Source organism: Klebsiella sp. M5al (assembly GCF_002090195.1).
GTDB classification, from domain to species: domain Bacteria; phylum Pseudomonadota; class Gammaproteobacteria; order Enterobacterales; family Enterobacteriaceae; genus Klebsiella; species Klebsiella grimontii.
Genome location: NZ_CP020657.1, coordinates 3,665,463 through 3,894,015, shown reverse-complemented (window position 1 = coordinate 3,894,015; position 228,553 = coordinate 3,665,463). Strand labels below are relative to the sequence as shown.

General features: G+C 55.6%; 220 protein-coding genes, 8 tRNA genes and 4 pseudogenes (1 of these 232 running past the window's edge). 133 read left to right on the top strand and 99 right to left on the bottom strand.

The annotated features are described in order from the left end of the window. Positions 1-734: the 5' portion of an exodeoxyribonuclease I gene (sbcB, locus tag BWI76_RS18785; RefSeq protein WP_004138792.1), read on the bottom strand. 691 nt of this gene lie to the left of the window's left edge; only the first 734 of its 1,425 coding nucleotides appear in the window; it begins with the start codon at positions 732-734; its stop codon lies beyond the left edge, outside the window. A 180-nt stretch (positions 735-914) separates the two neighbouring features. Here sbcB and dacD point away from each other — a divergent pair, with 180 nt between their 5' ends. The 7 genes from dacD (at position 915) to cobS (ending at position 7,144) form a co-directional block, all read left to right on the top strand. Further along, positions 915-2,081, top strand: coding sequence for a serine-type D-Ala-D-Ala carboxypeptidase DacD (dacD, locus tag BWI76_RS18780; RefSeq protein WP_004138794.1), 1,167 nt, complete (start codon positions 915-917; stop codon positions 2,079-2,081). A gap of 153 nt (positions 2,082-2,234) precedes the next feature. Then, positions 2,235-3,671, top strand: a complete 1,437-nt coding sequence (locus tag BWI76_RS18775) for a capsule assembly Wzi family protein (RefSeq protein WP_004138795.1) — start codon at positions 2,235-2,237, stop codon at positions 3,669-3,671. Positions 3,672-3,798: 127 nt separating this feature from the next. Then, entirely contained in the window at positions 3,799-4,272 is a 474-nt protein-coding gene (gene sbmC / locus BWI76_RS18770; protein ID WP_004138797.1) for a DNA gyrase inhibitor SbmC, read from the top strand. Between the two features lie 102 nt (positions 4,273-4,374). Then, positions 4,375-5,433, top strand: coding sequence for an FUSC family protein (locus tag BWI76_RS18765; protein WP_004138799.1), 1,059 nt, complete (start codon positions 4,375-4,377; stop codon positions 5,431-5,433). A 168-nt stretch (positions 5,434-5,601) separates the two neighbouring features. Next, positions 5,602-5,937, top strand: coding sequence for a DUF496 family protein (locus BWI76_RS18760; RefSeq protein WP_004103624.1), 336 nt, complete (start codon positions 5,602-5,604; stop codon positions 5,935-5,937). A 193-nt stretch (positions 5,938-6,130) separates the two neighbouring features. Beyond that, the gene (locus BWI76_RS18755) at positions 6,131-6,364 is read left to right on the top strand and encodes a bifunctional adenosylcobinamide kinase/adenosylcobinamide-phosphate guanylyltransferase (RefSeq protein WP_004138801.1); all 234 of its coding nucleotides are present in this window, start codon (positions 6,131-6,133) and stop codon (positions 6,362-6,364) included. Positions 6,365-6,403: 39 nt separating this feature from the next. Beyond that, the gene (cobS, locus tag BWI76_RS18750; RefSeq protein WP_084402803.1) at positions 6,404-7,144 is read left to right on the top strand and encodes an adenosylcobinamide-GDP ribazoletransferase; all 741 of its coding nucleotides are present in this window, start codon (positions 6,404-6,406) and stop codon (positions 7,142-7,144) included. A 131-nt stretch (positions 7,145-7,275) separates the two neighbouring features. On the opposite strand, the gene BWI76_RS18745 is transcribed toward cobS, so the two are convergent. After that, positions 7,276-8,385: an adenosylhomocysteinase gene (locus BWI76_RS18745; protein WP_024359995.1), complete on the bottom strand. Its 1,110-nt coding sequence runs from the start codon at positions 8,383-8,385 to the stop codon at positions 7,276-7,278. 185 nt (positions 8,386-8,570) lie between these two features. On the opposite strand from BWI76_RS18745, the gene BWI76_RS18740 reads away from it, so the two are divergent. Continuing rightward, positions 8,571-9,302, top strand: a complete 732-nt coding sequence (locus BWI76_RS18740) for an HPP family protein (protein ID WP_004138821.1) — start codon at positions 8,571-8,573, stop codon at positions 9,300-9,302. Between the two features lie 49 nt (positions 9,303-9,351). Here the strand turns inward: BWI76_RS18740 and BWI76_RS18735 are convergent, their stop codons facing one another. Continuing rightward, positions 9,352-9,741 carry a tautomerase family protein gene (locus BWI76_RS18735; protein ID WP_004138823.1) on the bottom strand — a complete coding sequence of 130 codons (390 nt, stop codon included), beginning with the start codon at positions 9,739-9,741 and terminating at the stop codon, positions 9,352-9,354. A gap of 114 nt (positions 9,742-9,855) precedes the next feature. Between BWI76_RS18735 and BWI76_RS18730 the strand changes: the two genes are divergently transcribed. Next, positions 9,856-10,773, top strand: coding sequence for a LysR family transcriptional regulator (locus tag BWI76_RS18730; RefSeq protein ID WP_004138824.1), 918 nt, complete (start codon positions 9,856-9,858; stop codon positions 10,771-10,773). Here the strand turns inward: BWI76_RS18730 and BWI76_RS18725 are convergent. Continuing rightward, a complete protein-coding gene (locus tag BWI76_RS18725; protein WP_004138826.1) occupies positions 10,766-11,497 on the bottom strand; it encodes a lipoyl protein ligase domain-containing protein in 732 nt (243 codons plus the stop codon). The genes BWI76_RS18730 and BWI76_RS18725 overlap by 8 nt on opposite strands. A 9-nt stretch (positions 11,498-11,506) precedes the next feature. After that, on the bottom strand, positions 11,507-12,841 hold the full coding sequence (shiA, locus tag BWI76_RS18720; RefSeq protein WP_024359992.1) for a shikimate transporter: 1,335 nt from the start codon (positions 12,839-12,841) through the stop codon (positions 11,507-11,509). A gap of 303 nt (positions 12,842-13,144) precedes the next feature. Here shiA and BWI76_RS18715 point away from each other — a divergent pair, with 303 nt between their 5' ends. From BWI76_RS18715 to BWI76_RS18700, 4 genes are all read left to right on the top strand, one after another. Continuing rightward, a complete protein-coding gene (locus tag BWI76_RS18715; protein WP_004138833.1) occupies positions 13,145-13,642 on the top strand; it encodes a molybdopterin-dependent oxidoreductase in 498 nt (165 codons plus the stop codon). Positions 13,643-13,652: 10 nt separating this feature from the next. Next, positions 13,653-15,578, top strand: coding sequence for a putative bifunctional diguanylate cyclase/phosphodiesterase (locus tag BWI76_RS18710; protein ID WP_049087410.1), 1,926 nt, complete (start codon positions 13,653-13,655; stop codon positions 15,576-15,578). Between the two features lie 205 nt (positions 15,579-15,783). Then, entirely contained in the window at positions 15,784-16,116 is a 333-nt protein-coding gene (locus BWI76_RS18705) for a DUF1971 domain-containing protein (protein ID WP_004138835.1), read from the top strand. Positions 16,117-16,124: 8 nt separating this feature from the next. After that, entirely contained in the window at positions 16,125-16,463 is a 339-nt protein-coding gene (locus BWI76_RS18700; protein WP_004138837.1) for a DUF1869 domain-containing protein, read from the top strand. Between the two features lie 84 nt (positions 16,464-16,547). Here BWI76_RS18700 and BWI76_RS18695 read toward each other — a convergent pair whose 3' ends face one another. Then, complete coding sequence (locus BWI76_RS18695) at positions 16,548-17,246, bottom strand: GntR family transcriptional regulator (protein WP_004138839.1); 699 nt, start codon at positions 17,244-17,246, stop codon at positions 16,548-16,550. A 258-nt stretch (positions 17,247-17,504) separates the two neighbouring features. Here BWI76_RS18695 and BWI76_RS18690 point away from each other — a divergent pair, with 258 nt between their 5' ends. Then, positions 17,505-19,040, top strand: coding sequence for a PTS transporter subunit EIIC (locus BWI76_RS18690; protein ID WP_024359990.1), 1,536 nt, complete (start codon positions 17,505-17,507; stop codon positions 19,038-19,040). An 11-nt stretch (positions 19,041-19,051) separates the two neighbouring features. After that, positions 19,052-20,380, top strand: coding sequence for a 6-phospho-alpha-glucosidase (locus BWI76_RS18685; RefSeq protein WP_024359989.1), 1,329 nt, complete (start codon positions 19,052-19,054; stop codon positions 20,378-20,380). Between the two features lie 38 nt (positions 20,381-20,418). Here BWI76_RS18685 and BWI76_RS18680 read toward each other — a convergent pair whose 3' ends face one another. The 10 genes from BWI76_RS18680 to BWI76_RS18635 all read right to left on the bottom strand — a co-directional run bounded on the left by BWI76_RS18680 (position 20,419) and on the right by BWI76_RS18635 (position 29,884). Further along, positions 20,419-21,894 carry an EAL domain-containing protein gene (locus BWI76_RS18680; protein ID WP_171820865.1) on the bottom strand — a complete coding sequence of 492 codons (1,476 nt, stop codon included), beginning with the start codon at positions 21,892-21,894 and terminating at the stop codon, positions 20,419-20,421. Continuing rightward, positions 21,881-22,786, bottom strand: coding sequence for a fimbrial protein (locus BWI76_RS18675; protein WP_049087409.1), 906 nt, complete (start codon positions 22,784-22,786; stop codon positions 21,881-21,883). The genes BWI76_RS18680 and BWI76_RS18675 overlap by 14 nt, the downstream gene beginning before the upstream one ends. Positions 22,787-22,803: 17 nt before the next feature. After that, positions 22,804-23,307 carry a fimbrial protein gene (locus tag BWI76_RS18670; RefSeq protein ID WP_004138850.1) on the bottom strand — a complete coding sequence of 168 codons (504 nt, stop codon included), beginning with the start codon at positions 23,305-23,307 and terminating at the stop codon, positions 22,804-22,806. 12 nt (positions 23,308-23,319) lie between these two features. Further along, entirely contained in the window at positions 23,320-23,847 is a 528-nt protein-coding gene (locus BWI76_RS18665) for a fimbrial protein (RefSeq protein ID WP_004138852.1), read from the bottom strand. A gap of 10 nt (positions 23,848-23,857) precedes the next feature. Further along, entirely contained in the window at positions 23,858-26,485 is a 2,628-nt protein-coding gene (locus tag BWI76_RS18660) for a fimbrial biogenesis usher protein (protein WP_004138854.1), read from the bottom strand. Between the two features lie 75 nt (positions 26,486-26,560). Beyond that, the gene (locus BWI76_RS18655; RefSeq protein WP_004138862.1) at positions 26,561-27,271 is read right to left on the bottom strand and encodes a fimbria/pilus periplasmic chaperone; all 711 of its coding nucleotides are present in this window, start codon (positions 27,269-27,271) and stop codon (positions 26,561-26,563) included. A gap of 46 nt (positions 27,272-27,317) precedes the next feature. Beyond that, on the bottom strand, positions 27,318-27,854 hold the full coding sequence (locus tag BWI76_RS18650) for a fimbrial protein (protein WP_049085579.1): 537 nt from the start codon (positions 27,852-27,854) through the stop codon (positions 27,318-27,320). A gap of 71 nt (positions 27,855-27,925) precedes the next feature. Beyond that, positions 27,926-28,471, bottom strand: a complete 546-nt coding sequence (gene fimA / locus BWI76_RS18645) for a type 1 fimbrial major subunit FimA (protein WP_024359983.1) — start codon at positions 28,469-28,471, stop codon at positions 27,926-27,928. A 39-nt stretch (positions 28,472-28,510) separates the two neighbouring features. Beyond that, positions 28,511-29,011 (bottom strand): helix-turn-helix domain-containing protein, encoded by a 501-nt coding sequence (locus BWI76_RS18640; RefSeq protein ID WP_004138868.1) that lies wholly within the window; start codon positions 29,009-29,011, stop codon positions 28,511-28,513. 797 nt (positions 29,012-29,808) lie between these two features. Further along, a tRNA-Asn gene (locus BWI76_RS18635) sits at positions 29,809-29,884 on the bottom strand. A 330-nt stretch (positions 29,885-30,214) separates the two neighbouring features. On the opposite strand from BWI76_RS18635, the gene nac reads away from it, so the two are divergent. From nac to ldtA, 3 genes are all read left to right on the top strand, one after another. Next, complete coding sequence (gene nac / locus BWI76_RS18630) at positions 30,215-31,132, top strand: nitrogen assimilation transcriptional regulator NAC (protein WP_004132716.1); 918 nt, start codon at positions 30,215-30,217, stop codon at positions 31,130-31,132. Between the two features lie 106 nt (positions 31,133-31,238). Next, complete coding sequence (gene cbl / locus BWI76_RS18625) at positions 31,239-32,189, top strand: HTH-type transcriptional regulator Cbl (RefSeq protein WP_004122262.1); 951 nt, start codon at positions 31,239-31,241, stop codon at positions 32,187-32,189. A 78-nt stretch (positions 32,190-32,267) separates the two neighbouring features. Then, positions 32,268-33,209: a L,D-transpeptidase gene (ldtA, locus tag BWI76_RS18620; protein WP_004132719.1), complete on the top strand. Its 942-nt coding sequence runs from the start codon at positions 32,268-32,270 to the stop codon at positions 33,207-33,209. 102 nt (positions 33,210-33,311) lie between these two features. Here the strand turns inward: ldtA and BWI76_RS18615 are convergent, their stop codons facing one another. After that, positions 33,312-33,920, bottom strand: coding sequence for a glutathione S-transferase family protein (locus BWI76_RS18615; RefSeq protein WP_004132722.1), 609 nt, complete (start codon positions 33,918-33,920; stop codon positions 33,312-33,314). 213 nt (positions 33,921-34,133) lie between these two features. Here BWI76_RS18615 and BWI76_RS18610 point away from each other — a divergent pair, with 213 nt between their 5' ends. Then, positions 34,134-35,120 carry a LysR substrate-binding domain-containing protein gene (locus BWI76_RS18610; protein WP_004132725.1) on the top strand — a complete coding sequence of 329 codons (987 nt, stop codon included), beginning with the start codon at positions 34,134-34,136 and terminating at the stop codon, positions 35,118-35,120. Positions 35,121-35,298: 178 nt separating this feature from the next. Here the strand turns inward: BWI76_RS18610 and BWI76_RS18605 are convergent, their stop codons facing one another. From BWI76_RS18605 to BWI76_RS18595, 3 genes are read right to left on the bottom strand one after another with little or no spacing between them, the layout of a single operon-like run. Further along, a complete protein-coding gene (locus BWI76_RS18605) occupies positions 35,299-36,066 on the bottom strand; it encodes a molybdopterin-dependent oxidoreductase (RefSeq protein WP_004132727.1) in 768 nt (255 codons plus the stop codon). Next, on the bottom strand, positions 36,056-36,664 hold the full coding sequence (locus BWI76_RS18600; RefSeq protein ID WP_004132729.1) for a cytochrome b/b6 domain-containing protein: 609 nt from the start codon (positions 36,662-36,664) through the stop codon (positions 36,056-36,058). The genes BWI76_RS18605 and BWI76_RS18600 overlap by 11 nt, the downstream gene beginning before the upstream one ends. Before the next feature lie 14 nt (positions 36,665-36,678). Further along, a complete protein-coding gene (locus tag BWI76_RS18595; protein ID WP_004132731.1) occupies positions 36,679-37,305 on the bottom strand; it encodes a hypothetical protein in 627 nt (208 codons plus the stop codon). 139 nt (positions 37,306-37,444) lie between these two features. On the opposite strand from BWI76_RS18595, the gene BWI76_RS18590 reads away from it, so the two are divergent. The 6 genes and pseudogenes from BWI76_RS18590 (at position 37,445) to BWI76_RS18565 (ending at position 41,306) form a co-directional block, all read left to right on the top strand. Continuing rightward, positions 37,445-38,113 carry a heavy metal response regulator transcription factor gene (locus BWI76_RS18590; RefSeq protein ID WP_004132733.1) on the top strand — a complete coding sequence of 223 codons (669 nt, stop codon included), beginning with the start codon at positions 37,445-37,447 and terminating at the stop codon, positions 38,111-38,113. After that, the gene (locus BWI76_RS18585; protein WP_004132735.1) at positions 38,113-39,531 is read left to right on the top strand and encodes a heavy metal sensor histidine kinase; all 1,419 of its coding nucleotides are present in this window, start codon (positions 38,113-38,115) and stop codon (positions 39,529-39,531) included. Before BWI76_RS18590 ends, BWI76_RS18585 begins: the two co-directional genes overlap by 1 nt. A gap of 383 nt (positions 39,532-39,914) precedes the next feature. Beyond that, the gene (locus BWI76_RS18580) at positions 39,915-40,268 is read left to right on the top strand and encodes a type II toxin-antitoxin system RelE/ParE family toxin (protein ID WP_004132737.1); all 354 of its coding nucleotides are present in this window, start codon (positions 39,915-39,917) and stop codon (positions 40,266-40,268) included. A gap of 4 nt (positions 40,269-40,272) precedes the next feature. Then, entirely contained in the window at positions 40,273-40,575 is a 303-nt protein-coding gene (locus BWI76_RS18575; RefSeq protein WP_004132739.1) for a helix-turn-helix domain-containing protein, read from the top strand. Positions 40,576-40,768: 193 nt separating this feature from the next. Then, positions 40,769-40,972 (top strand): annotated as a pseudogene (locus tag BWI76_RS18570) (hypothetical protein); the annotation flags it as partial. Then, positions 40,973-41,306 (top strand): annotated as a pseudogene (locus tag BWI76_RS18565) (type II toxin-antitoxin system PemK/MazF family toxin). A gap of 53 nt (positions 41,307-41,359) precedes the next feature. On the opposite strand, the gene BWI76_RS18560 reads toward BWI76_RS18565, so the two are convergent. Beyond that, positions 41,360-41,435: transfer RNA gene (locus BWI76_RS18560), tRNA-Asn, on the bottom strand. A gap of 6 nt (positions 41,436-41,441) precedes the next feature. On the opposite strand from BWI76_RS18560, the gene BWI76_RS28790 reads away from it, so the two are divergent. The 3 genes from BWI76_RS28790 to BWI76_RS18550 all read left to right on the top strand — a co-directional run bounded on the left by BWI76_RS28790 (position 41,442) and on the right by BWI76_RS18550 (position 43,287). Next, positions 41,442-41,621, top strand: coding sequence for a DUF5951 family protein (locus BWI76_RS28790; protein ID WP_219192691.1), 180 nt, complete (start codon positions 41,442-41,444; stop codon positions 41,619-41,621). Between the two features lie 8 nt (positions 41,622-41,629). After that, positions 41,630-43,087 carry an EmmdR/YeeO family multidrug/toxin efflux MATE transporter gene (locus BWI76_RS18555; protein WP_004136541.1) on the top strand — a complete coding sequence of 486 codons (1,458 nt, stop codon included), beginning with the start codon at positions 41,630-41,632 and terminating at the stop codon, positions 43,085-43,087. 124 nt (positions 43,088-43,211) lie between these two features. After that, positions 43,212-43,287 (top strand) — tRNA-Asn (locus BWI76_RS18550). Positions 43,288-44,114: 827 nt separating this feature from the next. Here BWI76_RS18550 and BWI76_RS18545 read toward each other — a convergent pair. Next, positions 44,115-45,569: an AMP nucleosidase gene (locus BWI76_RS18545; RefSeq protein WP_049089250.1), complete on the bottom strand. Its 1,455-nt coding sequence runs from the start codon at positions 45,567-45,569 to the stop codon at positions 44,115-44,117. A 132-nt stretch (positions 45,570-45,701) separates the two neighbouring features. Further along, positions 45,702-45,959 (bottom strand): signal transduction protein PmrD, encoded by a 258-nt coding sequence (locus BWI76_RS18540; RefSeq protein WP_004136545.1) that lies wholly within the window; start codon positions 45,957-45,959, stop codon positions 45,702-45,704. Between the two features lie 170 nt (positions 45,960-46,129). On the opposite strand from BWI76_RS18540, the gene BWI76_RS18535 reads away from it, so the two are divergent. Next, positions 46,130-47,671 (top strand): alpha/beta hydrolase, encoded by a 1,542-nt coding sequence (locus tag BWI76_RS18535; RefSeq protein ID WP_049089252.1) that lies wholly within the window; start codon positions 46,130-46,132, stop codon positions 47,669-47,671. Here BWI76_RS18535 and BWI76_RS18530 read toward each other — a convergent pair. Continuing rightward, positions 47,663-48,595, bottom strand: coding sequence for a nucleoside recognition domain-containing protein (locus tag BWI76_RS18530; protein ID WP_004136550.1), 933 nt, complete (start codon positions 48,593-48,595; stop codon positions 47,663-47,665). The two genes, BWI76_RS18535 and BWI76_RS18530, sit on opposite strands and share 9 nt — an antisense overlap. Before the next feature lie 227 nt (positions 48,596-48,822). Between BWI76_RS18530 and pagP the strand changes: the two genes are divergently transcribed. Continuing rightward, complete coding sequence (gene pagP / locus BWI76_RS18525; protein ID WP_004136552.1) at positions 48,823-49,398, top strand: lipid IV(A) palmitoyltransferase PagP; 576 nt, start codon at positions 48,823-48,825, stop codon at positions 49,396-49,398. Positions 49,399-49,504: 106 nt separating this feature from the next. Here pagP and BWI76_RS18520 read toward each other — a convergent pair whose 3' ends face one another. Genes BWI76_RS18520 through BWI76_RS18510 form a run of 3 tightly spaced genes read right to left on the bottom strand, consistent with a single transcriptional unit; the run spans position 49,505 to position 54,614 of the window. Beyond that, on the bottom strand, positions 49,505-50,428 hold the full coding sequence (locus BWI76_RS18520) for an acyltransferase (protein WP_170960578.1): 924 nt from the start codon (positions 50,426-50,428) through the stop codon (positions 49,505-49,507). Between the two features lie 38 nt (positions 50,429-50,466). Continuing rightward, entirely contained in the window at positions 50,467-53,529 is a 3,063-nt protein-coding gene (locus BWI76_RS18515) for an efflux RND transporter permease subunit (RefSeq protein WP_064371578.1), read from the bottom strand. Further along, positions 53,529-54,614, bottom strand: a complete 1,086-nt coding sequence (locus tag BWI76_RS18510; RefSeq protein WP_049089257.1) for an efflux RND transporter periplasmic adaptor subunit — start codon at positions 54,612-54,614, stop codon at positions 53,529-53,531. Before BWI76_RS18510 ends, BWI76_RS18515 begins: the two co-directional genes overlap by 1 nt. Before the next feature lie 533 nt (positions 54,615-55,147). On the opposite strand from BWI76_RS18510, the gene BWI76_RS18505 reads away from it, so the two are divergent. From BWI76_RS18505 to BWI76_RS18495, 3 genes are all read left to right on the top strand, one after another. Further along, positions 55,148-55,579: a universal stress protein gene (locus tag BWI76_RS18505; RefSeq protein WP_004136558.1), complete on the top strand. Its 432-nt coding sequence runs from the start codon at positions 55,148-55,150 to the stop codon at positions 55,577-55,579. A gap of 50 nt (positions 55,580-55,629) precedes the next feature. After that, positions 55,630-58,317, top strand: a complete 2,688-nt coding sequence (locus BWI76_RS18500; protein WP_004136560.1) for a cation-transporting P-type ATPase — start codon at positions 55,630-55,632, stop codon at positions 58,315-58,317. 168 nt (positions 58,318-58,485) lie between these two features. Continuing rightward, positions 58,486-59,430 (top strand): alpha/beta hydrolase, encoded by a 945-nt coding sequence (locus tag BWI76_RS18495; RefSeq protein ID WP_004136565.1) that lies wholly within the window; start codon positions 58,486-58,488, stop codon positions 59,428-59,430. Here the strand turns inward: BWI76_RS18495 and BWI76_RS18490 are convergent. Next, a complete protein-coding gene (locus BWI76_RS18490; RefSeq protein ID WP_004136567.1) occupies positions 59,378-59,785 on the bottom strand; it encodes a cupin domain-containing protein in 408 nt (135 codons plus the stop codon). The two genes, BWI76_RS18495 and BWI76_RS18490, sit on opposite strands and share 53 nt — an antisense overlap. A 126-nt stretch (positions 59,786-59,911) precedes the next feature. Here BWI76_RS18490 and BWI76_RS18485 point away from each other — a divergent pair, with 126 nt between their 5' ends. Beyond that, a complete protein-coding gene (locus BWI76_RS18485; RefSeq protein ID WP_024359967.1) occupies positions 59,912-60,814 on the top strand; it encodes a LysR family transcriptional regulator in 903 nt (300 codons plus the stop codon). A 157-nt stretch (positions 60,815-60,971) separates the two neighbouring features. Here BWI76_RS18485 and BWI76_RS18480 read toward each other — a convergent pair whose 3' ends face one another. After that, positions 60,972-61,892, bottom strand: a complete 921-nt coding sequence (locus tag BWI76_RS18480) for a LysR family transcriptional regulator (protein WP_004136569.1) — start codon at positions 61,890-61,892, stop codon at positions 60,972-60,974. 140 nt (positions 61,893-62,032) lie between these two features. Here BWI76_RS18480 and BWI76_RS18475 point away from each other — a divergent pair, with 140 nt between their 5' ends. The 3 genes from BWI76_RS18475 (at position 62,033) to BWI76_RS28575 (ending at position 62,926) form a co-directional block, all read left to right on the top strand. Next, positions 62,033-62,422, top strand: a complete 390-nt coding sequence (locus BWI76_RS18475; RefSeq protein ID WP_004136570.1) for a RidA family protein — start codon at positions 62,033-62,035, stop codon at positions 62,420-62,422. Positions 62,423-62,493: 71 nt separating this feature from the next. After that, on the top strand, positions 62,494-62,724 hold the full coding sequence (locus BWI76_RS28580) for a zinc-binding alcohol dehydrogenase family protein (RefSeq protein ID WP_024359964.1): 231 nt from the start codon (positions 62,494-62,496) through the stop codon (positions 62,722-62,724). After that, entirely contained in the window at positions 62,714-62,926 is a 213-nt protein-coding gene (locus tag BWI76_RS28575) for a zinc-binding dehydrogenase (RefSeq protein ID WP_064371577.1), read from the top strand. The genes BWI76_RS28580 and BWI76_RS28575 overlap by 11 nt, the downstream gene beginning before the upstream one ends. A gap of 200 nt (positions 62,927-63,126) precedes the next feature. Here BWI76_RS28575 and BWI76_RS18465 read toward each other — a convergent pair. Beyond that, a tRNA-Asn gene (locus tag BWI76_RS18465) sits at positions 63,127-63,202 on the bottom strand. A gap of 100 nt (positions 63,203-63,302) precedes the next feature. Then, entirely contained in the window at positions 63,303-64,103 is an 801-nt protein-coding gene (gene mtfA, locus BWI76_RS18460) for a DgsA anti-repressor MtfA (RefSeq protein ID WP_155553273.1), read from the bottom strand. Positions 64,104-64,193: 90 nt separating this feature from the next. Between mtfA and BWI76_RS18455 the strand changes: the two genes are divergently transcribed. Further along, a tRNA-Ser gene (locus tag BWI76_RS18455) sits at positions 64,194-64,283 on the top strand. 446 nt (positions 64,284-64,729) lie between these two features. Here BWI76_RS18455 and BWI76_RS18450 read toward each other — a convergent pair. The 4 genes from BWI76_RS18450 to BWI76_RS18435 all read right to left on the bottom strand — a co-directional run bounded on the left by BWI76_RS18450 (position 64,730) and on the right by BWI76_RS18435 (position 69,116). Beyond that, positions 64,730-66,187 carry a glucosyltransferase domain-containing protein gene (locus tag BWI76_RS18450; RefSeq protein ID WP_004136574.1) on the bottom strand — a complete coding sequence of 486 codons (1,458 nt, stop codon included), beginning with the start codon at positions 66,185-66,187 and terminating at the stop codon, positions 64,730-64,732. Then, the gene (locus BWI76_RS18445; RefSeq protein WP_004136576.1) at positions 66,184-67,176 is read right to left on the bottom strand and encodes a glycosyltransferase family 2 protein; all 993 of its coding nucleotides are present in this window, start codon (positions 67,174-67,176) and stop codon (positions 66,184-66,186) included. The genes BWI76_RS18450 and BWI76_RS18445 overlap by 4 nt, the downstream gene beginning before the upstream one ends. Then, positions 67,173-67,562 carry a GtrA family protein gene (locus BWI76_RS18440; protein WP_004136578.1) on the bottom strand — a complete coding sequence of 130 codons (390 nt, stop codon included), beginning with the start codon at positions 67,560-67,562 and terminating at the stop codon, positions 67,173-67,175. Before BWI76_RS18440 ends, BWI76_RS18445 begins: the two co-directional genes overlap by 4 nt. 483 nt (positions 67,563-68,045) lie before the next feature. Next, positions 68,046-69,116, bottom strand: coding sequence for a porin (locus tag BWI76_RS18435; RefSeq protein WP_004136580.1), 1,071 nt, complete (start codon positions 69,114-69,116; stop codon positions 68,046-68,048). 624 nt (positions 69,117-69,740) lie between these two features. On the opposite strand from BWI76_RS18435, the gene drpB reads away from it, so the two are divergent. The 4 genes from drpB to BWI76_RS18415 are packed head-to-tail and all read left to right on the top strand — an operon-like array spanning position 69,741 to position 72,725. Further along, the gene (drpB, locus tag BWI76_RS18430) at positions 69,741-70,022 is read left to right on the top strand and encodes a cell division protein DrpB (protein WP_004136582.1); all 282 of its coding nucleotides are present in this window, start codon (positions 69,741-69,743) and stop codon (positions 70,020-70,022) included. Between the two features lie 42 nt (positions 70,023-70,064). After that, positions 70,065-70,760 (top strand): phosphohydrolase, encoded by a 696-nt coding sequence (locus BWI76_RS18425; protein WP_004136584.1) that lies wholly within the window; start codon positions 70,065-70,067, stop codon positions 70,758-70,760. Positions 70,761-70,816: 56 nt separating this feature from the next. Then, entirely contained in the window at positions 70,817-72,250 is a 1,434-nt protein-coding gene (locus BWI76_RS18420; RefSeq protein WP_024359896.1) for a DNA cytosine methyltransferase, read from the top strand. After that, entirely contained in the window at positions 72,231-72,725 is a 495-nt protein-coding gene (locus BWI76_RS18415) for a very short patch repair endonuclease (protein ID WP_004136586.1), read from the top strand. Before BWI76_RS18420 ends, BWI76_RS18415 begins: the two co-directional genes overlap by 20 nt. Here the strand turns inward: BWI76_RS18415 and yedA are convergent. Then, positions 72,700-73,611, bottom strand: coding sequence for a drug/metabolite exporter YedA (gene yedA, locus BWI76_RS18410; RefSeq protein ID WP_004136588.1), 912 nt, complete (start codon positions 73,609-73,611; stop codon positions 72,700-72,702). The genes BWI76_RS18415 and yedA overlap by 26 nt on opposite strands. Positions 73,612-73,794: 183 nt before the next feature. Here yedA and BWI76_RS18405 point away from each other — a divergent pair, with 183 nt between their 5' ends. The 3 genes from BWI76_RS18405 to dgcQ all read left to right on the top strand — a co-directional run bounded on the left by BWI76_RS18405 (position 73,795) and on the right by dgcQ (position 76,736). Beyond that, a complete protein-coding gene (locus tag BWI76_RS18405) occupies positions 73,795-74,706 on the top strand; it encodes a DUF808 domain-containing protein (RefSeq protein WP_004136590.1) in 912 nt (303 codons plus the stop codon). Positions 74,707-74,781: 75 nt separating this feature from the next. Continuing rightward, positions 74,782-74,961 (top strand): YodC family protein, encoded by a 180-nt coding sequence (locus BWI76_RS18400; protein WP_004122136.1) that lies wholly within the window; start codon positions 74,782-74,784, stop codon positions 74,959-74,961. Between the two features lie 107 nt (positions 74,962-75,068). Continuing rightward, a complete protein-coding gene (gene dgcQ, locus BWI76_RS18395; protein ID WP_004136593.1) occupies positions 75,069-76,736 on the top strand; it encodes a cellulose biosynthesis regulator diguanylate cyclase DgcQ in 1,668 nt (555 codons plus the stop codon). 329 nt (positions 76,737-77,065) lie between these two features. Here dgcQ and yodD read toward each other — a convergent pair whose 3' ends face one another. Continuing rightward, positions 77,066-77,281: a YodD family peroxide/acid resistance protein gene (gene yodD / locus BWI76_RS18390; RefSeq protein ID WP_004136598.1), complete on the bottom strand. Its 216-nt coding sequence runs from the start codon at positions 77,279-77,281 to the stop codon at positions 77,066-77,068. Between the two features lie 132 nt (positions 77,282-77,413). Between yodD and dsrB the strand changes: the two genes are divergently transcribed. Further along, complete coding sequence (gene dsrB / locus BWI76_RS18385; protein WP_004136599.1) at positions 77,414-77,602, top strand: protein DsrB; 189 nt, start codon at positions 77,414-77,416, stop codon at positions 77,600-77,602. 41 nt (positions 77,603-77,643) lie between these two features. On the opposite strand, the gene rcsA is transcribed toward dsrB, so the two are convergent. Further along, positions 77,644-78,267 (bottom strand): transcriptional regulator RcsA, encoded by a 624-nt coding sequence (gene rcsA / locus BWI76_RS18380; RefSeq protein WP_004136600.1) that lies wholly within the window; start codon positions 78,265-78,267, stop codon positions 77,644-77,646. Between the two features lie 454 nt (positions 78,268-78,721). Here rcsA and yedD point away from each other — a divergent pair, with 454 nt between their 5' ends. Further along, positions 78,722-79,135 carry a lipoprotein YedD gene (yedD, locus tag BWI76_RS18375; RefSeq protein WP_064343405.1) on the top strand — a complete coding sequence of 138 codons (414 nt, stop codon included), beginning with the start codon at positions 78,722-78,724 and terminating at the stop codon, positions 79,133-79,135. A gap of 49 nt (positions 79,136-79,184) precedes the next feature. Here yedD and amyA read toward each other — a convergent pair whose 3' ends face one another. After that, on the bottom strand, positions 79,185-80,672 hold the full coding sequence (gene amyA / locus BWI76_RS18370) for an alpha-amylase (RefSeq protein ID WP_064371576.1): 1,488 nt from the start codon (positions 80,670-80,672) through the stop codon (positions 79,185-79,187). A gap of 201 nt (positions 80,673-80,873) precedes the next feature. Between amyA and tcyJ the strand changes: the two genes are divergently transcribed. The 5 genes from tcyJ to sdiA all read left to right on the top strand — a co-directional run bounded on the left by tcyJ (position 80,874) and on the right by sdiA (position 85,200). After that, positions 80,874-81,674: a cystine ABC transporter substrate-binding protein gene (gene tcyJ, locus BWI76_RS18365; protein WP_004136603.1), complete on the top strand. Its 801-nt coding sequence runs from the start codon at positions 80,874-80,876 to the stop codon at positions 81,672-81,674. A gap of 95 nt (positions 81,675-81,769) precedes the next feature. After that, complete coding sequence (gene dcyD / locus BWI76_RS18360) at positions 81,770-82,756, top strand: D-cysteine desulfhydrase (protein WP_024359891.1); 987 nt, start codon at positions 81,770-81,772, stop codon at positions 82,754-82,756. Between the two features lie 15 nt (positions 82,757-82,771). After that, positions 82,772-83,440, top strand: coding sequence for a cystine ABC transporter permease (gene tcyL / locus BWI76_RS18355; RefSeq protein WP_004103458.1), 669 nt, complete (start codon positions 82,772-82,774; stop codon positions 83,438-83,440). Then, the gene (tcyN, locus tag BWI76_RS18350; RefSeq protein ID WP_004122108.1) at positions 83,437-84,189 is read left to right on the top strand and encodes an L-cystine ABC transporter ATP-binding protein TcyN; all 753 of its coding nucleotides are present in this window, start codon (positions 83,437-83,439) and stop codon (positions 84,187-84,189) included. The genes tcyL and tcyN overlap by 4 nt, the downstream gene beginning before the upstream one ends. Positions 84,190-84,477: 288 nt before the next feature. Then, positions 84,478-85,200 (top strand): transcriptional regulator SdiA, encoded by a 723-nt coding sequence (gene sdiA / locus BWI76_RS18345; protein ID WP_024359890.1) that lies wholly within the window; start codon positions 84,478-84,480, stop codon positions 85,198-85,200. Positions 85,201-85,267: 67 nt separating this feature from the next. Here sdiA and BWI76_RS18340 read toward each other — a convergent pair whose 3' ends face one another. Continuing rightward, entirely contained in the window at positions 85,268-85,492 is a 225-nt protein-coding gene (locus tag BWI76_RS18340) for a DUF2594 family protein (protein ID WP_004122104.1), read from the bottom strand. Positions 85,493-85,954: 462 nt separating this feature from the next. On the opposite strand from BWI76_RS18340, the gene uvrY reads away from it, so the two are divergent. From uvrY to BWI76_RS18300, 8 genes are all read left to right on the top strand, one after another. After that, a complete protein-coding gene (gene uvrY / locus BWI76_RS18335; protein ID WP_004122102.1) occupies positions 85,955-86,611 on the top strand; it encodes a UvrY/SirA/GacA family response regulator transcription factor in 657 nt (218 codons plus the stop codon). Then, positions 86,608-88,440, top strand: coding sequence for an excinuclease ABC subunit UvrC (gene uvrC, locus BWI76_RS18330; RefSeq protein WP_049099988.1), 1,833 nt, complete (start codon positions 86,608-86,610; stop codon positions 88,438-88,440). Before uvrY ends, uvrC begins: the two co-directional genes overlap by 4 nt. Positions 88,441-88,497: 57 nt before the next feature. After that, positions 88,498-89,046 carry a CDP-diacylglycerol--glycerol-3-phosphate 3-phosphatidyltransferase gene (gene pgsA, locus BWI76_RS18325; RefSeq protein WP_004122100.1) on the top strand — a complete coding sequence of 183 codons (549 nt, stop codon included), beginning with the start codon at positions 88,498-88,500 and terminating at the stop codon, positions 89,044-89,046. A gap of 151 nt (positions 89,047-89,197) precedes the next feature. Beyond that, a tRNA-Gly gene (locus BWI76_RS18320) sits at positions 89,198-89,273 on the top strand. Positions 89,274-89,311: 38 nt separating this feature from the next. Beyond that, a tRNA-Cys gene (locus tag BWI76_RS18315) sits at positions 89,312-89,385 on the top strand. A gap of 13 nt (positions 89,386-89,398) precedes the next feature. Next, positions 89,399-89,485, top strand: a tRNA-Leu gene (locus tag BWI76_RS18310). Positions 89,486-89,675: 190 nt separating this feature from the next. Next, positions 89,676-90,563, top strand: a complete 888-nt coding sequence (locus BWI76_RS18305) for a dihydrodipicolinate synthase family protein (protein WP_024359888.1) — start codon at positions 89,676-89,678, stop codon at positions 90,561-90,563. Between the two features lie 66 nt (positions 90,564-90,629). Next, positions 90,630-91,298, top strand: coding sequence for a YecA family protein (locus BWI76_RS18300; protein WP_004136609.1), 669 nt, complete (start codon positions 90,630-90,632; stop codon positions 91,296-91,298). Positions 91,299-91,328: 30 nt separating this feature from the next. Here BWI76_RS18300 and tyrP read toward each other — a convergent pair whose 3' ends face one another. Continuing rightward, complete coding sequence (gene tyrP, locus BWI76_RS18295; RefSeq protein ID WP_024359887.1) at positions 91,329-92,540, bottom strand: tyrosine transporter TyrP; 1,212 nt, start codon at positions 92,538-92,540, stop codon at positions 91,329-91,331. Between the two features lie 193 nt (positions 92,541-92,733). Between tyrP and BWI76_RS18290 the strand changes: the two genes are divergently transcribed. Further along, positions 92,734-92,973, top strand: a complete 240-nt coding sequence (locus tag BWI76_RS18290) for a YecH family metal-binding protein (protein WP_004136615.1) — start codon at positions 92,734-92,736, stop codon at positions 92,971-92,973. Between the two features lie 36 nt (positions 92,974-93,009). Here BWI76_RS18290 and ftnA read toward each other — a convergent pair whose 3' ends face one another. After that, on the bottom strand, positions 93,010-93,507 hold the full coding sequence (gene ftnA / locus BWI76_RS18285) for a non-heme ferritin (protein WP_004136616.1): 498 nt from the start codon (positions 93,505-93,507) through the stop codon (positions 93,010-93,012). 421 nt (positions 93,508-93,928) lie between these two features. Between ftnA and BWI76_RS18280 the strand changes: the two genes are divergently transcribed. Next, positions 93,929-94,567 (top strand): RpiB/LacA/LacB family sugar-phosphate isomerase, encoded by a 639-nt coding sequence (locus BWI76_RS18280; protein WP_004136617.1) that lies wholly within the window; start codon positions 93,929-93,931, stop codon positions 94,565-94,567. Between the two features lie 47 nt (positions 94,568-94,614). On the opposite strand, the gene BWI76_RS18275 is transcribed toward BWI76_RS18280, so the two are convergent. Next, entirely contained in the window at positions 94,615-96,039 is a 1,425-nt protein-coding gene (locus tag BWI76_RS18275; RefSeq protein ID WP_004136618.1) for an MFS transporter, read from the bottom strand. Positions 96,040-96,248: 209 nt separating this feature from the next. On the opposite strand from BWI76_RS18275, the gene azuC reads away from it, so the two are divergent. Together azuC and BWI76_RS18270 are read left to right on the top strand one after the other, a co-directional pair. Beyond that, positions 96,249-96,332: a stress response protein AzuC gene (gene azuC, locus BWI76_RS28190; RefSeq protein ID WP_004136622.1), complete on the top strand. Its 84-nt coding sequence runs from the start codon at positions 96,249-96,251 to the stop codon at positions 96,330-96,332. 78 nt (positions 96,333-96,410) lie between these two features. Next, on the top strand, positions 96,411-96,662 hold the full coding sequence (locus tag BWI76_RS18270) for a DUF2766 family protein (RefSeq protein WP_004103438.1): 252 nt from the start codon (positions 96,411-96,413) through the stop codon (positions 96,660-96,662). Between the two features lie 46 nt (positions 96,663-96,708). Here BWI76_RS18270 and BWI76_RS18265 read toward each other — a convergent pair whose 3' ends face one another. Further along, positions 96,709-98,220 carry an MFS transporter gene (locus BWI76_RS18265; RefSeq protein ID WP_004136624.1) on the bottom strand — a complete coding sequence of 504 codons (1,512 nt, stop codon included), beginning with the start codon at positions 98,218-98,220 and terminating at the stop codon, positions 96,709-96,711. A 303-nt stretch (positions 98,221-98,523) separates the two neighbouring features. Continuing rightward, positions 98,524-99,027 (bottom strand): non-heme ferritin-like protein, encoded by a 504-nt coding sequence (locus tag BWI76_RS18260; protein WP_004136625.1) that lies wholly within the window; start codon positions 99,025-99,027, stop codon positions 98,524-98,526. Between the two features lie 539 nt (positions 99,028-99,566). On the opposite strand from BWI76_RS18260, the gene BWI76_RS18255 reads away from it, so the two are divergent. The 6 genes from BWI76_RS18255 to otsA all read left to right on the top strand — a co-directional run bounded on the left by BWI76_RS18255 (position 99,567) and on the right by otsA (position 106,326). Next, entirely contained in the window at positions 99,567-100,139 is a 573-nt protein-coding gene (locus BWI76_RS18255) for a DJ-1/PfpI family protein (protein ID WP_004136626.1), read from the top strand. A 273-nt stretch (positions 100,140-100,412) separates the two neighbouring features. Beyond that, positions 100,413-101,393 (top strand): arabinose ABC transporter substrate-binding protein, encoded by a 981-nt coding sequence (locus BWI76_RS18250; protein WP_024359886.1) that lies wholly within the window; start codon positions 100,413-100,415, stop codon positions 101,391-101,393. Positions 101,394-101,454: 61 nt separating this feature from the next. Beyond that, positions 101,455-102,969 (top strand): L-arabinose ABC transporter ATP-binding protein AraG, encoded by a 1,515-nt coding sequence (gene araG / locus BWI76_RS18245; RefSeq protein WP_004136629.1) that lies wholly within the window; start codon positions 101,455-101,457, stop codon positions 102,967-102,969. 14 nt (positions 102,970-102,983) lie between these two features. Continuing rightward, on the top strand, positions 102,984-103,964 hold the full coding sequence (araH, locus tag BWI76_RS18240; protein WP_004136631.1) for an L-arabinose ABC transporter permease AraH: 981 nt from the start codon (positions 102,984-102,986) through the stop codon (positions 103,962-103,964). A gap of 159 nt (positions 103,965-104,123) precedes the next feature. Next, complete coding sequence (gene otsB, locus BWI76_RS18235; RefSeq protein ID WP_004136637.1) at positions 104,124-104,927, top strand: trehalose-phosphatase; 804 nt, start codon at positions 104,124-104,126, stop codon at positions 104,925-104,927. Then, a complete protein-coding gene (gene otsA / locus BWI76_RS18230; RefSeq protein WP_004136641.1) occupies positions 104,902-106,326 on the top strand; it encodes an alpha,alpha-trehalose-phosphate synthase in 1,425 nt (474 codons plus the stop codon). The genes otsB and otsA overlap by 26 nt, the downstream gene beginning before the upstream one ends. A 28-nt stretch (positions 106,327-106,354) precedes the next feature. Here otsA and uspC read toward each other — a convergent pair whose 3' ends face one another. Together uspC and BWI76_RS28185 are read right to left on the bottom strand one after the other, a co-directional pair. After that, positions 106,355-106,783: a universal stress protein UspC gene (gene uspC / locus BWI76_RS18225; RefSeq protein ID WP_004122077.1), complete on the bottom strand. Its 429-nt coding sequence runs from the start codon at positions 106,781-106,783 to the stop codon at positions 106,355-106,357. A 128-nt stretch (positions 106,784-106,911) separates the two neighbouring features. Next, on the bottom strand, positions 106,912-107,070 hold the full coding sequence (locus BWI76_RS28185) for a hypothetical protein (RefSeq protein ID WP_155553276.1): 159 nt from the start codon (positions 107,068-107,070) through the stop codon (positions 106,912-106,914). Positions 107,071-107,145: 75 nt separating this feature from the next. On the opposite strand from BWI76_RS28185, the gene BWI76_RS18220 reads away from it, so the two are divergent. Then, positions 107,146-108,729, top strand: coding sequence for an MFS transporter (locus tag BWI76_RS18220; RefSeq protein WP_004136643.1), 1,584 nt, complete (start codon positions 107,146-107,148; stop codon positions 108,727-108,729). A gap of 4 nt (positions 108,730-108,733) precedes the next feature. Further along, positions 108,734-109,873: a glycoside hydrolase family 105 protein gene (locus tag BWI76_RS18215; protein WP_004136645.1), complete on the top strand. Its 1,140-nt coding sequence runs from the start codon at positions 108,734-108,736 to the stop codon at positions 109,871-109,873. Between the two features lie 120 nt (positions 109,874-109,993). On the opposite strand, the gene argS is transcribed toward BWI76_RS18215, so the two are convergent. After that, the gene (gene argS, locus BWI76_RS18210) at positions 109,994-111,727 is read right to left on the bottom strand and encodes an arginine--tRNA ligase (protein WP_004136646.1); all 1,734 of its coding nucleotides are present in this window, start codon (positions 111,725-111,727) and stop codon (positions 109,994-109,996) included. 230 nt (positions 111,728-111,957) lie between these two features. Between argS and BWI76_RS18205 the strand changes: the two genes are divergently transcribed. Beyond that, positions 111,958-112,527, top strand: coding sequence for a VOC family protein (locus BWI76_RS18205; protein WP_004136649.1), 570 nt, complete (start codon positions 111,958-111,960; stop codon positions 112,525-112,527). A gap of 76 nt (positions 112,528-112,603) precedes the next feature. Beyond that, positions 112,604-113,338: a copper homeostasis protein CutC gene (gene cutC / locus BWI76_RS18200; protein WP_029669910.1), complete on the top strand. Its 735-nt coding sequence runs from the start codon at positions 112,604-112,606 to the stop codon at positions 113,336-113,338. Between the two features lie 100 nt (positions 113,339-113,438). On the opposite strand, the gene cmoB is transcribed toward cutC, so the two are convergent. Genes cmoB through BWI76_RS18175 form a run of 5 tightly spaced genes read right to left on the bottom strand, consistent with a single transcriptional unit; the run spans position 113,439 to position 117,065 of the window. Continuing rightward, the gene (gene cmoB, locus BWI76_RS18195; protein ID WP_004136659.1) at positions 113,439-114,455 is read right to left on the bottom strand and encodes a tRNA 5-methoxyuridine(34)/uridine 5-oxyacetic acid(34) synthase CmoB; all 1,017 of its coding nucleotides are present in this window, start codon (positions 114,453-114,455) and stop codon (positions 113,439-113,441) included. Beyond that, on the bottom strand, positions 114,452-115,195 hold the full coding sequence (gene cmoA, locus BWI76_RS18190; protein ID WP_004136662.1) for a carboxy-S-adenosyl-L-methionine synthase CmoA: 744 nt from the start codon (positions 115,193-115,195) through the stop codon (positions 114,452-114,454). The genes cmoB and cmoA overlap by 4 nt, the downstream gene beginning before the upstream one ends. A 39-nt stretch (positions 115,196-115,234) precedes the next feature. After that, complete coding sequence (locus BWI76_RS18185) at positions 115,235-115,630, bottom strand: MAPEG family protein (protein ID WP_004122068.1); 396 nt, start codon at positions 115,628-115,630, stop codon at positions 115,235-115,237. Positions 115,631-115,683: 53 nt separating this feature from the next. Further along, entirely contained in the window at positions 115,684-116,502 is an 819-nt protein-coding gene (locus BWI76_RS18180; RefSeq protein WP_004136670.1) for a DUF72 domain-containing protein, read from the bottom strand. Beyond that, the gene (locus BWI76_RS18175; protein ID WP_004136672.1) at positions 116,499-117,065 is read right to left on the bottom strand and encodes a hydrolase; all 567 of its coding nucleotides are present in this window, start codon (positions 117,063-117,065) and stop codon (positions 116,499-116,501) included. Before BWI76_RS18175 ends, BWI76_RS18180 begins: the two co-directional genes overlap by 4 nt. 268 nt (positions 117,066-117,333) lie before the next feature. Between BWI76_RS18175 and aspS the strand changes: the two genes are divergently transcribed. The 6 genes from aspS (at position 117,334) to ruvB (ending at position 122,606) form a co-directional block, all read left to right on the top strand. Further along, on the top strand, positions 117,334-119,121 hold the full coding sequence (gene aspS, locus BWI76_RS18170) for an aspartate--tRNA ligase (protein ID WP_004136675.1): 1,788 nt from the start codon (positions 117,334-117,336) through the stop codon (positions 119,119-119,121). 1 nt (position 119,122) lies between these two features. Continuing rightward, the gene (nudB, locus tag BWI76_RS18165; RefSeq protein ID WP_004122064.1) at positions 119,123-119,566 is read left to right on the top strand and encodes a dihydroneopterin triphosphate diphosphatase; all 444 of its coding nucleotides are present in this window, start codon (positions 119,123-119,125) and stop codon (positions 119,564-119,566) included. A gap of 28 nt (positions 119,567-119,594) precedes the next feature. Further along, on the top strand, positions 119,595-120,335 hold the full coding sequence (locus BWI76_RS18160; RefSeq protein WP_004122063.1) for a YebC/PmpR family DNA-binding transcriptional regulator: 741 nt from the start codon (positions 119,595-119,597) through the stop codon (positions 120,333-120,335). A 37-nt stretch (positions 120,336-120,372) separates the two neighbouring features. Then, complete coding sequence (gene ruvC, locus BWI76_RS18155) at positions 120,373-120,894, top strand: crossover junction endodeoxyribonuclease RuvC (protein WP_004113791.1); 522 nt, start codon at positions 120,373-120,375, stop codon at positions 120,892-120,894. An 81-nt stretch (positions 120,895-120,975) separates the two neighbouring features. Next, the gene (gene ruvA / locus BWI76_RS18150) at positions 120,976-121,587 is read left to right on the top strand and encodes a Holliday junction branch migration protein RuvA (RefSeq protein ID WP_004103390.1); all 612 of its coding nucleotides are present in this window, start codon (positions 120,976-120,978) and stop codon (positions 121,585-121,587) included. Positions 121,588-121,595: 8 nt separating this feature from the next. Continuing rightward, positions 121,596-122,606 (top strand): Holliday junction branch migration DNA helicase RuvB, encoded by a 1,011-nt coding sequence (ruvB, locus tag BWI76_RS18145; protein ID WP_024359878.1) that lies wholly within the window; start codon positions 121,596-121,598, stop codon positions 122,604-122,606. 198 nt (positions 122,607-122,804) lie between these two features. Here ruvB and znuB read toward each other — a convergent pair whose 3' ends face one another. Next, on the bottom strand, positions 122,805-123,590 hold the full coding sequence (gene znuB / locus BWI76_RS18140; protein WP_049086642.1) for a zinc ABC transporter permease subunit ZnuB: 786 nt from the start codon (positions 123,588-123,590) through the stop codon (positions 122,805-122,807). Next, on the bottom strand, positions 123,590-124,342 hold the full coding sequence (gene znuC, locus BWI76_RS18135) for a zinc ABC transporter ATP-binding protein ZnuC (protein WP_024359876.1): 753 nt from the start codon (positions 124,340-124,342) through the stop codon (positions 123,590-123,592). Before znuC ends, znuB begins: the two co-directional genes overlap by 1 nt. 78 nt (positions 124,343-124,420) lie before the next feature. On the opposite strand from znuC, the gene znuA reads away from it, so the two are divergent. The 3 genes from znuA to lpxM all read left to right on the top strand — a co-directional run bounded on the left by znuA (position 124,421) and on the right by lpxM (position 127,795). Then, entirely contained in the window at positions 124,421-125,365 is a 945-nt protein-coding gene (gene znuA, locus BWI76_RS18130; protein ID WP_004122058.1) for a zinc ABC transporter substrate-binding protein ZnuA, read from the top strand. Between the two features lie 15 nt (positions 125,366-125,380). After that, the gene (mepM, locus tag BWI76_RS18125; RefSeq protein ID WP_004134807.1) at positions 125,381-126,703 is read left to right on the top strand and encodes a murein DD-endopeptidase MepM; all 1,323 of its coding nucleotides are present in this window, start codon (positions 125,381-125,383) and stop codon (positions 126,701-126,703) included. A 117-nt stretch (positions 126,704-126,820) separates the two neighbouring features. Beyond that, positions 126,821-127,795, top strand: coding sequence for a lauroyl-Kdo(2)-lipid IV(A) myristoyltransferase (gene lpxM / locus BWI76_RS18120; RefSeq protein WP_024359874.1), 975 nt, complete (start codon positions 126,821-126,823; stop codon positions 127,793-127,795). A gap of 65 nt (positions 127,796-127,860) precedes the next feature. Here the strand turns inward: lpxM and pyk are convergent, their stop codons facing one another. Together pyk and BWI76_RS18110 are read right to left on the bottom strand one after the other, a co-directional pair. Further along, positions 127,861-129,303, bottom strand: a complete 1,443-nt coding sequence (gene pyk, locus BWI76_RS18115) for a pyruvate kinase (protein ID WP_004134810.1) — start codon at positions 129,301-129,303, stop codon at positions 127,861-127,863. 125 nt (positions 129,304-129,428) lie between these two features. After that, a complete protein-coding gene (locus tag BWI76_RS18110; protein WP_162685358.1) occupies positions 129,429-130,334 on the bottom strand; it encodes a MurR/RpiR family transcriptional regulator in 906 nt (301 codons plus the stop codon). 319 nt (positions 130,335-130,653) lie between these two features. On the opposite strand from BWI76_RS18110, the gene zwf reads away from it, so the two are divergent. From zwf to BWI76_RS18095, 3 genes are all read left to right on the top strand, one after another. Then, positions 130,654-132,129: a glucose-6-phosphate dehydrogenase gene (gene zwf, locus BWI76_RS18105; RefSeq protein WP_004122041.1), complete on the top strand. Its 1,476-nt coding sequence runs from the start codon at positions 130,654-130,656 to the stop codon at positions 132,127-132,129. 220 nt (positions 132,130-132,349) lie between these two features. Next, positions 132,350-134,161, top strand: coding sequence for a phosphogluconate dehydratase (gene edd / locus BWI76_RS18100; RefSeq protein WP_024359873.1), 1,812 nt, complete (start codon positions 132,350-132,352; stop codon positions 134,159-134,161). Positions 134,162-134,198: 37 nt separating this feature from the next. Beyond that, positions 134,199-134,840, top strand: coding sequence for a bifunctional 4-hydroxy-2-oxoglutarate aldolase/2-dehydro-3-deoxy-phosphogluconate aldolase (locus tag BWI76_RS18095; RefSeq protein ID WP_004103368.1), 642 nt, complete (start codon positions 134,199-134,201; stop codon positions 134,838-134,840). A gap of 45 nt (positions 134,841-134,885) precedes the next feature. Here the strand turns inward: BWI76_RS18095 and purT are convergent, their stop codons facing one another. Beyond that, positions 134,886-136,064 carry a formate-dependent phosphoribosylglycinamide formyltransferase gene (gene purT, locus BWI76_RS18090; protein WP_004134812.1) on the bottom strand — a complete coding sequence of 393 codons (1,179 nt, stop codon included), beginning with the start codon at positions 136,062-136,064 and terminating at the stop codon, positions 134,886-134,888. A 135-nt stretch (positions 136,065-136,199) separates the two neighbouring features. Between purT and BWI76_RS18085 the strand changes: the two genes are divergently transcribed. The 3 genes from BWI76_RS18085 to ptrB all read left to right on the top strand — a co-directional run bounded on the left by BWI76_RS18085 (position 136,200) and on the right by ptrB (position 139,581). Next, a complete protein-coding gene (locus tag BWI76_RS18085; RefSeq protein WP_004134813.1) occupies positions 136,200-136,562 on the top strand; it encodes a YebG family protein in 363 nt (120 codons plus the stop codon). Positions 136,563-136,706: 144 nt separating this feature from the next. Next, the gene (locus BWI76_RS18080; protein ID WP_004134814.1) at positions 136,707-137,387 is read left to right on the top strand and encodes a tellurite resistance TerB family protein; all 681 of its coding nucleotides are present in this window, start codon (positions 136,707-136,709) and stop codon (positions 137,385-137,387) included. 133 nt (positions 137,388-137,520) lie between these two features. Further along, positions 137,521-139,581 carry an oligopeptidase B gene (gene ptrB, locus BWI76_RS18075; RefSeq protein WP_004134815.1) on the top strand — a complete coding sequence of 687 codons (2,061 nt, stop codon included), beginning with the start codon at positions 137,521-137,523 and terminating at the stop codon, positions 139,579-139,581. Between the two features lie 6 nt (positions 139,582-139,587). On the opposite strand, the gene exoX is transcribed toward ptrB, so the two are convergent. Both exoX and BWI76_RS18065 read right to left on the bottom strand, forming a co-directional pair. Continuing rightward, positions 139,588-140,247, bottom strand: a complete 660-nt coding sequence (exoX, locus tag BWI76_RS18070; protein WP_004134816.1) for an exodeoxyribonuclease X — start codon at positions 140,245-140,247, stop codon at positions 139,588-139,590. Positions 140,248-140,325: 78 nt separating this feature from the next. Beyond that, positions 140,326-140,556, bottom strand: a complete 231-nt coding sequence (locus BWI76_RS18065) for a DNA polymerase III subunit theta (RefSeq protein ID WP_004103351.1) — start codon at positions 140,554-140,556, stop codon at positions 140,326-140,328. Between the two features lie 135 nt (positions 140,557-140,691). On the opposite strand from BWI76_RS18065, the gene yobA reads away from it, so the two are divergent. Genes yobA through BWI76_RS18050 form a run of 3 tightly spaced genes read left to right on the top strand, consistent with a single transcriptional unit; the run spans position 140,692 to position 142,295 of the window. Next, positions 140,692-141,066: a CopC domain-containing protein YobA gene (gene yobA, locus BWI76_RS18060; protein ID WP_004134817.1), complete on the top strand. Its 375-nt coding sequence runs from the start codon at positions 140,692-140,694 to the stop codon at positions 141,064-141,066. A gap of 4 nt (positions 141,067-141,070) precedes the next feature. Then, positions 141,071-141,940: a copper homeostasis membrane protein CopD gene (gene copD, locus BWI76_RS18055; protein ID WP_004134819.1), complete on the top strand. Its 870-nt coding sequence runs from the start codon at positions 141,071-141,073 to the stop codon at positions 141,938-141,940. 16 nt (positions 141,941-141,956) lie between these two features. Beyond that, entirely contained in the window at positions 141,957-142,295 is a 339-nt protein-coding gene (locus tag BWI76_RS18050; RefSeq protein WP_004103344.1) for a YebY family protein, read from the top strand. A 384-nt stretch (positions 142,296-142,679) separates the two neighbouring features. Here the strand turns inward: BWI76_RS18050 and BWI76_RS18045 are convergent, their stop codons facing one another. The 7 genes from BWI76_RS18045 to BWI76_RS18020 form a co-directional block, all read right to left on the bottom strand. Then, positions 142,680-143,639, bottom strand: a complete 960-nt coding sequence (locus BWI76_RS18045; protein WP_004134821.1) for a spore coat protein U domain-containing protein — start codon at positions 143,637-143,639, stop codon at positions 142,680-142,682. A 14-nt stretch (positions 143,640-143,653) separates the two neighbouring features. After that, complete coding sequence (locus BWI76_RS18040; RefSeq protein ID WP_049089570.1) at positions 143,654-145,984, bottom strand: fimbria/pilus outer membrane usher protein; 2,331 nt, start codon at positions 145,982-145,984, stop codon at positions 143,654-143,656. A gap of 2 nt (positions 145,985-145,986) precedes the next feature. After that, on the bottom strand, positions 145,987-146,751 hold the full coding sequence (locus BWI76_RS18035; protein ID WP_004134823.1) for a molecular chaperone: 765 nt from the start codon (positions 146,749-146,751) through the stop codon (positions 145,987-145,989). 18 nt (positions 146,752-146,769) lie between these two features. After that, the gene (locus tag BWI76_RS18030; protein WP_049099811.1) at positions 146,770-147,288 is read right to left on the bottom strand and encodes a spore coat U domain-containing protein; all 519 of its coding nucleotides are present in this window, start codon (positions 147,286-147,288) and stop codon (positions 146,770-146,772) included. Between the two features lie 22 nt (positions 147,289-147,310). After that, the gene (locus BWI76_RS18025; protein ID WP_004134826.1) at positions 147,311-147,862 is read right to left on the bottom strand and encodes a spore coat U domain-containing protein; all 552 of its coding nucleotides are present in this window, start codon (positions 147,860-147,862) and stop codon (positions 147,311-147,313) included. Between the two features lie 577 nt (positions 147,863-148,439). Next, entirely contained in the window at positions 148,440-148,583 is a 144-nt protein-coding gene (locus BWI76_RS28180) for an Ecr family regulatory small membrane protein (protein WP_004134828.1), read from the bottom strand. 111 nt (positions 148,584-148,694) lie between these two features. Then, positions 148,695-149,639 carry a VirK/YbjX family protein gene (locus BWI76_RS18020; protein ID WP_064371573.1) on the bottom strand — a complete coding sequence of 315 codons (945 nt, stop codon included), beginning with the start codon at positions 149,637-149,639 and terminating at the stop codon, positions 148,695-148,697. Positions 149,640-149,804: 165 nt separating this feature from the next. On the opposite strand from BWI76_RS18020, the gene pphA reads away from it, so the two are divergent. Further along, on the top strand, positions 149,805-150,458 hold the full coding sequence (gene pphA, locus BWI76_RS18015) for a protein-serine/threonine phosphatase (protein WP_004134833.1): 654 nt from the start codon (positions 149,805-149,807) through the stop codon (positions 150,456-150,458). On the opposite strand, the gene BWI76_RS18010 is transcribed toward pphA, so the two are convergent. The 5 genes from BWI76_RS18010 to yebS form a co-directional block, all read right to left on the bottom strand. After that, positions 150,455-150,646, bottom strand: coding sequence for a YebW family protein (locus BWI76_RS18010; RefSeq protein WP_004134836.1), 192 nt, complete (start codon positions 150,644-150,646; stop codon positions 150,455-150,457). The two genes, pphA and BWI76_RS18010, sit on opposite strands and share 4 nt — an antisense overlap. A 97-nt stretch (positions 150,647-150,743) precedes the next feature. Further along, positions 150,744-150,983: a YebV family protein gene (locus BWI76_RS18005; RefSeq protein WP_004103329.1), complete on the bottom strand. Its 240-nt coding sequence runs from the start codon at positions 150,981-150,983 to the stop codon at positions 150,744-150,746. Positions 150,984-151,098: 115 nt separating this feature from the next. Beyond that, a complete protein-coding gene (rsmF, locus tag BWI76_RS18000) occupies positions 151,099-152,532 on the bottom strand; it encodes a 16S rRNA (cytosine(1407)-C(5))-methyltransferase RsmF (protein WP_074168728.1) in 1,434 nt (477 codons plus the stop codon). 78 nt (positions 152,533-152,610) lie between these two features. Further along, positions 152,611-155,244 carry a PqiB family protein gene (locus tag BWI76_RS17995; RefSeq protein WP_004122010.1) on the bottom strand — a complete coding sequence of 878 codons (2,634 nt, stop codon included), beginning with the start codon at positions 155,242-155,244 and terminating at the stop codon, positions 152,611-152,613. After that, positions 155,213-156,496: a membrane integrity lipid transport subunit YebS gene (gene yebS, locus BWI76_RS17990; RefSeq protein WP_049099796.1), complete on the bottom strand. Its 1,284-nt coding sequence runs from the start codon at positions 156,494-156,496 to the stop codon at positions 155,213-155,215. Before yebS ends, BWI76_RS17995 begins: the two co-directional genes overlap by 32 nt. Before the next feature lie 132 nt (positions 156,497-156,628). On the opposite strand from yebS, the pseudogene BWI76_RS17985 reads away from it, so the two are divergent. The 4 genes and pseudogenes from BWI76_RS17985 to htpX all read left to right on the top strand — a co-directional run bounded on the left by BWI76_RS17985 (position 156,629) and on the right by htpX (position 161,093). After that, a pseudogene (locus BWI76_RS17985) lies at positions 156,629-157,142 on the top strand (GAF domain-containing protein). Positions 157,143-157,223: 81 nt separating this feature from the next. Beyond that, positions 157,224-157,907 (top strand): RNA chaperone ProQ, encoded by a 684-nt coding sequence (gene proQ, locus BWI76_RS17980; protein WP_004122005.1) that lies wholly within the window; start codon positions 157,224-157,226, stop codon positions 157,905-157,907. A gap of 19 nt (positions 157,908-157,926) precedes the next feature. Then, entirely contained in the window at positions 157,927-159,975 is a 2,049-nt protein-coding gene (prc, locus tag BWI76_RS17975; protein ID WP_024359858.1) for a carboxy terminal-processing peptidase, read from the top strand. Between the two features lie 236 nt (positions 159,976-160,211). Further along, complete coding sequence (gene htpX, locus BWI76_RS17970) at positions 160,212-161,093, top strand: protease HtpX (RefSeq protein WP_004122003.1); 882 nt, start codon at positions 160,212-160,214, stop codon at positions 161,091-161,093. A 74-nt stretch (positions 161,094-161,167) separates the two neighbouring features. Here the strand turns inward: htpX and BWI76_RS17965 are convergent, their stop codons facing one another. Next, a complete protein-coding gene (locus BWI76_RS17965; protein WP_004134847.1) occupies positions 161,168-162,541 on the bottom strand; it encodes an MFS transporter in 1,374 nt (457 codons plus the stop codon). A gap of 177 nt (positions 162,542-162,718) precedes the next feature. Here BWI76_RS17965 and kdgR point away from each other — a divergent pair, with 177 nt between their 5' ends. After that, entirely contained in the window at positions 162,719-163,510 is a 792-nt protein-coding gene (kdgR, locus tag BWI76_RS17960) for a DNA-binding transcriptional regulator KdgR (protein WP_004134849.1), read from the top strand. 43 nt (positions 163,511-163,553) lie between these two features. On the opposite strand, the gene BWI76_RS17955 is transcribed toward kdgR, so the two are convergent. Beyond that, positions 163,554-163,793: a YobH family protein gene (locus tag BWI76_RS17955; RefSeq protein ID WP_004122000.1), complete on the bottom strand. Its 240-nt coding sequence runs from the start codon at positions 163,791-163,793 to the stop codon at positions 163,554-163,556. 159 nt (positions 163,794-163,952) lie between these two features. Between BWI76_RS17955 and mgrB the strand changes: the two genes are divergently transcribed. The 6 genes and pseudogenes from mgrB (at position 163,953) to rlmA (ending at position 168,237) form a co-directional block, all read left to right on the top strand. Continuing rightward, positions 163,953-164,096, top strand: coding sequence for a PhoP/PhoQ regulator MgrB (gene mgrB / locus BWI76_RS17950; RefSeq protein ID WP_004134851.1), 144 nt, complete (start codon positions 163,953-163,955; stop codon positions 164,094-164,096). Between the two features lie 74 nt (positions 164,097-164,170). After that, a complete protein-coding gene (locus BWI76_RS17945; protein ID WP_004134855.1) occupies positions 164,171-164,461 on the top strand; it encodes a YebO family protein in 291 nt (96 codons plus the stop codon). A gap of 617 nt (positions 164,462-165,078) precedes the next feature. Beyond that, positions 165,079-165,224: pseudogene (locus BWI76_RS17935) on the top strand (DUF2627 domain-containing protein). A gap of 12 nt (positions 165,225-165,236) precedes the next feature. Beyond that, a complete protein-coding gene (gene cspE / locus BWI76_RS17930; RefSeq protein WP_001062678.1) occupies positions 165,237-165,446 on the top strand; it encodes a transcription antiterminator/RNA stability regulator CspE in 210 nt (69 codons plus the stop codon). A gap of 190 nt (positions 165,447-165,636) precedes the next feature. After that, the gene (ftsI, locus tag BWI76_RS17925; protein ID WP_049089561.1) at positions 165,637-167,382 is read left to right on the top strand and encodes a peptidoglycan glycosyltransferase FtsI; all 1,746 of its coding nucleotides are present in this window, start codon (positions 165,637-165,639) and stop codon (positions 167,380-167,382) included. Between the two features lie 60 nt (positions 167,383-167,442). Further along, a complete protein-coding gene (rlmA, locus tag BWI76_RS17920) occupies positions 167,443-168,237 on the top strand; it encodes a 23S rRNA (guanine(745)-N(1))-methyltransferase (RefSeq protein WP_004132162.1) in 795 nt (264 codons plus the stop codon). Between the two features lie 3 nt (positions 168,238-168,240). Here the strand turns inward: rlmA and mntP are convergent, their stop codons facing one another. The 5 genes from mntP to manX all read right to left on the bottom strand — a co-directional run bounded on the left by mntP (position 168,241) and on the right by manX (position 172,437). After that, positions 168,241-168,807: a manganese efflux pump MntP gene (gene mntP / locus BWI76_RS17915; protein ID WP_004121993.1), complete on the bottom strand. Its 567-nt coding sequence runs from the start codon at positions 168,805-168,807 to the stop codon at positions 168,241-168,243. A 424-nt stretch (positions 168,808-169,231) separates the two neighbouring features. Beyond that, positions 169,232-169,690: a DUF986 family protein gene (locus BWI76_RS17905; RefSeq protein WP_024357816.1), complete on the bottom strand. Its 459-nt coding sequence runs from the start codon at positions 169,688-169,690 to the stop codon at positions 169,232-169,234. 53 nt (positions 169,691-169,743) lie between these two features. After that, a complete protein-coding gene (locus tag BWI76_RS17900) occupies positions 169,744-170,595 on the bottom strand; it encodes a PTS mannose transporter subunit IID (protein ID WP_004103307.1) in 852 nt (283 codons plus the stop codon). A 12-nt stretch (positions 170,596-170,607) separates the two neighbouring features. Continuing rightward, positions 170,608-171,408, bottom strand: a complete 801-nt coding sequence (gene manY / locus BWI76_RS17895) for a PTS mannose transporter subunit IIC (RefSeq protein ID WP_004121991.1) — start codon at positions 171,406-171,408, stop codon at positions 170,608-170,610. A 60-nt stretch (positions 171,409-171,468) separates the two neighbouring features. Continuing rightward, positions 171,469-172,437, bottom strand: coding sequence for a PTS mannose transporter subunit IIAB (manX, locus tag BWI76_RS17890; RefSeq protein WP_004138485.1), 969 nt, complete (start codon positions 172,435-172,437; stop codon positions 171,469-171,471). Between the two features lie 446 nt (positions 172,438-172,883). On the opposite strand from manX, the gene yoaE reads away from it, so the two are divergent. Further along, on the top strand, positions 172,884-174,443 hold the full coding sequence (gene yoaE / locus BWI76_RS17885) for a CNNM family cation transport protein YoaE (protein WP_049114332.1): 1,560 nt from the start codon (positions 172,884-172,886) through the stop codon (positions 174,441-174,443). A gap of 36 nt (positions 174,444-174,479) precedes the next feature. Here yoaE and BWI76_RS17880 read toward each other — a convergent pair whose 3' ends face one another. From BWI76_RS17880 to pabB, 4 genes are all read right to left on the bottom strand, one after another. Beyond that, entirely contained in the window at positions 174,480-176,045 is a 1,566-nt protein-coding gene (locus tag BWI76_RS17880) for an EAL domain-containing protein (protein WP_024357818.1), read from the bottom strand. A 131-nt stretch (positions 176,046-176,176) separates the two neighbouring features. Beyond that, positions 176,177-177,541, bottom strand: a complete 1,365-nt coding sequence (sdaA, locus tag BWI76_RS17875) for an L-serine ammonia-lyase (protein WP_004138492.1) — start codon at positions 177,539-177,541, stop codon at positions 176,177-176,179. Between the two features lie 162 nt (positions 177,542-177,703). Then, positions 177,704-178,282 carry a CoA pyrophosphatase gene (locus BWI76_RS17870; protein ID WP_004121986.1) on the bottom strand — a complete coding sequence of 193 codons (579 nt, stop codon included), beginning with the start codon at positions 178,280-178,282 and terminating at the stop codon, positions 177,704-177,706. A gap of 3 nt (positions 178,283-178,285) precedes the next feature. After that, positions 178,286-179,641, bottom strand: a complete 1,356-nt coding sequence (gene pabB, locus BWI76_RS17865; protein WP_024357819.1) for an aminodeoxychorismate synthase component 1 — start codon at positions 179,639-179,641, stop codon at positions 178,286-178,288. A 90-nt stretch (positions 179,642-179,731) separates the two neighbouring features. Between pabB and BWI76_RS17860 the strand changes: the two genes are divergently transcribed. Beyond that, on the top strand, positions 179,732-179,911 hold the full coding sequence (locus tag BWI76_RS17860; RefSeq protein WP_004103292.1) for a YoaH family protein: 180 nt from the start codon (positions 179,732-179,734) through the stop codon (positions 179,909-179,911). 1 nt (position 179,912) lies between these two features. On the opposite strand, the gene BWI76_RS17855 is transcribed toward BWI76_RS17860, so the two are convergent. Together BWI76_RS17855 and BWI76_RS17850 are read right to left on the bottom strand one after the other, a co-directional pair. After that, positions 179,913-181,943 (bottom strand): heparinase II/III family protein, encoded by a 2,031-nt coding sequence (locus tag BWI76_RS17855; protein WP_049089560.1) that lies wholly within the window; start codon positions 181,941-181,943, stop codon positions 179,913-179,915. Further along, positions 181,943-183,181: an alginate lyase family protein gene (locus BWI76_RS17850; protein WP_049089559.1), complete on the bottom strand. Its 1,239-nt coding sequence runs from the start codon at positions 183,179-183,181 to the stop codon at positions 181,943-181,945. Before BWI76_RS17850 ends, BWI76_RS17855 begins: the two co-directional genes overlap by 1 nt. Before the next feature lie 525 nt (positions 183,182-183,706). Here BWI76_RS17850 and BWI76_RS17845 point away from each other — a divergent pair. Genes BWI76_RS17845 through BWI76_RS17825 form a run of 5 tightly spaced genes read left to right on the top strand, consistent with a single transcriptional unit; the run spans position 183,707 to position 189,050 of the window. Next, positions 183,707-184,996: an ABC transporter substrate-binding protein gene (locus BWI76_RS17845; RefSeq protein WP_004138498.1), complete on the top strand. Its 1,290-nt coding sequence runs from the start codon at positions 183,707-183,709 to the stop codon at positions 184,994-184,996. An 11-nt stretch (positions 184,997-185,007) separates the two neighbouring features. Then, positions 185,008-185,949, top strand: a complete 942-nt coding sequence (locus tag BWI76_RS17840) for a carbohydrate ABC transporter permease (RefSeq protein ID WP_004121980.1) — start codon at positions 185,008-185,010, stop codon at positions 185,947-185,949. Between the two features lie 9 nt (positions 185,950-185,958). Then, the gene (locus BWI76_RS17835; protein ID WP_004121979.1) at positions 185,959-186,798 is read left to right on the top strand and encodes a carbohydrate ABC transporter permease; all 840 of its coding nucleotides are present in this window, start codon (positions 185,959-185,961) and stop codon (positions 186,796-186,798) included. 10 nt (positions 186,799-186,808) lie between these two features. Next, positions 186,809-187,903 carry an ABC transporter ATP-binding protein gene (locus tag BWI76_RS17830; protein ID WP_004138500.1) on the top strand — a complete coding sequence of 365 codons (1,095 nt, stop codon included), beginning with the start codon at positions 186,809-186,811 and terminating at the stop codon, positions 187,901-187,903. Between the two features lie 7 nt (positions 187,904-187,910). After that, the gene (locus BWI76_RS17825) at positions 187,911-189,050 is read left to right on the top strand and encodes an alginate lyase family protein (RefSeq protein ID WP_029669640.1); all 1,140 of its coding nucleotides are present in this window, start codon (positions 187,911-187,913) and stop codon (positions 189,048-189,050) included. A 164-nt stretch (positions 189,051-189,214) separates the two neighbouring features. On the opposite strand, the gene BWI76_RS17820 is transcribed toward BWI76_RS17825, so the two are convergent. Beyond that, positions 189,215-189,559 carry a RidA family protein gene (locus BWI76_RS17820; RefSeq protein ID WP_004113724.1) on the bottom strand — a complete coding sequence of 115 codons (345 nt, stop codon included), beginning with the start codon at positions 189,557-189,559 and terminating at the stop codon, positions 189,215-189,217. 132 nt (positions 189,560-189,691) lie between these two features. Here BWI76_RS17820 and BWI76_RS17815 point away from each other — a divergent pair, with 132 nt between their 5' ends. From BWI76_RS17815 to rnd, 5 genes are all read left to right on the top strand, one after another. Further along, entirely contained in the window at positions 189,692-191,602 is a 1,911-nt protein-coding gene (locus BWI76_RS17815) for an ATP-dependent DNA helicase (protein WP_024357823.1), read from the top strand. Between the two features lie 67 nt (positions 191,603-191,669). Then, positions 191,670-192,365 carry a tRNA (adenosine(37)-N6)-threonylcarbamoyltransferase complex dimerization subunit type 1 TsaB gene (gene tsaB, locus BWI76_RS17810; protein ID WP_024357824.1) on the top strand — a complete coding sequence of 232 codons (696 nt, stop codon included), beginning with the start codon at positions 191,670-191,672 and terminating at the stop codon, positions 192,363-192,365. 43 nt (positions 192,366-192,408) lie between these two features. Beyond that, complete coding sequence (locus tag BWI76_RS17805) at positions 192,409-192,993, top strand: Slp family lipoprotein (RefSeq protein WP_024357825.1); 585 nt, start codon at positions 192,409-192,411, stop codon at positions 192,991-192,993. 208 nt (positions 192,994-193,201) lie between these two features. Then, positions 193,202-194,887: a long-chain-fatty-acid--CoA ligase FadD gene (fadD, locus tag BWI76_RS17800; protein ID WP_004138515.1), complete on the top strand. Its 1,686-nt coding sequence runs from the start codon at positions 193,202-193,204 to the stop codon at positions 194,885-194,887. Between the two features lie 81 nt (positions 194,888-194,968). Further along, positions 194,969-196,084 (top strand): ribonuclease D, encoded by a 1,116-nt coding sequence (rnd, locus tag BWI76_RS17795; protein WP_165775024.1) that lies wholly within the window; start codon positions 194,969-194,971, stop codon positions 196,082-196,084. A 68-nt stretch (positions 196,085-196,152) separates the two neighbouring features. Here the strand turns inward: rnd and minE are convergent, their stop codons facing one another. The 3 genes from minE to minC are packed head-to-tail and all read right to left on the bottom strand — an operon-like array spanning position 196,153 to position 197,960. Then, positions 196,153-196,422, bottom strand: a complete 270-nt coding sequence (minE, locus tag BWI76_RS17790; RefSeq protein ID WP_002910902.1) for a cell division topological specificity factor MinE — start codon at positions 196,420-196,422, stop codon at positions 196,153-196,155. A 3-nt stretch (positions 196,423-196,425) separates the two neighbouring features. Further along, a complete protein-coding gene (minD, locus tag BWI76_RS17785; RefSeq protein WP_004121970.1) occupies positions 196,426-197,238 on the bottom strand; it encodes a septum site-determining protein MinD in 813 nt (270 codons plus the stop codon). A 23-nt stretch (positions 197,239-197,261) separates the two neighbouring features. Further along, entirely contained in the window at positions 197,262-197,960 is a 699-nt protein-coding gene (minC, locus tag BWI76_RS17780; RefSeq protein WP_004138520.1) for a septum site-determining protein MinC, read from the bottom strand. 126 nt (positions 197,961-198,086) lie between these two features. Here minC and BWI76_RS17775 point away from each other — a divergent pair, with 126 nt between their 5' ends. From BWI76_RS17775 to BWI76_RS17765, 3 genes are all read left to right on the top strand, one after another. After that, entirely contained in the window at positions 198,087-198,368 is a 282-nt protein-coding gene (locus BWI76_RS17775; protein ID WP_004138522.1) for a YcgL domain-containing protein, read from the top strand. A 16-nt stretch (positions 198,369-198,384) separates the two neighbouring features. Next, positions 198,385-199,044, top strand: a complete 660-nt coding sequence (locus BWI76_RS17770) for a fumarylacetoacetate hydrolase family protein (protein WP_004121967.1) — start codon at positions 198,385-198,387, stop codon at positions 199,042-199,044. Between the two features lie 94 nt (positions 199,045-199,138). After that, on the top strand, positions 199,139-199,585 hold the full coding sequence (locus BWI76_RS17765; RefSeq protein WP_004121966.1) for a YcgN family cysteine cluster protein: 447 nt from the start codon (positions 199,139-199,141) through the stop codon (positions 199,583-199,585). Positions 199,586-199,593: 8 nt separating this feature from the next. On the opposite strand, the gene BWI76_RS17760 is transcribed toward BWI76_RS17765, so the two are convergent. From BWI76_RS17760 to nhaB, 3 genes are all read right to left on the bottom strand, one after another. Beyond that, positions 199,594-199,938 carry a DUF1971 domain-containing protein gene (locus tag BWI76_RS17760; protein ID WP_004138523.1) on the bottom strand — a complete coding sequence of 115 codons (345 nt, stop codon included), beginning with the start codon at positions 199,936-199,938 and terminating at the stop codon, positions 199,594-199,596. A gap of 118 nt (positions 199,939-200,056) precedes the next feature. Then, a complete protein-coding gene (dsbB, locus tag BWI76_RS17755; RefSeq protein WP_004103253.1) occupies positions 200,057-200,587 on the bottom strand; it encodes a disulfide bond formation protein DsbB in 531 nt (176 codons plus the stop codon). Between the two features lie 130 nt (positions 200,588-200,717). Then, positions 200,718-202,271, bottom strand: coding sequence for a sodium/proton antiporter NhaB (gene nhaB, locus BWI76_RS17750; RefSeq protein ID WP_004138525.1), 1,554 nt, complete (start codon positions 202,269-202,271; stop codon positions 200,718-200,720). A gap of 245 nt (positions 202,272-202,516) precedes the next feature. Here nhaB and fadR point away from each other — a divergent pair, with 245 nt between their 5' ends. Beyond that, a complete protein-coding gene (gene fadR / locus BWI76_RS17745; protein ID WP_004121962.1) occupies positions 202,517-203,236 on the top strand; it encodes a fatty acid metabolism transcriptional regulator FadR in 720 nt (239 codons plus the stop codon). Between the two features lie 59 nt (positions 203,237-203,295). Here the strand turns inward: fadR and BWI76_RS17740 are convergent, their stop codons facing one another. Beyond that, on the bottom strand, positions 203,296-204,828 hold the full coding sequence (locus BWI76_RS17740; protein WP_004138526.1) for a SpoVR family protein: 1,533 nt from the start codon (positions 204,826-204,828) through the stop codon (positions 203,296-203,298). A gap of 321 nt (positions 204,829-205,149) precedes the next feature. Here BWI76_RS17740 and BWI76_RS17735 point away from each other — a divergent pair, with 321 nt between their 5' ends. Next, positions 205,150-206,448, top strand: a complete 1,299-nt coding sequence (locus BWI76_RS17735) for a D-amino acid dehydrogenase (RefSeq protein WP_024357829.1) — start codon at positions 205,150-205,152, stop codon at positions 206,446-206,448. A 12-nt stretch (positions 206,449-206,460) separates the two neighbouring features. Further along, positions 206,461-207,531 (top strand): catabolic alanine racemase DadX, encoded by a 1,071-nt coding sequence (dadX, locus tag BWI76_RS17730; protein WP_049086310.1) that lies wholly within the window; start codon positions 206,461-206,463, stop codon positions 207,529-207,531. 16 nt (positions 207,532-207,547) lie between these two features. On the opposite strand, the gene BWI76_RS17725 is transcribed toward dadX, so the two are convergent. Together BWI76_RS17725 and ldcA are read right to left on the bottom strand one after the other, a co-directional pair. Next, positions 207,548-209,281 (bottom strand): potassium/proton antiporter, encoded by a 1,734-nt coding sequence (locus BWI76_RS17725; protein WP_049103515.1) that lies wholly within the window; start codon positions 209,279-209,281, stop codon positions 207,548-207,550. A 92-nt stretch (positions 209,282-209,373) separates the two neighbouring features. Beyond that, positions 209,374-210,288 (bottom strand): muramoyltetrapeptide carboxypeptidase, encoded by a 915-nt coding sequence (gene ldcA, locus BWI76_RS17720; protein WP_049103517.1) that lies wholly within the window; start codon positions 210,286-210,288, stop codon positions 209,374-209,376. 95 nt (positions 210,289-210,383) lie between these two features. On the opposite strand from ldcA, the gene emtA reads away from it, so the two are divergent. Next, positions 210,384-210,995, top strand: a complete 612-nt coding sequence (emtA, locus tag BWI76_RS17715) for a membrane-bound lytic murein transglycosylase EmtA (RefSeq protein ID WP_009651970.1) — start codon at positions 210,384-210,386, stop codon at positions 210,993-210,995. A gap of 56 nt (positions 210,996-211,051) precedes the next feature. Here the strand turns inward: emtA and BWI76_RS17710 are convergent, their stop codons facing one another. The 3 genes from BWI76_RS17710 to BWI76_RS17700 form a co-directional block, all read right to left on the bottom strand. Then, positions 211,052-211,273, bottom strand: a complete 222-nt coding sequence (locus tag BWI76_RS17710) for a hypothetical protein (protein WP_004138532.1) — start codon at positions 211,271-211,273, stop codon at positions 211,052-211,054. 26 nt (positions 211,274-211,299) lie between these two features. Then, positions 211,300-212,151, bottom strand: a complete 852-nt coding sequence (locus BWI76_RS17705; protein ID WP_004138533.1) for a hypothetical protein — start codon at positions 212,149-212,151, stop codon at positions 211,300-211,302. A 154-nt stretch (positions 212,152-212,305) separates the two neighbouring features. Continuing rightward, a complete protein-coding gene (locus tag BWI76_RS17700) occupies positions 212,306-214,054 on the bottom strand; it encodes an alpha,alpha-trehalase (RefSeq protein WP_004138534.1) in 1,749 nt (582 codons plus the stop codon). 516 nt (positions 214,055-214,570) lie between these two features. Between BWI76_RS17700 and BWI76_RS17695 the strand changes: the two genes are divergently transcribed. The 7 genes from BWI76_RS17695 to BWI76_RS17665 all read left to right on the top strand — a co-directional run bounded on the left by BWI76_RS17695 (position 214,571) and on the right by BWI76_RS17665 (position 224,527). Continuing rightward, on the top strand, positions 214,571-215,929 hold the full coding sequence (locus BWI76_RS17695; protein ID WP_004138536.1) for a glycoside-pentoside-hexuronide (GPH):cation symporter: 1,359 nt from the start codon (positions 214,571-214,573) through the stop codon (positions 215,927-215,929). 102 nt (positions 215,930-216,031) lie between these two features. Further along, entirely contained in the window at positions 216,032-217,423 is a 1,392-nt protein-coding gene (locus tag BWI76_RS17690) for a carbohydrate porin (RefSeq protein ID WP_004138537.1), read from the top strand. An 83-nt stretch (positions 217,424-217,506) separates the two neighbouring features. Then, complete coding sequence (locus tag BWI76_RS17685) at positions 217,507-220,287, top strand: beta-glucosidase (protein WP_064371828.1); 2,781 nt, start codon at positions 217,507-217,509, stop codon at positions 220,285-220,287. Positions 220,288-220,581: 294 nt separating this feature from the next. Further along, on the top strand, positions 220,582-222,021 hold the full coding sequence (locus tag BWI76_RS17680; protein ID WP_004138541.1) for a circularly permuted type 2 ATP-grasp protein: 1,440 nt from the start codon (positions 220,582-220,584) through the stop codon (positions 222,019-222,021). Further along, positions 222,015-222,944 (top strand): alpha-E domain-containing protein, encoded by a 930-nt coding sequence (locus tag BWI76_RS17675; protein ID WP_004121935.1) that lies wholly within the window; start codon positions 222,015-222,017, stop codon positions 222,942-222,944. Before BWI76_RS17680 ends, BWI76_RS17675 begins: the two co-directional genes overlap by 7 nt. Continuing rightward, the gene (locus BWI76_RS17670; RefSeq protein WP_004121934.1) at positions 222,941-223,756 is read left to right on the top strand and encodes a transglutaminase family protein; all 816 of its coding nucleotides are present in this window, start codon (positions 222,941-222,943) and stop codon (positions 223,754-223,756) included. The genes BWI76_RS17675 and BWI76_RS17670 overlap by 4 nt, the downstream gene beginning before the upstream one ends. An 18-nt stretch (positions 223,757-223,774) precedes the next feature. Continuing rightward, positions 223,775-224,527 carry a proteasome-type protease gene (locus tag BWI76_RS17665; RefSeq protein WP_004138542.1) on the top strand — a complete coding sequence of 251 codons (753 nt, stop codon included), beginning with the start codon at positions 223,775-223,777 and terminating at the stop codon, positions 224,525-224,527. Here BWI76_RS17665 and BWI76_RS17660 read toward each other — a convergent pair. Next, positions 224,512-225,279 (bottom strand): AraC family transcriptional regulator, encoded by a 768-nt coding sequence (locus BWI76_RS17660; RefSeq protein WP_004138543.1) that lies wholly within the window; start codon positions 225,277-225,279, stop codon positions 224,512-224,514. The two genes, BWI76_RS17665 and BWI76_RS17660, sit on opposite strands and share 16 nt — an antisense overlap. Before the next feature lie 94 nt (positions 225,280-225,373). Between BWI76_RS17660 and BWI76_RS17655 the strand changes: the two genes are divergently transcribed. From BWI76_RS17655 to BWI76_RS17645, 3 genes are all read left to right on the top strand, one after another. Further along, entirely contained in the window at positions 225,374-226,513 is a 1,140-nt protein-coding gene (locus BWI76_RS17655; RefSeq protein WP_064371827.1) for a multidrug effflux MFS transporter, read from the top strand. A 103-nt stretch (positions 226,514-226,616) separates the two neighbouring features. After that, complete coding sequence (locus tag BWI76_RS17650) at positions 226,617-227,600, top strand: fatty acid desaturase (RefSeq protein ID WP_004138545.1); 984 nt, start codon at positions 226,617-226,619, stop codon at positions 227,598-227,600. Then, positions 227,593-228,393, top strand: a complete 801-nt coding sequence (locus tag BWI76_RS17645; protein WP_004138547.1) for a phosphate/phosphite/phosphonate ABC transporter substrate-binding protein — start codon at positions 227,593-227,595, stop codon at positions 228,391-228,393. Before BWI76_RS17650 ends, BWI76_RS17645 begins: the two co-directional genes overlap by 8 nt. Positions 228,394-228,553 lie beyond the last annotated feature (160 nt).

Below are 228,553 nucleotides of genomic sequence, written 5' to 3'. Positions count from 1 at the left end.
ACCAGGCTGGTGTTACCGCGCGCTGCGCCGAACATGCCGGAAACATGCACCAGCGGCTTGATTTGCGGCACGTCGATCAGCGTCGCCAGCTTGCGCTTATTGCGGTGGGCGTAGAGATAGTCAAACAGGCGCGGCTGCTGGGTTTTCACCAGCTTTGCCATCGCGATGGTGGCGTAAACGTCGGCCATCGCGTCGTGGGCGTTGCTGTGCTCAATGCCGTTGGCGACGGTCAGATGCTCGAGGCGGAAGCTCGGTAAGCCCTCTTCGTTTTCCGGCCAGTTGATCCCTTCCGGGCGCAGCGCGTAGCAGGCGCGCATCACATCCAGCAGATCCCAACGGGAGTTGTCGTGCTGCCAGCTCCAGGCGTAAGGATCGTAAAAATTGCGATAAAAGATATTGCGCGTCACTTCGTCATCGAAGCGCACGTTGTTGTAGCCGACGATGCAGGTTTTTGGCACCGTGAACAGATCGTGAACGCGACGGGCAAAGGCGGCTTCGCTGTCGCCCTTGGCGTTCGCCTCCTGCGGCGTGATCCCGGTAACCATAACCGCCTGCGGCTGCGGCAGATAGTCATCGGCGATCCTGCAGTAGAAGACTTCGGGTTCGCCGACGATATTGAGGTCTTCATCGGTGCGGATGGCGGCAAACTGCGACGGTCGGTCGAGCGAAGGACTGGTGCCGAAGGTCTCGTAATCGTGAAACAAAAATCCGGGCTGGTTGGCGCTATCTTGCATAATCTGTTCATTATCCCTGGTGGCGAGCAGCCATCATGGTAAACGATTTGCCGGGCCATCAGAAGGGTATCGCCTTTGCCCCTTGCCGGCGGTGTCATATTTTCTTGCAATTAAACCCTGATTTGAAACGAGAAGTTCCGTAAAAAGGACGGCGAATCTGTCAATTTAGAGGATATGCCGTTGAAAGGCCGTTTGTTTATTGCTGTATCTTTGCTCGCTGCGAGCGTTTCCTGCGCATTTGCCGCCAATGATTTTCCCGTCAACGTGACGCCTCCTTCTATTCAGGCCGGTTCCTGGGTGCTGATGGATTACACCACCGGCCAGATCCTGACCGCCGGTAACGAGCATCAGCAGCGCAATCCCGCCAGCCTGACCAAACTGATGACCGGCTACGTGGTCGATCGCGCCATCGACAGCCACCGCATCACCTTTGACGACATCGTCACCGTCGGTAAAGACGCCTGGGCGCAGGGTAACCCGGTCTTTAACGGCTCTTCGCTGATGTTCCTTAAGCCCGGCGATCGGGTCAGCGTACGCGACTTAAGCCGCGGGCTGATCGTTGACTCCGGCAACGATGCCTGCGTGGCGCTGGCGGACTACGTCGCCGGCGGCCAGCCGCAGTTCGTCGCGCTGATGAACAGCTACGTGGAAAAACTGCATTTGCAGGATACCCATTTTGAAACCGTCCACGGCCTGGACGCGCCGGGGCAGCACAGTTCGGCTTACGATCTCGCTGTGCTCTCGCGGGCGATTATTCACGGCGAGCCGGACGTCTACCATATGTACAGTCAGAAGAGCCTGACGTGGAACGGCATTACCCAGCAGAACCGCAACGGCCTGCTGTGGGATAAGACCATGAACGTCGATGGTCTGAAGACCGGCCACACTTCCGGCGCCGGCTTCAACCTGATTGCCTCCGCGGTGGACGGCCAGCGTCGGCTGATTGCGGTGGTGATGGGAGCCGACAGCCCGAAAGGGCGCGAACAGCAGGCGGCGAAGCTGCTGCACTGGGGCCAGCAAAACTTCGATACCGTCCAGGTCCTGCAGGATGGCAAGCAGGTCGGCGTTGAGCGAATCTGGTATGGCGATAAAGAGCAGATTAAGCTGGGGACCGATCAGGATTTCTGGCTAGCGCTGCCGAAGTCGGAAGTCGCGCGCATTAAGGCCAAATACGTGCTGGATAACAAAGTGCTGGAAGCGCCGATTGCCGCCCATCAGCGGGTGGGAGAAATCTCCCTTTACGATGGTGATAAAGTGGTGGCCCACTGGCCGCTGGTGACGCTGGAAAGCGTTGGCAAGGGCGGCATGCTGTCGCGCTTTAGCGATTATCTGCATCAAAAACTGTAACTGTCGCGCCGCTCCGCCCGGAGCGGCATCTCGTAGCTGTTTGATTATTATGCCGCTTCGGTTGGCGCTTCGTTTACTTTCACTCCATTACCTTACCCGGTCACCCTTCAGGAAAAAGCCTGGCGTTTGTGCGCCATAAATGGAGCTGGGAAGATGAAATACTTTGCGCGTAGTGCGCTTTCTCTGGGACTTTTCGCCGTTTTTAGCACCGCCAGTTTTGCCTCTGGCCTCGTTCTGGCCGATAACGAATTTCGCAATGATTTAGCCTGGTTATCCGACCGCGGAACCCTCGCGTTAAGCCTGTCGACCTGGCCTCTGAGCGAGGAGGAGATTAACCGCGCGTTGGCCAACGCGCATCCGACAACCTCCGCAGAGCGGGGGGTTCTGAGTCGTGTAAATCAGCGTTTAAGGGCGCTGAAAGCCGACGTGCGCGTTACCGGTTACAGTTCCACTGATAAGCCGGGAACCCCGCAGGGGTTTGCCCAGTCCTATCCCGCCGACCAGTCGCTTTCTCTCGCCCTGAACAACAGCGGCGAAGGGTGGGATCTGCATCTACAGGGCAATGTTGAAGGCGACAAGCGCATCAGCAACGGTTCGAGCGTGAACGCCAACGGCGCATACGGCGCGGTAAAGCTGTGGAATCAGTGGCTGGCGTTCGGGCAAATTCCGCAGTGGTGGGGGCCGGGCTACGAGGGCAGCCTGATTCGCTCCGATGCCGCGCGGCCGATGACCGGTTTTCTGCTGCAGCGCGCCGAACAGCGCGCGCCGGAAACCTCGTGGCTGAGCTGGATTGGCCCCTGGCAGTATCAGCTTTCCGCCAGTCAGATGAGCCAGTATGCCGCCGTACCGCATACCAAAATCTTCGGCGGCCGCCTGACGTTTTCGCCAATCTCCTCGCTGGAGCTGGGGGCCTCACGCATCATGCAATGGGGCGGCGAAGGGCGACCTTCATCATTCAGCAGCTTCTGGGACGGTCTGACCGGCAATGACAACACCGGCGAATCGGCCGACGATCCCGGCAACCAGCTGGCCGGTTTTGATTTCAAGCTGAAGCTGGCGCCCGCTCTGGGGTGGCCGGTGAGCATTTACGGCCAGATGATCGGCGAGGACGAAGCCGGATATTTACCCTCGGCGCACCTCTATCTTGGCGGCGTGGAAGGGCATCACCAATGGAATAGCAATGCGGTTAACTGGTATCTGGAAGCCCACGATACCCGTTCGAACATGGGGCGCACCAACTACATCTATAACCACTTCATCTATAAAGACGGCTACTACCAGCAGGGCTATCCGCTGGGCGACGCGATGGGCGGCGATGGGCGTCTGTATGCCGGTAAGGTAGAGCTGGTAACCGAAGAGAACCAGCGCTGGAGCGCGCGGCTGGTCTACGCAGAGGTCAATCCGAAGAACCAGCGAATCAATAAAGCCTTCCCGCGCGCCGATACGCTGAAGGGCGTGCAGCTGGGCTGGAGCGGCGATGTGATGCCGACGGTACGTCTGAATACCTCCGTGTGGTACACCGACGCCAACCACAGCGCCAGCGACGATGTCGGGGCCAGCATCGGCGTCGAGCTGCCGTTCATTTTATAACCGGATGGCGCCGGTTTTTTTACTCTTCTTGCCGCGCGGATTTGTGAATTGCCGCACATACTATGGCTGATAGTACTGCTAATTTATGTGTATATATATACAGTATTTTATCAACGGTGGAGGCAGCATGGAATATAACGTTAAGTCCGTGGGCAAGAAGAAAATTGCCGGGTTTCATCTGGTCGGTCCCTGGGAGCAGACGGTTAAACAGGGGTTTGAACAGCTAATGATGTGGGTTGATAACAGCCAGGTTCCGGCGCAGGAGTGGGTGGCCGTTTACTACGACAATCCTGATGAGGTCCCGGCGGAAAAGCTGCGCTGCGCGACCGCCGTCACGGTGGCGGAGGACTACTCAATCCCCGCCAACAGCGAAGGCGTGATGATGACCGATATCGCCGGCGGAGAGTACGCGGTTGCCCGTGCCAGAGTCGAGAATTATGACTTTGCAACGCCGTGGTATCAGTTCTTCGAGAGCCTGATGCAAAGCAAAACGCACCAGATGGCGATGAAACCCTGCTTTGAAGTCTATCTTAACGATGGTAACCAGGACGGCTACTGGGATATTGATATGTACATCGCGGTCGAGCCTGCGGTGAAGTAAATCGAACATTGTCCCTTCGCTGGACAAGGTTTATTACATTCGCGTGATGCTTGCGGCGAAAAAGCAGTTACAATTGGCCTTTTCGTTGTGTCGGAGTAGGTTGTGCGCGCGGATAAATCACTTAAGCCATTTGAAATTCGGCTGTATCGCCATTACCGCATCGTCCATGGCGTGCGAATAGCATTGGCCTTTGTGCTCACCTTTGTGCTGGTGCGCCTGCTTAACGTTCCTGAAGGCACCTGGCCTCTCATCACCCTGGTGGTGGTGATGGGGCCAATCTCCTTCTGGGGAAACGTCGTACCGCGCGCGTTTGAGCGCATCGGCGGCACGATCCTCGGCTCGGCGCTCGGGCTGGTGGCGCTTAAGCTGGAGCTCATCTCGCTGCCTATCATGCTGCTGTGGTGCGCGGTGGCGATGTTCCTCTGCGGCTGGCTGGCGCTGGGCAAAAAGCCTTACCAGGCGCTGCTGATCGGCATCACCCTGGCGGTGGTTGTCGGCGCGCCGCCGGGCGATATGACGACCGCGCTGTGGCGAAGCGGCGACGTTATCTTCGGTTCCCTGCTGGCGATGCTGTTCACCGGTATCTGGCCGCAGCGGGCCTTTCTGCACTGGCGCATCCAGATGGCCAGCTACGTCACCGCCTTCAACCGGCTTTATCAGGCCGGCTTCTCGCCGAACCTGGTGGAGCGTCCGCGTCTGGAAAAGCACCTGCAAAAGGTCCTCAACGACGTGGTGAAAATGCGCGGATTGATTACGCCCGCCAGCAAAGAGACGCATATCCAGAAAGCCATCTTTGAGGCGATCCAGACCGTCAGCCGTAACCTGGTGTGCATGCTGGAGCTGCAAATCAACGCTTACTGGGCATCGCGTCCCGGCCACTTCGTGATGCTTAATGCCCATACGCTGCGCGAAACTCAGCAGATGACTCAGCAAACGCTGTTGACTATCGCCCACGCCCTGTATGAGGGCAACCCGCAGCCGATCCTGGCCAACAATGAAAAGCTCAACGAAATCGTTGCCGAACTGCGCCAGCTCATCAAAGAGCAGCAGGACGACAATTTCTCCGAAACGCCCATTCATGGTTATGTCTGGTTAACTATCGAGCTGGCGCGCCAGCTCGAACTGCTGTCGCATTTGATCTGCCGGGCATTGCGTAAATAAAGACCAGACTCGCGTGGTTTTTCCATCGCTTGCTTCGATTCAGCAGCGTTTAGGGTTATGATAACGGCAAAGGAAAAAACATTGTCATCAGCGGCTGCTAACAGTTATGTTAGCCCTATGTAGCAGTCGCTTTAGCGAATCCGAATCTCAAATATTAGGGGTATAAAAATGGAAACAACTAAGCCTTCTTTCCAGGACGTACTGGAGTTTGTTCGCCTGTATCGTCGTAAGAACAAACTGCAGCGTGAAATTCAGGACGTTGAGAAAAAGATCCGTGATAACCAGAAGCGCGTCCTGCTGCTGGACAACCTGAGCGACTACATCAAGCCGGGCATGAGCGTTGAAGCTATTCAGGGCATCATTGCCAGCATGAAGAGCGATTACGAAGATCGCGTTGACGACTACATCATCAAAAACGCCGAGATCTCCAAAGAACGTCGCGACATCTCTAAAAAGCTGAAAGCAATGGGCGAAGCGAAAGTAGAAGATAAATCTGCCGAGTAATTCCCGTTTAAGCGCTCCGGCGGCGCTCGCTGCCGGAGTTCCTCTTCTTTCTCTTGCGCCATCTCGCAAATCCTTCGCAAAACACCCCATGCAACGCTGAATCTTTCCCGAGGAATTTGGTATACTTCCGCGGTAAACATATTGATATCGGAAGGGTTTATCTCATGCTGTCCCTGCAACAGGTGCCGCCGCGATGATACTGATTACCGGCGACGCCCATAGCGGCCAACGCCGCGACGCCGAATCTTTACTCAACTCTTTCGTTTCGGCGATCTACATCGCTACCTCCCGGATATCCGACAATCAAATCGCCGCGCGCATTCAACACCACCGTGATACCCGGCTTGCCCACTGGCGGCTGGAAGAACGCGGCCGCGCTCAAGCCGCGCGCACAAGTCAGGTTACGGCCGGCGGCGGAGATGAATAACCGCTGGCCGCGGGGTTTATCGACAGGAGTCCTCTCTCAATGATTAAGTCTTTTTTTGCCGCATTATCGTTTATCAGCCGCCTGCCGGTCCCGGCGCGTTTATCCCAGGGGCTGGAAATTGAACAATATCAACGCAGTATAGTCACATTCCCCCTGGTCGGATTGCTGCTCGGGGCGATTGCCGGCGCCGTCGTGATGCTGCTCCAGCCGTGGTGCGGCGGCCCGCTTGCCGCGCTGCTCGGCGTGCTGGCGCTGGCGCTGTTGACCGGCGGCTTCCATCTTGATGGACTGGCGGATACCTGCGATGGCATTTTCTCCGCCCGCCGGCGCGAACGGATGCTGGAAATTATGCGCGACAGTCGGCTGGGCACTCACGGCGGGCTGGCGCTGATTTTCGTGCTAATGGCGAAAGTGCTGGTGGTCAGCGAGGTGGCGCTGCGCGGCACGTCGACGCTTGCCGCGCTGGCAGCCGCCTGCGCCGTCGGCCGCGGTATGGCGGTGCTGCTGATGTATCGCCAGCGCTACGCCCGCGAAGAGGGGCTGGGCAACCTGTTTATCGGCAAAATCACGCTGCGTCAGACGCTGATTACCATGGGGATCGCACTGGCGCTGGCGATAGTGCTGCTCGGAGTTAACGGTCTGCGCGCGGCGCTTATCACGCTGGTGCTGGTCTGGGCGCTGGGTCAGGCGCTGAAGCGTACTCTGGGCGGGCAAACCGGCGACACGTTAGGCGCGGCGATTGAGCTGGGCGAAGTCATATTTCTGCTGGCCCTGCTGTAGGATTGGCTTTCTTCCCGGTGGCGCTGCGCTGACCGGGCTACGGGTTAACAGCGCTCTGCGGGGCGGTAGCCCGGACAGGCGCATCGCGCCGCCTCCGGGATATGTGCCGGGATATTATCCGGCACCTATGGCTATAGCGCTTTTTGCCATACGCTCTGCGGCAGCAGATAAACGTCCGCTGGCGCGTTCATGCCATCGGTCACAATATGCTGAATGCCGCTGGCCATCACCGCCAGGGTGACGTCAAAGGCGTTCAGGCTATCGCCAAAACCGGCGGTCAGGTTGAGCATCGAACCGTTCGCCAGCAGATAAACGGTTTTATCGCCCATCCGGTAAGCGTTGATATAGGGCATGACCTCTTCCTGCGCAAACTGACGCAGGTACTCGCAGTCAATCTCTTCCGCCACGTGACCCACGTTGAGGATAAACACCCCATCTTTGGACTTATCCAGCGCCTGGCGGTTAACGACTTTTTTGCCGCCGGTCGCTGTGGCCACCACGTCCGCCGAGGCGATAGCCTCCTGTAATTCAACGACGTGCCAGCCATCATAGGCCGCCTGTAATCTCCGTGCCGGGTCGATTTCCGCCACCATCACCTGGCCGCCGAAGGCCTTCGCTGCCGCCGCGACGCCCTGGCCGACCAGACCATAGCCGATGACCAGCACTTTTTTCTCATGCAGGGTCAGGTGGGTTGTCTGGAAAAAGGTATGCCACGCGGTCAGGCCGACCATATGACGGTTGTGCAGTCCTTCCTTAACCGGCAAATCATCCCAGTTAAAAATCGGATAGCCAGGACGAATATCGCCCAGACGGCTCACGCCCGAACCTGTCGCTTCAAGCCCGGCGACAACGTTGCCGAACTCCCCGCGCTGATGCAGTAGGGTCGTAATATCCGCGCCCATTTCGCACAGATGCGTCGGCTGCCAGGCAATCGCTTTTTCCCACGATTGCTGCCAGTCGGCATCGCTCATATCGCGCCAGGCGCAGGCCTCCGCGCCGCGCTCCACCAGCCAGGCGACCACCTCATCCTGTACCGTGGTTGGGTTACAGGTGGTGAGAAAAACCTTCGCGCCTTTTTCCAGAATTCCCTGCACCAGCGGGATCATTTTCATATCGAGATGCATACAGCAGGCCAGACGCACCTCGCTGAGATCGGGCAGGGCGGCGACCTGACGCAGGGTGCGCGGCATATTCTGACTGGCCCATGCGATTTCTTTCTCTAATTTTATTTTGTTATTCAACGTGTTTGACCTTCAATCCATAGAATGCTGATACCCAGAGGTGAGGGGATTTTAACGTAGCGCGCGCCGTTTTTACATTCACAAAATGAATGGCAAAAAGCCACGATAAAGACATGGTTGTTAAAATAAGGTTAAAAAAAGAAAATAAAGCATAAGTTTTTACGATGACGTAAGCGAGCAGCAGGATGTTAAGCGTATTACCCGGATCGCTCTTTTCGCGGATCCGCATTTTTCTCGGTCGCCTGAAGCCACACGCCTTACCGGTCGCCAGAAAACATATTGTTCTGGCCTCGATCGGCGCCGGGACGGGCCTGGCGGTGACCAGCTTGTTCAGCCACTGGCTGTTAGGCGAGGTTAATATCTGGTTTATCGCCCCCATGGGCGCCTCGGCGGTACTGCTGTTTGGCGTCCCGAGCAGCCCGCTGGCCCAGCCTTGGTCGATTGTCGGCGGCAACGTGCTCTCGGCGCTGATCGGCGTGACCGTGGGCATAGCGATCCCGAACCTGGCGCTGGCCTGCGGTGTGGCGGCAGGGCTGGCGATCGCCGGCATGTACTTCCTGCGCTGCCTGCATCCGCCGGGCGGAGCGGTGGCGTTAACGGCGATCCTCGGCGGGGCGGGGGTACAGAGCGAGGGCTACCACTTTGTTCTGACTCCGGTATTACTCAATTCCCTGATGCTGGCGCTGCTGGCCATCGTCTTCAACAACCTGGTCGGACGTCGCTACCCGCACCCGCTGGCCGCGGAAGAGGTGAAGGCTAAAGCGGTGCCGCTGGGCCTGTCGGTGACCCGCGATGATATTCACGCGGCCCTGCTGGACGGCCAGTTTCTCGACATCGATGAAGACGATGTGCAGGAGCTGCTGGAAAATATAGAACAAAAGGCCAGACAGCGTATCGCCGGCGCCCGCCGATCCTGATTTTCCCGCCCACCGCAGGGCGATGCGGCGCTCCGCATCGCCGCCAGGGCTACAGTTCGCCGGTAACGTACTGCGCCACGCCGCGGCCAAAGCTCCAGTCCCCTTTGTGGTTGCTGATTACCGAGATCATCAGGTCGTCGCCGCTCAGCCCGCAGTGCTCCTGGAGCTCAGCTTGCAGGATGGCATAAAAAAGCTGCTTCTGCTCTTCGCTGCGCGGGCTGGTATATACCCTCACCACCACCACCTTCCGGCTGCGCGTCAGCCCTAGCCCGGTGTCTTCAACGATCATATGGTAGGCTTTGTTTTCATGAACAATCTGGTAGCGGTCGCGCTCTGGCACCTTGAACGCCTGCACGACGGCGCGATGTGCCGCATCCAGCAGGGATTTGATCTCGCTTTCGCTGCGTCCTTCAATGATATCAAACGTCAGTAATGGCATAGCAGATGATCCTTATTGTCGGGTTAACGGTCTGTGAATGTGATGCTAACCAATGCTGACGACGGCAAAAACCGCTATATTTGAACGCATTGTTTTTCTCTGTGAACAATCGATATGCGCGAGATACGCCCGGAAATTTACTGGACCCATTTGTACTGGCTTACGGTGCTGGAGGAGCAAAAAAGCTATACCCGCGCTGCGGAAAAGCTGGCGGTCAGCAAATCCGCCATTAGCCAGAAAATTAGCGAACTGGAGCGGGTCACCGGGAAAACCCTGGTGCACCGCACCACCCGTAGCGTGACCCTAAGCGAAGATGGCCTGCGGCTGGTGGCGGAACTGAACGAGCCGTTTGGGCAGATCCGCGAGATCTTTACCGGCACCTGCGATGAGGAAGGCGGCCCGCTGCGCGGTACGCTGCGCCTGACCGCGCCGGTGGCGTTCTCACGCCAACAGCTAGTCCCGGCCATTACCCCTTTTCTGCATCAGCATCCGCAGCTTCATCTCCAACTGGAGGTGACCGACCGGCTGGTGTCGCTCGCCAGCGAGGGGTTCGATCTCGCCATTCGCCACTGTCGTCGCGAGCTGCTGCCGGAGACCCACGTGGCCTGGCCGCTGTGCCGTACGGCTACCCTGGTGGTCGCCTCGGCGGACTATATTCGCCGCTTTGGCCGTCCCGATTCGCCAGACGCGTTGCGTCAGCATCAATGCCTGACCTACCCGCGCGGGCCGCAAAGCCCGCACTGGACCTTTGAGCGCAACGACGAGCGGGTGAGCGTTAAGGTGCAGGGGCCGTTTGCCACCAATAACAGCGAATCCCTGCGCGACGCGGTGCTGGCGGGGCTGGGTGTTGCCTTACTGCCGGATTTTAGCGCCAGGGAGGCGATTGGCCGCGGGCTGGTACAGGAGCTGCTGCCGGGATGGCGGCCGGTGGATGTGTTTGCGGAAAGTCTCTACGTCATTCGCCCCTACACGCCGCGCGTATCGCGGGCGGTAGAGGCCTTTAGCCGCTATCTGAAGGCGACCTTCAGCTGATATTATCGAGCTGCTGCGCCAGCGCCTCGCGAAAGCGCGGCAGCAAATCGGCCCCGTCTGAAATCAGCTCCGCCAGGGTCACGGTTTTATCGGCGCGGTAAACCCGCCCACTGCCGAGCCGGGCTTCAAAATCATTGGCTGCCCGGTGAACCGCTGCCAGGTCGGCATCCAGCAACACCACCGCGTGCGCGAGAACCACATGGCCTTGACCTTCCGCCATCGGTCGCCAGTACTGGGCCGTGCCGGCTATTTTTCGCGCATTCTCGCCCTCGCCGCAGGCCAGATTATAGCGACCATCGCAAAAAGAACCGTTGACCGCCTGGAAGTGGCTGGCCACGCCGAAAGTCGCCAGCGTGCGCTGCAGCAGCGCGCAGAGGGAAAGATAAATCGGCTCTGCGGCTTCGCCCAGCGAGTGATAAACCGGCCAGGCCAGGCTGAGATTGACAATTCCCGGCCCCTGCGGCACCAGCCCGCCGCCGGAGCGGCGCAGCCAGACCGGCCATCCCCGGCTGGCGAACTGCTCGCTCGTCGCCGGGAGTTCAGCAAATTTCCGATAGCTTCCCGGCACCACAAACCCCTGCGGGGCCTGCCAGAGCTGAGCCACCGCTTCCCCGTCGCGAGCCCGGTCAAACAGCGGTTGCTCGGCCAGCGTTGGGTCGGCGCAGTAGCGAACCGGCAGCTGCTGGTGGTTAACGCGCAGCGGCCAGCAGGGATCCTGAGTCATCATTTCTCCTTACTGAGGTTCTTCGTCATGGCGGCTGGGTTTCATCAGCATCGCCGTGAGGGCGGAGAGCAGGCAGCCCGCGGTCAAGTAGATAGCGACGCTATGCCAGGCGCCGCCGGATAAGGTGACCAGGGCGGCGGCGATAAACGGCGTAAAACCGCCGCCGACGACGCTGGCGACCTGATATCCCACCCCGGCCCCGCTGTAGCGATAGCTGGCGCCGAACATTTCGGTAAACATCGGCTGCTGTACGCAAACCACCATGTCGTGCGCAATATTCGCCAGCATGAGCGCGAAAAACAGGATCCAGAAGTAAGACTGGCTTTCGAGCGCCATAAAGAACGGGTAGCCGCTGAGGGTACCGATCAGCGCGCCGGTGATATAGACGCGGCGTCGACCGAAGCGGTCCGCCAGCCAGGCGAAGCAGGGGATGGTCAGGCAGCTGATGGCGCCGACGAGCAGGCCAATATTCAGGAACAGCTCGCGCGGCAGACCGAGGTTTTGCGTCGAATAGTTGAGCGCAAAAGCGGTGACGATATACATGGTCAGCAGTTCGCACAGACGCAGACCGATAATCATTAAGAACGCGCCCGGATGGCGGAATAGCGCTTCCACGACCGGCAGACGCTTTTTCTTTGGCTGCCCCTGCTGTTCGCGCTGCTGCTGTTCAAATTCGGCGGATTCCGCCATGCCGTTGCGGATCCAGAGCGCCGCCAGCACCAGCACGACGCTAAACAGGAACGGCAGGCGCCAGCCCCAGCTGAGGAACTGTTCATCGGTGGTGCTGGCGCTTATCAGCGATACCAGCCCGGTAGAGAGCAGCAGTCCGACGCCGTAGCCCACCTGTACGCCGCTGCTATAAAACGCTTTCTTATTTTTCGGCGCGCTCTCTACCGCCAGCAGCGCCGCGCCGCCCCATTCACCGCCCACCGCAAAACCCTGGACGGCGCGCAGCAGGACCAGCAGAACCGGCGCCCACCAGCCAATCTGGCTGAAGGAGGGAAGCAGACCGATACAGGCGGTGGCGATCCCCATCATCCACACCGTCAGCATCAGCATGCGTTTACGGCCGAGGCGATCGCCGAAATGGCCAAAGATAATGCCGCCGAGAGGGCGGAAGAGGAAGCCGACGCCGAAGGTGGCAAACGCGGCGAGGGTGCCCATTGCCGGGCTGATTTGCGGGAAAAACTCCCGGTTAAATACCAGCGCGGCGGTGATGCCATAAAGAAGAAAGTCGTACCAGTCGACCACGGCCCCGGCGAAGCTGCCCCAGGCCGCTCTGCGGGCGCGGTTGAGTGAGCATGCCTCCTTGCCGGGGCGTTGAGAAATTAACGTTGAGTCCATACCTGTCCTGTCTGTTGCTGAGTTTTTAATTATTGGAATGAGACGCTTTTCGGATCCGCGCCAGCCTTGAGACTACCGCGCGGATGGTTAAGAGAAAAGATTTTTACCTGCTCTGGGCGTTTAAAGGCATAAAGGGTTTGCTTAACCGGGCGCGGGACGTCTTTGCGACGCGTTCAGAATGTGAGCTTCGGAGTCCGCTTATTGTTTTTAATTTTAATTTTTGAACTCAATGGGGACACCTTTTAAGAAATGACTTAAATGGTTTACAATTAACAAGTCTCCAATTTCGGAAGGGTGAGTTAAATGCGTTTAATTTTTGCAGCTTTATTTTGTGTTATGGTTTCCCCTTCCGCTTTTGCAGAAAAACTGCCAGCGCCGGTGGGCCAACCCGTTTTAACTATTTCCGGCCTGATTAGTAATACGAATGAGGGTGATACCGCCGTTTTTGATGTCGCGGCATTAGAAAAGCTGGGGATGCAAACGGTGATCACAACCACGCCGTGGTACTCGGGAAAGGTGCGCTTTGACGGCATTTCCCTCAGTAAACTCATGGATTTAGTCGGTGCCAAAGGTAAGTCGGCGCGGGTGCTGGCGCTAAACGATTACACCACCATCGTACCCATCGATGATTTTCATAAATTTCCGGTAATTTTGGCTTTAAAAATGAACGGCGAATATATGCGCATTCGCGATAAAGGGCCTTTATTTATTGTTTATCCCTACGACAGTAGCCCGGAATTGCAGAATCAGATTTATTATTCCCGTTCGGCATGGCAGGTTTCGAAGATTATAATTGAGTAAGGGTTTGATCTTGAATCGAATACTCACTGCCATTATTTTGTTGCTCTTCCTTGTGACCGGTTACATTACTTATCTGGTGCATGAGCGGCAAAGTGAGCTGCAAAAATTAACGCGTTATACCGATTCGTGGTCCGTTTCCCAGATAGTCTCCGAGTACATGCGCCTCGAGGCGCGGCTAAGCGCGATGGGGCTGGAGGTGAAGGGAAGCGACCACGATGAGGTACGCCTGCGCCTGGAAATTATGATGAGCCAGATCGCGCTGCTGCAGCAGGGTGATTTGGGAAAGTTTATCGGCAAAGATCCTCACCGTAAGGCGATAGTTGACAGCCTGATTGGTCTTCTGGGCCGGCTGGATAAGCAGCTGGATACCATGTCGACAGCGCAGCTGAAGCTGATGCTGCAGGAGATGAGCACTCTCGACGGGCCGTTGACCTCGCTTGCGTCTACTTCACTCGCCCAGGATTTTAATCTTGTTAATCTGACCCACGATAAAATACAGAACCTGTATTACATCTATTCGGCTATTTCTATTCTGCTGATTATTCTGTGTATCACTCTTGGGCTGTTGATGCTGAAGCAGAATAACACCCTGCGTCGCGCCCACGTGCGGATGAAATTACTGGCAACCGATCTGCAGGCTTCAAAAGAGAAGCTTCAGGTGCAGAACCGTCGGCTGCAGTACGATGCCTATCATGATTCGCTGACGGGTATGCCCAACCGGCTCTCTTTCTGGCAACGTCTGCAGGAGGTCGTTAATCAGGTGCGGCCTTATAACGGCTCGGCGGTCGTCATGCTGTTTGACCTGGATAATTTCAAGGACGTCAACGATACCCAGGGGCACGATGCCGGGGATAAGCTGCTGCAGGATTTGGCCAGCCGTCTCTCCTTTTTTCGCAAAACGTCAGAAACGCTCTACCGGCTGGGAGGGGACGAGTTTGCCCTGGTTTCGCACGATCTCAACGAGGAAATGGCGCTGGAGCGGGCGGAGGCGATCCGGGAAAAGATCAGTCAGCCGTATCAGATTTACGATACGCTGATCCAGATTGGCGCCTGTATCGGGATTGTTATCTCTGACGGCGAAAGCCGCACCGACTATTTATATAAATGCGCCGATCTGGCGCTGTATGAAGCGAAAAAAGCGGGGTCCGGTAAAGTCCAGGTATACCGCCCTGGGTTGCTTCAGCGCCAGCAGGAAAACAAATCCTTCGAAGATGATCTCATGCAGGCGCTGAACAAAGGTGAGTTCAGGGTTTACTATCAGCCGATAGCTGACACCCTGAACGGTGAAATCTACGGCTACGAAGCGCTGGTGCGCTGGTTCCATCCGCTGCGCGGCAGCGTTCCGCCGACCGAATTTATCCCGGTCGCGGAGAAGATTGGCCTGATTAATCAGCTGGGCGAGTGGGTGTTGAGAACCGCCTGCGAAGCGGCCGCCAGCTGGTCGTCGCCGCTAAAAGTGTCGGTTAACGTGTCGCCCATTCAGCTGATTAATAGCTCGCTGACCGATACCGTGGTGGCCATATTGAGAAGCACCGAGCTTGACCCGCATCGTCTGGATCTGGAGATTACCGAATCTGACGTCTTTAACGAAAATACCCGCTCTTTAGAGATCCTCAGCCAGCTGCGCGAGCTCGGGGTGCAGATCTCCATTGATGATTTTGGTACCGGCTACTCTTCGTTATCGCGTTTAAGCTACTTCCCCTTTGATAAGATAAAAATCGACCGCTCTTTTGTCATTAATATTCCTGACCAGAAAGATGACCTCGATATCGTCAGGCTGATTATCAGCATGGGCAAAAGCCTGCATATGCGTATCGTGGCTGAAGGAGTCGAAACAGAAGAGCAGCTGCAGTCGTTACGCAAATTAGGCTGTGACCTGGTACAGGGCTATTTAATCGGTAAGCCGGGGCCGCTTAATTCACCCGAAAACAGGTAGTTCATCTCTTAATAAGGGCAATGTTAATTTAGCTGAACATTGCCCTTATTTATTTTAAATCGCTGTAATCCCTAATAGGTATAAATAGGGGTAGAGATTCGTGTCGTTAAAAAATAATACCCTTAGCGATTGAAAGGGGTATATCATATGCAACATATTTTCCTGGTTTCGACCGTATATGCGGCGCGTTAAGAGAGGCAAAATCATGCAGCGAATCATTATTCCTACCCACTATGTGCATACCCGGAGCACGCCGCTGTGGACCAAACAGACGGCGCCGGCCTCAATCTGGAAGCGGCACCTGGATGCCGGTACCCGCCAGGGCGTCTATCCGCGTCTGTCGGTCATGCGCGGAGCGATCCGCTATTTTGGATATGCTAATGAGACCAGTGCGGATCCGCTGGAAACCCTGACCATTGCCGAAGGCGAATTTGGCGTTTTTCCCCCTGAGAAATGGCATCGCATCGAGGCGTTAACGGAGGATACCGTTTTTAATGTCGATTTTTACGTTGACCCTAAAATTCTGATCGAGGGATAGGCATTATGATGAACAGTGAAAATAAAGGCTATGCGTTAGCGGTTATCAACGGCAACAATAAAGAGAAAAAAGAAAAAGTCTATCTTAAGCCGATGGCTCTTTATGTACCTGATATCGCCGCCCAGGCCGTGTCTGAACTTATTTCTACGCTGTCGACGGATAACGCCGGAGGAAAAGGATTTATATTAACGGTGACCAATAATAATAACGGCGTGTCGGTCGATAGTGAATTTGCGACCCTGGCCGGGCTACAGGATCCGCAGACGGCGGCCGACGCGGTAAAAGACCTGATTAATATTGTCCGCGGCTACGAGTCCGACGAAGAGACTAACGTCTGCGGCTGGTAGTCGTGTGCCGAAGGCAAACCGTCAGCTGACGCTGGTCGCCCCGCGTTGACCAGCGCCATTCGCGTCAGCGGTAGCCAGCGGTTTTTAGCGGCGAGTGATGTGTTTGACATTGTATTTGTTGGTATTTTGGTAAATATCGGATAAATCGACAATGGTATTGTTATGCGCATAGCTGATTGACTGCACCCGTAGCAAAAGGCTGTTTTGTGGAACCTGCAAGAGCTCTGCCTGTTCGCGGGTGGCGAGAACCGGGGTATAGCTGCGGTGGCTCTCCAGAATGGTGATATTGCACTCTTTCTTGAAATAGTTAAATTTCGATCTTTCCAGATTTCCGACGCTTAACCAGGGAAAAATCGCCACCGGTATATAGCTGTTTTCAATCAGAATAGGCGAGTCGTCAATCATCCGGATGCGTCTGACGTAATAGACCTTTTCACCCGGCTCAATTTTCAACTGTTGTGCGATCGCCAGAGGCGCATCGATCATCGTGAACTCAATGACCTTGTTATGATAGTTGGTGACGCCGCCGATGTGCATCTGGTAGTTGAACCCGTCAAGCTCCCCACCGTGATAATTGCTCTTGCGCGCTACGTATGAACCGCTGCCGTGACGCTTGACGATCAGTTTCTCACTCTCCAGCAGCGTGAGCGCCTTACGGATGGTCATCACTGAGACCTCCAGCTCCCCGGCCAGCGCTTTTTCACTCGGGAGCGCATCTCCGACCTCAAACTCATCGCTATTGATGCGATTTTTTAGCCTGTCGGCGATTAATTTGTATATCACTTATAGATGTCTCCTGGCGGCGCTGTTTATTGAATTTTGTTTCTATCTGATTGATTTTAAAATTATATTTATTTTTATAGGTTTTCGTGTCTTAGCTGTCATCTATTTATTTGATTTTATTTATATATCTATTACTTCAAGAGATATATGACTTTCATCACAGATGACGATTTAACTCCTCTGATTTATTTCGGTCGACGCATAGGCTGAATCGCATGTTTCGAGCGCTGACGGTCGATAAGCAGTACGGGGGGGAGAATGATCGGGGTAAAAAAATTACAGGATTTTTCGAAGGCCATGATTGGGCCTGTGTTGTATTTGCCGGTGATTGGTCTGTTGATTGCGTTGCTCAGTATGACAACCAATAAAATTTGGCTAGCGGAAGACAGCTCGCTTTATCTGCTGGGGAAATACGTTTCCAGCATGCTGTGGGCAGTGATGAACAACCTTGGCTTCTTCTTTTGCCTCGGGCTGGCGGGGGGGCTGGCTAAAACCCGCAAAGCGGAAGCGGCTTTTGTTGCCGCAATGACCTGGTTTATGTACCTGGCGGCGAATAATAGTTGGCTAACCTTGACCCAGCGCCTCGCCGCCGGCGCCAGTAACGCGCAGCTTTACGGCAGCGGACAAACCTATATTTTTGGTTTCCAGGTCATTGATATGGGCGTATTTCTTGGCATCATTCTTGGCTGCGCGGTCGCTTTTATTCATAACCGGTTTGTCGAAATTGAGTTTCGCGGCGCATTCTCTATTTATGGCAATAGCAAGCTGGTCCTGATTATCATGATCCCGCTGGTCGGCGTATTTGCCATCGCCACGGTGTATGTCTGGCCGATCGTGGAACACGGCATTTCGGCGCTGACCGGGGTGATGAAAACCTTCGGGGCCGCGGGCGTTTTTCTGTATGGTTTTCTCAATCGTTTTCTTATTCCGACCGGATTACACCACCTGATTTGGTCGCCGTTTGTGTTTACCTCCATTGGCGGACAGCTGTTGATTGATGGACAGACGGTAGTGGGGGCAAAACCCATTTTCCTCGCGGAAATCGCCAATAACACCGGGGCCGCGTTAAGCGATTCGGCGCGATTTCTCACCTACGGGATGGTGAAAATATTCGGTACCGCCGGAATGGCGCTGGCCTTTTATAAAACCGCCCGGCCCGAAAATAAGCAAAAGTTAAAAATCACGCTGATTCCTTTGATTGTGACCTCGTTCCTGGTGGGCATAACCGAACCTTTTGAGTTTTTATTTATCTTTACCGCACCGCTGCTGTGGCTGGTTTATTCGCTGTTAGACGGGTTTTTCCAGATGCTGGCGTGGCTGCTTGATGTACGGGTCTGCGCCACCAACGGCATTATCGACTTTATTGTTTACAACATTCCGGCGGGAGCGCATCTCACGCGCTGGCCCGTGTTTGTCGCGCTGGGGCTAATGGAAACAGCGGCAATGTATTATGTCGGTAAGTTTATGATTATCCATTTCAAAATGCCAACGCCCGGCCAGGAACAAGAGGTCGCCGTGGTTAATCAACCGCCAAGCGCAGGTTCGCCTGACGCGGCGTCAGGGGAGCAGGTCATCCTCGGCCTTGGCGGCAAAGAAAATGTCTGTTCTGTCGATAATTGTTTTACGCGACTTCGGGTTGACGTGCGGGACCCTGCATTGATTCAGGAACATATTCTGAAGACCAGCGGCGGTACCAGCGTCATTATTAAAGGTCATCACGTTCAGGTTATTTATGGTTTAGGGGTTAATAAAATCCGTAACGCTGTGAATCGCTATTTAGATGTGCATGAATAATGAGGTGGAAGATGAAAAATAAATTTGTTGTGACTATTGCAGGCGGCGGCAGTACCTACACGCCGGGAATTGTGATGATGCTGCTGGAAAATATGGACAGGTTTCCGCTGAGCGAAATTCGTCTCTATGATAATCATCGCGATCGGCAAAGCGTTATCGGTGAAGCCTGTGCGATTCTGGTGGCTGAACGCTATCCGCAAGTCGCATTTAGCTTCACCACCGATCCGCAGGAAGCCTTTACCGGCGTCGATTTTGTGATGGCCCATATTCGCGTAGGCCTTTATGAGATGCGCGAAAAAGACGAGAAAATCCCGCTTAAGCATGGCGTGATTGGCCAGGAAACCTGCGGACCGGGCGGTATCGCTTATGGTATGCGCTCTATCGCCGGCGTCCTTGAACTGGTTGATTATATGGAAACGTATTCACCCGGCGCGTGGATGCTTAACTATTCCAATCCGGCGGCTATCGTGGCCGAGGCCACGCGTCGGCTACGCCCAACGGCCAAAATTATTAATATTTGCGATATGCCGGTGGCCATCGAAGGGTTATTTGCCGATATTCTCGGACTTAAATCGCGTAAAGAGATGAACGTGCGTTATTTCGGCCTGAACCATTTTGGCTGGTGGACCAGCATTACCGACAAGGCCGGTAACGATCTCATGCCGGCCTTAAAAAACCACGTTGCCGAACTGGGCTATTGCAGTCCGAAAGAGGATTTTCAGCATAAAGCGCCGAGCTGGATTGAGACTTTCAAAAAGGTGAAGGACGTCTTTGCGCTGGATACCGACACCTTGCCCAATACCTATCTGAAATACTATTTTTATGCCGATTATGAGGTGGCCCATTCGGACCCTGACTTTACTCGCGCCAACGAGGTGATAGCGGGGAGAGAGAAGGAGGTGTTTGATATGGCCAGAGAAATCGTCGCCCGGCAGAGCGGCAAAGCGGCGCATTTCCATGCCGGGGCGCATGCGACCTTTATCGTCGACCTCGCCTGCGCCATCGCCTTTAACACTCAGGAGAGAATGCTGCTGATTGTGGAAAACAACGGCGCTATTGCGAATTTTGACGATACCGCGATGGTCGAAGTGCCTTGCCTGGTGGGCGTTAATGGCCCCGAGCCGCTGGCGATGGGTAAGATCCCGCTGTTTCAAAAGGGGATGATGGAGCAGCAGGTGGCGGTTGAAAAACTGGTGGTGGATGCCTGGGTTGAAGGAAGCTATCAGAAGCTGTGGCAGGCGATGACCCTGTCCAAAACCGTACCGAGCGCTTCGGTGGCAAAAGCGATCCTTGATGAACTGATTGTGGCCAACCGCGGCTACTGGCCGGAACTGCGCTAATGCGCTGTCAACGCCCGATGTCTCCCGTCGGGCGCTGACTACACTGCGACGCCGGACTGCGGCTCCGCTTCGCCTGAGAGCTCCGCCATCATCTCCGCCACGTTTTCCCTGCCTACCGGCGCAGCGATGGCGTCCCCCTGAAAAGAGTCGACGCCCAGCGCTTTGAGTTTGTTAAATTTATCCCGGCTGTCCACGCCTTCCGCCAGACAGCGGCTGTCGGTCAACTGGCAGTAGTGGATGAGGCTTTTAATCAGGGCGAGCGCGTGCGGATCGCGCTGCATATCATTGACGATGCTCATATCCAGCTTGTAGGCGTTGAATCTCACCGTACGTACCGGAAACATCACGCTGCTTTGCGAGAAGCAGCCATCGAGCATGATACGAAAGCCGCGCTTTTGCAGGCGGGCGATATTGTCGGCTGTTTTGCCGTGGCGGTTGAGGTCGCTGTTTTCAGCGAACTCGAGCACCAGCCTCTGCGACCGCTGCGGCTGACGCAGCTGCTGGCGCGCGGTTTCCATCATGCGAAGCAGGTTATCATTACTGGCGACGGCGGCGGGAATATTCACGGCGAAATAGCATTCGCCAGAATGCCGGTTGATATTCTGTACCGCCTCCTGAAGCACAAAAGCGGTGAGCACCAGCCAGGCATATTCCGAGCCTATTTGCGGTAAAAACTCATCGGCAAGCAGCACGCTGCCGTTTCGGTTCCAGCGGGAGAGGATCTCCATCCCCTTTAATTGCCGGCGTTCATCGGCAATGGCCTGGAAAACCGGGAAGATATGTCGGGTGTGGATCGCATGGACGAGTTCGCGCTCGAAAGCGGAAAGGGCGGCGATGGGCTCGCTTTTCTGTTCTCGTATCTGGCTGCCGGGAAAACCGGGGGCCATTTCAGGATGGTGTTCCACCATTTTTTTTAATCCTGCGGTTCTTTGATTGTAGAGCGTTTTGTGGCTGATGCCGCGGCGTTTCGCCTGAGCGCTGGCGCTGTAGCCGCAGAGTAAACCGAGGATGGCGTCCAGCTCCGGCCTGGTGAGCCCGGCGGGGCGCTTGCCGAAAGCTCGCATCTCTTCCTCTGCCAGCTGTTCAAGGGAAGGATAGCCGTCGAGTATGGCGTCGCGCAGCAGCGCCGCCAGGCTGGGGACCGGCAGATCGGATGCGGCGGCTCGCACGGCTGAGAGCAGGCGACGGTCGGCGACCTGATGCAGCAGGGTGGACCACAGCCAGCTCGCCGGGCTGCGGCTGAGAAACAGCATGGGAAGCGGCGTGGCGGACCGAGCCAGCAGCGCGGCGGCCCGCTTCAGGGTGGCGAGAAGCCGGGCGGGAGCTTCTGGGAGAAAGACCACCACGCGGCGAACGCCAGCCGGTAGGGCCGGCGACTCTGACGGCAGCACGACGGGCCGGGTTCCCCCTTCCTCTATTATCCGCACCAGCCCCTCGGCGGCCAGCGAACAGGGCGACAGGATGCAGTCGACCTGCCGCCTGCCGGCAGGGGGCGGGGGGTTATTCGTAAACAAAGGTTACTCCGATAATTGACTGCACGTTACCCGCGGTCACCTGGCCGCTGGTGCGCGCGTAGTTGGCGGTTAATCCGAGGCTGACCGCCGAGGTTCCGACGTTGCCTAACGACACCGTGGTGTTGGCGGGAACGACGCTGCCGTTACGGGTTAGCTGAACGCCCACCCCCCGGGCAGGGGAGGCCGAGGCGGTATTGGTAAATATCGAATTGGCCGCGTTCTCCGTGGTACCGGAGAGGTAGTAGCCCAGATTCTGGTTTTGCGCGCAGTAAACCGTCAGCGGAATGGCGGCGGACGCGGGATATTCCGGCAGCGTCACCGTCACATCGCGAGCGGAAACGTCGCAGCCGCCGGTTGGCACCACGACGCTGTTGTTGGCGTAAATGTTCCATACGAACTGGAAGTCGTCATTATCCTTGTTGTTGGTCTGGCGCAGGATCAGGACCGCGATTAATGAACCGGCGGAAATCGCGACGCCGCCCGCGCTGCTGATGGGCGTCAGATAGAGGACGGTGGGCCAGGGGCTATCAACAATGGAATTGTAGGTCATACGCGCCGTTTCGCTGGTGGTCGGGAACGGATAGCTGACGCCGTTATACCTGACGGTGCCGGAAAAACTCGACAGTAAGCCGCCGTAGGCTGAACCGCGCTGCAGCGTCACGTAGTCGATCATGGTTTCCGGGAAATCGTTATGGCAAAAAATTTGCGTCGAGAGATCCACCACCAGGTTCTGCCCGACGCTGACCGCCGGCGCGAGGTTCACGTAAACGTTCGCCGAGCCGCCGCCGATGGGGATTGTCACCCCGGCGGCGGTTTTACAGGCGAACGACCAGGCGTTGAGCGACCAGCCCGCCATCAGCAGCGTTAACAACAGGGTGACTATTTTTTTCATTCCTCTTTTCTCCTGGCTCAGGCGTAGGTATAGGTGACGTTAATCACCGCCTGGATCGTTCCCTGGGTAGCGCCGCCGTTGACCGTTAGCGCTCTGACCTGGAGCGGGAAGCTGGCGGTCTGGGTGGCGTCATCCACCTGCACCTCTTTTCTCGCGCCGGTATTCAGCGTGGTGCCGCCCGCATCCTGGAGCTCAAGCTGGATATTGCCGGCGGTACCCTGGTTTTTGTAATAGCCGGTGGCATCCGCCGTGCCGCTGAAGCTGGCGGTGACCCGCGATGTGCCGACCGGGCAGTTGCTCAGGTTGAGCGCCACGCTATGCCAGGGCGACGAAGAGCCGGCGGACACCAGGCTAAAGGTATAGAGATCGCCGAGATCGACGGTGGCGTTAACGGTGGAAACCGTACAGGGTTTGGCCACCACTTTGCCGTTAACGGTAATGGTGACGTCGGCGGCCTGTAGCGTCGGGGAGGACGCCGCCAGCATCGCGGCCAGCAGCCATCCGGAATAGGTCGGGTTCATCAGCGCCTCCGGTTACTGAAATTCAAGCGTGAAGGTTGCGGTTGCATTAACGTGTCCGGCGGTCACCGGCACCTGGGTGGCCATCAGCCGGGCGTAAAAGTTCAGCGTGTTGGCCTGGCTGGGGGTCAGCGTGGTCCAGGCGATCGCTGACGAAGCGGCGTTGAGCGGCAGCGCCGTTTGCCGCGCGTCAAGGATCTGCACGCCCATGCCTGCCGCCGCTGAAGCCCCGCCGTCGAGCTTTAACAGTTCGGTATTGCTGCTATCGGCAACGCCAACAAAGCCGACCTTGACGGCGGTGACCGAGCTGCCGCAGGGCGACAGCACGATGCGAAACGGCACCAGCGGCGTGGTTGCCCCAACCGCATGAAGCTGCCTGGCGGCGTTATTCATCAGATCGACGGTAAAATCTTTCGATTCACCCGCCACGGCGCAGGCGTTATCGCGGATGTAGCCGCTGATGGTGATGGTGCTGTCCGCCGCGCTGGCGTTGTTGACCGCCAGTGATACGAGGGCGCTCAGCAGGTAGAAGTTTTTTCTCATCATGGTTTCCTTAGCGGCACTCGGCGGACAGCGAGATCAGCATCTGGCTCTGTTTTTCCGGCGGCAGGCTGTAGTTCGCCTCGCAGCTGGCATTCGGGCCTTCACCCCATTTCGCCTGTACTTTGCCGACCAGCGGCATCCCGCTCAGATAAACCTGGCCGTTATCGGCGACGATGCTGCTGCCCTGGCTGCCGACAGAGGTGACCAGCGCGCCGAAGGGAACCGGCTTACCGTTATAGATGAGCGACATCAGCAGCTTGAGTCCGACGTGGGCCTTAAACTCCGCGCGAACTATCGCGCCGTGGGTTGGCACTACGCTGGCCACCGCGTCGTCCAGGTCGACGTTATCGGCCAGGCTGTTGGTGTTCAGCGCCACCCGGTTTTCCCGGTATTCGGTGGCGTAGGGCAGAACGGCGTAGCCGCGCCAGTCGGTCTGGACCCCGGTCTGGTTTTCTACTTTTACATTGTCTGCGCCCGGGGCTTTGATCAGCACCACCGTGTCGTTCATCGGCTGGCTCAGGGTGACGCCGTCTGCGTGGGCCAGCACGCCGCCGCTCAGGCCGTAGTACAGCTGTTTGATGCCGTCGCTGCGGCTGTAGCCGACGTTGGCATTGCCGTAGCCGCCGCGGTAGTTCAGCGCCGCGTAGCCGGTGCCGCCGCTGTTGCCCTCACCGCCGCCGGCGTAGCCGGTCTGCATGCTGTAGCTCAGGTTGTTGTCCTCCAGCAGCGTGCCGTACAGCCCCGCCAGGCTGGTGGTCCTGCCGTTCAGATCGTTGGACATGCTGTAGCTGGCGCTGGCGTGTCGCCAGGCCGACTTGCTGTCGGATCGCATCCAGTGGCTGAACGGAATATTGACGTTGACGGCCAGCATCTGGTCACGACCCTGCTGCCAGGCGTTTTTGGTCAGGCTGTAGCTCAGGGTCCAGTTGATATCGTCGACGGCGGCGTTAAGCCCGGCCTGGAGCTGCCGGTCGGACTTGCTGGTCTCCCAATAGGTCTGGTGGCTGCCGCTCAGGTAAAGCGTGGCGGTACGCCCCAACTGCTGGGTAACGCTGAGCTGCACTTTGCCGCGCTTGTTGTACGCGAGGTTGTAGTAATCGGTGAACTTCGGCTTTACCTCAATCACCCCGTCCTGGGTCTCGACGTTGTAGCCGCTCATCCGGCTGTAGGTGGTGTCGGCGAAGCTGAAATAGCCGCGCGTCGAGTAGCGGTAGCCCACCAGTTGAATATTGGTGCCGGTATCCGTCAGCGACTTGTTATAGAGGAAACGTACCGACTGCCCCTGACGATTGCTGTCATCGGGCAGGGTGGCGTTGGCCTGGGTGATATCCAGCGACAGCGCCCCCAGCTCCCCCATATTTTTGCCGACGCCGAGGTTAAAGGCGCGGTAGCGGTCCGCCAGTTGGGTGCCGCCGTACAGCGTCCAGCCCGCCGGGAGACCACGCAGCAGAGTCCCCTGGAAGAACGTCGGTTTTTCCTGCTGATTGCTGCCGCTGCGATACTCTCCGGCGGTGACGGCATAGCGGGTATGGCCCTCGCGCTGGAGCACCGGAACGGACGAGTAAGGGACGGTGAAGACCTGGCTGCTGCCGTCGGCCTCTTTGATGGTCACCTGCAGGTCGCCGCCGCTGCCGGCGGAGTAGAGATCGTTGATGGTGAACGGACCGGGCGGCACCGTGCTCTGGTAAATCTCATAGCCGTTCTGCTTCACCGATACCTGAGCGGTGCCGCGGGCAATGCCGTGGATCACCGGGGCAAACCCCTTCTGGCTGTCCGGCAGCATATTGTCGTCGGAGGCAAGCTGCGCGCCGCGGAAGTTGATGCCGTCGAAGACGTCGCCGTTGGTGTAGCTGTCGCCGAGGGTCAGGCGCGAGCGCAGCAGTGTAATATCACGTTCAAGCCAGGTATTGATGTGCTGCCACTTGTTTTCACTGGTCGACGAGCTGCCGCCGCTGCTGTAGCTCCAGGTGGTGTTGTCGCGCAGGCGCCAGGCGCCAAGGTTCAGCCCGCTCTGCAGGTTCAGGTACGCGTAATTGCTGCTGCCGCCAACGTCGTTGTGCACGTTGTTGCCGGTGAAGTTGTAGTTCAGCAGGCCGGCGTTAATCCCGTGGTCCCAGAGCTCGGGCGGAATATAGCCGCGGGCGCGGTTGCCCATAAACGCCTGGGGTATGGTCAGATACAGCCGCTGCTGCCCGGCATCAAAGCGGGTCGTCGCGTCTTTAATCATCTCGGTTAACGGTACGCAGGCATCCGCCGCCAGGACGTCGATTCCGGCGATCGCTGAGGTATTCACGCCCATCCCGGCCAGCTGTCCGCGCGTCAGGCAGGGGGCCAGACCGTGGCCTTTTTCACCGGCATTAAACGTGACATCGCGGGTGGTCATATATCCGTCATTCAGATAGATATCGGCGCGGTAGGTGCCCGGCGGCAGCTCCTGGCCCTTTTCAAAGCCGGACAGATCCGCCACGGCGGCGGGATCGTCCGCCAGAAAGCGTGGGTTGAAATAGAGCTCCGCCTGGGCGTAAAAAGCCGGCGAGGCGAGTAAAAGAGCTAAGGGGATCTGCGCGAATGCGCGTACAGATCCTGGAGTCATACGCCGGGAGCCCACGTGGGCGAGTCCATATTTCAGATGTGACATAGTCCCTCCGGTCCAAAGTCGCCCGGCCATCGTTATTTTTTTCGTTCAGGGGGGAGAGCGCTGCTCCCCGATCGGTTACTGCATGACGCCTTTCATGCGCGGGGTGAGTGCGCCGTAGTCGTTAATCGTCCGGTAGGTAATCTCGCGACCTGCATCGGGCGGTAAACTGACGCTGGCTTCGCCCATCGGCGGGACCAGCGCATTTTTCAGCACCCGGGTGCCGGCGTTGAGTTCGGTGACCGTCAGGTAATAAGGGGTGGGGTTAATCAGCATGAGCGCATTCCCGCTGCGGCGAAACGTCAGCTTTTCCGCGGCCTGATCCGGCGGCAGCGCCAGTTTAGCCGGGCGGTAATAGAGCTTAATGCGGCTGATGATCGCCAGCTGCAGGGTGTTATCGCTGAGCTTTGATTTGTCCATCGACGGGATCGCCTTGACGTTCATCCAGAACAGCGTTTCCCGATCCTGCGGCAGCTGGTTGTTGGTGGCATCAAGGATGCGCAGGGTATTCTCTTTCTTCCCCTGCATGGCGAACAGCGGCGGGGTGATAACAAAGCTTCCGTCCTTCGCGCCGTCGGCATTTTCCACCCAGGACTGGATCAGATAGGTATTGTCATCGTTATTCGTTACCGCCAGCTGCGCCTGTTTCTGCCCCGCCGGATAAATTACGCGGGTAGCACCCAGCGCCACGCCGGCCTGCGACTGAGTCGAAAAACCGGCGGTGGCGATCAGTAAAAGTCCCGCCAGTAAACCGCGCATCCCGCGCGTGGTAGCCAGTCTATTTTTCATATTTATCTCTTTCTTTCTCACGGTGATTTCCTGTTACCGGCGCTGATTACTGGTAGGTCAGGGAGAACCAGGCCTGAGCATTCGCGGCTCCTCCGGTGACCTGACTCCCGGTGGAACGATATTTAGCGACAAAATGCAGCGTGGTTGGCCCGGTGTGCAGCTGCGCCCATGCCCCTGCTGGCGCGTTGAGCGGGATCTGGCTGCCGGTTTTATCAAACAGGGCAACGCCAATGCCGGTAGCGATCCCCGGCCCCTCGCCAACCGAGAGGACATCCGGATTTTTACCATCGGCGACGCCGTGAAACGCCACGCCAACGCGCTGGCTCACGGCGGTACTGCACTCCTGTAGGTGAATATCGAAAGGGACGGGATTGGTGTCTTCCCCGGCCGAATGAAACCGATTGCTGCTGATTTGCCCCATCTTGACCGTCATCTGCCGGTCTCCCGCTTCAACGCGGCAGGACTCGGCAATGACGATCCCCTGGAAGCGCATGTTCCCGCCGGGCAACATCACCTCCCAGTTACCGGCCAGCGCCAGCGGTGGTAGCAAAAATATCAACAGACCCGACTTCATCTTTTGCATCGTTATCACCCCAGTCTTATTTGGATAACGGGCCATCCTGGCCCGATGCGCCTCCTTGCCTGATGAAGAAATTACTCGTATTGCACTTTAAAGGTGGCGTCCGCGTTAGCAGTACCGGCCGTCGCGACACCGGTCGCAAAGTAGCGAGCCTGGAACGGGATGACGTTGGTACCATTGCTGAGGGTGGTTTGCGCGCCGAAAGTCGCGCCATCCAGCGCCAGCGGGGTACCGGTACGGTCAAGGATCTGTACGCCGACGTTAGTCGCGCCGCCCGCGGCAGAACCCTGCAGGGCCAGAACGGTTGGGTTGGTACTGTTAATCGCCGTGCCAGCAAAAGCAATGGCGGCCTTCTCGGAAACGGTGATATCGCAATCATTCAACTGGATGTTGAAGCCCACGGGAGAGCTGGTGCTGCCTGCGGTGGCGAGTTTCGCTGAACGAACCTGGCCTAACTGAACTGTCTGATCGAGAGAACCGGCATCCACTGCGCAGGCCGCATTCACCACTTCACCTTTAAAATGTACCGTGCCGCCGTTCACCGTAACGGGATCGGCTGCCAGGGCTGCAGTAGCGCTCAGGGACAGTGCTGAAAAAACGATAACGGCTAATTTGTTCATGGTAAAACTCCTGTTTATGAATAATCCTGAAGCGATGCTTCACTTAAAAAGACATTTATTGTTGAAAAATAAATTTTGAAACGTAATCCTATTTTTACAGCCTAATTTATTCATCAGGTTGCGACGGTGGGTATAAATAGTCTTAAGTTTCACGCCAAACTCTTCTGCGATCTCCTGGTTGCTTTCCCCTCTGCTCAACATGCTTAATATCTGCTTTTCACGCAGACTCAGCTGGAACTTAGTATGATAATTTCCTGCAGTTTCTTTCTTTAAAAAGAAATTCAGAATACTTCTGGTGTTACTCTTTTTGTCTAGTACCGTTACTTTGCCAAAGAGTTCGGACTTATAGAACGCTAAGTCGCTGGATGCAAAGGCGACAATGTTTTTATTCGAAAAATAAATCCACTCCGCACCGGGAAGGTCGTTAGAGTCCAAATCTATAATCAAAAAGAAATTGTCAATAAACTCTTCTCCAAGCAATTCAATCAGGCCCAGAGTAAAATATTTATCCTTAGATAAAATATTAGTTGATAGATTCATATCTGAACGCGATCTCATCCTTGGGTTGACCTTTAACTCAGCGTTAATAACACCATTCAGCGAATTGAGGGTAATCTAACATTGCCCGCCTCAATGAGACATGTCGCTGACGCTCTAAAAGATATAACGGCCATTAAGCTGTTTTTGTGTGGTGTTTTTGTTTGTATTTATATTTTTTATTGGTGTTAAATTTTGTTATTATATTTATTTGTAGTTTTTTATAAAGCAAAGATGATAGGGAGAGGTTATCATTAAAGCCTCAACAATAGCCCTGCTCTTTGTATTGGAATTTTCTTAGGGAATATTCCTTGTTAAAGGCGTGGGATTTTCTATCTTAGTGCAGCAAAAATTTTTAAGAGCTTCTGAAGAGCCCTATAGAGGTGACCCGAGTATACCTTTTCCGCTCGCATCAGAACGCTAATTCTGCGGGGGAAAATAGCATCGTATTTATTCAGAAGCGATGACGGATTGACTACGGAACCCAAACTGCCGTGCTGAAGCGATGGCTGGCAGTATAATTGAGGCGATGATGCAAAAGTCTTTTATAGCCGGGCTGGGATTCGGAGCGTGATATTAAGATACACGGGCTGAAAAGCATGGGGTTCGTTCGCAGCCTGTCTTCACCCTCGTTTGTCAGTGTAATGAATGGATATTAATGTGCCAGGGAGTTTTTTCTCTGCTATCGCCTGGAGGAGACGCCGTTGCAGAACGCATTTGGGGGTATTAAAGAAGGCGGTACGGCTGCCATGAGAGAGTGGAAAAGCAAAAAGCCCGCTCGAAAGCAGGCTTCTTAAATTTGGCTCCTCTGACTGGACTCGAACCAGTGACATACGGATTAACAGTCCGCCGTTCTACCGACTGAACTACAGAGGAATCGTGTGAACGGGGCGCATATTAACGATGACCATCCCCCTTGTCAAAGCCTGAATCACCTGCGCTTGTTCGTTTGCTGACAATTTCAACAGTGTGCCTGTTTTTCCGGCATTGGCCGGCCGGGTGCACCGTTGCAGTGCATTTATACCCCTAATGGGGCATACCGCAATCCGCTTACCGGGCAACAAAATCGCAGTTTGCTATCAGTATCCCTTATTACGCGGCCTGCAGCGGCATTTGCGTCTGTGGTAAAAAGCTGGCAAGCAAATTGCAAAACCTTCTGTATCTAAACGGCCAGTGTTGGTACTGGTGTTCCTTACAGGAGGCAAAATGAACTTAAGACGACTGAAGTATTTCGTGAAAATCGTCGATATCGGCAGTCTGACCCAGGCCGCTGAAGTCTTGCACATCGCACAACCGGCGTTAAGCCAACAGGTTGCGACCCTGGAAGGCGAGCTGGACCAGCAGCTGTTGATCCGCACCAAGCGCGGCGTCACGCCGACCGAAGCGGGCAAGATCCTTTACACCCACGCTCGCACTATCCTGCGCCAGTGCGAGCAGGCGCAACTGGCGGTCAACAACGTCGGTCAGACGCTAAGCGGCCAGGTGTCAATCGGTCTGGCGCCGGGGACGGCGGCTTCGGCCATTACCATGCCGCTGCTGCAAACGGTGCGTAATGAGCTGCCGGAAGTGATGGTCTATTTGCAGGAAAGCAGCGGAACGATCCTCAACGACAAGCTTATCGACGGTCAGCTGGATATGGCCGTGCTCTACGAACGCTCGCCGGTCGCCGGGATCGTCAGCCAGCCGCTGCTGAAAGAAGATCTCTACCTGGTCGGCACCCGGGATTGTCCGGGGCAGAGCGTGGATTTGACGGCGGTTGCGGAGATGAATCTGTTCCTGCCGCGCGATTATAGCGCCGTCCGCGCGCGGGTCACCGAAGCTTTCACCCTGCGTCGCCTGTCGGCAAAAATTATCGGCGAAATTGAATCCATCACCACCCTGACGGCGGCCATTGCCAGCGGCATGGGCGTCACCGTACTCCCGGAATCCGCCGCCCGTTCGCTGTGCGGCGCGGCTAATGGCTGGATGGCGCGCATCAGCACGCCGTCAATGAGCCTGTCGCTGTCGCTTAATATGTCGGCTCGCGGCAGCCTATCACCGCAGGCGCAGGCGGTGAAGGAAATTTTGATGTCGCTGGTGAGTCGCCCGTCGCTGGAAAACCGTGAATTATTGTTAGTCAGTTAGGCTATATTCCTGGATGGAATAAGTTGCTGGTTTTTATTATTTGTTAGCAGGGACAACAGACTTTAACAATAGTGCCTATGTTATGTCTGATAGCCCGGAGGAAAGGGTGAACTTCCAGCAACTCAAAATTATTCGTGAAGCGGCCCGTCAGGATTACAACCTGACGGAAGTCGCCAATATGCTCTATACATCGCAATCGGGCGTCAGCCGTCATATTCGTGAACTGGAAGAAGAACTGGGGATCGAAATCTTTATCCGCCGCGGCAAACGTCTGCTGGGGATGACGGAGCCGGGCAAAGCGTTACTGCTGATTGCCGAGCGTATTCTTAATGAAGCCAGCAACGTTCGCCGCCTGGCTGACCTGTTTACTAACGATGCCTCCGGCGTCTTAACCATCGCCACCACCCATACCCAGGCGCGCTATAGCCTGCCGCCGGTGATTAAAGCCTTCCGTGAACTCTTTTCCGACGTGCGTCTTGAGTTAGTTCAGGGGACGCCGCAGGAAATTGAAGCGCTGCTGCACAACGGCGGCGCGGATATTGGTATCGCCAGCGAGCGTCTGAGCAACGATCCGACGCTGGTGGCTTTTCCCTGGTTCCGCTGGCACCACAGCCTGCTGGTCCCCAAAGATCACCCGCTGACCCAGGTGACGCCGTTAACCCTCGATGCCATCGCCCGCTGGCCGCTCATTACCTATCGTCAGGGAATTACCGGCCGCTCGCGTATTGACGAAGCCTTTAACCGTAAAGGACTGATGCCGGATATCGTATTAAGCGCTCAGGACTCCGACGTCATCAAAACTTACGTCGAACTGGGGCTGGGAGTTGGGCTGGTAGCGGAACAGTCAGGCGACGCGCGCGAGTCTGATACCTTTACGCGTCTCGATACCCGCCATTTGTTTGACGCCAATACCGTCTGGCTGGGCCTGAAGCGCGGGCAGCTGCAGCGAAACTACGTCTGGCGCTTTATTGAACTGTGCAACGCGGGGCTGTCGCTGGAGGAAATTAAACGCCAGGCGATGGAGCCGGAAGAAGCGGCGATTGATTATCAGATTTAGCAGGATGATAAATCAGATATGAGATAGCAAACGAAGCTATAATTTATTCACGATTATCGCCACAAAGGAAGGGAAATTGTGCGGCGTGTGAAACTGCTTTGTTCTCTTATTATGATCCTCACCAGCCAGAGCGCTCTGGCGGTGAGCTACCCGTTGCCGCCGGAAGGAAGCCGCCTGGTGGGCAGTCCGCTGACCATCACTATTCCGCAACATAATACCCAGCCGCTGGAGGCCTTCGCCGCTCAGTACGGCCAGGGTCTGAGCAACATGCTTGAGGCCAACCCCGGCGTCGACGTATACCTGCCGAAATCGGGTTCCACGCTGGTGGTGCCGCAGCAGCTTATTCTGCCCGCCACGGTACGCCAGGGCATTGTGATCAACGTTGCAGAAATGCGTCTCTACTACTATCCACCTGAAGGCACAACCGTTGATGTTCTGCCGATTGGCATTGGTCAGGCAGGACGCGAAACCCCGCGTAACTGGGTCACCGCCGTGGAGCGTAAGCAGGAGGCGCCAACCTGGACGCCAACCGCCAATACCCGTCGTGAATACGCCAGTCGGGGCGAAAGCCTGCCCGCGTTTGTGCCGGCCGGGCCGGATAACCCAATGGGGCTGTATGCGATTTACATCGGCAGGCTCTACGCGATTCATGGCACCAACGCCAATTTCGGTATCGGCCTGCGCGTGAGCCAGGGCTGCATCCGCCTGCGTAACGACGATATCAAATACCTGTTTGATACCGTTCCGGTCGGAACGCGCGTGCAAATCATCGATCAGCCGGTGAAATATACCGTCGAGCCGGACGGCAGCCGCTGGGTTGAAGTCCACGAACCGTTGTCGCGCAACCGCGCGGAGTATGAATCGGACCGTAAGGTGCCGCTCCCGGTCACGCCGGCGCTTCAGGCCTTTGTGAAGGGGGAGGGCGTGGATGTGAATCGCGCGGAGCAAGCGCTTGAACGCCGCTCCGGTATGCCGGTGGCGATTGGGCATTCAGCTATGCCGGCAGGTAGCGGATTTTAACCTTTTCCGCCACGCTGAACGGTTTCTGCGCGCCCGCGGGTGCCGGGCGCTATTGGTCGTCGTGGAGATTCATGTTGGGTATTTAGCTTCATCTCCTTGAGCTTAACCAAAGGGATGTTTTTTAAATGCGCTATGGGCTTCATATAATTCAGCAGCGGATTGAATATGATTAAAGTCTCCCGCATAAACCACGTGGGGGATCATCGACTGAATAAATGTCCAGATTACCGTACTCGTTACTGCCACCTGATCGGGGACCGCGGCCGCCGGACGGTTTTCCAGCAGGGTATTCCACTCCCTGCAGGCCGCCAGCAGCTGAATCGTGATGCGCTCTATCCACGGATTATGCTGCTTTTCCGCCGGGCGCAGGTTGTGTTCATACACGTTCTGCACCGCCTTTTCACCCGCGGCGAGAATAAAGCCCAGCGTTTGCAGATCGCTTGCCTGCGCCAGTGGATCGACCGGCAGCAGCTTGCGCGCCGGGGAGGCCTGGCCTTCAAAATAGGCCAGTATCAGCGACGAGTCCATCAGGCGAATTCCGTTATCCAGCAAAAGCGTCGGCGCTTTTACCGCGGGATTGATGCGGGAAAACGCGTCAAAGCTGCTGAATACCGACAGCGGGTGACTTTCAAACTCGACGCCGTAGAGTTCAAGAGAAATCGCCACACGCCTGACATAAGGCGAATCCATCATGCCGATAAGTTTAATCATGATTCCTGTTTTCCTGTCTCTGTGAAATGACGCATCTCAATTCATTAATACGAATGGGGACTCAGTAGCGGCGGGTTAACGCTTCATCACCGGTGGTGAACAGACATTACAATAAATTGTGCATAGCGAATATCATCGGTATCTAACGGATCGGGTTAGTATTACTGACAGGTTGTTGGTCACGTATATTGAGTTAAGCTGCGGGAGTGAAGCATGTCGGATTTTCCACCTATTGCCAGTTTGCGTAGTTTTGAAGCCGTGGCCCGGCTTGGCAGCGTGACGCTGGCGGCGAAAGAACTTCACGTTACGCATTCAGCCATCAGCCAGCAGATTAAAGTGCTGGAGGAGATGGTCGGCTTAAAGCTGTTTATCCGTCACGGTCGCGGCGTGCAGATTAATGAAGACGGGCGGCTCTATGCCTTACAGGTCCGCGAGGCGTTGCATCATATCGCTGATGCCACCCGGCTGGTGCAGGTCAAACCGAGAAGGCAGGAGCTGACGCTGGCGATGGTACCCTCCTTTGGTAGTCACTGGTTAGTGCCGCGACTGGAGCGGTTTCGGGCGACATATCCCCATATCTCGCTGCGCATACAGGCGAGTCTGGCGATCGCCAACATGCAGCAGGAAGGGATTGATATGGCGATCCGAATGGGCAAAGGCGACTGGGAAGGAATGGAAAGCCATTATCTTTTCGCCGATGAGCTTATCGTCGTGGCCGCGCCATCCTATAACGACGGCGCGCTTCCCCGAACACCATCAGAGATAGCGAAGAGTAAAATTATCTTCTCGATGGAGTCGTGGAAAACATGGTGCATTAATGCGGGACTTGAAAGAGAGATTGTGCCCGGCGGTTTGTGCATCAACGACTCGAACCTGGTTCTGGAGGCCGTCCGGCTTGGTAAAGGTATCGCGCTGGAACGCCGCTCGTTAGTCCAGGATGCGCTCTGCAGAGGCGAACTGGTCCAGCTTACGCCTTTCACCGCCCCATATCCGTGGCCTTACTGGCTGGTGTCGCCACAGGCCGCTGAACAGAAAACCGAAGCCGTTCTGTTTAAGGCCTGGCTTGATGAGGAGGTTGCTGCATGGGGTCAACAAACTGACGCGCTGGAAAAGAAACATCCGCGAGACGGAAACCGTCGCTCCCGCCCGGAGGCGGGATACCCTGAGAACATTCATAACATGGGTGATGTCGATGAATAAAAATATTCTCCAGCAATAGAATTTGAAAAGGCGAGTGAAAATAATCTGGCTTAAAAACCGACCTTATAACGCGCTTTTGTCTTGTCGATACGCCTGATGCCTCTTCGGTTTTGTCGTCCGGTCGCCATCCCGCGCCATTAACGCTGCCCGGTTCCGTTTTACCGGCGCAGCGCGGGCGCTAAATACCGCTAAACCAGTTATAGCCCTGATCCTCCCAGTAGCCGCCGGGGTTGGTATCGCTGACGAAAATGGCGGCGATATGCTTGGCGTTTTTGAACCCCAGCTTGGTCGGCACCCGCAGTCGTAGCGGAAAACCATACTCCGCCGGCAGCGACTTACCGGCAAAATCCAGCGCCAGAATGGTTTGCGGGTGCAGCGCGGTGGCCATATCAATACTGGAATAATAGCGATCCGCGCACTTAAAGCCGACATAGCGCGCGTTGAGGTCGGCGCCGACATGTTGCAGGAACAGTTTTAGCGGTACGCCGCCCCATTGACCAATCGCGCTCCAGCCTTCAATGCAGATCAGCCGGGTGATCTGGCTCTGTTGCGGCAGACGCTGTAGCTGTTCCAGCGTCCACGGCGCTTTTTTCTCCACTTTACCGGAGACTTCCAGACGATAGTCGAACAGATCGACTTCCGGCGCGTTATATTGCGGATAAAAAGCGTTAAACGGAAAGGGGTGGGTAATTTGGTCCGGACGGTAAGTCTGGGCCAGGCGCTGGCCGCTGAACAGCCAGGACTGGACCCGATCGTTCCAGCGCGACATAGCCCACAGCACTTTGTCGACTTGATCGCCATCCTGCATGTTGCATCCGGTCAGCATCGCCACGCCTCCCAGCGTCAGCCCGGATCGCAGGAGTAATCGGCGCTGCACATTTACCAGCTGTTTTTTCTGATCCGGCTCGAGCGCGGGCGCCCGGCGGGTTGGCGCTTTACCCTTCATGTTTGCCTCCTGACAGCATGGCCCACAGGGTGGAAGGTACGATTAACACCATCAGCACATGGATAACGACGAACAGTCCGATGCCCGCCATGGCGCAGAAGTGGACATAGCGCGCGACAGGAAAACCGCCAAACAGCGCCACCAGCCAGTAGAGCTGTACCGGTTTCCAGATAGCCAGCCCGGAGAGCACCAGCAGCAGGCCGAGCGCCATAACGCCGAGGTACATAAGCTTTTGAATCGCATTGTAATGGCCGAGGCGGTGGTTCAGCCGCAGCGTTAAGGTCAGCCAGATATCCTGCCGGAGCGCGGCCAGACGTAGCGGCAGCAGGTCGCGGCGTAGATGGCCGCTGAACAGACTCCACAGCAGGTAGCAAACAGCGTTAACGACCAGCAGCCACATGACCGCCAGGTGCCAGCCAATCGCGCCGCCCAGCCAGCCGCCCAGGGTGAGGGAGGGCGGAAAGCGGAAGTCGAACAGCGGCGAAGCGTTGTAGATTTCCCAGCCGCTCATGAACATACCGATCATGGCGACCAGATTCACCCAGTGGGTGAGCCTGACCGGCCAGCGATGTACTGGCCGCGACGCGTTGGTTTTCATGCACGTCTCCTGGATTACATCGGCGGTACGGTGCCGTCTTTTCCGGCGGAAATGCGGGTGGCGACGCGTTCGCCTTTATCGTTAGTGGCGGAGAACAGCACGATATGCGTACCGGGCTTCAGCAGGCCGCGATCGCCGGGATTGATGGTCACCACTGGCGTATCGTCAGGGACGATGACGTTTTTTTGCCGATCGCCGTATTTAACGGTTAGCGTGCGGCCGTTGGCGTTTACCAGCTTGCCGATGGTGCCGTTGGTCATGGTGTTGATTTTACCGTCCGCGGACTCCCACGGAGAATGCCCTTCGCCCGTGCCGCGGAGGCTGGCGGCAAACACGTGTACTTCCAGCGCCTTCAGGCTACCGTCGGCCTGGGGGACCGCTGCGGTGCCGATAAAGCTGTCCGGCTTGATATCGTCGATCGAACCTTTGGCGACGCTAAAAACCTGCGTTTTGTCGTTGAGCTTTACGTCGACCTTTTCCCCTTGACGGTTGCTGATTTGCAGAGCGGTATCCGAGACCTGATCGATGGTGCCGCGCAGCGGCGTGATAGCTTTAGCCGGCGTCTGCGCCGCAGTGGCTATGCCGCTGCAGAGCATCAGGGTAGACAACAGTAAACCGGCAATACGATGGCGTGTATGCATGACATTCTCCTGTGATGGTTTGCCGGTTAAGCATGGCCAGGGGATCGGGACAACACCATGTCCGTTTGATGACATTAATGTCATCAAGCCGCGGCGCAGAAACTGTTAATCTGTCCGCAGACGTGAAGAGGTGGTAAGCATGCGCATATTAGTGGTGGAAGATGATATCGGGACCGGTAATTACCTGAAAAAGGGGTTAACGGAGGCCGGATACGGCGTTGACTTGGCGCGCGACGGTACCGACGGCTTATTTCGGGCGCTGGAGTATGGTTACGATGCGATAGTGCTCGACGTCATGCTGCCCGGGCTTGACGGCTGGCAGATTATTGATGTTTTACGCAAGAAAAGCGATGTGCCGATACTGTTTCTTACCGCCCGCGACGAGGTGCAGGACCGTATTCATGGCCTGGAGCTGGGGGCGGACGATTACCTGGTCAAACCTTTCTCCTTTACCGAACTGGTGCTCAGGTTGCGTACGCTGTTGCGCCGCGGAACCGTACGGGAATCCGATCGCTATGAAATTGCCGACCTGCATATTGATGTGCTGCGGCGCAGAGCCACCCGTCAGGACACCGTGATACCGCTGACCAACAAAGAGTTTATGCTGCTGCATCTGCTGGTCCGGCGTGAAGGAGAGGTGCTGTCGCGCACCATGATCGCCTCGCAGGTATGGGATATGAATTTCGACAGCGACACCAACGTGGTGGATGTGGCGATCAAACGCCTGCGCGCCAAAATCGACCGGCCGTTCGATATCAAACTTATTCATACCGTCCGCGGCATCGGCTACGTTTGCGAGGTTCGTTGATGAACGTGCTGGCTCGCCGTTGGCAGGCGACATCGCTGACGTTGCGAAGCGCCGTTCTGTTTGCCCTGGTTGCAGCGCTGGTGGTCAGCGCCGCTGGCGGATACTTATATCACGCCATGCGTCAGGAGATGATTCACCGTAGCGATCTGCAGGTGACCGGGCGCATAGAATATTACCGAAACGTACTCAGTAAACGCTTTCCGCTGGAGCGGCTGGTGGCGAACACTGCGATGTTCGAAAACATGTTGGGCAACGAGCAGGACGTTTTAATCTTTCGTATTCCGGGACAGGCGCCGTTAATTAATGTGAATCCTGCCAGGGTTCAATTACCGTCGGTGACGCCGACGCCGGCGGATCGTCCGCAGCGCCTGAATGAGGTACAGAGCGGAATGACCGGGCAGGGGGTTCCGCTGCGTGTGGCGTCGGGGCTGGTGACGCTGGAAGATGGCAGGGTACTGCAAATTTCTGTCGCGCATGTGATGGTAAATGAACAGAAAATGCTGGCGCGCTACCTGTGGCGCGTCATCGCGGCGGTGGCGGTGGCCTTTCTGGCGATTGCGCTGCTGGGCTACTGGGTGATGCGTCGCGAGCTGCGGCCATTAAGGCGTATGGCCGCAGAGGCGGCGATCATCACGCCCAGTACGCTGGCGACTCGCCTGAGCGAACAGGACGCGCCGCAGGAACTGCAGCAGCTGATTGTCTCCTTCAACGCCATGCTCGACAGGCTCAACGAAGGCTATCAGCGCCTGACGCGGTTTTCCGCCGATCTGGCCCACGAGATCCGCACACCGATAGGGGCGCTAATGGGCCAGTGTCAGGTGGCGCTGTATCAGCCTCGCAGCGTGGAGGAGTATGAAACGTTGCTCTCCAGCAACATGGAGGAGTTGGAACGCATTTCACGCATGGTGGAAAATATTCTGTTTCTGGCGCGCGCCAGCCATGCGCAGTCGGTGCTGAACTGCCGGGAACTGGATATTGCTCAGGAGCTACAGCGTGTCGCGGATTATTTCGAGGGGCTGGCGGAGGAGCGCGATATTCAGCTGATTTGCGAAGGCGAAGGGCAGCTGTGGGCCGATGCGATGCTGTTCCAGAGGGCGTTAAGCAATCTGGTGGCCAACGCGGTTCGCTATGCCGATGAAGCGAGCCAAATCATCTTACGAGCCGGCATGGAAGAAAACCGACAGGTCATCCAGGTGATTAATCAGGGCCCGCCGATCGCGCAGGTACATCTGGAAAAGCTGTTTGAGCGTTTCTATCGCGCAGACGCCGCGCGCAGTAGCCATGCCAGCGGGCTGGGATTGTCGATCGTACGCGCAATTATGACTCTGCACGGCGGTGAGGCTCGCGCTCAGTGCCTGTCGCAGCAGCCGGGCGCGCAAATCGTTTTCAGCCTGATTTTCCCGAAACGCTCAGCGTAGCGGTAAACAAAAATCCCGCTTAGTTTCCATAAGCGGGCTTCTTAAATATAGCTCCTCTGACTGGGAGCGCCTTTGCCATTAACGGGCTGATTGAAAAGCTACATCCCGAAATTAGGGTTGTCGAGACTCTCTGAGTTGCAGGCGGGAGACCGAGAGAACGCCAGTGACGCGCGACAGCTCAGCATGCACTGTGCCAATACCTGAACGGCTTTTTCGGGACAGGTCGTAAAACGGTGAATCCCTTGCATGTTATTCACTGAAATAGCCGAATGCGTCTTCAGCTTTGCAGTAACGACGCATGAATCTCGTGTCCCATCTCTCCATAATCAATTTTATAGGTTTACACCTATATAGCATTTGACCTATATTGATTTGGAGGTCCCGTGTGGATGATTAAAACAACGGATACGTTTGAGCGCTGGTTTACCTCGTTCAACGATACCGATAGGGCCAGCGTGCTTGCAGCGTTGTTGGTCCTGCGAGAAAAGGGGCCGGGTTTGTCCAGACCTAATGCCGATACGCTGAGAGGCTCCCGCTACAGCAACATGAAAGAGTTGCGTATTCAGAGCCGGGGCGAGCCGATACGGGCATTTTTCGCTTTTGACCCGGCCCGTACCGGCATTGTGCTTTGTGCCGGTAATAAGGTTGGCAATGAAAAACGTTTTTACGATGAGATGCTCCCTGTTGCTGAGCGGGAATTCACGAACTGGCTGAAGACATTCAAAGAGAAGGAGTAACGCGATGGGCAGAACGTTGGAACAGCTGATGGCGGATGAAAAACCGGAAGTCGTGGCTGACGCCCGGGCTATGGCGGCGGACATCCTGCTCAACATTCACCTTGCAGAACTGCGTGAGAAAGTACAGAAAACGCAGGTCGAGATGGCGCAGGCGCTGGGCATCAGGCAACCTACCGTTGCAGGCATGGAAAAACCAGGCCGTGACCTGAAGCTTTCCACGCTTAAACGCTACGTTGAAGCCACCGGCGGCAAGCTACGTCTTGATGTTGAGTTGCCGGATGGTTCTCACTACGGATTTGAACTGTAAACCGTGAGCGGTTGAGCAGCGGAACGGTCAGCATGAAAAGCTCGACAAGGTGGCCTTCACGCTTTTGCTGATGCCCCTCCGGCGCAGCCCGGATACGGAAGCTGCACCGCATTTCGTTTATCCAATCCGCGGTAATTCTTTGAACCACCAAAACAGTTTTCTATTATCGGCCTTCTTTGTTACGCACTAAGCTCCCGCCGTTCTGAAAACGCTGGAACTGTCGACGGACAGCGAAGTCGGCATGACCATTAATAATGGCTGCCTGATTATTGAACCCCAGAAACGGCCCCATTATTCGCTTGAGGAACTGCTGGCGCAGTGCGATCCGCACGCCGAAATGAGCGAAGAGGATCGGGAATGGATTGATGCGCCTGCGGTGGGCAAGGAGATCCTGTAAATGGACAGAGGAGAAATCTGGCTCGTTTCACTGGATCCGATTGTAGGCTACGAGCAAAGCGGAAAACGTCCCGTGCTTATCGTATCGAAGGCATCGTTTAACAAGCTGACCCGGCTACCCGTTGTTGTTCCCATCACCAGCGGTGGAAACTTTGCTCGCACGGCAGGTTTCACCAGTTTCACTGGCAGGGGCAGGGACAAAAACGATTGGCGTTATTCGCTGCGACCAGCCCAGAACCATTGATATGGCTGCCCGGAATGGCATGCGGCTGGAAAGCATACCAGACGCTATGGTAAATGAAGTGCTTGCCAGGCTGGATGCTATTTTGAGTTAACGCCAGGATGCAGAAAAGCAAAAAGCCTGCTTCAAAAGCAGGCTTTTCAAATTTGGCTCCTCTGACTGGACTCGAACCAGTGACATACGGATTAACAGTCCGCCGTTCTACCGACTGAACTACAGAGGAATCGTTGTGGAGTCGTATCTTAGCGGCGAAAAAACTTTTGTCAAACATCTATTCGCCGTCCGTTGCTCAACTGGCGCATCCATCAACAAATTGTCGCCATTATCGACAATTTATCGGGAAAAATGCTTTGCAGGATTAGCTTTTCTCTATCATCATTTGAAATGTAGTTTCAACTTTTCTCACTAAGGTCTCCCTTGAACGTCACCGCCGCCTTACGCCAGTCCGTCGAACGCACGTCCTGGTTTAAAAAACGCAAGAGCTATCGCGTCCTTTACTGGCGTGAAATCAGCCCGCTTGCGGTCCCGATTTTGCTGGAAAACGCCTGCGTACTGCTGATGGGCGTGTTGAGTACTTTTTTGGTTAGCTGGCTCGGTAAAGAGGCCATGGCGGGCGTTGGCCTGGCCGATAGCTTCAACATGGTGATTATGTCCTTTTTTGCCGCCATCGACCTCGGTACGACCGTGGTGGTGGCGTTTAGCCTGGGCAAACGTGACCGGCGGCGGGCAAGGGCGGCAGCGCGCCAGTCGCTGGCGATAATGACCCTGTTTTCGATTATTCTCGCAGCCGTTATCCATGCTTTTGGGGCGGAAATTATCAATTTTGTCGCCGGCGATGCGACAGAAGAGGTGAAAGGCCTGGCGCTCACCTACCTTGAACTGACGGTATTGAGCTACCCGGCGGCGGCAATCGCCCTGATCGGCAGCGGTGCGCTACGCGGCGCCGGAACCACTAAAATCCCGCTGTTGATCAACGGCGGGATGAATATCCTCAACATTATCATCAGCAGCATCCTGATTTACGGCATTTTCTCGTGGCCCGGTATGGGGTTCGTCGGCGCCGGTCTTGGATTGACAATTGCCCGCTACATTGGCGCGGTGGCCACGATTTGGGTGCTAATGATCGGTTTTAACCCGGCGCTGCGCATTTCGCTGAAGAGCTATTTTAAGCCGTTTAACTTCGCCATTATCTGGGAAGTGATGGGTATCGGTATTCCCGCCAGCATTGAATCGGTCTTGTTCAACGGCGGCAAGCTGCTGACGCAAATGTTTGTCGCTGGGATGGGCACTAACGTGATTGCCGGCAACTTTATCGCCTTCTCGGTTGCCGCGCTGATCAACCTGCCGGGGAACGCCCTCGGTTCAGCATCGACCATTATCACCGGCCGACGTCTCGGAAAAGGGCAGATCGGCCAGGCAGAGCGTCAGGCGTGGCATGTCTTCTGGCTGTCGACCATCATTTTGACGGTGATTGCCTGGGGAACCGCGCCGCTTGCCGGTCTGATCGCCTCGTTCTATACCAGTGAAGAAGATGTCAAAGTGGTGGTAAAAGAGCTGCTGTGGCTGAACGCCTTCTTTATGCCGATCTGGGCGATGGCCTGGACGCTGCCGTGCGCCTTTAAAGGGGCGCGTGACGTGCGCTACACCATGTGGGTCTCAATGCTTGGCATGTGGGGCTGCCGCGTGGTGGCGGGCTATACGCTGGGGATTGTACTGGGGATGGGGGTTATCGGCGTTTGGCTCGGGATGGTGCTTGACTGGGCGGTGCGCGGCGTTCTGTTTTACTGCCGAATGGTCAGCGGGCGCTGGCTATGGAAGTATCCGCGAACGAAAGCGCAGAGGGAAGAGACCAGTGCGCCGGCCAAAGAGAGCTAATCTCACAGAGCGAAGCGGGACTTTTCGCCCAAAGTGGAGAATTATTCGGCAAACGGTTTGAAATGTGAAAACAGCCTTTGACAAGGTGGGGCGCCATCGATAATATGCGCCCCGTTCACACGATTCCTCTGTAGTTCAGTCGGTAGAACGGCGGACTGTTAATCCGTATGTCACTGGTTCGAGTCCAGTCAGAGGAGCCAAATTTAAGAAGCCCGCTTAAGGAAACTTAAGCGGGCTTTTTGCTTTCTATTCCATAGACACGATGGCGGCAACGTCGGGGCACAGAAGAACATACCCTGCGTACCATCAGGTTTTTAAAACCAGGATACAATTAGGGAAATTAGCCCGATCGCGACTGTCCAGAAAAAAAACGTTGCTAATAAAATAAACAGGCGGATATTCCCTATGGTTAATTTCATAAAGCTGTCTTCCCTACTTTTACGAAAATAGTCCATTGCTGATCGCGATAGATAAGCATATCCATGGTTGCTTACCGTCGACATGCGCAATTTAACTCTGGTAATGTAGTAACAAGATATTTGTTGCAAATAACCTGTCGCTATTAAAGGATGATTCCAGGGGGAGAGTAACGCCCATAGGTAACTCTTTGATTATTTTGATCTCTCAATGGCACTGTCTATCTTGTACCGCTTTTTGGTTGCTTGTGAATTTATGTAATTAATTTAATAGGTTACGAGACCCCATTCAAGTGTTAATCAAGCCACAGTGGGACGTTTTATGATCATGTGACAAATGTTGTTAATATGTTAACAGTGTGTTTTTTTAATCGATGCAGTTATTTTTTTAATCTCGGCAGTTTAGCAATAATATTTCTCGGATAGGCGGTATGGCCATTTTCGGAGGAATTTTTACCATTAAAGAAAATAAACACTTTATTGTATTACGGCAGGAGAGTGGTTATTGGCTCTCTGGCCGAACGACTCTCCTTCGCTAACGCTTAGTCCGGAGGGCATAAATATTTCACGCCACCCGGACTGAGTTTATTCTGCGCGTATGATATCAGCGCTTAGCGGAACGGCGGTTCGTTGAAGGTTCTCAGCTTGCGCGAATGCATGTGGTCGCCTTCGGCGCGCAACAGGTCAATCGCCCGGATACCAATCTGCAAATGTTCGGAGATAGCCCCTTCATAGAAGCGGTTCGCCTGGCCCGGCAGCTTAATTTCGCCGTGCAGCGGTTTATCGGAGACGCACAGCAGGGTGCCGTAGGGGACGCGGAAGCGATAGCCCTGGGCGGCAATGGTCGCGCTTTCCATATCGATAGCCACCGCGCGGCTGAGGTTAAAACGCAGCGCCGAGGCCGAGTAGCGCAGCTCCCAGTTACGATCGTCGGTGGTGACCACCGTTCCGGTACGCAGCCGCTGTTTCACTTCTTCACCGGGCATGCCGCTGACCTGCTTCGTGGCGTCGTAGAGCGCGCGCTGAACTTCGGCAATGCTCGGAATCGGGATATCCGGCGGCAGCACCGCATCCAGCACATGGTCGTCGCGCAGATAGGCGTGGGCCAGCACGTAGTCGCCGATATTCTGGCTTTCACGCAGGCCGCCGCAGTGGCCAATCATCAGCCAGACGTCCGGACGCAGCACCGCCAGATGGTCGCAGATATTTTTGGCATTCGCCGGACCGACGCCAATATTAATCAGCGTGATCCCCTGGCCGTCTTTGGTGATCAGGTGCCAGGCGGGCATCTGGTGCTTTTTCCACGCCAGATCGGAAATCGCCTCTTCCGGCGCCTCCGTGTCCGCCGTTATCCAGATCCCGCCCGCGCAGGAGAGGGCGATATAGGGACTCTCGGGATCGAGAATTTGGCTACAGCCCCAGCGCACGAACTCATCGACGTAGCGGGTGTAGTTGGTAAAAAGCATATACGGCTGGAAATGATCAACCGGCGTGCCGGTATAGTGACGCAGGCGCGCCAGCGAGAAATCGACGCGGCGGGCGTCGAAGTGCGAAAGCGGATAGTATTCCGTCGAATGAAACAGACCATCGGCGGTTTCATCGCCAATTTGCGACAGCTCGGTGGTGGGGAAAAAACGCGTCAGGCCGGCGCTCATTGAACGATCGAGCGTAAGCTCTGAGCCATCAATGACGTACGGATAGGGGATCTCATGCTGCGATAGCCCGACGGTAATCGCGGCATCGTAATCCTGATACAGCATGGTGAGCTGTTCCAGCAGATAGGCGCGAAACAGTTTAGGGTTAGTGATAGTGGTGGTATAGCAACCGCTATGGGTAAAACGACCCCAGGCCCGGGTTTTTAACGCTTTATGTTCCGCTCCGTCCCACGATACCGACAGCTGCGGGTAAACGAACAGCCCTTCCGCACGGGCGCTATTCTCGGGGAGGATATTATGGTGAATATAGTCGCCGATGGCTTTACGCAGTGCATTGACCGATTTTTCATAGAGCGCTTCGAGTTGCCTAAGCGCCTGTTCTGGGGTCAGCCTGGCGGCTTTCTGGTTCATGACTTACTCCTTGTTTCTGCTCTGCTGACGTTTTGCTTAGTATGTCACAGGCTGAACCAGGCGTAGGATAATTTCACCCGCTGAGTTGAGAAAGTACTGAGATTAGAACCGGTTGATGCCAGGGTACGTCGCTTAATGCGCGGTGATATTCACGATGGCGCCCCAGCGTTCAGCGCTAAAATGCGTAGCGTTGAGCACTTTAATCGTGATCGACTTATCGCCGTTGATGCAGTACAACGCGTTAGCCAACGGCGTGAGCTTATCGCCTTCCTGTAAACGTCGGCCGCAGGGCGTGAGTTCGGCAATGATCGTTAACTGGCCGCTTTGCAGAACCGCGTGGGTAGGTGTAGACGTCGAGTTCTCGTGTATTTTCTTAATCCACCATTCCATTTGTTTATTCCTGACCTGTTACACTCCGGCGATAATTCATGTTTGCTTCTCATCTGACAATAAGAACAGGCGGTTGGTTTAGTCTATGTTTAATAAGTGAATCGCAGGATCGGATCCGCTTTGAGTATTACCCACGCCCTCGCAGCTAAAGAGATAATTCGGACAGAAATATGGCAATGATGCGTTTTACCCGCCTGCTGAATAAGTCGGGCTTAAGAATGGTCTCGGTGGTGAAAAAAGCCATTATTGGGCTGCTGGTGGTCGTGATCGTCTTTTTTATTGGCCGTATTTACGAGTCGCAGCGCGGCCCGGCGCTGCACCGCTGGCATACCTGGACGGCGAATGAAATGACCGCCAGCGAGATTGACCACGCCACTTTTGCTGAATACCAGACGCGGGAAGCGGCGATCTTTCGCGATATGAAAAGCAAAATTACCGACACGCTGAGCGACGATGAAAAAACGGCCATTAACCGCTTTTACGCGCAAAGCCTGGTCTATCCGGATAAGTTTCATCCCGACTGGAACCGCTCCTTTATTCTGCTGCCGCAGGGCAAACCGCGCGGCGCGGCGGTGCTGCTCCACGGCCTGACGGATTCGCCCTACAGCGTGCATTATCTGGCGCAGCGCTATCAGCAGCAGGGATTTGTCGCCGTCGCGCCGCGGCTGCCCGGACATGGGACCGCCCCCGGCGCGCTCACCGGGGTGGATCGCGAAGAGTGGATAGCGACAACCCGGCTTGCGGTGCGCGAAGCGACGCGGCTGGCGGGGGATGACGCGCCGCTGCACGTGGTTGGTTACTCCAACGGCGGGGCGCTGGCGCTGAAGTACGCCCTCGATAGCCTTGAGGATAAATCGCTGCGCCGGCCGCAGCAGGTCATCCTGCTGTCGCCGATGATTGGCGTGACCGCATTTGCCCGTTTCGCCGGGCTGGCCGGTTTACCCTCTGTGTTTCCGGCCTTCGCCCGCGCGGCGTGGCTGAACATCGTGCCGGAATTTAACCCCTATAAATACAATTCGTTCCCGGTGAAGGCGGCAAGGCAGTCGTGGCTATTGTCGCAGGCGCTGCAGCAGCAAATCGTGCAGGAAGCACAGAGTAAGCGGCTTTCTGAACTGGCGCCGGTGTTAACTTTCCAGTCGGTGATGGATTCCACGGTCAGCACCCGGGCGGTGGTGGATTCGCTCTATCGCTATCTGCCGGATAACGGTAGCGAACTGGTGATTTTCGATATTAACCAGGCGGCGAATTTGCGCGCGCTATTCCGCCCGTCGCTCTATTCGGCGGTCAATACGTTATTGCCGCCGGCGCCGCGGCCCTACGGCACCACGGTGATTACCAACGCCGCGCCCGACACCTATGAGACGGTAGCCCGCACCACGCTTGCTGGAACGCGAAGCGAAACCGTGACGCCGCTGCATATCGCCTGGCCGCAGGATATGTACTCCCTGTCGCACGTGGCGGTGCCGTTCCCGCTGAGCGATTCGCTCTATGGCCGGGAACCGGCGGAGAAAAATCGCTACGGGATCAGCATCGGGACGATCTCGTTGCGCGGAGAAACCGCTACGCTGAGCGTCGGGCTGGATACGCTGATGCGCGTCACGTCCAACCCGTTTTTCCCGTGGATGATGGTGAGAATTAACCATCATATCGCCTGTAGCGATCGGGCTGATATCGCTGCCTGTCTCCGTCCTGAGTCGGCGGCGTCAGAATAGCGTAAGGTGCATCACGGTACGGATGGCGATCCCGGCGATTGCGCCGGTCGCGGCGAAGCGGAACAGGCGTACGAAGCGCGAGCTGACGCCCAGAAAGATGCCGATGCCGGGGAGGTCGAAGGTCTGCACCAACAGGCCTGCCGAGGCGTTGATCTGGCTTACGGTTACTTTACCCTGCTGAACGAGCTCGGAGACCACGCCGAAGTAGGCCGTACCGCCGGCCACGCATTTGACCAGCGCCGGCAGCACGAAGTTAACCGGGATATTCAGCCACAGCAGCAGCGGCATCAGCAGGCGCTGGAGCATCTCAATCAGGCCCGCCGCCTGCATAAAACCGACGATAGCCAGCGACAGGATCAGCATGGGCACCGCGCCGAGGGCCAGGCGAATGGCGTCGGCGCCGGCGCTGTTGATAACGGCGATAATCCCCTGGCTATTTTGTTCGGCCTCAGGCAGCGCTTCGGCCCGCGCGTTTTCAACCATTGACAGCCTGCGGCCGGTGATATGCCAGGTGACCGCGGCGGCGCACAGTCCGCCGACAATCGAGATAACGATAGAGGCCAGCCAGTGCAGGCCGAAGGGCGTTAACGGATAAAACACGTTGCCTTGGCCCATGGCGAAAAGCATCGCCAGCGTGGCGGCCATCTGCCGGTCCGAAGCGCCGCGTTTATCCATAATCGCGAGGGTCGCCAGCGGGGCGGCGAAGCTGACAAAATTCATCTGAATCAGGGCAAACGCGCTCATCCCGGTTAAGCCGAACGGCTTAAGCAGCGGGGCGAGCCAGCGAACGATAACGTCCAGTACCCCGCGTACCTCGAGATATTTCATCACGATGAGCATGACGACCATGATTGGCAACAGCGTATAAAGCGCCACATCGACGGACGTTTTCCCCGCCGACATAATAATGCTGATGAAGTCCATCTATTTCTCAATCACTACGGACAGAAAGGATAATTAGCGCCATCATAATACCAGCGGCAAGGAATTGAAATCGCCGTGGCGGTTCTCACTGTCCTGAAATGGGCGCTTAACTGGACTTGCAATTAGCCCCTGGCCGGTGCAGAAAATTTGTCTGCCGATATTTGCAAAGCCTGTTTTTTGTTCCCAAACTGAATGAACACCGGGCGACTTTCTTTAAGGATAAAACTATGCAACGTTGTCTGCGGGTAGCGTGGGGAATTGTGTTTATTTTCGCCTTTTCAGTACAGGCTGAAACTAAAATATACGGCGAGCAGCGCGTCAGCGGCTGGTGGAACTGGCTAAAAAACGATGTCTCGCAGACCTGGAATGAGCCGCAAAACTACGATCTTTATCTGCCGTTTCTCAGCTGGCACAACCGCTTTATGTACGATAAAGAAAAGACCGATAACTATAATGAAATGCCGTGGGGCGGAGGATTTGGCGTGTCCAGATATAACCAGGAGGGGAACTGGAGTTCGCTCTATGCCATGCTGTTCAAGGATTCGCACAACGAGTGGCAGCCGATTATCGGCTACGGCTGGGAGAAGGGCTGGTATCTTGATAGTCGCCGCGATTTTCGCCTTGGCCTTGGCGTCACCGCCGGCATCACCGCCCGCGATGACTTCGCCAACTACGTGCCGCTGCCGATTATTTTGCCGCTTTTCTCCGCCAGCTATCGTCGTCTGAGCGTGCAGTTCACCTATATTCCCGGCACCTATAACAACGGTAACGTGCTGTTCGCGTGGCTACGCTACGGTTTTTAGCCATGCGCGGGCGGCGGCTGGCGCCTTACCCGACCGACAAAGAGAACCTGAATCCTTTCCCCGGGCCCGGTAAGGCGGCGTCCACGCGGCCAGGAATCACAGATCGTCAAATCGTAATCACTTTTTTGATTAGCGAATTGGACAGCGCCAGCATCGAAATCAGCACCGAAGTAATAAACGTGAGGACAATCAGCATTAACTTTGTCCCCAGCGAGTTAATCGGGATAAATGCGGTGAGCAGGTGAAAAACCGAGTAGTGGAGAATATAAACGCCGGTCATCGTTTTGCTAATGGTGGCGAGAAGGGTCTCTTTAAACTCGCTGTTTTTACGAAAACGCACGCCGTTGGCTGCAATAACCAGCGCAACCACCAGAATATAAATTTGTGAACCGGTCAGAATGAACGCATTTCTGTCGGCCTTAAACAGGGCGAAAAAGAAATGCCGCTCGTAAAACCAGGTGAAAAGATAAATAAACGGAATGGCGATCATCGCGCCTTTGACCACTTTTTCACGCCTGAGCCAGTCGGCGACCAGCGGGTCGCTGAACAGCTGACCGGTCAGATAAAATAGCAGCCAGGTCCACAGGCGGTACTGCGGCGCCAGGCTTAGCGCATGAATATCAGGATACAGCGCGGAGAGAAGATCGTAACCATACGAGAGAAGCAGCAGGGAGAACACCGTGGCAAAGAACGCTGCGCGCCTTTGGCTGAGCCACTCGATAACCGGGTGAAAGGTGTAAATGACGATAAACGCAAACACAAACCATGGCTGGATAAGATAGCCGCGCTGGTAGGGCTCCCAGAGATAGTACACCGTCATCCAGAATAGAAAGACGATCACCACGCTCTTGATTTTGCCCAACTGCCATTGTGAATCGTGGCGAGACTGCGAATCCAGATAGCCCGCCACCACAAAAAACAGCGGCGTGGCGATAGTCGAAATAAACGTCAAAAACCCGAGGATCCAGTGATAGTCATAATCATAGCTATCCCAGGTGTTATAAATGGTGAAAAAAGTCACCGCCGTCATGCATCCCAGCGTTTTAATAATATTTAACCCGGTACTATTCATGGTTGTCGCTTCATGTCCTTATTGTGGAAACAGGCGTAGATTACCGGCAGAACCAGCAGCGTCAGAATAGTAGCAAAACCCAGACCAAACATGATAACAACCGCCATGCTCTGGAAGAAAACGTCCAGTAATAGCGGCGCCAGGCCGAGCACGGTGGTAAACGCCGTCAGCAGGATCGGGCGCAGACGCGACGTGGCGGCATAGATAATGGCCTCCTGTTGTCCTTTCTCCTGCTTCTGCTGTTCAATCTCTTCTACCAGCACGATGCCGTTACGGATCAGCATGCCGCTCAGGCTCAGCAAGCCGATTAACGCCATAAAGCCAAAGGGGATGCCGGTAAGCAAGAAGCCTGGCGTTACGCCAATCAGCGCCAGCGGTACGGTCAGCCAGATAGCCACCGCGTTTTTCAGCGAACTGAACATCAGCACGGTAATCACAAACATCACCAGGTAGCCCAGCGGCAGGGTAGTGAACAGACCCTGCTGCGCCTCGCTGGAGTTCTCCGCATCGCCGCCCCACTCGATGCTGTAGCCGTGCGGCAATGCGATCGCATCAATCTGCGGCTTCACGCGGGACAGGATATCCCCCGACGTCTGGTTGCTCAGCGGATCGGGATCGGTCTGCACCGTCAGCACGCGGCTGCGGTCGCGGCGCAGGATTAGCGGATCTTCCCATTCGAGGTGAAAGCCGCTTACCACGTTACTGAGCGGAATATACTGCTGGCGGCTCTGGCTCCAGACCAGCACGTTATTCAGGTGATTCGCGTCCTGGCGCTCAGCGGCCGGGGGGCGGACGACCACCGGCAGCAGGTCGGCTCCCTCGCGGTACAAGCCCGCGCGGCTGCCGGAGAAGTTCATCTCAAGCGCGTTATCAATATCCTGTTTATCTACCCCCAGCTCGCGGCCAAGCGCGGTGGAGTACTGCGGGCGGATAACTTTGCTGCGGTTTTGCCAGTCGTTCCGCACGCCATCGGTAGCCGGATCTGCGGAGAGAATATCGCCAACCTGGCTGGCGAGCAGGCGCAGGCGGTCGGGGTCCGGACCTTTAATCCGCACCTCAATGGCGCTGTCGCCGGAAGGGCCGAACATCACGCGTTTCGTGCTGGCGTTGACCTGCGGGTAGTTGCGCGCAATATAGCGATCAACATGCTGCGTCAGCGCGTTAATATTGCGCTGGTCGTCCATACGCACCATGATCTGCGCATAGTTGCTGTACTGCCGCTGACCGCTGTAGGTGAGGATAAACCGCATGCTGCCCTGACCGACGGTGGCCACGGTGGTGACCACCCCGGGCTGGCCGTTAATGGTGGTCTCAATATCGCTGGTCATCTTTTCGGTGGTCGCGATATCGGTACCGTACGGGAGCCAGAGATCGACAAAGAAAATCGGCGTATTTGACGAGGGGAAAAAGTTTTGCCGCACCGATCCGAACCCCCAGATAGCGGCGGCCAATAGCGCCGCCATGATGGTCAGGGTGAGGGTTTTGCGCAGCAGAAGGGCTTGCAGAGCCTGCTGATACAGGCGGTAAAAGCGCCCGCCGTACGGGTTGGCGTTGGCCTGCGCTACCGGCTGCGATTGATTTTTAAATAGCCACCATTTAATCAGCACCGGGGTAATGGTCAGCGCCGAGAACCAGCTCAGCATGAGCGAAATCAGCAGCACCTGGAACAGCGATTTACAGTATTCTCCGGTCGAGTCCTGCGACAGGCCAATCGGCGCAAAGGCGAGAATGGCAATTACCGTGGCCCCCAGCAGCGGCAGCGCCGAACGGCGGATCACATAATTTATCGCCGTAAGCAGCGTAGACCCCTGCTGGCGGGCGATCAGCACCCCTTCGACGATGACGATGGCGTTATCGACCAGCATACTGAGGGCGATAATCAGCGCCCCCAGCGAAATGCGCTGCAGCTCGATGCCCCACAAATACATGATCAGCAGCGTGCCGAGCACGTTGAGCGCCAGCGACAGGGCGATAATAATGCCGCTGCGCACGCCCATAAAGATCAGCAGGACCCCAACGACAATCGCCAGCGCCATCAGGAAGTTAGTGATAAAACCGTTGACCGAGTGGGCGACTTCCGCCGCCTGATCGTAGAACAGGTCAATGCTGATCCCGGCCGGTTTTTCCGCCGACATCTGCTCCAGCTTGCTCTCCAGCGCGCGGCCAACATCAATCACGTTAACCCCGGGAATAAACGATACCCCCATGGTGACTGCCTGGCGGCCGTTGGCATGGTAGATGCTGGCGGGCGTTTCGCTCAGCCCGCGCGATAGCGTGGCGATATCGCGCAGCCGCGTCGCCGTTCCCGAACCGTGCGGGCTGATTAACAGGTCGCCGAGCTCATCGAGGTTGGCGAATTCCCCCGTCGGGTGCAGGCGGATCGACTCGCTGCCGGATTTAATCTCGCCGGCGTTAGATACCACATTCAACCGGCTGAGGATAGCCGCCAACTGGGTGAGCGTGATGCCGCGGGCGGCCATTTTCGCCAGCGAGATATCGATGTTGATTTGCTGAGGGATCGCCCCGCCGATGGCGACTTTGCCGACGCCGGGAACCAGCACCAGTTCGCGGCGCAGCTGCTCGGCGTAGCGAACCAGTTCAGGATTGGTAAAGCTATCGCCGGAGATAGCAAAGAAGAAGCCAAAGACATCGCCAAAATCATCATTTACAAACGGGGAGGCGACGCCGGGAGGAAATTGACGGGCGGCGTCGCCCACCCGACGGCGCAGTTCATCCCAGATTTGCGGCAGCTCGCTGGAGTGGTAGTGCGAGGCGATATTGACGGTGATTTGCGACAGGCCGTTGGAGGAGATCGAACTGACGTTGTCAAGATACGGCAGCTGCTGCAGCGCGTTTTCGAGCGGCAGGGTGACTTCTTCTTCAACCTGCTGTGCCGACGCGCCGGGATAATGGGTGATCACCACGGCGGTTTTGATGGTAAACGCCGGGTCTTCCAGACGGCCAATATTCAGCAGGGCGAAGATCCCCCCGATGCCCAGCAGCAAAATAGTCAGCCAGACGCGGATCGGGTTGTTAATAAACTGGCGGGAGATATCCATTACAAACCTCGTTCACGCGTCCAGATACGAACCGGCTGTTGCGCATGCAATTCGCTGACGCCTGCCGCCACTACACGCTCGCCGACGCTGAGCCCTTCGGTGATCACCACGCCCTGAGAGGTGACCTGACCAACGCCGACTTGTCTCTCTTCCAGCTTAAGCTGGTCGCCGCTGCCCTGAACGACCCAGACGTGGGGGTCATTGCGCGGGCGATTATCCGGGTTAAACACCGCTTCGACCGGCACCACCACCGCATTTTTACCGGCGCTGGCGGGCAGGTTCGCCAGGTTGATTGTCACCGTTCCGCTCACGCCTCCCACCGCTGGAAAGTCGGCCGGTCGCGGCATGGTCAGGATGATTTGCCAGGTGAGCGTGCTGCTGTCGCTGCTGCCGGTGTGCTCTTTATATTCGGCGGTAAACTGGCGGTCCGGCATGGCGTTAATTTTGACGACCGGACGATACTGCGCGTTGCGAATATCGAGCGCGGTAAAGAGATTTTCCGGAACGCTAAACACCACGTCGAGCAGATCGGTTCGCGTCAGGGTCACAATCGGCTGCCCGGCGGCAACCACCTGATGGTTACGTACCGGGACGTAAGCGGCAACGCCGCTGAACGGGGCGGTCAACGTCATTTGCGACAGCTCTTCGCGGGCGATTTTCAGCGCGGCGTTGGCCGCGTCGCGGTTGGCCCGCTGGATATCCATTTCCGCCTTTGAAATCGCCTGGCGACCGGCCAGCGTCTGGAAACGATCGAACTGCCGCTGGGCGAGGGTGGCGGCAGTCTGCCGTTCATTCACGCGCTGCTGCGCTTCCCGTGCGCTGAGGCGGGCAAGGGGCTGCCCCTGAGTAATAGCGGCCCCCTGACGTACATCAAGCGATTCAATTTGCCCGCCGCGTTTAAAAGATAAATCGGTGGAATCCCCGGACTCAATGCGGGCGGGGAATACGCGCTGCTGTGAATCACCGATGGCAACCACCTCGGCGACTTTGACCATCCGCGGCAGCGGGGTAATTTGAGGTGCTTTCCGATCGCAAGCCGTTGTTATTAAAATAACAAGCGGAATGAGAGAAAAATAACGATTCACTGTATTCCCCTCGGAGTTAAAGGCTATGTTTTACATATTGTTCACAATCGCTGATTTTATTCAGCGAGTGCCGAGACAACGAAATAGGTAATTAACCCGGTAGCCGTACAGGCGATTATTGCCAGGGCAATAAACAGGCTCAGGCGAAACAGACTGTAACCGAACATCGTTCCTCCTTTAGCTTAAATAGCTGGCTAAGTAAATTCTTATCTTAATAATTGTTGTGGGGCGCCAGAAAGCGAGCAAGCCACTGATAATGAGGATAGTCGTAGTAAAACGGAAATGTTAAAAAGAGCAAAAATTATGGCGATGTCGACGATTTTACCGGGTTTGTAGTCGAATTGTCTGGCTGTGCCTGGCTCTGTGATATTTTTCAATATATTAATTGGCTGCTTAATAATGTTAACCGTGGTGTGCTACGTTTAATTATAGCCACGCGTCTAACAGATTTTGTTCTTGAGATTGCTTCCTCAGCACCATTGCCTGGGCTGTTTTCACCACCTTTTTTTATAGGTAATAAAAGGATTGTCTCTATGTATAAAAATATCCTCGTGCCGGTTGATGTGTTTGAAATCGGTCTTGCCGACAAGGCCTTATCCCATGCCCGATTCCTTGCGCAAAGCTCTGCCGGAAAGATTCATCTCCTGCACGTCATTCCCGCTTTTTCCCCGGTGCTGACGCGCGGTTTTATTTCCGATGCACGGAAAATGGAAGACTATCTGGTTAATACATCTAAAGAAAAGCTGGACGAGCTCAGTAAAAAACTCTCGCTGGCGGAAAACGAAATCCAGATTCACATACGCAGCGGCAACATTCGCGATGAAGTAACCAAACTGGCCGATGAGCTGAAGGCGGATGTGGTGATCGTCGGTTCGCGCAATCCCAATATTCAGACCCATCTGCTGGGGTCGGAGGCGGCAGGTATTGTTCGTTATGCCCATGTTCCGGTTTTTGTGGTGCGTTGAGGGTGGCCTGAGGCTGTCCTGATTTCCGTTACAGGAGTGAGGAGATAACTATGAGTACAGAAAAACCGGGCGGCCCGTTTTATCAGCTCTCCGTAGAAGAAACGCTGACCAGCACCAACAGCACCCCGGAAGGCATCAGCGGCGCCGAGGCATCGGCGCGCTTGCAGCAATATGGTGAAAATGCGCTGCCACAAAAAGCCGGAAAGCCGGCGTGGCTGCGCTTTCTGGCGCATTTTAATGATGTGTTGATTTACGTCCTGCTGGCGGCGGCGCTGCTGACGGCGGTCATGGGCCACTGGGTAGATACCCTGGTAATTCTGGGCGTGGCGGTGATTAACGCGCTGATCGGCCATATCCAGGAGAGCAACGCGGAAAAATCGCTCCAGAGCATTCGCAATATGCTCTCCAGCGAGGCAGTGGTGATTCGTCAGGGTAATCATGAAACGATTCCGACCACCGCTCTGGTTCCCGGCGATATTGTGGTGATCCGCGCAGGCGATCGTATTCCCGCCGACCTGCGGGTGATCGAAGCGCATAATCTGCGGGTGGAAGAGGCGATTCTGACCGGTGAATCGACGGTGGTGGAGAAAAGCACCGAGGCGCTCAGCGGTGAACTGCCGCTTGGCGATCGGACGAACCTGCTGTTTTCCGGCACTACGGTGAGTTCGGGCGGCGGAAAAGGCCTGGTGGTGGCGACCGGCGGCGATACCGAGCTGGGCCACATTAACCAGATGATGTCGGATATCGAAAAGCACCGTACGCCGCTGCTGGTGCAGATGGATAAGCTCGGTAAAGCCATCTTTATCATCATTCTGGTGATGATGGCCGCGCTATTTGTCTTCAGCCTGCTGTTCCGCGATATGCCGGTTTCTGAACTGATGCTGTCGTTGATTAGCCTCGCGGTGGCGTCGGTGCCGGAAGGGCTACCGGCGATTATCTCGATTATCCTCTCGCTCGGCGTACAAACCATGGCCCGGCAGAAGGCGATTATCCGCAAGCTGCCGACCGTGGAAACCCTCGGCGCGATGACGGTGATCTGCTCGGATAAAACCGGGACGCTGACCATGAACGAGATGACGGTCAAGGCCGTTATCACCGCCGATAAGGTTTATCGGGTAGAAGGCGACAGCTACGAGCCGGTAGGGAATATTCATCCGATCGATGAACCCGCCCCGATAACCGTTGCGCCGGGCACGCTGCTGGAACGCTATCTGCGCACCATCGACCTGTGTAATGACAGCCAGCTTATCAAAGATGAAAGCGGGCTGTGGAAAATTACCGGCGGCCCGACCGAAGGGGCGCTGAAGGTGCTGGCGGCGAAAGTCCCGCTCCCGGCGGTCAACACCGAGCTGCGCAGTAAAATACCTTTCGATTCACAGTACAAATATATGTCGACGCTGTACCGCATCGGCGATGAAGAGATGATTTTGATTACCGGCGCGCCCGATGTCCTGTTTCGCCTGTGCCAGCATCAGCAAACCGATCATGGCCTGGAGCCGCTCGACCAGCCTTACTGGGAAGCGAAAATCGAAGAGTACGCGCGGGAAGGGCTGCGGATGGTGGCGGCGGCGTGGAAACCGGCAGCCGACGGGCAAACGGAGCTTGGCCATCAGGATTTGCAGCAGGGCGTCATTCTGCTGGGGATCGCCGGGATGATGGATCCGCCGCGACCGGAGGCGATTACGGCGATCGGCGACTGCCTGCAGGCCGGGATCCGCGTGAAGATGATCACCGGCGACCACCCGCAAACCGCCATGAGTATCGGCAAGATGCTGGGGATCGGCAATGCGGAAAACGCCATTACCGGGCGCGAGCTGGAGGTGATGGACGATATTCAACTTAGCGAAGCGGCGCAGAAATTTGATATTTTCGCGCGTACCAGCCCGGAAGATAAATTCCGCCTGGTCCAGGCGCTGCAAAGCAGGAAAGAGGTGGTCGGGATGACCGGCGATGGCGTGAACGACGCCCCGGCGCTGAAGCAGGCCGATGTCGGGATCGCCATGGGGATTAAGGGTACCGAAGTGACCAAGGAGGCCGCTGATATGGTGCTCACCGATGATAACTTCGCCACCATTGCCAGCGCCGTCAGAGAAGGGCGCCGGGTCTACGATAACCTGAAGAAAACCATCCTGTTTATCATGCCGACTAACCTGGCGCAGGGGCTGTTAATTATTATCGCGCTGCTGGCGGGGAATTTAATACCGCTGACGCCGGTGCTGATCCTGTGGATGAACATGGCGACCTCCGCCACGCTGTCGTTTGGCCTGGCGTTTGAAGCCGGTGAGAAGAACATCATGCGCCGTCCGCCGCGCGATCCTAAGCTGCACGTAATGGACGGCTTTGCTATCTGGCGGGTGATTTTTGTCGGTTCGATGATTGCCGTTAGCGCCTTTGTGCTTGAGGCCTGGCTGCAGCCGCGCGGCTATTCGCCTGAGTTTATTCGCACGGTGCTGTTGCAGACGCTGGTCACCGCCCAGTGGTTCTATATGCTTAACTGCCGGGTTGCGGATGGCTTCTCATTGAGTAAAGGGCTGCTGGCGAACCGCGGGATCTGGATTGTCAGCGGGGTGCTGCTGGTGCTGCAGCTGCTGATTATCTACGCGCCGTTTATGCAGATGCTGTTTGGTACCGAAGCGCTGCCGTTCCGCTACTGGGTGATCACCTTTATTATCGGTTTTGTCATGTTCCTTATTGTAGAGGTTGAGAAACCGCTGACCCGGAGATGGCGCACGGCCTGAACCTCACCCGGAGGCGCTGCTGCGCACCTCTCCTGGCTACCCGTACGATGATGATTGGATAGCCGGACAGGTGCAACGCGCCGCCCAGGGAATCTCCCCTTCGCTTGCAATTGAGATTGATATTGGCAATCATTATCATTAATGATGGCGTGCTGGAAAAATCAATCGATGTTAATCCGTAAGTTTTATTCTGCTTATCCGCCTAAAGGGCGGATTTTTATCGCCGCGCTGGTCTGCGCGTTCTACGGCATTAACGCTGACGCCAAACCGGATATGAGACCGTTAGGGCCGAATATCGCCGACCGCGGCTCCGCGTATTATCACTTCAACGTTGCTTATTTCGATTCGCTTGACGGCGAACGGCATTATAAGGTCTGGACCGCGATACCGAACGCGGCACCGCCAGCAGAGGGGTATCCCATTCTCTACGCTCTGGACGGCAACGCGGTGATGGACCGGGTGTCCGACTCGCTGCTTGCGCAGCTTACGCAAAAAACGCCGCCCGTTATTGTGGCCGTGGGCTATCAAACGACATTGCCCTTTGATCAGAACGCCAGAGCCTATGACTACCGGCCGACCGTCAAAGAGAATTCTGCCGATAGCGGGCGGGACTCGCGCAAAAGCGGCGGTAGCGAGGCATTTCGCCAGCTATTACAGAATACTATCGTGGAAAACGTTGAGCGCGGGATGAAGATTGACCCGCGGCGACGGGCGATCTGGGGGCACTCCTACGGCGGATTATTTATTATTGATTCCTGGCTGGCGTCATCCCGCTTCCGGATCTATTTTTCTGCCAGTCCTTCCCTGGGACGAGGCAATGCCTCGCTGTTAGATAAGATGGCTGAGGCAAAAGCCGATGCGTTTAGCCAGAAGTCCCTGTACCTGATGGAAGGGGCGGTTGCGACGCAGCGGGTCTCTTCCGCAGGGGCAGAAGAGACCCGGGGCAACGTCCTGCAGACGGTTTCTCTGCTTAAGAAAAAGGGCGTGGCGGTCAACTGGTGGCCTTATCCCGGGCTGTCTCATGGGGAGATGTTTAACGCCTCGTTGCAAAGCGCGCTGCTTAAGGTAGCAGACGGTACGCTTCGTCGGCGACCGGCTCCAGCCATTCGTTAGACGCCCCTTCTGCAGGGACGGCAACGGCAAGATGCGCAAACCAGCTATCGGCGGCCGCACCGTGCCAGTGTTTGACCCCCGCAGGAATATTCACCACATCCCCGGCGGTAAGCTCACGCGCCGGTTGATTCCACTCCTGATACCAGCCGCGTCCGCCGGTTACCAGCAGGATTTGTCCGCCTTTATGGTGGATATGCCAGTGGTTTCGACAGCCGGGCTCAAACACCACATTGCCGATATTGACGCCTTCCGTGGAGAGCATATTCAGGTAGCTGGTGCCCTGAAAATACTGCGCATAAGCCTCGTTTTTCTTCCCCTTGGGGAAGATACCGTTACCGTCAAATTGTTGGTTCATGGTGTCTCCACATTTCAGTTTCGGGCTTCAAGCTAGCCATTACGGCTCACGGAACAAAGTGTAGAGAAGGTTCGATTAAATGATAAGATGCTCAAATATGAATACACTGGTGCACATAATTCACCAATGATGAGCAAAGAAAAACTTAACGATTTGCAGGCCTTTGCCACGGTGGCCCAGGAGCGAAGCTTCACCCGGGCCGCAGCCATCCTGGGCGTATCCCGTTCAGCGCTGAGCCATACGCTGCTCGGGCTGGAAGAGCGCCTCGGGGTGAGGTTATTAATCCGCACCACGCGCAGCGTTTCGCCAACCGATGCCGGGACCCGCCTGCTTGCGGTGCTTGCGCCGCGGCTGAATGAAATTGAGACTGAACTGGCTTCACTGCGCGCTTCACGAGATAAACCCGCCGGAACGGTGCGTATTACCGCGAACGATCACGCCATCGTCACCGTGCTCTGGCCTCGCCTGCAGCCCTTGTTAAATCAACATCCGGATATCAATATCGAATTCAGCGTCGGATATGAACTCACCGATATTGCCGCCCAACGCTTTGATGCCGGCGTGCGTATGGGCGATCAGGTGGATAAGGATATGATTGCGGTGCGCATAACGCCCGATGTGCAGATGGCGGTGGTCGCCGCCCCCGGCTATCTCTCCGGCAGGGCGACGGTAAAACGACCTGAGGATCTGATGGCGCATAACTGCATTAATTTGCGTTTGCCCACCCACGGCGCGCTGTACGCCTGGGAGTTCGAAAAGGGGGACCAGAAAACCAGCGTTCGTGTCGAAGGACAAACCGTGTTCAACAATACCTTTCTGATGATGCAGGCCGCGCTGGACGGGGCAGGGATTGCCTATGTTCCCCGCGACTTAGCGGCGCAACATATTGCCACGCAAGCACTGGTGCCGCTGCTCGCCGAGTGGTGTCCTAATTTTCCGGGATATTACCTGTATTACCCGGGCCGACAGCATCTTCCGGCGGCGTTTACGCTGGTGGTTGACGCGCTGCGTTGGCACCGCAGGGAGTGATGTCGGCAGCGCTATGGTTGCGGGCTTCTTAAACTGACCGGGGTCGACGTTGCCAGTAACCGGCAAATAAATACGCTAAATCAGCATTCCCTCTGTCAAGACCATCAGAATGATCGCCAATCGACGCTGATGAGAGAATCTGGGGGCTGGGATGTCGTTACTTATAGTTGGAATTGGGGACATGCTGCTGCATCAATTCAACGATCCAATCAATAAAAACGCGCAGTTTGGCGTTGACATGGCGGTTCGGCGGAAACGCCAGGTGCAGAGGCATTGGACTGATACGCCATTGTGTAAATAACGGAATCAAAGAGCCAGCAGCCTGATGCGCTGCCGCCATATAGACCGGCAGCGCAATCACGCCTAACCCGGCTAAGCCAGCTTCGAGGTAAGCATTGCCATCATCCACGGCAAGTACATAACTGCCCGTGATTTCAATATGTTCACTCTCACTGCGCAATACCAGAGGATCAATCTTGCTGGTGCGTGAGGATAAGAATCCCACTATGTGATGGTCGGTGTTTTCCAGCTCTCGCGGGTGCGCAGGGGCGCCAAGGCGTTTCACGTAACTGGGGGCGACGTAGACGCCGATTTGCAAATCGCCGACATGGCGTGCGATCAGGGACTGGTCGTTGATTTCGCCACCGCGCAGGACGCAATCCACGTTGTCGCCGATCAGATCCACCACCCGGTCACTCACGCCCATGTCGAACTGGATATCAGGGTAACGTGCGTGGAAAACCGGTAGCGCCGGCACCAGGATGAGGCGGGCCAGTGGACTGGGCACATCCACCCGTAGCCGTCCCCTGGGCGTCATCGCCGCACTGGACAGGCTGTTCTCAGCATCCTCCATGTCCGCCAACAGGCGAATGACGCGCTCGTAGTAGACCGCGCCATCGGGAGTCACACCGAGCCTGCGGGTGGTGCGATGGAGCAATTTGACGCGCAGGCGCGCTTCTAGCTGCTGAATGAGTTGCGTCACCGTGGTTTTGCTCATATGAAGCGTTTGGGCAGCCTTTGTGAAGCTACCTGCCTCCACCACGCGAGCAAAGGCGCGCATCGCATCGAAACGATCCATTCCTGGTCCTCATTTTCACCGATTGTTTGGATATTACAAACAATGATGAACAAAGTCGCTTGTTTATCCGCCCGATCCTGCACCTGTAAAGTGTCTTTATATTCACCGGGCTGATTTTGCCCCATTACAAAGGTACAAACATGACAGCACGTGAAGCCGTTTTCCCCTCCGGTCGACAGGCTCTCTATGAGCGCAATCGCTATTCACCGGCCATCAAATCTAACGGTTTCTTGTTCGTTTCGGGGCAGGTTGGTAGCCGGGAGGATGGTTCGCCTGAGCCCGATCTGAAAGCGCAGGTCAGGCTGGCATTCAATAATCTTAATGCTGTCCTCGCGGCTGCGGGCTGCACGTTCGGTGACGTGGTTGACGTTACCCTCTTTGTCGTCGATCCCGAGTCAAACCTCGACGCTATCTGGAGTATCCTGCCAGAATATTGGGGGGAAGCGCCTTACCCTACGTTGACCGGGATCGGCGTGACGTGGCTGTATGGATTCAAGTTTGAGATTAAGGTGATTGCCAGGCTGCCCTAAGCGTTACGGAGCCGTGTGGCAGCGGGCGATGGTGGTGACTGCCGAGTGGTCAGAGAGATGGAGGAATACTTGTGAAAGCAGCGGGTTATGACGTGCAAGGCGCTCCCGGCGTCCTGAAATATGTCGATATTCCCGATCCGGTCGCGGAACCTGACGACGTTCTGATTTCTGTCGAGGCTATCTCAATTGAAGGGGGATCTGATCAACCGCCGTTCAACGCCGCCTCCTTGTCCTTCATGGGTCGTCGGCTACGCGGCCGCGGGCAGTCTGACTGTCGATCTGTGGTCGCCAATGCAGTCTAACCAGACACTCATGGGGGTATTCATAGGACCCCTTTTTGAAAGGCACGGAGTTCGGACACGTGTGGACGACATGTTGCAGGCTGTAGCTGCAGGGCGCATCAGGGTTGTCATTTACCGCATCTTCCCCCAGGCTAACGCTGCCGCGGCCCATAAATTCGCTGAGACAGCGAAATCGCTTGGCCGCATCGTTATGAAACCATGAGGCGGGTTTGACCAGTATGAGCGAGTGGCGGTAAGACTGTCTTAGAAGAGTTTTGTAATGGTACTCACTTTCTGTTTTTGAGGCGTTAAGGGACATTTGGGGTACTCCGTCATTGAACCCACTTGATCCCAAAATTCTTCCGCTGTGGAGGAGGAAATGAAAATAAAAAAAGCCTGCTTCAAAAGCAGGCTTTTCAAATTTGGCTCCTCTGACTGGACTCGAACCAGTGACATACGGATTAACAGTCCGCCGTTCTACCGACTGAACTACAGAGGAATCGTGTGAACGAGGCGAATACTACTGGTCTCGTATTTTTGTGTCAACACCAAATTTAACTTGCTGATTCAAATGGCTAAATTTAGCGCAGGTCGTTGTTTTAGTGTACTACCGGGTTATCGCTATCATCTGGCGGGCTATTCTCACGTAATCTCTTCAGCGGATCCTGACGATAAAAAAGGCAGAAACGCTGCCAAAGCGCGGGAAAGCGGGGAGCAAATAGCTCTGGCGCGCTGAAGAAGTATTCAGAGAGCACGGCGAAACATTCGGCAGGGTCGGTGGCCGCATACGCATCGATACTCGCGGCGCTTTCACCGACCAGGTCTATCTCATCCTGAATATTGTTCATAGCGGCATGGAGATCGTGTTCCCAGCCCGCTACCTCACGCAGGGGGATGAAGGGTACGCCGCTTGCGCGATCGCCATTGCGGGTATCCAGCTTATGCGCCACTTCATGGACTATCAGATTGAAACCGGACGCATCGAAGGAGTCCTGAATATCCAGCCAGTTGAGAACAATCGGCCCCTGCTGCCAGCTTTGACCTGATTGTACGATTCGCTGGTTATGCACCAGGCCGATATCATCTTCCCATTCGTCATCGACGACGAACGGGGCAGGGTAGATAAGCACTTCGTGAAAACCATCTAACCATTCGATACCCAGCTCGAGAACCGGCAGGCAAAACAGTAGCGCGATACGAGCGCTGTGCAGGGGAGTAAGCTCGAGCCCCTGTAAGGCAACCAGACGCTTTTGTTGCAAAAAGCGGGAAGCCATCTGCACTAGCTGCTGCTGCTCATGTTCGGAGAGGTTGGCTAATACGGGAATGGCAAGCGCCTTTTCCCAGGGGATTTCCGCGTTGCCGGACTCTTCATCTGCTTTCCAGGGCCATTTAAATATCATATTGCTCGCAAAGTCGTCACTTGAACTGAATTAAAGAGACAGGAACTATTAAAATGCCAAAGAACCTGGCATTATAGCAACCTCAACAGCGGAGAGATGCCGGAGCGGCTGAACGGACCGGTCTCGAAAACCGGAGTAGGGGCAACTCTACCGGGGGTTCAAATCCCCCTCTCTCCGCCACTTTTCAACAAAATCAATCAGTCACAAAGCGCTTTTGATTTTGCCCTGCATGAATCCCTGCATTAAAATTTCTTTCTATCGCTCTGTTTTCTCGCCTCTAACGCTGTCTTTTTTACCATGTTGCCTCTTGTTGGGCATCCACTTTTATCCTCTTTAGCTCACAAGCTCACACTCTTAACAATAACTTAGCCCGTTGCGCATCCCTGATAACAAAGCAGTTAACTGCCCTTGCTACACACGGATTCTGTAAGAGTATCTTAAAGAGAATGGATGATGGATGAAAAGGAGCGAACTCAGGAAAGCAGTAAAAGCATGGTTTGTTGTCGAGTGAGCGCTATGAGGCGATAGAGAAACTTATGACCCTGGCCGGAGCGGCCTTGATAAAAACTATCCCGCGCGGATCTGGCGCGGGATCATGTGCCTGTATGCGGGAATGATGAAAAGTTTCAATAGTGAGTGGTTGAACTCCTCATGGCATCGCCCGTTTTTATAATGATGCAATCAGTGGTGCATTGCTCCTTTGCCGTCAGAATAACATTCTCTGGAAGCCTGAAATGCATTGACTTGCTAATTAAGATTTGCTCCGCCATCCCCTTGATAGCCCAGGGGGCCGCAAGGGAAATATTGCCAAACTCGTCATAACGTTGTGTTTTAGTAAAGGCATTATAGGCGGGATCTTGAATGTCAAAAAGAACATCCCCTGTAAATGTTTTTCCCACCTTGTAGGAAAGCGCGCTTGCTAATGCGTTTAACTCCGATTTTTGTGGGATAATGAAACCATTAAAGATATTGTATGATGCGGCGATCATCGCGAATACCGTCAATATGGGTAGCGCTTTTTTTGCTATATTGAGTTTGCTTGTCAAGGCATCTACCCCAATAATTATAAGAGCGCATATGAAAAATTCCAGTGCTATCAGCGACCTATATGCAGCCCAGTTTTCCTTGACTAGTAAGTTTGGAGAGTAGGCACCAATCCCCATGATAATGAACATGAGAACTTTCATAGGCCCTGATTTACCTTTTATTATTGAAAGTAAACCTATTGCGCAAATTATTAATGAGAGAGTTGTGAATAAGGGGCCTGGGGTTATATTAAAGTTGTTGATGGCGTTAATCAATGGTTCTTTTATAAACCATTGTAATTTCTCAAGTGGATTATTAGTTAACTCGGCACGTGCAATTGAACTGCCATATAACCATACGGGTACAAATTTTGAAAACAGCAGACTGCCAAGCATGCCGATAAATAAAACGGCGCCACTGATTAAAACAATATTCATGGAAAATGGCTTGTCTTTTTTCAGGCAGTTATCAAGCATGACGAAAAATAAAAATGCCATCGCCGTTGGTTGATATATAGCAAATGCAAACCATAGAATAATGATGGATGCTGCAAATCTTATAATTGTCGTGTTCTTGTTTACGGGTTTTAATGTAGCGTAACTTGTTCCGGCAAGGAGTATAGAGAGTACAAACGGGAAACATGTCGCCCATGCACTATATACCTGTATTGCCGGCGTCAGGCCTATTAATAAAGGGAGGGTAATTGTTGTGATGTTACGCTCGAATATGTTTCTTTTTTCTATAAATAAAAAGAGGAAAAAGCAAAGCGCAAATACCGTTATTATGGTAAAAAATCTAAGATAGGCAAGGTCATTGATATTATGAACTAGCGTAAAGCCAAGTCGCCTGGCAACGGCATACAAGGGTCTGCCGGATTGCATATCCCATTGAAACGGAGAACCTTTCCCTGAAAAAACATCGGATAGTGTCGACCAATCGTCTGAAAATGCGTAACTAAATATAATAGTTGGGCTATAAACTAAGAAAATTGCTGCAAGGTAAAGCATGGCAATAACTTTTTTAGTGCAAGGAGACATCCGTTCGTCCTCAGTGTTCATTGCTCGCCTCTCATTTCGTGCTTTGCTACCTCTTCGATAAAATATTTTGGCCGATTTTTGGATTCCATATATATTTTCCCAACGTATTCGCCAATTATCCCCAAAGAAAGCATCTGGACACCGCCAAGGAAGAAAATCGCAATCATTACAGATGTCCAACCCGCAACGGTATTTCCCAAAATCTTCTCAATGAAGGCATAGATTGCAGCTAGTGAAGATAGAAGGCATGTGATAACCCCAGCGGCGGCGATCATACGTAACGGGGTAATTGTCAGAGATGTTATTCCTTCTAACGCCAGTGCTACCATCTTTTTCAAGGGGTATTTTGATTCGCCTGCAACCCTTTCATCTCTGCTATAATAAACACTGCTAGACTTATAACCCAACAGCGGAATTAGCCCTCTTAAATATAAATTTTGTTCTTTAAAATCCTTTAATGCTGTCAGTGCGGTACGGCTAAGAAGCCTAAAGTCCGCATGGTTAGGAACCTGATTGACACCGAGCCCTGACATCAGAGAATAGAATTTATTGGCTGTTGCCCTTTTGAATACTGAGTCACTACTCCTGTTGTCGCGTACGCCATAAACAATCTCAAACCCTTCATTATATTTGTCTATCATTTTCTCAATGCAACCTATATCATCCTGTAAGTCTGCATCGATACTTACGGTAACGTCCGTATCCGCGTTTGCCAACCCCGCCAGCAGGGCTATCTGATGGCCCCGGTTCCTTGATAATTTCAGGCCGCGGATGAATGACTTTTCCTGTGATGTGGATTTGATTTGTTCCCAGGTGTTGTCTTTACTGCCATCATCGACAAAGAGGATATAACTATTTCGAGCGATTTTTTCTTTTGCCAGGAGGTTTTTTAATATAGTGGTGAGCCCCTCCAGACAGTATGGGAAGGCGTCTTTTTCATTATAACAAGGAACAACGATTGCTAACGAAGGTATTTGACTCCTCGCGTTGTTTATATTAATTTCTTTCATTTCATTGACCAGTATTTGTTTAGAATAAAACCAGCTGTAGTGTAAATAATCATACCTACAACTTGTGCTGTATAGATAGCATTAGGTATGACGATGAAAAAAACTTTTATTGCTATTAAATTTAAAATATAACAAAAAGCGCATGTGGATACGAATTTGATAAACCTCAGAGGGCTCAATGTCTTTGAGAAAGTGAACTTCGCATTCATAACAAAACTGAAAATAATGCCAACGACATATCCTGTTGCGTTTGAAGGGTAGACTCCCATGCCGGCCTGCATCAGGCCAAATATAGCAACTGCCGTAATTGCTGTATTTGCCAGGCCAACGATAATGTACCTGACCGCTTCTCTGGATGTGTTTTTTTTCAAGGTATGATTAATCATTTATTGATTTACATCAATTTTTAAAGGGGCAGTTAAGAGACTGAATGCGCAATTGATATAAGCAATGAGCTCCTGGAATATAAGTATTTGACGCCAACTCGTGGTCTGTGTCAACCAGGGTTTTTATTACAGTAGACATATTCCTCTGTGGGTATTGTTTTACGCTTCTCCACCCGAGTTTGTTTGGACATGATTATGCCGAATGGCGAGGATATAAAAGCCGGAGAGCTATCGGAGGCGTGAGTTCTGGTGCGGCGATTACCAGGCAGCCCTGCGGTGTTTGTTAATTTGCTACTCTTCCTGCTTAGTCACCTCCTTGTAACTGAAATTTTCAGGACTGAATTTAGCATCAAATGATTTTCCGGCATGGGCATTCTTAAGGCTAAAGACTTGCAGGATCAATCACCACCTCCCCAGGAGGTGGTTTAGGGGTGACAACGAAAAAAGCCCGCATTAAGCGGGCTTTAGGTTAATGAGACAATCTTAGAACTGGTAGGTGATACCTACAGCGAACTGATCGTCAGTGGCTGCGCCACTTACCGCCGCGTCTTCATCATCGATCAGATTGAATTTGTATGCGGTGTAAACGTTGAAGTTTTTGTTGAAGTAGTACCAGGTACCCAATTCAACGTAGTTCATGATATCCGCATTGGTGTCTTCTTTGGCGCCAAGGTCTTTACCTTTCGCGTAGACATAGCCCAGGGACGGACGCAGGCCGAAATCAAATTGATATTGAACAACGGCTTCGATGTTCTGGGTGTGATTGGCAAAACTGCCAAAAGTCGTTTTCTCCAGCGGAGTCATGTTACGGGATTCGCCATACATGACTGATGCATACAGATTATTTGCATCGTATTTAGCCGCCAGGTTCCAGACTTCAGCTGTTTCGCCCCGCTTGTCCGCAGCTTGCTCATCAGTACGATCGGAGTTGCTGTAGGCGCCAACGAAACCGAAGCCGTCGATGTTGTAGTTAACGGAGAAACCGAAACCGTCACCGTTTGATTTTTTCGCGGTGGTGTCGTTATTTTTACCCTGATACTGCAGAGCAAAGTTAAGGCCATCAACCATGCCGAAGAAGTCGGTATTACGGTAGGTTGCAACACCGTTGGTACGACCGGTCATGAAGTTGTCGGTGTAAACCAGGCCGTCGCCGCCCCACTCAACCAGCATATCGGTATAACCTGCCGCGTCATAAACCACGCCGTCGTTACGACCATAATCGAATGAACCGTAGTCGCTGAATTTCAGACCGGCGAATGCTAAACGGGTAGCGCTGCCCTGCTGACCTTCCGGTTTGTCCGCTTTGATGTTGTATTCAAACTGGCCATAACCGGTCAATTCGCTGCTAATCTGGGTTTCGCCTTTAATGCCGAAACGCGCATAGGAGGTATCGTCAGAATTGTTGTTGTCGCCATCATGGGTCATGATGTGTTCGCCAACCATTTTGCCGTAGAAATCCAGTTTGTTGCCGTTCTTATTATAGATTTCTGCTGCATTAGCCGCGCCAGCGACTAATAAAGCTGGAACCAGAATTGCCAGTACTTTTCTTTTCATTATATATTCCCTTTTAATCATAATTAATATGAATTGTGTCATTCCTTCCGGGGTGACTATTTGATACTAGCGATTAAGTTCATTTTTCTTTAAATTAAATATGTAACTAAATTATATCTAATATTACAAAATGTTTCCGTTATATTCATTATATTAAAATTATATTGTTTTGTGATAATTTATTTCCCGCATTTATGGCTTTTAATAACATAGACTTATGCTTCTTCGTTGATTGGATTTTGTTGTAGATAAGTTTCATGCATCCTATATGTTGTTATTTAATATTTATTTTACGAATAATTGTTTCGCACGTCTTTAAACGTAGGTTTATCTTTCAGAGGATGATCTGAGTAAGAGTAATGACTGGTGAAATGCGGATCGGAGGAGGGTGAGTGAAAAAGAGCCAGAAATTAAATGCCATTCATAAATTTGTATTATTTAAAAATGGAATAAATTCATTGAATATATAGCCGGCATTATGACAAAGAAGCTGGATGATGCACAAAAATGCATCGGGTAGAGAGATCTGCTGCCTTGCAAGAATTTTCGCTATATAATGTGATGGATATCACTATTTTTGACTGGCAAGTGATGTTGCTTGTTGAGTTCACGGAGAGCAAATGAATGGAAGATAAAGCGAAAAGAAGTCCTGGTGGGAAACTGGCGCTGTGGGCATTTTATGCTTTTTGTGGTTATTTCCTCTGGGCGATGGCGCGTTACTGGTGGGTTGTCGGGCAGATTCAAAGCGTGCCCGGCGCTACGATTGATGGCGAACTTGGTTCAACGGCAGGGAAATGGATTGGCGCTCTGTTGGGATTTCTGGTGTTAGGCATCGTGGGGGCCATTCTTGGCGCAATTGCCTGGTACACGCGCCCTAATGCGCAGATCTATGAACATCACGAATAAAGTTGCTATGCTCGTTGCTGGCCTGTTACCTAAGGAACGTGCATGGACCTTTTTCACTGGCAGCAACGATTTGAAACCTGGCTAACCGAACATCACGCGCGAGGGGATGCGGCTCATGATATTTCGCATTTCCGCCGGGTATGGGCTACAGCGCAGCGGTTGGCCGAAGATACGGATGCTGACCGTCTGGTGATCCTGACCGCCTGCTATTTTCATGACATCGTCAGCCTGGCGAAAAACCATCCTGAGCGTAGCCGCTCTTCTGCGATGGCGGCGGAAAAAACGCTGGCTATCCTCCAGTCAGCTTTTCCTGATTTCCCCGCTGAACGCTACGCGGCGGTTTTACACGCTATTGAAGCGCACAGTTTTAGCGCGGCGATTGCTCCGCGAAGCGAAGAAGCGAAAATCGTTCAGGACGCCGATCGACTCGAGGCGTTGGGGGCGATTGGCCTGGCGCGCGTTTTTGCCGTGTCCGGCGCGCTGAACAATATCTTGTTTGATGCCAGCGATCCCTTTGCCGACCGGCGGGAATTGAATGATAAAACCTACGCGCTGGATCACTTCCAGTGCAAGCTGTTGCGTTTACCGCAAACGATGCAGACTGAAAAGGGCCGGGCAATGGCGATACACAATGCGCGCTTTCTGGTGCAGTTTATGGCCAAGCTCAGCGCGGAGCTTCGTGGAGACCCGATGGCTATTGATGACGAGGTTTTGCAGCGCTTTAACCCACTCGCGTAAAACTGGCTGCGCTATTTATGGTAACCTCTGCAAAAATAGTCGGGCTGGTTGAGGTTATGGCGCAAAATTTATCCAAGGAAAATCCCCCGTCTTTGAAGGTTGAACATACCGGAGAAGATGCGCAGGCGCTATTGCGCCAGCTGATGGCGATATATGATGTCAAAACGCTGGTCGCGCAGCTGGTTGCCGTCGGCGAGCAGCACTGGAGCCCGGCTATACTGAAGCGCGTTGCGACGGTAACGCGCGCGGCAGGTCGTATAACTGCGCAGGAGCAGGCCCACCTGCGCACGCTCTTGCCGCAGCCGCCTGCGCATCATCCGCATTATGGATTCCGCTTTGTCGATCTGTTTGCCGGTATCGGCGGCATTCGTCATGGTTTCGAGGCGATTGGCGGGCAATGCGTGTTTACCAGCGAGTGGAATAAACATGCGGTGCGCACCTATAAAGCCAACTGGTACTGCGATCCTGAGCAGCATTGTTTCAATGAAGATATCCGCGACGTCACGTTGAGCCATCTCCCCGAGGTGAGCGATGAAGACGCGGCGCAGCACATTCGCCAGACAATCCCGCAGCATGATGTTCTGCTGGCCGGCTTTCCCTGCCAGCCTTTTTCGCTCGCCGGCGTATCGAAGAAGAATGCCCTTGGCCGCGCCCACGGATTTGCCTGCGAAACGCAGGGGACGCTGTTCTTTGACGTAGTCAGGATTATCGCCGCCCGGCAGCCGCCGATATTTGTTCTGGAGAACGTCAAAAACCTGAAGAGCCACGATAAGGGGCGGACGTTTCGTATCATTATGCAGACGCTGGATGAGCTGGGTTATGAGGTTGCTGATGCGGCGCATACCGGAGCGGATGATCCGAAAGTGATCGACGGGCGTCATTTTTTACCTCAGCACCGGGAACGCATTGTGCTGGTGGGTTTTCGGCGCGACCTCAAGCTGCATGAGGGATTCACCCTGCGCGATATCGCCACTCTCTATCCCTCCGTTCGCCCAACTTTCGGCGAGCTGCTGGAACCCGTGGTTGACGACAAATTTATCCTCACCAGAGTGCTGTGGAAATATCTCTATCGCTATGCGCGCAAGCATCAGGAGCGAGGGAACGGTTTTGGCTACGGGCTCGTTGACCCCAAGAATCCGCGCAGCGTGGCGCGTACGCTGTCTGCCCGCTACTACAAAGATGGCGCGGAGATCCTTATCGATCGCGGTTGGGATCGGCCTTTAGGCGAAAAGTCTTTTGACGATGCGGAGAACCAGCTTCGGCGTCCGCGTCGGTTGACTCCCCGCGAGTGCGCGCGTCTGATGGGATTTGAAGCGCCGCAGGGATACCATTTTCGTATTCCGGTATCGGATACCCAGGCCTATCGCCAGTTTGGCAATTCGGTTGTCGTGCCGGTCTTTGCGGCGGTAGCGAAGCTGCTGGCGCCGCGTATAGCAAGAGCGGTGGCTTGCCGTGAGCAAGAGATTGACCATGGCCGATGTCCACGATAAAGCCACCCGCAGTAAAAACATGCGCGCGATCGGCACCCGCGATACGGCGATTGAAAAACGGCTGGCGGGACTGCTGGCGCGTGCAGGATTTTCCTTTACCGTGCAGGATGCCGCGCTGCCCGGCCGCCCGGATTTTGTGGTGGCCGAGTATCAGTGCGTTATCTTTACCCACGGCTGCTTCTGGCATCATCATAATTGCTACCTGTTTAAGGTCCCCGCGACGCGAACTGAGTTCTGGCTGGATAAAATAGCCAAAAACGTGGCGCGCGATCGCCGTGATATCGGCCTTCTGGCGGAGCAGGGATGGCGAGTGCTGGTGGTCTGGGAGTGCGCGCTGCGAGGGCGCCAGAAGCTCAGCGACGAAGCGCTGGGGGAACGGCTGGAGGAGTGGATCTGCGGCGGAGGGAACTGCGCGCAGATCGATACGCAAGGTATAGGTCTGTTAGACGTTACTTCTGCGCCTTACAGGAGGTGATGTCGCGGCGAGCCGGAAGCAGGTACTTGCCGAGCGTGACCAGAACGACGGCGAAGATGATGATTCCCAGCGCCAGCCACTCTACGGCGGATAAGCTTTCGCCGGCAAAACCGGTGCCCAACAGCACGGCGACCACCGGGTTAACGTAGGCGTAGCTGGTCGCCACGGCAGGTGTAACGTTGCGAATCAGATACATATAGGCGTTGATGGCGATAAGCGAACCAAAGATCGCCAGATAGGCGACGGCAAAAATGCCGGACCACGACGGCATTTGGGTTAATTTTTCTCCGGTTAGCGTGGAGGCGATCATCAGCACGACGCCTGCCGCCAGCATCTCAATGGCGCCCGCCATCATCCCCGTCGGTAGCTCGATTCGCGAGCCGTAGACGGAACCAAACGCCCAGCTCATTGAACCGATAAGTATTAGCAGCGCGCCCCAGGGGTTACCGTTCAGGTTGCCGCCGCTGTTGAGCAGTACGATCCCCGCGAGACCAATAGCGATACCCAGCCATTCAAGTTTGCGGGTCGCAATACCAAAAAAACGGCTAAAGCACAGGGTGAACAGCGGCACCGTCGCGACCATGACCGCCGCAATACCGGAAGGTACGTGCTGGTGCTCGGCGAGAGTGACAAAACCATTCCCCACGGCCAGTAGTAACACGCCAATCAGCGCCGCGTTGAGCAGGGGCTTTCGCGCAGGGAGCTTATGGCCGGTTGCCAGTAGCCAGGCGGTCAGCACCGCGCCTGCGGAAAGAAAGCGCACGCCAGCCATCATTAGCGGGGGCCAGCTGGCGACGCCGACGGCGATAGCGAAATAGGTGGAACCCCAGATGATATACAGCGCAAACAACGCCCCGATGAGCGGCAACAGCTGACGGGTAGACATACTTCCTCACGACGGTGCAGAGACAGAAAGGGGAGATATAGTAAACGTGAAAACTCGCGTGCTGGCGAGCGCTTTAATTCGCCTGCTATGGTTAAATTTTTGTTGACTATGGACACTGGTGGGCGAAAAAGCGCTTTTGCTTCATACTTCAGGAGGAACAACCATAAATGAAGGAATGCAATTTTGGCGGGAAGTAGTCTATTAACCTTATTGGATGATATTGCCACTTTACTCGATGATATTTCGGTCATGGGGAAACTGGCAGCAAAAAAAACGGCAGGCGTATTGGGAGACGATTTATCGCTTAATGCTCAACAGGTCACCGGCGTGCGGGCCAACCGCGAATTGCCGGTCGTTTGGGGCGTAGCCAAAGGCTCACTGATCAATAAAGTGATCCTGGTACCGCTGGCGTTATTGATCAGCGCTTTTATCCCGTGGGCGATTACCCCGCTGCTGATGCTGGGGGGGGCGTTTCTCTGCTTCGAAGGCGTCGAGAAGGTGCTGCACAGTCTGCAGGCCCGGAAGCATAAAGAGGATCCGCAGGTTCGCCGGCAGCGGCTTGAGGCCCTGGCGAGCCAGGATCCCATGGCTTTTGAACGGGATAAAGTGAAAGGGGCAATACGTACCGATTTTATTCTGTCGGCTGAAATTGTCGCGATTACGCTGGGGATTGTGGCTGAAGCGCCGTTATTAAATCAGATCCTGATTTTGTCCGGCATCGCGCTGCTGGTGACGGTGGGGGTTTACGGTCTGGTGGGGATCATCGTCAAGCTTGATGATATGGGCTACTGGCTGGTGGAGAAAACCAGTTCGCTGGCGCAGTGGTCAGGCAAGGCTTTATTGGCGATTGCGCCCCGCCTGATGAAAGTGTTGTCCATCGTTGGCACGCTGGCGATGTTCCTGGTCGGCGGCGGCATTGTGGTGCACGGTATTACGCCGCTGCACCATGCCATTGAAAATCTGGCCCATGGGCAGAATGCGGTGATTGCCTCGCTGCTGCCAACGGTCGCCAACCTGGTGCTGGGATTCATCATTGGCGCTATTGTGTTGGCCGGTGTGAAAGCGATTGGCGCTCTTCGTCGTCCGGCGAAGTAAATGTGCTCCTGCTCATGCAAAGTGGTTCAGCTTCGTCTAAGGTAAATCTGTTTCTTCCTGATACCGGAGGCAAAAATGGTCTTGTTGGTCAGTGATGAAGTGAGGCGAAAAAACGGTGGCCCCCGCATGGTCGTTACCGGGTTCGCCAGCGGCATGGTGGAGTGCCGCTGGTATGACGGTTACGGCGTTAAGCGCGAGGCGTTTCGTGAGGATGAACTTATTCGCGGAGGGGGAGGGAAGTCGAATCGCACCTGACCCTTTATCAGCGCCCGGCATTCGTCGGGCGTTTTCATAATAGTGATTATTTTACAAACAGGGAGCGTGGATGACGTTTGCTTCTTTAACTGTGCTGCGAGAAAACGATGGATAAGCTGATGTGGGTGGAAAAATTGCGTCAGATTTTAAGCCCCGGATATGTGGTTAACCTCTGTTTTTTTATCGTCTTCTGCTTCTCCACGCTGCTGATATGGCGTGAGATCAAGGTCCTGGAAGAAGCCTACGTTGCAAACCAGCGCAATAATCTTGAAAACGTGGCCCATGAGTTCGACAGTTTGCTGCAGTTTAATATCGACAGAATGATTTTTTTTCGCAACGGTATGCGGTCGGCGTTGGGTACGCCGTTGGATTTTGCCGCGCTGCGCAAGGCCGAAGAGGATTACTTAACAAAGCGGCACGATCCCATATGGTCGGTTGAGATCCATAACCGCCGGACGCTGCCGATCTACGGCGTCGCGGATGCCTTTGTCGACAGCGACGCGCTGCTTTCCCGTGATAATCCCTTTTCCGGAAATGAGCTCATGGCCACACTGGAGCTGGGTTATATGCTGCGTCTGGCCAATAACAACCGTGGATTTGCGAAACGCATGCTGTACGTGTCGCGCAGCGGTTTTTTTACGACGACCGAGCTGCCGAAAAATTCGACGCAGGCGCTGGCTCTCTATTCGCGGGCAACAGGCGCCGCCTGGTTTACCCGACAAACGCAGCGGAATAATCCTGCTCGCGGTATTGTGTGGCAAACGTTTCCCGATGATGAATCGCAGCGCGAAATGCAGGTGGTGACGGCGTCTATTCCGCTTGATTTCCAGCGCTACTGGCTCGGCGTTCTGGCGATGGATTTCTCGGTACAGGAGATGAAAACATTTCTGGTCAATGCGATCAAAACGGGCGAGGAAGGTGAGTACCAGCTTTATGATAATCGACTCAATTTAATTGCCTCCTCCGCGCCGGGCAACGTGCTGACGCTGCTGTCGCCGCGTGAACAGGAGATGCTAAGCCGCGCCTCTTCCCATGAGAATCAGGGCGGAATTCGCCTGGTCACGCGCTATATCAGCTGGGAAAATTTACGCAATTTTGATGGGGTGCTGATCCGTATCCATACTATCCAGGAAGGGGTCCGCGGTGATTTTGGCAGCATCACCATCGCGCTGATGCTGATGTGGTTAATGTTCACTTTGATGCTGCTGATCTCCTGGCTGGTCATTCGTCGAATGGTGCGCAACATGAGCGTGCTGCAGACCTCGCTGGAATGGCAGGCCTGGCATGATGCGCTGACCCGTTTATTAAACCGCGGCGCGCTGTTTGAACGTGCCATTGCGGAAACTCGCCTGAGCGAGCGTCTGAAGCGGCCTGTGGCGGTAATTCAGCTCGATCTGGATTATTTTAAAAGCGTTAACGATCGCTTCGGTCATCACGCGGGGGATCGCGTGCTGTCGCTGGTGGCCAGCACTATCGCCAGCCATATTCGGCAAGGCGATCTGGCGGGGAGGGTTGGCGGGGAGGAGTTTTGTATTGTGCTGCCCAATACCCCGTTAAAAGAAGCGCAGGTGATTGCTGAACGGATCCGTATCCGGATCAATAGCCGCGAAATTTTGCTGGGTAACAGCATTTCTTTGCGTATTACCGCTTCGCTTGGGGTGAGCGGTAGCGATGATACCGGCGAATATAACTTCGAAAATTTGCAGTCAGTCGCCGATCATCGCTTGTATCTGGCCAAGCAGAACGGGCGCGATCGGGTCTGTGCCGAAGGGTGAAAGAAATTTCTCTTGTAAATAAATTGAATTGAAATCATCCACTATGGTTATTTTAGTGAGATTATTCTTAAAAATCGTTTAGCGGCAATCGGACGTTCGTAGAAGAACGAAGGGTTGCAGTCCTTGCCTGGCGAGCTTTGCCAGCGTGGCGGTAATGCTAAGCCACATTTTTCAATAATTTGCTTCATGAATGTTTGTTGTCATGCAAAATAATTGAGGGTAATGTTTGTAGCGCATCGGAAATCCTGGTGTAACGAATTTTCAAGTGCTTCTTGCATTAGCAAGCTTCATCCCGACTCCTGCGAGTCGGGATTTTTTTCGCGCAGAATTCAGCGGTTGGCTTCGGTGACGCTGAAGTCATGGATATCGAGTTCAAAGGCCTCAGCCAGCTCGCGCCAGGTATGGTAATCCCGGCCATCAATACTGACGCGGTGGGGATCGTCTTGCGTACGCTGCACTTCACTTTCGCTGATTTCATTAATCGCCGCCAGCAGGGCGTCAACATCAACGCCGCCTGCGCCATTATTTTCTTTGGCGGTTTTCATTTCGGCTACCTCGCTTAACTCAGATAGGGCCTCTTAAGTATAGACGGTCTACAAAAACAGCAGTTACCGGGCCGGACACTGCGCGATCGCCTGTTTTGTTCTACACTGGCTCAAAAATAGAGGAGATGAGTTATGCAGGTAAACGATCGTGTCACGGTGAAGACCGATGGCGGCCCACGTCGATCGGGTGTTGTGCTGGCGATAGAGTCGTTTAGCGAAGGGGTGATGTATCTGGTTTCGCTGGAAGATTATCCGCTCGGCATCTGGTTTTTTAACGAGAACGGGCATCCCGACGGTATTTTCGTTGAGCGGGACGAGTGACTTGCCGTAAGTGAACTGGCGGCAGCGGCCGCCAGCGTCTTTCAACGCAGGTTGACATGAATTCCGGACGTGATGTTTTCAGTCAGTCGTACGATGTGATAAATCACCTGTTTATTGTGGGTGTGAATTTTCTTTTTAATATTGCCCTTGTGCGATGAGACGGTCTTCGCCTTAATGTTCATCTGCGCTGATATGTGCGAGGTTCCGTGACCAGCCATCCACATCTGCAGCATATTTGACTCGGTCTGGCTTAAAGACAGCGTGGGGATATTAAGCCGGGCGGCACGATAGTTCTCATATTTCAGGCGGATGGCGAGAATGTCATCGAGGTCTTTTTCGGTCAGAGATTTAGAGCAAATAAGTAAGTTTTTGCGCACCAGCAGGTAGTGGTTGAAATGAATATTCGCCAGCGACATAAAGATCACAAATAGCGTCGCAGGATACTGGCTAATGATTTGCCGGATTAGCTGGTTGCTGTCTTCATGATGAATAAAGCAATCTTCGTTGATAAATACCACTGAAGGTCGGCTGGTCTCACAGAGGGCTTTCAGGCTTGGCGCACTGTGTACTTCAGTGATATCTCGCTTCCTTACCCCCCTGCCAGTGAGGTACCCGGTTAATCCCAGCCGGGTGAAGCTGCACAAATCCATAATAATCGTTGACATGACCCATCCTCAATCAACACGTAACGATAATTTATTCCTCGCCGACAAGCGATGAAGTCCATTTAGTTAGCAATTAAAACGACTGCTGCCATGAAACCATTAGGCAGCCTGAACTATTTCGTATAAGCCCCATAATTTGCCAGGAATATTCTCAAAGTAAAGGCTACAAATCGCTATGTGGAGGAAATAAAAACATTAAATACCCGTCATATATAGGATGGCCATTATGGCGGTATTTTAAAATAGGATTATCCTTATATTGAATGGTTAAAATAACATCTTCTGATTTATCGGTTTTATAAGATGAGTAAGAATAACTTAACATTCGAAGGCAATTTTTAGCCATATTGGCTGAGCCGGCCGCGTCTTGCTGCGCCGCTCCCCGATCCGGGAAGGGTGGCGAGCTTAACGCTTTAATGCCACAATGTTTTTTTATCGGTTTGTGGGATGGATGATGAAAAAGATAGTGTTTGCTGCAGCTCTGCTGACCCTCGCCGGGTGCGTTCAGGTTGATAGCTACAGCGATGTTGTTAAAGCGCCAGCGCCGACAGGGCTGGAAGGATACTGGCAATCGGCAGGCCCGCAGAGCGAGATGATGAGCCCGGAGGCGATCGCCAGCCTGATAGTGACTAAACAGGGTGACACGCTTGACTGTCGTCAGTGGCAGCGGGTCATCGTCCTGCCGGGGAAATTAATGAAGCGTGATGACGCGGTTTATAACGTCACCTCCGCTTTGGACGTCTATCCGATTGAGCGCGAAGGCGATACCCTGAGCTACGATCGGATGACGCTTAAAAGGGTGGATCGTCTCACCCCGGAGTGTGAACTGGCACGGAAAAAAGCGTCGGCGGATAAAAACGGACAATAAGCTTTTTGCGGGCTGAAAACCTTCTCAGCCCGCGGTGTTTCCCCGTATTTTACAGCACCTCTTCAATAACCCAGACGCTGACGCTGCCGCCGTTACAGGTAAAGATGCCGTTTCCTTCATCGTCGGTTTCAATGACCTCCTCACGGTTGCCGAGAAAATCCCGCCAGCGTTTATTACGGTAGTTTTCGCCCAGAGGCAGCGTTTTTTCGCCGTCGTCGCCGTTGGAAAGCACCACCACGCAGCCCGGATCGTCCTCGGTGCCGCTTCGGCTGAAGGCGATACAGTTCGGATGGTCGAACCACAGCGTTTGTACGCCGTGAGCAAAACGCTGACGGGCATCGATCAGCTCATGTAATTGCTCGATCACCGGCATCTCAATGGCGTAGGTCTCGCCGTCGCCGCCGGTATCCTCATAGCTGGCGCCGAACAGATCGGCATAAAAGACTGACGGAACGCCGTTCTCACGTAACAAAATCAGCGCATAGGCCAGCGGCTTGAACCAGGCCTCAACCGGCGCCTCCAGCGCCTGCAGCGGCTGGGTGTCGTGGTTAGTCACCAGAGTCACAGTGTGGAACGGGTCGGCTTCCACCAGCGTGCCGCTAAAAATCTGGCTCATGTCGTAATCGCGACCCTGCCGCGAGGCTTCATGGAATTTCATCTGCAGGGGGGCGTCGAAGAGCATCGTCTTGCCGTCAACCATGGCGATATACTGCTGGAGCTTATCGACTTCATGCGACCAGTATTCCGCGACGATAAACAGCGGTTTTGTCGCGACCTCCTGGACGTGGTCGATCCACTCTTTATAAAACCAGGCGGGGATATGCTTAACCGCATCGAGACGGAAGCCGTCGCAGCCGGTTTGTTCCATCACCCAGCGCGCCCAGTACTTAATCTCCTCGGTCACCGCCCGATTACGAAAGTCGATATTTTCGCCCATCAGATAGTCGAAGTTACCCATCTCATCATCGACCTGATCGTTCCATCCCTCCCCGGTATAGTCGTTGACGATTTTAAACACGCCATCTTCGTCGGGATTCTCGATATGATCGATGCCGCTGAAGCACTTATAATCCCAGATGAATTCAGAGTATTGGCCGGCCCGTACCGGGAAGGTGTAGCGCGTCCAGGCTTCACACTCAACAATCTCATCGGCGATCTGCGTGCGGTCGTTTTGATCAACACGCTGAATGCGTACCGGCTCTTTCTCATCCGCGCCCATTTTATGGTTGACCACCACGTCGAGCAGCACGGCGATATCGTGCTGGCGCAGCGCGGCGATAGCGGCCAGTAGCTGGGTTTTATCGCCGTATTTAGTGGCGACAGACCCCTTTTGATCGAACTCGCCGAGATCAAACAGATCGTAGCAGTCATAACCGACCGAATATCCTCCGGAGGCTCCCTTATAAGCTGGGGGCAGCCAAATCATATTGATACCGATTTCATTGAGGTTCGGCGCCAGGGCCTCGACTTCACGCCATAATTCGCCGCCGGTGGGGTAGTACCAGTGAAAGCACTGCAGTAACGTGGGGTTTTTCATCTTCCATGCTCCAGACGTCATCAAGCTGACTATTGCAGTATGAGAGATATCCAGCAAAATGCAGACGTTTCGCCTACGTTTTCCCTATGCCCTAAAAGGCATCATATATAATAATTTGGAATAAGATGTAGCGTATCGATGTTGGTGACCGGGGCTAAACGCCTTACACTATTGCAAAATATCACTCTGTTAGGGGTATCTATGAAATTAGCACTTCTGGGTCGTCAGGCGCTGATGGGCGCAATGGCCGTTGTATTAATGGCTGGCGTCAGCGCAAAAACCTTTGCGGCTGAAAATCTGCTCAATCAGGTTAAAGAGCGCGGCACGTTACGCGTTGGCCTGGAAGGGACTTATCCGCCATTCAGCTACCAGGGAGATGACGGTAAGCTGACCGGTTTCGAGGTGGATTTTGCTAACGAGCTGGCAAAACACCTTGGGGTGAAAGCTGACCTTAAACCCACTAAGTGGGACGGCATGCTGGCTTCGCTGGATTCTAAACGTATCGATGTGGTGATCAACCAGGTCACTATTTCCGATCAGCGTAAGAAAAAATATGACTTCTCTACGCCGTACACCATCTCCGGGATTCAGGCGCTGGTGAAGAAAGGTAACGAAGGCGTGATCAAAACCGCTGCCGACCTGAAAGGTAAGAAAGTTGGCGTTGGCCTGGGCACCAACTATGAAGAGTGGCTGCGCCAGAACGTACAGGGCGTCGACATTCGTACTTATGATGATGACCCGACGAAATATCAGGATCTGCGCGTAGGCCGTATCGACGCTATCCTGGTTGACCGCCTGGCGGCGCTGGATCTGGTGAAGAAAACCGGCAATACCCTGGCTGTAACCGGGGAAGCTTTCTCCCGCCAGGAGTCCGGCGTTGCGCTGCGTAAAGGTAATGAAGACCTGCTGAAAGCGGTTGATGGCGCCATTGCGGATATGCAAAAAGACGGCACCCTGAAGGCGCTGTCGGAAAAATGGTTTGGCGCTGACGTGACGAAGTAACGACCGGCGATGAAAAAAGGCGCTCTTGATAGCGCCTTTTTTTATTTCGTGCGCCATAGCGTGCATAATCAAGGATAACTCAGTCAGGAGGTATTATGTCACTGCAAAATTTAACCCTTTTCCCGCGTCTGGAACTGATTGGCGCGCCGACGCCGCTTGAATATCTGCCGCGCTTGTCCGATTACCTTGGCCGCGAAATCTTTATCAAGCGTGATGATGTGACCCCGCTTGCGATGGGCGGCAACAAACTGCGTAAGCTTGAGTTCCTGGCGGCTGATGCGCTGCGGGAGGGGGCGGATACGCTGATTACCGCAGGGGCCATCCAGTCCAACCACGTGCGCCAGACGGCGGCCGTGGCGGCAAAACTGGGCCTGCACTGCGTGGCGCTGCTGGAAAACCCAATCGGCACCCGGGCCGAGAACTACCTGACTAACGGTAACCGTCTGCTGCTTGACCTGTTTAATACTCAGGTCGAAATGTGCGACGCGTTGACCGATCCGAATGCGCAGCTGGAAGAGCTGGCGACCCGTATCGAGGCTCAGGGCTACCGTCCGTACACGATCCCGGTTGGCGGTTCGAACGCGCTGGGCGCGCTGGGCTACGTGGAGAGCGCGCTGGAAATTGCCCAGCAGTGCGAAGGAGCGGTTGAGCTCTCCTCCGTGGTCGTCGCGTCCGGCAGCGCCGGTACGCATGCGGGCCTCGCCGTGGGGCTTGAGCAACTGATGCCCAATGCCGAGCTTATCGGCGTGACCGTGTCGCGCAAGGTGGCCGACCAGCTGCCGAAAGTGGCTGCGCTGCAGCAGGCGGTGGCCAATAGCCTGGAGCTGGAGGCAAAGGCTGGGATTCAGCTCTGGGATGACTACTTTGCGCCGGGTTACGGGACGCCGAACGACGAAGGGATGGCCGCTGTGAAGCTACTGGCGCAGCTGGAAGGTATCCTGCTGGATCCGGTTTATACCGGGAAGGCGATGGCTGGACTGATTGATGGCATCAGCCAGAAACGCTTTAAGGATGAAGGCCCAATACTGTTTGTTCACACCGGCGGCGCCCCCGCGCTGTTCGCCTATCATCCTCATATCTAATGCAGAACACATAGAATGCAAGAGAGTATCCAACTGGTGATCGATTCTGCGCCTTTTCTGCTGAAAGGCGCGGTATTTACCCTACAGCTCAGCATCGGCGGCATGTTTTTTGGCCTGGTGCTGGGGTTTATTCTGGCGCTGATGCGTATGTCGCCCGTCTGGCCGATTAAGTGGCTGGCGCGGATGTACATTTCCATCTTTCGCGGAACGCCGCTGATAGCGCAGCTGTTCATGATCTATTACGGCTTGCCGCAGTTTGGCATTGAGCTGGATCCTATTCCCGCGGCGATGATCGGCCTGTCGCTCAATACGGCGGCCTACGCGGCGGAAACGCTGCGCGCAGCGATTGCCTCGATTGATAAAGGGCAATGGGAGGCGGCAGCGAGTATCGGGATGACGCGCTGGCAGGCGATGCGCCGCGCTATTCTTCCCCAGGCGGCGCGCGTGGCGCTACCGCCGCTGTCCAACAGTTTTATCAGCCTGGTGAAAGATACGTCGCTGGCGGCGACGATCCAGGTGCCGGAACTGTTCCGCCAGGCCCAGTTGATCACTTCCCGGACGCTGGAGGTTTTCACCATGTACCTGGCCGCTTCGCTTATCTACTGGGTAATGGCAACGGTGCTTTCTACGCTGCAGAACTATTTTGAAAATCAGCTGAACCGCCAGGAGCGAGATCCAAAATGAGTGCGATTGAAGTCAAAAACCTGGTGAAAAAATTCCATGGCCAAACGGTGCTCCACGGTATCGACCTTGAGGTTCAACAGGGTGAAGTGGTGGCGATCATCGGTCCCAGCGGGTCGGGGAAAACGACGCTGCTGCGCAGCATTAATCTCCTGGAGCAGCCGGAAAGCGGCACGATTCGCGTTGGCGACGTGACGATCGATGCCGCGCGCAGCATTAACCAGCAAAAAGCGGCGATTCGTCGTCTGCGTCAGCATGTGGGCTTTGTGTTTCAGAATTTTAATCTGTTCCCCCATCGTACAGTGTTGGAAAACATTATCGAAGGGCCAGTCATCGTCAAAGGGGAGGATAAAAATGAATCCATCGCCCGGGCGCGTGAACTGCTCACGAAAGTTGGGCTTACCGGTAAAGAGAATAGCTACCCGCGCCGTTTGTCCGGCGGACAGCAGCAGCGCGTGGCGATAGCTCGCGCGCTGGCGATGCGTCCCGATGTCATTCTATTTGATGAGCCAACGTCGGCGTTAGATCCGGAGCTGGTCGGTGAGGTCCTCAATACCATTCGCCAACTGGCTCAGGAGAGGCGCACGATGGTTATCGTGACCCATGAAATGAGCTTTGCCCGTGACGTTGCGGACCGTGCTATTTTTATGGATCAGGGGCGCATCGTTGAACAGGGAGAAGCGAAATCCCTGTTTGCTAACCCTCAGCAGGCGCGTACCCGGCAGTTCCTCGAAAAATTCCTGATGCAATAATTTCTTTGCGCTGGCCGCATTCGCTCAGGCGGATGCGGCAGGCCGCGAAGAATTTCCGCTTTATCAGCAAAAAAGCCTCCCCAGATATTGGCGCTCATCAACGGCGATACATCTGTCAAGGTTTTGTGCCACGTCAATTGGCATAATTTTTTAACGCGTCTGGCGCTTTTGCCAACCGCAGTCTAATAAATGCGGTGGCTACCATTTTTTATACATATAAGCAGGATTTATGTGTTAGTTTTATGTATTTATAATAATGATTATCACTCAGGAGTTATTTGGTCAGTTATGAGGGACAATGATTTTTTCAGCTGGCGGCGGGAAATGCTGCAACAATTTCAGTCAGTTTCTGCAGGCGAGGGGGTTTTTCATCTTCTCCAGCAGCAGGCAAAAGGGCTGGAATATGACTACTTCGCACTCTGCGTACGGCATCCCGTGCCTTTTACTCGCCCCAGGGTGACGCTGCAATCAACCTATCCGCAGGCCTGGATGGCGCATTATCAAGCCGAGAATTATTTTGCGATCGACCCGGTACTGCGTAAGGAGAATTTTCTTCGTGGGCATTTGCCCTGGAACGATAAGCTATTCAATGATACGCCTGAATTATGGAACGGCGCGCGCGACCACGGATTACGCAAGGGCGTGACGCAGTGTCTGACGCTGCCTAACCATGCTCAGGGATTCCTGTCGGTTTCAGGCGCAAGCCATAGCCAGGGCCCTTTTGCGGAAGACGAACTGGAGATGCGCTTAAGAACCCTAACCGAATTGAGCCTGCTGACGCTATTGCGCCTGGAGGACGAGATGGTTATGCCGCCGGAAATGAAATTTAGTCGACGTGAACTGGAAATTTTGAAATGGACAGCAGAAGGGAAAACCTCGGCTGAGGTCGCAATGATTCTGTCTATCTCTGAAAATACCGTCAATTTCCACCAGAAGAATATGCAGCGAAAATTCAATGCGCCAAACAAAACCCAAATTGCCTGCTACGCCGTAGCGACGGGCTTAATTTGATTTAATTGGTTGTTCTGCGTGCCAGACGTAAGACCGGCTGTTAGTAATACCTTCAGCCGGTAAATGATTACTGACGATATGCCTGTTTAATTTGCTTAACGGTGCTGGAGAATACGGCAGCCTGAGCCTCATCTTCCATCTGCGCGATTTGCTTTTCCATTTTAATAATCACGCGGCCTGCATCAGCCTGACCCATGGCCTGCAGCATCAGCGTTATCATTGCTTTCAGGCACGAAACTTCCTGTGCCAGTTCTTGATTATTTTCCGCAGTGGAAAAATCTGGTGTGCTCATCGATATCCTCGGTTGCTTTCTGCGCAAATGCGCATGACTAAAAGTGAAGGCGGCGCAGTATACCACAAGCAAAGGAAAAAAAAGGAGTGCTGGATTTCCGTTCTCTCATCCGAATGGTGAATGATTTAATTCACTGAATAATACGTATTCATGAGGTCTAAGCGGGCTAATTTTTTCGTGGCGCTGTTTTCGTGTTAATAATTGTTACATATTCAGGCGCTTATTTATCACCTACGCAATGTGTTGTGTTTTTACGTAATCTGTATGATGAATGTTAAAAAATAACTATTGCACAACTCTATGTTATGTATGGCTTTCCAGCAGGTGTGCAGACAAATTTCCATCGCGGCGGAAGAAATCTTTCCAACAACATTTTTTGGCTTTTAAAATTAGGTTAAAACCCGGTAATATGTGGGAGATAAGCTATCAGTAGCGTTATCCCTAATTCTGGAGAATATTCCTTTGATCAACGTCCTTCTTGTTGATGACCACGAACTGGTGCGCGCAGGGATACGACGCATTCTGGAAGATATAAAAGGGATTAAAGTTGCCGGCGAGGCCTGCTGCGGTGAAGATGCCGTGAAATGGTGCCGCGCGAATCCCGTAGATGTTGTCCTGATGGATATGAACATGCCGGGTATCGGGGGCCTTGAGGCCACGCGAAAAATTGCCCGTTCCGTTGCCGATGCTAAAGTCATTATGCTTACCGTCCATACGGAAAATCCGCTGCCGGCAAAAGTGATGCAGGCTGGCGCCGCAGGTTACCTTAGTAAAGGCGCCGCGCCGCAAGAGGTCGTGAATGCGATTCGCTGCGTGGCGTCAGGCCAGCGTTACATCGCCTCTGATATCGCCCAGCAGATGGCGCTTAGCCAGATCGAACCAGAAAAGGCGGAGTCGCCGTTTGCCAGTTTGTCTGAGCGAGAATTGCAGATTATGCTAATGATTACCAAAGGTCAGAAGGTCAATGAGATCTCAGAGCAGCTGAATCTGAGTCCGAAGACCGTGAATAGCTATCGTTACCGCATGTTCAGTAAATTGAATATTCATGGTGATGTGGAGCTGACGCACCTGGCAATTCGCCATGGCCTGTGCAATGCGGAGTCGTTAGCAAGTCAGTGAGTGATGTTTTTGACGCAAAAGCTTTCCTGAAAACAGTGACCAGCCAGCCGGGCGTCTATCGGATGTATGATGCTGGCGGTACTGTCATCTATGTAGGCAAAGCAAAAGATCTGAAAAAGCGGCTTAGCAGCTATTTCCGTAGCAACCTGGCTTCGCGTAAAACCGAAGCGCTGGTGGCGCTTATCGCCCAGATAGACGTCACGGTGACCCACACCGAAACGGAAGCGCTGCTGCTTGAGCACAACTACATCAAGCTATACCAGCCGCGTTACAACGTGCTGCTGCGCGATGATAAATCCTATCCCTTTATTTTCCTTAGCGGTGATACGCATCCTCGCCTGGCGACGCATCGCGGGGCGAAGCACGCTAAAGGTGAATATTTTGGCCCGTTCCCTAACGGTTACGCGGTTCGCGAAACCTTAGCGCTGCTGCAAAAAATCTTCCCCATCCGCCAATGTGAGAATAGCGTTTATCGCAACCGCTCGCGGCCGTGCCTGCAGTATCAAATTGGCCGCTGTCTGGGGCCGTGCGTCGCGGGACTGGTGAGCGAGGAAGAGTATGCCCAGCAGGTCGACTACGTACGCCTGTTCCTTGCAGGTAAAGACGATCAGGTGCTGACCCAACTGATTGCCCGCATGGAAAAAGCCAGCCAGGCGCTGGAGTTTGAAGAGGCGGCGCGGATCCGCGACCAGATTCAGGCCGTACGCCGGGTTACGGAGAAGCAGTTCGTCTCCAATACCGGGGACGATCTGGACGTTATCGGCGTGGCGTTTGATGCCGGAATGGCGTGCGTCCACGTGCTTTTCATACGCCAGGGGAAAGTTCTTGGTAGCCGCAGCTATTTCCCCAAAGTGCCCAATGGCACCGAGCTGGGTGAAGTGGTGGAAACGTTTGTCGGGCAGTTCTATTTACAGGGCAGCCAGATGCGTACGCTGCCGGGCGAGATCCTGCTGGATTTCAACCTCGGCGACAAAACCCTGCTGGCGGATTCACTCTCTGAACTGGCCGGGCGCCGGGTTAACGTACAGACTAAACCCCGCGGCGATCGCGCGCGCTACCTGAAGCTGGCGCGGACTAACGCCGCGACGGCGCTGACCACCAAAATTTCCCAGCATTCGACGATTACCCAACGCCTGCGGGCGCTGGCGACATTGCTCAAGCTTCCCGCCGTCAACCGGATGGAATGCTTTGATATCAGCCATACGATGGGTGAACAGACGGTTGCGTCGTGCGTGGTTTTTGATAGCAACGGGCCGCTGCGAGCGGAGTATCGCCGCTACAATATCACCGGCATCACGCCGGGAGATGATTATGCGGCGATGAACCAGGTTCTGCGTCGTCGTTACGGCAAGGCAATAGAAGAGAATAAAATCCCCGATGTCATACTGATCGACGGCGGTAAAGGCCAGCTTGGGCAGGCGAAAGCGGTTTTTGCCGAGCTGGATGTGCCGTGGGATAAAAATCATCCTCTGCTATTGGGCGTGGCAAAAGGCAGCGATCGTAAAGCGGGGCTGGAGACGTTATTCTTCGAACCGGAAGGCGAGGGCTTTAGCCTGCCGCCGGATTCCCCCGCGCTGCATGTGATTCAGCATATTCGCGACGAGTCGCACGATCACGCCATTACCGGCCACCGTAAAAAACGGGCAAAAGTAAAAAGCACCAGCACGCTGGAAACCATTGAAGGGGTCGGACCAAAACGCCGACAGATGCTGCTGAAATATATGGGCGGTCTGCAGGGGTTGCAGAAAGCCAGCGTGGAAGAAATTGCTAAAGTACCGGGTATATCTCACGGTCTGGCAGAAAAGATCTTCTACTCGTTGAAACATTAGGGGCTCTGTAGCAACATAGGGCTAATTTTTACTTACAACAGATAGTTACCCGTTACTATGCAATTTAATATCCCTACATTGCTTACCCTGTTTCGCGTCATTCTTATTCCTTTCTTTGTACTGGCGTTTTACCTGCCGTTTACCTGGGCGCCTTTTGCCTGCGCGCTAATTTTCTTTGTTGCCGCCGTGACCGACTGGTTTGATGGTTACCTGGCGCGTCGTTGGAATCAGAGCACCCGTTTCGGCGCCTTTCTCGATCCGGTTGCCGATAAAGTTATGGTTGCCATTGCCATGGTGCTGGTTGCCGAGCATTATCATACCTGGTGGGTGACGTTACCGGCCGCCACGATGATCGCGCGTGAAATTATTATCTCCGCACTGCGCGAGTGGATGGCTGAACTGGGCAAGCGCAGCAGCGTCGCGGTATCCTGGATAGGCAAAGTGAAAACCACGGCGCAAATGGCGGCGCTGGTGTGGATGCTGTGGCGGCCAAATATCTGGGTTGAATGGGCGGGGATTGGTCTGTTTCTCGTCGCGGCTGTGCTGACGCTATGGTCTATGCTGCAATATTTGAACGCGGCGCGCGGCGATTTGCTTGATCAGTGATCGTTTCGACGCAATTTTCAGCAAACAACACAAGGTTTTAAAAAATATCGTTGACTCATTGCGCCAGGTAAGTAGAATGCATCGCATCGAACGGCAGCACAGTCTGGCAGACGATAACAAAATCAAGTAATTAGCAAATTAGCTTGATGATGCGGGAATAGCTCAGTTGGTAGAGCACGACCTTGCCAAGGTCGGGGTCGCGAGTTCGAGTCTCGTTTCCCGCTCCAGTTTAGAACATCGGCAGCTGCGGGTGTTAAAGCATTAAGGCGCGTTAGCAAAGCGGTTATGTAGCGGATTGCAAATCCGTCTAGTCCGGTTCGACTCCGGAACGCGCCTCCAATTTCTATCCCGAGCCCGGATGGTGGAATCGGTAGACACAAGGGATTTAAAATCCCTCGGCGTTCGCGCTGTGCGGGTTCAAGTCCCGCTCCGGGTACCATTGGGATAAAGCAGAATAATCAAAGCAATAAGCAGTGTCGTGAAACCACCTACGGGTGGTTTTTTTGTTTTTCTACAACGTCTCTTTTGCCCCTCAACGTCACCTCACTCTATTTTGTCATAGGACAAAACAAGCTTCTGTTGCTACTATCTGCCAGCACTCGATCATTATCTCAATAAGTGGGGATGAAATGTTTACTGGCCTCTGCGCTTTTCCTCTGACTCCGTTCAATCATCACGGCGTTGATGAAACCGCTTTTGCTCGCATTGTTACTCGTCTCGTTGACGCAGCTGTCAATTCTCTCGGCGTGCTCGGCTCCACGGGAAGTTACGCATACCTCAGCCGTGAGCAGAGAATGCAGGTTGTCCGACAGGCAAAATCGCATGCCGGCTCGGTGCCGATGATGGTGGGGATCGGGGCGGTGGGAACCGATCAGGTTCTTCGTCTGGCAGACGATGCCCAGCGGGCGGGTGCGAACGCGCTACTCCTGCCGGTGATGGCTTATCAGCCCCTGTCAGATGAGGAAATTTTGACTTTTTACCAGACCGTTTGTCGCCATGTCTCTGTACCCGTTTGCGTTTACGACAATCCGGTTACTACCCATATTTCTCTGTCCGATGAGCTCAAAAGCGCGTTAGCCGCGCTGCCGGGTATTGCCTCAATGAAAATACCCGGACCCGCCAGCCATGAAGTCGCGCAACGCGTGCAGAGCCTGCGGCGACAGCTCCCGGCCGGGGTGTCTATTGGGATTAGCGGAGACGCCAGCGCGGCCGATGGGCTGAACGCCGGCTGTGCGGTATGGTATTCCGTGTGCGGCGGACTTTTCCCGAACGTTGCCCAAGAGATAGTGGCTGCCGCGAGGCGGGGCGAGGCCCAGCGGGCGACGGCGATAAGCGCCAGGCTGGAGCCGCTGTGGATGCTGTTCCGCAAGTATGGCGGAAGCCTGCGGGTCACTGCCGCCGCGGCGACGATCCTCGGTATGTGCGCTGAGGATTGCTTACCGCGCCCGCTGTTACCGCTCTCGCCGGAGGCCTTTAGCGAGATTGCTGAGACGCTGCGCCGTCTGAACCTTGAGTAGCCGGGTGGTTTTCTCTCGCTATTTCCGCTACTGTAAGCGCCATTTTTTACGACGATGAGCCTGTTTATGAAAACTGGACCCCTGAACGAAAGCGAAGTTGAATGGCTGGATGATATCCTGTCGAAATACGCGGTAGAAGGCACCATCATGGACGTTGCCGAGCTTGATGGGCTGCTGACGGCCATTCTCTCCGGGCCGACGGAGATTGAGCCCGCGCAGTGGCTGATTGCTATCTGGGGAGGAGCGGATAACGTGCCGCGCTGGGCCAACGATCGCGAACGGGATCGTTTTGTGAACCTGACGCTGCAGCAAATGAGCGATATTGCCGAGCGTTTAAGCGATTATCCCGATCAGTTTGAGCCGATGTTTGGCAGCCGGGAAGAGGAAGGGCAGGAACTCACGATTGTCGAAGAGTGGTGTTTCGGCTATATGCGCGGAGTGGGATTGAGCGACTGGTCCGCGCTGCCGTCTGAGCTGCAGGCGGAGCTGGACGCCATCGCCCTGCACGGTACCGAGGAGCGATTCGAGGCGCTCGATGAATTATCCGCCGAAGCGTTTATCGCCAGCGTTGAGCGAATTCGTCCTGCGGCCCTCGCGCTATACAACTACTGGACTGAGCACGCGCAACCGGCGGAAGTTCAGCAGCCCATCAGAAATGAGGCGAAGATTGGGCGCAACGATCCCTGCCCGTGCGGCAGCGGTAAGAAATACAAGCAGTGCTGTTTAGTGAAATAAAAGAAGGGGGCCAAATCGGCCCCCTCTTTTTTACCCCACCGCGGGCAGCAGGCCTGCGACAATCGCAAACTGGATCGCGACAATGCCGATTCCGCATAGCAGAACAAGCCATAGCGCGGGAGAACCGCCCGCCACCCGCCATGCCGCGTCGGGATGCTGCTGACGGCTCTTCATGACCAGCAGCGAAGGCAGCATGAGCGCGAGCACGGCCAGCGCGACGCCCGCGTAGCCTAACGCCATCACGAAGCCGCGTGGATAAAATAGCGCGAAGGCCAGCGGAGGCAAAAAGGTAATCAGACCGCTCTGTAACCGTCCTGCGGCGCTGTTCTGGCGTTGAAACAGATCGGCCAGATAGTCGAACAACCCAAGCGCCACGCCGAGGAACGATGTCGCCAGCGCCAGATCGGCAAACAAGTGTACCGCCAGCTCAACATGCGCCGAGGCAACCACTTCACGGATCGCTTCCAGCAGGCCATTAAGCCCGGCATTTTTTGCCAGCAGCGCGGTAAATACCGGGGAGTCAATACTGCCAAGCGTCGCCAGCTGCCAGAAAATATAGGCGACCAGGGGAATAAAGCTCCCGATGACAAATACCCGGCGCAGCTTGCGAATATCTCCGCCCAGATAACTCACAATACTGGGTATGCTGCCGTGAAAACCAAAGGAAGTAAAAATCACCGGAATGGCCGACAGCGCCAGTCCCTGCTGTAGCGGCAGAGTCAGCAGATTTATCTGGTGAATATGCGGCAGCAGAAGAGCCAGCATAATGGCGAGAAAGATAATTTTGGCGCTGAATAAAAAGCGGTTGAAAAGATCGACCAGCGAGGTCCCGATGCACACTACCGTTCCACCGATCCCGGTAAAAATCAGGACACCTGCCGCGGGAGGCAGGCGCCAGTCCAGCCACTGATTGAGGCTGGAAGCCAGCAGCTCGCCGGCGCCGCTGATATAGGCGGCGGTGAGCGCGTACAGCAGAAACAGCATGCAAAAACCGGTAGCCCACTGCCCGTAACGGCCCAGATAGCGAGCCGCCAGCGAACCCAGCCCCATATCCGCCGGCACGTGTTGATACACTTCCAGCAGCAGTAAGGCGGTGTAACACATCAGCGCCCACAGCGTTATCAGCAAACCTAAGGTGACGCCGAAACCGACGCCCGCCGACGCCAGCGGCATCGCTAACATCCCGGCGCCGATGGTGGTGCCGGCAACGATTAAAATACTACCCAGAGTGCGGTTCTTCACGCTTTTCTCTATCCATCACGGATTACACAATTAATTATGCCGCGCAGAGTATGTGAAATCAGTGAGTTCGTCAAATGAGGGTTACAGATAGCGTAATGAAAAATTTACACCACAAAGGGTTGCGCTAAAGCTGCGCTGGCGCAATAACCTGCCGCTGCGGCTGGTTTACTCTTCGGGGTTTACGGGAGGGGTTATGCCATCAATTCATGGTCACGAAGTGCTGCAAATGATGATTTCATCAGACGAGTCTTACACTGTTGCTACGCTGGAAGCGGCGATTATCGCCCGTTTCGGGAAAGAGGCTCGATTCCATACCTGCTCGGCGGAAAATCTGAGCGCGGCGGAGCTGGTGGCGTTTTTGCAGAAAAAAGGCAAGTTTATTGCCGCTGATGAAGGGTTTAATACGCACGAAAGTAAAATTTGCCGCCATTAATTTGGCAGCGAGCGCTGAGCCTCGCTGCCGTCTTTATTAATTTTGCGTATCGAGCGTTGCCAGCTCTTTATCAATAAAATACAGGCCTTCGCCGCTTTTGCCGGCGAGGGACAGTTTATCAATAACGGATTTAAACAGTTTCTCTTCTTCGTGCTGTTCAGCAACGTACCACTGCAGGAAATTAAATGTTGGATAATCCTGGCTGGTCATCGCCGCATGGGCCAGTTCGTTAATTTTCTGCGTAATCAACTGTTCATGTTCATAGGTCGCGCGAAACAGCTCATCCAGAGAGGTATATTCGGCAACCGGCGAAGCGATAGCGGTGATGCTGGGCAGGCTACCGGTATCGGTCAGATAGTCGAACAGGCGCTGCATATGGGTCATCTCTTCCTGCGCGTGGCGGCGCAGAAACGCGGCGGCGCCTTCAAAACTGTGATAGCTGCACCAGGCGCTCATTTGCTGATAAAGCAGAGAAGAATAAAGTTCGAGGTTCATCTGCGCATTCAGCTTTTCGATCATTTCATTTTTTAGCATCAGGCCGCTCCGGGAAAATAGAATTAAGGATTATTGTGCGCTCACTATAATTTGTTATTAATTTATTTGCAAAAAGTAAATTAATAAAATCATTTATTAATAATGCAAATGGGAATAACACGCATTGGCGATTTAAAAATAATGAGAATGGTTTTAATTTAATATTTTAAGCCATTAATCGGCAGATCAATTTTAGCGGCGAGAATTGACCTGCCAGGCAACCGTAACTGGATGAGCCTGAGATGGGCGCGGGGGACGACGCCTTACCGGCAGGGGACGGAAGTCAAAAGTGTGAGGCGAGATGCAATTTATAAAACAACTTTTCATAAAATTTGAAAGTATGTTCGTAAGGTAGTATTGTTCTTAGCAACGCTAACGAACTATCGCGGGAGTGCCCGCACAGCATTCAGGAGAGTAAAGCATGAAAATCGCACTGATGATGGAAAACAGCCAGGCGAACAAAAACGCCATCATCCTCAATGAGTTAAACGCCGTTGCTGACGAGAAAGGTTTCCCGGTTTATAACGTCGGGATGAGCGATGAAAACGACCATCACCTGACCTATATCCATCTGGGGATCATGGCCAGCATCCTGCTGAATTCGAAAGCGGTCGATTTTGTCGTGACCGGCTGCGGCACGGGCCAGGGCGCGCTGATGTCGCTGAATATTCACCCGGGCGTGGTTTGCGGCTACTGCATCGATCCTGCGGATGCCTTCCTGTTTGCGCAGATCAACAACGGTAACGCGCTTTCTCTGCCGTTTGCGAAAGGGTTTGGCTGGGGCGCGGAGCTGAACGTCCGCTTTATCTTTGAAAAAGCCTTCACCGGTCGCAACGGCGAAGGTTATCCGCCGGAGCGTAAAGAGCCTCAGGTACGTAATGCCGGGATCCTGAACACGGTGAAAGCTGCGGTTGTTAAGGAGAACTACCTGGATACGCTGCGCGCCATCGATCCGGAGCTGGTAAAAACCGCCGTTTCTGGCCCTCGTTTCCAGCAGTGTTTCTTTGAGAATTGCCAGAATAAAGAGATCGAAGCGTTCGTTCGCCAGATCGTCGGTTAATATCCGATCAGTATGAATTTTCCAGGCCAGCGCTGCTGGCCTTTTCTTTATCTACTTGTTTTGTTCGATACGCTGCTACCCGCTTCTCTGCTCAAATGCAGGCTATCAATCATTCCTACCAGGCAAATCAACGCAATAAAAATAAACGACAGGCGGAAGCTGATGCCCGGCAGGTGAGAAAGCGTAAACCAGTCGCTGAACGCTTCCCCAAGACGAATACCAATCGCGCCGAGCGTGATCCCAAGCCCAACGGCCAGCTGTGAAGCGGTACTGAACAGGGTATTGGCATAGCTCATTTGCGTGGCAGGTACATCGGCAAACGCGAGCGTGCTGATGCCGGTAAATTGGATAGAACGGAAAACGCCGCCAAGATACAGAATCACCAGGATCAGCCAAACTGGCGTTTGCGGGGTTAAAAAAGCGCAGGCCAACAGCGAGAAAACGTTTAATGCGCCGTTAATCAGCAGCAGGCGGCGAAAGCCCAACCAGCGGATCAGCGGCGTTGTGAGGGGCTTGATGGTTAAGTTGCCGACAAACACGGCCAGCACCAGCAGCCCCGAGTGGAAGGGGTCCATACCAAATCCGACCTGGAACAGCAGCGGCAGCAGAAACGGCACGGCGCTAATCGAGGCGCGGAACAGGGAACCGCCGTACATGGTGACCCTGAAGGTGGGGATCTGTAGCGCATCAAGGCGCACCATCGGCCACGCGGTTCGACGGAAATGCCGCAGCGAGAAGAGCATACAGCCAAGGCCTAACGCCAGCAGCGCCAGGGTGTGCCAACCCAGAGGCTGGCGCTCGCCGAGAAGCTCCATGGCGGCAACCAGGCTAATCATCGCCACCGAGGTGGCAAGAAAGCCGGGCAGATCGAAAGGACGGCGCTCATCTTCGCGAATATTGGGAATGATGCGCAGCGACAGGGCGATAGCGATAAGCCCGAGCGGAACGTTAATAAAGAATATCCAGTGCCAGCTGGCGTAGCGGGTAATAAATCCGCCCAGCGGCGGGCCAATAATTGGCGCGACCAGCGCCGGCCAGGTCAGGGTAGCAATCGCCTTAATCAGCTGATGTTTCGGTGTGGTTCGCAGCACCGCCAGCCGGCCAACGGGTACCATCAGCGCGCCGCCTATCCCCTGAAGAATGCGCATCGCGACGAACACATCAACATGGGTCGACAGCCCGCAAAACACCGAAGCCAGGGTAAAAATCGCCAGCGCCAGAGTAAAGATTTTCCGGGCGCCGAAACGATCGGCGATCCAGCCGCTGGCCGGTATCAGGACCGCAAGGGTAATAAGATAGGCGCTAATCCCGATATTGAGATCGACCGCCGTCACGCCAAAATCTTTCGCCATGTCGGGCAGGGCGGTGGCAATCACCGTGCCGTCGAGAAACTCCATAAAAAAGGCGCCAGCCACCAGCAGCGCAGGCCCTGAAAAAGAACGGTCATCCCTGGAAGAGGTGTTTGTACTCATTATTGTGTCGCTGCCATAGCAAAGAGAGCGCAGAGTTGTCCGCAGCGTTCAGTGCTTAACGCTTCGGTTCCGCTCACTGTTGTTTAACAATTAAATTATTTTTTTAAAAAATAGGTGATTTTGCGCACGTTTTGATTGATTTTTGTGATGTAAGTCATATTATAGCCGTAAAGACATTAACACCTGCATAACAAAAAATGGAGTCAACCATGAAACTGCGCAAAATCCTGAAGAGCATGTTCGAAAACTACTGCAAAACCTTCAAAGACGTACCGCCTGGCGGTATGTTCTGATAAAAAACCTGCTGCGGCAGGTTTTTTTATATTCCACGATTTAGGTTACTATTACGCTCCTGAAAAAAGGAGTGAAACATGTCTCAACATCTTACCGAACACGACGAACTGGTTTCTGACGTGGTTGCCTGCCAGTTAGTCATCAAACAGATCCTCGATGTCATTGATATTATCGCCCCTGTCGAGGTACGCGAAAAAATGACCACCCAGCTGAAAGCTATCGATTTCGCCAGCCACCCGGCGTCGGCTGACCCGGTGACCCTGCGGGCGGTACAAAAGGCCATCGCGCTGATTGAACTGAAATTCACCCCGCAGGAAGAAGCGCACTAGCTGCGTTAGCCCCGTCATCATTGCGATCGCGGGGCGTTTTAACCGATTAGTGGGATACGGCGGTTTGAATGGCGCCTTTCTGGGTATCTTTAAACAGCTTGCTGTTGCCCCAGCACTCTTCGTAGCGGTGGCCGACTAAATCTTCCACGATAAGGCGAACCTCCGGCGCGATATCGCCGATCTTACCACCTGCCTTAATGCGCGCGACCTCCTGCAACACCACCAGGTGCGCCTTGCGATCGAGCTTCATCTGCTTACTGAACACAATGGCTGCCAGAGCCAGCAGAATCACCCCCGCGCAGAACACAACCGCAATCGCGGTGACCGCGCTTTCAGGCTGCGTATGCGCCTTCGACTGGAATCCGTAGAAGCTGAGGATCGCCCCCATGGAAAAGACGATGATAGAGCGCAAAATTTTACCGGAGAAGGTCATTGCTCCCGCATAGATCCCTTCGCGGCGACGGCCGGTATAGATTTCATCGACATCCGCCAAAAAGGTGTAAACGGTCCACGGAATGTAGTACACGCCGCCGGTGCCCAGGCCGAACAGTACGGTAATGCCAAACATAAGAATGGTTGCCAGGTGTGCTGGCAGATGGAAGAACCACAGCGAGGTGTAGAGCAGTACGGCAAAGATAACCACGCTCAGCGCCAGAATATAAGGTTTACTGAAGCCTTTCTTCACGCACAGGCCGATAAACAGGGCGGTTGATACCAGCTGCAGGATGGAGTTCAGACTGTTGAGGCCGGCTACCATCGCCGGATCGTGCTGCAGCACGAAGATAACGAAGTAAGTGAAGATCGACGCAAACAGCCACTCGGCGCCGAAGCCGCAGAGATACATACCAAGGTGTTTACGGAATACGCGCAGATAAAACGTGGAGCGCATATCTTTCGCCAGCATCAGCAGCGTACTGAGCAGCCCCTTTTTCTTTCCCTTGCTCATTTCCTCTTCTCGCGGACGCTCCCAGCTGCAGTACCACAGGCAGGAGATGGCCACGATGAGAATGACGCCGTAGGTGAGCCCGGTCAGGAAGAACGGGGTCGCGGATTCTTTCCCATAGAGCAGGATAAACTGTCCCGGGATAAAGGCCGCCAGGAAGTTGGCCAGTTTGCCGAAAATCGCTTTGTAACCGGTCAGTTTCGAACGCAGTGAGAAATCGTCTGTCATTTCGGTCGCCAATGTTTCATAGGGGACCATAATCGAGGTATAAATGATTTCAAAGACGACGTAGGTGCACAGGTAGTACCAGAAGCCGAGGCCTTCTACCCACAGCAGCGGGTAGAACATCATCAGCGGAATGCCAATCAATAAAAAGAAGCGGCGACGACCGAAGCGTTTACCAAGCCGCGTTTTGCCAAAGTTATCGGTGAGATAACCCATAAGCGGGTTACTAATCGCGTCAATAATACTGGCGACGGAAAAGATAAAGGAGGCTTCGATCAGCGTCAGCCCGCAGAAGGTTGTATAAAAATAGAGCAGCCATGCGCCGCTGATCGCCAGTGCGCCGCTTCCCAGCAAATTCCCGCCGCCGTAGGCTAACTGATGGCGTAACAAAATCGGTCTTCCCTGCAGCCCCTGTGAGGCTGAAGCCGTATATCTTGCCATTAAAATAAACTCCGTGTTTTAAATTTTTGAAACACTGTTTTTATATTATTAACTCATGGTTTTAAACGTGATCCAGATCACCAATACCCTGCTAATTCCTCCGGCTGAGCGGGAATGAGATCTGGTTAAAACTTTTTAATGCTTTTCAGGAATAAAAAACGGCGCCGAAGCGCCGAAAAAGAGGGTGAGCAGGGGAGGTAGGATAAAGCGAGTGCGGGCGCGAACAGGCGACGTATCCCCGCCAGTATGGGGTTAGCCGCGCTGGTTGCTGACCAGATCGAGCAGGTAACGATCGGTTTGTTGTTCGCTGGTCCCGGCTTTTTCCGCATGGCGTACTTCGTCAAGAATCGTCTCCAGCAGCATGCCATCCCGATCCTGTTGTTCCGCAAGCAGCGTCAGAAAGCGCAGGGTTGGCGCATCGCTTTGCGCCTTCGCCTCTTCCGCCAGGCTGGAGAGTATGCTGCTGCGCTGCTGATAATCCTCAACGGTTTTGCTAAAGAGGTCTTCAAGCGATGTGCATTCAGCGCTATAGGTATCTTGCGCTTTGACCACGGGCCAGGCGCCTGATTTTTTCATAAAATCAAAGACCCGCATCGTCTGCGTTATGCTGGCTTGCGCTCGGTTACGGAGAAAAGTGGCGGTACCGTTCAACCGGTGCTGAGTACACCATTCGCTTAAATGCAGATATAAATTTGAGGTATGGAATTCAAGATTCATCTGGTTATTTAGCTTTTGGACCATTCGTGGAACGACCATAAAAATATCCTTATTCTCTTTGGAGGGGCTGGCGTCATATCCTGACGCATCTATAGCAGGGCTGCGTAGAAATTATGGGGCACAGGAAGATAGCTCTGAATAATAATATTCAGAGCTTCTACGTATGCCTGTGTATTAAATTTCTTATCTCAACGGATATAGAATAGCGCTATATTTCAATTAAGAAAACTCTCAACGTCTAATATTTACATTTGGTTACAGCATCGGTAGATATCTTTATATAATGGTTTTTTGTTAGAGAAAATGCTGAGATTTAGCATCGGATTTAAATTTATCTGGATGATTTTATGTATTTTTATTTCGATCTCTCACTAATTAATAGTAGTGCTAGTGATGTTAGTGAAATTTCGTTTTAAAAATAGTGATTCATCGTTCTTTTTTTTGTGGTAGCCTGCGAGTAAGAAAATCAGCGGGGTCGTTCTGACTCATGTAACAAAGAGCAGATGATGACGTTAATTTAAAAAAATGCTGTGTTTGTAAACACATTATTGCTACCTGGCTATCTGAAGGAGACGGAAATGAAAAAAGTTGCGGTGCTGCTGGCGCCGGGTTTTGAGGAAGGCGAAGCGATTGTGGTTATTGATATTCTTCGTCGCTTGCATCTCAATGTTGAACTGCTCGCCTGCGCCGAGTCGCGCGCGGTAGTGAGCTACCATGATATCCCCATGGTGGCGGACAGCACGCTAACGGAACGCGCTGGCGCGCTATACGACGCGGTGGTTCTGCCTGGCGGTCCGCAGGGAAGCGTGAATCTGGCCGCCAGTCAGGCCGTCGTGGCGTTTATCTCGGCCCACGATGAAGCAGGAAAGCTGATCTGCCCAATCTGTTCGGCAGCCGCGAGAGTCCTTGGCGGCAACGGCCTGCTGAAGGGGCGTCGCTACGTCTGTTCGGGAGAGCTATGGCAAGACGTCTCCGACGGCGAGTACGTTGACCAGGCGGTGGTGGAAGACGGGAATTTGATCAGCGGTAAAGGGTTAGGGCACGTTTTTGATTTTTCGTTCACCGTCGCCGCCCGTTTATTGGGGGACGAGGCACCTGTTCGCGATCATGCGGAGCACATTTATTGCCAATGGCGATCTCTCCAGGGATAACTCTGCTGATGATATAGAGAATATTGCTACGGCCCGCGCTAATTGTCTGACAATTAGCGCTTTTTTTATGTCTTTTTTCGCTGTTTATATGTACGCAATTACTGTAATTCCGCGATGTGATTGGGCTCTCGTATGGAGAAATAATTTCCGGTTAATACTATTTAAACAACGGCACTCATGATTGAGATTTTCCTAATGCCTTGTTTTTCGTCCGATAAAAAATTTAAGTCTTATTTTTCCCTACATAAAAGCGAATTAAAGCTGGAGTTTACCATGCACAAATTTACTAAAGCGCTGGCGGCGATTGGTCTTGCCGCAGTTATGTCACAATCAGCTATGGCTGAGACGCTGAAGCTGGGTTTTCTGGTGAAACAGCCTGAAGAGCCATGGTTTCAAACAGAGTGGAAATTTGCCGATAAGGCCGGTAAAGATTTAGGTTTCGATGTGATTAAAATCGCTGTTCCCGACGGCGAGAAAACCCTTAACGCGATTGATAGCCTGGCGGCCAGCGGAGCCAAGGGCTTCGTCATTTGCACCCCGGACCCAAAACTCGGGGCGGCTATTGTCGCCAAAGCGCGCGGCTATGATATGAAAGTGATTACCGTCGATGACCAGTTCGTCAACGCCAAAGGCAAACCGATGGACAGCGTACCGCTGGTGATGATGGCGGCCAGCGAAATCGGCGCGCGTCAGGGGCAGGAACTGTATAAAGAGATGCAAAAACGCGGTTGGGATGTAAAAGACACCGCGGTTATGGCTATCACTGCCGATGAGCTGGATACCGCCCGCCGCCGTACCACCGGATCTATCGACGCGCTGAAAGCCGCCGGCTTCCCGGAGCAACAAATCTATCGCGTGCCAACCAAATCTAACGACATCCCCGGCGCGTTTGACGCCGGTAACTCCATGCTGGTTCAACATCCGAATGTTAAGCACTGGCTGATCGTCGGCATGAACGACAATACCGTGCTGGGCGGCGTGCGCGCGACCGAAGGCCAGGGCTTTAAAGCCCCTGACGTTATCGGTATCGGTATTAACGGCGTTGATGCGGTGAACGAGCTTTCTAAAGCCCAGGCCACCGGCTTCTACGGCTCTCTGCTGCCAAGCCCGGATATTCACGGCTATAAAACCAGCGAGATGCTTTACAACTGGGTAACGAAAGACGTTGAGCCGCCGAAATTCACCGCGGTAACCGACGTGGTGCTAATTACCCGCGACAACTTTAAAGAAGAGCTGGCGAAAAAAGGGCTGTAAGGCCGGTTGACCGGGCCTCTCGCAGTGCGCGAGGGGCTCCGTACAGAAAAGCGGAGTCGTTATGCAACAGTCTACCCCTTATCTCTCATTTCACGGCATCACCATGACCTTCCCGGGCGTTAAAGCGCTGTCCGACATTAGCTTTGGCTGCTATGCCGGACAGGTTCACGCCCTGATGGGAGAAAACGGCGCCGGGAAATCCACGCTGCTGAAAATTCTCAGCGGCAACTACATACCGACGGCCGGCAGCCTGCAGATCCGCGGTCAGCAGATGACGTTCAATCACACCACCGAGGCGCTGAACGCCGGGGTGGCGATTATCTATCAGGAGCTGCATCTGATTCCGGAAATGACCGTGGCGGAAAATATCTACCTCGGTCAGCTGCCGCATAAAGGCGGGATTGTGAATCGGTCGCTGCTGAATTATGAAGCAGGCCTGCAGCTTAAACATCTGGGGCTCGATATCGACCCGGAAACGCCGCTCAAATATCTCTCTATCGGCCAGTGGCAAATGGTGGAGATCGCCAAAGCGCTGGCGCGCAACGCCAAAATTATCGCCTTTGATGAGCCGACCAGCTCCCTTTCGGCGCGAGAAATTGAAAACCTGTTTCGGGTGATCCGCGAGCTGCGCCAGGAAGGACGGGTCATTATTTACGTTTCCCACCGTATGGAGGAGATCTTTGCGTTAAGCGACGCCATTACGGTATTCAAAGATGGCCGCTACGTGCGCACCTTTGACAATATGCAGGAGGTTAACCACGACGCGCTGGTCCAGGCGATGGTGGGGCGCGAACTGGGCAATATCTACGGCTGGCAGCCGCGTGAATATGGCAAAGAGCGTTTGCGTCTTGAGCAGGTGAAGGCGCCCGGCGTGCGCCAGCCCGTCAGTCTGTCGGTGCGCAGCGGAGAAATCGTCGGCCTGTTTGGGCTGGTCGGCGCTGGGCGCAGCGAGCTGATGAAAGGCTTATTCGGCGGCAGCAGAATAACCGGCGGTCAGGTTTATATCGACGGCGAGGCCATTGATATTCGTAAGCCAGCCCAGGCGATTCAGGCCGGGATGATGCTCTGCCCGGAAGACCGTAAAGCGGAGGGCATAATTCCGGTCCATTCGGTGCGCGACAACATCAATATCAGCGCTCGCCGCAAGCATATTCTCGCCGGCTGCGTTATCAACAACGCCTGGGAAGCGCAGAACGCCGACCAGCACATTAAATCGCTGAATATCAAAACGCCCGGCGCCGAGCAGCTGATTATGAACCTCTCCGGCGGCAATCAGCAGAAGGCGATCCTTGGCCGCTGGCTGTCGGAAGAGATGAAAGTCATCCTGCTTGATGAGCCAACGCGCGGTATTGACGTGGGCGCTAAGCACGAAATCTACAACGTTATCTATGCATTAGCGGCATCTGGCGTCGCGGTGGTCTTTGCCTCCAGCGATTTACCGGAAGTTCTCGGCGTTGCCGATCGCATCGTGGTTATGCGTGAGGGTGAGATTGCCGGAGAACTGCTGCATGAACATGCGAATGAACAGCAGGCATTGAGCCTTGCGATGCCAAAAGTGAGCCAGGCGGTCGCCTGAGTAAGGAGTCTATGATGTCATCAGTTACTACTTCAGGTACTACCCGGTCGGCTTTTAGCTTCTCCCGCGTCTGGGATCAGTTCGGCATGCTGGTTGTTTTTGCGGTGCTGTTTATTGGCTGCGTCATTTTTGTGCCTAATTTTGCCTCATTTATCAATATGAAAGGCCTGGGGTTGGCTATTTCTATGTCCGGAATGGTGGCCTGCGGGATGCTGTTTTGCCTGGCATCCGGCGACTTTGACCTGTCGGTCGCCTCGGTTATCGCCTGTGCCGGGGTGACCACGGCGGTGGTGATTAACCTGACAGAGAGCATGTGGATTGGCATCGGCGCCGGTCTGCTGCTCGGGGCGCTGAGCGGTCTGGTAAACGGTTTTGTGATTGCCCGCCTGAAGATTAACGCCCTGATCACCACCCTGGCGACCATGCAGATCGTTCGCGGTCTGGCCTATATCATCTCTGACGGTAAGGCGGTAGGGATTGAAGACGAGCGCTTCTTTACTCTCGGATACGCCAACTGGTTTGGTCTGCCAGCGCCTATCTGGCTGACCGTAGCCTGCCTGATTGTCTTCGGCCTGTTGCTCAATAAAACCACCTTCGGCCGTAATACCCTGGCGATTGGCGGCAACGAAGAAGCTGCGCGTCTGGCGGGCGTGCCGGTGGTGCGGACCAAGATCATTATTTTCGTCCTTTCCGGCCTGGTTTCTGCCGCGGCAGGCATTATCCTGGCTTCCCGTATGACCAGCGGTCAGCCGATGACCTCGATTGGCTATGAGCTGATTGTTATCTCGGCCTGCGTGCTGGGGGGCGTATCGCTGAAGGGCGGGATCGGTAAGATCTCCTACGTGGTGGCCGGGATCCTGATCCTGGGGACGGTGGAGAACGCGATGAACCTGCTGAACATCTCGCCGTTCTCGCAGTATGTCGTTCGCGGCGTGATTTTGCTGGCGGCGGTTATCTTTGACCGCTACAAACAGAAAGCGAAGCGCGCCGTTTAATCCAGGTCAACTTTTCAGTTTAATCCTAATCCATTGCCAGCGCTCGTTGCGCTGGCAATGACTATCAAAAATGGCGAGGCTGGTCACACTGTCTATACTTACATGGCTACAATAAATTAACACCCAGCATGTTGCTGGCCATGATAAGGAGGAAACAGGGTGGCTGACCAGATTTATGTACCGCCTGCGTTAACCGGAAACTGCGCTTTTTTCTTTGACCTCGACGGTACCCTTGCCGGTATCAAACCCCATCCCGATCAGGTGGTCATTCCTGCCGATGTTCTGCAGACGCTGCGCCAGCTCGTGCAGCAGCATAACGGCGCGGTGGCATTGATTTCAGGGCGCTCAATGGTTGAGCTGGATGAGCTTACCCGTCCTTACCGGCTGCCGCTTGCCGGTGTCCACGGGGCTGAACGCCGTGACATCAATGGTAAAACGCATATTGTCTCTTTACCTGATTCCCTCCTGAAGGCGCTGTCGGCGGAACTGACCGCGGCGCTGGATGCGTTGCCGGGATGCGAACTGGAAAGTAAGGGGATGGCTTTTGCGCTGCACTACCGTCAGGCGCCGGAGCATCAGCACGCGGTGCTGGCGCTGGCGCAAGCCGTCGTGCAGCGCCATCCCATTCTGGCTTTACAGCCGGGCAAGTGCGTGGTGGAGATCAAACCGCGCGGAGTGAATAAGGGTGAAGCGATAGCCGCTTTTATGCAGGAAGCTCCATTCAGAGGGCGCAAGCCGGTATTTGTCGGTGATGATTTAACCGATGAAGCGGGTTTTAGCGTCGTCAATCAACTGAGTGGCGTATCGGTCAAAGTGGGCGGCGGCGAGACCCAGGCGCGTTGGCGCCTGCCGGATGTCGCCGCTGTTCATCTTTGGATTAGTAACATCGCGAATCATGGGCAACAACCAGATGCGCTAACCGACAGGAGAGATGGCTATGAGTCGCTTAGTCGTAGTATCTAATCGTATTGCCCCGCCGGATGATAAAAAGGCCAGCGCCGGTGGCCTTGCCGTGGGGATTATGGGGGCATTAAAAGCAGCCGGAGGATTGTGGTTCGGCTGGAGTGGGGAAATCGGTGATGACCAGCAGCCGCTAAAAAAAGTGACTCAGGGAAATATAACCTGGGCCTCTTTCAACCTTAGCGAGCAGGATCACGACGAATATTACAACCGCTTTTCCAACGCCGTGCTATGGCCCGCATTCCATTATCGTCTTGATCTGGTCGATTTTCAGCGTGAAGCCTGGGAGGGCTATCAGCGTGTCAACGCGAAGCTGGCCGATAAGCTGCTGCCGCTGATCGAAGCTGACGATATTGTCTGGATCCACGATTACCACCTGCTGCCGTTGGCCAGCGAACTGCGCCAGCGCGGCGTCAATAACCGCATCGGCTTCTTTTTACATATTCCGTTCCCGACGCCGGAAGTCTTTAACGCGCTGCCGCCGCACGCGGAGCTGCTGGAACAGCTTTGCGATTACGATTTACTGGGCTTTCAGACCGAGAGCGACCGACTGGCGTTTCTGGACTGCGTATCGATGCAGACCCGTCTGACGACGCGCGGCGGAAAAAAACATGTGGCCTGGGGCAAACCTTTCCAGACCGAAGTCTACCCAATCGGTATCGATCCGGAAGAGATAGCGCGCAGCGCAAAAGGGCCGCTGCCGCCCAAGCTGGCGCAGCTGAAAAGCGAACTGAAAAGCGTGCAGAATATCTTTTCCGTCGAGCGGCTGGATTATTCGAAGGGGCTGCCGGAGCGTTTTCTCGCCTACGAGGCGCTGCTTGAAAACTATCCGCATCATCACGGTAAGATTCGCTATACCCAGATTGCGCCGACGTCGCGCGGCGATGTTCAGGCCTATCAGGATATTCGTCACCAACTGGAAACCGCAGCCGGACGCATTAACGGCCGGTATGGCCAGCTGGGCTGGACTCCGCTTTACTACCTGAACCAGCACTTTGAACGCAAGCTGCTGATGAAAATCTTCCGCTACTCGGACGTCGGGCTGGTTACGCCGCTGCGCGATGGGATGAATCTGGTGGCGAAAGAGTATGTTGCCGCGCAGGACCCGCAAAATCCGGGCGTGCTGGTGCTGTCGCAGTTTGCCGGCGCGGCGAACGAGCTGCCGACGGCCTTAATCGTCAATCCTTACGATCGCGACGAGGTCGCCGCAGCGCTGGATCAGGCGCTAACCATGCCGCTGGCCGAGCGTATAGCCCGCCATTCGGCCATGCTGGCGGTGATTAAGGATAACGATATCCATCGCTGGCAGGAGCGGTTTATTGCCGATCTAAAGGAGATTGAGCCAGGCAGTGAGGAGAGTCACTTAGCGCGTAAGGTCGCAACTTTCCCCAAACTTGCCTGAGGCAACGACGGTTAGCGCTTCCCCGGCGCTAACCTTTTTCCAGACACACCAGCAGCACGTCAACGCCGCTGCTGCCAACGATATCTTTCGCCGAACAGGTTGCGCGAGAAAACAGGCTCTGGTTATGGTTACCGCAAATCACCAGGTCAACGCGATGCTGCCGACAAAAATCCTTCACGTGATGAGCAATCCCGCCGCTGGCGATGGTCATTTTTTCGATAGGGTAGTCGGCGTGGCGGGCGAGTTCGGCCAGAAAACCGCGCGTCTCTTCCTGCATGACTTCGCGTAAATTTTCCATCATCGGCGCCGCAAACTGGTTGTACAACTCCGGATCGGTTGCCAGCGTGATCAGGCTGACTTTCGCATTAACCGGACGGGCGATTGAGACGGCTTTCTGAATGAGGACCCGGCTTTCCGGGGTTGGCGCCACGGCGACCAATAGATGTGAGTAGGGCATCAAGCCTCCTTGAGATACGCGAAATAACCCTTTCTATTGTCTTTACTCCGATTCCTTAGCTTTCGCAAGGTTTATCCACGGCGAAAAACCAGGCGCAGATTCTCCTCGACGCAAGGTCTTTTTGGCTGTCACCTCGCAACTTTTGGTCCGATCTTTTGTATTAAAAGAAACGCTGTTTTATAAATCAGTGAGGCGCGTTCATCGACTCTTTGTGTTTTTGCCAGTGAACGCTTTTGGCTGGCAAAAATGAAAAGGTAACGCCGTTCCCATGTTCTTAATGTAGCCATGTATCAACCCCTTTTGGCTGAATGGGCCAAAAAGCGGTTCGGAGTTCTCTAAAAAAAGACACAGGATTTACGGCGATGAAAACACGTAAAATCGGTTTGGTTAACTACCTTGCCTATGGATCGGGCGATTTCCTTGGTGCGGGGACAACCGCACTTACAGCAGCATGGCTGCTCTACTTCTACACCACCTTTTGCGGTCTTTCCCCTATCGAAGCGACGCTTATTTTTGCCACCGCCAGGGTGCTGGATGCGGTGATCAGTCCGCTGATGGGCTTCCTGACGGATAACTTTGGCTCGACCTGGCTGGGGAAACGTTTTGGCAGACGCAAGTTCTTCATCCTGCTCGGCATCCCCTGCGTATTTAGCTACTCCATCATGTGGGTAGGGGATATGGGGTTCTGGTACTACCTGCTGACCTATCTGCTGTTTGATATTGTCTACACCATGATTCTGGTGCCGTATGAAACGCTGGTGCCGGAAATGACCGATGATTTTAAACAGAAAACAAAATTCTCCGGCGCGCGTATTTCAATGGCCCAGATGTCAGCGATTCTGGCTTCGTTCCTGCCGGGCGTGCTGCTGACTATCTTCGGCAAAGACAACGCCGTTTCTTTCTTTTACGCCAGCCTGGTGTTCTCGGTACTGTGCGCGATGATGCTGACATTTGTCTGGTTCTTTACCTGGGAACGCCCGCGTGAAGAGTGGACGGAAGCCGCGCTACGCGCTGAAGAGGAGAAACAAAACCTGACGCTGTCTCAGAGCCTTAACCGCCTGTTTATTGAGTTAAGTTCGACCCTGCGAATTAAAATTTTTCGTCAGCATCTGGGCATGTATCTGGGAGGCTATATCGCCCAGGATGTGTTCAATGCGGTCTTTACCTACTACGTGGTGTTTGTGTTGATGCAGGAAGCCTCGATGGCCTCCAACCTGCTCGGTACCATGGCAATCTTCCAGTTTATCGCGGTTATCGCCATGATCCCGCTGTGCATTCGCTTCGGGCCGGCGCCATCGTACCGCATGGTGGTGGTGCTGTTCGGCCTGAGTTCGCTCTCCTACGCGGTGCTGTACTACGCTGGCCTTAGCGATGTTTATTCGCTGCTGCTGCTGATATCCGCGGTGGCTGGCCTGGGGCGCGGCGGCATCAACTATGTTCCGTGGAACACCTACACCTATATTGCCGACGTGGACGAAGTGATCACCGGCCAGCGCCGCGAAGGCATCTTCGCCGGGATTATGACCCTGACGCGTAAGGCGTCCCAGGCCGGCGCGGTGATGCTGGTGGGGATCATCATGCAGATGTCGGGCTTTGTCTCCGGGCAGAAAACGCAGCCCTATGAAGTGAGCCATACCATTCTGCTGATCCTCAGCGTCGGTACTTTAGTGGTGCTGGCCTGCGGTTTCCTCGTGTCCCTGCGCTTTAAGCTCAATCTGCAAACCCACAGCGTCCTGCGTGCGGAAACGCTGAAAATGCGTGAATCAGGCCGCGCTCAGCCGGAACTGGCAAGCGCCGAGGATCGTGAAGTGGTGGAGATGCTGGCCGGGATGCCGTACGACGCCCTGTGGGGAAACAACAATATTGGTTATCTGAATCGGAATAAACCCGCCGCGCCAGCGCTGAAGCAGCGTTCAGCCATGAATTCGACATATAACAGAGGTTAAGGATATGAAAGTTTGGCCTGTCAAACATAGCCCACTACTGCGCCAGCCGGAGCGTTTTATCGCCCGCAATGAACTGCAGGCGCTGATTCAGAAGGTGACGCGCAATCTGGTCAACATTAAGGACGAAAGCGGGCAATTTTTACTGCGGCTGGACGACGGACGCGTTATTGACACCAAAGGGTGGAACGGCTGGGAGTGGACTCACGGCGTCGGCCTGTACGGTATTTATCAGTACTACCAGCAGACCGGCGATACCGCGATGCGCGACATTATCGATAGCTGGTTTGCCGATCGCTTTGCCGAGGGCGCGACCACCAAAAACGTCAACACCATGGCGCCGTTTCTCACCCTGGCATACCGCTACGAAGAGACGGGTAACTCCGCGTATCTGCCCTGGCTCGATAGCTGGGCGGAGTGGGCGATGAACGAAATGCCGCGCACTGAATCTGGCGGCATGCAGCACATCACCCTGGCGGAAGAGAATCATCAGCAGATGTGGGACGACACGTTGATGATGACGGTTCTGCCGCTGGCGAAAATCGGCAAGCTGCTTAATCGTCCGGAATACGTAGAGGAGGCGGTATATCAGTTTTTGCTGCACGTGCAGAATCTGCTGGACCGCGAGACCGGCCTGTGGTTCCACGGCTGGAACTATGAGGGGCGGCATAATTTCGCCCAAGCCCGCTGGGCGCGCGGCAATAGCTGGCTGACTATCGTTATTCCGGATTTTCTGGAGCTGGTGGATTTACCCGAAAACAGCGCGGTACGGCGTTATCTGGTGCAGGTGCTGAATGCGCAGATTGCGGCGCTTGCCCGCTGCCAGGACGATAGCGGCCTGTGGCATACGCTACTTGACGATCCCGACTCCTATCTGGAAGCGTCGGCGACCGCCGGTTTTGCTTATGGGATCCTCAAAGCGGTGCGCAAGCGCTACGTGAGACAGGCGTATGCGGAGGTGGCGGAAAAAGCGATTCGCGGCATCGTGCAGAATATCTCACCGCAAGGGGAGCTGCTGCAAACGTCGTTCGGTACCGGAATGGGTTCGAATCTTGATTTTTATCGCGACATTCCGCTGACGTCGATGCCGTATGGCCAGGCGATGGCGATCCTGTGCCTGACGGAGTATCTGCGGAAGTATTTCTGAGAAGGGCGGAATTTCCCCGGTGGCGCTTACGCTTACCGGGGCTACAAGGATGTTGCAGATGTGATGAGCGCGGCGCCATCAGGCGTTATAAAACAAACCCGGCTTTCGCCGGGTTTGTTTTTACATCCGTTCTACAGTTTCGATACCCAGGGTATCCAGACCCAGCTTCAGCGTTTTTGCGGTCAGCAGTGCCAGCTTCAGGCGGCTGTTGCGCGTCTCTTCGCTTTCGGCGCTCAGGATCGGGCAGTGCTCGTAGAAGCCGGAGAACAGGCCAGCCAGATCGTACAGATAAGAGCACATGACGTGCGGCGTGCCTTCACGCGCGACGACGGTCAGGGTTTCTTCAAACTGCAGCAGACGGGCCGCCAGCTGGGCTTCACGGTCTTCGGTGATCACCACCGGCGCCGCCGCCAGCGTGCTTTCATCAATATCCGCTTTGCGGAACACGGAGAGCACGCGGGTATAGGCATACTGCATATAAGGCGCGGTATTGCCCTCAAAGGCCAGCATGTTATCCCAGTCAAAGATGTAGTCGGTGGTGCGGTTTTTAGACAAATCGGCGTATTTCACCGCGCCAATTCCGACCGCGTTCGCCAGTTTTTCCAGCTCATCGGCGGGCATATCCGGGTTTTTCTCCGCCACCAGACGGCGGGCGCGTTCCAGCGCTTCGTCCAGCAGGTCGGCGAGCTTCACGGTGCCGCCGGCGCGGGTTTTAAACGGTTTGCCGTCCTTGCCGAGCATCATGCCGAACATGTGGTGCTCCAGCGGGACGGAATCCGGCACGTAGCCGGCTTTACGCACGATGGTCCACGCCTGCATCAGGTGCTGGTGCTGGCGAGAGTCGATGTAGTAAAGCACGCGATCCGCATGCAGGTTTTCGTAACGGTATTTTGCGCAGGCGATATCGGTAGTGGTGTAGAGATAGCCGCCATCCTTCTTCTGGATAATCACGCCCATCGGTTCGCCTTCCTTGTTTTTGTATTCGTCAAGGAACACCACGGTCGCGCCTTCGCTTTCTACCGCCAGACCTTGGGCTTTCAGATCGGCAACGATACCCGGCAGCATCGGGTTATAGAGGCTTTCACCCATCACGTCGTCGCGGGTCAGAGTGACGTTCAGGCGGTTATAGGTAAGCTGGTTTTGCGACATGGTGATATCGACCAGCTTGCGCCACATTTCACGGAAGTACTCGTCGCCGCCCTGCAGCTTAACGACGTAGCTGCGCGCGCGCTCGGCGAAGGCTTCATCTTCGTCGTAGTGTTTTTTCGCTTCGCGATAAAAACCTTCGAGGTCGGCCAGCGCCATCTCGCCGGCGTTTTCCTGCTGCTGCTTTTCCAGGTACGCGATCAGCATGCCAAACTGGGTGCCCCAGTCGCCTACGTGGTTCGCGCGGATCACTTTATGCCCGAGAAACTCCAGCGTACGCACCGCGGCATCGCCAATAATCGTGGAGCGCAGATGGCCTACGTGCATCTCTTTCGCCACGTTCGGCGCGGAGTAATCGACCACCACCGTCTGCGCCTGCGGCTGAGCCACGCCCAGACGTTCGGATTTCAGCGCGCTGCTGACGTTTTCCGCGAGGAAAGCCGGGTCGAGGAAAATATTAATAAAGCCGGGACCGGCGATTTCGACCTTACTGGCAATGCCGCTCAGGTCGAGATGAGACAGGACCTGCTCTGCAAGTTGTCGCGGCGCCATGCCCAGTTTTTTGGCTACGGCCATCACGCCGTTGGCCTGATAATCGCCGAACTGGACTTTTGCTGACTGGCGGACCTGAGGTTCGCAATCGGCAGACGCGCCTGCCGCGATCAGGGCCTGACTGACTTTTTCTGAGAGAAGAGCCTGAATATTCACCGAAATACCTTACGTTTAACACGCCGTCACCCAGAGGGGGCGGCGCAGGAATGTGGACAAATTAGGGCGGGAGTATACTGCATTTGCGCCCACGCGTCAGCACCGCGCAGAGGTTGCTAAGCCTCGCGCTCAACGAATAACCGTTCACGGGGGGCCGCCGACGATTGTCGGTTGGTAGGGCGCGGGAAACGCGATAAATTAGCTCTTTTTAGCGAGTACCGAGGCTTACGATGGCGAACTGGCAGCAGATTAATGAATTAAACGATATTTCCGCGGACCTGCCGCGCTTTACCGAGGCGCTAAACGCGCTAGCTCATCGGCTTGGTCTCGATATTACGTCACTTGATGCCGACCATATTTCCCTGCGCTGTCATCAGAACGCCACGGCGGAACGCTGGCGTCGCGGCTTTGAACAATGCGGCACGCTGCTGTCGGAAAACGTGATTAACGGCCGGCCCATCTGTTTATTCCGCCTGGATGAGCCGGTGGTCGTGGCGCACTGGCGTTTTCGCATCGTTGAGCTGCCGTGGCCGGGCGAAAAGCGCTATCCGCACGAAGGTTGGGAGCATATTGAAATCGTGCTGCCTGGCGAACCTGAAACGCTCAATACCCGCGCGCTGGCGCTGCTGTCCGATGACGGGCTGAGCCAACCGGGTATTTTTGTCAAGACCAGCGCGCCGAAAGGTGCGCGTGAGCGTTTACCGAATCCAACCCTGGCGGTAACCGATGGCAAAGTGACGATCAAATTTCACCCGTGGTCGATTGAGCAAATTGTCGCCAGTGAACACGCTGAACGATGACAGTGTGACGTTACGCGGCGTCTGCCGGGAGAAATCGTGCCATTCTGGCGTGCCTGCTCAATCTACGGAGAGAAGAATGACCTTACTGGAAGTCTGCTGTTACAGCATGGAGTGCGCGCTGGAGGCCCAGCGCCGCGGCGCCGATCGCATCGAGCTATGCGCCGCGCCGCAGGAGGGGGGGCTGACGCCTTCGCTGGGCGTACTGAAATCGGTGCGTGAAGCGGTGACTATTCCCGTGCATCCGATTATTCGCCCGCGCGGCGGTGATTTTTGCTATACCGCGGGCGAGTTTGCCGCGATGCTGGATGATGTCGCCGCGGTGAAAGATCTCGGTTTTCCCGGCCTGGTAATCGGTATTCTTGACGCCGACGGTCGGGTGGATAGGGCGCGAATGAAAAAAATAATGGCGGCGGCGGGAACCCTGGCCGTCACCTTTCACCGGGCCTTTGATATGTGCGCCAACCCGCGCCAGGCCAGCGTTGAGCTGGCTGAACTCGGCGTTCAGCGTATCCTGACTTCGGGCCAGCAGGCGTCTGCCGAAAAAGGAATTTCATTAATCAGGGAACTTATTTCCCAAAGCGATACTCCTATTATTATGGCCGGTGCAGGAGTGCGCGCCGCCAACCTGCCGCTATTTTTACAGGCGGGGGTAAAAGAGGTGCATACCTCGGCAGGCCAGTGGTTACCGTCCCCGATGCGCTTTCGCAATCCCGGATTGTCGATGTCTACGGATGCCGAAGCAGATGAATACTTACGCTACGCCGTCAATGGCGAAGCGGTAGCGGAAATGAAGAAGATAATTACCGCGTAGAGAGAGTAAACCGTTTTTTGCTGCACATCATGTCGCCCAATATGATGATTGCCCGTACCAGGCCCCTGCCCATTAAACAGGGGCCTTTTTTTATCCAGAATTAGCCCTGGCTACGGTTTTTTTTCGCCGCTAACGACTGCTGCGTTTCCGGTTTACTGGCAATAATCACCGCGCGCAGCGGGGCCGGATAGCCTTCGACCGTTTTGCTGCTATCGCGCGGATCGAGGAAATCGGCCAGCGACTCGGTGGTCATCCACTCGGTGCGGCGCTGCTCGTCGGTCGAAGTGACGCACGCATCGACAATACGCACATCGACAAATCCGCACTTCTCCAGCCACTGCTTCAGCGCGGCGGCGGACGGGATAAAGTAGACGTTGCGCATTTGGGCATAGCGGTCGCCCGGCACCAGTACGGTATTTTCGTCGCCTTCAACGACCAGCGTCTCCAGCACCAGCTCGCCGCCGGGAACCAGCTGATCTTTGAGCTGCCACAGGTGATCGAGCGGAGAGCGGCGGTGATACAGCACGCCCATCGAAAAGACGGTATCAAAGGCGTTGAGCGCCGGAAGCTGCTCAATGCCCAGCGGCAGCAGATGCGCGCGCTGGTCGTTGCCCAACAGTTTTCGCACCGCTTCAAACTGGCAAAGAAACAGCTGGGTGGGGTCGATGCCCACCGCCAGATGAGCGCCGGCGCCAATCATGCGCCACATGTGGTATCCGCTGCCGCAGCCGACATCAAGGATGGTACGCCCGGTCAGATCGGAAAGGTGCGGCAGTACGCGCTCCCACTTCCAGTCGGAACGCCATTCGGTATCGATATTCACGCCGTAAAGGGAGAAGGGCCCTTTACGCCACGGCATCAGATTCTTCAGCAGGTTTTCAATCCGCAGGCGCTGGCCTTCACCGAGCGGCGTTTCGCTCTCGGCGGTGACGCTGTGCAGCAGATCCAGACGGTAGGGCGCAAACTCGGGCAGAAACTCGACGGCCCGTTCCCATTCCCGGTATTTGCCGTGCAGCGCGTCGCGCTGCCAGGCCGCCACCTGGGCCGGCAGCGTCTCCAGCCAGTGCGAAAGCGGGCTTTTGGCAATCAATTGATAAAAGTTGCTGAAATCAATCATGCCGGGTCCCCGGATTTTACGGCGATTAACGATCCGAAGTTAAAGCACTGGAACCACAGCTCGGCATGTACGAAACCGGCCTTACGCAGGCGCGCTTTGTGGGTTTCCACGGAATCGGTGAGCATCACGTTTTCCAGCATGCTGCGCTTTTGGCTGATTTCCAGCTCGCTGTAGCCGTTAGCGCGTTTGAAGTCGTGATGCATGTTGAACAAGAGTTCGCCGACGTTGTCATCTTCGAAGCTGAATTTTTCCGACAGCACCAGCGCGCCGCCCGGGTTCAGCCCCTGATAGACCTTGTCCAGAATGGCCTGGCGTTCGCCCGGCTCGAGAAACTGAATGGTGAAATTGAGCACCACCATTGAGGCGTTTTCTATCTTGACGTGGCGAATATCGCCTTCAATTACCTCGACCGGCGTCGGCGCTTTATAAGCGTCAATATGGCGACGGCAGCGTTCGACCATCGCCGGCGAGTTATCGATGGCGATGATTTTGCAGCCAGAATGCGCAATATTGCGGCGCACGGACAGCGTGGCTGCGCCAAGCGAGCAGCCGAGATCGTAAACCTGGGTATCCGGCTGAACGAAACGTTCCGCCAGCATGCCGATCATCGAAATGATATTGGAATAGCCGGGAACAGAGCGCTGGATCATATCCGGGAAGACTTCAGCAACCCGTTCATCAAAGGTCCAGTCGCCGAGACTGGCAATCGGCGCGGAAAAAAGCGTATCGCGGTGAGACATAACGTTAAACCCGAAAAATCGAAAACGGCGTATTGTGCGCTAACGGACGGAGAAAACCAACTCCCAGGGCATATACCAGAAGTTCGCCAGCACCATCAGCAACAACGAACACCACGTCGCGCTCATGCCGGAACGGCGCCAGCGGTAGAGACGATGATGAAAGCCATACGAGTGCATCAGGCGCCCGGCGATCAGCAAGATACCGCAGACGTGGACCATCCAGGTCTGGGCGCCGTTCATCTCCATAAACAGCAGTAAGATCAGGCCAATGGGAACATACTCCACCGCGTTCCCGTGCACGCGAATAGCGACCTGCAGCTCGCTAAAACCACCGTCGCCGTAGCCTACGCGATATTGCGTCCTCAGGCGTACGACGTCCCAGGAAAACTTAATAAGCAATAACGCACCTAAGACCGCATACAGCGCGCTGACCATACTCAAAACTCCCTTTTATCGCTTCCGGTGGCTCAATTGAGGATAGCAGGATATCAGAAAAGGGAGGTTTGCTGCGGAATTGACGGCGCATTCCCTATTTCCGGTAGGGCAGTACGCAGATCGCCCCACAGGGTGTCGACCAGTTCCGGCGCCTGGGCGATATCCGGAGTATGGAGGAACAGGTACGGCGTGGCGGTCGGCGTCCATTTTGGCAGCGTGCGAATCCACACGCTAAAAAGCTCGCGATTCTGCGTCATATCATCGCTGCCGATAAAACGCACCATTGGATTATGGGCCGTCACCAGCGCATGGACGGGGACTTTAGGCTTCTTCTTCTGCGCCTCGATCATCGCCGGGCTGCGGGCGACGGCGCTATGAACCGGACGGCTATCAAGGATCACGCGATTGACGTTACGCTGATGCAGGCCGCGATTGAGCTGCTGTTCCGCTTCCCCTTTGGCGAAAAATTCCGGATGCCTTACCTCAACGCCGTAGCGGAATTCGCGCGGCAGGCTGTCGAGGAATGGCCAGAGGGCGGTGAGGTCCCGAGGGCCGAACGTCGCCGGCAACTGGAGCCAGTACTGGCCGATGCGCGAAGACAGCGGCGCCAGACGGGTAAAAAACTCATGGCTTAAGTCGTCGCAGTTGCGCAGCGCCGCCTGGTGCGAAATGGTGGCCGGAAATTTGAAGCAGAAGCGAAAATCGTCGTGGGTTTGTTCATACCAGCGGCTGACAATCTCCGCTTTTGGTAACGCGTACAGGGTGGTGTTGCCCTCCACGCAGTTGAAGTGGCGGGCATACTCTTCAAGGCTGGTGATACCCAGCCGCACCCACTTCGGGTGCGCCCACTGGGGAAGCCCTATATAAATCATAATGCGGCAAGCACCTCCTCGGTACTACGCACGCGGGCAATCCGCGGGAAGATATGCGTCATGCTGCTAAGATGCTGTTCCGCCGTCGCCGCGCTGCAGGCGTCTTCGACAAGAATGAGGTTAAAACCCAGCTCCCAGGCGTTGCGCGCCGTAGATTCGACGCCGATATTCGTGGAGATACCGCACAGGATAATCGTATCGATACCGCGACGGCGAAGCTGCAGCTCCAGGTCGGTGCCGTAAAAGGCCCCCCACTGGCGTTTGGTGACTTCGATATCGCTCGCCTGTTTTTCCAGCGCGAGCGGATAGGCCCACCAGTTTTCCGGTAGCGTTGGCGCGCCTGCCTGAGCATCGACCGGCTGCTTCAGCGCTTCCGCGAAATCCGCCGACCAGCCAACGCGAACCATGACCACCGGGGAACCCTGCTGGCGGCACTTTTTCGCCAGACTCGCGGCGCGCTCAACCACTTCGTCAGCGCGATGCGGGCCGCCGGCAAACGGTAAAATGCCTTCCTGCAGGTCAATAACGACCAGCGCGGTCTTTTTTGCATTGAGTTCTAACATGATATCCCCGTATCTTCTTTTGTTGTCAGGCCGCTACAATACCGTTGCCGATCTCGCCCGAGGGTAACAAATTTTGTTAATTTTTGTGAGTACAAGCAATAAGCGTGCAGCAAAGCAACGCAGCGCGCTGCGCCGGACTTATCGTGCGGCATAATTTCCAGTATAATAGCCGCCTTTTTTCATTCAGTTGTGACATCAGCTAAAGCTGCGACCTCGTCGCCTGCAAGGCAGGCAACAATCCGCCTGCGGCTAAGTTAAGGGATATCTCATGCGTACAGAATATTGCGGGCAGCTTCGTCTGTCCCACGTAGGGCAGCAAGTGACTCTGTGTGGTTGGGTCAACCGTCGTCGTGATCTTGGTAGCCTTATCTTTATCGATATGCGTGACCGCGAAGGCATCGTGCAGGTGTTTTTCGATCCGGATCGCGCCGACGCATTAAAGCTGGCCTCTGAACTGCGTAATGAGTTCTGCATCCAGGTCACCGGCACCGTGCGTGCGCGTGACGAAAAAAACGTGAATAGCGATATGGCCACCGGCGCCATCGAAGTGCTGGCATCCGACCTGACCATTATCAACCGCGCGGAAGCGCTGCCGCTGGACTCCAACCACGTCAACACCGAAGAAGCGCGTCTGAAATACCGCTACCTGGACCTGCGTCGTCCGGAAATGGCGCAGCGCCTGAAAACCCGTGCGAAGATTACCAGCCTCGTCCGCCGTTTTATGGACGACCACGGCTTCCTCGATATCGAAACGCCGATGCTGACCAAAGCTACCCCGGAAGGCGCGCGCGACTATCTGGTGCCTTCTCGTGTGCATAAAGGCAAATTCTACGCGCTGCCGCAGTCTCCCCAACTGTTCAAACAGCTGCTGATGATGTCCGGTTTTGACCGCTACTATCAGATTGTTAAATGTTTCCGCGACGAAGACCTGCGCGCCGACCGCCAGCCGGAATTCACCCAGATCGACGTCGAGACCTCCTTTATGACCGCCGAGCAGGTGCGTGAAGTGATGGAAGCGCTGGTGCGTAATCTGTGGCAGGAAGTGAAGGGCGTGGATCTGGGCGATTTCCCGATCATGACCTTCGCCGAAGCCGAGCGCCGCTACGGTTCCGATAAACCAGACCTGCGTAACCCGATGGAGCTGGTGGACGTTGCCGATCTGGTCAAAGCGGTGGAATTCGCCGTCTTCGCAGGTCCAGCTAACGACGCCAAAGGCCGCGTAGCCGCGCTGCGCGTACCGGGCGGCGCTGCGCTGACCCGTAAGCAAATCGACGAGTACGGTAAGTTTGTCCAGATCTACGGCGCAAAAGGCCTGGCCTATATTAAAGTCACCGAGCGGGCGAAAGGCCTTGAAGGCATCAACAGCCCGGTAGCTAAATTCCTTAACGCCGACATCGTTGAAGCGATCCTTGAGCGCACCGGCGCGCAGGATGGCGACATGATCTTCTTCGGCGCGGATAACAAAAAGGTTGTCGCCGACGCGCTCGGCGCGCTGCGTCTGAAGCTGGGCAAAGACCTGAACCTGACCGACGAAAACAAATGGGCGCCGCTGTGGGTTATCGACTTCCCGATGTTTGAAGACGACGGTGAAGGCGGCCTGACCGCGATGCACCATCCGTTCACCTCGCCGAAAGATATGTCCGCCGCCGAGCTGAAGGCCGCGCCGGAAGACGCGGTGGCCAACGCCTACGATATGGTCATCAACGGCTATGAAGTCGGCGGCGGTTCGGTACGTATTCACAGCGGTGAAATGCAGCAGACCGTGTTCGGCATTCTCGGCATTAACGAGCAAGAGCAGCGCGAGAAGTTTGGCTTCCTGCTGGACGCGCTGAAATACGGTACTCCGCCGCACGCGGGCCTGGCTTTCGGTCTTGACCGTTTGACCATGCTGCTGACCGGTACCGATAATATCCGTGACGTTATCGCCTTCCCGAAAACTACCGCCGCCGCTTGCCTGATGACCGAAGCGCCAAGCTTCGCTAACCCGGCATCGCTGAGCGAGCTGGGTATTCAGGTGGTGGCGAAAGAGGCAAAAGAGTCTCTGGAGAATAAGTAAGATGTCATTCAAGCTCCCCGTTTCCGTGCTGGTGGTGATTTACGCCAAAGATACGAAGCGGGTGCTGATGTTGCAGCGGCGCGACGATCCCGCGTTCTGGCAGTCGGTTACCGGCAGCCTGGAAGAGGGAGAGACCGCGCCGCAGGCTGCCGCGCGTGAAGTTATGGAAGAAGTCGCCATTGATGTCGCCAGCGAGCAACTGGCGTTGGTTGACTGTCAGCGCACGGTAGAGTTCGAGATATTTTCTCATTTACGTCATCGCTATGCGCCGGGCGTTGAGCGTAATACGGAATTTTGGTTCCGTCTTGCGCTCCCCCATGAACGCCAGATTGTCTTTACGGAACATCTGGACTATCGCTGGGTTGATGCGGCGGAAGCCGCCACGTTGACCAAGTCCTGGAGCAACCGGCAGGCGATTGAAGAATTTGTAATTAACGCCGCCTGAAAGGGCGCGCTTTTTTGGAGAGTTTTTTATGGCAGGTCATAGTAAATGGGCCAACACCAAGCACCGCAAAGCGGCACAGGATGCCAAGCGCGGTAAGATCTTTACGAAAATTATTCGCGAGCTGGTCACCGCCGCGCGTCTGGGCGGCGGCGATGCGGGATCTAACCCGCGTCTGCGCGCGGCAATCGACAAAGCGCTGAGCAACAACATGACCCGCGACACCCTGAACCGCGCTATTGCCCGCGGCGTGGGCGGCGATGATGATGCGAACATGGAAACCATCATCTATGAAGGTTACGGTCCTGGCGGCACGGCGGTGATGGTTGAATGTCTGTCCGACAACCGTAACCGTACCGTTGCGGAAGTCCGTCATGCCTTCACCAAAACCGGCGGTAACCTGGGGACCGACGGTTCCGTTTCCTACCTGTTCAGCAAAAAAGGCGTTATCTCCTTCGAGAAAGGCGACGAAGATGCGATCATGGAAGCGGCGCTGGAAGCGGGCGCGGAAGACGTTGTGACCTATGACGACGGCGCGATTGACGTTTATACCGCGTGGGAAGAGATGGGCGCGGTACGCGATGCGCTGGAAGCCGCCGGCCTGAAAGCGGACGCCGCTGAAGTCTCGATGATCCCGTCTACCAAAGCGGACATGGACGCGGAAACTGCGCCGAAACTGCTGCGTCTGATCGATATGCTGGAAGATTGCGACGACGTGCAGGAAGTTTATCACAACGGCGAGATCTCTGATGAGGTCGCCGCAACGCTCTAATGTTGCCGACCGTTAAACCACTAACCGGAGGCGCGTGATGGCCATTATTCTCGGCATTGACCCGGGGTCGCGCGTCACTGGTTATGGCGTCATCCGCCAGGTTGGACGCCAGCTCAGCTATCTGGGCAGCGGCTGTATTCGCACGAAAGTGGATGATTTACCGTCTCGCCTGAAGCTCATCTATGCGGGCGTCACGGAAATTATTACCCAGTTCCAGCCGGATTATTTCGCCATCGAACAAGTGTTTATGGCCAAGAACGCCGACTCGGCGCTGAAGCTCGGCCAGGCGCGCGGCGTGGCGATTGTCGCGGCGACGAATCAGGACCTGCCGGTCTTTGAGTACGCCGCCAGGCAGGTAAAGCAGACCGTTGTCGGCATCGGCAGCGCGGAAAAGAGCCAGGTGCAGCATATGGTGCGCACCTTGCTCAAGCTGCCGGCCAACCCGCAGGCGGATGCGGCGGATGCTTTAGCCATCGCCATCACCCACTGCCACGTCAGCCAGAACGCCGCCCAGATCAGCGAAAGCCGCCTGAATCTGGCGCGTGGACGCTTACGATAACCTGAAATCAGGCTGGATATCTATCCAGCCTTTTTTTATGATACCGCATTAGACTTTCAGCCCTTAATCCAGGAGCTCCACGTGATAGGCAGACTCAGAGGCATCATTCTCGAAAAACAACCCCCGCTGGTTTTACTCGAAACGGGAGGCGTAGGCTATGAGGTTCATCTGCCGATGACCTGTTTCTACGAGCTGCCGGACGTGGGCAAAGAGGCGATCATTTTTACCCACTTTATCGTCCGCGAAGACGCTCAGCTGCTGTATGGCTTTAACAACAAGCAGGAGCGCACGCTGTTTAAAGAGCTGATTAAAACCAACGGCGTCGGTCCGAAGCTGGCGCTGGCGATCCTTTCCGGCATGTCGGCGCAGCAGTTTGTGAATGCCGTTGAGCGCGAGGAGCTGGCGGCGCTGGTGAAGCTGCCGGGAATCGGCAAGAAAACCGCGGAACGCCTGATTGTCGAAATGAAAGACCGCTTTAAAGGGCTGCACGGCGATCTGTTTACGCCGGCGGCGGATCTGGTGCTGACGTCTCCAGCCGGTCCTTCTGATGATGATGCTGAACAGGAAGCGGTTGCCGCGCTGGTGGCGCTGGGCTATAAACCTCAGGAGGCCAGCCGGATGGTCAGCAAAATCGTGCGCCCGGATGCCAACAGTGAAACGCTAATTCGCGAAGCGCTCCGCGCCGCGTTGTGAGGTAAGGGATGATTGAAGCAGACAGGCTGGTATCGGCGGACAGCAGCGGTTTTGAAGAGGCAGCCGATCGCGCCATTCGCCCTAAATTGCTGCAAGAGTACGTGGGCCAGCCGCACGTCCGTTCGCAGATGGAGATTTTTATCCAGGCGGCGAAGCTGCGCGGCGACGCGCTCGATCACCTGCTGATTTTTGGCCCGCCGGGGCTGGGGAAAACCACCCTGGCAAACATCGTCGCCAACGAGATGGGCGTGAACCTGCGCACCACCTCCGGCCCGGTGCTGGAAAAGGCGGGCGATCTGGCGGCGATGTTGACCAATCTTGAGCCCCACGACGTTCTGTTTATCGACGAGATCCACCGTCTGTCACCGGTTGTTGAAGAAGTTCTCTATCCGGCAATGGAAGATTATCAGCTGGATATCATGATTGGCGAAGGGCCCGCGGCGCGTTCGATAAAAATCGATCTGCCGCCGTTTACCCTGATTGGCGCGACGACTCGCGCAGGTTCATTGACTTCGCCGCTGCGCGACCGTTTTGGCATCGTTCAGCGCCTGGAGTTCTATCAGATCCCGGACCTGCAGCATATTGTCAGCCGCAGCGCCCGCTATATGGGGCTGGAGATGAGCGAAGAGGGGGCTCTGGAGGTCGCGCGTCGCGCGCGCGGCACGCCGCGAATCGCCAACCGCCTGTTGCGCCGGGTGCGCGATTTTGCCGAGGTTCGCTACGACGGGCGTATCTCTGAGGATATTGCCGCTCAGGCGCTGGATATGCTCAACGTGGATGCGGAAGGCTTTGATTATATGGACCGTAAGCTGCTGCTGGCGGTCATCGATAAATTCTTTGGCGGGCCGGTCGGGCTGGATAACCTGGCGGCGGCCATCGGCGAAGAGCGGGAAACGATTGAAGATGTGCTCGAGCCGTATCTGATCCAGCAGGGCTTTTTACAGCGTACTCCGCGCGGGCGAATGGCGACGGTGCGGGCCTGGACCCACTTCGGCATTACGCCGCCGGAAATGCCTTAATCGTTGTCCGGCGATAAAACAGCAGACCGCAGGGGCCGGTAGCCCGGCCAAGCGGAGCACAAGCCGGGAAAATAGCTGAGTGGTTGATGTCCCGGCTTGCGGCGTGAACGCCTTCGCCGGGCGACAACGTCCGCAGACGGCGGCGATCCCATCGCAATCTGCCGAGTTTTGACGGCGGCTGACGCGGGCGCATAAGCGTCAGGCGGCCGGCTTCTTGCTCATGCTGATGATAAACAGCACCGCAGCGCACAGCACCACGGAAGGCCCGGCGGGCGTGTCGTAAAACGCTGAAAAGGTCAGTCCGCCGGTGACGGCAATCATCCCCATTCCTACCGCAATACCCGCCATTTGTTCAGGCGTACGGGCAAAGCGACGCGCCGTTGCGGCGGGAATAATCAGCAAAGACGTAATGATCAGCGCCCCGACGAACTTCATCGCCACGCCGATGGTCAGCGCGGTGACCAGCATCAGAAGAAGTTTCACCCGCTGGAGCTTAACGCCGTCAACAAACGCCAGATCCGGACTGATGGTCATCGACAGCAGGTTGCGCCACTGCCAGAGCAGGATCGCCAGCACGATAACCACGCCAATAGCGATAGATATCAAATCTTCCGGCGTCACCGCCAGCAGATCGCCAAACAGATAGGCCATCAGGTCGACGCGCACGTTTGACATCAGGCTGACCACCACCAGGCCCAGAGACAGCGCGCTGTGGGCCATGATGCCGAGTAGCGTATCTACCGCCAGATGGGGGCGTTTTTCCAGCCATACCAGCCCGCCCGCCAGCAGCAGCGTCACCGCGATGACCGCATAGAACGGATTGACGTTGAGCAGTAAACCAAAAGCGACGCCGAGCAGAGATGCGTGGGCCAGGGTATCACCGAAGTAGGACATCCGGCGCCAGACGACAAACGATCCCAGCGGACCCGCCGCACAGGCGAGCATCATTCCGGCCAGCCAGCCGGGGAGCAGTAATTCAATCATTAACGGTCATTTCCCCGACGCAGTACAATCCGCCCCTGCAGGTCGTGGCGGTGATTATGATGATGGCGATAAATACCCAGTTGTTCCGCGCCGCGCTGGCCGAACATCGAGATAAATTCCGGATGCATAGAAACCACTTCCGGCGCGCCAGAGCAGCAAATATGCTGATTGAGACACAGCACTTCGTCGGTTTTGGCCATCACCAGGTGCAGGTCATGAGAAACCATCAGCACGGCGCAATTAAGCTCCTGGCGCAGCTGGTTAATCAGATCGTAAAGCGCCACCTGGCCGTTGACGTCAACGCCCTGCGTTGGCTCGTCGAGCACCAGCAGCTGCGGCTGATTGAGCAGCGCCCGCGCCAGAAGTACCCGCTGGGTCTCGCCGCCGGAAAGCTTCTGCATGGGGGCGTCGATCAGATGTCCGGCCTGTACGCGCTTCAGCGCCGGTAAAATATCGCGCTTGTGGGTTCCCGGACGTAAAAGCATAAAGCGGCTTACGGTCAGCGGCATCGTGGCATCAAGGTGCAGCTTTTGCGGGACATAGCCGATCCGCAGATGTCCCTCGCGTTTGATAACCCCTTCCGTAGGTGCTACCAGCCCAAGAACGACTCTGACAAGGGTTGATTTACCGGCGCCGTTGGGGCCCAGTAGGGTTAAAATTTTGCCCGGCTTTAGCGTTAGCGAAATGTCAGACAGCACGCGCCTTTGGCCATACACGACCGCGACGTTTTCCAGCGTTACAAGATTTGTCATATCAAATTAGAGGTTGCACAAGCTAGTGAATGTTATAATATCACATCTTTCTCATTCATTACGATGATTAGACGCATAATGTTACATAAAAATACGCTTCTTTGCGCTGGACTTAGCGCCGCTTTTTTGTTCGCACATGCACCGCTGGCAAGCGCCGCGGTTGTCACCTCCCTTAAACCGCTTGGCTTTATCGCATCAGCTATTGCTGATGGGGTAACGGAGACCCAGGTACTGCTGCCAGACGGGGCGTCGGAGCACGATTATTCACTGCGCCCGTCGGATGCAAAACGCTTACAGAACGCAGACTTAGTCGTCTGGATTGGTCCGGAGATGGAGGCGTTTATGGATAAGTCAACGCAAAGCATTGCGCCGAACAAAAAGGTGACAATTGCCGAGCTTGACGGCGTGAAACCGTTACTCATGAAAGGCACCGACGACGACGATGACCACCACGGTCACGATCATGGCGCCGGGGAAAATAGTGACGACGATCACCATCACGGCATCTATAACATGCATCTATGGCTTTCCCCAGAGATAGCGCGCCTTTCGGCGGTTGCAATCCACGATAAATTATTGGAACTTATGCCGCAGAGTCGAGCCAAACTTGACGCCAACCTGAAGGATTTTGAGGCAAAATTAGCCGCAACCGACAAGCAGGTTGGGACCGAGCTGGCACCGCTGAAAGGGAAGGGATATTTCGTTTTTCATGACGCCTACGGCTACTTTGAAAAACACTACGGTTTGACCTCTTTAGGTCATTTTACTGTCAACCCTGAAATCCAGCCTGGTGCGCAGCGTTTACACGAAATCAGAACACAGCTGGTTGAGCAAAAAGCAACTTGCGTTTTTGCTGAGCCACAGTTCAGGCCAGCGGTTATAGAAGCTGTTGCCAGGGGAACGTCCGTGCGCATGGGAACCCTGGATCCACTTGGAATCGGAATTAAGCTGGGTAAAGAGAGTTATCCGCAATTCCTGAGCCAGATGGCGAATCAGTATTCAAGCTGCCTGAAAGGAGAATAACGAGGAAGTGAATACGTGCAACAGATAGCCCGCGCTGTCACTCAGGCATTTAACAATCTGCCACGACCTCACCGCGTTATGCTGGGGTCGCTTAGCGTTCTTACCTTAGCGGTCGCCGTCTGGCGACCCTACATCTACCACCATCCCGAAACGGCCCCCATCTCCAGAACCATCGAGCTGGAACAAAGCGAAATTCGTTCTCTGCTGCCAGAGGCCTCGGAACCTATCGATCAGGCGCCTCAGGAAGAGGAGGCCATCCCTCAGGATGAGCTGGATGATAAAGCGGACAGCGATTCCGGCGGCCATGAATATGTGGTCTCGACCGGCGATACGCTTAGCAGCATTCTTAATCAGTACGGTATTGATATGGGCGATATCGCCCGGCTCTCTTCGGTAGATAAAGAACTGCGTAATCTGAAAATAGGCCAACAGCTCTCCTGGACGCTGACGGCGGATGGCGATTTGCAAAGCCTGACCTGGGAGATGTCACGCCGCGAAACCCGTACCTATGACCGGGTTGCTAACGGTTTCAAAATGAGCAGCGAGCTGCAAAAAGGCGACTGGGTCAACAGCGTACTGAAAGGTACCGTGGGCGGCAGCTTCGTCGCCAGCGCTCGGGACGCCGGCCTGACCAGTACCGAAATCAGCGCGGTAATCAAAGCTATGCAGTGGCAGATGGACTTCCGTAAGCTGAAAAAAGGCGATGAGTTTTCCGTACTGATGTCGCGTGAAATGCTCGACGGTAAGCGTGAGCAAAGCCAGCTGCTTGGCGTTCGCCTGCGCTCGGATGGCAAAGACTACTACGCGATCCGCGCCGAGGATGGCAAATTCTACGATCGCAACGGTACCGGCCTGGCGAAGGGTTTCCTGCGCTTCCCGACCGCACGTCAGTTCCGCGTATCTTCGAACTTTAACCCGCGTCGTCTTAACCCGGTGACCGGCCGCGTCGCCCCGCATCGCGGCGTCGATTTTGCGATGCCGCAGGGCACGCCGGTGCTGTCGGTAGGGGATGGCGAAGTGGTGGTGGCTAAACGTAGCGGTGCGGCCGGTTATTACGTCGCCGTCCGCCATGGCCGCACCTATACCACCCGCTATATGCACCTGCGTAAGCTGCTGGTCAAACCCGGGCAGAAGGTCAAACGCGGCGATCGCATTGCGCTGTCGGGCAACACCGGCCGCTCTACCGGCCCGCATCTGCATTATGAAGTGTGGATTAACCAGCAGGCGGTCAACCCGCTGACGGCGAAACTGCCGCGTACGGAAGGGCTCAGCGGTTCCGACCGTACCGATTATCTGGCGCAGGCAAAACAGGTTATTCCGCAGCTGCGGTTTGACTAACCTTCCGTCAGTTAAAGCCGGCGCCAGCTGTGCGCCGGCTTTTTCTTTTGTACGTTACTCAACGTATCGCTAAACTAACTCATTATCTTTATTGAGCGGAACGTCTGCGGATTGGGCATGGAAACGAAAAAAAATAATATTGAATTTATTCCAAAATTTGAAAAATCCTTTTTATTGCCGCGCTACTGGGGCGCGTGGTTAGGGGTTTTTGCCTTCGCCGGTATCGCTCTGACGCCAGCGTCTTTCCGCGATCCTATTCTCGGCAAACTGGGGCGTTTTGTGGGCCGCCTGGCAAAGAGTTCGCGCCGTCGCGCGCAGATTAACCTGCTGTACTGTTTCCCGGAAAAGAGTGAGCAGGAACGAGAAGACATTATTGATGCCATGTACGCTTCCGCGCCGCAGGCGATGGTCATGATGGCGGAACTAGGCCTGCGCGACCCGCAGCGCATTCTTTCCCGCGTCGACTGGCAGGGCAAAGAGATCATTGATGAGATGCAGAGGAACAACGAGAAAGTGATCTTTCTGGTTCCTCATGCCTGGGGAGTGGACATTCCGGCGATGCTGATGGCGTCCGGCGGGCAAAAAATGGCGGCGATGTTCCATAATCAGGGCAACCCGGTCTTTGATTACGTCTGGAATACCGTCCGCCGACGTTTCGGCGGACGTATGCACGCGCGCAACGACGGGATCAAACCGTTTATTCAGTCGGTGCGTCAGGGCTACTGGGGCTACTATCTGCCGGATCAGGATCACGGCGCCGAGCACAGCGAATTCGTTGATTTCTTCGCCACCTATAAAGCGACGCTGCCGGCGATCGGCCGTTTAATGAAAGTGTGCCGTGCCCGCGTCGTACCGCTGTTCCCGGTCTATGATGGCGAAACGCATCGTCTGACGGTGCTGGTGCGCCCGCCGATGGACGATCTGCTGGAGGCGGACGATACCACTATCGCCCGGCGGATGAACGAAGAAGTGGAAGTGTTCGTGAAGCCGCATACCGAGCAGTACACCTGGATCCTCAAATTGCTGAAAACGCGCAAGCCGGGTGAAATCGAGCCGTATAAGCGTAAAGAGCTGTACCCGCGAAAGAAATAATCGGTGTCAGCGGCGAAAAAAAACCTGCCAGCATTTGCCGGCAGGTTTTTTTATGGCGGAGAAAATTACTCGACGGTCAGAATACGGGTGGTGTTGGTGCTACCGATGGTGCTCATGACATCGCCCTGAGTGACGATAACCAGGTCGCCGGTCACCAGATAGCCTTTGTCACGCAGCAGCGTTACCGCGTCGTGCGCAGCGGCTACGCCATCATTGACGCTATCGAAATGAACCGGCGTCACGCCGCGATACAGCGCAGTCAGGTTCAGCGTGCGCTCGTGGCGAGACAAGGCGAAAATCGGCAGGCCGGAGCTGATGCGCGAAGTCATCAGCGCGGTGCGGCCGGATTCGGTCATGGTAATGATCGCGGTGACGCCCTTGAGGTGGTTCGCCGCGTACATGGCCGACATAGCAATGGCTTCTTCCACGTTATCGAACTGAATGTCCAGACGGTGCTTGGAGACGTTGAGGCTAGGGATTTTTTCCGCACCGAGGCAGACGCGCGCCATCGCGGCAACGGTTTCAGACGGATACTGACCAGCGGCGGTTTCGGCCGACAGCATCACGGCGTCGGTTCCATCCAGCACGGCGTTCGCCACGTCCATGACTTCAGCGCGGGTTGGCATCGGGTTGGTGATCATCGACTCCATCATCTGCGTCGCGGTGATGACCGAGCGGTTCAGCTGACGGGCGCGGCGGATCAGCGCCTTCTGGATGCCGACCAGCTCCGGATCGCCGATTTCTACGCCGAGGTCGCCGCGGGCCACCATAACAACGTCGGAGGCGAGGATCACATCATCCATCGCGTCCTGATCGCATACCGCCTCGGCACGCTCGACCTTGGCGACGATTTTGGCATCGCAGCCGGCATCGCGCGCCAGGCGACGGGCGTAGTTCAGATCTTCGCCGCAGCGCGGGAAGGAGACGGCCAGATAGTCGACGCCAATTTTGGCGGCGGTGACGATGTCCGCTTTGTCTTTTTCCGTCAGCGCTTCTGCAGAGAGGCCGCCGCCGAGTTTGTTGATACCCTTATTGTTGGACAACGGTCCGCCGACGGTGACTTCGGTGAACACCTTCATGCCCTGAACTTCGAGGACCTTCAGCTGCACGCGGCCATCGTCCAGCAGCAGGATATCGCCCGGAACCACGTCAGCCGGGAGTCCTTTATAGTCGATGCCGACTTTCTCTTTGTCGCCTTCGCCTTTACCCAGGTTCGCGTCGAGGAGGAATTTGTCACCGATATTGAGGAAAATTTTCCCTTCTCTGAAGGTGGAGACGCGGATTTTCGGCCCCTGTAGGTCACCGAGAATCGCGACATGACGGCCCAGTTTTGCCGCAATCTCACGGACTTTATCCGCGCGAATCTGATGATCTTCCGCGGTGCCATGAGAGAAGTTCATACGCACCACGTTAGCGCCTGCGGCAATAACCTTCTCAAGGTTGTTATCGCGGTCGGTAGCCGGGCCTAAGGTAGTGACGATTTTGGTTCTGCGAAGCCTTCTGGACATGTAATACTCCGTTGACTGAAACATCTTTGGTGTTGCGTGAACATGGATTCGGTAGCGCCGATGAGCAAAGTCGCTATACCGGAACGATACCGACGGTGTAATAGGATAGTGCTTTGTTTCTACTTTTATTGGTTATTGCTGTGTACGCTGAGCTCTTTATCAAACCGCGATTCCTTGAGCGCTTCCTTGACCCTCTTCAAGTTATCTCTGAATTTTGCGCCCCGCCGCAGGGTGAAGCCGGTCGCCAGTACGTCAATCACCGTTAGCTGCGCTAAGCGGGAAACCATCGGCATATAGATATCGGTATCTTCCGGCACATCCAGGGTAATAGCCAGCGTTGCCTCACGGGAAAGCGGCGTACCGGGGGAGGTAATGGCGATCACCATCGCATCGTTTTCACGGGCCAGCTGCGCCAGCTCCACCAGGCTTTTGGTCCTGCCGGTGTGCGAGATGATCACCACTACGTCATCGTCATTACAGTTCATACAGCTCATGCGTTGCAGGACGATGTCGTCGGAATAGATCACCGGTACATTAAAGCGGAAAAACTTGTTCATTGCGTCGTGGGCGACAGCGGCCGAAGAGCCGAGGCCAAAAAAGGCGATTTTCTTCGCCTGCGTGAGCAGGTCAACCGCCCGATTAATCGCCGACATATCGAGAGAATGATGGACCTGATCTAAACTGGCCATGGCGGATTCAAATATCTTTCCCGTATAGGACTCGACGCTGTCGTCTTCATCGACGTTGCGGTTAACATAGAGGGTACCGTGCGCCAGGCTTTGGGCCAGATGCAGTTTAAAATCCGGGAAACCGCGGGTTTCCAGACTGCGGCAGAAACGGTTAACCGTGGGCTCGCTGACGCCGGCTTCCAGCGCCAGGGCGGCAATACTTGAATGGATGGCCTGTGCGGGGGTTGCAAGGATGACTTCCGCCACTTTGCGTTCAGATTTGCTAAGGTGTTCCAGCCGGGACTGGATTTTTTCCAGCATGTTCATGGGTAATCGGGCGCTCATCAATGGAAGCGATTTCATTAATGGGTGAAATCATCAGGCGTTTTAGCAAGAATATACCCCTCCGTTGTCGGAAACGGTGAGGAATGACCTTAAAATATGTTGTTTTTTTTCATTACATGATCAGAGTCGTATTTTACTAACTGAGAATCGGTCGAAACAACGAACAATATTAGCCGCATGCCCAAAATCTCAGCGCCTGTTTTCCACCCTGTGCGATTTAGCAGCGGGAACCGGCGCTGAGGGTTTCGGGAAATTCGTAAACACAGTACGATGCAGTGAAAGAAAATTACAAATATAGCCTGGCACAAGCACCAGTCTATCAACTAAGGAGAATGACATGGCGGTAACGCAAACGGCCCAGGCATGCGATCTGGTCATTTTCGGCGCGAAGGGTGACCTGGCGCGACGTAAATTGCTGCCTTCCCTGTATCAGCTCGAAAAAGCTGGTCAGATCCATCCTGACACCCGCATCATCGGCGTCGGCCGTGCCGACTGGGATAAAGACGCTTACACCAAAGTTGTGCGTGAAGCGATGGAAACCTTCATGAAGGAAAAAATCGATGAAGGTTTGTGGGAGACCCTGAGCGGGCGTCTGGATTTCTGTAACCTTGATGTCAACGATACCAAAGCGTTTACCCGCCTGGGCAAAATGCTCGATCAGAAAGAGCGGGTGACCATTAACTATTTCGCCATGCCGCCAAGCACCTTTGGCGCGATTTGCAAAGGTCTGGGCGAAGCGAAGCTGAACGCGAAACCGGCGCGCGTGGTGATGGAAAAACCGCTGGGGACTTCCCTGGAAACCTCCCGCGAGATCAACGATCGGGTAGGCGAGTTCTTTGAAGAGTGCCAGGTCTACCGCATCGACCACTATCTGGGTAAAGAGACGGTGCTGAACCTGCTGGCGCTGCGCTTTGCCAACTCCCTGTTCGTCAATAACTGGGACAGCCGCACCATCGATCACGTTGAGATCACCGTGGCGGAAGAGGTGGGCATTGAGGGCCGCTGGGGCTACTTCGACCAGGCCGGGCAGATGCGCGACATGATCCAGAACCACCTGCTGCAAATTCTGTGCATGATCGCCATGTCTCCGCCCTCTGATTTGACTGCCGATAGCATCCGCGATGAAAAAGTGAAGGTGCTGAAATCGCTGCGCCGCATTGACCGCACCAACGTGCGTGAAAAAACGGTGCGCGGCCAGTACACCGCCGGCTTCGCGCAGGGTAAAAAAGTGCCGGGCTACCTCGAAGAAGAGGGTGCCAACAAGTCCAGCCATACTGAAACCTTCGTGGCCATCCGCGTAGATATCGACAACTGGCGCTGGGCGGGCGTACCGTTCTACCTGCGTACCGGTAAGCGACTGCCGACCAAATGTTCCGAAGTCGTGGTTTACTTTAAGACGCCGGAACTGAACCTGTTCAAAGAGACCTGGCAGGAGCTGCCGCAGAATAAGCTGACCATTCGTCTGCAGCCGGATGAAGGGGTGGATATCCAGGTGCTGAACAAAGTCCCGGGACTAGACCACAAGCATAACCTGCAGATCACCAAGCTGGACCTGAGCTACTCGGAAACCTTTAATCAAACCCATCTGGCGGATGCCTACGAGCGTCTGCTGCTGGAAACGATGCGCGGTATCCAGGCGCTGTTCGTGCGTCGCGACGAAGTGGAGGAGGCGTGGAAGTGGGTCGACTCCATCACGGAAGCCTGGGCCGCCGATCGCGATTCGCCGAAACCTTACCAGGCGGGCACCTGGGGGCCAGTTGCCTCCGTGGCGATGATCACCCGCGATGGTCGTTCGTGGAACGAGTTTGAGTAATCGCCAACTCCTCCGTCAGGGTTATTTTACCGGTAACATGATCTGACGCAGCAAGTCGTGTAATTTTTAATCTTTTAAGCCCCGGAGGATTCACCCCCGGGGCTTTTTTTATTACACTGCCTACAGATATTTTGCCCCTGAGCCCCAGTACAGGTGCCTTAAGCACCGAAAAGTATCGTTAAAGCGCTGCGGCCGGACAGATAAAATTTGAGGAGCCTTTATGAATTCAGAAATGTTACGGGTAACAAATCGCATCATCGAACGCTCGCGCGATACCCGCGAAGCCTACCTCGCCCGGATTAACCAGGCCAAAACCGATACCGTTCATCGCGCCCAGCTGGCGTGCGGTAACCTGGCCCACGGCTTTGCCGCCTGCCAGGCGGATGACAAAGCCTCGCTGAAAAGCATGCTGCGCAATAACATCGCCATCATTACCTCCTACAACGATATGCTCTCCGCTCACCAGCCCTATGAGCGCTATCCGGACATTATCCGCAAAGCGCTGCACTCCGCCAACGCGGTAGGCCAGGTCGCCGGCGGCGTTCCGGCGATGTGCGATGGCGTGACGCAGGGGCAAGATGGGATGGAGCTATCGCTGCTGAGTCGCGAAGTGATTGCCATGTCCGCCGCGATTGGCCTGTCGCACAATATGTTTGACGGGGCGCTCTACCTTGGCGTCTGCGATAAAATCGTCCCCGGCCTGGCGATGGCTGCGCTATCGTTCGGCCATCTGCCGTCGATCTTTATTCCTTCCGGGCCGATGGCCAGCGGCCTGGCGAATAAAGAAAAAGTGCGCATTCGTCAGCTCTATGCGGAAGGCAAAGTGGATCGTATGGCGCTGCTGGAGTCCGAGGCCGCGTCTTACCATGCGCCTGGCACCTGTACCTTCTACGGTACCGCCAATACCAACCAGATGGTGGTTGAGTTTATGGGGATGCAGCTGCCCGGCTCGTCATTCGTGCATCCGGATGCGCCGCTGCGCGAAGCGCTGACCGCCGCCGCCGCCCGTCAGGTGACCCGCCTGACCGGCAACGGTAACGAGTGGATGCCGCTGGGCAAAATGTTTGATGAAAAAGTGGTGGTCAACGGGATTGTCGCGCTGCTGGCAACCGGCGGCTCCACCAACCATACCATGCACCTGGTGGCGATGGCGCGGGCGGCAGGGATTATCATTAACTGGGATGATTTCTCCGATCTCTCAGACGTGGTGCCGCTGCTGGCGCGCCTCTACCCGAACGGCCCGGCGGATATTAACCACTTCCAGGCGGCGGGCGGCGTGCCGGTGCTGGTGCGCGAGCTGCTGAAAGGCGGCCTGCTGCATGAAGATGTCCATACCGTTGCCGGTTTCGGCCTCTCTCGCTACACCATGGAGCCCTGGCTTAATAACGGTGAACTTGACTGGCGCGAAGGGGCGGCCGCTCCGCTTGATGAAGCGGTTATCGCCACCTTTGACAAGCCGTTCTCTCGCCACGGCGGCACTAAAGTGCTGAGCGGCAATCTCGGCCGCGCGGTGATGAAAACCTCCGCCGTGCCGGTTGAGAACCAGATTATTGAAGCGCCGGCGGTGGTTTTCGAGAGCCAGCATGACGTGCTGCCCGCCTTTGAGGCGGGACTGCTCGACAAAGATTGCGTGGTTGTGGTCCGTCATCAGGGACCAAAAGCGAACGGCATGCCAGAATTACATAAACTTATGCCGCCACTTGGTGTATTATTGGACCGCCGTTTCAAAATTGCGCTGGTGACCGATGGTCGACTCTCCGGCGCATCAGGCAAAGTGCCGTCGGCTATCCACGTGACGCCCGAAGCGTACGATGGTGGTCTGCTGGCGAAGGTACGCGATGGCGACATTATTCGCGTCAACGGCCAGACGGGCGAGCTGACGCTGCGGGTCGATGACGCCGAGCTGGCCGCGCGTCAGCCGCATATTCCTGACCTGAGCGGTTCGCGCGTGGGAACCGGCCGGGAAATGTTCGGTGCGCTGCGTGAGAAACTCTCCGGAGCAGAACAGGGCGCAACCTGCATCACATTTTAAGACGATTCGATTTGTAGATCTGGCGAGAGAAAATCTGATGAAAAACTGGAAAACAACTGCAGAAGCAATCCTCACCTCCGGCCCGGTTGTACCGGTGATCGTGGTGAAAAAGCTGGAACACGCTGTGCCAATGGCGAAAGCGCTGGTTGCAGGCGGCGTACGCGTACTGGAAGTGACTCTGCGTACCGAGTGCGCGATGGACGCTATCCGCGCGATCGCCAAAGAGGTCCCGGAAGCGATTGTCGGTGCCGGTACCGTCACCAACGTTGAGCAGCTGAAAGAAGTGACCGAAGCGGGCGCGCAGTTTGCTATCAGCCCGGGTCTGACCGAATCCCTGCTGAAAGCGGCGACCGGCGAAGGCACCATCCCGCTGATCCCGGGGATCAGCACCGTATCCGAGCTGATGCTGGGTATGCAGTATGGTCTGAAAGAGTTCAAATTTTTCCCGGCGGAAGCTAACGGCGGCGTGAAAGCGCTGCAGGCGATTGGCGGCCCGTTCGCGCATATTCGCTTCTGCCCGACTGGCGGCATCTCTCCGGCGAACTATCGTGATTATCTGGCGCTGAACAGCGTGCTGTGCATCGGCGGCTCCTGGTTGGTTCCGGCGGATGCGCTGGAAGCCGGTGATTACGACCGTATCACCAAACTGGCTCGTGAAGCGGTAGAAGGCGCGAAGTAATTTTCGCGCGCTCACCAGAGGCCCGGTCCGCGACCGGGCTTTTTTTTATCCCGCAACAATGACTGCCGAAGCCGCCGCTTTGGCGCGCGTCACCGCTTCCTCAACGTTATCGGCGATCGCCAGCGTCACGCCCAGCCGACGCGAACCGTCGATTTCCGGTTTACCGAACAAACGTAACTGCAGCCCCGCGCCGACCGCGGCCTGAATATTGCTGAAGGTGACGTTCTGGCTGGTCAGCTGCGGCAGGATCACCGCAGAGGCCGCCGGGCCGTACTGGCGAATCGCGCCAATCGGCAGTCCGAGGAAGGCGCGAACGTGCAGGGCGAACTCCGATAAATCCTGCGAAATCAGCGTGACCATACCGGTGTCGTGCGGGCGCGGCGAGACTTCGCTAAAAATCACCTCGTCGCCGCAGACGAACAGTTCGACGCCGAACAGGCCGTAGCCGCCCAGCGCCAGCACCACTTGACGGGCGATTTCCTGCGCGCGTTCCAGCGCCAGCGCGCTCATCTGCTGCGGCTGCCAGGATTCACGATAGTCGCCATCCTCCTGACGGTGACCGACCGGCGCGCAGAAGTGTACGCCGTCCGCGGCGCTGACGGTGAGAAGGGTAATCTCGAAATCAAAGTTCACCACGCCTTCAACGATAACGCGTCCGGCTCCGGCGCGGCCGCCCTGCTGCGCATACTGCCAGGCGTCAGCCAGCTGCTCGCTGGAACGAATAAAGCTCTGGCCTTTACCCGATGAGCTCATTACCGGCTTGACGATGCACGGCAGGCCAATCTCGGCGACGGCTTCGCGGAAGGCGGGTTCGCTGTCGGCAAAACGGTAGGCGGAGGTGGGCAGCTTCAGCTCTTCAGCGGCCAGGCGGCGGATCCCTTCGCGGTTCATGGTGAGCTTTGCCGCACGGGCGGTGGGGACGACTTTCTGCCCGGTCTGCTCCAGCGCGACCAGGGTGTCGGTGGCGATAGCCTCGATTTCCGGCACGATAAAGTCAGGTTTTTCCTGTTCAATCAGCGCCTGCAGCGCTTCGCCGTGCAGCATATTGATGACGTGCGAACGGTGTGCGACCTGCATGGCCGGGGCGTCAGGGTAACGATCGACGGCGATGGTCTCAATTCCCAGGCGCTGGCATTCGATGGCCACTTCTTTACCCAGTTCGCCGGAACCCAACAGCATTACCTTTGTTGCCGCAGGGCGCAGCGCCGTACCTAATACAGTCATAACTCTCTTCCGCAGTAAAAAAACATGCGCCGCATTATAAACGAAAACGTTTGCGCATGTCTTTATGCGCGTCATTTGAGTTCGGCGGGAAAATTTGATATACTGTATAAAAATACAGTATTGAGAGGCTGCATCATGGCGGTTGAAATTAAATATGTAGTGATTCGTGAAGGTGAGGAAAAAATGTCTTTTGCCAGCAAAAAAGAGGCCGATGCTTATGACAAAATGCTCGATCTGGCGGAAGTACTGAACGACTGGCTGGTTGAATGCCCGCTAACGCTTGACGAAGAGCAGCGCGATAGTATGGCGATGTGGCTGGCCGAACGCAAAGATACCCTCAACCATATTCTGCGCTCCGGTAAGCTGCCGGAAGCCGACGGTGCCGCCGAGGCGCCAGCCGATCGCGCAGAAGCAGCAGAAGAGGGCGACAAGACCGACGACGTCGTCGAATCTGAAGCCCCGGCGCCGGCGAAGCCGCGCAAAGCGAAAGCGGCCTGAGTTACGCTGCCGCCGCCAGCGCTTCTGGCGGCAGGTACCCGCGCTTCCCGGCGCGACATTTGCTCATCTTTAGCTGCCGATAACGTTTCCTGACGTCGCGTCGTTTAGGCTGGTGGTATCGCTTATCGCGCAACGAGGAAATGTATGGCTAACTGGCTTAATCAACTACAGTCTCTGCTGGGTCAGCAGGGGCGGTCTTCTTCATCTGACGATCAACCAAGCGGCAATAATTTACTCCTGCCGGGCGCGCTCGGCGGGCTGGCAGGTCTGCTGGTTGCCAGTAAATCATCGCGCAAGCTGTTGGCCAAATACGGCACCGGCGCGCTGCTGGTGGGCGGCGGCGCGGTTGCGGGCAGCGTGTTGTGGAATAAATATCAGCAGAAGATGCGCGCCAGCGCGCAGCAGACATCGGCTGATGTCGCGCCCGCACAGGCGCCATCTCCTGCACCGGCCGAACTCGACGCCCGCAGCGAACGGCTGATTATGGCGCTGGTCTTCGCCGCCAAAAGCGATGGGCATATCGACGACCGCGAGCGGGCAAATACTGAAGAGCAGCTGCGCGCGGCAAACGTCGACGTCCAGGGCCGGGTGTTAATTGACCGGGCGCTGGCGCAGCCCCTTGACCCGCAGAGCCTGGCCCACGGCATCAGCAGCGAGCAAGAGGCGCTTGAAGTTTACTATATTAGCTGCGCGGTCATCGATATTGACCACTTTATGGAACGCAGCTACCTCAATGCCCTCGGTGAAGCGCTGAAGCTACCGCAGGACGTGCGCGAAGAGATCGAACGGGACATACAGGCGCAAAAACAGGCCATAACGGCTTAAATCCGTACGTTTCGCTTGCATCGCTGGCGACTTTTGCCACCCTTATATATTGTGTAGTCACGTTACCCTTCAGGCTGCTTTGAGGCAGCCTGAAAATTTTACTACCCAATACAAGCCGCAGAAGAATAAGCAGATGCCACCAAAAGCGAAACGGATCCCCCATGCCATGACCTTACATGGCGACACGCGAATCGATAATTACTACTGGCTGCGCGACGACGATCGCTCGCAGCCGGAAGTGCTTGATTATCTGCGCCAGGAAAATGAATACGGCAAAAAAGTGATGTCTTCGCAAAGTAGCCTGCAGGATAGGGTGCTTAAGGAGATTATCGACCGTATTCCACAGCGCGAAGTGTCGGCCCCCTACAGCAAAAATGGCTATCGCTACCGTCAGGTCTATGAACCGGGCTGCGAGTACGCGATTTATCAACGCCAGCCGGTAGTCAAAGAGGAGTGGGATGAATGGGACGTCCTGCTTGACGGCAACCAGCGTGCGGCCGGTAGCGAATTCTATACCCTCGGCGGATTAGGCGTTTCGCCCGACAATAGCCTGATGGCGGTGGCGGAAGACTATCTCTCCCGGCGGCAGTATAGCTTGCGCTTCTTTCCCTTAAACGACGACCGGCAATTTGCGGAAGTGCTGGAGAACGTGTCGCCTGATTTTGCCTGGAGTAATGATTCGCAGACCCTGTGGTACGTGCGTAAACATCCCACCACGCTGCTACCGTATCAGGTCTGGCGCCACCGTCTGGGGACGCCGGCCAGTGCGGATGTTCTGGTGTATGAAGAGCAGGACGATACTTTTTACGTCAGCGTGCACAAGACGACTTCCCAGCAGTTTGTGGTGATTTATCTGGCCAGCGCGACCACCAGCGAAGTGCTGCTGCTCAATGCGGAAATGACCGACGCCGAGCCGGTCTGTTTTCTACCGCGGCGTAAAGATCATGAATATAGCCTCGATCACTATCAGCACGCTTTTTATCTGCGCTCCAATCGCGAAGGCAAGAACTTCGGTCTTTATCGCAGCACCCTGCGCGATGAGCAGCAGTGGGAGACCCTGATCGCGCCGCGTCACGAAGTGATGCTGGAAGGTTTTACCCTGTTTACCGATTGGCTGGTGGTGGAAGAGCGCCAGCGCGGGCTAACCAGCCTGCGCCAGATCAACCGTAAGACAAGAGAGTCCCAGGGCATTGCCTTTGACGATCCGGCCTATGTGACCTGGCTTGCCTATAACCCGGAGCCGGAAACCTCGCGCCTGCGCTACGGCTACTCCTCCATGACAACCCCGGATACGCTGTTCGAGCTGGATATGAATACCGGCGAGCGGCGGGTGCTGAAACAACAGGAAGTCAAAGGATTTGATGCCAGCCACTACCGCAGCGAGCACCTGTGGATCATCGCCCGCGACGGCGTTGAAGTCCCGGTCTCGTTGGTCTACCGTGATGAACATTTCCGCAAGGGCGCCAGTCCGCTGCTGGTGTACGGCTACGGCTCCTATGGCGCCAGCATGGACGCGGATTTCAGCGCCAGCCGCCTGAGCCTGCTCGACCGCGGCTTTGTGTTCGCTATCGCCCATATTCGCGGCGGCGGCGAGCTGGGCCAGCAGTGGTACGAAGACGGCAAGTTTTTGTGCAAGAAAAATACCTTCAACGATTATCTCGACGTCTGCGATGCGCTGCTGGCGCAGGGCTACGGCGATCCGCGGTTTTGCTACGGCATGGGCGGCAGCGCCGGCGGTATGCTGATGGGCGTGGCGGTAAACCAGCGGCCGGAGCTTTTCCACGGCGTGGTGGCCCAGGTTCCCTTTGTGGATGTTCTTACGACGATGCTCGATGAGTCGATCCCGCTGACCACCGGCGAGTTTGAAGAGTGGGGGAATCCCCAGGATGAAGACTACTATCGCTATATGAAAAGCTACAGCCCGTACGACGGCGTTCAGGCACAGACGTATCCGCATCTGCTGGTCACCACGGGCCTGCATGATTCGCAGGTACAATACTGGGAGCCGGCAAAATGGGTGGCGAAACTGCGCGCGCTGAAAACCGACGATAACCTGCTGCTGTTGTGTACCGATATGGATTCCGGCCACGGCGGTAAATCCGGCCGTTTTAAAAGCTATGAGGGCGTGGCGCTGGAGTTCGCGTTTCTGATTGGCCTGGCGCAGGGGACGCTGCCGGGCCAGGCGGAGGTATAGCGCCGATTACTCCCCGAGATAGTGCTTCAGCGTCAGGCGCAGCTCGGGGCTCATGCGATCCAGGTTATTGAACAGCCAGCGCAAATAGCCAGGATCGTTTTCCGCCACTTCCGAGACTGGCTTACCGCGATATTTGCCGAAGGTAAAGGTGGAGAGCAGCGCCGGGCGGCCGGTAATGGTCGCCATCTCTTCAGGCGTCCAGCCGGAGGTGTTGATGATATCGAGCAGCAGGGCGGCGGTGATATAGCAATCATAAAGCGCCCGGTGATGATGCAGTCCCGGTGGCGTCGCGACGCTGAGCTTGCGCGATTTATACAGCCCCATATTGCTGTACTTGATGCCTGGCCACAGGCGGCGCGCCAGCTTCATCGTGCAGATCCACTCGCCCTGCATTTCCGGCAACACCCGGCGGTCAAAGCTGGCGTTATGGGCGACATACCACGGGCTGCCCATATACAGCGGCACAATCTCCTCGATCCACGGCTTATCGGCGACCATCTCTTCGGTGATACGGTGAATCGCCATCGCCTGCGGGCTGATAGGACGATCGGGACGAACCAGGTGGCTCATGGGATTGGTAATTTGTCCGTCGATGATATCTACCGAGGCGATTTCAACAATGCCTCCCTGCAATCCGCAGGTTTCTGTATCGATTACGCGCAGCATGGCTCGCTCCAGGCCAAAGAAACCAGCGTAATGCAATGCGCAGGTCTTGCCAACTCGGATGTCCGCAGAGGACGGGAATTATTTCTGTTTCGGTTCATAGGGCAGGCGAGAGAGCGAAACGGAGGCCAGCCGATGGGCAATCAGACGCTCGCGAAACCAGCCGCGCAGGTGTTCGGGCTGCTCTCTTTCGACAAGATCGGCGACCACCGGCATATTGTAGCGCTCTTTAAAGGCGACCCCCGCCGCAGCGAGATCGACGTTCACTTTGTCCATCTCCTCCTGGGATAATTTAGCTAGGTTCTTTTCCATCGGTTTCTCCTCTGATAATGCCGCAAAAAGTACTAAGCACGCGGCAAAAAGGCAAGTCTCAGACGCTTAGCTCGACTGCGCCATTATACAGGGTTATTCTCTGTGCTACATACATAACAAAAAGGAATGACAACTATGCCAATCATCGCCGGACGCGCCCTGCGTCTGTCTCTGTTTCTCGCCGGTTGCCTGACCTCCGCAGGCGCATTTGCCCACGCCCATTTGCAACAACCGCTGCCGGCCGCCGGTAGTGAGGTGGACGCGTCACCGCAGGCGCTGACCCTGAGCTTCTCCGAAGGCATCGAAACGCAGTTTAGCGGCGTCACCCTCACCGGGCCGCAGCAGAAAGCGATCCCCCTCGGCAAACCCGTCCGCAGCGACAACAATAAGGCCCAGCTCACGGTACCCGTCGAGCAGGCGTTGACGCCGGGCGCATATACCGTTGACTGGCACGTGGTCTCCGTAGATGGCCATAAGACGAAAGGACAATACACCTTTACCGTGAAGTAAACCGATGCTCAGTGCCGTCTATGTCAGCCTGCGCTTTATCCATTTCATCACGCTGATGGTCGCTTTCGGCTGCCTGCTTTACGGCGCGTGGTGGGCGCCAGCGGCCTTGCGCCGTCTGATGATGCAGCGCTTTTATCCGCTAATGCGCCATTTACTGTTGGCTAGCGCGCTGTCGGCGCTGCTGATGCTGATGGCGCAGGGCGGCCTGATGGGTAACGGCTGGCCTGATGTCTGGCAGCCGGCCATCTGGCAGGCGGTGGCCGGGACGCAGTTTGGCGGCGTGTGGGTATGGCAAATTTTACTCGCCTTTGTGGCGTTGGCGGTGGTCTGGCTGAAGCCCCGACGCCCAGGACGTTTACTGCTGGTGCTGTTTTGCGCCCAGTTGCTGCTGCTGGCGGGCGTCGGACATGCCGCGATGAACGATGGCTGGCTGGGGATAGTGCAGCGGACCAATCATGCGCTGCATCTGTTTTGCGTGGCCAGCTGGTTTGGCGGTCTGCTGCCGTTTATCTACTGCCTTCGCCTGGCGCACGGCCGCTGGCGGCAGGCCGCCATATGCACCATGATGCGGTTTTCGCGCTACGGGCATCTGGCGGTTGCCGGCGCCATCGCCAGCGGCGCGGTAAATGCGCTGCTGATCCAGGGCGGGTTGATTAGCGCCTCGCCCTGGGGGCGTATGCTGTTGTTCAAATGTGCGCTGGTGGCGGCAATGGTGGCAATTGCGCTGGTGAACCGGTATGTTCTGGTGCCACGCATGTCGGCAGGCGGAACGCGAGCGGAGCAGCTCATCGTGCGCACCACGCAGATAGAGATTGCGCTGGGGGCGCTGGCGCTGTTTGCCGTCAGCCTGTTTGCCACCTGGGAACCTTTCTGAATAAACTGGTTAAATCATGAAAAAAATCGTTCTGACAATGTTGTTATTGGCAAGTTCTGGCGCTGCGCTGGCGGCGCCGCAGGTGATTACCGTCAGCCGCTTTGAGGTGGGTAAGGAGAGCTGGGCGTTTAACCGTGAAGAGGTGATGCTGACCTGCCGTCCGGGCAATGCGCTGTTCGCCATCAATCCCAGCACGCTGGTGCAGTACCCGCTAAACGACATCGCCGAGCAGCAGATGAAAGACGGTAAAACTAACGCGCAGCCGATTTCCGTGATCCAGATTGACGATCCGCAGCAGCCGGGACAAAAAATGAGCCTGGCGCCCTTTATTGAGCGCGCGCAGAAGCTCTGCTGATCGCTGCCTGCATCCCGCTGTATTTACATGAAAAAAACCGCCATCCCCCGATATCGGGCGTGGCGGTTTTTTGTTGGCATCAGCAATTTTGATACGAATTATTCGTCCACTTTTGTCACGGACTGGAAAACCTGACACGGTAAACTATTCTTATAAGGCAAGGCGACTTAGCCTGCATTAATGCCAACTTTTAGCGCACGGCTCTCTCCCAAGAGCCATTTCCCTGGACCGAATACAGGAATCGTGTTCGGTCTCTTTTTATCTATTTTTCACAAATCGCAGATTCCCTTGCAAAACCCCACTCGCTTTTTTCGGGGCTTTTTTCTTATACCACAACAATAATTTCCTAAACATTTCTTTTACAAAAAATCGTCTGCTAACGTTTTAGTAGCTAACGGTCACCAGTACGGTATCGGTATAGGTTCCGGCAGGCTGGTTACTCTGGGTCGGGTTTATCTTTAGGATATAGTTTGCGGGCTGCGCGGCGCCGGAGCCGGTCACGCTGAGATTGTTATTTTCCGTCCATGCGCTGCCGTTGGGCTGGTAAAACTGATACTGCAGCCAGGCGGTAGCCTGGTTCGCGATAGGCTGGCTCATCTGCCGCCAGTCGCCGACGCTGGCGTTGGTGCTGGCGAGGTTGACGGTATAGGCCGCGTTTTTCGTGCAGCGGATGGCAAGCTGGCCGCTGTAGTTGCTAAAACCGGACGGAAGGGCGGCAGAGGCAAATTCGACGTCCGGCGCGCTGTCGATATAGCAAACATTGGTCACCTTCACCGACACATTGACCGTTGAGGTCAGGGTGCCGTTATTCGGAATACATATCTTAATGCCCAGTAGGTCGAGCCCGACGTAGCAGAACCGGTACACCCAGGTGATGGTTAACACATCGCTATAGGTACCGGCGGGGACGTTGGCTCCCGGGGTGGTTCTGAAGTAGAGCGGCATGGTGCCGTCGCTTGAGTTAAATAAACCCAGCAGTTCGAGCAGCGTTGTTCTGGACCAGCTAATAACGCCCCCGTCCTGATAGGCCGGCGAGCACGAAGCGTCAGAACAGACGCTGTAAGGGATGGCGTCGCCCGCGCCATTAAGCAACCGCGGAACGCCGTTGCTCTTGTTGGCCGACGACAGGGTGGCGCTTAATGTGTTGGTTGAGTTCAGCGCCACCAGTTCCGGGGTACAGTAAAACCCTGCGCCAGCCATCACGCCCTGAGGCGCGCTGTTGAGGGCAAAGGAATTCACCGGTCCGATAACCGGCGCGCTGGTTTTGATGCTGCAAGCGGCCAGCGCGTTGCTCGTTAGCCCAAGGAGAAAGAGCAGCGCGCAGATCGGGAGGATACTTTTCAACTTGATCTCCACTGTTATGGATGACAGCTAACCGGACCTATCCGTTGCGGAACCGGCGTTGTTTCCGGGAGCGCAAAGCGCACGCGGCATGGAAACGCCCCGGCGTTGACTATGACTTCATTGTCGCGCGTGAGATGCGAGAACCAGGCGACGCCGTCGTAGCCCACCAGACCGCGCTGTTTGCTGTTCACTTCCTCGACCGGCGTACCGACCGGCAGCGGCTGCCCCTGAGCATCGACGAAGACAATGGTTGCCGAACGCACGCGGTTAACCGGGAATTCAACCAGCGCGCCGCTGCCTTCACGCACGGCGATGCGCTTCTCCACCGTCAGCGCTTCGGTGTCCGTTGGCAATGGCAGCGTATCGAGGGTGATTTTTCCCGGATACCACGCCGTCGCCCATGGGATCAGCAAATGGCCGTTTTTATCCGTCACGCCGACTTTGCGGTTTTCATAGTTCACCGCAATATTCGGGTAGTTACCGGTGGAGACAACGATAAACGCGTCGTTAATCTGCCGGGCGAAGAACAGACTGTTATCCATCAGCACCACCGATCCCGTGGCTTCAAACCAGCTGTGACGATCGTTGCGCGAGCCGTAGTAGCCTCCGCTCAACGTTGACACGCGATTGATCCAGGTGAGATCCGCCTGGCTATAATTATCGCCGCCCACCGAATGGGCGAGGTTCCAGCCAAGCCCGCCTTCTGCCGGAGCGGAGCGGTTGAGGCTGATATTTTCGCCCCATTGACCGGAGCTGGCGCGCTGGCCGCTTAACTGCATAGAGCTTTGCGAATCGAAAGGGATGATTATCTGCAGCATGCTGGAGTAGCTACCTTCCTGCAGATCGCGGTTTACGCTCAGGTTGAGGCTGCTGCTTAGCCACAGGCTACGGCTCCAGGAGAGGTTCAGCAGGCGGGTGCGCGAACGATCCTCGGCCTGGATATCAAAGTAGCCAATGCTAAAAGAACCGAGGGCGCTTCCCCACGGGCTCAGGCTCAGCGTGGCCTGGTCTGACTGGCGGCTGAGCGTGGCGCTAGAGCCATAGGTGCTGAGGTTGTCGTAGCTGGCGCTGCGGCGGATATGCTGATAGTTCACTCCCCAGCTGTTGCCGTAGTAGGAGTAACCCGAGGTGAACTGGTTTCCGTCTCCTTCGCCGCGGCTGGCGCTGCCCGACAGGCTGAGGGTACCCAGATTTCCTACCCCAATATCGCCGCCTAGCCCGGCATTGGTTAATCCCTGACGGTCTTCGGTATGCGCCGAGAGCGTAAGCCAGTGGGTTAATCCATAGCGATAAATCGCGCTCACCGCGCCGGCGCCATAATCGGCATTCTTGATGCCGTAGTTGTTGCGCAGGGCGCCAAGGGTGAAATCAAAATCGCTCAGGCCTTCCCGCAGGAGGGTATTGGAGACATAAAAAGGAACGCTGGTGGAGACCTGACGGCCAAGGGCGTCGGTGGTCACTACCGTCGCTTCGCCGGCGCCGCTGATCCACGGCACGTTGGTCAGCGTATAGGGGCCGCCATTAACCTGCGACGAGCTGGTTTTATAACCGTTAATAAACAGGTCGACGCTTGAAGGGACCGCCGCGCTGCCGGATAAGTTAAGCAGCGGATATGTCACCAGATCCGGGCGAACGCTGAAGTTGCGGCTTATGCGTAGCCCCCCCATGCGCACGGAACTGCTCCAGGTCAGGGCGTTACTGACCACGTCGCCGGCCTGGTAGCTTATCATCTGCTCGCTATCGCTGTATTTCCACAGGGTGTCGTAGCGCATATAGCCCTGCTGTTGATAGCCCGTTGCAGACCAGTTTTGCCGGATCGCGGCGTTATTGGAAAGGACGCCCGGCGGACCAAAAAGACGCGTTTCGGTGAAGGTGCTGGTGGTTTGCGTGCCGCCGGATGAAAAGAGGCTGTAAGCGTCGTAGTTAAATAAAATCCCCGGACTGCCGATCGCGGCCTGGTATTGTTGTCCCATGGTCTCCCCGATGCGCTGTTCGGGGAGCCACTGGTCCGGAACCTGAAGCTTAAGCACTTGCCCCGGCTGGTCGTATTCCACCTTAACCGAGGGGAGCGTCGTGACATCCACCAGCGCATCGTGGGTTTGCAGAGGAATATGCGCTTGCCTTAGAACGCTGGCCGCGACCCAGTAGTGACCAGCGTTGACCTTTACCGGAACGGCGTTGGCAAGGATATTGCCGTTGACCGATAAGCTGAGGTACAGCTCATACTCCTGCTTTTCGCCGTAGGATGCCGCAGGGGCGGGCAGTGAATCATAGGTCGCGGCGCAGGCCGTCACCGATGCCATCGCCAGCAGCCCTCCGGACGCCGTCCTTTTCAGGTCTCTCATTTTCAACGATTCGCCGGAATTTCCACCGCCTGACCGTTATCCGTTAATTTCGCGAACAGATGCATGCCTGATGGCACGGAAGACTTTCCGCCGCTCGGGAAACAGGCCTTTTTCTGCGCCAGAACGTAGCCGAGAAGGCCATTAGCCTGGGAAATTTGGCCTTTGCCGCTCGCGTTCGCCCAGTAAACCGTACTGAGCCTGGCGTGTTGACTGCCTCTATTCTCGATGCACAGCGTCTGGCGGTTATTTTGCTGCGCGAGCGACCAACGCAGCGTCGTCCTTACCGATTCGACTGAACCCGCGTTCTTTAGCGGCGCGAGGCCTTGCCCATAGGTAAACAGCGGCAGGACATAGCGCATGCGCATTTTCAGCCCTGCAGAGTTCTGTTCCGTCTGGGCTACCGGCTGCGCGGCTGGGATCTCATCGATAACAATGCGGTAGGACTGCTCTTTGCCGTTGGCGATGGGGGCGACGCGCATGAGCCGCACCAGCTGGCGCTGCCCCGGCGCTACCGTGGTAAAAGGGGGGCTGGCGACAACATCGCGCTGGTCGGCGTAGACGTCCGCTGACGCTTTTTGATCCCAGGCAAAAACGCGCAGCTGCAAATTAACCGGCGAACTGCCGCGATTCTCCAGCCACAGTTCAGAACCTTTCTCATGGCTTTCGATAGTTTGAAAGATAGGCCATACCAGGACGGAGCTTGCGGCCAGAACCGATGAGGGAAGAGATAAAGCGAATATAAACGGCGCAAATCTACAGCGAATCATAGTTAACCTGTGAATTATCTAATAGGTCAGCGTGACGGTGACCGTGTCGGTATAGGAGCCCACCGCCGGGAAGCCATTCGTGGCAAAAAGGCGGCCATAAACCGTGTAGGTTTGCGTGGTGCTCGGAAATGATGCGACGCTCAAGGCTTGCGTACTGTTGCCCCAAACGTTAGCGCGGTTGGCGTCCTGATAAAGCTGATACGCCAGGGTGTTGTTGTTGCCGTTCGACATGTAGCGCTGGCTGGCTGAGCCGCCGTTGACGCCATAGTCGAGGGCGATTGAAATAGCGGTGCCGGGCGTGCAGGTGACGATGATTGAGCCTGCGCCAGAGGTACTGGCGACATCAACGTTGCTGTATAGCGATGACAGGGTGCCAAAACTCAGGGTGCCGAAATCTGTTGTTTGGGAGCCGTCTCCGGCGCCAAGCGCGCAGCCTGCGGCGATCTGCGCGGAGACTTTAAACGTCTTCTGGACAACGGCGGCATGGGTGCCTGAGGTAAAAAGCAGAATTAATGTAAGCCACTCGGGTCGAAGCATGACGCCCATTTTCCTTATGCGATTACCAGGTTAACGTCGCGGTGACGATGTCGTCATACACATCGGCCGTCGGCGCATTGACGCTCTGGTCTTCGGGGCGGATGCGGGCAAAAACAGGAATAGCCTGAGGATTGCCGGTGCCAACGATAGGTATCGTGCCGCCGGGCAAAATTTCATTACTGCGGGCGGCATCTGAATAGAGCCGATAGGCAATCTGCTGGGTACCGCCGGCGTTTTTCATATAGCGCAGCGCTGCATCGCCAAACTGGCCGCCGTCAAGCGTCAGGGTCGAGTCGAGGTCCTCGGTGCAGGTCACGGTTAGCGCGCTTCCGCCGCCGCTGCCGGTGACTTCCGCATCAATGGAGTTGGCGAGATCGCCATAGGCGCCGAAATTAATGTTGCCCCAGCGGTTATTCTCGCCATTGCGGACGTTCGATACGCTGCATCCGCTGCCGAGCGTCACCTGGACGCCAATCTGGCCGCTTAAGGTTCCCGCTGCGAAAGCCGGTTGACTAATAACGATGGCGCTCAGTAAGCCGCCCAGCACAGTGCGCGAGATGGTTTTGACGTTCATAGAGAACCTCTTAGTGGAAAGCCGCTGAAGAAAAACAACAATATAGTGATAGACGTTGGTCACCGGGTAACTGCCACGGTTTTGTTGGTTAACGTATAACTACTCCTGCGGAATATGTGTAATTTTGTATTAATTGCTGATAATTTGTTTTTTATTGGTTTGTTGTGCTGTATTAGTGCTATTTATATGGAGTCAAATGCCTTATGTTAATTAATTGTTGGTGTTATGTTTTTTATTTGTGTTTTCAAGGGAGCGTAAAAATAAGGTGATTTTTTTTAAATCACAATCTGGCGCAAACTTTGCAACAAAAAATCTGGACAAAAAGCCGGGCGTAGACACTGGGCGCCGTGCAGTGAGGGAGAGGAGAAAACACCTGCACGAAATCAGGCCCATAGTGCAGGTGAAATGTACGGGCCAACATCGGAAGAGACCCAGTATACACATTTGTATGACAAATGAAATAATAGACAAGAAACGGCATTAACTTTTTTAGCGGTTATTTTTCTGAGCGCTTGACGGGTTATTGCCGGATGAAAGGAAGACCGTAACTTACGGGGTAAAAATAATCGGTAATGATTTATTCCGGCGCGACGAAGGAGGGATACAGCCATGTTTCCAGAAAGCTCACCAGGAACCATATTTGTCCGCTAAAAATAAACCACAAAGCAGCGGCCAAAATAATCAGCAGGATAGCCAGCAGGAGTATTTCAGTTTTGCTCATAACTTCACTAGCCGTCCGTAAGGAATACAACGAAGTTATGATAGTAACTAAAGCGCCGTAGAAGATGCAAACGCCGTCGTGCTAAACGGCGTTGGTGAAACGGCTGGAGATCTAATCCATGAGTATCGCCATCTGAGCGGCCATATCATCCAGCAGTTGAAAGCGGCGACGATATTCAGCGCGCTTCTTGCTGGCGATGCTCTCAAGCGTCTTTCTTTCCAGCTGCAGCGGTAAGCGCCAGCGCCAGGCGCCGTCGGCGACGCCATCGATAGATTGCCAGAACTCATCGTAGCTGGCGTGAAAATGACGTCCTTTACTCAGCCGATAGCGCAGCGCGCGGAAGACGTGACCGTTATCGCTGACCCCGTAAATATGATGAACGTGGCAGCGCGCCGCCATCATCCAGATAAACTCCAGCAGCAGGCGTTTTGGGAACAGGCCGTAACAGGCGCGCGTCGCCCGCTTAATTACGTCATGCGGGATATTGCTGCGCGGCCCCTGCAGACCGCCGATGGTCAGCTGCCATTGCTCCTGCTGGCGGGTGACGCTAAAGGTCGCGCTGGCCAGCACGGTCTCATCGCTATCGCGCAGCCATAGCGTCGTCTCGCCCTCGCGTTCGGCTTTACCCGCCGAGGAGGCGGAGAGCGTAAACCGGCTGTCGTCTTTGCCCGTTAGCTTAAGCAGCGGCGTCTCTTTCGCGGCGGTCATGGCACCCGCAAGGCGCGAGCCTCCCAGGGAATCGACAAACTGGTAGTGGCTGATAATGGCCTGCGCGCGCTGGCTGGCGTTTAATCCGCGGGTCAAATACTGGCGATGAACTTTGCCCGGCAGCGTCACCTGAGCGGCCAGCAGCTGATTGAAGTCCGCACGCGCCGCCAGGCTCTCCAGCATGCTGCGCGTTGGCGCATAAAATAATGCCGTGCGCAGCAAAAACTTAAGCCGGTAATGGCGTTGTTGCCAGATGGGGGCAGGGGTTAGCCGACCCATCACCAGATCGGCAATAAGATTTGGGCGTCGTTCAACTACGCTGGCTGAATGCAGGCTGTTATCCGTCACGATGAATACCTCGGAGTTATTTAGCCTCTATTCTATGGATATATCTCGGGGAGCTTAATGCCTCGCCGGACTATATTTGCCTTTCGTTTAAAGTCGATTGAGGTGCCAATATTACGGGCGTTGAAGTGACGGATTTTTCCTATAATTATGCCAGGAGGACATAATATGTATCAGCGCATTAACGGTTCCGCCTGGCGTAATATCTGGCTGGTGGGCGACCTGCACGGCTGTTTCGCACGTCTGATGGCGGCCCTTCGCGAGCGCAGGTTTGACCCTTATCAGGACCTGCTTCTCTCGGTGGGCGATCTGATCGATCGTGGGCCACAAAGCGCGCAATGCCTGGATTTACTGCGCTATCGCTGGGTTTGCGCGGTGCGTGGAAACCATGAGCAGATGGCGCTGGAGGCGCTTGCGGGCGGCGACATGCGGCTCTGGGAGATGAACGGAGGCGGCTGGTATACGCAATCCCCGCAGAACCAGAGGCGGCGCCTTGCGGAGCTTATCGCCTCCTGCCGCGACCTACCGCTGATTATCGAACTCCACAGCGGTGGGCAGGTGCACGTGATTGCCCATGCTGATTACCCCGCCGCGGTATATCGCTGGCAGCGCGCCGTCGATGAGCATCAGGTGTTGTGGCGTCGGCAGCGGCTTACCGACCATTTCGCCGGGCGACACGGCGCGATTGCCGGCGCCGATCATTTCTGGTTCGGCCATACGCCGCTCCAACGGCGCTACGACAGCGATAACCAGCATTATATCGATACAGGGGCCGTATTTGGTGGAGAGCTAACCCTGGTGGCGCTACAGCTGGCGGGCTAAAAATCGCTGTATTCTCGGGCGGGGAGCCAGAAACTGTCGATAAAATCTTCTACCGGAAAGCAGCCGCCGTGGCGTATCCGCTGATCGTCCATGGCGGTTATGCACTGCCGCTCGTTATCGTAAACATCAACAACGATATCTTCACAGCCGCCGTCCAGGTAACAAATAAACAGTACTAAGGCAAACATCCTGGCCTCATATCCTGAAAAACATATTGTTAAGTGTAGGAGATGTCGGAAAAGCGGGGAAATAAATAACCCGTCTCAGGCGACGGGTTCATTTGAATCAGGCGAGGCGCATGATCCAGGCATCGGACTGGCGATCGTAGTGCTTACGGTAGAGGACGGAATGTTCACCATCAAGTATGGCGGGCACGCTGGTGTCCGCGTCCCATGCATCAAGCTGCATGCATAAATCCGGATCGGATTTGCAGGGAATGCTTAACGTTCGCTCTCCCTGCTGTTCGCCGTGCAGTTCGGCGTCGTCTATTTCAAACGCGCCGATACGTACGCTGGTTTTACTCATAAATTCACCCCGTTTGTCTGCTAATTTGTGGTACGACCAGTTGAGGCCGACATTTTTCAGCGTAGACAAACGGGCGTAAAGCGCCAGTGAAAAAGTGCTGTTTTTCGAGGCGCCATCACGCTTTTTTGCTAAAAAGCTTACCGTCGCGCACCAGTTCGCGGGGATAGCTGTTTTTTAAACGCGACCCGACTTTTTTCGCCAGCCCGAGCGGCGCGCCCTGATAGGTGACAATCGCATCATCCTTCTCCGGGAGCGTTTCCGGATAGACGTCGCGACCGCGGTACCACTCTTCCGCTTCGGCCTGAGTCAGCGCAAAGGGCGCGGCCGGCGCGGCAAGCGCAATCACCGCTTCGTGCTGCCAGCGGTAGCCTTTGTTGTGGGTTTCTGCGAGCCGGATCCCGATGCGGGAAAAGCGCACTTTACCGAACAGCGCTTCGAGCGCCTGCGGGAAGAGCCAGATTTCTTTATCACGCTGCCAGAGCGTATGCTCGGCGCTCCACTGCAGACCGACGGCGGCGGCGGCGGCAATAACGGCGGCGGATTCGCGGGTTTTAAGCGGCGTGAAGGGGAATTTCCCGACTTTATAGCCCGGCGCCGGGAGCGGCTCGATGGCGGCGGTTTTGCGTAAGCGGGCGACGAAGAACCCTTCGCAGTCAAAAATCTGCGGAAAGACGTGCAGGAAACCCTCGTCGGTCAGCGCTTCGCTGGCCTGGGGGAACAGCGAGCCGAGCGGCAGAACTTGCACCGCCTGCGGATAGCGCGCTAGCAGCCCGTTGACCACCTCTTCGTTTTCTTGCCGGTTCAGGGTGCAGGTGGAGTAAACCAGCATCCCGCCGGGGCGAAGGGCGTGAAACGCGCTGTCGATAAGTTCACGCTGGGTTAGCGCGATCTCCGCGTTGCTTTCCGGTGACCAGTTTTTCAGCGCATCGGGGTCTTTACGTACTACCCCTTCGCCGGAGCAGGGGGCGTCGAGCAGGATCGCGTCAAAGCATTCCGGCAGCGCGGCGCCGAATACCCGACCATCGAAATGGGTCAGCGCCACGTTGCTAATTCCGCAGCGGCTGATATTGGCGTGCAGGACTTTAACCCGGCTGGCGGAATACTCATTGGCCAGAATGCCGCCTTCATTGCCCATGCGCGCGGCGATTTGCGTGGTTTTAGAGCCCGGCGCGGCGGCGACATCCATCAACCGCTGCGGCGTTTCACCATCGGCAAACAGCGCGGCGACCGGCAGCATGGAGCTGGCTTCCTGGATATAAAACAGCCCGCTAAGATGCTCGGCCGTGCTGCCCAGCGGCAGGTCGTCTTCGTCTTCACGCTCGATCCAGAAACCCTCTTCGCACCACGGAACCGGCGTGAGCTGCCAGCGATAGGGGGCTACCAGCTGCAAAAAATCAGCCACCGTGATTTTCAGCGTATTGACGCGAATGCTCCGCCGCAGCGGGCGCTGGCAGGCGGCGATAAAGTCGTCAAAAGAGAGATGCGTCGGCATGGCCGAACGCATTTGAGCGAGGAATTCTTCAGGAAGATAGACAGCGTTTTGAGCCACGGGGAGCGCACCACAAGGAAAAAAGGGGGCGTAGTTTACCATAAAGGCTCCGGCGGCGGACACCGGAGCCTGTTATGCTTAGCGCGGCAGGGCGGTGCCCCATTCGCGCCACTCTTTCGGTTCGCTCTCCAGCAGCAGGAAGTGTTTGCCATCCTGCGCTTTCGGCGCCAGCGGCGTACCCGGAGGCGTGGCAAACGCGATACCGCCGCGAATGAACTGATTAAAGGTACCGGTTTTCACCACCCCGCCAATCAGGCCAAAGTCGAGGCTATAGCCGGAAGCCAGCCAGAACACCGAGTTGTTGCGCACCAGATACTGATAACGCTTGCTGATTCGCAGCTGTACCATCACGCGATCCGACATCGAACCGAGCATCAGGCCGGTCACCGTGCCCACTTCGAGCCCGCGGAACAGTACCGGCGTGCCGATACCCAGCGAACCCGCTTCCGGTACTTCGACGATAATGCTCAGGCCGTCGATATAGCGTGAATCACTGATCGTGGTTTCCTGAATTTCGAAATCACGACGAGGTGAACCGCGGCCAGGCTCGACGTTGATATAGGCCTGGAAAAGGGTATCCAGATGTTCAACGCCCGCCGCGGAAATCTGCGGCGTAATCACCGAGAAACGCGTTCCGGCGCGGGCAAAGGTGTTGACGTATTCCGGGTAGAGCACCGCTTTCGCCTGCACTTCGTTTTTCGCGGTAATTAAATTCAGCGACTGGATCTGACCAATATCGATCCCCAGATAGCGAATCGGCATCCCTTCGGCGATTTTACCGGCGTCGAAGGCGTGCAGGGTTATCTGCCCACCCACCGCGCGAGCGGCGGTTTCCGACGCATACAGCACCCGTTTGTTATCGATCCGCGCGCTGGCGCTGGCGCCGCTGAGGTTATCAAAGCTAATCGCGCCCTTCAGCGCGCGGGAGAGCGGGGAAGCCTGCACCGTCAGACCGCTGCCGTTAAGCTGCACTTTGGCGCCGCCTTCGGCCCAGAACACGCTGTTGCTGGTCAGCAGATGGCGATACTCCGGCTTGATATGGATATTGATCTCAAAGGCGTTTTTACGCGGCTGAACGGTGATGATCTCCCCGACCGCAAATTTACGGTACAGCACCACGGAGCCGGCCTGCACGTCCGGCAGCGTCTCGGCTGAGAGCGTAAGCGTGGTGGTCGGCAGATCGCTCATGCTGTTTTCCAGCGCCTTTTCCTGGTTTGCATACAGCGGATAGCGGCTTTGCATCGCCCCCTTGTCGCCCGGAATAATGCGGATCCCGCCGTTGACCCATTCGCTGGCGCTGGCGCCGAGGAACTGCACGCCGTCGATGCCGACTTTGACGTCAATCCGGCTGTTGACCACGAATTTGCTATCGCCGCGAACCAGTGAACGGTACTCCGGCATAATCGCCACCTGGAAAGTGACGCCATCGGCGTTCAGCTTGCGCTCCAGAACCTGACCAATCTGTACGCCGTGCAGAATGAGCGGCTGCCCGGCGTCGATACCGTAGCTCTCCGGCGCGGTGAGCGTGACGGTCGCGACATCCGGTTCTTCCAGAATGGATTTATCGGCAGGCAGTACCGCAAACTGGTTACGCGGCTCACCTTCACCGGGGACCAGTTCAAAGGTAGTGCCAGTCAGCAGGGCGCTGACGCTGGGGTTATCCAGAGAGATTTTCGGCTTCTTCATCTGAATCAGCGTCTTCTCGCGCAGCAGGCTGACGACGCTCGGATCGACGGTCATTTCGCCGGTCACTTTCCCGTCGGAATTGAGATTCATCTTGCTGAGCTGGCCAACCTCGAGACCCTGGTACATCAGCGGCGTAGAGCCGGCTTTTAAGCCCGCGCCGTCGGGAAGATCCAGTTTGACCACCACCCCACGCTGGCTGTGCGCCAGGTCTTCATATAAATGATAATCCGTGTTCTGCTGAGCCTGCGCAGAGTCATCGGGGGAATCAAAGGCGATGGCGCCGTTCACCAGCGCCGAGAGGCTATCCAGCTGGACCTTCGCGCCGCTCAGGCTGACATCTGCTTTCACGCCGGAGACGTTCCAGAAACGGCTCTCTTTTTTCACCAGGTTCGTGAAACGGCGCTCGATCAGTACGTCAATCGTGACGCCCTGATTGTTCGGGTTAATAGCGTAGTCATACACCCGGCCGACCGGAATTTTGCGGAAATAGACCAGCGAGCCGCTGGTTAACGAGCCCAAATCCGCTGACTTGAGATGAATCATCAGCTCGCCGTTATTGATGTGATACTTCGGCTGGGTGTCGAGAGCGACAAAGTGATCCTCAGGCTCGCCCTGACCGGGCATCATGCCGATATAGTTGCCGCCAACCAGCGCATCGAGGCCCGACACGCCGGCAAGAGAAGCTTTCGGCGTCACCAGCCAGAACTGCGTCTCCTTGCGCAGCGCATCTTTCATATCGCCTTTGACGCTGGCTGAAACCTCAATTTTACTCAGATCTTTACTCAGCGAGATATTCTCGACCGTACCGACTTCTACCCCCTGATAGCGGATAGGCGTGCGCCCAGGAACGATACCGTTGGCCGACTGGAAGTCGATAACGATCGTCGTACCGCGATCCTGATAGCTGGTCCATATCAGCCAACCGGCAATCAGTAGCGCAATGACCGGCAGCAGCCAGAAGGGCGAAATGCGGCGTTTAGTTTTAATTTTGGCTTCAGTCGGCGAAGCGGGCGTTTCCTGACTCATGTGCGTCCCAAAGTAAGCGGCTGTCCAGCCATTCAACAGCAAGGATAGTTAATATTACCGCGGCGCCAAAATAGACCGCGGCGGGCCCCATCGTAAACGCGAGGAGCTGATCGCGGTTGATCAGCGACATGGTTAATGCGATGACAAAAAGATCCAACATAGACCAGCGGCCGATCCAGGTAATCAGCCGCAGCAGCAGGATGCGGGTACGTAACCCCTGTTCACACTTGAATTGTATGCTGACCAGCAGGGTAAACAATACAATAACTTTGGTGAATGGGACCAGAATACTGGCGATGAACACCACTCCGGCGATGGCCACGTTGCTGCTGGCCAGCGACATAATGCCGGAAAGAATGGTGTCGTCCTGGCGCGCGCCGTTGACGTAGATAATCGAGATCGGCAGCAGGTTGGCAGGCAGCAGGAAAACCATCGACGCGATCAGCGCGGCCCAGCTCTTTTGCAGGCTTTGGCGGCGCCTGTGGCGCAGGGGCGTGTGACAGCGGCGGCAGCGCCCGCGGGAATCACGATGTCCGGTATAATGACAGCCGAGACAAACCTGGAGATTATTGTCCGGCCGCAGCGCCGGGCGCTGGGGATAAAAACGCTCCCACAGCTCCTCAACGTTCATATGAATAAGCGTCAGGATGCTGAGCAGGGTGAGCGCGATATAGGCGATAAGCCCGATGCCGGGCTGCAGAAAGGCGTAATCTTGTACTTTGATTGAGGCGACGCCGATACCGACCAGGTAAATATCCAGCATCACCCACTCTTTGAGCCGCTCCAGCATCAGCAGTATCGGGCGCAGATTCATGCCCAGCACGTTACCCAGCCACAGGTAGGCGATTGAGACGACCAGCAGCACCGGCGCGACGACCGCGCAAAACAGCACCATCGCCGCCGTGAGCGGATCGCCCTGGCCGGTCATTTGCCAGATGCCCTGAAGGACGTTAGCGTCGATGCGCACGCCTAAGAGATGTAAGCGCAGAAGCGGTTCGCTCCAGGCAAAAGGCATCAGCAGCAGCATCGCGATCGCCATGCTGCCCAGCCGGGTAAGCGACCAGTCGCGGCCATCGCGCACTTTGGCGTTGCAGCGAGGACACCAGGCGCTTTGATTCTTTTTGAGGACCGGTAAACGAAACAGCAGATCGCACTGCGGGCAGCGCTGATAGTGAGCGTGCGCAACAGGCGCGCTGACCGAGTAGACGATCATTTTTTTTGCTGGCGTAATCCTGGGTGTTTTTAGTGGCATTTATAGCTTACAGAAATGAGTGTATCTCTCTATCTTAACTCAGGAATGAATTCATCTTGAGCATGAATGCATTTAAAGCTTATTTTATTAGGCTGTAAGTGTAAGGTAGTAAGACAACTAAGCGAATAAATAATGAACAAACAAGAATTCTACGCGGATCTGAACCGCGATTTTCAGGCGTTAATGGCAGGCGAAACCAGTTTTCTGGCCATGATTTCAAATACCAGCGCGCTGCTGTTCGAGCGGCTGGCTGAAGTGAACTGGGCCGGTTTTTATCTCCTGGAAGGCGATACGCTGGTCCTTGGCCCGTTCCAGGGCAAGCTGGCCTGCGTGCGGATTCCGGTAGGGCGCGGCGTATGCGGCGCTGCCGTTGCGCAGAATCGCGTGCAGCGGGTAGAAGACGTTCACGCGTTTGATGGTCACATCGCCTGCGACGCCGCCAGTAATTCGGAAATTGTCTTCCCGTTACGGGTGAACGATCGGACTATCGGCGTGCTGGATATCGATAGCACGGCCCATTCCCGCTTCACCGCTGAAGATGAGCAGGGGCTGGCAGAACTGGTCGCGCATCTGGAAAAACTCATTTCTGCGACTGATTATCAAAAAATATTCACCCGCGTCGCAGGATAATCAACGGATAACGTAGCATTTACCGATGACGTCATTATAATGACGCCTGTTCATGCCTGCGGCTTGTTGGCTACGTCCGTTGTAATCAGGAAATTTCATGGAAAATCAACCTAAGTTGAATAGCAGTAAAGAAGTCATTGCGTTTCTGGCCGAACGCTTCCCTCAGTGTTTTAGCGCTGAAGGCGAAGCTCGCCCCCTGAAAGTCGGTATTTTTCAGGATCTCGTTGAGCGCGTTGGCGGAGAGATGAATCTCAGCAAAACCCAACTTCGCGCTGCACTGCGTCTTTATACTTCGAGCTGGCGCTACCTGTACGGCGTTAAGCCTGGCGCAGTCCGCGTTGACCTCGACGGCAACCCGTGCGGCGAACTGGAAGAGCAGCATGTCGCTCACGCCCGCCAGCAGCTTGAAGAAGCAAAAGCCCGCGTCCAGGCGCAGCGTGAAGCGCAGCAAGCGAAAAAACGCGAAGCCGCCGCCGCCGCTGGCCAGCCGGAAGAGGGGGCTCGTCGCGAGCGTAAACCTCGTCCTCAGGCTCAGGCGCGTCGTAAAGAAGGCGCTGAGCAGCGTAAACCGCGCCCGGCACCAGCAGCTAAAGCGCCGCGCGAAGAGCGCCATACCCCTGTATCAGATGTGTCTGTATTGACCGTTGGCCAGGCACTGAAGGTGAAAGCAGGTAATAATGCAATGGACGCCACCGTCCTGGAAATCACCAAAGATGGCGTTCGTGTACAGCTGACTTCTGGTATGTCAATGATTGTACGCGCAGAACACCTGGTGTTCTGAAACGGAGGCCGGGCCAGGCATGAACAAATTCTTTAAGCTCACCGCGTTGGCGGGCCTGCTGGTAATCGCAGGCCAGTCGTTCGCCGTGGACGATATAACCCGGATTGATCAAATCCCCGTGCTGAAAGAAGAGCCGCAGCACGCAACGGTGAGCGAGCGCGTGACATCGCGCTTTACCCGTTCCCACTACCGTCAGTTCGATCTCGACAATGCCTTTTCGGCAAAAATTTTCGATCGTTATCTGAACCTGCTGGATTACAGCCATAACGTGCTGTTGGCCAGCGACGTGGCGCAGTTTGCCGCGAAAAAGAATCAAATCGGCGATGAGCTGCGCAGCGGGAAGCTGGACGTTTTTTACGACCTGTATAACCTGGCGCAGAAACGTCGTTTCGAGCGTTATCAATATGCATTGAAAGTGCTGGAACGTCCGATGGACTTTGCCGGCAATGATAACTTTAACCTTGACCGCAGCAAGTCGCCCTGGCCGAAAGATGAAGCCGAGCTGAATGCGCTGTGGGATGCCAAGGTGAAGTTCGATCAGCTCAGCCTGAAGCTGGCGGGCAAAGATGATAAAGAGATTCGCGAAACCTTAACCCGCCGCTACAAGTTTGCCATTCGCCGTCTGGCGCAAACCAACAGCGAAGATGTTTTCTCACTGGCGATGACCGCCTTTGCGCGTGAAATCGACCCGCATACCAACTATCTCTCACCGCGCAATACCGAGCAGTTCAATACCGAAATGAGCCTGTCTCTCGAAGGTATCGGCGCGGTATTGCAGATGGATGACGACTACACGGTGATCAATTCGCTGGTGGCCGGCGGTCCTGCGGCGAAGAGTAAAGCCATCAGCGTGGGTGACCGTATCGTTGGCGTCGGCCAGCCGGGTAAAGGCATGGTTGATGTGATCGGCTGGCGTCTTGATGACGTGGTCGCGTTAATCAAAGGTCCAAAGGGCAGCAAGGTTCGCCTGGAGATCCTGCCTGCGGGTAAAGGCGCGAAAACGCGGATTGTTACCCTCACGCGCGAACGCATCCGTCTTGAAGACCGCGCGGTTAAAATGACCGTCAAAACCGTCGGCAAAGAAAAAGTTGGCGTGCTGGATATCCCTGGTTTCTATGTTGGCCTGACGGATGACGTGAAGGTTCAGTTGCAGAAGCTGGAGAAACAGAACGTCAGCAGCATCGTTATCGACCTGCGCAGCAACGGCGGCGGAGCGCTGACCGAAGCGGTTTCGCTTTCTGGTCTGTTTATTCCATCCGGTCCGGTTGTTCAGGTGCGCGATAACAACGGTAAAGTGCGCGAAGACAGCGATACCGACGGCGTGGTGTACTACAAAGGCCCGCTGGTGGTGCTGGTCGACCGTTTCAGCGCCTCGGCTTCTGAAATTTTCGCCGCCGCGATGCAGGACTACGGTCGCGCGCTGATCGTCGGGGAGCCGACCTTTGGCAAGGGGACCGTCCAGCAGTACCGTTCGCTGAACCGGATCTACGACCAGATGCTGCGTCCTGACTGGCCGGCGCTGGGCTCCGTACAGTACACCATTCAGAAATTCTATCGCATCAACGGCGGTAGTACTCAGCGTAAGGGTGTGACGCCGGACATCATGATGCCGACCGGAACGGAAGAGCGTGAAACCGGTGAGCAGTATGAAGATAACGCGCTACCGTGGGACAGCGTCAATGCGGCAACCTACGTGAAATACGGTGACCTGACGCCGTTTGGGCCGGAGCTGCTCAAACGTCACGATGCGCGTATCGCTAAAGATCCTGAATTCCAGTACATCATGAAGGACATTGCTCGCTATAACGCGATGAAAGACAAACGCAACATCGTCTCCCTGAACTACGCGCAGCGTGAAAAGGAGAACGAAGAAGATGATGCGATTCGTCTGGCCCGCGTTAACGATCGCCTGAAACGCGAAGGCAAGCCGTTACTGAAGAAGCTGGAAGATCTGCCGAAGGATTACCAGGAGCCCGATCCGTATCTTGATGAAACGGTTCACATTGCGCTCGACCTGGCCCATGAGGAAAAGGATCGGCCCGCGGTAGAGCCCCCGGCCAGTAAATAAATCCCCAACGGGCACAATAATTTGTGCCCGTTTTCTTTTCCGTCCTTGCCAACTCTGACGGCCTGAATTCAACAAAATGTCAACGCTTTTGCCCAGCGTCAGCAATATGCTACAAAATGTAAAGTTGTGTCTTTCTCGTGACTTAGCGGGGCCTGATGGTTGAAAATTGGCGTCCTACCCATACCATGTGGGTAATCGCATAGTGCGTTTTGTTAAATCGAGGTTAAAAGAAAATTATGATGCGAATCGCGCTTTTCCTGCTGACCAACCTGGCAGTGATGGTGGTGTTCGGGCTGGTGCTAAGCCTGACGGGAATTCAGTCAAGCAGCATGACCGGGCTGCTGATCATGGCGCTGTTGTTTGGTTTCGGCGGTTCAATCGTTTCGCTGCTGATGTCGAAATGGATGGCGCTGAAATCGGTGGGTGGGGAAGTGATTGAGCAGCCGCGTAATGAAACCGAGCGCTGGTTAATGAATACCGTCGCGCAGCAGGCGCGGCAGGCGGGCATTGGTATGCCGCAGGTGGCTATCTACCATGCGCCGGATATTAACGCCTTTGCGACCGGCGCGCGCCGCGACGCGTCGCTGGTGGCCGTCAGCACCGGGCTGCTGCAGAACATGAGCCGTGATGAAGCGGAAGCGGTCATTGCGCATGAGATTAGCCACATTGCCAACGGTGACATGGTTACCATGACGTTGATTCAGGGGGTGGTGAACACCTTCGTTATCTTTATCTCGCGCGTTATCGCGCAGATTGCGGCGGGCTTTCTCGGCGGCAACCGGGATGAAGGTGAAAACAGCAACGGCAACCCGCTGATCTATTTTGCGGTCGCTACGGTGCTGGAGCTGGTATTTGGTATTCTGGCGAGCATCATCACCATGTGGTTCTCCCGCTACCGCGAGTTCCATGCCGACGCCGGTTCAGCAAAACTGGTCGGGCGTGAGAAAATGATCGCCGCGCTGCAGCGCCTGAAAACCAGCTATGAGCCGCAGGAAGCCAGCAGCATGATGGCGTTCTGCATTAACGGTAAAGCGAAATCCATGAGCGAGCTGTTTATGACTCACCCGCCTCTGGATAAGCGTATTGAAGCCCTGCGCAGCGGCGAATATCTGAAGTAACGCTCTGTTCCCGGCTGTAATAAAACAAAAATCCGCAACCTTCGGGCTGCGGATTTTTTTATGTCGATTAAGGGCTACAGCCTGGCGCGCGGCTGCGTGACGCGCAGCCCGCTGACGGCCGCGGCGACAACGGCAAGGATCCCGGCCAGCATAAGAGCGGTGTGGGTTCCGCTATTTCCTGACAGATTAAACAGCAGCGCCACCAGCGCGGCGCCGGTACTCTGCCCAAGCAGGCGCGCGGTCCCCAGCATGCCGCTTGCGCCGCCGCTACGATGAGCCGGCGCTGAAGATACGATGGTGTGATTGTTGGGCGACTGGAACAGACCAAAGCCCGCGCCGCAGAGCGCCATGCGCCAGATAATATCCAGATCCGTGGGGGCGGAGGGCAGTAAAGCCAGGCCGAACAGGCCGCAGGCCATGACGAGAAGGCCAATCGCGCCCAGCAGCCCGGCGTGAACTTTCTCAATCAAATAGCCTGCCAGCGGCGCCATCACCATGGTGGCCAGCGGCCACGGCGTCAGCAGCAGACCGGTTTCCACCTCGCTGCGTCCCATCATTGACTGCAGGAAGAACGGCAGTGAAACCATGGCCAGCATCTGGGCGCAGAAGGAGCATATCGAGGTACAAATTGATAGAGAGAATAGCGGGATACGCAGCAGGTCAATCGGCAGCAGGGGGACTGGCATCCTGAGCTGACGGCGGACAAAAAAGAATCCGACGACCAGCATGGCAACGATCTCCGCCGCAACCAGTTCGCCGGACTGGCCCTGGGCGAAACCGCCGAGCGCGGTAATCAGTAAACCAAAGGTGATGGCATTCATGATCGCGCTCGGCAGGTCGAAGCGGGTGACCTTGCTGCGGCCCGCGTTGGCGGGCAGATAGCGAATCGCGAGGAGCAGGGAAATAATGCCCAGCGGAACGTTAATCAAAAACAGCCATTGCCATGAAGCCATCGAGAGAATCGCGGCGGCGATGGTCGGTCCCGCCGCGGAGGAGACCGCCACCACGAAAGAGTTGATCCCCATTCCGCGGCCGAGAAAACGCTGGGGATAAATCAGGCGAATAAGCGCGGTGTTAACGCTCATCAGCGCCGCGCCGCCGAGGCCCTGCGCCACGCGCGCCAGGGTCAGCATTTCCAGGCTTGTGGAGAGGGCGCAGGCCAGCGACGTGAAGGTAAAAAGCGCCAGGCCGATTTTATAAATATGCCGATAGCCGACCATATCGCCGAGGAAAGAGAGCGGCAGCAGCGCGATAACAATGGCGATTTGGTAGGCATTCACTATCCAGATAGAGGATGCCGGGGACGCGTTTAAATCGCTGGCGATGGTCGGCAGGGCGACGTTGGCGATCGCCCCATCCAGCACCGCCATCGACAGGCCTAATACAATGGTCAGAATGGCACCGTAACGCTGCGGTAAAGGCAGCCCATCGGAGAGTTTTTTATCCATGTGAGGTCTGTATCTTATCGGGGACTATTAACTGGGTAATAATTTTAGCATTGATTATTCAGCGGCATGTCGCAGATTTGTAACGAATAGGCAGAAGAACGATTGCGGCTCGCGGGATGCGAATTTATAATAAAAACCGGTTCTAATTTTTATAAAACAGTTGCGATGAGGTGATAAATGGCAGTTGCAGATTTGGATAAACAGCCAGATTCTGTCTCTTCGGTATTGAAGGTTTTTGGCATCCTGCAGGCGCTTGGCGAAGAGCGTGAAATTGGCATTACCGAACTGTCCCAGCGCGTCATGATGTCAAAAAGCACCGTTTATCGCTTTTTGCAGACCATGAAATCGCTGGGGTACGTGGCTCAGGAAGGCGAATCCGAGAAATATTCTCTGACCCTGAAACTCTTTGAACTTGGTGCGCGGGCTTTGCAGAACGTTGATTTGGTACGTAGCGCTGATATTCAGATGCGCGAGCTTTCACGCCTGACGAAAGAGACCGTCCACCTGGGCGCCCTGGATGAAGACAGCATCGTTTACATCCACAAAATCGACTCAATGTACAATTTGCGCATGTACTCGCGCATTGGGCGTCGTAACCCGCTGTATAGCACCGCGATCGGTAAAGTGCTGCTGGCCTGGCGCGATCGTTCCGAGGTTGAGCAGATTCTGGAAGGCGTGGAGTACAAACGCAGCACCGATCGGACCATCACCAGCACCGAAGAGCTGCTGGCGGTTCTGGATAAGGTCCGCGAGCAGGGATATGGCGAAGATAACGAAGAGCAGGAAGAAGGGCTGCGCTGCATCGGGGTGCCGGTTTTCGACCGCTTCGGCGTGGTTATCGCCGGTCTGAGTATCTCTTTCCCGACGCTGCGTTTCTCGGAAGAGCGCCTGAACGAGTATGTCGCGATGCTGCATACGGCGGCGCGTAAAATTTCCGAACAGATGGGCTATAACGATTATCCGTTCTGATTGGTGCGTGAATCGGGCTACAGAATCTGTAGCCCACTCGCGGCTAGCCGTTATCAACCACCGTGGCGCTTTTACGCAGAATAGGGCAATCGGTGATGCCGATAATACCGCTGCTGGAATGAACATACTGTGCGGTACTGATGCCGCGAGCCGTGAGATATTTACACTGCAATCCCAGCCCCCCGGCGTTCTCACTGCTGCCCATTAATACGCCGTAACCGCTTAATAACACGCCAATCCACAAGATAGCCAGCACCACAATGGTACGAATGATCAATCGCATTGTTGCCTCATTATTTGTATTATCCTTGCGTCCATTCTGGCATGAACACCAGTTGAAACAAGTCTATGATTCCTAAACTTGCCTTTCGTATTACAGTTAGCCGCGGTTTAAGAAGGTCATGTTATCCTGGCGACATCTGATACTGATGCGGAGTGTGGAGTGAAAAAATTACGGTGGGTTTTGCTGACAGTCATCATTGCAGGTTGCTTACTGCTATGGACTCAGATGCTTAACGTAATGTGCGATCAGGATGTACAGTTCTTCAGCGGCATCTGCACTATCAATAAATTTATTCCCTGGTAAGACATTTTTAATATGATTGATTTTCTTCTGCTGCGCGGGTGGTAGAATGAGCGCCTTCTCTTTGAGGTGGTGAAATGAGTGAGTTACTAAATCCTGGGATTGTAAGCCTGGCATCCGTGGCGCTTTCTGTTGTGCTGCTGCTTGTCGGCCTGTTGTTATGGTTTTTTGTTAATCGTGCCAGTTCGCGCGCCAATGAGCAGATAGCGCTGCTGCAGGCGCTGCTGGATCAGCAAAAGCGGCAAAACGCGCTGCTGCGCCGTCTCTGTGAGGCCAATGCGCCTGAGAAGGAGATCGCCGCTGAACCTTCAGTAGCCGAAAAGGGAAAAGGCGACGACGATTTCATCCGTCTTGTTGCAGAGCGCTGATCCGACCGACAGGTGCGCACGTTTGCGGTGTGCGCCTGTATCTCACCCGGTTGTATAACTTATTCTTATCTATAAAACCTCTTCAGCTTTTTTTCGCACGCACGGGCCAGCGGAAGCGGCTTTCCCACTCCGCCTTATATTGCTTTGTTTAATTAATCAAATAAAAGAATAGTCGGACTTCGCTGTCATCAGCTCTTCATTATTGTCGTGGAATATTAGTATAGACAATATTTTAAGCTCTTCAATTTACGCGTTTCGATATTATAAAATGACTGCGTTAAAGCAATTTTTCATCTATCGTTATGAGCTTTTATATGCATCTTTATGCAGTGACTTTTGTCTCCCCCTAAAATTGGCGGTTTCACTGCAGCCGGGGACGGGGGCTCTGAAGTCGTTGAGCTACGACGGATAAGTGGCCGCAAGAGAGGATATCCCGGGGGCGCAAGCAGGACGCGATAAGGATAAGTCGGAGCGAGCAAAGTCGCATAAATGTGCAGGCGATCAAATGATTCCCTTATAATCTGTGCGAGCGATCGAGACCCGTCTAAAAATGGCTTGCCATTATTTACGTAGTATGTGATAACACGTTTCGGGTTAAACGAGGTACAGTTCTGTTTATGTGTGGCATTTTCAGTAAAGAAGTCCTGAGTAAACACGTTGTCGTTGAATACCGCTTCTCTGCCGAACCTTATATTAGTGCCTCATGCAGTCATGTGTCAGTTTTATCTATGTAAGCGCCCCACGGGCGAAGAAAACAGTCTAAGGAATTTTGCAAATGGCAAAGATTAAAGGTCAAGTTAAGTGGTTCAACGAGTCTAAAGGTTTTGGCTTCATTACTCCGGCTGATGGCAGCAAAGATGTGTTTGTACACTTCTCCGCTATCCAGGGTAACGGTTTCAAAACTCTGGCTGAAGGCCAGAACGTTGAGTTCGAAATTCAGGACGGCCAGAAAGGTCCAGCTGCAGTTAACGTAACTGCTATCTGATTTAAGACCACTGAATCTTGTAAGAAAGCCTCGCAACTGCGGGGTTTTTTAGCATTTATTGCAAAACATGTCCATTTACCACCCTCCGTTGCGCTTTGTTGCAAATCAACATCGTTATTAGCACTGTTTAGCAATCTGTTTTGTCTATTTCTGTTAAATCAGATGCTTGCAAAATAATGATGGAGCTAAGGTGCAAAAGAACAAACTTAAGTCAGCCGCCAACTTTACCCCGCTAAGGTTTGGGTTGTTGTGCGTGGCGATTCTTTGCTGTATGGGACTGCTGTTGGTCCGGGTCGGCTGGCTACAAATTGTCTCCCCTGACAATCTGGTTAAACAAGAGGACATGCGATCGCTGCGCGAGGAGCCTATTGATGTGCAGCGCGGCATGATTAGCGACCGCGAGGGCCGACCGCTGGCGGTCAGCGTGCCGGTGAGCGCCGTCTGGGTCGATCCGCAAACCACGCTCGAAAAGGGGGGCGTCGGCTACGGTCCGCGCTGGCAGGCAATGGCGCAAGCTTTACATCTCAACCTTAGCGAGCTGGCCCATCGCGTCGAAGCGCATCCTCACGCGCGGTTTCTCTACCTGGCGCGCCAGATCAATCCGGAGCAGGCGGAGTGGATTGATAAGCTTCACCTGCCGGGGATCAATCTGCGCGATGAGTCGCGCCGCTTTTATCCGGCGGGGCACGTTGCCGCTAATCTGCTGGGTTTTACCAATATTGATAACCAGGGTATCGAAGGCGTAGAGAAAAGCTTTAACGCCCAGTTGACCGGTCAGCCCGGTCGTCGTCTGGTGCGTAAAGACCGGCACGGCAACGTCATCGAAAATATCACCGAAGTCCCGGCGGTTCCGGCCCACAATTTGCAGCTCAGTATCGATGAACGTCTGCAAACGGTGACCGAGGACGCGCTGGATAACGCCGTGCGCTGGAACAAAGCGGATTCAGGGGCGGCGGTGTTAATTAAAATCGATACCGGGGAGATTCTGTCGATGGCCAGCTACCCGGACTTCAACCCGAACAATCGCGATGATGCGAAGCTGGATGATTTTCGCAATCGCGCCATCAGCGATACTTTCGAGCCGGGGTCGACGGTTAAACCGCTGGTGCTGATGACCGCGCTCCAGCAGGGCATTGTTCAGCCAGATAGCGTGGTGGATACTCATCCGTTTGTCCTCGATGGTCATCGTATTCGCGACGTGGGTTACTATCCTGAACTCTCCCTCACCGGTATTCTGCAAAAATCCAGCGATACCGGGGTTTCGCATTTGTCGCTGGCGATGCCGATTCAGCATCTTATCGATACCTATAAAGCGTTCGGTTTTGGCGACTCTACCGGCCTGGGATTGACCGGCGAGAGCGCCGGGCTGATGCCGCAGCGCCGCTATTGGGGGCAGCTGGACCGGGCGACATTCGCCTTCGGCTACGGTCTGATGGTCACGCCGCTCCAGCTGGCGCACGTGTATGCCACTATCGGCAGCTACGGTATTGAGCGTCCGCTATCGATAACCCGTATTGATCCGCCGGTGATGGGTACCCGGGTGATGCCGGAGCGAATCGTGCATGAAGTCGAACATATGATGGAGAGCGTCGCTTTACCGGGCGGCGGCGGGACCAAAGCGGCGGTACGCGACTATCGGGTGGCGGTAAAAACCGGTACCGCCAAAAAAATCGGGCCGGATGGTAAATATATCGATAAGTACGTTGCCTATACCGCCGGCGTTGCGCCCGCCAGTAATCCGAAATTCGCGCTGGTGGTCGTGATGAACGATCCCAGCAACGGTTCGTATTACGGCGGGGCGGTTTCGGCGCCGGTATTCAGCCAGATTATGGGGGATGTACTGCGCCTGGAGAACGTTATGCCCGATGGGATGCCGCAGGGGGCGGAAAATCTTATCGTGATGCATCGCGACGGAGCCCCGTCGCCTGCGCTGTAACGGTGGCCTGGAGGGGCGAATAGCGCTACACTTTCGCCCTTTCAGCACACCGGAGTTGTCATGTCTTACAGTTGCCCACTTTGCCACGCGCCGCTTGAGCGCCGCGATAATAGCTATATCTGCCCGCAGCGGCATCAGTTCGATCTGGCGAAGGAAGGGTACGTCAATTTGTTGCCGGTGCAGTTTAAGCGCTCCCGCGATCCGGGCGACAGCGCTGAAATGATGCAGGCCCGGCGCGCGTTCCTCGACGCGGGGCACTATCAGCCGCTTCGCGACGCTATCTGCGCTTATCTGCAAACCTTCGCGCCGACGGATTTACTGGATATTGGCTGCGGGGAAGGCTACTACACGCACGCTTTTGCCGCCATTGCGGCCCATAGCTGGGGCCTGGATGTGTCGAAATCGGCTATCCGCGCGGCGGCGAAACGTTATCCGCAGGTCAGCTTTTGCGTCGCTTCCAGCCAGCGTTTGCCGTTTGAGAATGCGAGCCTGGACGCGATAGTACGTATTTATGCTCCCTGCAATGCCCTTGAGCTGGCGCGCGTTGTCAGGCCCGGCGGCTGGGTTATCACCGCGACGCCGGGACCTCGCCACCTGATGGAGCTGAAAGGGTTGATCTACGACGACGTGCGTTTGCACGCGCAGAGCAGGGAAGAGATGGCAGGATTTACCTTACGTCACCAGCAGCAGTTGGCCTATCCGATGCAGCTTAACGGCAGCGAGGCGGAAGCTTTACTGCAAATGACGCCGTTTGCGTGGCGGGCGAAGCCGCCGGTGAGGGAGGCGCTGCGCCAGCAGGCGCTGTTTGACTGCCAGACCGATTTTGCTATTCACTGCTGGCAGCGCGATGCCTGAGGATTAGCCTGCGAAATGGCTCCAGAGGATCTGGGCGCCAATGCCGATCAGCACGATACCGCCAAGGATTTCCGCCCGTTTGCCGAGCAGCGGGCCGATAAAACGTCCTACCATTATGCCCAGCGTCGACATCATCAACGTGGCGCAGCCGATAGCCAGCGCGGTGGCGATAATATTGACCTGCAAAAACGCCAGGCCAACGCCGACGGCCATCGCATCCAGGCTGGTGGCGAAAGCGGTGGTGACCAGTAGCCAGAAACCGTGACGGCGCGGAGCTTCGCACTCATCGCTATCGCCGCCGCGTAACCCTTCGATAACCATTCGACCGCCGAGAAAAACCAGCAGCACAAAGGCAATCCAGTGGTTCCATTCGAGGACGAACTGGCTGGCGAGCATCCCCAAACCCCAGCCGACAAGCGGGGTGAGCGTTTCGATAGCGCCAAAGATCAGACCCGTCCGCAGGGCTTCAGAAAATTTAGGTTTATGGAGGGTCGCGCCTTTTCCAATAGAGGCCGCGAAGGCGTCCATGGACATGCCGAAGGCAAGAAGAATTGTAGCAGATACATTCATGAGAGCGTCCTGACCGGGGATAATCCATATGACACATCGCTGCCCCCAGTAAAAATACGCAGCTCGCCTGATGATAAAGCGCCGCGTACAGCAGTGATGCGTCTATGGTCTCGCCTGATTGAATACGTTCTGCTTCAACCCGCACGTGCCACGTTTTGCAACGAGTATGTTGACACGGACATTTTCTGCCAGGCAGAAAATTGGCTACTCCCCAACGACGGGCGCAACCTTAACATAATTTTAGAATATAAAACAATAACAGAAATCGGTTATTTTTCCAACCAAATGATAACGATTTTCATTTCAATCTATAGGTAAATGATTAGTTAATAAATATCGCTGAAGTTAACGCCGGGAATATAGCCGCGGCTATATTCCCGGCGCGGGGGGAATGGGTAAATATAGCGCAGGCTATATTCTTAAGCTATTGAGTGGAAACGAGAAGTTTGTATATCTTTTCCAGATCGTCGATATTTCGTACGCGAATAAGCAGGCGCCGTTGTTCTAATTGCATAACCAGTACGCCATCTTCCGATAAATTCATCTCTTTAATGCGCTGATATTCGATCCAGATATTGGCGAAAAAAAAGCCCTGCTGCTTGAAGATGATTTTGGGAGAGCGGATCCAGAACAGATATAGCCCCATTAAGGCCAGGGCAGATAATAACCAGGTGGTGATAAGTTCGCCGTGGTTAGCAATATTGTTATAAATCAGGATAGCAATGAGGCCGACGAAGATAATGCCATCGACGCGGTTGCGGCGGAGCAGGGGGATAGCCAGCAAAACGGGGCCATTACGGCGCGGCATGATGAACTGGTCGTAAACCGCAAACGCGAGCAAAACGAGAATAAACAGGATTAACACCAGGTCCGTGATTGTCATCCATCCTCCAAATAAAAAAGCCGGGGGCAAGCCCCCGGCGCACAACGTGTTGATTACTGGCCCAGCAGTCCGACAGCGTAACCGGCGATACCGATGACGAAGAAGCCCACGATGATCCACAGGGCGTTAACTTTCTTACGCAGCAGCCACATACAGGCGAAGGTCAGCAGCAGCGGCACCAGGCCCGGCATCAGCTGGTCAAGGATGGTCTGCACGGTGGTGACGCGAGTCTGGCCATCCTGACCGGTGATGGTGGAAACCACCAGCGGGATGTTCACGTGCGTCCACTTGTTAACCAGCGCCCCCATGACAAACAGGCCGAGAATTGACGCCCCCTCGGTCAGTTTCTGCAGGAAGCCGCCGCCCATATCTTTAACGATGTCGATACCTTTACGGTAACCGTAAGCGACGCCGTAATAACGGGTCAGCAGACGCACCGCGTTAAACAGGATAAAGAACAGCAGAGGGCCGAGCAGGCTGCCGCTCATGGCGATACCTGCGCCCAGCGCGGCGAATACCGGACGAACGGTACCCCAGAAGATCGGGTCGCCCACGCCGGCCAGCGGGCCCATCAGGCCAACTTTGATACCGTTGATGGCGCCATCGTCGATTTCTGCGCCGTTAGCACGCTGTTCTTCCATCGCCAGCGTTACGCCAAGTACCGGCGCCGCAACGTAGGGATGGGTGTTAAAGAACTCAAGGTGACGCTTAATCGCCTGTTTGCGCGCATCGTTGTTCTCCGGATACAGGCGACGAATAGCCGGTACCATGGAGAAGCAGAAGCCCAGCGCCTGCATACGTTCGAAGTTCCATGAACCCTGGAACAGGTTAGAACGAATGAACACGCCACGAATATCACTCTGAGTGAGTTTTTTCTCGGTGGTATTTTTAGTCATATCAACCATTTCGCTCACCTGTTAGTCCAGTTCGTTGTCGAGATCGTTATTACCAGCAGCCTGCGCAGGCGCACCCGCGACGCGGTTATATTTCGGGCTCAGCTGAATGTAGAGGACAGCCATTACCGTACCAATCACACCCAGAGCAACCAGGTTGAAATCGGTGAACGCGGCGGTAACAAAGCCCAGGTAGAAGAACGGCATCAGGTAGCCGGCGCGCATCATATTGATGACCATCGCGTAACCCACTACCACGATCATGCCGCCCGCGATGTTCAGACCGCCGGTAACCACTTCAGGAATGGCGTTCAGCAGACCCTGTACTTCGCTGGTACCGACGGAAATCGCCACGATAACCGCAGGAATAGCGATACGCATCGCCTGCAGGAACAGCGACGAAACGTGCAGCCAGGAGATGGCCGTCAGGTTGCCATTTTCCGCCGCTTTATCCGCAGCGTGCTGGAAGGCAACGGTAATGGTACGGACGATAATGGTCAGCACCTGGCCCGCTGCCGCCAGCGGAATTGCTAGCGCGATACCGGCACCGATGCTTTGGTGGCCCGCGATAACCAGAACGGTTGAGATGATGGATGCAAGCGCAGCATCAGGCGCAACGGCGGCGCCGATGTTCATCCACCCGAGGGCGATCATTTCCAGGGTACCACCGATGATAATACCGGTTTTCATATCCCCGAGAACGGCGCCAATCAGCGTACAGGCCACCAGAGGACGGTGGAACTGAAATTCATCAAGTACCGACTCCATACCCGCAATACACGCGACGATGAACACCAGCACAATCTGAAGAAGGGTAATCTCCATTGTACTTCTCCTGTTGATTAAGTCTTAAGTTGAAAATTGAGTTGCGATCCGCAGAGAGGCTTATTTCACCTTGCCGATCAGATCCATCATTTTCAGTTTCTGGTCGGTGGAAACTTTGCGGGCTTCCAGTTCGATACCGCGGGCGTTCAGCTTCTTGAACGCTTCAATATCTTTTTCATCGACCGAAATGGCGTTATTCACCTGCGTTTTGCCCTGACGGAAAGCCATGCCGCCGATGTTGACGCTGGTGATTTTCACACCGCCTTCAACAACACGTTCAACGTCCGTTGGGTTAGTGAACAGCAGCATAATGCGCTCGCCTGCGTATTTGGGGTTGTTATAGACGCGAATCATCTTCGCCACGTCTACTACGTGGGCGGTAACGCCCGGAGGAGCAACCTGGGTCAGCAGCGTTTTACGTACGGTATCCGCCGCCACTTCGTCGCTGACGACGATAATGCGCGAAACGTTAGTTTCTTTGGTCCAGCGAGTGGCGACCTGGCCGTGGATTAAACGGTCATCGATACGCGCCAGCCCAATAACCATGTAGTCGTTTGGACCCATTGGCTTCAATGGCGCTGCCGCTTTCGGCGCTGCAGCCTGAACCGGAGCAGGGGCGGCCTTTTCCACCGGCTTCGCTTTCAGTGCTTTCACGCCTTCACGACCGGTTTCCACCGCCAGGGCGACCAGTTCATCAAACGAGGGGTTGTCGTCGCGCGCCATCAACGTTTCGACCAGCATCGGGATATTGACGCCCGCGATGACTTCATAATGTTCTTTATCGACGACAATGCGGCTGGCCGCGTTAAACGGGCTGCCTCCCCATGTATCGACGAGAAATAACACGCCTTTAGCCGTATCCAGCTTTGCCAACTGGGCGTTGTACTTCTCAATCAACGTTTCTGCGTTTTCGCCAGGAACGAAATCGATCCAGCCAACGTTTTCCTGTTCGCCCAGCAGCATTTCTGCCGTTTTTAACAGCTGTTCTGCAGCCCAACCATGTGTGCCTATTACAATAGCAATCGTCACTTGCTACCTCCTTTATAATCGTGAATGCATCATCTGTTGTGATACATCCTGAATCACTCTTGCGAACAAAATCGATTCAGTAAGGGTGTAAGATATAAAGTAATTACTACAGCGAATTATTTTAGACAGTGAAAAAATAATTAATGTGATGAAGCTCCGCTAATTTTGCATCGGTTGGTAATTATTTTGCAGCGCAAAAAATAGTCTTAGCTATTGCAAAGACAGGTAAATTTTTTCCAATATTGCTCTATATTTTGCTATGTTTACGTTCCGTTTAATTACTCAGGAGTATAGGGCATAGCCCGCTATATGGACCGTCACCGACGTCATTTCACCTTCCGGCATGCGCGTGCCGCCGTCACCTGCTACGTCTTTTCACCAGCAACAAGTGTCTCGTCTGTGCATGACACAGCGATGACTATGCCTGTCGTTAACTGGAGCTGCTCATGGAATTCTTAATGGATCCCTCTATTTGGGCCGGTTTGCTGACGCTTGTCGTCCTTGAAATCGTACTGGGTATCGACAACCTGGTGTTTATCGCCATCCTTGCCGACAAGCTGCCGCCTAAGCAGCGCGATAAGGCGCGCCTGATCGGCCTTTCGCTGGCGCTGTTTATGCGTCTGGGGCTGCTGTCGGTCATTTCGTGGATGGTGACCCTGACGAAACCGCTTTTCAGCGTTGCCGATTTTTCGTTCTCCGGACGCGATCTTATTATGCTGCTCGGCGGGATATTCTTGCTGTTTAAGGCGACCACCGAACTGCATGAACGGCTGGAGAACCGCCAGCATGACTCCGGTCATGGTAAAGGATATGCCAGTTTCTGGGTGGTGGTACTGCAAATCGTCGTACTTGACGCCGTGTTCTCGCTGGATGCCGTGATTACTGCGGTCGGGATGGTTAACCACCTGCCGGTGATGATGGCGGCGGTGGTGATTGCGATGGCGGTGATGCTGCTGGCTTCGAAGCCGTTGACTAATTTCGTCAACCAGCATCCGACGGTGGTGGTGCTCTGCCTGAGCTTCCTGCTGATGATCGGCCTGAGCCTGGTGGCGGAAGGGTTTGGTTTCCATATACCGAAAGGTTACCTGTACGCCGCGATTGGCTTCTCGATAACCATCGAGTTCTTTAACCAGATTGCGCGCCGTAACTTTATTCGCCATCAATCGACCCTGCCTCTGCGCGCGCGTACTGCCGATGCGATCCTGCGCCTGATGGGCGGGCGTAAGCAGAGCGCCCCGGCGCACGATAGCGACAGCTCGTCCGTGGTGCCGATACCGGAAGGCGCGTTTGCGGAAGAAGAGCGCTATATGATTAATGGCGTACTGACCCTGGCCCAGCGTTCGTTGCGCAGTATTATGACCCCGCGCGGGGAAATTAGCTGGGTGAACGCCGAGCAAAGCGAAGATGAAATTCGCCGCCAGCTGCTCTCTTCCCCGCACAGCCTGTTCCCGGTCTGTCGCGGCGAGCTGGATGAAATCATCGGTATCGTGCGGGCGAAAGAGATGCTGGTGGCGCTGGAAGCGGGTGACAACGTGGCCGCGCTGGCTTCCGCCTCTCCGGCGATTGTGGTCCCGGAAACGCTGGACCCGATCAACCTGCTCGGCGTGCTGCGCCGCGCCCGCGGTAGCTTTGTCATCGTGACTAACGAGTTTGGCGTCGTACAGGGGCTGGTTACGCCGCTGGACGTACTGGAGGCGATTGCCGGTGAGTTCCCGGATGCTGACGAAACGCCGGAAATTGTCATCGATGGCGACGGCTGGCTGGTGAAAGGTTCAACCGACGTGCATGCGTTGCAGCAGGCATTGGGCGTAGACGATCTGGTCGATGAGGATGAAGATATCGCCACCGTTGCCGGCCTGGTGATTGCCGTCAACGGCCATATTCCGCGCCCTGGCGACGTGCTTGAGCTGTCGCCTCTGCAGTTCACCATCATTGAAGCCAACGACTATCGCGTCGACCTGGTGCGCGTCGTCAAGCTGCGTCAGTACAACGACGAAGAAGAGTAACGTTGATGCCCGTCGGCCTCAGGCCGGCGGGCATTTTTAGGCGTTCATTTCCCGACGCTTTTCCGCCGCCAGCCACTGCGGAAAGTCCTCTACCGGCATTGGCCGGGCGTAATAAAACCCCTGCAATAAATCGACGCCGTTGCCGCGCAGATACGCTTCCTGATCCTGGGTCTCGACGCCTTCCGCGACCGTCACAATTTTCAGCCGATGGGCGAGAGCAATGATCATATCGGTCACCGTCGCGTTAACGCTATCAATCCCAATGGCGCTGGTAAACGATTTATCAATTTTCAGGACATCAGGGCGCAGCTTTTCCAGCCACGAAAGGGAGCTGTTGCCGGTGCCGAAATCATCGATAGCCAGCTGGACCCCTTTGAAATGAAGATGCTCGGCCATATGGTGGTCGCCATCCTGCAGGACGTCACGCTCGGTGAGCTCAACGACCAGCTGCTGAATGGGATGGGCGCTAAACCAGTAGTGATGCAGATCGCGCAGCAGCTCGCCGTTGGCGAAATGGCGGGCGGCGACGTTAATGCTGATGTGAAAATGTTTGTCCTGCGGAAAGCAGGCTAATTTGTGGGCCGTCTGGGAGATCACATAGCGGGTGAGGGGGACGATCAGGTTATATCCTTCGGCTATCGGAATAAACACGTCCGGCGAGATTTCGCCTCTGCGCGGGTTATTCCAGCGCAGTAGTATCTCAACGCCGCAGCACTGCCGAGTGCGCAAGTTCTGCAGGGGCTGGCACCAGAGGGCGAACTCGTGCGCGGCAATACCGAGATTAATTTCGCGGGAAAAGCTCATTCTTCCGGCGGTCGCCAGCCAGGCGATGCCGGTCATTAACAGGCTGATTACCAGCGCCAGCGGAAGCTCGGCCGGCAGTTCGTTAAGGGCGACCGCCGAGGCTCCTGGCCCGCTGACGCTAATGGTAAAGGGAAACTCGGTCGACGGCTGGCGGTAGATGATTTGCTCGCCCGGCAGGGCTTCCTGTTTACTCAGCCCCGAACCGCTAATAAAGCTTCTTTCGCCGACGTTAAGGCCAATTCCGCTGATTAGCGCTGATTTTGCGTTGAAAATTAACTCGCCCAGCAGCTCGATATTGATCACCAGCAGCACGCCGTCGGCGCCGCTAAGCGAAGCGGGATACCACTGGATAAGCACCGGCGTTCCTTTGAGCAGCGAGGCGTCGTAGCTGAAGGTGAGCAGGGGGTGATGGGTGGGTAATGCCGGCTGTAGCTGGTGTATCGGAATGTTGCGTTGGCCAAAAATACTCGAGCAGTACAGCAGGTTCGACTGGACCAGCGCGATGGAGCGCACCGTTTGCAGCGACGCCGCCAGCTTACGTAACGTGAGGTGCACGTCCTGACAGGGCTTATTGACAAGATGCAGTAGCGCGACGTGCTGGGCCGCCAGAGGCCGCAGAATATTATCCATAGCGGCCACCATCTTGTTGGTGCTCATCTGGACGCGTTGCTGATTTAAGCTACGCTGTGAAATAAATCGTATTACTAAGGTTGTTGTCAGCGTCAGTAGCGCGACCAGCAGGCAAACCAGAATGCGTTTCCGGCGATAGGTTGTGATGACTTTTTGTGCAGTCTGCATGCGCGACGCCCTGTCGGCTAAAAGTGTTAATGAGAGTAACAGCCGTTATAGAGCAAGTGTAGTGGGCGCAGATAATAATATAGAGCGGAAAAAGAAGAATGCGCCCTTGGGCGCATTCTGTTGAGCAATGATTAGTCGCACTGAACTTTGATAGCCAGGCCGCCGCGCGACGTTTCCCGGTATTTGGCGTTCATGTCTTTACCGGTTTCATACATGGTCTCAATGACCTTATCCAGCGAGACGCGCGGCTCGCTGGTGCGGCGCATTGCCATCCGGCTGGCGTTAATCGCTTTGACGGAGGCAATCGCGTTGCGTTCAATGCACGGAACCTGTACCTGTCCGGCCACCGGGTCGCAGGTCAGTCCCAGGTTATGTTCCATGCCGATTTCCGCCGCCACGCAGACCTGCTCCGGGCTGGCGCCAAGGATTTCAGCCAGGCCCGCGGCCGCCATCGAGCAGGCCACGCCCACTTCGCCCTGACAGCCCACTTCCGCGCCGGAAATGGAGGCGTTCATTTTGTACAGCGTGCCGATAGCCCCTGACGCCAGGAAATAACGAATATAGATATCCGGACTGACGGGCTCGATAAAGTGGTCATAGTAGGCCAGCACCGCCGGAACGATGCCGCAGGCGCCGTTGGTCGGGGCCGTTACCACCCGGCCACCGGCGGCGTTTTCTTCGTTGACCGCCAGCGCAAACATATTGACCCAGTCCACCACGTTCATCGGGTCGTTAGAGAGCTTATCGCTGGCAACCAGCATCCGTCGCAGCGCCGAGGCGCGACGAGGAACGCGCAGCGGACCGGGCAGGACGCCTTCGGTATTCATCCCGCGATCGATACAGGCGCGCATGGTCTGCCAGATATTGGCGAAATAGTCTTCAATCTCTTTTTTGCTGTGCAGCGCCAGCTCATTCTGCATCACCATGCCGGAGAGCGACATGCCGGTCTGTTTGCAGTAGCCCAGCATCTCCTGAGCGGATTTAAACGGATACGGAACGGCGAGTTCGCTGGCGCTCTCTTTGCCGAAATGTTCTTCATCGACGATAAAACCGCCGCCGATGGAATAATACGTTTTACTGTAGATCTCTTTCTCGCCAGACCAGGCGTGAATGGTCATGCCGTTTTCATGCAGCGGCAGGTTGTCGCTACGAAAACGCATGCCGTCATTTTTCGGGAAGTCGACTTCATGCTGCCCCTGGGCCAGCAGCAGGCGTCCGCGCTCTTCAACGTCGCGGATAAACGCCGGAATCGCGTCGATATCGACCGTATCGGGCTGATTGCCCGCCAGCCCCATAATAATGGCGATATCCGTGTGGTGGCCTTTGCCGGTTAATGACAGTGAGCCGTAGACGTCGACCGCCAGGCGAGTCACTTCATTAAGCAATCCCTTTTCGACCAGGTCATCGACGAACTGTTTACCGGCCTTCATCGGGCCTACAGTATGGGAAGATGAGGGACCGATCCCCACCTTAAACATGTCGAATATACTAATCACGCTAACACTCCTGACAGGGTTGCCGCGGGTGCGGCAACGATGTAATAACTGCGCATAGTGTAAGAGGGAACCGGGCCATCAGCTTAAGTATTCACATGAATTAAACTAATGGGTAACCATGGATTTACTAATGCTGAGAACGCCGTCTCAGTTTTAGTATAGCTAAGGGCGGGAGCCTATCTGTAGCGCCAGTTCACGGATAATGCCGGCGGTCATTCCCCAGACAAAATAATGCTGATACCAGGATAGCCAGACGCGATGCGAATTGCCGCGGCGATGGATATCCAGCGGGTGATAGCGCCCCAGGCGCAGCGCTTCGGCCAGCGGCATTTCGAAGACCGCGGCGACTTCATCCTGGCTGGCGTGATAGTGCAGGTCAGGCGGAATAATGCCCACCACCGGGGTGACCTGAAAACCGGTTACGCTATCGACCGGCGGCAGAACGCCGATCACCTCGACCGACTCCGGCGGGATCGCCACCTCTTCGTGGGCCTCGCGCAGCGCGGCGGCGATCAGGGTCGCATCGCTGTTATCCACCGCGCCGCCGGGGAAGGCGACCTGGCCCGCGTGCTTGCGCATCAGCGGCGAACGCTGGGTCAGCAGCAGCCCCGGCTGCGGGCGGCGCACAATCGGTACCAGCACCGCAGCCTGACGCTGGTTGAGCGCGTGGCGCGTCGGCTGCGGGCGCAGAAGCTGAAAACGCGAAAGGAAATCGTCAAGTTCGAGGGCGCTGTCCGCCATGTGCTAGCTCTCCAGTTGATGCAGGATACGATTAACTTTATCAAAAGTTTCCTGATATTCCGCCGCCTCTTCGCTATCGGCCACAATTCCGCCGCCGGCGGAGCAGTAGATCCGCCCCCGGCAGGCCGTCAGCGTACGGATGGTAATGCTGGTATCCATATTGCCGCAGAAGCTGAGATATCCGATGCTGCCGCACCACGCGTTGCGCCGCTGCGGCTCCAGTTCATCGATGATCTCCATCGCTCTGACCTTCGGCGCGCCGGTGATTGAGCCGCCGGGAAAGGCCGCGCGCAGCAGGTCGGCGGCGTGCAGATGCGCGGGCAGTCTGGCGGTCACGGTGCTCACCAGATGATGCACGGCGGGGAAGGGCTCCACCACAAACAGCTCAGGAACGCGAACGCTACCGGGGACAGCAACCCGGCCAATATCGTTACGCATTAAATCGACGATCATCAGGTTTTCGGCGCGGTCTTTTGCTGAGTTCGCCAGCTTTTGCGCCTGCAGCGCGTCCTGCTCAGGATCGGCCAGCCTGGGCAACGTCCCCTTGATGGGCCGGGTCTGAATTTCGCCTTGCCGGAGCTGAATAAAACGCTCGGGCGACAGGCTTAATATGGCGCCCTCCTGGAGGCGAATAAAGGCGCTGAACGGCGCGCGATTAACACGGTTTAGCTGACGGAAGGCCAGCCACTCATCCCCGCGATAGCTCGCCGTAAACCGCTGCGCCAGGTTAACCTGATAGCAGTCGCCGCTGTGCAGATAAGCCTGAACCTGGCGAAACTTTTCGCCATACTCCGCGCGGCTCATATTTGAGCGCCACCCTGAGGTGAGGGCAAAGGGGGCCGCGGCAGGCTCGGCCTGCGCTTCCAGCCACGCCAGCCGCGCCTGCGGATCGCCATAGCTGAATAACGACACTTCCCGGCGCTGATGATCGACGATTAACGCCCAATCATAAATGCCTACCGCCATATCCGGCAGATCGATATCCGCCTCGGCCTGCGCCGGCAGATTTTCAAAGCGACGACCCAGATCGTAGCCGAACAGCCCCAGCGCCCCGCCGAGAAACGGCAGCTGCGGATGAGCCTGCGGCTGCAGGTTAAAGCGCGCCAGCTGTTGATGCACGAGAGTGAGCGGATCGGCGGCAGAGGTTGAGACGGTTTCCCCATCGTTTATGACGGTCATATTGCCGCGAGTCACCAGCGTTGCGCGCGGCTGGGCGACAACAATGTCAAAACGATTATGCGGATGTTCGGCAAAACCCGAGTGCAGCAGCATCGCCCAGGGCTGTGAACTTAATGGGCTAAAATAGTCTTCAGCGGCATCCGGACGCCAGGGCAGGGAAAGCATAGCGGGGGACAACATGGTCTTCTTTAATCCTGATCGTGACCGCCCGCTGGTATACGAGAGGACGGCGTGAAATAATTACGCCCCACAATGTAGCAGGAGTAAGTGATGTTTGCAGGTTTACCTTCGCTGAGCCACGAGCAACAGCAAAAAGCAGTGGAACGAATTCAGGAGCTGATGTCGCAGGGCATGAGCAGCGGCCAGGCCATCGCTTTGGTGGCGGATGAACTGCGCGCCTCGCATACCGGAGATCGGATTGTGGCGCGCTTTGAGGATGAAGACGAGTAAATTACTCTGCGTACTGAGGTGAGACGCCGCTTTCCGCGAGCGGAAGGATCGCATCAGGTCGTTTCCCTGGCTCGTCGTACAACGTCACGTGCGTCACGCGATCGCCGCGCCAGAAGGTAATTTGCGTACCGACTGGCGTATGGTGCACGTTCACTTCCGTCAGCGGCGCGCTGTTTGCCAGATCCCACAGACACACAAAACGCGCCTGCGGCAGGTGATTGCGTATGACCAGATAGCTAAGATTGCGAATCGCTGGGTTATCGGGCGCCAGCCCTTGCCAGAGTTCACCATCACCGGACAGCCAGAGCGCAACGGTATCGCCGCCGCGCGCAAAGTGGCGCGGCTGACAGCCGTTCAGCGGCGTCACGGTTGCTTCGGTCATTCGCCGCAGCGGGCCGCTGAGCGAAAAGGGCCGGGCCGTGCCGCTCTGGTCCAGCGCCTGTGCCGCCAGATGCAGCGTCCAGTCGAGCTGCTGGCGATGCGGGTTCTCCACGGAGGACAGATCGATCAGCACATCTTCAAGCCACAGCAGGCGACGGCGGAAGCGCACGTCCCGCCAGGCCGTAGCGTCCCATTCGACGCGGCTATGGCTGTTGAGCTCCGGCGGCGGTTTGCCCCAATCAACCTCGCTATCCAGCCACAGAAAGTCGTCATCCATATGCCGGCCCAGCACCTGCGGATTGGCCGGAGGCTGGTTGCTCTGATTAACGCAAAGCGTATTGTGGGTGGCGCTGTTTTTGTAGTAGTCGTAGTGCATTTTCGCGCCGTAGCCGGTGGTGCCCATATCCGTGAGCAGCCAGCCGTCGCGATGCCAGAGCATCAGCCCCAGCCGGTCGTAATGGTCGTGTTCGCCGCCCCAGGGACTGTGCTTAATCAGCAGCGCCTGCTGCGGCCGTCGCCATAGCGTCAGACCCGCGCCCGGCGCAAACAGCGACTGCTGCGGGATGAGCGCCAGGGGGGATTCCGGCAGAGACCGTTCGCGCCATAGCAGGGTTTCACGCTCATCGGGCGCCGTTTCGGTAAACTGCAGGACCGCGGCGTACTGCGGGTCACGCCAGATAAACCAGGCGAACTCGTACAGATCCCGGTGATGGAGCTTTTCCTGCCCGGCGAGGCAGTCATTAAGGCGGGGGAAAGTGCCGTCCGGCAGCAGCAGCGCCAGCGGGAACTTCAGCATCGCCTGATACCAGGGGCCGTCCAGCAGGCTCCAGCGGGTGCCGCGCGCCAGCTTCTCGAAGGCGAAAAAGCCCTGCAGCGCATAATAGTGGTAGTGAATCGAACCTTCGAACCAAAGCCCTTCCGCCAGCAGGCCGTTTTCCAGCTGCCAGCGCAGGCCGTACGGCTGGTTAACGGCAAACTCCAGCAGCGCTTCATCTTCGAGGACGAAACCCAGTACGCCAAGCGCCGCGCTGATTTTGACTTCATGGTTGTGAATCTGCGGACTACGATGGTCGCGCAAAAACGTGGCCGCACAGCGCAGCAGGTTTTCACTGATGTGCCGCTGCTCGCCGGGGGGCAGGCTGTCGCGAATAAAGTCATAACCCAGCGCCATTTCCAGAATGCAGTTGGCTTCGCACAGCGTCTGGGCGTTCATCTTTCCCGGCCCGTTGTTGGGAATATCGCCGTGAATCGCATAGCCGGGATAGACATCCGCGTAACCCATCAGCAGCGTGCGAACTTTATCGCGATACGCCGTTTCGCCGGTCAGCCGCCATAGCAGGCCAAGCTGCTGACAGGCGCTGGCGTTTCGGCCATTCATCTCGCGCCACCAGGCGCCGTCCCACGGTTCGCCGCTAAATATTTCCCCATCGACCGGGCAGGCATGCTGGTAGGGCGTATCCGCCCGCCACGTCAGGCGTACGCCGTGGCGCGGACAAAAGTAATAGAGATTCCAGCTGGCGATGCCTGACTGCGGAATGCGAACCGCTGCCTGAAGTACCGGCTGCGCATCCTTCACTAGCCGTTCAAGCAGTCCGCTATTCGCGGCTGCGCGTCCGACAATGTCGGGCCAGAGCCCAGAAAATTGTTTCATTAGCGGTTATCCCTGACCTCTGACGATGCGGAAAGCGGGGCGATAAGCGTCGTGATATCGTCGGGATATTTCGCCCGCAGCCACTGCGCTTTGTCACTGAACAGCGGATCTTCCGGCCAGGCGTGTGCGGCGGTGGCGATATTGCGCAGCGCTTTCTTGTCATCCATTTTATCGATATCTTTCCAGGGCCATGGCGTATCGCTGTTAATAAACCCGGCGATGTACTGATAGCCTTTGCGCAGGCTATGGTCGTCGAGGGTGAAGTTCCAGATATCGACGCCCGCCTTCTCGCCCAGTCGCCCGAGGCGGTTGTAGGCTTCGAGGTTGAAATTGCTGTAGTGCCACGGACGCGTGCGCTCCAGCTCGGCCATCTGGCGGCCTTCAATATCAAATTGTCCCGCAATACGCCGCAGCTGGGTGATGTACAGGCGCTTTTTCGCCTCGTCGATTTTACCGCTGAACAGCGCGAAGGCGGCGGCCTGCATATCAAAATAGCTGCCGTGATTGTTATGCCAGTTCTCTTCTTCAAAGCCGTTCTGGCTGGTGGTCATCCAGTGGTAATAGTCGCCAAACCACTGCCTTAATGCGCTAACGTCGTTATCGCTCAGCGCAGCTGAGGATTGCAGCAGGGCGATCGCGTCAACGACATCAACCAGCGCGCGGCTATCAATAATGCCGATACCGCGTCCGGTATTAATGCCGGGAATGGCCTGGGCATGCTGCAGGTTGGGGGTCATTCGCGTTTTGGGATCGAGGAACCAGGTCTTTAACTGCGCAGCCGCTTTTTGCGCGTAGCGATCGTCGTGAGAGAAGTACCACGCCAGCGCCAGCGTTGACACGTCGTTACTCATTTTCACCAGCCGGTTTTTATCGGTGGCGTCACTATTGGCGTCAGGGTTGGTTTGCCCATCTTTGCGGATATAGGGAAGCCCGTCCTGGGTATCAGGGTTTGGCCACCAGTAAGGCGGAAAGCTGTAGTAGTCGTGCTTATTGCCGCTGGCGGCGACCAGCGTTTTATCCATCACCGAGAACAGCGGATGATTGAGCGCCAGATCGGCTTTCTTTAGCAGCGCCGCTTGCGCCTGAACAAATAGCGGATCTTTCGCGGCGATCTGCTGGCGGCTAAAGGCTAAATCCTTTCCGTCTAGCGTGTACGGCTCAGCGGCATACGAGGCGGCGCTCAGGCCGGAACAAAACAGCGCAATGCATAACAAACCTCGGCGAGGTATTGAGTTCATCGTGATAACCCTTCTGCAAATATGAGAAAAGATAACAACAGAATTATACCTGACGCGTATTTAAAGGACGCGAAAAACAGGCGGTGTAATTAAAAACAATATATTTAAATATTCGATGGCGAGCAGTGTAAAAGACAAAGTGATTTTTTTTGTGACGTCCTTCAAGTTTAACGGCCTGGATAAATAATGACGCTATTAATGCAGTGTACATCACGTATTTTGCCGTTTTTCTCTATTTTTTGAATCTTTTAACAAAATTAGTAAATTTATAATATATTGATTTTAAATGTTATTTGTTTTTCGTCACTTTTCTTGTCACTTTTTGGTGTGATCTATCTCAATTTTCTGGTTTTTGAAACGCAATTTCTTTTTTGCATGGTTGTATTGGGAAATACATTTCTATCTAATGAATGGAAATATTTCTTGCGTCAGCTGTATTAACGCCTGAGCGATATTCACATTTCTTTTTATGTATTAATTGAGAATTTAATTACCTTGGTGCCCTACAATAAAGGATATGCCATCATGTCTGCCAATAAATTACGTTCATTGTTACTTCTTACCGCGCTCGGGCTCGGCGTTAGCCAAAGCTACGCCGCGACTACCCTCAACGTCTGGATCCGCGCCAGCAATGACTCGAAGAATATCTACAAACAAGAGGCGGAAAAGTTTGAAGAAAAAACCGGTATCAAAATTGAGTATTTCAACGCCACCACCGACTTTGAACAGCGGCTGGCGCGCGCCACGGCGGGCAACGCCTTACCCGATCTGATTTTTAACGATGCGGCGTCGCTGGGGCAGTTTATCCAGTTGGGTATTGCCGAAGAAATTGACCCGCAGGCGATCGCGGGCGGCGACCAGCTATTCCAGACGGCATGGAAGAGCACCCGCTATATCGACGGTAAATACTATGGCGTACCGACCTCCGCGCAAACTTTCGCCCTGTTTGTGCGCAAAGACTGGCGGGAAAAACTGGGGCTGCCGCAGCCGAAGAGCTGGGATGATATTCAGGCCCTGGCAAAAGCCTTCACCACCCAGGATCCCGATGGCAACGGCAAAAATGATACCTACGGATTTATCGTTCCCGCCTCCACGACGCGCGGCTACGCCAGCTGGTTTATGAGTAGCTTTATCTGGCAGGCGGGCGGCGATTTCGTTAAAGAAGAGAGCGGAAAATTCAGCGCTTCGCTCAATACGCCGGAAGTGGCTCAGGCGATGACCTTTATGCGCGCCATGATGTGCGACAAAGTCACGCAGCCGGGGGCGATTAACGCCACCACCGCCGACGTTATTCCCTCCTTCCGTTCCGGGCAAAGCGGCATGTTCTTCAGCGGCCCGTACCATATCGCGCTGTTCGATAAAGACCCGGGTAAAGACAACTTTGAAGTGATTCCGGTGGTGGGGCCTAAAGGTGAGGCCACCCTCGCCGAGGGCACCACGGTCTTTATGATGAAGAGCAGTGTGCAGAAAGAGGCGGCGCGTCAATTTATCGAATTTATGATTTCCCCGGAAGGTCAGGAAATCGGCATGGGTAAAGGCAGCCAGCATATACCGGTGGTGCGCCTGCCGGTGAATAAGAACGTCGACGTCAAAGCCGTTTATCAGGACGCGCGCTGGGAGACTTTCGCCCGACTTTACAATGAACAGGGGCGCTACGTGCCGCAAATTCCCAACTGGACGCCGGTGCGTCAGGTGGCAGCCGAAGGCTTTAACCGCATTTTTGCCGACTGCAGCAGCGATATTCCCGGCGAGCTGAAGACGCTCGACGGCAAGGTGAACGCTGAGCTGAAAAAACAAAATGTGCTGGCTAACTGAGGACATAGGTTATGACGCTGCATGAGACGAAGTCCTCGCCGATAAAGCAGGCCGCTTCGCCTGACTCGGCCGGATGGCTGAGCGCAAAGCGTAAGCGGGCGCTGATCCCGTGGCTGTTTTTAGCGCCTGCGCTAATTATTTTCAGCTGGTTTAAGTTTATCCCCATGATTCAGGGTCTGGTGATGAGCTTTTACAAGGTCAACTTTAATCAGCCCAACGAGTGGGTAGGGCTGGATAACTTCACCCGCGCTTTTGCCGACGCCGAGCTGCACGCGGCGGTGGTGAACACGCTGCTGTACGTGGTGGTAACGATGTTCGCCGCGGCTATCCTGGCCTTCTTTCTCGCCATGCTGCTGGAAGGTCCGGCGCGCCATCTGCGTTTTATTCGCACCGCCATCTTTTTACCCGCGGTCACCAGCGCGGCGATCGTCGCCGAAATGTGGCGAATTTTATTCAACCCAACGCCCAACGGCGTGGTTAACCACATCCTGAGCTGGTTTGGCGTCGCCGACCAGGGCTTTCTTGCCAGCTCCGATCAGGCGCTGGGGGTCATCATGCTGCTGCATATCTGGAAGGCGGTGCCTTACAACATGGTGATTTTTATTGCCGGCCTGGCGGGGATCAGCCGCGATTTATACGATGCGGCGAACGTTGACGGCGCCAGCTGGTGGAACCGCCTGCGCTACGTCACGCTGCCTGGCATGATCCCGGCGCTCTCGGTGGTGCTGATGCTCTCCTTCATTCGTGGTTTTCGGGTGTTTGCCGAGGTGTATGCCACCACCGGCGGGGGGCCGTCTAACGCCACGGAAATGGTCATGACCCACATCTATAAATTGGGTTTTGAGCAGTTTGACTATGGCTACGCTTCGGCGGTGTCGTTTCTGCTGTTCACCTTCACGGTTTTGTTAACCATTTGTCATCTGACGCTGAAAAAACGTATCGCCCGTTACTAAGGAGCCGCGATGTTAAGTAAACGTTGGGATACAGCAGGACGCTGGTGCATCTACGCGCTGCTGCTGATTGTCTTTGTCGGTCCGTTCTGGGGCATCGTCGCCACGGCATTCAGCGGTGCGCCGGTGAAACCGGGCGAACTGCTGGCCTGGCCGAATCAGTTCTCATTTGAAAACTTCATCTTTGCGTGGATGGATATTGGCGTCTGGCAGTATCTGCTGAACTCCATTCTGGTGGTGTTCTTCGGCACCGTTCTGCAGGTGTCGGTCAGCGCGCTGGCGGCCTATGCGCTGGCGCGGAAGAAGTTTCGCGGCGTGGCGCTGGTGAGCCTGGTGATTTTGTCCACCATGATGCTGCCGGAAGAGGTCATCGCCATTCCGCTGTACATGATTATTAACTGGCGACTGCCGTTTATCGATGCCTCGCTCTACAACAGCTACCTCGGGATGATTTTACCGGTTGTCGGCTGGGCGTTCTCTATCTTTGTCCTGACTGAATTTATGTCGGCGATTCCGAAAGAGCTGGAGGAGGCGGCGCGGATTGATGGCGCTAACGAGTGGCAGATTTTCTTCCACGTCATCCTGCCGCTGGTGAAACCGGCGCTCGGCACGGTGGTGACCTTCGGCTTTATTATGATTTGGGACCAGTACCTGCTGCCGCTGATCGTGGTCAACCAGGACAGCCTGAATACCATTCCGGTGATCCTCGGCACGCTGCGTACCGATGAGAGCATCACGCCGAACATTTTTATCGCCATAACGCTGCTGGCGATGCTGCCCAGCATCATCGTCTACCTGGGTCTGCAAAAACATTTTAATCGCGGGATTATGTCCGGCGCGGTCAAAGGATAAGGAGTTATCAATGGGATCTGTTGTACTGAATAGCGTGCGTAAATCGTATGGTGACGCGCACGTGATTAAAGACGTGTCGTTGACTATCCCGGACGGTGAATTCTGCGTCCTTGTGGGCCCCAGCGGCTGCGGCAAGTCCACGCTGCTGCGCATGATTGCCGGGCTGGAAGAGATTTCCGGTGGCGAGGTGCATATCAACGAACGCAACGTCACCGAGGTAGAACCGAAGCTGCGCGATATCGCGATGGTGTTCCAGAGCTACGCGCTCTACCCGCAGATGACGGTACGTGAAAATATGGGCTTTGCCCTAAAGATGGCTAAACTGCCGAAAGCGGAGATCAATCAGAAGGTCAATGAAGCGGCGGCGCTACTGGGGTTGGAGCCGCTGCTGGAACGCCTGCCCAAAGATCTCTCCGGCGGCCAGCGCCAGCGCGTGGCGATGGGGCGGGCGATCGTGCGTAAGCCGCAAGTATTCTTATTCGATGAACCGCTCTCCAACCTTGACGCCAAGCTGCGAACCCAGGTGCGCGGCGAGATCCGCGAACTGCATCGTCGGCTGAAAACCACCTCGGTATACGTCACCCACGATCAGATTGAGGCCATGACCATGGGACAGATGATCGTCGTCCTGCGCGATGGGCGAATTGAACAGGCGGGTACCCCGCTGGAGCTGTACGACCGGCCGGCGAATCTGTTCGTGGCCGGATTTATCGGTTCGCCGGAAATTAACCAGCTTCCCGGCGAGGTTGTGCTGAACGGCAACGCGACCAGCCTGCGTCTGAAAGATGGCTCGCTGCTGGCGTTGCCCGCGGGGTTACGGGTGACCGACGGCCAGCAGGTGGTGTACGCCATTCGCCCCGAGCAGGTCAACGTGGTCCATGAAGCGCGCGACGATGCGCTGGCGGCGAAGGTGACGGCGGTGGAGAACACCGGCTCGGATATGCAGCTCTTCTGCGATACCGGCGGCGGGGCGTTTACATCGGTGTTCAAACAGCGTCTGGCAGTAAAAGAGGGGGATAAGATATGGCTACAGCCGAAACTCTCGGGCGTGCACCTCTTTGATGCGCAAAGCGGTCAACGCATAGCGTGCCGGGAGGAAGTTTAAGGTGGCGATGAAGCTGTACACCCTTGATGAAACCTGCCTGGAAAACGCCCGGGCGGGCTTAAAACAGCCGTTCTCGCCGCTGCAGCTGGCGCTGAGCAAGCTGGTGTCAGAGGCCGACATTCTGCGCCGCGAAGCGCCGGAAAGCGTGGTGCACAAAAAACTGCGCCCGGCGAGCGGCGATGCGCACGATTACTACAGTCTGGGGACCTACTGGTGGCCAAACCCGCGGCGTCCCAACGGGCTGCCCTACATTCGCCGCGATGGGCATATCAACCCGCAGTGTGAAAATAACGATACCGACACCTCGCGCATTATCCGCATGTGCGAACGCTGTCTGACACTGGGACTGGCGTGGTACTTCACCGGCCAGCGCCAGTACGCGCAGGCGGCGGCCGTGCAGATCCGCTGCTGGTTCCTCGATGCCGACACGCGAATGAATCCGCATCTGAACTATGGCCAGGCGATCCCGGGGATTGTTTCCGGCCGCGGCACAGGGCTGATTGACACCCGCTTAATGTGGATGGTGGTGGATACCATCGGCTTGGTGAGTGCGGCGAACGTGCTGGATACCGACGATATTATCGGCCTGCACCAGTGGTTCCGCGATTTTAACCACTGGATGTACTACAGCGAAATTGGCCACTCAGAGTACGTCTGGCACAACAACCACGGCACCTGGTACGACGCCCAGCGGACGGTTAACGCGCTGTTCTATGGCGATAAAGGGCTGGCGGCGCGGATCATCGAGCAGGGGATCACCCAGCGGATGGCGGCGCAGATTGACCAGGATGGCAAGCAGACCATGGAGCTCGAACGTACCATCCCTTTCCACTACTCGCTGTTTAACCTGGAAGCGCATCTGCTGCTCAACCGCTATGCCGAGCACGTCGAGTTTGACCGCTGGAACGCCATCCGCGATGGGCGAGGCGTGAAGCAGGGGATTGATTACCTGGTGCCGTTTATTCGGGAACCGGATCTCTGGCCCTATAGCGACCTGCAGGGGATTGTGTGGGATAGCGCGCTGCGCGTGCTGCTGCAGTCTGTGCGGGGGTATGCAAAACAAGCCGGCAGCTATCGTGAAGCGCTGAAATGCGTGCCGCAGGAGACGCTGCAGCTGAAGGAACAGCTCATGTGGTGCCCGGGCTGATACAACAATGCTTCTTGCCTCCCGACGGCGCTGCGCCTGGCCGGCCTGGCTGATATGTAGTCCAGATAAGGCGTTTACGCCGCTATCCGGGGAATGCGCAGGGATTGAGGCTTTGTCTTCCCGGGCGGCGCTACGCTTGCCCGGGCTACGGGGCCACGGCTGTCTTACACTGCGGCGATGATTTTAATCTCGACTTTGTATTTCGGATTCATCAGCTTCGCCTGTACCGTACAGCGTACCGGGGCATGACCGGCGACGACCCATGCATCCCAGGCCTGGTTCATCGCTGCAAAATCTGCGCCGTCGGCAAGGAAAATCGTCGCATCAAGAATACGCGACTTGCTGCTGCCCTGTTTCTCCAGCACCGCGTCAATCTGCGCCAGGGTATCGGCGGTTTGCGCGCAGGCGTCGGCATCCAGGTTGGACGGCACGCCGGTGTAGTACAGCGTCTGGTTGTGAATCACCACATCAGACCAGCGGGCTTCGGCATCAATACGCGTAATGGTCATGTTTATTTCCTCTTTGTTCCGGTTCATTAAGCTGCGGCAAGACTGCCACAATGTTGCACCTGCGTCACTACCCGCACTGGCGAAAACCCCTCCACCCTGACATAATCACTGTCCAAATAACCAGGGGGTAATGTGATCGACGATTTTGCAGCAGACGGCCAGCTGGCCAGCGCGATTGCGGGATTTAAACCACGCGAGCCGCAGCGCCAGATGGCTTTCGCCGTCGCCAGCGCGATTGAAGAAACCCGTCCGCTGGTGGTTGAAGCGGGTACCGGGACCGGGAAAACCTACGCTTATCTGGCGCCTGCGCTGCGCGCCAACAAAAAAGTCATTATCTCCACCGGCTCGAAAGCGCTACAGGATCAGCTCTACAGTCGCGATTTGCCTACCGTCGCCAAAGCGCTGAAGTACACCGGTAAGCTGGCCCTGCTGAAAGGGCGGTCGAACTACCTGTGCCTTGAGCGTCTGGAGCAGCAGGCCCTTGCCGGGGGAGACCTGCCGGTACAAACCCTCAGCGACGTTATTCTGCTGCGTTCATGGTCTAATCAAACCGTCGATGGCGATATCAGCACCTGCGTTAGCGTCGCCGAAGATTCCCAGGCCTGGCCGCTGGTCACCAGCACCAACGACAACTGCCTCGGCAGCGACTGCCCGTTATATAAAGACTGTTTTGTGGTGAAGGCGCGGAAAAAGGCGATGGATGCCGACGTGGTCGTCGTCAACCATCATCTGTTCCTCGCCGATATGGTGGTCAAAGAGAGCGGCTTTGCCGAGCTGATCCCCGAAGCGGAAGTGATGATCTTCGACGAAGCGCATCAGCTACCGGACATCGCCAGCCAGTACTTTGGACAATCGCTCTCCAGCCGCCAGCTGCTGGACCTGGCAAAAGACATTACTATTGCTTATCGTACCGAGCTCAAAGACACTCAGCAGCTGCAGAAGTGCGCCGACCGGCTGGCCCAGAGCGCGCAGGATTTTCGCCTGCAGCTGGGGGAACCGGGCTATCGCGGCAACCTGCGAGAGCTGCTGGCTGACCACAACATTCAGCGCGCGCTGCTGCTGCTTGATGATGCGCTCGAACTCTGTTACGACGTGGCAAAGCTGTCGCTGGGCCGCTCGGCGCTGCTTGATGCCGCCTTTGAGCGGGCAACCCTTTATCGTGGCCGCCTGAAGCGGCTGAAAGAGACCAGCCAGCCGGGATTTAGCTACTGGTATGAGTGTACTTCCCGCACCTTCACCCTGGCGCTGACCCCGCTGACGGTGGCGGATAAATTTAAAGAGGTGATGGCGCAAAAATCGGGGAGCTGGATCTTTACCTCGGCCACGCTCTCGGTCAATGACGATTTACATCATTTCACCGATCGCCTTGGCATCGGCGAAGCGCAAACGCTGCTGCTGCCCAGCCCCTTTGATTACGCCCATCAGGCGCTGCTGTGCGTGCCGCGTAATTTGCCGTTACCCAACCAGCCCGGCGCGGCGCGGCATCTGGCGGCGATGCTCAAACCGCTGATTGAGGCTAACGACGGGCGCTGCTTTATGCTGTGCACTTCCCACGCCATGATGCGCGATCTGGCGGAGCAGTTCCGCGCCACCATGACCCTGCCGGTGTTGCTGCAGGGGGAAACCAGTAAAGGCCAGCTTTTACAGCAGTTCGTCAGCGCCGGGAATGCGCTGCTGGTGGCGACCAGCAGCTTCTGGGAAGGCGTGGACGTGCGCGGCGATGCCCTCTCGCTGGTGATTATCGACAAACTGCCGTTCACCTCGCCGGACGATCCGCTACTCAAAGCGCGGATGGAAGATTGCCGTCTGCGCGGCGGCGATCCCTTTGATGAGGTGCAGCTGCCGGACGCGGTGATTACTCTTAAACAGGGCGTGGGGCGTCTGATCCGCGATGTTACCGATCGTGGGGTACTGGTTATCTGCGACAACCGTTTGGTGATGCGTCCCTACGGCGCGACCTTCCTCGCCAGCCTGCCGCCCGCGCCGCGCACGCGCGACATCCGCCGGGCGGTACGCTTTCTTGCGGTGCCGCCGGCGAGGTAATCCGGCGCAAAATGTGGTAAGCTGCGCGCCATTTTGTCAATCTGCTAGAGCGAGAGCGCGACAACCCATGCGAATTTTAGCTATCGATACCGCCACGGAGGCCTGCTCCGCGGCGCTGTGGAATGATGGCACCCTCAGTGCTCATTTTGAAATCTGCCCCCGTGAACATACCCAACGTATCCTGCCCCTGGTGCAGGAGGTCCTCAATGAGAGTGGCACGCAATTAACCGACCTTGACGCGCTGGCCTTTGGCCGCGGGCCGGGGAGCTTCACCGGCGTGCGTATCGGTATTGGTATCGCCCAAGGGCTGGCGCTGGGGGCCGAGCTGCCGATGATCGGTGTGTCCACGTTGGCAACCATGGCGCAGGGCGCGTGGCGCAAAACCGGCGCAACCCGCGTGCTGGCGGCCATCGACGCCAGAATGGGCGAGGTCTACTGGGCGGAATATCAGCGCGATGAGCAGGGCGTCTGGCACGGCGAAGAGAGCGAGGCGGTGCTGAAGCCGGAAGCGGTTCGCGAGCGGCTTCAGCGGCTGGAAGGCGAGTGGGCCACCGTTGGCACCGGCTGGCAGGCGTGGCCCGATCTGGCTAACGGCTGTGGTTTAACGCTCGTCGATGGCGACATTCAGCTGCCTGAAGCGCAGGATATGCTGCCGCTGGCCTGCTATCTGCTGACGGCGGGAAAAACCGTGGCCGTCGAACACGCTGAACCGGTTTATTTACGTAATGAAGTGGCGTGGAAGAAACTTCCTGGCCGCGAGTGAATCTCAGTAACTATATGTCTGAGAAGAACGAAGGAGTCGCGTCATGGCGGGTCAAAAAAGGGTAGTGCGTTGGTTAGTCGCGGCGGCAGTCGTTGCTGCGCTGAGCGGGTGCGCTTCGGTGCCGGATGCCATAAAGGGCACCACCCCGACGCCGCAGCAGGATCTAGTCCGGGTAATGAACGCGCCGCAGCTGTATGTCGGTCAGGAAGCGCGTTTTGGCGGCAAGGTGGTTAGCGTACAGAACCAGCAGGGTAAAACCCGCCTGGAAATTGCCACCGTTCCGCTCGACGGCGCCGCGCGTCCGGCGCTGGGCGAACCGTCGCGCGGGCGTATTTTTGCCGACGTAAACGGCTTTATCGACCCGGTGGATTTTCGCGGGCAGCTGGTCACCGTGGTTGGCCCGATCGTCGGCGTCGTCGACGGCAAAGTGGGGAATACGCCGTATAAATTCATGTTGATGAATGCCATCGGCTACAAGCGCTGGAACGTTGTGCAGCAGGTGGTGATGCCCCCGCAGCCAATGATGGACCCGTGGATGTTCGGCCCGCGCCCGTGGGGCTACGGTTACGGCGGCTGGGGCTGGTATAACCCGGGCCCTGCCGAAGTCAGAAACGTCGTAACTGAATGATTTTGTAGCTATTGTAAGCAAAAAGAAACAGCGGCTGGTCCGCTGTTTCTTCGTTTTCAGTCAAATAAGAAAAATAAATAGTGACGCGCTTCGCAACCTGTACAACGCCTAATTAATAAACTGGTACGCTGAGTTAATATAATGTTAACAGAATGTTTGTTGATCAGGGGCTGTGATGACGACGAATAACTATTTCAGAGGTGATGCAGTGAAAAAGGTTTGGCTAAACCGTTATCCCGCGGACGTTCCTGCGGAGATAAACCCTGACCGCTATCAATCCCTGGTTGAACTGTTTGAACATGCCGTCCGCCGCTATGCCGACCAACCGGCATTTATCAATATGGGCGAGGTGATGACCTACCGTAAGCTGGAGGAGCGCAGCCGGGCGTTTGCCGCTTACCTTCAGGAAGGTTTGGGTCTGCAAAAAGGCGACCGCGTCGCCCTGATGATGCCGAATCTGCTGCAATATCCGGTAGCGCTGTTTGGTATCCTGCGCGCGGGGATGATCGTGGTGAACGTCAATCCGCTCTACACCCCGCGCGAGCTGGAGCACCAGCTCAACGACAGCGGCGCCGCCGCCATCGTGATTGTCTCCAACTTCGCGCATACCCTGGAAAAGGTGGTCGATAAAACCCAGGTTAAGCACGTGATTTTAACCCGTATGGGCGATCAGCTTTCCCCGGCGAAAGGCACCGTGGTTAACTTTGTGGTGAAGTACATCAAACGGCTGGTGCCAAAATACCATCTGCCGGACGCCATCTCGTTTCGCAGCGCGCTGCAGCACGGCTACCGTATGCAGTACATCAAGCCGGAAATCGTCCCTCAGGATCTCGCTTTTCTCCAGTACACCGGCGGAACAACCGGCGTGGCGAAGGGAGCGATGCTGACGCATCGCAATATGCTGGCGAACCTTGAGCAGGTCAACGGCACCTACGGGCCGCTGCTGCATCGCGGCAAAGAGTTGGTCGTTACCGCGCTCCCGCTGTACCACATTTTTGCGCTGACCATGAACTGCCTGCTGTTTATCGAGCTGGGCGGGCAGAATCTGCTGATCACCAACCCGCGCGATATTCCAGGCCTGGTCAAAGAGCTGGCGAAATATCCCTTCACCGCGATGACCGGGGTCAACACCCTGTTTAACGCGCTGCTCAATAACAAAGAGTTTCAGCAGCTCGACTTCTCCTCCCTGCATCTCTCCGCCGGCGGCGGCATGCCGGTGCAGCAGGTGGTAGCCGAACGCTGGGTTAAGCTGACCGGGCAGTATCTGCTGGAAGGCTATGGCCTGACCGAGTGCGCGCCGCTGGTGAGCGTCAACCCGCACGATATTGATTATCATAGCGGCAGCATCGGCCTGCCGGTGCCCTCCACCGAAGCGAAGCTGGTGGATGACGACGATAATGAAGTACCGCCGGGGGAGCCGGGGGAGCTGTGCGTGAAAGGGCCGCAGGTGATGCTGGGATACTGGCAGCGTCCTGATGCCACCGCGGAAATTATTAAGGACGGCTGGCTGCATACTGGCGACATCGCGGTGATGGATGAAGAGGGCTTCCTGCGCATCGTCGACCGCAAAAAAGATATGATTCTTGTCTCGGGCTTCAACGTCTATCCGAATGAAATCGAAGATGTGGTGATGCAGCACGCCGGGGTTCAGGAAGTGGCCGCGGTCGGCGTGCCGTCCGGCAGCAGCGGTGAAGCGGTGAAAATTTTCGTGGTCAAGAAAGACCCGACGCTGACGGAAGAGATGCTGATTACCTTTTGCCGTCGCCAGCTAACCGGCTACAAGGTTCCGAAGCACGTTGAGTTTCGCGATGAGCTGCCGAAATCCAACGTTGGGAAAATTTTACGTCGAGAACTGCGTGACGAAGCCCGCGCTAAAGTAGACAATAAAGCCTGAGCTAAGAGTGAATCGCCAGACGCCGGCTAAGCCGGCGTTTTTTATGGGCGCAAGTTAAGAGAGTATGATTTGAACTATCAGATGATCACCACCAACGATGGCCTGCGCGCCGTCTGTGACGCGGCAAGCTCGGTTTCCGCCATTGCGCTGGATACGGAGTTTGTCCGTACTCGCACCTACTACCCGCAGCTCGGTTTGCTCCAGCTGTTCGACGGCAACCAGGTTTCGCTGATCGACCCGCTGGTCATCACCGACTGGCAACCGATGCGCGAACTGCTGCTGAATAAAGACGTGACCAAATTTCTGCACGCCGGTAGCGAGGATCTGGAAGTATTCCTTAATGCCTTTCATCTGATGCCGCAGCCGCTGATCGATACGCAAATTCTGGCCGCCTTTTGCGGTCGCCCGATGTCCTGGGGCTTTGCGTCGATGGTGGAAGAGTTTACCGGCGTGGCGCTGGATAAAAGTGAATCCCGTACCGACTGGCTGGCGCGTCCGCTAACCGAACGCCAGTGCATTTATGCCGCCGCCGATGTCTGGTACCTGCTGCCGATTGCCGGAAAGCTGATGGCTGAAACCGACAGCGCAGGCTGGCTCTCCGCTGCGCTGGATGAGTGTCAGCTGATGCAGCAGCGCCGCCAGGAGGTGCAGGATCCTGCCGAGGCGTGGCGCGATATCGGTAACGCCTGGCAGCTGCGCACTCGCCAGCTGGGCTGCCTGCAGCTGCTGGCGGACTGGCGTTTGCGTAAAGCGCGCGAGCGCGACCTGGCCGTCAACTTTGTCATTCGCGAAGAACATTTGTGGAACGTGGCGCGCTATATGCCCACCAGCCTGGGTGAACTTGATAGCCTGGGACTGTCGGGCAGCGAAATTCGTTTCCACGGCAAGACGCTGATCGGCCTCGTCGAGAAAGCGCAGGCGCTGCCGGAAGAGGCGCTGCCTGAGCCGCTGCAGAATCTGATCGATATGCCGGGCTACCGCAAGCTGTTTAAAGATATTAAAGCGCTTGTGCAGACCGTGAGCGCCGAGAAAGGCGTCAGCGCCGAGCTGCTGGCCTCAAGAAGGCAGATTAACCAGCTGCTGAACTGGCACTGGGGATTAAAAAGCGGCAACGGGCAGCCTGAGCTGGTATCCGGCTGGCGAGGCGCATTGATGGCCGATCGCCTGAATGCGCTATTAAGCGAATACCCGCGCTAACGTTTGGTCTGCAAAGTAACAAAAACCGGCTTCGCATCGCGACGCCGGTTTTTTTTATACCTTCAGGCTCAGGATTTCGACTCTTCAGTTTCCGGCAGGGTCACGTTCAGCTCCAGAATCGAAATATCACCGTCTCTCTGCTCAAGCTGCACGCTGACCATTTCCGGGTCGATTTGCACATATTTGCAAATCACTTCAAGAATGTCTTTACGCAGCTGCGGAAGATAGTGCGGCTCCGCGTCGCCGCGACGGCGCTCCGCGACGATGATTTGCAGGCGCTCTTTCGCAATGTTGGCCGTGTTCTTTTTCCGCGAGAGAAAAAAGTCGAGTAATGCCATAATTTATCCTCCGAACAGGCGTTTGAGGAAACCTTTCTTCTCTTCTTCTACGAAGCGGAAAGGACGTTCTTCTCCGAGCAGACGTTCAACGGTATCGGCATAGGCTTTGCCCGCGTCCGAGGTATCATCCAGAATAACCGGTTCGCCCTGGTTAGACGCGCGCAGCACGGACTGATCTTCCGGAATCACGCCCACCAGATTGATGCGCAGAATTTCCAGCACGTCTTCCATGCTCAGCATGTCGCCTTTGTTGACGCGTCCTGGGTTATAGCGGGTCAGCAGCAGATGCTCTTTAATCGGATCTTCACCTTTTTCCGCACGGCGGGATTTAGAGGCCAGGATGCCGAGGATACGGTCGGAGTCGCGAACGGAGGAGACTTCCGGGTTAGTGGTGATGATGGCTTCATCAGCGAAGTATAACGCCATCAGCGCACCGGTTTCGATGCCTGCAGGGGAGTCACAGACGATAAAATCAAAATCCATCTTTTTCAGTTCTTCGAGAACTTTGTCTACGCCTTCGCGGGTCAGGGCGTCTTTGTCACGCGTCTGGGAGGCCGGGAGGATATAGAGGTTCTCCGTGCGCTTGTCTTTGATAAGCGCCTGGTTCAGCGTGGCATCGCCCTGGATGACGTTGACGAAGTCATAAACGACCCGGCGTTCACAGCCCATGATCAAGTCAAGGTTACGCAGGCCGATATCGAAGTCGATAACGACCGTTTTCTTTCCCTTCTGGGCCAAACCAGTAGCGATGGCCGCGCTGGAGGTGGTCTTGCCAACGCCTCCTTTACCCGAAGTCACAACAATAATGCGTGCCATAGAAATTCCTTGTTAAAAAGGGATTAATTCAACGATTGAATCGTCAAAGCGCTGTCGTCTAAACGTAGACGCGCCGCTTTGCCATAAAATTCGGCCGGAATGTTATCACTCAGCCAGTATTCCCCGGCGATGGAAACCAGTTCCGCCGAGAGGTTGGTACAAAATATTTGGGCGTCTCTGTCGCCGCCAGCGCCGGCAAGCGCACGTCCCCGCATCATGCCATATACATGGATGTTACCATCGGCAATAAGTTCAGCCCCGGCACTCACATGGTTTGTAACAATTAGATCACAGTGTGGCGCATAAATACGCTGACCGGAACGTACCGGCTGATCAATCAAACGCGTTTTTGTGATCTGATTAACAACTGGCGGCGACGCGACGGGTTCTGGCGGGGCCTGACGGGTGGTTTTTTCTTTCCCTTCGGTTAATAACGGGATCCCGGCGCGGTCAATTTCGGTTTTCAGCCGAGGAAGTTTACATCCGCTTACGCCCATAATACGCAGTCCGGTGGCCGCAATAGCTTCATGGAGAGGGCGCCAGTCGACGTCATCTTCAATGCTGCTGATATTCACCACCACGGGGGCATGACGTAAAAAGGCGGGAGCCTGGGCGATTTTGTCTTCTAACGCCTGACGAATAACCTCGGGATTTGCATCGTGCAAATGAACCACAGATAAGGTGAAGCTACTGCCCTTAAGTTCGATTGGCGTATTTGACATCCTGGCCTTACTCAATTTGCTGTTTATCACTCGCTGAAGTGCGGTGATATTCCGAAGACTAAAAGGCATGTTATAGTCACTCATATATAGAGGCAAGTGACCGCAGGTCTAATTCCGAGTAAAACTATGTTTTGTGTGATCTATCGAAGTACTAAACGTGAGCAAACCTATTTATATGTCGAAAAAAAGGACGATTTCTCCCGCGTTCCTGATGAATTAATGTATAGCTTCGGTACGCCTAAACTGGCAATGATTCTGCCGCTTGATGGACGAAAAAAACTCATTCACGCCGATTTGGATAAAGTGAAGCAGGCGCTGGCCGATCAGGGCTATTACCTTCAACTCCCTCCGCCGTCTGAAAATTTACTCAAGAAACACCTGGCGGAACAGGGGAATAAATCTGATTAACCCACAGAGGTAAAAAATGTACCAACATCATAACTGGCAGGGTGCGCTACTGGATTATCCGGTAAGCAAAGTGGTTTGCGTGGGCAGCAACTATGCAAAACACATTAAGGAGATGGGCAGTGCGACGCCGGAAGAGCCGGTGCTGTTTATTAAACCTGAGACGGCGCTATGCGACATCCGCCAGCCGTTGGTGCTGCCTGAGGGCCTGGGTTCGGTGCACCATGAAGTTGAGCTGGCGGTGCTGATTGGCGGCACGCTGCGTCAGGCGACCGAAGATCACGTGCTTAAAGCCATTGCCGGCTATGGCGTGGCGCTGGACCTCACTCTGCGCGATCTGCAGGGTAAACTGAAAAAGGCCGGTCAGCCGTGGGAAAAGGCGAAAGGATTTGATAACGCCTGTCCGATTTCCGGGTTTATTCCCGCCGCCGAATTTCACGGCGACGCGCAGAATACGCCGCTGAGCCTGAAGGTGAACGGCGAAGTGCGCCAGCAGGGCACCACGGCCGACATGATCCATAAAATTGTGCCGCTGATCGCCTATATGTCGCGCTTCTTCACCCTGAAAGCCGGTGACGTGGTGCTGACCGGTACCCCGGAAGGCGTGGGGCCGCTCGCCAGCGGCGACGAGCTGGAAGTGGGGTTTAACGGCTTATCGCTGACCACCCGCGTGCTGTAACGACCTCTTGCCGCCGTCTCCGGGCGGCAAAACTTGCAACGGCGTGCCAGACTGGTTATAAGGTGCACCCTGAATTGCAATGACGGACATCCCAATGAGCGAACAACCTTTCTGGCAACAAAAAACACTGGATGAAATGAGCGATGCGGAGTGGGAATCACTTTGCGACGGCTGCGGACAGTGCTGCCTGCATAAGCTGATGGATGAGGATACCGACGAAATCTATTTTACCAACGTCGCCTGCCGTCAGCTCAATATCAAAACCTGCCAGTGCCGTAACTATGAGCGCCGCTTCGAATATGAGCCGGACTGCATTAAGCTAACCCGCGACAATCTGCCTACGTTTGAATGGCTGCCGCCGACCTGCGCCTATCGTCTGCTGGCGGAAGGCCAGCCGCTGCCGCACTGGCATCCGCTGTTAACCGGTTCGAAGGCGGCGATGCATGGCGAACGCATCTCGGTTCGCCATATTGCGGTGAAAGAAGCCACCGTGGTTGACTGGCAGGATCATATCCTGAATAAACCAGACTGGGCGCAGTAGGCGCTCAGTTAGCTTTTCTTCGCGTGGAACAGCCCGCTTTCACCGTCGGCGTCGTCCGCAACCCAAAAGTTAATATTGAACTGCGCGTCGTCGCTGAGCTCAATGCGGTGCCAGTACTGCGGCGGGCTGGTCGCGAACTGCCCGGCGTTGATAACAACCTTTGCCTCAGGTTCTGTCGCCTGTTCATCGGCGAAACCATAGTAGGTTACCGTGCCTTCCATCACGCAAAGCTGGCCGAAAACACCCGCAGCGGTGTTGTGGTGCGTCAGTAGAGCGGCAGGGACGTTCTGTTTGGTAAAGAATGGGGTGGAGCGTTTTACCTTCCAGCTAGCGGGAATACGCAAATGAGACATCATGTGCTCCTCAGTTAACATTTATAAGATGTATTTAATATGCATCTTTATGGCAACAACGTCAACGCGCAGGCAAAAAAAAAACGCTCCCGGAGGAGCGCATTATCAGCAATGGTTCTTAGCGACCAAACAGATCGCGCTTTTTAGGTTTAAACGGCTGAGCGATAAGCACCAGTACACCGACCACCAGATAGGCGGCGAAGATGCCAACCAGCCACTGCGGCATTTCCAGCGTCAGGAATTCCCACTGGCGTACGGAGCAGTCACCGGTAGCGACAAACACCTGAGGCAGCCATTTATCCAGCGGCAGCCACGTTGGGAAACGAGCGGCGAAATCGCAGGTCTGGAAAGGGGAAGGGTGAAGCTGAATCATGGTGTGTTCCCATGACAGCTGCAGCCCGCGTAGGGCGCTGTAGAGCCAAATCACAATCGCGACATAGCGCAGAGGGGTTTTTGGCGCAATGGCGCCGACGATACCGGCGCCCATCACGCCAAATAGCGCGCAGCGCTCGTAAATACACAGTACGCACGGCTGCAGCAGCATCACGTGCTGGAACCATAACGCCACCAATTCAAGAATAAACGCGGTTAGCGCCATCAGGAGCCAGGCACCGCGTCCCCTTGAGCACTGGTTTAAATATCGCAACATAATCATTTCCCTGGAACATGCTAAATCATGGCAGTGTAAACGAAAACCGTAGCGACGCCAGCAGCTAGTCTGAAAATATTACGTAAACGAATATGGAATGCCCGGCGTTTTGAGCCGGGCATGGATGATTTTATTTCAGCAGCTGCGGCGTCACCAGCCAACCGTGCTCCAGCATCCACTGGGTAGCCGGCATCAGGGTAAACTCGACGCAGGCCAGGCCGACGAGGGTCAGGACGAGGGTATACGGCAGCGCCATCCACACCATCCGGCCATAGGAGAGGCGAATCAGCGGAGCCAGCGCGGAAGTCAGCAGGAATAGAAACGCGGCCTGGCCGTTCGGCGTGGCGACTGATGGCAAGTTGGTGCCGGTATTGATCGCCACCGCCAGCAGCTCGAACTGCGGCAAACTGATGGTTCCCTGCTCCAGAGCGGACTTGACCTCGTTGATATAGACGGTGCCGACGAAGACGTTATCCGAAATCGACGACAGCAGGCCGTTAAACAGGTAAAACAGCGACAGCTGGGCGTGCGGCGAGGCCTGGAGAACGAATTCGATCACCGGCGCAAACAGGTGCTGATCGATAATCACCGCCACAACGGCGAAAAAGACCGTCAGCAGCGCGGTAAACGGCAGCGCTTCGGTAAACGCTTTGCCGATGGCGTGTTCATCGGTGACCCCGGAAAACGTGGTCGCCAGAATGATGACCGACAGGCCAATCAGACCGACTTCCGCAAGGTGCAGCGCCAGGGCGATGATTAGCCAAACGCCGATAATCCCCTGGGCGATAAGACGCAGGCGATCCTGTCGGCTGCGGCTCTGACGGCTACGATCGTCAAAATCCTGCAGCACTTTACGCACGGTTGGCGGCAGCGGTTCGCCGTAGCCAAACAGGCGGAATTTCTCCAGCAGCAGGCAGGTGAGCAGGCCGCAGACCAGCACCGGCAAGCTTACCGGCAGCATGCGCATGAAGAATTCGCCGAAGTGCCAGCCCGCGGCTTTGGCGATAATCAGGTTCTGCGGTTCGCCAACCATCGTCATCACGCCGCCGAGCGCGGTGCCGACCCCGGCGTGCATCATCAGGCTGCGCAGGAAGCCGCGAAACTGCTCCAGGACATCGCGATAGTGCTGCTCGATATGGCTGTCGTCGAGCATATCGTCATCGTCCGGCCGCGCCGAAGCGACTTTGTGATAAATACCGTAGAAACCCACGGCGACGCTAATCACGACCGCGACAACGGTCAGCGCGTCGAGAAATGCGGAAAGAAAGGCGGAAGCGACGCAAAACGCCAGCGACAGCAGCATCTTGCTGCGGATGCCGAGCAGCAAACGGGTGAAGATGAACAGCAGCAGCTGCTTCATGAAATAGATCCCCGCCACCATAAACATCAGCAGCAGCAGGACTTCAAGGTTAGCGGCAACTTCCGCCCGGATATGCCCGGGCGTGGTCATCCCGATAAACACCGCTTCGATCGCCAGCAGACCGCCCGGCAGCAGCGGATAACATTTGAGCGCCATCGCCAGGGTGAAAATAAATTCGATAACCAGCAGCCACCCGGCAATAAACGGATGAAGATAAAAGACCAGCGGATTAACGATTAAGAAAATGATGAGAGTGAGTTTGTACCAGTCCGGGGACTGACCAAGAAAGTTGCGCCACAGGGCGCGGCCATACGACATTTCCACGACAGACATCCTTTCTCCGCCAAATTCTGAAACATGATTTTATGCGTAACTATACGCAAGATTACCAGTTGCGCAAAATGGGGCGCAACTTTCTTCGCATCACATTCTTTAGCAACAGAAAGTGTGAAATGAAAAGTTGAAAATGAAACGGCGATCCCTTTTTAATTACTTTCTGGCGCTATCTGCCTTTTGGCCGCTCTGGTATGATGAGTCGAATAGCAACGCTGTGTAATGGAAATCTTATTATGGTCATTAAGGCGCAAAGCCCTGCGGGTTTCGCTGAAGAGTACATCATTGAAAGTATCTGGAATAACCGCTTTCCTCCTGGTTCAATTCTTCCCGCTGAACGTGAACTTTCTGAACTGATTGGTGTTACCCGTACAACCTTACGTGAAGTGTTGCAGCGTCTGGCGCGCGATGGCTGGTTAACCATTCAGCACGGTAAGCCTACCAAGGTGAACAACTTCTGGGAAACTTCAGGCCTGAATATTCTCGAAACCCTGGCGCGTCTCGATCATGACAGCGTACCGCAGCTGATTGATAATCTGCTGTCCGTACGTACCAATATTTCGACGATTTTTATCCGTACCGCTTTCCGCCAGCATCCTGACAAGGCGCTGGAAGTTCTGGCGAGCGCGCGTGAAATTGAAGACCACGCCGACGCTTTTGCCGAACTCGATTATAACATTTTCCGCGGTCTGGCCTTTGCTTCAGGTAATCCCATCTACGGCCTGATCCTCAATGGAATGAAAGGTTTATACACCCGGATTGGCCGTCACTATTTTGCCAACCCGGAAGCGCGTAGCCTGGCGCTCGGCTTCTATCACCAGCTGGCGAAGGTATGTGAAGAAAAGCTTCATGAACAGGTTTATGAAATCGTGCGCCGCTACGGGCATGACAGCGGTGAGATTTGGCACCGTATGCAGAAGAATTTGCCGGGTGACCTGGCGATTAATATGCGCTAGACCCCGCCAACGAATAAAAAACGCCCGGTGCTATCACCGGGCGTTTTGCTTTTCACGCGCTATAGCGGATTGGGCCGCGGCGGCGTACGTTCCAGCAGCTCAACGCTACCATCGGCGTTTTGCTGCTCAAGAAGAACGTCAAACCCCCACAGGCGGTGGACGTGCTTAAGCACCTCGCGACGGCCTTTATCCAGCGGCACACGGTTATGCGGAACGTAGCGCAGGGTGAGCGAGCGGTCGCCGCGCAGGTCAACGTTCCATACCTGAATATTCGGCTCGAGGTTGCTCAGGTTGTACTGCGCTGAAAGCTTCGAACGAATCTCACGATATCCTTCTTCATTATGAATAGCGGATATTTCCAGATAGTTATTGTGATCGTCATCGAGCACGGTAAAGAAGCGGAAATCGCGCATGATTTTCGGCGACAGGAACTGGCTGATAAAGCTCTCATCTTTGAAGTCGCGCATCGCGAAGTGCAGCGTTTCGAGCCAGTCTGAACCGGCAATATCCGGGAACCAGTATCTATCCTCTTCCGTCGGCGACTGACAAATACGTTTAATATCCTGGAACATGGCGAAACCCAGCGCGTAGGGGTTAATGCCGCTGTACCACTGGCTGTTATAGGGCGGCTGGAACACCACGTTGGTGTGGCTGTGCAGAAACTCCAGCATAAAGCGCTCGGTCACTTTTCCTTCGTCATAAAGATGATTAAGGATGGTGTAATGCCAGAAGGTCGCCCAGCCTTCGTTCATGACCTGAGTCTGCTTCTGCGGATAAAAATACTGGCTGACCTTGCGCACGATACGCAGGATTTCACGCTGCCAGGGTTCCAGCAGCGGCGCGTTTTTCTCCATAAAATAGAGCAGATTTTCCTGCGGCTCTGAAGGATAGCGGCGCGCCGCTTCAATCGTCTTTTCCTCTTCGCGCTTCGGCAGGGTGCGCCACAGCATATTCACCTGACTCTGGAGATACTCTTCCCGGCTTTTTTGCCGCGCCTTCTCCTCCTGCAGGGAGATTTTCTGCGGACGTTTATAGCGGTCAACGCCGTAGTTCATCAAGGCGTGGCAGGAGTCGAGCAGCTTCTCGACTTCATCTACGCCATAGCGCTCTTCACATTCGGTGATGTATTTCCGCGCGAAGATGAGATAGTCGATGATTGAACTGGCGTCGGTCCAGCTGCGAAAGAGGTAGTTATTTTTGAAAAACGAGTTATGCCCGTAGCAGGCGTGCGCCATGACCAGCGCCTGCATGGTGATGGTGTTCTCTTCCATCAAATAGGCGATACAGGGGTTGGAGTTAATGACGATTTCATAAGCCAGCCCCTGTTGACCGTGCTTATAGGCCTGTTCGGTCTCAATGAATTTTTTACCGAACGACCAGTGCGGATAGTTAATCGGCATCCCGACGCTGGAGTAGGCATCCATCATCTGTTCGGATGTAATGACTTCGATTTGGTGCGGATAGGTGTCAAGACGATACAGCTTCGCCACCCGGTCGACTTCTGCCAGATAGGTCTCCAGCAGCTCAAAAGTCCAATCGGGTCCATCGCTTAAACGGGTTGTGTCCTTGTTCATGGAATCAATCGTAGCCATTAGCGCGCCCTCGTTGTTGATGGTTCTCTCTGTACGGAAAACCTCTTAACAAGCATAGAACACGGCGTCGCAAACTGCGTCCATCCGCATTTTCTTTTCTTCGCGATTTCACCATCTGAAACGCGATATTCCACGATTTAAACAGAATTTTATTCTGTAGAAAAATGAGGCGCAGCAGGAGATGGTAAACCGACGGGGGCTGCGCTGGCGCAGAACCCTGTGAGATAAGTCACCATAAATAAAGCGTATGTTGAATAATATTTTCATCTGAGTTATCAATTTGTAATCAGATGATTGTTCTTTAACGATTACGGAGCCGCTATGCGCGTCGTCATACTGGGAAGTGGGGTAGTAGGAGTCGCTAGCGCCTGGTACTTAAGCCAGGCAGGACATGAAGTGACGGTTATCGATCGTCAGCCGGGGCCGGCCGAAGAGACCAGCGCCGCTAACGCCGGGCAGATCTCTCCCGGCTATGCCGCGCCGTGGGCGGCGCCGGGCGTACCCTTGAAGGCGATTAAGTGGATGTTCCAGCGCCACGCGCCGCTGGCCATCGGGCTGGATGGCACCCCGTTCCAGCTGAAATGGATGTGGCAGATGCTGCGCAACTGCGACACTCGCCACTATATGGAAAATAAAGGACGCATGGTGCGCCTGGCGGAGTACAGCCGCGACTGCCTGAAGGCGCTGCGCGAGAGTACCGGTATCCAATATGAAGGTCGGCAGGGCGGCACGCTGCAGCTTTTCCGCACCGACAAGCAGTTCGAAAACGCCACCCGCGATATCGCGGTGCTGCAGGAGGCGGGCGTGCCTTACCAACTGCTGGAGGCGAACCGCCTGCTGGAAGTTGAACCGGCGCTGGCTGAAGTGAGCCACAAGCTGACGGGCGGTTTACGCTTACCCAATGATGAAACCGGCGACTGTCAGCTCTTCACCACCCGTCTGGCCCGCATGGCGGAACAGGCGGGCGTGACCTTCCGTTTTAATACCCCCGTCGATGAACTGCTCTATGAAGGGGATCTCATCTCCGGCGTGAAGTGCGGCGCTGAAATCATTAAAGCGGACGCGTACGTGATGGCATTCGGTTCCTATTCGACGGCCATGCTGAAAGGGCTGGTGGACATTCCGGTCTACCCTCTGAAAGGCTATTCGCTGACCATTCCGATCGCGGAAGAGGACGGCGCGCCGGTATCGACTATCCTTGATGAAACGTACAAAATCGCCATCACCCGCTTTGATCGTCGGATTCGCGTTGGCGGAATGGCGGAAATTGTCGGTTTTAATAAAGAACTGCTGCAGCCGCGGCGTGAAACCCTGGAGATGGTGGTGCGCGATCTGTTCCCGCGCGGCGGCCACGTTGAACAGGCGACCTTCTGGACCGGACTGCGTCCAATGACCCCGGACGGTACGCCGGTGGTGGGCCGCACGGCGTATAAAAATCTGTGGCTGAATACCGGCCACGGTACGCTGGGATGGACCATGGCCTGCGGTTCAGGGCAGCTGATTAGCGACCTGATCTCCGGGCGTACGCCGGCGATCCCGTATGACGATCTTGCCGTCGCCCGCTACGGTCGCGGCTTTACGCCGGCCCGCGCTCAGCATCTGCATGGCGTTCACAATTAACAAGGAGCTTTCATGTCTCGTCCTGTAAAGGCCAGCATTGATATGTCAGCCTTACGCCAGAATCAACAAATTGTTCGCCGCGCGGCGCCCGCTTCGCGCCTGTGGGCGGTGGTCAAAGCCAATGCTTATGGCCACGGCCTGGCGAGAGTCTGGAACGCGCTTAGCGCCGCGGACGGTTTCGCGATGCTCAATCTTGAAGAGGCGATCCTGCTGCGCGAGTTGGGCTGGAAAGGGCCGATACTGATGCTGGAAGGCTTTTTCCACGCCGATGAGCTGGCCCTGTTTGATAAGTACCGTTTGACCACCAGCGTGCACAGTAACTGGCAAATCAAGGCGCTCCAGCAGGCGAAGCTGCACGCGCCGCTCGATATCTACGTCAAGGTGAATAGCGGGATGAATCGGCTGGGTTTTATGCCGGATCGTCTGCACATCGTCTGGCAGCAGCTGCGATCGCTGCATAACGTCAGTGAAATGACGTTAATGTCGCATTTTGCCGAAGCGGAAAACCCGGACGGCATCGTGGAGCCGATGCGGCGTATTGAGCAGGCGGCGGAAGGGCTGGATTGCCCGCGCTCGCTGGCGAATTCGGCGGCCACCCTGTGGCATCCGGAGTCGCATTTTAACTGGGTGAGGCCGGGGATCGTGCTGTACGGCGCTTCGCCTTCCGGCCTGTGGCAGGATGTGGCCAACACCGGACTGAAACCGGTGATGACGTTAAGCAGCGAAATTATTGCCGTGCAGAACCTGAAAGCCGGGGAAGCGGTCGGCTACGGCGCGACCTGGCGTACGGCGGAGGAGCGGCGCATCGGCATCGTTGCCTGCGGCTACGCCGATGGTTACCCGCGTCTGGCGCCGAGCGGTACGCCGGTGCTGGTTGACGGCGTTCGCACCGCGACGGTAGGGCGCATCTCGATGGATATGCTGGCGGTGGATTTGACCCCCTGCCCGCAGGCAGGGATCGGCGCGCCGGTCGAGCTGTGGGGCAAAGAGATTAAAATCGACGATGTCGCATCCGCCTGCGGCACCGTCGGGTATGAGTTAATGTGCGCGCTGGCGCCGCGCGTACCGGTTGTGACGGTGTAACTTGTCGTGGGGCGGGTTACTCCGCCTCATCTCCCGCCATTCGTACGCCCACCCTCAGGACATGATCCTCTTCTTTTTCCGCCACCGTCCACACCATGCCGGCAAATTCCACCTGGTCGCCGACGACCGGCGCGGCGCCCAACAGCTGCTGCACGACATCACCCAGCGACTGCTGGCGATCGCGGAACTCCTCACCGCCATCGATGCCGTAAATCTGCGCGACGTCGGCGAACTTGGCATTGGCGTCGAGGATAAAATCACCAAAGAAGCGCTGATCGAGCGCGACCGGCGGCGACTGGCTGAACAGTTTACCCAGCGCGGGTAAATCGCGCTCGCGGCCGATAACGCAGAGAATATCGCCCTCCAGCAGTCGGGTGCTGCCGGTAGGGTGCAGCAGAACGTTGTCGCGAAACAGCGCGGCAATCCGCGTTTCCGGCGGCATATGCAGGTCGCGCAGCGCCGCGCCGACGCACCATTTTTCGGCGCTAAGCTGGTAAACGAACTGCTCCCACGGGTTTTCCGGGTGAATATCCAGCCCGACGCGGGAGATGGGCGATCCGATCGGCGGCACCACCACTTTGGCTTTCTTCGCCGCCCAGGAGAGCGACGTTCCCTGCAACAGCAGCGACACCAGCACCACGAAGAAGGCCACGTTAAAGAACAACCGCGCATTGTCCAGACCGGCCATCATCGGAAATACGGCGAGAATAATCGGTACCGCGCCGCGCAGGCCAACCCAGCTGATAAATATCCGTTCGCGCAGGTTAAAGCCGCGAAACGGTAGCAGACCGGCAAATACCGACAGCGGACGGGCGATAAAGATCATCCACATCGACAGAATGAGCGCCGGGATAGCGATAGGCCACAGGTCTGACGGCGTGACCAGCAGGCCGAGCACCAGGAACATGGCGATCTGCGCCAGCCACGCCAGGCCGTCGAAGTTTTGCAGAATACCGTGGCGGTTGCGAATCGGCCGGTTGCCGAGCAGGAAACCGCACAGGTAGACCGCGAGGATGCCGCTGCCGTCCAGCGAAGTGGTCGCGGCAAAAATCATGATCCCGCCGCTCAGCGCCAGCAGCGGGTAAAGCCCGGCCGGCAGCACAATGCGATTAATCATCTGCAGCAGCAGATAGCCGCCGCCGAGACCGATAGCGATACCCAGGCCGAATTGCTGCACGATATGCACCGCAAACATCCAGCTCAGGCCGGTCTCATGTTGCTGAATCATCTCGATAAGGGTGATGGTCAGGAACACCGCCATCGGGTCGTTGCTGCCGGATTCAATTTCCAGCGTCGAGCCGACGCGTTCATTCAGTCCTTTACCGCCGAGCAGAGAGAACACCGCCGCGGCATCAGTCGAGCCGACGATAGCGCCGATCAGCATTCCTTCGATCAGGTTGAGATGAAACAGCCAGGCCGCCATCACTCCGGTCAGGGCCGAGGTGATCAGCACCCCTACCGTAGCGAGCGACAGCGCGGGCCACAGCGCCACGCGAAAGGAGCTGGCCTGAGTGCGCATCCCGCCGTCAAGCAGGATAACCGCCAGCGCCAGGTTGCTCACCATATAAGCGAAAGGGTAGTTGTCGAACGGAATGCCGCCGATACCGTCAATCCCCGCCAGCATCCCAATGGCGAGGAAGATAACCAGGATCGGGATGCCGAGGCGTGAGGAAAAGGAACTTAATAAAATACTACAGGTTACTAAAACAGAACCCAGGATAAACAGACTGATGACCGCAGCGGCGTCCAATGTTGACGTACTCCTTACCGGCGTGAAGATAAATTAAAAACTACACCATTTTAACAATCTGACGCCGATCGGGATATGCGTTAGAGGAATTTTTATTCTGCCAGAACCGGGTGGCCGCTGATGCTTAACGTGGTGATGGACGCGTTGTTGACCAGCAATGCTCTGGCGCCAAACGGCAGGGTGACCGTGCGCTGTTCGTGACCAAAATCCAGACCGCTGATGACCGGAATGTTAAGCTGCTGGCGAAGGTAGTCGTATACCATCGGCAGATCGTAACCGGCATCGTAGTCGCTGGCGTTTGCGCCGGTAAAACTGCCGAGGATAATTGCCCGCTGGCGCGCCAGAATACCGCTGTTAAGCAGCTGCAATAGCATTCGTTCAACGCGGAACGGGTGTTCGTTAATATCTTCCACCACCAGAATTCCGTCGCTAATCTGCGGCATCCACGGGGTGCCGATAAGCGAGGTCAGCATCGCCAGGTTGCCGCCCCACAGCGTACCGTCGGCGCGGCAGTCCGGGCCTTCGCCGTGCCATTCGAGGGTAAACGCCGGGTCGCGCAGCGCCTGCCAGAAATGGTGTTCAGTAAATTCGTTCAGCGTTTCCGCGCCGAAGTTTCCCGCCAGCATCGGTCCGCTAAAAGTGATTATGCTACCCTTTGCCAGCAGGCCCATCTGAACGGCGGTGAAATCGCTGTGGCCGCAAATAAGCAGCGGATCCTGCTGCTGGCGGGCGATCAGCGCCTGCCAGTCAATGTGCGGCAGTAGGCGAGTCGCGCCGTAGCCGCCGCGTACCGCCAGCACGATACGGTTTTTGCCGTCGAGGGCGGCGAGCTGGTTGATGTCGCCAAGGCGTTCATTCTCAGTTCCGGCAAACCGCAGCGCCCGGCGGGGAATGACCTGCTGGTGCGCGACCTGATGCCCGGCCTCCTGCAGACGCTGTACGCCGCGGTACGCCGCCTCCTGGTTGATGCAGTAACCGGAAGGGGCGATGAGATAAAACTGAGACATGACAATTCCTTGCTAAGAATGAAAGGGTTATCATGCCGCCTGGAGCGTTTATTGTCATCTCCGTGCGGCAAACTTCAGCCAATAAGGATAGATGTGTGAAATTGAGATGGTGTGTTTTTTTATGTGTATTGTTGGCCGGTTGTAGTTCAAAACACGATTATCGTAACCCGCCGTGGAATCCGGAAGTCCCGGTTAAGCGGGCGATGCAGTGGATGCCAATCAGCGAAAAAGCCGGTGCGGCATGGGGCGTTGACCCGCAGCTGATTACCGCGATCATCGCCATTGAATCCGGCGGCAACCCGACGGTGGTCAGCAAATCCGGCGCGGTTGGCCTGATGCAGCTGAAACCCTCGACCTCCGGTCGCGATGTTTACCGGCGGATGGGCTGGAGCGGAGATCCTTCGGTGAGCGAGCTGAAAAATCCCGAGCGTAATATATCCATGGGGGCCGCTTATTTAAGCATTCTCGAAAACGGTCCGCTGGCGGGAATTAAAGACCCGCAGGTGATGCGCTACGCGGTGGTGGTCTCCTATGCTAACGGCGCAGGCGCGCTGCTGCGGACGTTCTCGTCCAATCGCCAGGATGCGATCGAGGAGATTAACGATATGGACGCCGATGATTTCTTTGAGCATGTAGTGAAGAAACACCCGGCTCCGCAGGCGCCGCGCTATATCTGGAAGCTGCAAAAAGCGCTGGACGCGATGTAGGGCATCATTTTACCCCGCGGACCAGGCGTTGTGCGGGGTAAACTCTTCAGGTATTCCTAATCCTCCGTGCGAAGCGAAGAGATATAGCTTACCGGAGCAATCAAATCTTTATATTCCCGATAGCTTTCCGGGAGAGAATCGACACCGTTTACCGTAAGACAGAGCATGGCCGTGGCGCCATCCATTTTATCGCTATTTAGCGCCAGTGCCCCTCGCAAGAAATCGATGCAGGCATGGGCGCCGTTATACGAGATATCGTTGTTATCCAGTCGAAGCATTTTGCTTATAGCGTCTCACCCGATGGTTAATCAAGCCGTTGCACAGAAAATGGATAATTTATCGATTTGATGATTTCCCGGTATTCGCGATAGCGCTCGGGGAGCAGGCTGGTTTTGCCGATAGCGACGCAATAATCAGCCGTTTCATCGGTTATCTGTTCCTTATCGGCGACAAGAGTATTCTTTAATTTATCAACATAACTACGAAGAATATTAATCGAGATACCTTCCCGGTCCAGCCGGGTAACATTTAAGGTGATGAGTAACATTAACAGCCACCACAGACCGGAAACGACAAACATCGCAAGCCAGCTAAATACGCTGAAATTAAGCAGAGCGTTATTAGCGAATAACGTTTTCCAGCCTAATATGGCGATTAAAAACAATGAAGGAACGGCAACTAATATCATGTTCCACGTTTGTTGCGTAGGGCTTAGCATCAGGCCCGCGCAGCGGGTATCCGTAGACCAGTGATTTTTCTGGGCGACGTAAAGTTCAAGGGGTAAATTCTGGTTGCCGGGTTTTGGTGAAGAAAAGTGGTTAAAGAGGATTTTTTCTACGCACGTCATTTTACACTCCGCGTACTGCTGATTCGCGCGCAGCTCGATACCCTGGGCTGAATGAATGATGGTGACGTAATTTTTCCTTAATAGTCTAAACGTAGCCAACTGAATAATACCGGTCGCTTTATCATGCAGCCAGGCTAAAAATGAGGGGGGGATGGAATAGGGGGGCGGTATCGGCGTGCCTTTCTCAGTAGGGCGAGTCATCGATATAATGATATTGGCCACGATATATATAACCGTGGTGGATAAAACGTGATAGCCCATAAAGGATAATGGATGTAAATCGGAGATAAAACTGACGACTGCATTCACTTTTTATTCCTTGTGCCAGTCATAACAGGCGTTTCCCGGGAGAGGTCTTCCCGAGTGCCAGAGTAGTATTTTTAATTAGCCGACTCAAGATAAGCGTAAAAATATAACCATATGGAGAAAATAGATGCGCGGCGGAGACCCGCCGCGCGAAGGTTTACTGCGCGACTTTTTTATCCCCTGGCGCAATAGAATTATTGGCCGCGGGTTGAGCCGCGTTATCTGTCGCCTTACTGGTATCGTCATTCGCCGCCGGGCGGGTGGCCGGAACCGAATCACAGGGTTTCTCTTTCGGACACACCAGGTCCAGCATCTTCAGGGTGACCCCGTTAGTCCAGCCAAATCCGTCCTGTAACGGATACTCGCCGCCGCCGCCACCGGTTCCCGTCGAGCTGACGTCATATTTTTCCACCAGCTTCTGTTCGCTGTTGTAGGTATGCTGAACATTGCTGAGGAAACGCCAGCTCACCTCCATCGCTATTTTCTGTTGACCATATTTTTGCAGGCCTTCCGCGGCGACCCACTGCAGCGGCGCCCAGCCGTTTGGCGCATCCCACTGCTGGCCGCTATTGACGGTCGTGGTGGTCAGGCCCCCCGGTTTGAGCAGGCGCGCTTCGGTCGCGGCGGCGACTTTAGCGGCGCGCTCGCTGGAGGCGGCGTTGACGTACAGCGGGAACAGCGCCGCGGCGGTCAGCTGATTGCGCACCTTATGACTTTTCAGATCGTAATCGGCGTACCAGCCCTCTTTATCGTTCCACAGGTATTTCTCCAGCGCTTTCTGTCGGGCGTTGGCCAACGCGTCATACTGCGCGGCTTTCGCGCTATCGCCAGCGGCTTTACTGGCGCGGGCGATGGCTTTTTCCATGTGGAACATCAGCGAGTTGAGGTCGACCGGAACAATCGAGGTGGTGCGGATGGTGCCGAGCTGCTGCGGGTTATCCATCCAGCGGGAGCTGAAGTCCCAGCCGGATGCCGCGGCGGAGCGCAGATCGCGGTAGATTTCAGTGGCCGGGCGGTTGGGATTGTTTTTGGCGGTGGTGACATCGTCCAGCCAGGATTCCGGACGCGGCGTGTCGTTATCGTCCCAGTAGCGGTTCAGCAGCGAGCCATCGGCCATACGCACCACGCGCTTACTGGCGCCGCCGGGCTCAAGCGCTTCGGCGCCATCCATCCAGTACTGGTACTCTTTCTCCATCTGCGGCAGCCATTTTTTGAGCGCCTCATCGCCATCGTGCGTGGCCAGCAGTTCGACCATAAACGGGAAGAACGGCGGCTGCGAGCGGCTCAGATAGTAGGTGCGGTTGCCGTTGGGAATATGCCCCCAGGCGTCGATTTCTGCGGCAAAGTTGGTCACCATATCTTCAATTTTATCCCAGTGGCCGCTCTCCGCGAGTCCTAGCATTGTGAAGTAGCTATCCCAGTAATAGACTTCACGAAAGCGTCCGCCGGGCACCACGTAGGGTTTTGGCAGCGGCAACAGTGAATCCCACTTTTCCACCTCGACGGTGCTGCGGGTCAGCACCGGCCATAAACCGTTGATATGCTGGCGCAGCGTTTGTCCTTTTGGCGGAACGTACTGGTCGTTTTCGCGAGGCAGGGTAAAGTTGAGCTCGACGAAGTGCCGCAAATCAAAACTGGTCTGACTTTTCTGCATACGATAATCGGCCAGGATCATCAGCGGGTCGCCGTTCGGGATGGCGTCGGCAAACGTTTTCTGGTCGGAAAAAAGCTTTGCGCTTTGCACATCGTTAAATAGCGGACCGAGCAGAATATCGGGTGATTGCGGGATTGGGCGGGTTTCTTCAGCCTGAGCCGTCAGCGTCGCCAGGGCGACAAACGCGCCCCCGAGCGCGAGACGAAGAGCATAGGGCAGGGTGGCGGGGCGACGGGAAACGGGACTCGTCATAGGTTGTTCTCCTTATCATTGCAGACTATGTGCCACTGCATTCGGCCATCAGAAAACCTTAGACGAATATCCGCCGCTGCGCGTGTCGAAGCTAACATTTTGCAGCAAAACAGAGAAATTACCTGCCTCAGAAGACCCCCGGCCGGCCATCTCCTGAACAGTACAATATTATAATCTTAATTATATAAAACCAGGCTATTTATATTTTTAGTGTGAATGTTTTCGTATAAATTAAAAACGCCGTACGAGCCTCAGGTAAGAAAATTGAAAACTAGCTGCTATTTATATATGCGGGTGCTGTTTTCGCTTATCGCGTATTAAAAAATACGCAAAGGATTAAAAGCTGTGATCTGTCATGCAAAAAGTCTCGGATTAATACGGCTGAAAGCTGACAGGATCACATAAATTAAAAAACATAAATAATTAATAAAAAAACATAATGGCGCCAGCATAGCGGATAAGTAAAAAATGCAGACATTACCGAAACCGGTTTCATTTTGCATAAAGGAGTGGTGTATGTCCGCTGGCGACAAAATTTCAGTCAGAGAAAAAGTAGGCTATAGCCTCGGGGACGCGGCAAGTCACATCGTGTTTGACTCGTCCGTGGCAATCCTCGCTTACTTTTATACCGATATTTATGGCCTGCCGCCCGCCGTGATGGGGACGATGTTTTTGCTGGTTCGTCTGCTGGATGCGATTACCGATCCGATCATGGGAGCGATTGCTGATGCCACCTCTACCCGCTGGGGCCGCTTCCGTCCGTGGCTGCTGGCGATCTGCGTGCCCTTTGCGGTGAGCTGCGTGCTGGTGTATTCCATTCCGTCCTTTTCCGACTCGGGGAAAATTGTCTACGCCGTTGCGGCTTATATATTCATGACGTTGATGTATACGGCGATTAATATTCCTTATTGCTCGCTGGGGGCGGCCCTGACCTCCGATCCGCGCGAGAGCCTCTCCCTACAATCCTGGCGTTTTGCCATCACTCCGATTGGCGGCGCGCTCGGTACCGCGTTTATTTTGCCGCTGGCTGATTTTCTCTATCCTGGCGACCGCGCTACCGGTATTCAGGTCTCCATGGCGTTATTCGGCGTGATTGGCTGCCTGATGTTTGTTATCTGCTTTGCCACCACCAAAGAACGCGTGCAGCCGATCAAAGAAGAGAACCTGAATATCGCTCGCGATGTGAAAATTCTTTTTCGTAACGATCAGTGGCGTATTCTTTCCGTTTACAACTTTATGATGCTGGTTGCCGTGGTTATTCGCGGCGGTGCGGTGGTGTATTACGTGAATAACGTGCTGAATAAAGGCTCGGACGTTATTACGATATTCATGCTCGGCGGCATGTTTGCCTCAATGCTGGGGTCGGTGCTGGCCAAACCATTCGGCACCCGTTTCTGTAAGGTCAGATTTTCGTTCTGGATTAATCTGCTCACCGCTGCGCTGGGCGTCGTATGCTTTATGCTGCCGGTGCAATACTGGATTGCGGTACTCGGCGTGCATATTCTGATTTCCATCATTCAGGGCGGCAACGGCGCGCTGCAGTGGTCGATGATTACCGACGTCAATAACTATGGCGAATGGAAAACCCAGCGGCGTATAACCGGTATGAACGTCGCGGCAAATATCTTTGTCATTAAGCTGGGCGTGGCGGTCGGCGGGGCGATTCTTGGCTGGGTGCTGGCCTATTACCATTACGCCGCTAACACCGCGGTGCAGCCGGCTTCAGCCGTCCAGGGCGTGGTGCTGCTGTTCACGTTAGTTCCTTCCATTTTTTATGTTCTTACCGCTATCTCTATTAAATTTTATGGCTTAACAGAAAATAGAATGAACGGCATCGTCGATGACTTGAACCACGGAACCTTCGCCGAATCCTGATAATTCAACGCTGTATTAAAAGGGCTATGCAGATTATTTCCCTGAATAGCCCCGGTGAAAACCTGGATGAAACAAATAATAATGTAATTAGGGACGTTAATAATGAAAGTGAAATATATAGCTCTGGTTATTAGTGGCGTATTCTCCTCTGGTCTTTTGGCCGCGACAAATAATCAATCTGCGGATATTGAAAAACGGTTAGCCCAGCTGGAACAGCGTTTAATGAACGCTGAGCAACGGGCGGCCGATGCGGAAGCGAAGATCCAGACGTTAACCCGGCAGCAGGCCGTCGCGGCGAAAAGCGCGCCAACGGTGAAGGTGCAGTCCGCGGAGCCTGTCGCACCAGGCGCTGAGCCAACGAAACTGACGCTCTCCGGCTACGGCGATATCAAGTTTTATGGCGATGTCGAATTCAACATGGACGGCGCCAGCAGCAGCGGCAGCCTGACCTCGGTAAAAACCACGGCGAATAAAGACTGGGCGCCGGGCAATAACGAACGCTGGGATATTAACGGCCGACTGCTGTTAGGTTTTGACGGCATGCGCAAAATGGATAACGGCAATTTCGCCGGTTTTTCCGTCCAGCCGCTGGCGGACCTGAACGGCAAAATGAACCTTGATGATGCGGTGTTCTTCTTTGGTCAGGAAAAAGACTGGAAGGTGAAGGTTGGGCGCTTTGAGGCTTACGATATGTTCCCGCTGAACCAGGATACGTTCGTGGAATACTCCGGCAACACCGCCAACGATCTTTACAGCGACGGCTACGGCTATATCTACATGATGAAGGAAGGGCGCGGCCGTAGCAGCAGCGGCGGCAACTTCCTGGTCAGCAAAACCTTTGATAACTGGTATTTCGAACTCAATACCCTGCTGGAAGACGGCAGCACGCTGTTCCAGGATAAGCAGTATCACGGGACTGACCTGGAAAATGAGAAAAATGTGGCCTATTTGCGCCCGGTCGTCGCGTGGAACAGCGGGCGCTTCTCCACCGCCATCGCGATGGAAAGCAACGTGGTCAATAACGCCTATGGCTATCACGATGCGAAAGGGCACTGGGTCGATCAGTCCAGCCGTACCGGCTATGGCTATACGATGACGTGGAACGGGCAAAAAACCGATCCGCTAGATGGCGTGGTGACCAATCTTAACCTCGCCTGGATGGACGCCGAGGATGAAACCGACTTCACCGCGGGGGTGAACTCCCTGTGGCGCGGCTTCGAGCTTGGCTACATTTACGCGCATAACAAGATCGACCGCTTTAACACCGCTAATTTTGTCGCTAACTGCGACGATAGCTGCTGGATTGCCGATCCGGGCAAATACGATATCCACACGATTCATGCGTCTTACCTGTTCCCGAACGTCATGAATATGAAGAACTTCAACATCTATCTTGGCGCCTACGCCTCGTGGATTGAATCCAACCCGACCAGCGGCGACGGCCAGCAAGACTCCCGCTATGGCGGTCGTCTACGCTTCAAATATTTCTTCTGATCAATGCAGAGCCCGCATCGTGCGGGCTCTGTTCATTACGTGATTAAGCCTCCCGCGGAGGCATGAGTTAACAGGACAACGCCATGTTTGACAGTAAAGCGGGGACCCCGCTGGAAGGGTTTGCCGAATTTGCCGCCGCCGCTGCCGCCGAAGGCGCGGTGTTGCTGAGAAACGATCGCCAAATGCTGCCGCTCGATCCCGGGCAGCCGGTTTCGTTGTTTGGCCGTACGCAGATTGACTACTATTGCAGCGGCACCGGGTCAGGCGGGGCGGTTAACGTGGTGAGCCGGACAACCTTGCTGCAGGCGATGCGCGCGCGAAACGGGGAGAGGCTGAATGAGCAACTGGCCGGGCTCTATGAACGCTGGATTGCGCAGCATCCCTTTGACAACGGCGGAGGAGCCTGGGCCGCCGAGCCCTGGCATCAGCAGGAGATGCCGCTTAGCGACCAGCAGATTCGCCAGGCGCGCGCCGTCTCCAGCCTGGCGGTGATTGTGCTTGGCCGTACCGCGGGGGAGGACCAGGACAACGGCGATGTAGAAGGCGGCTATCGGCTAACCGCCGACGAGATAACTCTGCTGCGCCAGGTCTGCCGCGAGTTTGATGACGTGACGGTGGTGCTGAATACCGCCGGGCTTATCGATCTCTCGTGGGCTGACGATCCTCTGCTGCGTAAACGCGTTCGTGCGCTGCTGTACGTCTGGCACGGGGGCGCCGACGGCGCCCGGGCGGCTGCGTCGCTGCTGTACGGCGATGTAACGCCCTCCGGTAAGCTGGTAGGCAGCATCGTCGCCTCTCTGGATGACCATCCGGCATCGCCCTGCTGGGGAGCACAAGCGCAAAACCTTTATCAGGAAGATATTTACGTCGGCTATCGCTACTTCGAAACCTTTTGTCCCCAGCGCCTGCAGTTTCCTTTCGGGTTTGGTCTCTCATACACCCGCTTCACCCTGTCATCGGCGCGGGCGCAGGCCTTCGGCGATCGGATCAAGGCGACCGTTACCGTGACTAACCGCGGCGACCGCTTTGCCGGCAAAGAAGTGGTGCAAATCTACCTCCAGGCACCGCAGGGATCGCTCGGCAAACCGGCCCGGGCGCTGATGGCCTTCGCTAAAACCCACCTGCTGCGGCCGGGTGAAAGCGAAACCTTAACGCTATCGATCCCGCTGGAGCGTTTTGCGTCTTTGGACGATAGCGGGGCGACAGGTCACCCGCATTGCTACGTGATGGAACCCGGTCTTTACCGCGTGCTGATCGGCAACAGCGTACGCGATCTGCAGCCGTTACCGGTTGACGGAGAGGCGGGGTATTCGCAGAAGACGCTGCGGGTCCTGTCCCGTCACCAGCAGGTACTGGCCCCGACGGTGCCTTTTGTCCGTATTAAACCGGTTGCCGACGGCGACGATGGCCGCTATCAGATCGAATGGGAAGACGTGCCGCGCCGGGAGATTAATCTGCGCTCGAGGATTGAGGCGCGCCTGCCGGAGACGATTACCCTCACCGGCAACCAGGGGCTTACTCTCAGCGACGTTGCTGAAGGGCGCGCCACGATGAACGCCTTTATTGCCCAGTTGTCGGTGGAGGAGCTGGCCTGCCTGGCGCGCGGAGAAGGCATGTGCAGCCATAAAGTCACCCCCGGCGTCGCGTCGGCCTTTGGCGGAGTGGCCGATAGCCTGCTGGAAAAAGGGATCCCGCTGGCATCCACCGCCGATGGGCCTTCCGGCATCCGTATGGATAACGGCGCGAAGGCCACACTGCTCCCCAGCGGGACGCTGCTGGCCTCCAGTTGGGATCCGATCCTCGTTGAGCGCTTATACGTGATGGAGGGAAAAGAGCTGCTGCGCAACGGTATTGACCTGCTGCTGGGGCCGGGGATGAACATCCAGCGCCATCCGCTCAACGGGCGTAATTTCGAATACTTTTCCGAAGACCCGCTGCTTAGCGGAATGATGGCGGCGGCGGTGGTTCGCGGCATTCGCAGCGGCGGCGGGATAGCGATCCTCAAGCACTTCGCCTGTAATAATCAGGAATTCGCCAGAGCCAGGGCGGACTCGGTGGTGTCGGAGCGCGCGCTGCGCGAAATCTATCTGAAAGGTTTCGAATACGCGGTGAAAACCGGCGGCGCCAGCGCGGTGATGACCGCCTATAACCCGCTCAACGGCTACCATGCCGCATCCAACTACGATCTCACCACCACCGTACTGCGCGAGGAGTGGGGCTTTCGCGGGATCGTCATGACCGACTGGTGGGCTACGATGAACGACCCCATCGATGGCGGCGCGGCGAGCACCCACAACACCGCGGCGATGATCCGCGCGCAAAACGATCTCTATATGGTGGTCAACAATAACGGCGCGGAGATTAACGCGGCCGGGGATAATACCCTTGCGGCGCTGGCGAAAGGTGAACTGACGCTCGGCGAACTGCAGCGTAGCGCGGCAAACATCCTCCATTTTATGCTGCAGACCCAGGTGTTTAAGCGCGGGGAGAAGCCGCGGGCGGATATCGTTCGTCTGGCGGCGGAACCGGGCTGCGCCGCGGACTGCGAGGGAGCGATAAAAATCGCCGAGCAATCGCGTCTGCGCTGCGACGAGGAGCTGGTGCTGAGCGTTGAGCAGGCCGCGCGCTACGATGTTCTGGTCAATGTACACGCCAACGGCGCGCCGCTGGCGCAAACCGCCTGCAATCTGCTGCTCAATGACCAGTTCGTGGCGACCATCCAGACCAACGGCACTCTTGGCCGGGAGAGCGTGCAGAAGCTGTGCCGGATCGAGCTGCAGCCGGGGAAATATCGGGTGGGCTTTGATTTTATCAAACCGGGTCTGGTGGTGGACTGGCTGGAGCTAAGGCACGTTAACGACTGACCGCTGCTGATGTTTGGCCAGAGGAGCGCCTTTTACCGAATGGCCCGACGGGTTGGGTACCCTCGGCGATGTGGGACGGGCGCAGGCGGCAAAGCGGAAACGGACGCCCCATATTGGTGCATTTCGGGCGTCCAACAAACCATAAATAAGCAAAGCGTCTGGTTGTTTTTTATTCAATTGGGCGCGGCGGCGCGATAACGTTACCCCCAGCAGCCGCGCTGCGCTACCTGGCATAATTAATGCTTATCTCTTACCGGGATTACCTCAAAGTGAGTACAACCGGAGGAGACGGCCATGATAAAAATAACGCTTCCTGACGGGCATTATTATGATGAGATGCTTACCGCACAGGGAGAGCAGCGTCAGCACTATAACGCCTGGTGGCAATGGTTTCGCAGTACCGATCAATTCTCTATCCGGCAGAAAAAAGAGCAGGCGGAGCTGCTCTTTCACCGTATCGGCATCACCTTTAACGTCTACGGTGAGGATGAGGGCACCGAACGACTGATCCCATTTGACAGCGTGCCGCGCATTATTCCCGCCGGCGAGTGGCAGCGGATTGACCGCGGCATCCGCCAGCGGGTGAAAGCGCTCAACGCTTTCCTTTACGATATTTACCACGATCAAAACATCCTCCGCGCCGGGCTGATCCCGGCCGAGCAGGTGCTGGCGAACGAACAGTATCAGCCCTGTATGCAGGGGATAAATTTACCCAATAACACCTATGCCCATATCACCGGGGTCGATATGGTGCGCAACAGCGACGGCCAGTATTACGTGCTGGAGGATAATCTGCGCACGCCTTCCGGCGTCTCTTATATGCTGGAAAACCGCAAAATGATGATGCGGCTGTATCCTGAAATGTTCGAACAGCACCACATTGCGCCGGTCGAACGCTACCCCAGCTATCTGCTGCAAACGCTGCGTGAAAGCTCGCCGGTGGACGATCCGTGCGTGGTGGTGATGACGCCCGGACGGTTTAACAGCGCCTATTTTGAACACAGCTTTTTGGCCCAGCAGATGGGCGTTGAGCTGGTGGAAAGCGCGGATCTGTTTATTAAAACCGGGGCGGTGTACATGCGTACCACCGAGGGGCCGCGGCGGGTGAACGTCATTTACCGGCGTATCGACGACGCGTATCTTGACCCGCTGGCCTTCCACGCCGACTCGATGCTGGGCGTTCCGGGGCTGCTGTCGGTGTATCGCGCCGGGGGCGTGGTGCTGGCGAACGCCATCGGCACCGGCGTCGCCGACGATAAATCGATCTACCCCTTCGTGCCGGAGATGATCCGCTTCTATCTGGGCGAGCAGCCGATCCTGAGCAATATCCCCACCTGGCAGTGCCGTAAAGCGGAGGATCTCAGCTACGTGCTGAGCAATCTTGAACTGATGGTGGTGAAGGAGGTTCACGGCGCGGGCGGCTACGGCATGCTGGTCGGTCCGCGCTCGACTAAAGAGGAGCGCGAAGCGTTCCGCCAGCGCCTGCTGGCGAATCCGGCCAACTATATCGCCCAGGACACCCTGGCGCTGTCGACCTGCCCAACCTTTATTGACGAGGGGCTAGCGCCGCGCCATATCGATTTACGTCCCTTCGTGCTCTCCGGCCAGGAGATCCGCCTGGTTCCCGGCGGCCTGACCCGGGTGGCGCTAACCGAAGGCTCGCTGGTGGTGAACTCGTCGCAGGGCGGCGGCACCAAGGATACCTGGGTGATGGAGGATGATGAATCATGTTAAGCCGCACAGCGAGTGAACTCTTCTGGATGGCGCGCTACCTTGAGCGCGCGGAAAGCTATGCCCGGGTGCTGGACGTAACCTGGAAGCTGTCGATGATCCCCCGCCACAGCCAGCAGTCGCGGGATCTAGCCTTGCCGCTCAATCTGTCGCTGACCCATGAGCTGTTTCAGGCGCGCCACGCGCGTTTCACCATGAGCAATCTGCTCAATTTTTTCGCCCTCGACGGCAACAACCCGTACAGCATTTTCAGCTGCGTCGAGATGGCGTGGAACAACGCCCACGCGGTGCGCGGCAGCCTGTCGGCGGAGGTGTGGGAAAGCATCAACGCCACGCGCATTGAGCTGCGAAAACTGCGCCAGCAGGGGATCGGCGAGCTGGGCAATGACGCTTTTTTTGAATGGGTCAAAGAGCGGGTGCATCTGTTTCGCGGGGCGATTCTCGGCACGCTGCTGCGCAATGACGCCCTGAGCTTTATCGGCATCGGTACGCTGATCGAACGGGCGTCCGCCACCGCGCAGCTGCTGTTGATTAAGGATCAGCAGTTGACCAGCGATCCCGACCCGGTACGCGAGTACTACCGGCTGGATACGCTGCTCAACGCGGTCAGCGCCCGCGAGGCCTATAACAGCATCTACCGCCAGCCGGTAAGCCGCGAGACGGTAATGGAACTGCTGATCCTGCGCGACGATGTACCGAGATCGCTAAGAGCGAGCATCTCCGACCTCGTCGGGCAGCTGGAGCAGATTGCCAACGATCGCTCGCACCTGCCGCTGCGCCTGGCGCACCAGCTGAACGTCGACCTGCGTTTCAGCACCCGCGACGATCTGGCGCAGGCCGATTTACAGATCACCCTTAATGCACTGCTGGCGCGGATTAACGCGCTTTCTGACAGCATCAGACAAACCTATCTGGAGGCGTTATGAAACTGGTTATCGATCACCTGACCCGCTACGGCTACGATGAAGAAGTGAAGTTTTCGACCCAGTATCTGCGCCTGACGCCGCGCAGCACCGGCCGCCAGAAGATCACCGCCTGGTCATTGACCTTACCGGACGGTTCCGCCGTCGCCACCACCGACGCATGGGGCAACGTGCTGCACGTGCTGACGCTGGATAATCCGCATAAAGAGATAACCATTCGCGCCAGCGGGATCGTCGATATCGCGGAAGAGGGGGACGATATCGGCGCGGAGCCGCAGGAGCTGCTGTCGCCGCTGGTTTTCTTGCGCTGTACGCCGCTTACGCGCGCTGACGGCCCGATCCGCGAATTCGCCCAGCGCTGGTATCAGCCCGAGGCGCAGGAAGAGAGCCTGAACCAGTTAATGGGCGAACTACTGCTGAGAATGCCCTATTCGCCGGGCGCCACGCAGGTGCAGGATTCCGCCGCCGATGCCTTTGCGCGCGCGAAGGGCGTTTGCCAGGATCACACCCACGTGTTTCTCGCCTGCTGCCGGGCGCTGGAGATCCCGGCGCGCTACGTCAGCGGCTACGTCTACAGCGATAATGCCGAGCACGTCGCCATGCACGCGTGGGCCGAAGTGTGGCTCAACGAGCGCTGGCAGTCGTTTGATATCACCAATAACACGCGCAGCCTCAATCAACATTTGCGGCTGGCGACCGGGCTGGACTATCTTGATGCGTGCCCGGTTCGCGGCACCCGCCTCGGCGGCGGGGGAGAAATCATGTTAACTAACGCTGAAGTGCGCGAACATTCGCAGCAGGCGCAGCAGCAATAACGGCAGGAACGAAAAACGATGACCTACTGTGTGGCCATGTGTTTGTCAGATGGACTGGTATTTGCCTCAGACTCCCGCACCAACGCGGGAGTGGACCATATTGCAACGTTTAAAAAACTGCACGTTTTCCATCAGGATGGCGAACGGGTCATGGTGCTGCAGTCGGCGGGCAACCTGGCCACCACGCAAAGCGTGATTAACCTGCTCAGCGGCCGCATTCGTACCCAGCAGGAGCCCAATCTGATGCAGGTGACCTCGTTATACGACGCGGCGATGCTGATCGGTAAAACCTTGCAGGAAGTGATTCAGCGCGACAGCAGCAATCAGCAGAACTGCGGCAATACCAACTTCAACTGCAACCTGCTGCTCGGCGGGCAGATCGCCGGGGAAACGCACAGGCTGTTTCATATCTACCCGGAAGGCAACTTTATCGAAGCCACGCGCGACACGCCCTATTTCCAGATTGGCGAGAGCAAATACGGCAAGCCGATCATCGACCGGGTGTTGACCATCGATACTCCGCTGGAGCAGGCGATGTGCTGCGCGCTGATCTCGATCGACTCCACCCTGCGCAGTAATCTTTCGGTGGGGCTGCCGCTGGACACGCTGCTGTACCGCAGCGGGAGCCTGAGCAGCGCCGAACAGCATCGGATCACCGAAAGCGATCCCTATTTCAATACCATTCGCAAAGCGTGGTCCGAGGGGCTGCAAAGCACCTTTCTCAAGCTGCCGCCGTTTACGCCGGGCGGCCAGAATCAGGAGGAAAAATAGCGCCCCGGGGTCATGCCGGTCATGGTGCGGAAAAAGTAGATAAAAGCGCTATCGCTGGCGAAGTCGAGCGCCTGTGCCGTATCGGTGATGCGCTCCCCGGTTGCCAGCATCTCGACCGCTTTCATTAATCGCCACTGTTGTCGCCACTGCTGGTAGGTCATCCCGGTATCGCGGCGGAACAGGCGGCTGATGGTTTTTTCGCTGGCGCCGCAGCGGGCAGCGAGCGCCCCAAGCGCCGGCGGCAGCGCGTCGCCGCAAACCATCGCCAGCCGTTTATCCTGCGGCAGCGCGAGCATCATCGGCTCCCGGGCCGCGAGGCGAATTTCCGCCTGGCACAGGGCGGCAAGATGCCGCGCCGGTTCGGCTTCCCAGTCGGTATCCCAGGGGCTGGCGCTGATGCGTTCTAATAGCTCGCGCAGCAGCGGCACCACGTTGAGTATCGCCGACTGCGTTGGCAACTGAGGGTAACGCTGCGGCTGAAACCAGACGGAACGATAGTCGACAATGTTTTTCATCTCCGCGCGATGGCGGACTTCGGCGGGGATCCAGGCCGCGCGCCCCGGCGGAAGCAGGCACAGCAGGGCGCCATCGTTAAGGGTCAAACGGACGCATCCCTGACGGGTAAACAGAATCTGCGCCATCTTATGCTGGTGGCTACCGGAATCGTGATCCCCTAACGCCGACTGCACGCCAATCAGGTGAGTTTTTAAGGTATCCGGATCGAATGCCGCATCAGCGTCAAGCCAGGCCATAATGTCTGATTTCCGATATTTAAAGTCATTATGTTTATAATGATCGAAAAACGGCCTGCCTACAATAGCGCCTCTTGTTTATCAGGAGGTGGATATGTTGGGACGTGCCGCGCGGGTGCTGGTGACCGCGCTACTGATGTTTCCGCAAATAGCGGAAACGATTTATAGCCCGGCGCTGACCGATATCAGCGCCCAATTTTCCGTGAGCGCGCCGCAGGCGGCGCAAACCCTCTCCGTCTACTTTATCGGTTTTGCCGTCGGCGTACTGCTGTGGGGCGGATTCAGCGATCGCTACGGTCGGCGTCCGGCTCTGCTGGCCGGACTGGGCGTTTATGCGATGGGATGTCTGATGGCGCTGTGGGCCGCGGATTTTTCGCTGCTGCTGGCGGCGCGGATAGTGACGGCTATTGGCGCGGCAACCGGCTCCGTAGTGACGCAGACGGTCCTGCGGGACTGCTATAGCGGGCGGCAGCTGGCGGAGATTTTTTCGTTTATCGGCCTGGCGCTGGCGGTGAGTCCGGCCGTCGGGGTCTATATCGGCGGCGGACTGACCGCCATCTGGGGGATGCGCGGCGTCTTCAGCGCGCTGGCGCTTCTGGCCGCCGCGCTCCTGCTGGGCTGCCTGCGGCTGATGCCGGAAACGCGTCCGCAAAATCGCGCTGGGGAGCCGTTTCTTCGCGTGCTGCGGCGGATGGCGGGGGATAAATATATTGCGCTGGCGGCAATACTGGTGGCGGCATTTAACGTCAGCCTGTTCAGCTACTACAGCCTGGCCCCCTTTCTGTTCGCCCGATTCGATCTTGATACCCTGACCTTTGGCTACAGCGGCATGGCGCTTGCCGCCGGTTCGCTGCTCGGCGCGCTGCTTAACCGCGTGCTGCTGCGTCAGCATGTCCCGCTGGGGCGGATACTCGCCATCGCCTGCATTCTGCACTTCGTCGGCGGCGTCGCGGTGTACGTGCTGCGGGAATCGATCTGGTTTGTGGCGCCGGTGGCGCTGGTCACCCTTGCCTGGGCCATGGCGATCCCGCTGGTGCTGGGGTCGGCGCTGAGCGCCTACGGCGACTGTCGGGGCACCGCCGGCGCCTTTTTCGGCCTGTTTTATTATGTGCTGATTGGCGCCGGTCTGCTGGCGGCCGGGTGGGGGCAATCGCTGGGAGCGTCGCTGCTGGTTTGCGCAGGCGTGAGCATTTTTGCCGGGTGGCGCTATATCACCGTGTTCGACAGAGGGTAAGGTCATTTTCTGGCAAAGCTAAGTGATTTAACTTCTTTGTTATTTAACGCGTTATCTCACATCTTCGGGGGACAAAAGATAACGCGAAAAGGTAGCGGCAGGAATGGCAAAAAGCAGGTCGGTCTATCTGCATCCGCAGCAGCGTGAGCGGATTCATCAGTTTTCCCGTAGCTGGTTGTGGCGCAGCGAGCTGCCCACCTGGCTGCTGATCGTTGCCGTCTACGGCGGCTGGTTTGCCTCGCTGGCCTGGTGGCGCGAGCTGGGGATTTTCCCCGCCACGCTGCTGCTCATCTGGTTCACCGCCTGGTATATGTCATTGCAGCATGAGCTTATTCACGGTCACCCCACGTCGCGGCCATGGTTTAATCAGCTGCTGGGGACGCTGCCGCTGGCGGTCTGGTATCCCTACGGGCTGTATCGCGACTCGCACCTGGCGCATCATAATCATCAGCTGCTGACGCAGCCCGTTGACGATCCGGAATCCTACTATTTTACGCCGCAGAGCTGGCGACGTTTTGCCCCCTGGCAGCGCAGCCTTATTCATCTGCGCAATACGTTTCTCGGCAGGCTGCTGGTGGCGCCGCTGCTGGATATTGCCCAGACGCTCACCAGCGCGCTGGCGGCATTTCGTCACCGGCGGGTGAACGTGATAGCGATGTGGCTGGTTCACGGCCTGCTGCTGGCGGCGCTGTTCGCGTGGATGAATCACCTCGGCTTTTCGCCGCTTTATTTCGTGCTGGCTATCAGCTACCCGGCGCTGGCGTTGACCAAAGTGCGCTCTTTCCTTGAACACCGCGCCGCGGACGATCCGCTGGCCCGTTCGGTGATTAACGAAGCGGGGCTGGTCTGGCGGGTGCTGTTTCTCAATCTCAACTACCATTCAGTGCATCACGATTTGCCGGGCGTGCCGTGGTACGGGCTGCGAAAAATCTATCTGTTTAATCAGGCGGACTACCAGCGGCGCAACGCCGGGTTTGTGGTGCGCGGTTACGGTGAATGGCTACGGCATTTTTTTGCCAGATCGGTGGCGGTGAATGCTCATCCCGGGTTCAACCAGCAGGGTAAGGCGGATAAAGACCATGAGTGAAAGGCTGGCGTTTCCGATGTACGCGGTGAATGACGAGGATACTCAGGCGCTCTGGCGGGCGGTGCGGCAGCTGCTGGCGGCCCGTGGCGTGGTGGATGAGGATACGCTGTCATATCAGGTACCTGAGGATCTGCTGATCCACTGGCGCCATCCGGCGCTGCTGCTGAGCCAGACCTGCGGTTATCCGCTGATGACGCGGCTGCCGGCAGCGCAAACGGTGGGCTGTTTTCACTATTCGGCGCCGGGGTGCGAAGGGCGGAACTACCGCAGCCTGCTGGTGGTGCGTGAGGCGGAGAGCCGGCAGACGCTGGCGGATTTTCGCGGGCGTCGGGTCGCGTGCAATTCGCCGGATTCCCAGTCCGGCTATAACGTGCTGTTAAAAATGGTCGCGCCGCTGTCGCGCGATGGGCGTTTCTTCTCGGCGGTAGCGTTTAGCGGCAGCCATCGTCAGTCGCTGCGTGAACTTCAGCAGGGGACAGCGGATATCGCCGCCATTGATTGCGTGAGCTGGGCGCTGCTGCAGCGCCATCAGCCGGAGGCGCTGGCGGGGCTGGTGGTGATTGCACATAGCCCGCTCGCCCCGGGTCTGCCGCTGATTACGTCGGCGACGACGTCCGCGGCGACGCTGGGGCTGCTGAGAGAGGTATTGCAGCAGTTGGTGAGCGATGAACGCTACCGGCCGCTTTGCGAAGCGCTGTTTATCTGCGGCTACAGCGATATGCGGCGCGCGGACTATCAGCTGCTGCTGGCGTGGCGTGATGAGGCGGCGGCCAGAGGCGTCGTGCGGCTGTAGGCGGCAATTTTCCCGGGCCGCGGCGCAAGCGCCTTGCCCGGGCTACCCGATCGCAGGCGGTTGTGAACCCGTAGCCCGGCTAAGCGCAGCGCCACCGGGATAAAACCGCGCCGGGGTTTCAGGCACAGCACCTTCCCCGGAGGCGATGCTTGCGCATCTG

Coding starts and splice junctions, on each gene's coding strand:
- BWI76_RS17805 (WP_024357825.1), top strand. CDS start 192,409: ATGGCGGGTCAAAAAAGGGTAGTGCGTTGGTTAGTCGCGGCGGCAGTC.
- BWI76_RS18030 (WP_049099811.1), bottom strand. CDS start 147,288: ATGCTTCGACCCGAGTGGCTTACATTAATTCTGCTTTTTACCTCAGGC.
- mntP (WP_004121993.1), bottom strand. CDS start 168,807: ATGAATGTATCTGCTACAATTCTTCTTGCCTTCGGCATGTCCATGGAC.
- BWI76_RS18500 (WP_004136560.1), top strand. CDS start 55,630: ATGAGTACAGAAAAACCGGGCGGCCCGTTTTATCAGCTCTCCGTAGAA.
- BWI76_RS17740 (WP_004138526.1), bottom strand. CDS start 204,828: ATGGCTACGATTGATTCCATGAACAAGGACACAACCCGTTTAAGCGAT.
- cmoB (WP_004136659.1), bottom strand. CDS start 114,455: ATGATTGATTTCAGCAACTTTTATCAATTGATTGCCAAAAGCCCGCTT.
- ftnA (WP_004136616.1), bottom strand. CDS start 93,507: ATGCTAAAAAATGAAATGATCGAAAAGCTGAATGCGCAGATGAACCTC.
- BWI76_RS18685 (WP_024359989.1), top strand. CDS start 19,052: ATGAAAAATAAATTTGTTGTGACTATTGCAGGCGGCGGCAGTACCTAC.
- BWI76_RS17855 (WP_049089560.1), bottom strand. CDS start 181,943: ATGAAACAATTTTCTGGGCTCTGGCCCGACATTGTCGGACGCGCAGCC.
- BWI76_RS18700 (WP_004138837.1), top strand. CDS start 16,125: ATGAACAGTGAAAATAAAGGCTATGCGTTAGCGGTTATCAACGGCAAC.
- BWI76_RS17945 (WP_004134855.1), top strand. CDS start 164,171: ATGAGTGAGTTACTAAATCCTGGGATTGTAAGCCTGGCATCCGTGGCG.
- BWI76_RS18260 (WP_004136625.1), bottom strand. CDS start 99,027: ATGGTCGTTCCACGAATGGTCCAAAAGCTAAATAACCAGATGAATCTT.
- prc (WP_024359858.1), top strand. CDS start 157,927: ATGAACAAATTCTTTAAGCTCACCGCGTTGGCGGGCCTGCTGGTAATC.
- BWI76_RS18415 (WP_004136586.1), top strand. CDS start 72,231: ATGGCCGATGTCCACGATAAAGCCACCCGCAGTAAAAACATGCGCGCG.
- otsA (WP_004136641.1), top strand. CDS start 104,902: ATGAGTCGCTTAGTCGTAGTATCTAATCGTATTGCCCCGCCGGATGAT.
- BWI76_RS18530 (WP_004136550.1), bottom strand. CDS start 48,595: ATGGACTTCATCAGCATTATTATGTCGGCGGGGAAAACGTCCGTCGAT.
- BWI76_RS17845 (WP_004138498.1), top strand. CDS start 183,707: ATGTCTGCCAATAAATTACGTTCATTGTTACTTCTTACCGCGCTCGGG.
- BWI76_RS18705 (WP_004138835.1), top strand. CDS start 15,784: ATGCAGCGAATCATTATTCCTACCCACTATGTGCATACCCGGAGCACG.
- pyk (WP_004134810.1), bottom strand. CDS start 129,303: ATGTCCAGAAGGCTTCGCAGAACCAAAATCGTCACTACCTTAGGCCCG.
- BWI76_RS18605 (WP_004132727.1), bottom strand. CDS start 36,066: ATGAAGGGTAAAGCGCCAACCCGCCGGGCGCCCGCGCTCGAGCCGGAT.
- BWI76_RS18010 (WP_004134836.1), bottom strand. CDS start 150,646: ATGTTTGCCTTAGTACTGTTTATTTGTTACCTGGACGGCGGCTGTGAA.
- BWI76_RS18305 (WP_024359888.1), top strand. CDS start 89,676: ATGTTTACTGGCCTCTGCGCTTTTCCTCTGACTCCGTTCAATCATCAC.
- aspS (WP_004136675.1), top strand. CDS start 117,334: ATGCGTACAGAATATTGCGGGCAGCTTCGTCTGTCCCACGTAGGGCAG.
- BWI76_RS18040 (WP_049089570.1), bottom strand. CDS start 145,984: ATGAGAGACCTGAAAAGGACGGCGTCCGGAGGGCTGCTGGCGATGGCA.
- BWI76_RS18180 (WP_004136670.1), bottom strand. CDS start 116,502: ATGATTTATATAGGGCTTCCCCAGTGGGCGCACCCGAAGTGGGTGCGG.
- BWI76_RS18185 (WP_004122068.1), bottom strand. CDS start 115,630: ATGGTCAGCGCGCTGTATGCGGTCTTAGGTGCGTTATTGCTTATTAAG.
- BWI76_RS18545 (WP_049089250.1), bottom strand. CDS start 45,569: ATGAACCAGAAAGCCGCCAGGCTGACCCCAGAACAGGCGCTTAGGCAA.
- yodD (WP_004136598.1), bottom strand. CDS start 77,281: ATGAAAACCGCCAAAGAAAATAATGGCGCAGGCGGCGTTGATGTTGAC.
- BWI76_RS18615 (WP_004132722.1), bottom strand. CDS start 33,920: ATGATTAAACTTATCGGCATGATGGATTCGCCTTATGTCAGGCGTGTG.
- kdgR (WP_004134849.1), top strand. CDS start 162,719: ATGGCAGTTGCAGATTTGGATAAACAGCCAGATTCTGTCTCTTCGGTA.
- tsaB (WP_024357824.1), top strand. CDS start 191,670: ATGCGAATTTTAGCTATCGATACCGCCACGGAGGCCTGCTCCGCGGCG.
- rnd (WP_165775024.1), top strand. CDS start 194,969: ATGATCACCACCAACGATGGCCTGCGCGCCGTCTGTGACGCGGCAAGC.
- pphA (WP_004134833.1), top strand. CDS start 149,805: ATGTATCAGCGCATTAACGGTTCCGCCTGGCGTAATATCTGGCTGGTG.
- BWI76_RS18535 (WP_049089252.1), top strand. CDS start 46,130: ATGGCAATGATGCGTTTTACCCGCCTGCTGAATAAGTCGGGCTTAAGA.
- yedA (WP_004136588.1), bottom strand. CDS start 73,611: ATGTCTACCCGTCAGCTGTTGCCGCTCATCGGGGCGTTGTTTGCGCTG.
- BWI76_RS17840 (WP_004121980.1), top strand. CDS start 185,008: ATGACGCTGCATGAGACGAAGTCCTCGCCGATAAAGCAGGCCGCTTCG.
- BWI76_RS18110 (WP_162685358.1), bottom strand. CDS start 130,334: ATGAAATCGCTTCCATTGATGAGCGCCCGATTACCCATGAACATGCTG.
- ruvC (WP_004113791.1), top strand. CDS start 120,373: ATGGCCATTATTCTCGGCATTGACCCGGGGTCGCGCGTCACTGGTTAT.
- BWI76_RS18340 (WP_004122104.1), bottom strand. CDS start 85,492: ATGAGCACACCAGATTTTTCCACTGCGGAAAATAATCAAGAACTGGCA.
- BWI76_RS17835 (WP_004121979.1), top strand. CDS start 185,959: ATGTTAAGTAAACGTTGGGATACAGCAGGACGCTGGTGCATCTACGCG.
- fimA (WP_024359983.1), bottom strand. CDS start 28,471: ATGAACAAATTAGCCGTTATCGTTTTTTCAGCACTGTCCCTGAGCGCT.
- BWI76_RS18275 (WP_004136618.1), bottom strand. CDS start 96,039: ATGAGTACAAACACCTCTTCCAGGGATGACCGTTCTTTTTCAGGGCCT.
- dgcQ (WP_004136593.1), top strand. CDS start 75,069: ATGGATAAGCTGATGTGGGTGGAAAAATTGCGTCAGATTTTAAGCCCC.
- proQ (WP_004122005.1), top strand. CDS start 157,224: ATGGAAAATCAACCTAAGTTGAATAGCAGTAAAGAAGTCATTGCGTTT.
- BWI76_RS18255 (WP_004136626.1), top strand. CDS start 99,567: ATGAAAAAAGTTGCGGTGCTGCTGGCGCCGGGTTTTGAGGAAGGCGAA.
- cspE (WP_001062678.1), top strand. CDS start 165,237: ATGGCAAAGATTAAAGGTCAAGTTAAGTGGTTCAACGAGTCTAAAGGT.
- BWI76_RS18435 (WP_004136580.1), bottom strand. CDS start 69,116: ATGAAAAGAAAAGTACTGGCAATTCTGGTTCCAGCTTTATTAGTCGCT.
- BWI76_RS18585 (WP_004132735.1), top strand. CDS start 38,113: ATGAACGTGCTGGCTCGCCGTTGGCAGGCGACATCGCTGACGTTGCGA.
- BWI76_RS17825 (WP_029669640.1), top strand. CDS start 187,911: ATGAAGCTGTACACCCTTGATGAAACCTGCCTGGAAAACGCCCGGGCG.
- BWI76_RS18205 (WP_004136649.1), top strand. CDS start 111,958: ATGGCGAACTGGCAGCAGATTAATGAATTAAACGATATTTCCGCGGAC.
- cobS (WP_084402803.1), top strand. CDS start 6,404: ATGATTAAGTCTTTTTTTGCCGCATTATCGTTTATCAGCCGCCTGCCG.
- BWI76_RS28180 (WP_004134828.1), bottom strand. CDS start 148,583: ATGAGCAAAACTGAAATACTCCTGCTGGCTATCCTGCTGATTATTTTG.
- BWI76_RS18640 (WP_004138868.1), bottom strand. CDS start 29,011: ATGAATCTATCAACTAATATTTTATCTAAGGATAAATATTTTACTCTG.
- BWI76_RS17765 (WP_004121966.1), top strand. CDS start 199,139: ATGAGCGAACAACCTTTCTGGCAACAAAAAACACTGGATGAAATGAGC.
- BWI76_RS17775 (WP_004138522.1), top strand. CDS start 198,087: ATGTTTTGTGTGATCTATCGAAGTACTAAACGTGAGCAAACCTATTTA.
- drpB (WP_004136582.1), top strand. CDS start 69,741: ATGGAAGATAAAGCGAAAAGAAGTCCTGGTGGGAAACTGGCGCTGTGG.
- minC (WP_004138520.1), bottom strand. CDS start 197,960: ATGTCAAATACGCCAATCGAACTTAAGGGCAGTAGCTTCACCTTATCT.
- BWI76_RS17955 (WP_004122000.1), bottom strand. CDS start 163,793: ATGCGATTGATCATTCGTACCATTGTGGTGCTGGCTATCTTGTGGATT.
- BWI76_RS28575 (WP_064371577.1), top strand. CDS start 62,714: ATGCAGTCTAACCAGACACTCATGGGGGTATTCATAGGACCCCTTTTT.
- BWI76_RS18515 (WP_064371578.1), bottom strand. CDS start 53,529: ATGGATATCTCCCGCCAGTTTATTAACAACCCGATCCGCGTCTGGCTG.
- BWI76_RS18650 (WP_049085579.1), bottom strand. CDS start 27,854: ATGCAAAAGATGAAGTCGGGTCTGTTGATATTTTTGCTACCACCGCTG.
- BWI76_RS17680 (WP_004138541.1), top strand. CDS start 220,582: ATGATAAAAATAACGCTTCCTGACGGGCATTATTATGATGAGATGCTT.
- nudB (WP_004122064.1), top strand. CDS start 119,123: ATGTCATTCAAGCTCCCCGTTTCCGTGCTGGTGGTGATTTACGCCAAA.
- rlmA (WP_004132162.1), top strand. CDS start 167,443: ATGTCTTACAGTTGCCCACTTTGCCACGCGCCGCTTGAGCGCCGCGAT.
- cmoA (WP_004136662.1), bottom strand. CDS start 115,195: ATGTCTCACCGCGATACGCTTTTTTCCGCGCCGATTGCCAGTCTCGGC.
- znuB (WP_049086642.1), bottom strand. CDS start 123,590: ATGATTGAATTACTGCTCCCCGGCTGGCTGGCCGGAATGATGCTCGCC.
- BWI76_RS18300 (WP_004136609.1), top strand. CDS start 90,630: ATGAAAACTGGACCCCTGAACGAAAGCGAAGTTGAATGGCTGGATGAT.
- tcyJ (WP_004136603.1), top strand. CDS start 80,874: ATGAAATTAGCACTTCTGGGTCGTCAGGCGCTGATGGGCGCAATGGCC.
- BWI76_RS18660 (WP_004138854.1), bottom strand. CDS start 26,485: ATGTCACATCTGAAATATGGACTCGCCCACGTGGGCTCCCGGCGTATG.
- BWI76_RS17830 (WP_004138500.1), top strand. CDS start 186,809: ATGGGATCTGTTGTACTGAATAGCGTGCGTAAATCGTATGGTGACGCG.
- BWI76_RS17670 (WP_004121934.1), top strand. CDS start 222,941: ATGAAACTGGTTATCGATCACCTGACCCGCTACGGCTACGATGAAGAA.
- BWI76_RS18675 (WP_049087409.1), bottom strand. CDS start 22,786: ATGAAAAAAATAGTCACCCTGTTGTTAACGCTGCTGATGGCGGGCTGG.
- BWI76_RS18425 (WP_004136584.1), top strand. CDS start 70,065: ATGGACCTTTTTCACTGGCAGCAACGATTTGAAACCTGGCTAACCGAA.
- manY (WP_004121991.1), bottom strand. CDS start 171,408: ATGGAGATTACCCTTCTTCAGATTGTGCTGGTGTTCATCGTCGCGTGT.
- BWI76_RS18475 (WP_004136570.1), top strand. CDS start 62,033: ATGACAGCACGTGAAGCCGTTTTCCCCTCCGGTCGACAGGCTCTCTAT.
- sdiA (WP_024359890.1), top strand. CDS start 84,478: ATGAGGGACAATGATTTTTTCAGCTGGCGGCGGGAAATGCTGCAACAA.
- BWI76_RS18485 (WP_024359967.1), top strand. CDS start 59,912: ATGATGAGCAAAGAAAAACTTAACGATTTGCAGGCCTTTGCCACGGTG.
- BWI76_RS18250 (WP_024359886.1), top strand. CDS start 100,413: ATGCACAAATTTACTAAAGCGCTGGCGGCGATTGGTCTTGCCGCAGTT.
- BWI76_RS17685 (WP_064371828.1), top strand. CDS start 217,507: ATGTTTGACAGTAAAGCGGGGACCCCGCTGGAAGGGTTTGCCGAATTT.
- BWI76_RS28185 (WP_155553276.1), bottom strand. CDS start 107,070: ATGGCTACATTAAGAACATGGGAACGGCGTTACCTTTTCATTTTTGCC.
- BWI76_RS18665 (WP_004138852.1), bottom strand. CDS start 23,847: ATGAGAAAAAACTTCTACCTGCTGAGCGCCCTCGTATCACTGGCGGTC.
- BWI76_RS18065 (WP_004103351.1), bottom strand. CDS start 140,556: ATGGAAAAGAACCTAGCTAAATTATCCCAGGAGGAGATGGACAAAGTG.
- BWI76_RS18160 (WP_004122063.1), top strand. CDS start 119,595: ATGGCAGGTCATAGTAAATGGGCCAACACCAAGCACCGCAAAGCGGCA.
- uspC (WP_004122077.1), bottom strand. CDS start 106,783: ATGCCCTACTCACATCTATTGGTCGCCGTGGCGCCAACCCCGGAAAGC.
- BWI76_RS18690 (WP_024359990.1), top strand. CDS start 17,505: ATGATCGGGGTAAAAAAATTACAGGATTTTTCGAAGGCCATGATTGGG.
- rcsA (WP_004136600.1), bottom strand. CDS start 78,267: ATGTCAACGATTATTATGGATTTGTGCAGCTTCACCCGGCTGGGATTA.
- dsbB (WP_004103253.1), bottom strand. CDS start 200,587: ATGTTGCGATATTTAAACCAGTGCTCAAGGGGACGCGGTGCCTGGCTC.
- shiA (WP_024359992.1), bottom strand. CDS start 12,841: ATGGACTCAACGTTAATTTCTCAACGCCCCGGCAAGGAGGCATGCTCA.
- amyA (WP_064371576.1), bottom strand. CDS start 80,672: ATGAAAAACCCCACGTTACTGCAGTGCTTTCACTGGTACTACCCCACC.
- copD (WP_004134819.1), top strand. CDS start 141,071: ATGCTCAGTGCCGTCTATGTCAGCCTGCGCTTTATCCATTTCATCACG.
- BWI76_RS18080 (WP_004134814.1), top strand. CDS start 136,707: ATGGCTAACTGGCTTAATCAACTACAGTCTCTGCTGGGTCAGCAGGGG.
- BWI76_RS17690 (WP_004138537.1), top strand. CDS start 216,032: ATGAAAGTGAAATATATAGCTCTGGTTATTAGTGGCGTATTCTCCTCT.
- BWI76_RS17905 (WP_024357816.1), bottom strand. CDS start 169,690: ATGACAATCACGGACCTGGTGTTAATCCTGTTTATTCTCGTTTTGCTC.
- BWI76_RS17695 (WP_004138536.1), top strand. CDS start 214,571: ATGTCCGCTGGCGACAAAATTTCAGTCAGAGAAAAAGTAGGCTATAGC.
- BWI76_RS18730 (WP_004138824.1), top strand. CDS start 9,856: ATGCGCGAGATACGCCCGGAAATTTACTGGACCCATTTGTACTGGCTT.
- BWI76_RS17850 (WP_049089559.1), bottom strand. CDS start 183,181: ATGAACTCAATACCTCGCCGAGGTTTGTTATGCATTGCGCTGTTTTGT.
- edd (WP_024359873.1), top strand. CDS start 132,350: ATGAATTCAGAAATGTTACGGGTAACAAATCGCATCATCGAACGCTCG.
- araG (WP_004136629.1), top strand. CDS start 101,455: ATGCAACAGTCTACCCCTTATCTCTCATTTCACGGCATCACCATGACC.
- BWI76_RS18480 (WP_004136569.1), bottom strand. CDS start 61,892: ATGGATCGTTTCGATGCGATGCGCGCCTTTGCTCGCGTGGTGGAGGCA.
- BWI76_RS18450 (WP_004136574.1), bottom strand. CDS start 66,187: ATGAACACTGAGGACGAACGGATGTCTCCTTGCACTAAAAAAGTTATT.
- BWI76_RS18035 (WP_004134823.1), bottom strand. CDS start 146,751: ATGATTCGCTGTAGATTTGCGCCGTTTATATTCGCTTTATCTCTTCCC.
- BWI76_RS18775 (WP_004138795.1), top strand. CDS start 2,235: ATGAAATACTTTGCGCGTAGTGCGCTTTCTCTGGGACTTTTCGCCGTT.
- BWI76_RS18175 (WP_004136672.1), bottom strand. CDS start 117,065: ATGTTAGAACTCAATGCAAAAAAGACCGCGCTGGTCGTTATTGACCTG.
- zwf (WP_004122041.1), top strand. CDS start 130,654: ATGGCGGTAACGCAAACGGCCCAGGCATGCGATCTGGTCATTTTCGGC.
- BWI76_RS18760 (WP_004103624.1), top strand. CDS start 5,602: ATGGAAACAACTAAGCCTTCTTTCCAGGACGTACTGGAGTTTGTTCGC.
- BWI76_RS18085 (WP_004134813.1), top strand. CDS start 136,200: ATGGCGGTTGAAATTAAATATGTAGTGATTCGTGAAGGTGAGGAAAAA.
- BWI76_RS18740 (WP_004138821.1), top strand. CDS start 8,571: ATGTTAAGCGTATTACCCGGATCGCTCTTTTCGCGGATCCGCATTTTT.
- BWI76_RS17995 (WP_004122010.1), bottom strand. CDS start 155,244: ATGAGTCAGGAAACGCCCGCTTCGCCGACTGAAGCCAAAATTAAAACT.
- BWI76_RS18280 (WP_004136617.1), top strand. CDS start 93,929: ATGAAAATCGCACTGATGATGGAAAACAGCCAGGCGAACAAAAACGCC.
- BWI76_RS18735 (WP_004138823.1), bottom strand. CDS start 9,741: ATGCCATTACTGACGTTTGATATCATTGAAGGACGCAGCGAAAGCGAG.
- tcyL (WP_004103458.1), top strand. CDS start 82,772: ATGCAAGAGAGTATCCAACTGGTGATCGATTCTGCGCCTTTTCTGCTG.
- BWI76_RS17665 (WP_004138542.1), top strand. CDS start 223,775: ATGACCTACTGTGTGGCCATGTGTTTGTCAGATGGACTGGTATTTGCC.
- lpxM (WP_024359874.1), top strand. CDS start 126,821: ATGGAAACGAAAAAAAATAATATTGAATTTATTCCAAAATTTGAAAAA.
- BWI76_RS18540 (WP_004136545.1), bottom strand. CDS start 45,959: ATGGAATGGTGGATTAAGAAAATACACGAGAACTCGACGTCTACACCT.
- BWI76_RS18595 (WP_004132731.1), bottom strand. CDS start 37,305: ATGCATACACGCCATCGTATTGCCGGTTTACTGTTGTCTACCCTGATG.
- BWI76_RS18715 (WP_004138833.1), top strand. CDS start 13,145: ATGCGTTTAATTTTTGCAGCTTTATTTTGTGTTATGGTTTCCCCTTCC.
- BWI76_RS18725 (WP_004138826.1), bottom strand. CDS start 11,497: ATGACTCAGGATCCCTGCTGGCCGCTGCGCGTTAACCACCAGCAGCTG.
- BWI76_RS18575 (WP_004132739.1), top strand. CDS start 40,273: ATGGGCAGAACGTTGGAACAGCTGATGGCGGATGAAAAACCGGAAGTC.
- BWI76_RS18400 (WP_004122136.1), top strand. CDS start 74,782: ATGGTCTTGTTGGTCAGTGATGAAGTGAGGCGAAAAAACGGTGGCCCC.
- BWI76_RS17700 (WP_004138534.1), bottom strand. CDS start 214,054: ATGACGAGTCCCGTTTCCCGTCGCCCCGCCACCCTGCCCTATGCTCTT.
- BWI76_RS17760 (WP_004138523.1), bottom strand. CDS start 199,938: ATGTCTCATTTGCGTATTCCCGCTAGCTGGAAGGTAAAACGCTCCACC.
- dcyD (WP_024359891.1), top strand. CDS start 81,770: ATGTCACTGCAAAATTTAACCCTTTTCCCGCGTCTGGAACTGATTGGC.
- BWI76_RS18490 (WP_004136567.1), bottom strand. CDS start 59,785: ATGAACCAACAATTTGACGGTAACGGTATCTTCCCCAAGGGGAAGAAA.
- yedD (WP_064343405.1), top strand. CDS start 78,722: ATGAAAAAGATAGTGTTTGCTGCAGCTCTGCTGACCCTCGCCGGGTGC.
- BWI76_RS18025 (WP_004134826.1), bottom strand. CDS start 147,862: ATGAACGTCAAAACCATCTCGCGCACTGTGCTGGGCGGCTTACTGAGC.
- ptrB (WP_004134815.1), top strand. CDS start 137,521: ATGCCACCAAAAGCGAAACGGATCCCCCATGCCATGACCTTACATGGC.
- BWI76_RS18495 (WP_004136565.1), top strand. CDS start 58,486: ATGTTAATCCGTAAGTTTTATTCTGCTTATCCGCCTAAAGGGCGGATT.
- BWI76_RS17880 (WP_024357818.1), bottom strand. CDS start 176,045: ATGCAGACTGCACAAAAAGTCATCACAACCTATCGCCGGAAACGCATT.
- pagP (WP_004136552.1), top strand. CDS start 48,823: ATGCAACGTTGTCTGCGGGTAGCGTGGGGAATTGTGTTTATTTTCGCC.
- BWI76_RS17650 (WP_004138545.1), top strand. CDS start 226,617: ATGGCAAAAAGCAGGTCGGTCTATCTGCATCCGCAGCAGCGTGAGCGG.
- BWI76_RS17655 (WP_064371827.1), top strand. CDS start 225,374: ATGTTGGGACGTGCCGCGCGGGTGCTGGTGACCGCGCTACTGATGTTT.
- cutC (WP_029669910.1), top strand. CDS start 112,604: ATGACCTTACTGGAAGTCTGCTGTTACAGCATGGAGTGCGCGCTGGAG.
- BWI76_RS18420 (WP_024359896.1), top strand. CDS start 70,817: ATGGCGCAAAATTTATCCAAGGAAAATCCCCCGTCTTTGAAGGTTGAA.
- azuC (WP_004136622.1), top strand. CDS start 96,249: ATGAAACTGCGCAAAATCCTGAAGAGCATGTTCGAAAACTACTGCAAA.
- BWI76_RS17860 (WP_004103292.1), top strand. CDS start 179,732: ATGTTTGCAGGTTTACCTTCGCTGAGCCACGAGCAACAGCAAAAAGCA.
- dsrB (WP_004136599.1), top strand. CDS start 77,414: ATGCAGGTAAACGATCGTGTCACGGTGAAGACCGATGGCGGCCCACGT.
- htpX (WP_004122003.1), top strand. CDS start 160,212: ATGATGCGAATCGCGCTTTTCCTGCTGACCAACCTGGCAGTGATGGTG.
- BWI76_RS18050 (WP_004103344.1), top strand. CDS start 141,957: ATGAAAAAAATCGTTCTGACAATGTTGTTATTGGCAAGTTCTGGCGCT.
- purT (WP_004134812.1), bottom strand. CDS start 136,064: ATGACTGTATTAGGTACGGCGCTGCGCCCTGCGGCAACAAAGGTAATG.
- znuC (WP_024359876.1), bottom strand. CDS start 124,342: ATGACAAATCTTGTAACGCTGGAAAACGTCGCGGTCGTGTATGGCCAA.
- BWI76_RS17660 (WP_004138543.1), bottom strand. CDS start 225,279: ATGGCCTGGCTTGACGCTGATGCGGCATTCGATCCGGATACCTTAAAA.
- BWI76_RS17710 (WP_004138532.1), bottom strand. CDS start 211,273: ATGCTTCGACTGGATAACAACGATATCTCGTATAACGGCGCCCATGCC.
- BWI76_RS18290 (WP_004136615.1), top strand. CDS start 92,734: ATGCCATCAATTCATGGTCACGAAGTGCTGCAAATGATGATTTCATCA.
- sbmC (WP_004138797.1), top strand. CDS start 3,799: ATGGAATATAACGTTAAGTCCGTGGGCAAGAAGAAAATTGCCGGGTTT.
- BWI76_RS18520 (WP_170960578.1), bottom strand. CDS start 50,428: ATGACGGCGGTGACTTTTTTCACCATTTATAACACCTGGGATAGCTAT.
- yoaE (WP_049114332.1), top strand. CDS start 172,884: ATGGAATTCTTAATGGATCCCTCTATTTGGGCCGGTTTGCTGACGCTT.
- exoX (WP_004134816.1), bottom strand. CDS start 140,247: ATGCTGCGCGTAATCGATACAGAAACCTGCGGATTGCAGGGAGGCATT.
- BWI76_RS18270 (WP_004103438.1), top strand. CDS start 96,411: ATGTCTCAACATCTTACCGAACACGACGAACTGGTTTCTGACGTGGTT.
- minD (WP_004121970.1), bottom strand. CDS start 197,238: ATGGCACGCATTATTGTTGTGACTTCGGGTAAAGGAGGCGTTGGCAAG.
- BWI76_RS18215 (WP_004136645.1), top strand. CDS start 108,734: ATGAAAGTTTGGCCTGTCAAACATAGCCCACTACTGCGCCAGCCGGAG.
- yobA (WP_004134817.1), top strand. CDS start 140,692: ATGCCAATCATCGCCGGACGCGCCCTGCGTCTGTCTCTGTTTCTCGCC.
- BWI76_RS18755 (WP_004138801.1), top strand. CDS start 6,131: ATGATACTGATTACCGGCGACGCCCATAGCGGCCAACGCCGCGACGCC.
- pabB (WP_024357819.1), bottom strand. CDS start 179,641: ATGTTGTCCCCCGCTATGCTTTCCCTGCCCTGGCGTCCGGATGCCGCT.
- fadR (WP_004121962.1), top strand. CDS start 202,517: ATGGTCATTAAGGCGCAAAGCCCTGCGGGTTTCGCTGAAGAGTACATC.
- tcyN (WP_004122108.1), top strand. CDS start 83,437: ATGAGTGCGATTGAAGTCAAAAACCTGGTGAAAAAATTCCATGGCCAA.
- BWI76_RS18445 (WP_004136576.1), bottom strand. CDS start 67,176: ATGAAAGAAATTAATATAAACAACGCGAGGAGTCAAATACCTTCGTTA.
- BWI76_RS17735 (WP_024357829.1), top strand. CDS start 205,150: ATGCGCGTCGTCATACTGGGAAGTGGGGTAGTAGGAGTCGCTAGCGCC.
- BWI76_RS17870 (WP_004121986.1), bottom strand. CDS start 178,282: ATGGCGGACAGCGCCCTCGAACTTGACGATTTCCTTTCGCGTTTTCAG.
- araH (WP_004136631.1), top strand. CDS start 102,984: ATGTCATCAGTTACTACTTCAGGTACTACCCGGTCGGCTTTTAGCTTC.
- mtfA (WP_155553273.1), bottom strand. CDS start 64,103: ATGATATTTAAATGGCCCTGGAAAGCAGATGAAGAGTCCGGCAACGCG.
- BWI76_RS18610 (WP_004132725.1), top strand. CDS start 34,134: ATGTCGGATTTTCCACCTATTGCCAGTTTGCGTAGTTTTGAAGCCGTG.
- pgsA (WP_004122100.1), top strand. CDS start 88,498: ATGCAATTTAATATCCCTACATTGCTTACCCTGTTTCGCGTCATTCTT.
- BWI76_RS17675 (WP_004121935.1), top strand. CDS start 222,015: ATGTTAAGCCGCACAGCGAGTGAACTCTTCTGGATGGCGCGCTACCTT.
- dadX (WP_049086310.1), top strand. CDS start 206,461: ATGTCTCGTCCTGTAAAGGCCAGCATTGATATGTCAGCCTTACGCCAG.
- BWI76_RS18220 (WP_004136643.1), top strand. CDS start 107,146: ATGAAAACACGTAAAATCGGTTTGGTTAACTACCTTGCCTATGGATCG.
- BWI76_RS18505 (WP_004136558.1), top strand. CDS start 55,148: ATGTATAAAAATATCCTCGTGCCGGTTGATGTGTTTGAAATCGGTCTT.
- BWI76_RS17820 (WP_004113724.1), bottom strand. CDS start 189,559: ATGACCATTACGCGTATTGATGCCGAAGCCCGCTGGTCTGATGTGGTG.
- yebS (WP_049099796.1), bottom strand. CDS start 156,496: ATGCCACTAAAAACACCCAGGATTACGCCAGCAAAAAAAATGATCGTC.
- BWI76_RS18655 (WP_004138862.1), bottom strand. CDS start 27,271: ATGAAAAATAGACTGGCTACCACGCGCGGGATGCGCGGTTTACTGGCG.
- BWI76_RS18590 (WP_004132733.1), top strand. CDS start 37,445: ATGCGCATATTAGTGGTGGAAGATGATATCGGGACCGGTAATTACCTG.
- BWI76_RS18005 (WP_004103329.1), bottom strand. CDS start 150,983: ATGAGTAAAACCAGCGTACGTATCGGCGCGTTTGAAATAGACGACGCC.
- BWI76_RS17770 (WP_004121967.1), top strand. CDS start 198,385: ATGTACCAACATCATAACTGGCAGGGTGCGCTACTGGATTATCCGGTA.
- ldcA (WP_049103517.1), bottom strand. CDS start 210,288: ATGTCTCAGTTTTATCTCATCGCCCCTTCCGGTTACTGCATCAACCAG.
- BWI76_RS18095 (WP_004103368.1), top strand. CDS start 134,199: ATGAAAAACTGGAAAACAACTGCAGAAGCAATCCTCACCTCCGGCCCG.
- BWI76_RS17900 (WP_004103307.1), bottom strand. CDS start 170,595: ATGGTTGATATGACTAAAAATACCACCGAGAAAAAACTCACTCAGAGT.
- znuA (WP_004122058.1), top strand. CDS start 124,421: ATGTTACATAAAAATACGCTTCTTTGCGCTGGACTTAGCGCCGCTTTT.
- BWI76_RS18670 (WP_004138850.1), bottom strand. CDS start 23,307: ATGAACCCGACCTATTCCGGATGGCTGCTGGCCGCGATGCTGGCGGCG.
- minE (WP_002910902.1), bottom strand. CDS start 196,422: ATGGCATTACTCGACTTTTTTCTCTCGCGGAAAAAGAACACGGCCAAC.
- BWI76_RS17965 (WP_004134847.1), bottom strand. CDS start 162,541: ATGGATAAAAAACTCTCCGATGGGCTGCCTTTACCGCAGCGTTACGGT.
- BWI76_RS17645 (WP_004138547.1), top strand. CDS start 227,593: ATGAGTGAAAGGCTGGCGTTTCCGATGTACGCGGTGAATGACGAGGAT.
- ruvB (WP_024359878.1), top strand. CDS start 121,596: ATGATTGAAGCAGACAGGCTGGTATCGGCGGACAGCAGCGGTTTTGAA.
- nac (WP_004132716.1), top strand. CDS start 30,215: ATGAACTTAAGACGACTGAAGTATTTCGTGAAAATCGTCGATATCGGC.
- BWI76_RS18600 (WP_004132729.1), bottom strand. CDS start 36,664: ATGAAAACCAACGCGTCGCGGCCAGTACATCGCTGGCCGGTCAGGCTC.
- BWI76_RS18440 (WP_004136578.1), bottom strand. CDS start 67,562: ATGATTAATCATACCTTGAAAAAAAACACATCCAGAGAAGCGGTCAGG.